This window comes from Bremerella cremea (assembly GCF_039541315.1).
GTDB lineage: Bacteria > Planctomycetota > Planctomycetia > Pirellulales > Pirellulaceae > Bremerella > Bremerella cremea.
Genome location: NZ_BAABFZ010000005.1, coordinates 57,672 through 288,357 on the forward strand (window position 1 = coordinate 57,672; position 230,686 = coordinate 288,357).

Annotated in this window: 157 protein-coding genes, 1 tRNA gene and 1 pseudogene (2 of these 159 only partly in view); 70 read left to right on the plus strand and 89 right to left on the minus strand. The window is 55.9% G+C overall.

Features of this window, described 5'->3' with window-relative positions:
• The 7 genes from ABD890_RS17415 to ABD890_RS17445 form a co-directional block, all read left to right on the plus strand.
• Positions 1 to 387 carry the 3' portion of a sigma-54-dependent transcriptional regulator gene (locus tag ABD890_RS17415; protein ID WP_345092572.1) on the plus strand. The gene continues 993 nt to the left of window position 1, outside the view, so 387 of the gene's 1,380 nt are visible here — the last part of the coding sequence; its start codon lies off the left edge, out of view; its stop codon occupies positions 385 to 387.
• A gap of 444 nt (positions 388 to 831) precedes the next feature.
• Entirely contained in the window at positions 832 to 1,746 is a 915-nt protein-coding gene (locus ABD890_RS17420) for an AAA family ATPase (RefSeq protein WP_345095037.1), read from the plus strand.
• A 104-nt stretch (positions 1,747 to 1,850) separates the two neighbouring features.
• On the plus strand, positions 1,851 to 2,726 hold the full coding sequence (locus ABD890_RS17425; RefSeq protein ID WP_345092577.1) for a DUF58 domain-containing protein: 876 nt from the start codon (positions 1,851 to 1,853) through the stop codon (positions 2,724 to 2,726).
• Positions 2,723 to 3,724, plus strand: a complete 1,002-nt coding sequence (locus tag ABD890_RS17430; protein WP_345092580.1) for a hypothetical protein — start codon at positions 2,723 to 2,725, stop codon at positions 3,722 to 3,724. Before ABD890_RS17425 ends, ABD890_RS17430 begins: the two co-directional genes overlap by 4 nt.
• Positions 3,724 to 4,803, plus strand: a complete 1,080-nt coding sequence (locus ABD890_RS17435) for a vWA domain-containing protein (protein WP_345092583.1) — start codon at positions 3,724 to 3,726, stop codon at positions 4,801 to 4,803. The genes ABD890_RS17430 and ABD890_RS17435 overlap by 1 nt, the downstream gene beginning before the upstream one ends.
• Positions 4,800 to 6,770, plus strand: coding sequence for a VWA domain-containing protein (locus tag ABD890_RS17440; RefSeq protein WP_345092586.1), 1,971 nt, complete (start codon positions 4,800 to 4,802; stop codon positions 6,768 to 6,770). Before ABD890_RS17435 ends, ABD890_RS17440 begins: the two co-directional genes overlap by 4 nt.
• Positions 6,771 to 6,836: 66 nt before the next feature.
• Positions 6,837 to 9,647, plus strand: a complete 2,811-nt coding sequence (locus ABD890_RS17445) for a BatD family protein (protein ID WP_345092589.1) — start codon at positions 6,837 to 6,839, stop codon at positions 9,645 to 9,647.
• Between the two features lie 124 nt (positions 9,648 to 9,771).
• Here ABD890_RS17445 and ABD890_RS17450 read toward each other — a convergent pair whose 3' ends face one another.
• From ABD890_RS17450 to ABD890_RS17475, 6 genes are all read right to left on the minus strand, one after another.
• Positions 9,772 to 11,298, minus strand: coding sequence for a ComEC/Rec2 family competence protein (locus tag ABD890_RS17450; protein ID WP_345092592.1), 1,527 nt, complete (start codon positions 11,296 to 11,298; stop codon positions 9,772 to 9,774).
• Positions 11,298 to 13,160 carry a gluzincin family metallopeptidase gene (locus ABD890_RS17455; protein WP_345092594.1) on the minus strand — a complete coding sequence of 621 codons (1,863 nt, stop codon included), beginning with the start codon at positions 13,158 to 13,160 and terminating at the stop codon, positions 11,298 to 11,300. Before ABD890_RS17455 ends, ABD890_RS17450 begins: the two co-directional genes overlap by 1 nt.
• 269 nt (positions 13,161 to 13,429) lie before the next feature.
• The gene (locus ABD890_RS17460; RefSeq protein ID WP_345092597.1) at positions 13,430 to 14,341 is read right to left on the minus strand and encodes a dihydrodipicolinate synthase family protein; all 912 of its coding nucleotides are present in this window, start codon (positions 14,339 to 14,341) and stop codon (positions 13,430 to 13,432) included.
• Between the two features lie 30 nt (positions 14,342 to 14,371).
• Complete coding sequence (gene araD, locus ABD890_RS17465) at positions 14,372 to 16,096, minus strand: L-arabinonate dehydratase (RefSeq protein WP_345092600.1); 1,725 nt, start codon at positions 16,094 to 16,096, stop codon at positions 14,372 to 14,374.
• A gap of 102 nt (positions 16,097 to 16,198) precedes the next feature.
• Positions 16,199 to 17,851 (minus strand): GntP family permease, encoded by a 1,653-nt coding sequence (locus tag ABD890_RS17470; protein WP_345092602.1) that lies wholly within the window; start codon positions 17,849 to 17,851, stop codon positions 16,199 to 16,201.
• 346 nt (positions 17,852 to 18,197) lie between these two features.
• The gene (locus ABD890_RS17475; RefSeq protein ID WP_345092605.1) at positions 18,198 to 18,809 is read right to left on the minus strand and encodes a TetR/AcrR family transcriptional regulator; all 612 of its coding nucleotides are present in this window, start codon (positions 18,807 to 18,809) and stop codon (positions 18,198 to 18,200) included.
• Positions 18,810 to 18,939: 130 nt separating this feature from the next.
• On the opposite strand from ABD890_RS17475, the gene ABD890_RS17480 reads away from it, so the two are divergent.
• A complete protein-coding gene (locus ABD890_RS17480) occupies positions 18,940 to 20,139 on the plus strand; it encodes an efflux RND transporter periplasmic adaptor subunit (RefSeq protein ID WP_345092608.1) in 1,200 nt (399 codons plus the stop codon).
• 68 nt (positions 20,140 to 20,207) lie between these two features.
• Entirely contained in the window at positions 20,208 to 23,357 is a 3,150-nt protein-coding gene (locus ABD890_RS17485) for an efflux RND transporter permease subunit (protein ID WP_345092610.1), read from the plus strand.
• Here ABD890_RS17485 and ABD890_RS17490 read toward each other — a convergent pair.
• Positions 23,354 to 24,940, minus strand: a complete 1,587-nt coding sequence (locus tag ABD890_RS17490) for a glycoside hydrolase family protein (RefSeq protein ID WP_345092614.1) — start codon at positions 24,938 to 24,940, stop codon at positions 23,354 to 23,356. The genes ABD890_RS17485 and ABD890_RS17490 overlap by 4 nt on opposite strands.
• 214 nt (positions 24,941 to 25,154) lie before the next feature.
• Between ABD890_RS17490 and ABD890_RS17495 the strand changes: the two genes are divergently transcribed.
• Positions 25,155 to 25,439, plus strand: a complete 285-nt coding sequence (locus tag ABD890_RS17495) for a hypothetical protein (protein WP_345092616.1) — start codon at positions 25,155 to 25,157, stop codon at positions 25,437 to 25,439.
• A 747-nt stretch (positions 25,440 to 26,186) separates the two neighbouring features.
• Here the strand turns inward: ABD890_RS17495 and ABD890_RS17500 are convergent.
• The 12 genes from ABD890_RS17500 to ABD890_RS17555 all read right to left on the minus strand — a co-directional run bounded on the left by ABD890_RS17500 (position 26,187) and on the right by ABD890_RS17555 (position 45,808).
• On the minus strand, positions 26,187 to 27,134 hold the full coding sequence (locus ABD890_RS17500) for an SIMPL domain-containing protein (RefSeq protein WP_345092619.1): 948 nt from the start codon (positions 27,132 to 27,134) through the stop codon (positions 26,187 to 26,189).
• Positions 27,135 to 27,233: 99 nt separating this feature from the next.
• Complete coding sequence (locus ABD890_RS17505; RefSeq protein WP_345092622.1) at positions 27,234 to 30,665, minus strand: HEAT repeat domain-containing protein; 3,432 nt, start codon at positions 30,663 to 30,665, stop codon at positions 27,234 to 27,236.
• Positions 30,666 to 30,709: 44 nt separating this feature from the next.
• A complete protein-coding gene (locus tag ABD890_RS17510) occupies positions 30,710 to 32,062 on the minus strand; it encodes a multiheme c-type cytochrome (protein ID WP_345092625.1) in 1,353 nt (450 codons plus the stop codon).
• A gap of 18 nt (positions 32,063 to 32,080) precedes the next feature.
• A complete protein-coding gene (locus ABD890_RS17515; RefSeq protein WP_345092629.1) occupies positions 32,081 to 32,803 on the minus strand; it encodes a DUF4159 domain-containing protein in 723 nt (240 codons plus the stop codon).
• A 2-nt stretch (positions 32,804 to 32,805) separates the two neighbouring features.
• Positions 32,806 to 35,601, minus strand: a complete 2,796-nt coding sequence (locus ABD890_RS17520) for a hypothetical protein (protein WP_345092633.1) — start codon at positions 35,599 to 35,601, stop codon at positions 32,806 to 32,808.
• A 21-nt stretch (positions 35,602 to 35,622) separates the two neighbouring features.
• The gene (locus ABD890_RS17525; protein WP_345092636.1) at positions 35,623 to 36,537 is read right to left on the minus strand and encodes a hypothetical protein; all 915 of its coding nucleotides are present in this window, start codon (positions 36,535 to 36,537) and stop codon (positions 35,623 to 35,625) included.
• Positions 36,518 to 37,900, minus strand: a complete 1,383-nt coding sequence (locus tag ABD890_RS17530) for a vWA domain-containing protein (protein ID WP_345092639.1) — start codon at positions 37,898 to 37,900, stop codon at positions 36,518 to 36,520. The genes ABD890_RS17525 and ABD890_RS17530 overlap by 20 nt, the downstream gene beginning before the upstream one ends.
• A 28-nt stretch (positions 37,901 to 37,928) precedes the next feature.
• Positions 37,929 to 40,046, minus strand: a complete 2,118-nt coding sequence (locus tag ABD890_RS17535; RefSeq protein ID WP_345092642.1) for a vWA domain-containing protein — start codon at positions 40,044 to 40,046, stop codon at positions 37,929 to 37,931.
• Between the two features lie 42 nt (positions 40,047 to 40,088).
• Positions 40,089 to 40,997, minus strand: coding sequence for a DUF58 domain-containing protein (locus tag ABD890_RS17540; protein WP_345092645.1), 909 nt, complete (start codon positions 40,995 to 40,997; stop codon positions 40,089 to 40,091).
• A complete protein-coding gene (locus ABD890_RS17545; RefSeq protein ID WP_345092648.1) occupies positions 40,997 to 42,001 on the minus strand; it encodes an AAA family ATPase in 1,005 nt (334 codons plus the stop codon). Before ABD890_RS17545 ends, ABD890_RS17540 begins: the two co-directional genes overlap by 1 nt.
• Before the next feature lie 398 nt (positions 42,002 to 42,399).
• Positions 42,400 to 43,128 carry a YebC/PmpR family DNA-binding transcriptional regulator gene (locus ABD890_RS17550; protein ID WP_345092651.1) on the minus strand — a complete coding sequence of 243 codons (729 nt, stop codon included), beginning with the start codon at positions 43,126 to 43,128 and terminating at the stop codon, positions 42,400 to 42,402.
• Between the two features lie 178 nt (positions 43,129 to 43,306).
• Positions 43,307 to 45,808: a molybdopterin-containing oxidoreductase family protein gene (locus tag ABD890_RS17555; RefSeq protein WP_345092654.1), complete on the minus strand. Its 2,502-nt coding sequence runs from the start codon at positions 45,806 to 45,808 to the stop codon at positions 43,307 to 43,309.
• Between the two features lie 335 nt (positions 45,809 to 46,143).
• On the opposite strand from ABD890_RS17555, the gene ABD890_RS17560 reads away from it, so the two are divergent.
• The gene (locus ABD890_RS17560; protein WP_345092657.1) at positions 46,144 to 47,583 is read left to right on the plus strand and encodes a TolC family protein; all 1,440 of its coding nucleotides are present in this window, start codon (positions 46,144 to 46,146) and stop codon (positions 47,581 to 47,583) included.
• Positions 47,584 to 47,679: 96 nt separating this feature from the next.
• Here ABD890_RS17560 and ABD890_RS17565 read toward each other — a convergent pair whose 3' ends face one another.
• Complete coding sequence (locus tag ABD890_RS17565; protein ID WP_345092660.1) at positions 47,680 to 47,874, minus strand: hypothetical protein; 195 nt, start codon at positions 47,872 to 47,874, stop codon at positions 47,680 to 47,682.
• Here ABD890_RS17565 and ABD890_RS17570 point away from each other — a divergent pair.
• The 4 genes from ABD890_RS17570 to ABD890_RS17585 all read left to right on the plus strand — a co-directional run bounded on the left by ABD890_RS17570 (position 47,873) and on the right by ABD890_RS17585 (position 54,171).
• The gene (locus tag ABD890_RS17570) at positions 47,873 to 48,136 is read left to right on the plus strand and encodes a hypothetical protein (RefSeq protein WP_345092663.1); all 264 of its coding nucleotides are present in this window, start codon (positions 47,873 to 47,875) and stop codon (positions 48,134 to 48,136) included. The genes ABD890_RS17565 and ABD890_RS17570 overlap by 2 nt on opposite strands.
• A 111-nt stretch (positions 48,137 to 48,247) precedes the next feature.
• Positions 48,248 to 48,535: a hypothetical protein gene (locus ABD890_RS17575; protein ID WP_345092665.1), complete on the plus strand. Its 288-nt coding sequence runs from the start codon at positions 48,248 to 48,250 to the stop codon at positions 48,533 to 48,535.
• 213 nt (positions 48,536 to 48,748) lie between these two features.
• Positions 48,749 to 50,707, plus strand: a complete 1,959-nt coding sequence (locus ABD890_RS17580; protein WP_345092668.1) for an efflux RND transporter periplasmic adaptor subunit — start codon at positions 48,749 to 48,751, stop codon at positions 50,705 to 50,707.
• 2 nt (positions 50,708 to 50,709) lie between these two features.
• Entirely contained in the window at positions 50,710 to 54,171 is a 3,462-nt protein-coding gene (locus ABD890_RS17585; RefSeq protein ID WP_345092672.1) for an efflux RND transporter permease subunit, read from the plus strand.
• Between the two features lie 118 nt (positions 54,172 to 54,289).
• Here the strand turns inward: ABD890_RS17585 and ABD890_RS17590 are convergent, their stop codons facing one another.
• From ABD890_RS17590 to ABD890_RS17615, 6 genes are all read right to left on the minus strand, one after another.
• On the minus strand, positions 54,290 to 54,796 hold the full coding sequence (locus ABD890_RS17590; RefSeq protein WP_345092675.1) for a hypothetical protein: 507 nt from the start codon (positions 54,794 to 54,796) through the stop codon (positions 54,290 to 54,292).
• 111 nt (positions 54,797 to 54,907) lie between these two features.
• The gene (locus ABD890_RS17595; RefSeq protein ID WP_345092678.1) at positions 54,908 to 58,102 is read right to left on the minus strand and encodes an efflux RND transporter permease subunit; all 3,195 of its coding nucleotides are present in this window, start codon (positions 58,100 to 58,102) and stop codon (positions 54,908 to 54,910) included.
• A gap of 82 nt (positions 58,103 to 58,184) precedes the next feature.
• A complete protein-coding gene (locus ABD890_RS17600) occupies positions 58,185 to 59,573 on the minus strand; it encodes an efflux RND transporter periplasmic adaptor subunit (protein ID WP_345092681.1) in 1,389 nt (462 codons plus the stop codon).
• 146 nt (positions 59,574 to 59,719) lie between these two features.
• Positions 59,720 to 60,163: a hypothetical protein gene (locus tag ABD890_RS17605; protein ID WP_345092683.1), complete on the minus strand. Its 444-nt coding sequence runs from the start codon at positions 60,161 to 60,163 to the stop codon at positions 59,720 to 59,722.
• Between the two features lie 164 nt (positions 60,164 to 60,327).
• Positions 60,328 to 61,803, minus strand: a complete 1,476-nt coding sequence (locus ABD890_RS17610) for a TolC family protein (protein WP_345092685.1) — start codon at positions 61,801 to 61,803, stop codon at positions 60,328 to 60,330.
• Between the two features lie 193 nt (positions 61,804 to 61,996).
• A complete protein-coding gene (locus ABD890_RS17615) occupies positions 61,997 to 62,455 on the minus strand; it encodes a hypothetical protein (protein ID WP_345092688.1) in 459 nt (152 codons plus the stop codon).
• Positions 62,456 to 63,378: 923 nt separating this feature from the next.
• On the opposite strand from ABD890_RS17615, the gene ABD890_RS17620 reads away from it, so the two are divergent.
• From ABD890_RS17620 to ABD890_RS17635, 4 genes are all read left to right on the plus strand, one after another.
• Complete coding sequence (locus ABD890_RS17620) at positions 63,379 to 63,957, plus strand: PepSY-associated TM helix domain-containing protein (RefSeq protein ID WP_373356444.1); 579 nt, start codon at positions 63,379 to 63,381, stop codon at positions 63,955 to 63,957.
• A gap of 34 nt (positions 63,958 to 63,991) precedes the next feature.
• Positions 63,992 to 64,519: a DUF2271 domain-containing protein gene (locus tag ABD890_RS17625; RefSeq protein ID WP_373356442.1), complete on the plus strand. Its 528-nt coding sequence runs from the start codon at positions 63,992 to 63,994 to the stop codon at positions 64,517 to 64,519.
• 66 nt (positions 64,520 to 64,585) lie between these two features.
• The gene (locus ABD890_RS17630) at positions 64,586 to 65,392 is read left to right on the plus strand and encodes a DUF4198 domain-containing protein (protein WP_345092693.1); all 807 of its coding nucleotides are present in this window, start codon (positions 64,586 to 64,588) and stop codon (positions 65,390 to 65,392) included.
• A gap of 504 nt (positions 65,393 to 65,896) precedes the next feature.
• Entirely contained in the window at positions 65,897 to 67,162 is a 1,266-nt protein-coding gene (locus tag ABD890_RS17635; RefSeq protein ID WP_345092696.1) for a dipeptidase, read from the plus strand.
• Between the two features lie 40 nt (positions 67,163 to 67,202).
• Here ABD890_RS17635 and ABD890_RS17640 read toward each other — a convergent pair whose 3' ends face one another.
• From ABD890_RS17640 to ABD890_RS17660, 5 genes are all read right to left on the minus strand, one after another.
• A complete protein-coding gene (locus ABD890_RS17640; RefSeq protein ID WP_345092699.1) occupies positions 67,203 to 68,552 on the minus strand; it encodes a DUF1552 domain-containing protein in 1,350 nt (449 codons plus the stop codon).
• A gap of 56 nt (positions 68,553 to 68,608) precedes the next feature.
• The gene (locus ABD890_RS17645) at positions 68,609 to 70,519 is read right to left on the minus strand and encodes a DUF1592 domain-containing protein (protein ID WP_345092702.1); all 1,911 of its coding nucleotides are present in this window, start codon (positions 70,517 to 70,519) and stop codon (positions 68,609 to 68,611) included.
• A gap of 376 nt (positions 70,520 to 70,895) precedes the next feature.
• Complete coding sequence (locus ABD890_RS17650) at positions 70,896 to 74,054, minus strand: DUF7824 domain-containing protein (RefSeq protein ID WP_345092706.1); 3,159 nt, start codon at positions 74,052 to 74,054, stop codon at positions 70,896 to 70,898.
• Positions 74,051 to 75,478, minus strand: coding sequence for an SWIM zinc finger family protein (locus ABD890_RS17655; RefSeq protein WP_345092709.1), 1,428 nt, complete (start codon positions 75,476 to 75,478; stop codon positions 74,051 to 74,053). Before ABD890_RS17655 ends, ABD890_RS17650 begins: the two co-directional genes overlap by 4 nt.
• Positions 75,479 to 75,790: 312 nt before the next feature.
• Positions 75,791 to 76,864, minus strand: coding sequence for a methyltransferase (locus tag ABD890_RS17660; RefSeq protein WP_345092712.1), 1,074 nt, complete (start codon positions 76,862 to 76,864; stop codon positions 75,791 to 75,793).
• A 348-nt stretch (positions 76,865 to 77,212) separates the two neighbouring features.
• Between ABD890_RS17660 and ABD890_RS17665 the strand changes: the two genes are divergently transcribed.
• The 10 genes from ABD890_RS17665 (at position 77,213) to ABD890_RS17710 (ending at position 91,322) form a co-directional block, all read left to right on the plus strand.
• A complete protein-coding gene (locus ABD890_RS17665; RefSeq protein ID WP_345092715.1) occupies positions 77,213 to 78,151 on the plus strand; it encodes a DUF1559 family PulG-like putative transporter in 939 nt (312 codons plus the stop codon).
• A 59-nt stretch (positions 78,152 to 78,210) separates the two neighbouring features.
• A complete protein-coding gene (locus tag ABD890_RS17670; RefSeq protein WP_345092718.1) occupies positions 78,211 to 78,645 on the plus strand; it encodes a hypothetical protein in 435 nt (144 codons plus the stop codon).
• A 43-nt stretch (positions 78,646 to 78,688) separates the two neighbouring features.
• Positions 78,689 to 80,782, plus strand: coding sequence for an exo-alpha-sialidase (locus ABD890_RS17675; RefSeq protein ID WP_345092720.1), 2,094 nt, complete (start codon positions 78,689 to 78,691; stop codon positions 80,780 to 80,782).
• A 77-nt stretch (positions 80,783 to 80,859) separates the two neighbouring features.
• Entirely contained in the window at positions 80,860 to 81,774 is a 915-nt protein-coding gene (locus ABD890_RS17680; protein ID WP_345092723.1) for a dihydrodipicolinate synthase family protein, read from the plus strand.
• Between the two features lie 46 nt (positions 81,775 to 81,820).
• Positions 81,821 to 84,409: a sodium:solute symporter family protein gene (locus ABD890_RS17685; RefSeq protein ID WP_345092726.1), complete on the plus strand. Its 2,589-nt coding sequence runs from the start codon at positions 81,821 to 81,823 to the stop codon at positions 84,407 to 84,409.
• On the plus strand, positions 84,409 to 85,593 hold the full coding sequence (locus ABD890_RS17690) for an AGE family epimerase/isomerase (RefSeq protein WP_345092729.1): 1,185 nt from the start codon (positions 84,409 to 84,411) through the stop codon (positions 85,591 to 85,593). The genes ABD890_RS17685 and ABD890_RS17690 overlap by 1 nt, the downstream gene beginning before the upstream one ends.
• 186 nt (positions 85,594 to 85,779) lie before the next feature.
• Positions 85,780 to 86,928, plus strand: a complete 1,149-nt coding sequence (locus ABD890_RS17695) for a substrate-binding domain-containing protein (RefSeq protein ID WP_345092732.1) — start codon at positions 85,780 to 85,782, stop codon at positions 86,926 to 86,928.
• Positions 86,929 to 87,215: 287 nt separating this feature from the next.
• The gene (locus ABD890_RS17700) at positions 87,216 to 88,244 is read left to right on the plus strand and encodes an isoaspartyl peptidase/L-asparaginase family protein (RefSeq protein ID WP_345092735.1); all 1,029 of its coding nucleotides are present in this window, start codon (positions 87,216 to 87,218) and stop codon (positions 88,242 to 88,244) included.
• Between the two features lie 66 nt (positions 88,245 to 88,310).
• Positions 88,311 to 89,378 (plus strand): isoaspartyl peptidase/L-asparaginase family protein, encoded by a 1,068-nt coding sequence (locus tag ABD890_RS17705; protein ID WP_345092738.1) that lies wholly within the window; start codon positions 88,311 to 88,313, stop codon positions 89,376 to 89,378.
• Positions 89,379 to 90,053: 675 nt separating this feature from the next.
• On the plus strand, positions 90,054 to 91,322 hold the full coding sequence (locus tag ABD890_RS17710; protein ID WP_345092741.1) for an MFS transporter: 1,269 nt from the start codon (positions 90,054 to 90,056) through the stop codon (positions 91,320 to 91,322).
• Positions 91,323 to 91,325: 3 nt separating this feature from the next.
• On the opposite strand, the gene ABD890_RS17715 is transcribed toward ABD890_RS17710, so the two are convergent.
• From ABD890_RS17715 to ABD890_RS17735, 5 genes are read right to left on the minus strand one after another with little or no spacing between them, the layout of a single operon-like run.
• Positions 91,326 to 92,504, minus strand: a complete 1,179-nt coding sequence (locus ABD890_RS17715) for a glycosyltransferase (RefSeq protein WP_345092744.1) — start codon at positions 92,502 to 92,504, stop codon at positions 91,326 to 91,328.
• Positions 92,505 to 92,548: 44 nt separating this feature from the next.
• Positions 92,549 to 93,199, minus strand: a complete 651-nt coding sequence (locus ABD890_RS17720) for an acyltransferase (protein WP_345092747.1) — start codon at positions 93,197 to 93,199, stop codon at positions 92,549 to 92,551.
• 25 nt (positions 93,200 to 93,224) lie between these two features.
• A complete protein-coding gene (locus ABD890_RS17725; RefSeq protein WP_345092750.1) occupies positions 93,225 to 94,385 on the minus strand; it encodes a DegT/DnrJ/EryC1/StrS family aminotransferase in 1,161 nt (386 codons plus the stop codon).
• Positions 94,386 to 94,402: 17 nt separating this feature from the next.
• Complete coding sequence (locus ABD890_RS17730) at positions 94,403 to 95,743, minus strand: ABC transporter ATP-binding protein (RefSeq protein WP_345092753.1); 1,341 nt, start codon at positions 95,741 to 95,743, stop codon at positions 94,403 to 94,405.
• 5 nt (positions 95,744 to 95,748) lie between these two features.
• Positions 95,749 to 96,636 (minus strand): ABC transporter permease, encoded by an 888-nt coding sequence (locus ABD890_RS17735; protein WP_345092756.1) that lies wholly within the window; start codon positions 96,634 to 96,636, stop codon positions 95,749 to 95,751.
• Between the two features lie 357 nt (positions 96,637 to 96,993).
• On the opposite strand from ABD890_RS17735, the gene ABD890_RS17740 reads away from it, so the two are divergent.
• Positions 96,994 to 98,355, plus strand: coding sequence for a glycosyltransferase family 4 protein (locus ABD890_RS17740; protein WP_345092759.1), 1,362 nt, complete (start codon positions 96,994 to 96,996; stop codon positions 98,353 to 98,355).
• Positions 98,356 to 98,374: 19 nt separating this feature from the next.
• Here ABD890_RS17740 and ABD890_RS17745 read toward each other — a convergent pair whose 3' ends face one another.
• From ABD890_RS17745 to ABD890_RS17795, 11 genes are all read right to left on the minus strand, one after another.
• Complete coding sequence (locus tag ABD890_RS17745) at positions 98,375 to 101,473, minus strand: efflux RND transporter permease subunit (RefSeq protein WP_345092763.1); 3,099 nt, start codon at positions 101,471 to 101,473, stop codon at positions 98,375 to 98,377.
• 60 nt (positions 101,474 to 101,533) lie between these two features.
• The gene (locus ABD890_RS17750) at positions 101,534 to 102,979 is read right to left on the minus strand and encodes an efflux RND transporter periplasmic adaptor subunit (RefSeq protein WP_345092766.1); all 1,446 of its coding nucleotides are present in this window, start codon (positions 102,977 to 102,979) and stop codon (positions 101,534 to 101,536) included.
• 191 nt (positions 102,980 to 103,170) lie between these two features.
• Entirely contained in the window at positions 103,171 to 103,635 is a 465-nt protein-coding gene (locus ABD890_RS17755) for a hypothetical protein (protein ID WP_345092768.1), read from the minus strand.
• Positions 103,636 to 103,785: 150 nt separating this feature from the next.
• On the minus strand, positions 103,786 to 104,532 hold the full coding sequence (locus ABD890_RS17760; RefSeq protein WP_345092770.1) for a class I SAM-dependent methyltransferase: 747 nt from the start codon (positions 104,530 to 104,532) through the stop codon (positions 103,786 to 103,788).
• A gap of 38 nt (positions 104,533 to 104,570) precedes the next feature.
• Positions 104,571 to 105,341, minus strand: a complete 771-nt coding sequence (locus ABD890_RS17765) for an ABC transporter ATP-binding protein (RefSeq protein WP_345092773.1) — start codon at positions 105,339 to 105,341, stop codon at positions 104,571 to 104,573.
• Positions 105,338 to 106,402, minus strand: a complete 1,065-nt coding sequence (locus tag ABD890_RS17770) for a FecCD family ABC transporter permease (RefSeq protein WP_345092776.1) — start codon at positions 106,400 to 106,402, stop codon at positions 105,338 to 105,340. The genes ABD890_RS17765 and ABD890_RS17770 overlap by 4 nt, the downstream gene beginning before the upstream one ends.
• On the minus strand, positions 106,395 to 107,555 hold the full coding sequence (locus tag ABD890_RS17775) for an ABC transporter substrate-binding protein (RefSeq protein WP_345092779.1): 1,161 nt from the start codon (positions 107,553 to 107,555) through the stop codon (positions 106,395 to 106,397). The genes ABD890_RS17770 and ABD890_RS17775 overlap by 8 nt, the downstream gene beginning before the upstream one ends.
• Positions 107,556 to 107,602: 47 nt before the next feature.
• Positions 107,603 to 108,760 carry a PepSY-associated TM helix domain-containing protein gene (locus ABD890_RS17780; RefSeq protein ID WP_345092782.1) on the minus strand — a complete coding sequence of 386 codons (1,158 nt, stop codon included), beginning with the start codon at positions 108,758 to 108,760 and terminating at the stop codon, positions 107,603 to 107,605.
• 28 nt (positions 108,761 to 108,788) lie between these two features.
• Positions 108,789 to 109,280, minus strand: a complete 492-nt coding sequence (locus ABD890_RS17785) for a carboxypeptidase regulatory-like domain-containing protein (RefSeq protein WP_345092786.1) — start codon at positions 109,278 to 109,280, stop codon at positions 108,789 to 108,791.
• 37 nt (positions 109,281 to 109,317) lie between these two features.
• Positions 109,318 to 110,262 (minus strand): DUF1559 family PulG-like putative transporter, encoded by a 945-nt coding sequence (locus ABD890_RS17790; RefSeq protein WP_345092789.1) that lies wholly within the window; start codon positions 110,260 to 110,262, stop codon positions 109,318 to 109,320.
• 598 nt (positions 110,263 to 110,860) lie between these two features.
• Positions 110,861 to 112,096 (minus strand): MFS transporter, encoded by a 1,236-nt coding sequence (locus ABD890_RS17795; protein WP_345092792.1) that lies wholly within the window; start codon positions 112,094 to 112,096, stop codon positions 110,861 to 110,863.
• A gap of 350 nt (positions 112,097 to 112,446) precedes the next feature.
• On the opposite strand from ABD890_RS17795, the gene ABD890_RS17800 reads away from it, so the two are divergent.
• Positions 112,447 to 112,587 (plus strand): hypothetical protein, encoded by a 141-nt coding sequence (locus ABD890_RS17800; protein WP_345092795.1) that lies wholly within the window; start codon positions 112,447 to 112,449, stop codon positions 112,585 to 112,587.
• 15 nt (positions 112,588 to 112,602) lie between these two features.
• Here the strand turns inward: ABD890_RS17800 and ABD890_RS17805 are convergent, their stop codons facing one another.
• Positions 112,603 to 113,958, minus strand: coding sequence for an aminotransferase-like domain-containing protein (locus ABD890_RS17805; RefSeq protein WP_345092797.1), 1,356 nt, complete (start codon positions 113,956 to 113,958; stop codon positions 112,603 to 112,605).
• A 193-nt stretch (positions 113,959 to 114,151) separates the two neighbouring features.
• On the opposite strand from ABD890_RS17805, the gene ABD890_RS17810 reads away from it, so the two are divergent.
• From ABD890_RS17810 to ABD890_RS17820, 3 genes are all read left to right on the plus strand, one after another.
• Complete coding sequence (locus tag ABD890_RS17810) at positions 114,152 to 115,927, plus strand: NADPH-dependent assimilatory sulfite reductase hemoprotein subunit (protein WP_345092800.1); 1,776 nt, start codon at positions 114,152 to 114,154, stop codon at positions 115,925 to 115,927.
• Positions 115,924 to 116,109, plus strand: coding sequence for a hypothetical protein (locus ABD890_RS17815; protein ID WP_345092803.1), 186 nt, complete (start codon positions 115,924 to 115,926; stop codon positions 116,107 to 116,109). Before ABD890_RS17810 ends, ABD890_RS17815 begins: the two co-directional genes overlap by 4 nt.
• 104 nt (positions 116,110 to 116,213) lie before the next feature.
• Complete coding sequence (locus ABD890_RS17820; protein ID WP_345092806.1) at positions 116,214 to 116,501, plus strand: DUF983 domain-containing protein; 288 nt, start codon at positions 116,214 to 116,216, stop codon at positions 116,499 to 116,501.
• Between the two features lie 31 nt (positions 116,502 to 116,532).
• On the opposite strand, the gene ABD890_RS17825 is transcribed toward ABD890_RS17820, so the two are convergent.
• The 10 genes from ABD890_RS17825 to ABD890_RS17870 all read right to left on the minus strand — a co-directional run bounded on the left by ABD890_RS17825 (position 116,533) and on the right by ABD890_RS17870 (position 128,973).
• Positions 116,533 to 118,023, minus strand: coding sequence for a pilus assembly protein TadG-related protein (locus ABD890_RS17825; RefSeq protein ID WP_345092809.1), 1,491 nt, complete (start codon positions 118,021 to 118,023; stop codon positions 116,533 to 116,535).
• A gap of 11 nt (positions 118,024 to 118,034) precedes the next feature.
• On the minus strand, positions 118,035 to 118,484 hold the full coding sequence (locus tag ABD890_RS17830; RefSeq protein WP_345092813.1) for a TadE/TadG family type IV pilus assembly protein: 450 nt from the start codon (positions 118,482 to 118,484) through the stop codon (positions 118,035 to 118,037).
• The gene (locus ABD890_RS17835; RefSeq protein ID WP_345092816.1) at positions 118,481 to 118,891 is read right to left on the minus strand and encodes a TadE/TadG family type IV pilus assembly protein; all 411 of its coding nucleotides are present in this window, start codon (positions 118,889 to 118,891) and stop codon (positions 118,481 to 118,483) included. The genes ABD890_RS17830 and ABD890_RS17835 overlap by 4 nt, the downstream gene beginning before the upstream one ends.
• Positions 118,888 to 119,859: a type II secretion system F family protein gene (locus tag ABD890_RS17840; RefSeq protein WP_345092819.1), complete on the minus strand. Its 972-nt coding sequence runs from the start codon at positions 119,857 to 119,859 to the stop codon at positions 118,888 to 118,890. Before ABD890_RS17840 ends, ABD890_RS17835 begins: the two co-directional genes overlap by 4 nt.
• A 20-nt stretch (positions 119,860 to 119,879) precedes the next feature.
• The gene (locus ABD890_RS17845) at positions 119,880 to 120,839 is read right to left on the minus strand and encodes a type II secretion system F family protein (protein ID WP_345092822.1); all 960 of its coding nucleotides are present in this window, start codon (positions 120,837 to 120,839) and stop codon (positions 119,880 to 119,882) included.
• A gap of 40 nt (positions 120,840 to 120,879) precedes the next feature.
• Entirely contained in the window at positions 120,880 to 122,151 is a 1,272-nt protein-coding gene (locus ABD890_RS17850; protein WP_345092825.1) for a TadA family conjugal transfer-associated ATPase, read from the minus strand.
• Entirely contained in the window at positions 122,129 to 123,208 is a 1,080-nt protein-coding gene (locus tag ABD890_RS17855) for a CpaE/TadZ family protein (RefSeq protein ID WP_345092828.1), read from the minus strand. Before ABD890_RS17855 ends, ABD890_RS17850 begins: the two co-directional genes overlap by 23 nt.
• Before the next feature lie 489 nt (positions 123,209 to 123,697).
• Positions 123,698 to 124,474 (minus strand): class I SAM-dependent methyltransferase, encoded by a 777-nt coding sequence (locus tag ABD890_RS17860; protein ID WP_345092831.1) that lies wholly within the window; start codon positions 124,472 to 124,474, stop codon positions 123,698 to 123,700.
• A gap of 125 nt (positions 124,475 to 124,599) precedes the next feature.
• Positions 124,600 to 125,550 carry a hypothetical protein gene (locus ABD890_RS17865; RefSeq protein ID WP_345092834.1) on the minus strand — a complete coding sequence of 317 codons (951 nt, stop codon included), beginning with the start codon at positions 125,548 to 125,550 and terminating at the stop codon, positions 124,600 to 124,602.
• Between the two features lie 258 nt (positions 125,551 to 125,808).
• Positions 125,809 to 128,973, minus strand: coding sequence for a DUF6797 domain-containing protein (locus tag ABD890_RS17870; RefSeq protein WP_345092836.1), 3,165 nt, complete (start codon positions 128,971 to 128,973; stop codon positions 125,809 to 125,811).
• Between the two features lie 253 nt (positions 128,974 to 129,226).
• Here ABD890_RS17870 and ABD890_RS17875 point away from each other — a divergent pair, with 253 nt between their 5' ends.
• The gene (locus ABD890_RS17875; protein ID WP_345092839.1) at positions 129,227 to 130,141 is read left to right on the plus strand and encodes an SGNH/GDSL hydrolase family protein; all 915 of its coding nucleotides are present in this window, start codon (positions 129,227 to 129,229) and stop codon (positions 130,139 to 130,141) included.
• Between the two features lie 15 nt (positions 130,142 to 130,156).
• Here ABD890_RS17875 and ABD890_RS17880 read toward each other — a convergent pair whose 3' ends face one another.
• The 4 genes from ABD890_RS17880 to ABD890_RS25535 form a co-directional block, all read right to left on the minus strand.
• Entirely contained in the window at positions 130,157 to 131,080 is a 924-nt protein-coding gene (locus ABD890_RS17880; protein ID WP_345092841.1) for an alpha/beta hydrolase, read from the minus strand.
• 92 nt (positions 131,081 to 131,172) lie between these two features.
• Complete coding sequence (locus ABD890_RS17885) at positions 131,173 to 132,561, minus strand: sulfatase-like hydrolase/transferase (protein WP_345092844.1); 1,389 nt, start codon at positions 132,559 to 132,561, stop codon at positions 131,173 to 131,175.
• A gap of 304 nt (positions 132,562 to 132,865) precedes the next feature.
• Entirely contained in the window at positions 132,866 to 133,015 is a 150-nt protein-coding gene (locus tag ABD890_RS17890; RefSeq protein ID WP_345092847.1) for a helix-turn-helix domain-containing protein, read from the minus strand.
• Positions 133,016 to 133,027: 12 nt separating this feature from the next.
• Positions 133,028 to 133,225, minus strand: coding sequence for an AraC family transcriptional regulator (locus ABD890_RS25535; protein ID WP_425548502.1), 198 nt, complete (start codon positions 133,223 to 133,225; stop codon positions 133,028 to 133,030).
• A gap of 384 nt (positions 133,226 to 133,609) precedes the next feature.
• On the opposite strand from ABD890_RS25535, the gene ABD890_RS17895 reads away from it, so the two are divergent.
• From ABD890_RS17895 to ABD890_RS17915, 5 genes are all read left to right on the plus strand, one after another.
• Positions 133,610 to 134,542 carry a hypothetical protein gene (locus ABD890_RS17895; RefSeq protein WP_345092849.1) on the plus strand — a complete coding sequence of 311 codons (933 nt, stop codon included), beginning with the start codon at positions 133,610 to 133,612 and terminating at the stop codon, positions 134,540 to 134,542.
• 153 nt (positions 134,543 to 134,695) lie between these two features.
• The gene (locus tag ABD890_RS17900) at positions 134,696 to 136,048 is read left to right on the plus strand and encodes an MFS transporter (protein ID WP_345092852.1); all 1,353 of its coding nucleotides are present in this window, start codon (positions 134,696 to 134,698) and stop codon (positions 136,046 to 136,048) included.
• A gap of 463 nt (positions 136,049 to 136,511) precedes the next feature.
• Positions 136,512 to 137,033, plus strand: a complete 522-nt coding sequence (locus ABD890_RS17905) for a hypothetical protein (RefSeq protein WP_345092855.1) — start codon at positions 136,512 to 136,514, stop codon at positions 137,031 to 137,033.
• A 65-nt stretch (positions 137,034 to 137,098) separates the two neighbouring features.
• Entirely contained in the window at positions 137,099 to 138,358 is a 1,260-nt protein-coding gene (locus tag ABD890_RS17910; RefSeq protein ID WP_345092858.1) for a GTP-binding protein, read from the plus strand.
• 78 nt (positions 138,359 to 138,436) lie between these two features.
• Positions 138,437 to 139,075, plus strand: a complete 639-nt coding sequence (locus ABD890_RS17915; RefSeq protein WP_345092861.1) for a hypothetical protein — start codon at positions 138,437 to 138,439, stop codon at positions 139,073 to 139,075.
• A gap of 90 nt (positions 139,076 to 139,165) precedes the next feature.
• Here ABD890_RS17915 and ABD890_RS17920 read toward each other — a convergent pair whose 3' ends face one another.
• From ABD890_RS17920 to ABD890_RS17935, 4 genes are read right to left on the minus strand one after another with little or no spacing between them, the layout of a single operon-like run.
• The gene (locus tag ABD890_RS17920; RefSeq protein ID WP_345092864.1) at positions 139,166 to 140,425 is read right to left on the minus strand and encodes a hypothetical protein; all 1,260 of its coding nucleotides are present in this window, start codon (positions 140,423 to 140,425) and stop codon (positions 139,166 to 139,168) included.
• Positions 140,422 to 141,474, minus strand: a complete 1,053-nt coding sequence (locus ABD890_RS17925; protein WP_345092867.1) for a ketopantoate reductase family protein — start codon at positions 141,472 to 141,474, stop codon at positions 140,422 to 140,424. The genes ABD890_RS17920 and ABD890_RS17925 overlap by 4 nt, the downstream gene beginning before the upstream one ends.
• 36 nt (positions 141,475 to 141,510) lie before the next feature.
• Positions 141,511 to 143,820 carry an efflux RND transporter permease subunit gene (locus ABD890_RS17930; protein WP_345092870.1) on the minus strand — a complete coding sequence of 770 codons (2,310 nt, stop codon included), beginning with the start codon at positions 143,818 to 143,820 and terminating at the stop codon, positions 141,511 to 141,513.
• Between the two features lie 52 nt (positions 143,821 to 143,872).
• Complete coding sequence (locus tag ABD890_RS17935; RefSeq protein WP_345092873.1) at positions 143,873 to 144,661, minus strand: SDR family NAD(P)-dependent oxidoreductase; 789 nt, start codon at positions 144,659 to 144,661, stop codon at positions 143,873 to 143,875.
• 271 nt (positions 144,662 to 144,932) lie between these two features.
• Between ABD890_RS17935 and ABD890_RS17940 the strand changes: the two genes are divergently transcribed.
• Both ABD890_RS17940 and ABD890_RS17945 read left to right on the plus strand, forming a co-directional pair.
• Positions 144,933 to 146,108, plus strand: coding sequence for a dipeptide epimerase (locus ABD890_RS17940; RefSeq protein WP_345092876.1), 1,176 nt, complete (start codon positions 144,933 to 144,935; stop codon positions 146,106 to 146,108).
• Between the two features lies 1 nt (position 146,109).
• Positions 146,110 to 146,961: an alpha/beta fold hydrolase gene (locus tag ABD890_RS17945; protein ID WP_345092879.1), complete on the plus strand. Its 852-nt coding sequence runs from the start codon at positions 146,110 to 146,112 to the stop codon at positions 146,959 to 146,961.
• Positions 146,962 to 147,011: 50 nt separating this feature from the next.
• On the opposite strand, the gene ABD890_RS17950 is transcribed toward ABD890_RS17945, so the two are convergent.
• A complete protein-coding gene (locus ABD890_RS17950; RefSeq protein ID WP_345092882.1) occupies positions 147,012 to 148,673 on the minus strand; it encodes a GH3 auxin-responsive promoter family protein in 1,662 nt (553 codons plus the stop codon).
• 51 nt (positions 148,674 to 148,724) lie between these two features.
• Positions 148,725 to 156,086 carry an SDR family NAD(P)-dependent oxidoreductase gene (locus tag ABD890_RS17955; RefSeq protein ID WP_345092885.1) on the minus strand — a complete coding sequence of 2,454 codons (7,362 nt, stop codon included), beginning with the start codon at positions 156,084 to 156,086 and terminating at the stop codon, positions 148,725 to 148,727.
• A 407-nt stretch (positions 156,087 to 156,493) separates the two neighbouring features.
• On the opposite strand from ABD890_RS17955, the gene ABD890_RS17960 reads away from it, so the two are divergent.
• Together ABD890_RS17960 and ABD890_RS17965 are read left to right on the plus strand one after the other, a co-directional pair.
• A complete protein-coding gene (locus ABD890_RS17960; protein ID WP_345092888.1) occupies positions 156,494 to 158,686 on the plus strand; it encodes an AMP-binding protein in 2,193 nt (730 codons plus the stop codon).
• Positions 158,687 to 159,628: 942 nt separating this feature from the next.
• A complete protein-coding gene (locus tag ABD890_RS17965) occupies positions 159,629 to 160,279 on the plus strand; it encodes a hypothetical protein (RefSeq protein WP_373356491.1) in 651 nt (216 codons plus the stop codon).
• Positions 160,280 to 160,642: 363 nt separating this feature from the next.
• Here ABD890_RS17965 and ABD890_RS17970 read toward each other — a convergent pair whose 3' ends face one another.
• The 5 genes from ABD890_RS17970 to ABD890_RS17990 form a co-directional block, all read right to left on the minus strand.
• On the minus strand, positions 160,643 to 163,486 hold the full coding sequence (locus tag ABD890_RS17970) for a hypothetical protein (protein WP_345092890.1): 2,844 nt from the start codon (positions 163,484 to 163,486) through the stop codon (positions 160,643 to 160,645).
• Positions 163,487 to 165,193: 1,707 nt separating this feature from the next.
• Entirely contained in the window at positions 165,194 to 165,436 is a 243-nt protein-coding gene (locus ABD890_RS17975) for a hypothetical protein (RefSeq protein ID WP_345092893.1), read from the minus strand.
• A gap of 1,169 nt (positions 165,437 to 166,605) precedes the next feature.
• On the minus strand, positions 166,606 to 167,034 hold the full coding sequence (locus tag ABD890_RS17980) for a tetratricopeptide repeat protein (RefSeq protein WP_345092896.1): 429 nt from the start codon (positions 167,032 to 167,034) through the stop codon (positions 166,606 to 166,608).
• Positions 167,035 to 167,146: 112 nt separating this feature from the next.
• Positions 167,147 to 168,637, minus strand: a complete 1,491-nt coding sequence (locus ABD890_RS17985; RefSeq protein WP_345092899.1) for a cation:proton antiporter — start codon at positions 168,635 to 168,637, stop codon at positions 167,147 to 167,149.
• A 132-nt stretch (positions 168,638 to 168,769) separates the two neighbouring features.
• Positions 168,770 to 169,912: a hypothetical protein gene (locus ABD890_RS17990; protein ID WP_345092902.1), complete on the minus strand. Its 1,143-nt coding sequence runs from the start codon at positions 169,910 to 169,912 to the stop codon at positions 168,770 to 168,772.
• A 978-nt stretch (positions 169,913 to 170,890) separates the two neighbouring features.
• Here ABD890_RS17990 and ABD890_RS17995 point away from each other — a divergent pair.
• The 3 genes from ABD890_RS17995 to ABD890_RS18005 all read left to right on the plus strand — a co-directional run bounded on the left by ABD890_RS17995 (position 170,891) and on the right by ABD890_RS18005 (position 175,834).
• On the plus strand, positions 170,891 to 172,870 hold the full coding sequence (locus tag ABD890_RS17995) for a DUF1592 domain-containing protein (protein ID WP_345092905.1): 1,980 nt from the start codon (positions 170,891 to 170,893) through the stop codon (positions 172,868 to 172,870).
• Positions 172,871 to 172,951: 81 nt separating this feature from the next.
• The gene (locus tag ABD890_RS18000) at positions 172,952 to 174,394 is read left to right on the plus strand and encodes a sulfatase family protein (protein ID WP_345092908.1); all 1,443 of its coding nucleotides are present in this window, start codon (positions 172,952 to 172,954) and stop codon (positions 174,392 to 174,394) included.
• 60 nt (positions 174,395 to 174,454) lie between these two features.
• Complete coding sequence (locus ABD890_RS18005) at positions 174,455 to 175,834, plus strand: DUF1552 domain-containing protein (RefSeq protein WP_345092910.1); 1,380 nt, start codon at positions 174,455 to 174,457, stop codon at positions 175,832 to 175,834.
• 96 nt (positions 175,835 to 175,930) lie between these two features.
• Here ABD890_RS18005 and ABD890_RS18010 read toward each other — a convergent pair.
• From ABD890_RS18010 to ABD890_RS18020, 3 genes and pseudogenes are all read right to left on the minus strand, one after another.
• A pseudogene (locus tag ABD890_RS18010) lies at positions 175,931 to 176,448 on the minus strand (DDE-type integrase/transposase/recombinase); the annotation flags it as partial.
• Positions 176,449 to 176,607: 159 nt separating this feature from the next.
• A complete protein-coding gene (locus ABD890_RS18015; RefSeq protein WP_345092913.1) occupies positions 176,608 to 177,015 on the minus strand; it encodes a hypothetical protein in 408 nt (135 codons plus the stop codon).
• A gap of 93 nt (positions 177,016 to 177,108) precedes the next feature.
• A complete protein-coding gene (locus ABD890_RS18020; protein WP_345092915.1) occupies positions 177,109 to 178,062 on the minus strand; it encodes a DUF1559 family PulG-like putative transporter in 954 nt (317 codons plus the stop codon).
• Between the two features lie 335 nt (positions 178,063 to 178,397).
• Here ABD890_RS18020 and ABD890_RS18025 point away from each other — a divergent pair, with 335 nt between their 5' ends.
• Positions 178,398 to 178,955 carry a sigma-70 family RNA polymerase sigma factor gene (locus ABD890_RS18025; protein ID WP_345092918.1) on the plus strand — a complete coding sequence of 186 codons (558 nt, stop codon included), beginning with the start codon at positions 178,398 to 178,400 and terminating at the stop codon, positions 178,953 to 178,955.
• Between the two features lie 3 nt (positions 178,956 to 178,958).
• Positions 178,959 to 180,659: a LamG-like jellyroll fold domain-containing protein gene (locus ABD890_RS18030; RefSeq protein ID WP_345092921.1), complete on the plus strand. Its 1,701-nt coding sequence runs from the start codon at positions 178,959 to 178,961 to the stop codon at positions 180,657 to 180,659.
• A 398-nt stretch (positions 180,660 to 181,057) separates the two neighbouring features.
• Here the strand turns inward: ABD890_RS18030 and ABD890_RS18035 are convergent.
• Positions 181,058 to 181,131, minus strand: a tRNA-Met gene (locus ABD890_RS18035).
• A gap of 296 nt (positions 181,132 to 181,427) precedes the next feature.
• Here ABD890_RS18035 and ABD890_RS18040 point away from each other — a divergent pair.
• Positions 181,428 to 183,584 (plus strand): prenyltransferase/squalene oxidase repeat-containing protein, encoded by a 2,157-nt coding sequence (locus ABD890_RS18040; protein ID WP_345092924.1) that lies wholly within the window; start codon positions 181,428 to 181,430, stop codon positions 183,582 to 183,584.
• 90 nt (positions 183,585 to 183,674) lie between these two features.
• Here ABD890_RS18040 and ABD890_RS18045 read toward each other — a convergent pair whose 3' ends face one another.
• From ABD890_RS18045 to ABD890_RS18055, 3 genes are all read right to left on the minus strand, one after another.
• Positions 183,675 to 183,863 carry a YqaE/Pmp3 family membrane protein gene (locus ABD890_RS18045; RefSeq protein ID WP_345092927.1) on the minus strand — a complete coding sequence of 63 codons (189 nt, stop codon included), beginning with the start codon at positions 183,861 to 183,863 and terminating at the stop codon, positions 183,675 to 183,677.
• A 65-nt stretch (positions 183,864 to 183,928) separates the two neighbouring features.
• Positions 183,929 to 184,399, minus strand: a complete 471-nt coding sequence (locus tag ABD890_RS18050; RefSeq protein WP_345092930.1) for a PA2169 family four-helix-bundle protein — start codon at positions 184,397 to 184,399, stop codon at positions 183,929 to 183,931.
• A gap of 308 nt (positions 184,400 to 184,707) precedes the next feature.
• On the minus strand, positions 184,708 to 185,034 hold the full coding sequence (locus ABD890_RS18055; RefSeq protein WP_345092933.1) for a hypothetical protein: 327 nt from the start codon (positions 185,032 to 185,034) through the stop codon (positions 184,708 to 184,710).
• Between the two features lie 375 nt (positions 185,035 to 185,409).
• On the opposite strand from ABD890_RS18055, the gene ABD890_RS18060 reads away from it, so the two are divergent.
• The 4 genes from ABD890_RS18060 (at position 185,410) to ABD890_RS18075 (ending at position 190,117) form a co-directional block, all read left to right on the plus strand.
• Positions 185,410 to 185,565 carry a DUF3309 family protein gene (locus ABD890_RS18060; RefSeq protein WP_345092936.1) on the plus strand — a complete coding sequence of 52 codons (156 nt, stop codon included), beginning with the start codon at positions 185,410 to 185,412 and terminating at the stop codon, positions 185,563 to 185,565.
• Positions 185,566 to 185,746: 181 nt separating this feature from the next.
• On the plus strand, positions 185,747 to 189,016 hold the full coding sequence (locus ABD890_RS18065; protein WP_345092939.1) for a response regulator: 3,270 nt from the start codon (positions 185,747 to 185,749) through the stop codon (positions 189,014 to 189,016).
• A 260-nt stretch (positions 189,017 to 189,276) separates the two neighbouring features.
• Complete coding sequence (locus ABD890_RS18070; protein WP_345092941.1) at positions 189,277 to 189,447, plus strand: DUF1328 domain-containing protein; 171 nt, start codon at positions 189,277 to 189,279, stop codon at positions 189,445 to 189,447.
• Between the two features lie 169 nt (positions 189,448 to 189,616).
• Complete coding sequence (locus tag ABD890_RS18075; protein WP_345092944.1) at positions 189,617 to 190,117, plus strand: hypothetical protein; 501 nt, start codon at positions 189,617 to 189,619, stop codon at positions 190,115 to 190,117.
• A 31-nt stretch (positions 190,118 to 190,148) separates the two neighbouring features.
• Here ABD890_RS18075 and ABD890_RS18080 read toward each other — a convergent pair whose 3' ends face one another.
• A complete protein-coding gene (locus ABD890_RS18080) occupies positions 190,149 to 191,615 on the minus strand; it encodes a sigma-54-dependent transcriptional regulator (RefSeq protein WP_345092947.1) in 1,467 nt (488 codons plus the stop codon).
• A 354-nt stretch (positions 191,616 to 191,969) separates the two neighbouring features.
• Between ABD890_RS18080 and ABD890_RS18085 the strand changes: the two genes are divergently transcribed.
• Complete coding sequence (locus ABD890_RS18085) at positions 191,970 to 192,539, plus strand: Dps family protein (protein WP_345092950.1); 570 nt, start codon at positions 191,970 to 191,972, stop codon at positions 192,537 to 192,539.
• A 266-nt stretch (positions 192,540 to 192,805) separates the two neighbouring features.
• Positions 192,806 to 195,355 carry a protein kinase domain-containing protein gene (locus tag ABD890_RS18090; protein WP_345092953.1) on the plus strand — a complete coding sequence of 850 codons (2,550 nt, stop codon included), beginning with the start codon at positions 192,806 to 192,808 and terminating at the stop codon, positions 195,353 to 195,355.
• 2 nt (positions 195,356 to 195,357) lie between these two features.
• Here the strand turns inward: ABD890_RS18090 and ABD890_RS18095 are convergent, their stop codons facing one another.
• A complete protein-coding gene (locus tag ABD890_RS18095; RefSeq protein ID WP_345092956.1) occupies positions 195,358 to 197,367 on the minus strand; it encodes a VWA domain-containing protein in 2,010 nt (669 codons plus the stop codon).
• A 190-nt stretch (positions 197,368 to 197,557) separates the two neighbouring features.
• Between ABD890_RS18095 and ABD890_RS18100 the strand changes: the two genes are divergently transcribed.
• Both ABD890_RS18100 and ABD890_RS18105 read left to right on the plus strand, forming a co-directional pair.
• Positions 197,558 to 201,187 (plus strand): caspase family protein, encoded by a 3,630-nt coding sequence (locus ABD890_RS18100; RefSeq protein ID WP_345092959.1) that lies wholly within the window; start codon positions 197,558 to 197,560, stop codon positions 201,185 to 201,187.
• Between the two features lie 159 nt (positions 201,188 to 201,346).
• A complete protein-coding gene (locus tag ABD890_RS18105) occupies positions 201,347 to 201,553 on the plus strand; it encodes a hypothetical protein (RefSeq protein ID WP_345092962.1) in 207 nt (68 codons plus the stop codon).
• A 6-nt stretch (positions 201,554 to 201,559) separates the two neighbouring features.
• Here ABD890_RS18105 and recQ read toward each other — a convergent pair whose 3' ends face one another.
• Both recQ and ABD890_RS18115 read right to left on the minus strand, forming a co-directional pair.
• The gene (gene recQ, locus ABD890_RS18110; RefSeq protein ID WP_345092965.1) at positions 201,560 to 203,746 is read right to left on the minus strand and encodes a DNA helicase RecQ; all 2,187 of its coding nucleotides are present in this window, start codon (positions 203,744 to 203,746) and stop codon (positions 201,560 to 201,562) included.
• Between the two features lie 167 nt (positions 203,747 to 203,913).
• Positions 203,914 to 205,074, minus strand: coding sequence for an AraC family transcriptional regulator (locus tag ABD890_RS18115; protein WP_345092968.1), 1,161 nt, complete (start codon positions 205,072 to 205,074; stop codon positions 203,914 to 203,916).
• Between the two features lie 217 nt (positions 205,075 to 205,291).
• Between ABD890_RS18115 and ABD890_RS18120 the strand changes: the two genes are divergently transcribed.
• The gene (locus ABD890_RS18120) at positions 205,292 to 206,440 is read left to right on the plus strand and encodes a Gfo/Idh/MocA family protein (RefSeq protein WP_345092971.1); all 1,149 of its coding nucleotides are present in this window, start codon (positions 205,292 to 205,294) and stop codon (positions 206,438 to 206,440) included.
• A 202-nt stretch (positions 206,441 to 206,642) separates the two neighbouring features.
• Here ABD890_RS18120 and ABD890_RS18125 read toward each other — a convergent pair whose 3' ends face one another.
• Positions 206,643 to 206,834, minus strand: coding sequence for a hypothetical protein (locus tag ABD890_RS18125; RefSeq protein WP_345092974.1), 192 nt, complete (start codon positions 206,832 to 206,834; stop codon positions 206,643 to 206,645).
• A gap of 218 nt (positions 206,835 to 207,052) precedes the next feature.
• On the opposite strand from ABD890_RS18125, the gene ABD890_RS18130 reads away from it, so the two are divergent.
• From ABD890_RS18130 to ABD890_RS18145, 4 genes are all read left to right on the plus strand, one after another.
• A complete protein-coding gene (locus ABD890_RS18130; RefSeq protein WP_345092977.1) occupies positions 207,053 to 207,574 on the plus strand; it encodes a shikimate kinase in 522 nt (173 codons plus the stop codon).
• A 369-nt stretch (positions 207,575 to 207,943) separates the two neighbouring features.
• Positions 207,944 to 209,263: a DUF5690 family protein gene (locus ABD890_RS18135; RefSeq protein WP_345092979.1), complete on the plus strand. Its 1,320-nt coding sequence runs from the start codon at positions 207,944 to 207,946 to the stop codon at positions 209,261 to 209,263.
• Positions 209,264 to 209,280: 17 nt separating this feature from the next.
• The gene (locus ABD890_RS18140; RefSeq protein WP_345092982.1) at positions 209,281 to 210,444 is read left to right on the plus strand and encodes a TIGR03364 family FAD-dependent oxidoreductase; all 1,164 of its coding nucleotides are present in this window, start codon (positions 209,281 to 209,283) and stop codon (positions 210,442 to 210,444) included.
• A 66-nt stretch (positions 210,445 to 210,510) separates the two neighbouring features.
• Positions 210,511 to 212,391 (plus strand): LamG-like jellyroll fold domain-containing protein, encoded by a 1,881-nt coding sequence (locus tag ABD890_RS18145; RefSeq protein ID WP_345092986.1) that lies wholly within the window; start codon positions 210,511 to 210,513, stop codon positions 212,389 to 212,391.
• Here the strand turns inward: ABD890_RS18145 and ABD890_RS18150 are convergent.
• The 3 genes from ABD890_RS18150 to ABD890_RS18160 all read right to left on the minus strand — a co-directional run bounded on the left by ABD890_RS18150 (position 212,382) and on the right by ABD890_RS18160 (position 217,596).
• Complete coding sequence (locus ABD890_RS18150; RefSeq protein WP_345092989.1) at positions 212,382 to 215,549, minus strand: efflux RND transporter permease subunit; 3,168 nt, start codon at positions 215,547 to 215,549, stop codon at positions 212,382 to 212,384. The two genes, ABD890_RS18145 and ABD890_RS18150, sit on opposite strands and share 10 nt — an antisense overlap.
• A gap of 21 nt (positions 215,550 to 215,570) precedes the next feature.
• On the minus strand, positions 215,571 to 216,773 hold the full coding sequence (locus ABD890_RS18155; protein ID WP_345092992.1) for an efflux RND transporter periplasmic adaptor subunit: 1,203 nt from the start codon (positions 216,771 to 216,773) through the stop codon (positions 215,571 to 215,573).
• Between the two features lie 88 nt (positions 216,774 to 216,861).
• On the minus strand, positions 216,862 to 217,596 hold the full coding sequence (locus tag ABD890_RS18160; protein ID WP_345092997.1) for a TetR/AcrR family transcriptional regulator: 735 nt from the start codon (positions 217,594 to 217,596) through the stop codon (positions 216,862 to 216,864).
• Between the two features lie 309 nt (positions 217,597 to 217,905).
• Between ABD890_RS18160 and ABD890_RS18165 the strand changes: the two genes are divergently transcribed.
• Positions 217,906 to 219,900 carry an SHD1 domain-containing protein gene (locus ABD890_RS18165; RefSeq protein WP_345093000.1) on the plus strand — a complete coding sequence of 665 codons (1,995 nt, stop codon included), beginning with the start codon at positions 217,906 to 217,908 and terminating at the stop codon, positions 219,898 to 219,900.
• A gap of 19 nt (positions 219,901 to 219,919) precedes the next feature.
• Here ABD890_RS18165 and ABD890_RS18170 read toward each other — a convergent pair whose 3' ends face one another.
• Positions 219,920 to 220,657 carry an AraC family transcriptional regulator gene (locus ABD890_RS18170; protein WP_345093003.1) on the minus strand — a complete coding sequence of 246 codons (738 nt, stop codon included), beginning with the start codon at positions 220,655 to 220,657 and terminating at the stop codon, positions 219,920 to 219,922.
• Between the two features lie 134 nt (positions 220,658 to 220,791).
• Between ABD890_RS18170 and ABD890_RS18175 the strand changes: the two genes are divergently transcribed.
• The 6 genes from ABD890_RS18175 to ABD890_RS18200 form a co-directional block, all read left to right on the plus strand.
• On the plus strand, positions 220,792 to 221,739 hold the full coding sequence (locus ABD890_RS18175; protein ID WP_345093006.1) for a dihydrodipicolinate synthase family protein: 948 nt from the start codon (positions 220,792 to 220,794) through the stop codon (positions 221,737 to 221,739).
• A gap of 40 nt (positions 221,740 to 221,779) precedes the next feature.
• Positions 221,780 to 223,042 carry an NAD(P)/FAD-dependent oxidoreductase gene (locus tag ABD890_RS18180; protein ID WP_345093009.1) on the plus strand — a complete coding sequence of 421 codons (1,263 nt, stop codon included), beginning with the start codon at positions 221,780 to 221,782 and terminating at the stop codon, positions 223,040 to 223,042.
• Positions 223,043 to 223,216: 174 nt separating this feature from the next.
• Positions 223,217 to 224,725, plus strand: coding sequence for a sulfatase family protein (locus ABD890_RS18185; protein WP_345095042.1), 1,509 nt, complete (start codon positions 223,217 to 223,219; stop codon positions 224,723 to 224,725).
• A 183-nt stretch (positions 224,726 to 224,908) separates the two neighbouring features.
• Positions 224,909 to 227,497 (plus strand): sodium:solute symporter family protein, encoded by a 2,589-nt coding sequence (locus ABD890_RS18190; protein WP_345093012.1) that lies wholly within the window; start codon positions 224,909 to 224,911, stop codon positions 227,495 to 227,497.
• Between the two features lie 90 nt (positions 227,498 to 227,587).
• Positions 227,588 to 228,307 carry an AraC family transcriptional regulator gene (locus tag ABD890_RS18195; protein ID WP_345093015.1) on the plus strand — a complete coding sequence of 240 codons (720 nt, stop codon included), beginning with the start codon at positions 227,588 to 227,590 and terminating at the stop codon, positions 228,305 to 228,307.
• 142 nt (positions 228,308 to 228,449) lie between these two features.
• Positions 228,450 to 230,686, plus strand: partial view of a proline dehydrogenase family protein gene (locus ABD890_RS18200; protein ID WP_345093017.1) — the 5' portion only. Its footprint extends 1,300 nt past the window's final position; only the first 2,237 of its 3,537 coding nucleotides appear in the window; it begins with the start codon at positions 228,450 to 228,452; its stop codon lies off the right edge, out of view.

A 230,686-nucleotide genomic window follows, 5' to 3' on the forward strand; every position in this document is an offset into this window, starting at 1 on the left:
TTTGTCGAGCAATCGGCAAAACGATCGCAGCGAAACGTCACGGGTATCTCGGACCCTGCGGCCGAACGCTTGCTGAACTACTCTTGGCCAGGCAACGTCCGCGAACTGCGAAACATCATGGAGCGGGCCGTCGCGTTGACGCCATTCGACAAGATCGCCGTCGATGACCTTCCCGAAAAGATTCGAGACTACCGCAGTTCGCAGGTCTTTATCGGAGGGGACGACCCGAGCGAACTTGTCCCCATGCAAGAGGTCGAGCGGCGTTACATCCTGCATGTGCTGCAGGCCGCCGACAATAACAAATCGGTTGCCGCCCAGATCCTGGGGCTCGATCGAAAGACCCTCTATCGAAAACTTAAACAATATGGCGTAAGCGACTCGGACTAGTCCTTCGCCCAGTGCACGATTTCAGATCGCATGCTTCAGGGAAGATCCGTCATTCGGGTCTTCCCTTTTCTTTTGCGATTGCAGCACTCGCTAACCCGGCACTCCGCTGCCTTCTTATCGCCAAATCTCCGTGGCACATTGACCCGCTGGGGCAAAATGCCCCGCGTGATTCTCTCGGTTTCGCATAAACCCCTGGAAAACAGGCACTTTTCGCCTCTGGCACGCCACTTGCCTTTAGGTGAGGCACGAGTGGTGACGAGCCACGTGACGTTATCCGTCGACGGCCAACACCGGTCGCCGACAAGCATTCATCAACGGCCAATCAACAGAACAAGGAACGATCTAGTGGCAACCGATACCAAGCACGCAGTTCACGATCGTATCAACGAACTGACTGAGGAAATTAAGATTCGTAGTGCTCCCTTTTGTCGTCTGCTCGACGAGATGGGACGCGTCATCGTCGGCCAGAAGCAGCTTCTGCATCGCATGCAGGTCGGCTTGCTCACCAATGGTCACTTGCTTATTGAAGGTGTCCCTGGTCTCGCGAAGACGACTGCGGTCGCTTGTCTGGCGAAGGGAATTCAGACCGGCTTCCAGCGAATCCAATTCACGCCTGACCTCCTTCCGGCGGACTTGATTGGGACGCAGATCTATCGCCCGCAAGATCAGAAGTTCGCCATTCAAAAAGGTCCGATTTTCTCGAACCTGATTCTGGCTGACGAAATCAACCGTGCTCCGGCCAAGGTTCAAAGTGCCTTGCTGGAAGCAATGCAGGAACGCCAGGTCACGATCGGCCATACGACCTATCAACTGGACGACCCATTCCTGGTGATGGCAACCCAAAACCCGATCGAACAGGAAGGGACTTACCCGCTGCCAGAAGCTCAGATGGACCGCTTCATGCTGAAGGTAATGGTGGGCCATCCGAGCCGTGAAGAGGAGATTCAGATTCTCGATCGCATGTCGCGAACGAAGACATCGATGGAAGTGAATCCGACTCTCACCCCGGAAGAGATCATACGGGCTCGTGACCTGATCGACGAAATCTACGTCGATGGCAAAGTTCGCGATTACATCGTCGACCTGGTCATGGCAACTCGCGAACCAGCCTCGTTCCACCTGCCGATTGCGGACTTGATCCAGTACGGGGTTTCGCCACGGGCAACGATCAACCTCACTTTGGCAGCCAAGGCAAATGCCTTCCTGCATGGACGTGGATACGTGGTGCCAGGCGACGTGAAAGAGATTGCACTCGATGTGCTGCGTCATCGTGTCATCATCACTTACGAAGCCGAGGCCGAGGAAAAGACGTCGGACGACATTGTCCGATCGATTCTCGACCACGTCCCGGTTCCTTAATCGAGCATCATTCCCCCCCGCGTTTGGCCGACCGGCCTCGGCTCGGCCAAACGCGTCTCCTTAAAAACCACCCAGGCACCCGGTTTAACAAGAGATTCCCAACCATGATCCCTCGCGAAGTCTTACAGAAGATTCGCCGCATTCAGATTCGGACGTCGCACCTGGCGGACAATCTTTTGGCGGGTCAGTATCACTCGGCCTTCAAAGGCCGCGGGGTCGAATTCGAAGAAGTTCGTCCCTATCGGATTGGCGACGACGTCCGCGCGATTGATTGGAATGTGACGGCCCGCTCCGGCGAACCGTTCGTAAAGCTGTTCCGCGAAGAACGTCAGTTGACCGTCACGCTTTTGGTCGACCTGAGTGCCTCGCAGGGGCTCGGAACGCATTGGCAAACCAAGCGAGAACTGATCGCCGAACTTGGAGCGACAATTGCTTATTCCGCGATGAAGAATAACGACAAGATCGCCTTGACCCTCTTTACCGACGGCATCGAGAAGGCGATTCCCCCTCGTAGCGGATCGCGGCATGTGCTGCGGGTCATTCGCGAACTCCTTTACTGTCAGCCCATGGGACATGGCACGGATATCACAACTGCCCTCGAGCATTTGAATCGCACAGCCAAGCGGCGCTCGGTCGCTTTCCTGGTAAGTGACTTTCAAGACCGTGGGTATGAAAAGGCCTTGAAGGTGGCCCGGCGGAAGCATGATGTGATCCCGATCGTCGTGACCGATCAACGCGAGTTCGAGCTGCCCGATGTCGGACTGCTTGAACTAGTCGACTCGGAAACGGGCGAAATCGCCATGATCGATACCTCCAGCAACAGGCAGCGACGCCTGTACGCGGAACGAGCCCGTGAGATCGCCACAACTCGCGATCAGCTTTTCAAACGGCTTCGCATGGACCCGATCTACGTGAGCACTGGCGACGACTTTGTTGACCCACTACGCAAGTTTTTCCACCAAAGGGAGTGCCGTCGATGAGAACTCATTTCAGGAACACGACCTCCATGGCCTTGGCGATGCTCGCCCTGGTGGGAGTCGCGGGGAATTTGTTCGCAGCACCCACCAGCGACGCAATCTCCCGTAGCGTAAAGCAAGGGCCGGTGGATGTAACCGTGACCCTGGCCAAATCGGACGCTCAGATTGCGGAACCGGTCGAGCTGACGATTTCGGTCAAAGCCCCGAGCAACGTTGCCATCACCCTTCCACAAGAACAGAAGGCACTTGGCACGCTAAATGTACTTAGGTCGATTGACGTCTCGGACGTCCCGACCGCCGACGGTCGCCAGTGGGAACGAACCTACCAGATCGAGAGCCTGGTGCCAGGTGAACACATGATTCCGCCCATTTCGATCGCCTATACCGACCGACGTGAACCGGCCGCCACCACTGAGACACTGGAAACGCCAGAGATCGCATTGAACGTTGTTAGCGTTCTGGAAGGCGAGCCTGATCCGCTTCAGTTTCGCGACGTGAAGGATGTAGTGAGCATGGCTCCGGAGCAGACCGATTCGCTGGCATGGGTCGGCTGGTCGGTCGGAAGTGCCGCCATGCTGGTTTGTGCTGCCGTTGCTTTGCTGGTCTGGCCAGGCCGAACGCGTCAGCTCACGCCGAAACAATGGGCCTTGAAACAGCTCCAGCAGCTTCGCGATAGCGAAGTGATGTCGGATGGCGATACCGAGCAGTTCTATGTTCGCCTGACCGACATCGTCCGCCAGTACATCGAACGCCAGTTCGCGATTGCCGCACCGATACTCACCTCTGACGAGTTTCTGGCCGAGGCAACGCAGCATCCGTCGCTTCAAGAAGAACAGCGAGCGTCGCTTCGCGTCTTCCTGTCGCTGGCCGACCTGGTCAAGTTCGCCCAGTTCCAGCCTTCGACCGAGGACGCCGGAATGGCGATCGACAAAGCAACTGATTTCATCCAAAAGTCCGCAAACCAAGCCGACGCAGCAACAACGAATAAGGAGACAAACTAATGTTCCAAGCAGCATCTGCCTGGTATTTGTTATTGCTTCTGCTGGTCCCCTTGCTGGTCTGGCGGATGATTGCTGGGCGTCGCCGCACTGCGGTCGCGTTCAGCTCCACGGGCTGGCTCCATGGTCTCACTCCGACCTGGAAGCAGCGTCTTGCCTGGGTTCCCTCTGCAATGCGTGTCGCGGCGATTACCCTCTTGATCGTCTCGTTGGCACGCTTGCAGGAGGGACGCAAGCAGACGGTTGCCGACAGCGAAGGGATCGCCATCGAGATGGTCGTGGACCGTTCCGGAAGCATGCAAGCCATGGACTTTGAAGTCGACGGTCAGCCGGTCGATCGACTGACCGCCGTGAAGGATGTCGCCCAGAAGTTTATCTCTGGCGGCGACGAACTCGATGGCCGCAGTAACGACCTGGTTGGCCTGGTGACCTTCGCCCGCTACGCCGATGGCATCGCACCACCAACGCTTGATCATCCTTACACGATCGGACAGCTCGATCGCACCAAGATCGCGACTGACCGCAACGAAGATGGCACCGCGATTGGCGATGCCATTGGCCTGGCAGTCGAAAAGCTGGCTGCATTGGGCGAAAGCGATCAACGCAAGATGAAGAGCAAAGTTGTCATCTTGCTGACCGACGGCGAGAACAACGCCGGTGATATCGATCCCGTCATGGCGGCCGAGTTGGCCTCGACCATGGACATCAAGGTTTACACCATTGGTGTCGGTACCAAGGGGCGAGCCCCGGTGCCGGTTGTCGATCCGTTCACCGGACAGCAAACCTTCCAGTGGGCCCAAGTCAACATCGACGAAGACACGCTGAAGAAAGTGGCGGAAGCAACCGGCGGCCAGTACTACCGAGCCACCGATACCGCTTCGCTGGAAAAGATCTACGCCGAGATCGACCAGCTTGAAAAGACTCGCGTCGAAGACAAGCACTTTGTCGACTATCGCGAACTGGCCATTGAACCGATCAACGCTGGCTGGGCCACCGTGCCTCCGCTGGTCCTGATCGCCTTTTGGCTGCTGGTTGGCCAAATCGTGTTGAACAATACCGTCTACCGCAAGATTACCGAGTGAGTGAACGAATGGATATTCAATTTGGCAACTTGTCGAGCCTCAACTGGCTGTGGATCGTGGCGATCGTGGTCGGTGTGATGATGATGGCGATGGTCGCTCGCCGCCGAGCTTTGGCTCGCTTCGCGACTTCCAACCTGATTCCCCTGTTCGCTCCCAAGGGAGGAACAGTTCGACATATCGTGAAATTCTTCTTGTTAACTGGTGCCCTGGTTGCCATGGTCCTTGCCTTAGTGGATATCCGCTGGGGCAAGACCTGGCGCGAGGTGCCGCAGCGAGGGATCGAAGTGATGTTCGTCTTGGACGTGTCACGTTCGATGCTCGCCGAAGACGCCACACCAAACCGGCTCGAGCGAGCCAAACAGCAGATCACCGACATGATGGACGCTATGCCTGGCGACCGAGTCGGCCTGGTGGCCTTCGCCGGCGACGCTCGACAGATGGTTCCTTTGACGAGCCATCACTACGACTTCAAGAAGACCCTGAGCGAAGTTGGCCCGATGGACGTGAAGCGAGGCGGTTCACGTCTGGGGGACGCCCTTCAGTTGGCGGCCGATGGTTTCCTGGATCAGAACGGTGACCACAAGGCGATCGTCGTTTTCACCGATGGTGAAGATCAGGAAAGCGATCCGGTGGGCGTGGCCAAGCAGCTTCACGCTGACCACGGCATCCGCGTCTTCACCGTGGGACTGGGTGACATGGACCATGGTGCTCGAATCCCGGACGCCAAGGCAAGTGGTTACGCCTATATGGAATATCAAGGCCAACAGGTCTGGTCGAAGATGGACGGAGCCACGCTGAAACAAGTCGCTCTCGCAACCGACGGAGCCTACATTCCAGCCGGAACCAAGCAGGTCGACATGGGCGACATCTATCACAGTTACGTGCAGCAGGTGGAAGCCCAGGATTTCGAGACCGCTCGCATCAACAGCTACGTCCCGCGCTACCAATGGTTTGTCGGCTTGTCGCTGCTGCTGTTGTTGACCGATACGTTGCTTTCGACTGTCTCGCCTAAACGAGTTCCTTCGAACGTCGCCGATAGCGAACCAACGATTACTTCTGAAAGTGGACCGATGAAACGCTTCCCAGGACATCGCTCGATTCCCACCGCCGCGGCATGCTTGGCACTGCTTTTGCTTTCACCATTGGCAATCCAGGCCTCGGAAGTCTCGTCCCTTGTCGAGCAAGGCAACCAGGCACTTCATTCCGGAGATGTCGAAACCGCAATGAGCAGCTATCAGGCCGCCGCTGAGCAGAAGCCAGACTCGCCACAACTGCTCTACAACCAGGCTGTCGCTCAATACCGAGCTGGTCAGATGACGCAGGCCCGCGAATTGTTCACCCAAACGATTGCTTCCGGCAACCCTGAACTGGCCGCCAAGGCAAGCTACAACCTCGGCAACTGCGACTACTCCGAAGCGGTTCAGCTCGCTCAAACCGACAAGGCTGCTGCGATCCAGCGATTAAACTCGGCCGTTTCCCACTACCGCAGTGCCCTGGCCGACAACACCGCGGACACCGATGCCCGAGCCAATGCTCAACTGGCGACGATGCTGATCGACCAACTTCAACAGCAACAGGACCAACAGCAACAGGACCAACAACAACAGGACCAACAACAACAGGACCAACAACAACAGGACCAACAACAACAGGACCAACAACAACAGGACCAACAGCAACAGGATCAGCAGCAACAGGATCAGCAGCAACAGGATCAGCAGCAACAGGATCAGCAGCAACAGGATCAGCAGCAACAGGATCAGCAGCAGCAGGATCAGCAGCAGAACTCCGGCGGCATGCCGCAGTACGGCCAGGCCGATCCGAACTCCATGGACGAGATGCGTCCGATGACCAAGGAAGAAGCCCAGAAGATGTTGCAGGCCGTTCGTGACCGCGAACTGATGCGACGCCTTCAGAATCAACAGCAGGCTGACCGGCGACGTGTGCCTGTCGATCGCGACTGGTAGAAGCCGTCACACCTCGATTTAAAAAGCTTTCGGACTGTTACGTCCCTTTCCCCAACGAGCCCAACGATGAGAACCACATTTCCCACGCTTACGAAATCGATTGCCGTCGCCGTGATGTTATTCTCGGCGGCAGCGGTGGCCCACGCAGGCCAGATCCAAGCCTCCTTGTCGGCGCGCGAAGCTTACGTCGGTGCACCGGTTATGCTGTATCTCGAAGTGGCGGACTCGTCATCCCACGACCAGCCGCAAATCGCTTCAGTTTCTGGCCTCGACATCAAGGCCAGTGGCACCCCCAGCCGCAGCAGTCAAACCACGATCATTAACGGTCGACGCACCGATCGTACCTCGACGACCTATACCTGGCAGGTAATCCCTCGCCAGGAAGGAACGTTCGAGATCCCACCGATTCGCGTTGAAGTGGACGGCCAGGTCGAACAGACCCGGCCGCTCCGCTTCGCTGCCACCAAGAGCGAAACCGGCGACCTGCTTTTCGCTGAGGTGACTGGCCAACAGAAGCAGATCTATGTGGGCCAACCGTTGCCGCTCACCTTGAACATGTGGGTGAAGCCATATCACGATCGCGAATACGACATCACGCTTTCGGAAGAGAACATGTGGCAACTCATCTCGCAGGGAACCAACTGGGGTGTCTTTGGCGAACGCCTGGAAGAACTCGCTGAAAAGAACCAGCGACCAGGCGGGGTCGAAGTGCTGCGTGAGGATTCCAATGGCGACTCACGCTCGTACTATCAATACAAGATTGAAGCCACCATCTACCCGAAGCGTCCTGGTCAGATCGACGTTGGTGACCTGCAGATTGTGGTCGACTACCCGACGAAGCTCGAAAAAGGACGCGATCCATTCGGCTCAATGTTTGAAGATGACTTCTTTGGTGGACGCTTCCCATTCGCCGACCGAGGATTCTCACCTTTCAACCGCAACACGTTGACGATCGCTGCCAGCCGTCCTGTGGTGGCGAGTGCGGAAGTCGCTCCGATTGATGTCACGGCAATCCCAATGGCAGGCCGTCCGGCTGATTATCGGGGAACCGTCGGTCACTATCAGATCGTCACGCATGCCGTGCCTACGTCGGTCAAGGCAGGCGATCCTATCACTTTGCACATCGGAATTCGTGGTGACGGTCCGATGGACCTGGTTCAGGCTCCACCCCTGGCATCGCTTCCGCAGTTGACGGCAGACTTCAAGGTGGCCAACGAGCCGCTCGCTGGGATCGTCGAAGGCGACACGAAGCTGTTCACCACCACGATTCGTCCTCGCCGGGCCGGAATCACCGAGATCCCTGCCATTCCACTTTCCTACTTCGATCCAACAACCGAGAAGTTCGTCACCGTCGAAAGCACTCCGATCGCGATTGAAGTGGCCGAGGCCGAGCGTCTGGCACTCGAATCGATTGTTGGTGCTCCGCACGATAACAGCACGCCAGGTACAGCCGCGGCAGCCGAACCGCGAAAGTTTGACCCTGCGATCTACTCTGGTAGCGACGCAATTGTTTCCACCTCGAAGGCCAGTCAGTGGCTGTGGATCGCAGCAGCCATGCTTCCTGCGTTGATCGTCGGAGGTGCCTGGTTCAGTCGTCGACGGATGAACTCGGACAACTCCGCAAGTTCCCCTTCGCATCACCAAACGCAGAAGGCCATTCACTTGGCCCACAATCCAGCCGAGATTGGCTCTGCTTTAGCGAGCTATATCGGTCAGCGATTCAACCATGGTAACCATCCCACCGCTCGGACTTTCACTCGTAGTGAAGTGACCGCACAACTTCGTGCGGCAGGCCAGACCGAGTTGGCTGCCCGCGTGGAAGCACTGTTGATCCAGTGCGAACAAGCGGCCTACGGTGCCTCCGGCAACCAGACCACGGACGGACTGAAATCCGAAGCAACTGCCATTATGTCGGAACTTTCGCGTGCCAAGTTGGGCGGCACCGATCGTTCCGCGGCAGTTCGCGTCGGGTACCGTCAAGCGATTGCAGTGGCCTGCATCGTGCTGGCAGCACTCGCGATAGGTATACCAACCGGTTTGCATCTGGCGAAGCAGACGCCTTTAACGGAGAACATGGCTACGAACGTTGAACCACAATCGCACGATTCAGCCATGCTGGCATCGTTGAGCGATTCGCAAAAAGCGACCTTATTGGAAGAAGCCAATGCGGCCTACCAGCGTGGAATGACCAGCGGAACAGAAGATGCCGCAACGGCGAACGAAGCCTTTTCGCAAGCGGCCGCCAAGTATCAGCAGTTGGTAGACAGTGGCATTCGCAATAGCGATTTGTATGTGAACCTGGCGAACGCTTACGTTCAAGCAGGCTCACCAGGGCGAGCGATCGCGAACTACGAACGAGCTCTGCAACTTAATCCATACCATGGACAGGCCTTCCAGAACCTGAAGCTGACCCAGTCAGGTTTGCACCCAGAAGCAACATCGGCCATGGCTGCCAGCAGCGGATGGCAGCAGACGTTGACTCACTGGACCAGCAATGTTTCGCCAATACTGGGTGTGGTGCTTGCTGCGGCTGCCTGGTCGACGCTTTGCATCGCCGTTGTCGGCGGCATGTTCGTCCCGAGTGCCATGTGGCGATGGGCAACGATTCCTGCGACCTGTGTTCTGCTGGTCGGGGTGACCTTGGCCAACGTTCACCGCTTCACCGAAACACACCGAGTCCAGGCCATCGTCGCAGCTCCGACGGTCGCCTTACGAGACGCTCCCGGGGATAACTTTCCTGAAAACCCAAGTCACACCGTGACTGAAGGGGAATCGCTGGAAGTGTTGAAAGCGAATGGCCCGTGGCTGCAAGTGCAAACGCCAACCGGTTCGATCGGTTGGATCTCGCAGCCGCAAGTCGAATTACTTGACACCTAAAGGGAGCGGCTCGACTGGTACGACCGAATCGCTCTTGCAGGATCCGGGCAGCGATCCTCAAAAGGCCGCCGACACCCCTCCACAGGTATCGGCGGCCTTCCTTTTTTTATCCTTCGTCTTGTTGTTATTTGGCGACCTCGAACATCCGGCTATAAGCTATCGTGTTCTTGCCATCCTTCTGTGGCCTCCACTTCTTATTGAGGGCAATCGGCAAGTCTGATGTGAGCGACGGCGGACCGGAAGTTGCCATGGTTTGGAATTGCTTGTCTCCGTTAAGCGTTTGCCAAAGCGTTTGATTGGGGATCTTGTTCTCAAAACGTGACCACTGCGTTGACATCACGCAATGCAATGGACGTTTCGCGGTTCGGTCTTTCGCTAGAAAGTTCCACATGGAAAGGATTGGGGTGGCATTGTTGCTACCGTGGTGACCAACTTTATAGAGGTCTACATCTTCCAAGATCGTTTCAAGTGGCAGTCCAAACGAACTAGTCGGACCGGTTCCCTTTTGATTGATCCAATGCCACGCCCCAACCTCGGCATCGCCGGGGAACAGCATGGTGAAGTTGCCGAACTTCAAGAGTAGCACGACGCTCGTGTTGTTGATGTGGCTATCAAGTTCACGGACAAACCCGAGCAGTTGCGAGCCACGCAAACGATCTAGCTTTTCTACCAGCCATCGAACGTTGTCCTTGTTGCCATGAGAACGTCGCTCCATCGCGGCCTGTGGGAAGATTGGCGGAACACCATAGGGACCATACTTTTGGTCAAAGGCAATCATCTTTCCGTTGTCATCCGCATTCTCGTCCGCAAAACCGGCAAGTCGCGCCCAGAGTTCGTCCTGGCGTCCTTCCTTCTTAAGTGCATCCCAGTGATCTGGCCCTGCAGGGCCGAGGATCTGCATTTGTAGACCAGGGATCAATCCCGTCGCTTTGGACTTGAAGCCCGACGAGACGTACTCAACCTTAGACCCGGCAGCTTTCCAGCGAGAGATCCGTTCCAAAGCATCGCGGTTGGTGATTTGTTCCGTGTTAACCGCATCGCTCGAGAATCCGTGAAACGAAGCGACTTCGTCCGCTAGATCTCGCGTCGCGGCTTCTGCTAAGTCGATCTCTCCGCTTACTGCGAGAAGATTTTTCGATCCATAGAACCAGACTTCGTCGTCGGTCGAGCGATCGAAGCCAATGGATCGACGTCGAACGACTTCCTGCATGATGCTTTCGGTAATCTCTTGAGCTTCCACCATCGATTGCCGCATGAAGGCGGAACCGGAGTTCGGATCGCTGCTACCTCCAGGCAGATCGGCTTCCGGCTCTTCGGTCCATGGCTGGATGATGCGTTTCGGGGGAAGCATATTATCTTCAAGAAACTGGCCTGTTTTGCCTCCGAAACCGGACAGATGATCCAGATGCCGATGGGTTGCGATCAAAACATCCAGCTGAGACTTCCCATCTTCGCGTCGGCAATCCTCGACAATCTGCTCCGCTATTTTCATCATCGGCGGACTATCGGGATTACGACCGATCGATCCAAAATCGAACAACATACGGAATACGTTATTCTTGGCTGCCGACGTATGGAAGCTGACCAGAATCGAATCGCCAAGACCAACGTTGTAGACTTTGACTTCAATTGCTTTTGGTTTGGTAGCCACTACCACGATTCCTCCCAACCTGGACGCTCGTTACCGCAATAGGTACGCAGTTCGTGCAAACTCGCAAAAGAGGCGTTGATCCGCTGGCCATTTGCTCTGACAAGTCCTTGCTCCCAGACGTAACGCAGGAGGTCGGTTTGCCGCTCCCGATTATCGATATACTGAGGGATGTGATACTTTAGCTGCCCTCGGATATCGAAAATCAGGGTCCCCCCACCATAGAGATCGGCCTGAGCATTGGCGCTCAACTGCCGCGGTCGGCCGAAACCACAGCGAGTTAGGGCCGTTCCGGTCATCTTCGCACTTTGCACGTACTCGACAATTGTCTCGGAAAGAAGCATCCCCTCGGGTCCGATCCGTACTGACGGTTGAACCTTGGTTACCATCGTGTAGTAGTCATCCGAGATACCCAGCGCCTTGCGATTCTCCCAGAGGAAGCGAAACATTTCGTCGCGGTCGAACATCATGGCATGGTGGTCGGTACGATCTAGTCGAATCCAACTCTTCAGATTGGAACCGCCCCAAATCCCATCAGGCGAATCGGCGGCCGGAACAATTCCGTAAGATTCAAACGAGTCTTGGATGATCGCACGATAGCCATACTTACTATCATTCCCGACAAGTTCATAGTCGGCCGTCAAAAGGGCGGAAAGATACTCACCAAACGTCAAATGAACCGGAGGCAAATAGTCGAGCGCCCGAATGCAGATACTCATCATGTTGCGACACGCTTCTGCAACGCATTCAGCCAGCTGCCTTTGGCTGATCAGTTTTTCCTCGGGCTCTTTGCTGTTCTGAACTCCAACGACATAACAGCGGCGTTCGGCGATTCGAATTATCGACCGGAGTACAGCAGCGACTAATAATTCACCACGACGATGAGGCTCTTGAAACTCTCGTTGGCCCAGCAAGTCACGGCTCGGCTTGATGTTCAGGCTATCCCGCAAACCGGAGCCATGGACGCCTGCTCCTTTGCTTCCCATATCTTCGGCCAAGGTAAATATGGCCATCCCCGGACCCAGGCTCTGTCCGATATTACTCAGATTGTCATCCGTGTGATCGTAATTCGCGGAGACCGAAATGGCTTGATCGCTCTTGGTCAAGCCCTTACTCTGAGCTCGCTCTCCACCACTCATGATTCTTTGAATCAGATCCGGCGAGGAACCGACGGACAAGATGGCGATGATGTCCGAGAATCCTTCGTGAAACGCGGCCTGATCTGGAAGGGACGGCAGGACAAATCCTTCTCGCACTCCATCCAATAATGCGTGCGTTGTTTCATGGGCCACCACGTCGTGCGAAAGACAGGTAAAGCAGTTTTCGAGGCTTCCGTTCTGTGGGTCCGAAGTTTTTCGCGCGTAGTAGCCGAACAGGATTGCCTCGAGTTCGCGCGCGTAGAAAGCATTCTTTTGCCGAAAGGCGTGGGGGACGATCTTTAGTTGGTGCGTATCGAACTGCCAACTAACGTGACGACCAAGGGCGAACTCAAAGTTCCCGAGAATCTTCATCGCAATCGCATAGACGTTCTGCTGATGAAACTTAGGATTCTGAACCAATTCGTCCGCATCGCGATCGGCAAAGTGATCAATGTAGTACCCATCGCCGGCTGGATTTTCAGGCTCGTATAAGGTGCCAGTCGATGCGTCGTAGTCGATTACCCGGATTCGATAACCCGACGGTCCAGGCGCAAGCTGTTCCGCAGGAATATTCACCGTTGTGAGTAGTGGTTTCGCGCTTTGGTCGAGTACAGCAGTATCCTGAGCGATGATCGTTAATGGTCTGGTTTTAGCACTTCTCGGTACAGAGCCGGACATAGTGGTAACCTTGGACTTAGAGAATTCTGCGACGATGCAGCCTTTCACCAGCCGAAAGCGGGCATCGACGAGCCTTCCACCAGGCCCCCACTTGCTGGCGGTTACCAGATTAACCTACGGCAACCAGCGAAATCTACCACTTTCTGGGTATTCAGTAGAATATTCATCTTCTATCACTCGGACATGGCTATATTTATTGCCTTGCTCTATATGGCATTTGATAACAGCCAACGTCAAGAAGATGCCTACTAGCGCATGAAAAAGCCTGGCTGGTCTTGTTTCCCCAGCCAGGCTCGTGGCGATTGACTCACATCCCATTAAGCCGACTGACGGATCGTTTCCAATGCGGCATTGATCTGGGCGTTGATATCTTCGGTTGGTTCGGACAGAAGAGGGATGATCGGGCCAGTTTGGGCGATGCCTGCGAGTTGCGTGGCCCGGTGCAGAATACTGATCGGTCCGAGATTATCACGAAGCTGTTCCAGCGGAAGGAACTTCTCGCGGATGGTCTCCGCTTCATCCCACTGGCCTGCCTGGATGGCTTTGAGCAGGGCTGTCGACATCTGTGGGAAAACACAACCACAACCGGTAGTAAAACCTCCCAGCGCGAAGTCTTGCATGTGGACGATGGCAGGTTGGTCGCCCAGTCCGCTGAGGATCAACTTGGGATCGATCTTGTCGGTAAGTGCGCGGAGGTAATCATCCCGGGTGTAGTCTTCGCGAACGACAGCATATTTGATAGCCGAGATGTAACCACCATCGACCAGGGCCGTGGCGTCTTCCACGCTGACCACGTTGCCATACTTCAAGTACAGCACAACCGGTTTGCCAAGTCGCTGGGAAACATTTCGTACCCCGGCCGAGAAGCCCGCCGAGGAAATGACATCGCGTTGTGGCAACACCATGGCGGTCGGGAAATTGAAGTCTGCCAGGATGTCGGCTTGATCGAGCATCGTGCCGTAGGCAGGACCAATCGCGGGAATTACCAGCGTCGAATCGGCTGGCACTTCACTGATCAGTTCCAAAGCTTCACGATACTCTTTCATCGTCAGGTGATAGAAGATCGCGTTGCCACCGTATAGCAGCGTCGAGATGCCACCTTGTTCGATGTGCTTGATCAGCTTCGCGTTCTCTTCGCGATTGATCGTTCCGTCCGCCGAGCGTGCAAGCGAGGGTACGGCCCAAACAGAGTTGGCGATTGTTTGTGTGGTAACAGGTTGGGTATCCATGGCCAAACTTGGTCCTTGATGGGATCTATATCAGTAAATGTCAGGGTCCGGCGTTTCAGCGCCGTGATGTAGGAAGTCGAAGTCGCAGCCTGCGTCGGCCTGGGTTACGTGCTTCAGGAACATTGCACCGTAGCCCCGTTGATAGCGTGGCGCAGGCGGGGTCCATTCCGCCTGGCGTTTTGCCAGTTCCTTTTCGTCGACAAGAAGATTAAGGCTTCGTTGATCGATGCTCAGTTCGATCAGATCGCCATTGCGAACCAATGCCAGTGGGCCGCCGACGGACGCCTCGGGAGCAACATGCAGGACACACGTGCCGTAACTCGTCCCGCTCATACGGGCATCGGAAATACGAACCAGATCGCGAATGCCCTGTTTCAGCAGGTGATCGGGAATGGGGAGCATCCCCCATTCCGGAAAGCCAGGGCCACCTTGGGGACCGGCGTTGCGGAGAATCAATACCGAATCGGCGGTGATGCCCGCTTCAGGATCGTTCAGCTTCGCTTTGAGCTGGGCATAGTTGTCGAAGACTACAGCCGGTCCGGTATGATTGAGTAGTCGCGGCGACGCCGCGGTTGGCTTGATAATGCAACCGGACGGCGCGAGATTGCCGCGAAGCACGAAGGTGCCGCCCGTTGGCGAGATAGGGTTCTCTCGCGTACGAATAATGTCAACGTCGATCACTTCCGCCGCGGCAATATTTTCCCCAATGCTCTTTCGGTTGACGGTTGCACACGCCCCGTCGATGCGATCGCCCAGTTGTTTCAGCAGCGCTGGCAATCCGCCTGCATCGAAGAAGTCTTCCATCAGATATTTGCCAGCGGGGCGAACATTGGCGAGAACCGGCGTGGTCCGCGAAAGTTCATCGAAGCGTTCCAGCGTCAAAGGGAAGCCGGCGCGGCGGGCCATCGCGATGATATGAACGATCGCGTTGGTCGAACCACCGATCGCCATCGACGTCACAATGGCATTATCGAACGAGGCTGGTGACAAGATTGCGGAGGGACGTAGTTTCTCTTGTGCCAGTTCCACGGCACGTCTTCCCGTCGCCACAGCAAGCCGGGCATGTTCGGCGATGACAGCGGGAACGGAGGATGCTCCGGGCAAGGTCATTCCCATCGATTCGGCAATCGAAGCCATCGTCGACGCGGTCCCCATCGTCATGCAGGTACCGGCCGAACGGGCAATGCAGTTTTCGATTTCGCCCCAAGCTTCATCGCACAGGTTGCCAGCGCGTCGCTCGTCCCAGTACTTCCAGGCATCGCTGCCGCTACCGAGCGTTTGATCTTTCCAGCGTGCTTTCAACATCGGACCGGCGGGAAGAAAGATCGCCGGCAAGTCGGCCGAGATCGCTCCCATCAGCAGCGCGGGGACGGTCTTATCACATCCCCCCATCAACACGGCCGCGTCGATCGGATGGCAGCGAAGTACTTCTTCGGTCTCCATCGCCAGCAAGTTGCGATAGAGCATCGTCGTTGGCTTCATCATCATTTCGCCAAGCGACATCACGGGAATCTCGACGGGAAAGCCTCCCATTTGCCAGATCCCGCGCTTAACTTGTTGAACTCGTTCCGGAAAGTGCGAGTGGCACGTGTTCAGGTCGCTCCAGGTATTCAAGATGGCAACGACCGGACGATCACGAAAATCTTGATCGTCATAGCCCATGCCCTTCAAGCGCGAACGATGCCCGAAGCCACGCAGGCTATCGGGAGAAAACCAGCGGCTACTTCGTAGTTCAGATTCATCAGACGGATTCATAGCCATCGGGCAATCAACATTCGGAAGTTAACAGTTCAGTCAGTCGGAACACACCGCGATGTACTTGGTGCAGGGGTTCCATTAAACCAATCAGGCGACGCCTTAAACCAGTGGCAAAACCATAGCAAATACCAAGGTTGCCAGGAACGACACCACACCCATGATCGTCAGCAGCACAGTGAAGGTCTTCAAGGTTTCTTTCTCGGTGAAGCCACTCATGCGGCTAATCACCCAGAAACCGCTATCGTTCATCCATGGCAGCGGCTTCGATCCACAGCCAATCGCCAGTGCCAGATAAACCGGATGAAATGGCAACCCCATCTGATTGGCTACGGGAACGACAATCCCGATGGCGGTAATCATTGCCACAGTACTCGAACCTTGAATCACGCGAATCGCTACCGTAATCAAGAAGGCGGTCACCAGCAGTCCAACGCCTCCCACCGAGGCAGGCAGCGCGTGGGCGATCGTCTCTCCGACATTCGTTTGCCGAATCATTTCACCAAAGGCTCCACCAGCACAAGTGATCAGGACGACCACCCCACCTTCACTCAACGCCTTTTGCACCGAACCTGCCAGGCCGGCCCAAGTCATCGCGGGACGGGTAATCAAGATCAACAGCGCTAGTATGGCACCAAGCGACAAGGCAATGTTCTTATCGCCCAGAAAAGAAACCGTGCTATCCCAAATTTCGCCTAGCGGTCCGTCTGGGCCGCCTCCCATAGTCTGGTGAAAGGTCTTCAAACCCAAAAGTAAAACAGGAACGATCACTGGCAAAATCGAGAACCAGAAACCGGGCATGTTTTGGTTGATTGCGTCCGGCGAGGAAATCGAGTCGGTCGAAGTCGAAGCTTCCACCCGAAGCGGAATTTGCCAGGTACGATTCGCCCACAACATATAAAAGTAACCGGCAATCACGCCCCAGATCCCGACACCAATGCCACCGATCACCATTGCACCGATGCTGACGTTCAGTTCTGCCGCGACGAATAATGGTCCTGGAGTTGGTGGAACCAGCGAGTGGGCAAGCGAACCACCGACGATAATCGACAGGACGTATTTCAAATAGTCTTTGCCAGTACGACGGGCCATTGCCTGCGCCAAGGGAAGCATCAGGAAGAAGACCGTATCGAAGAACACAGGAATCGCGAGAACGAAGCTGCTGATCACAAAAGCAAGTGTCGTCCAGCGTTCGCCGAGTGCGTTGCGAATTCCGGTCACAATTCGCTCCGCCGCACCACTGACCAGCAGACATTGGCCAATGATCGAGGCCATGGCGATCAAGATACCGATCTTCTCGAACGTCTTCCCGAGGGCTGCGGCAACGCGATTGATGGGGCTGCTGCCTGCTAACTGCTTCGCTTGCGTGTACTTGCTTTCAGGAACCAGTTGGCCGCCGGTCCACGAGTCGACAGAATCGGCCTGCGACAGCATGGCGATCGCAGTTCCATCCTCTTCTATGAAGGCATCAACCCAGACTAGTGTCGGCGGCACGCTCGCGGAAGCGTTTGGCACAACATAGAAAGCCCCCGGCTTTTTGGCGAGATCTTCCCCGACATCGCCCAACAAGAGTCTCTGCCCAGAGGCCTGGGTAATGGTCGCGGTAACGTGATTGAGAGCACTATCCGAAATCGAATGCGACGCAGTCACGGCCGCAACAACAAGTGCCCCGAAGAACAATGCCAGAAACGCATGCATCCGCAGGAATAGCACCCCACAGATCACGATCAGCATTCCCAAGACGATTGCGAACATATTGCGGAATGCCTACTTCAATCCAACCAGGTGGGAGAGCATGGAGAGTGACTTGGAGGACGCGGTGTTCATGGAGATTCGCGTCTTAAGGAAGGAGTGCCGGCCGAAGTCGTCGAGCGGCAAAGACGCGAAACGAATGCACTTGCGTGAGCGTTACCACCACAGAATCGTCTAGCATTCGTTTTTTGCTTATTTGCCGCTTTTTTGTACTTCTTAGGATGTTCAGAAGGTACCAGAAGTACAGGACGCGGGCAAATGGGGGACGAATTGGAGCACAACTCCCCTGAGAAGTTTTGCCGATTGAATCGGTTCCACAGACTGTCGCCCAATGGTCAGGCGTTACCGATCAATCGTTGCTGTAATGCCCCAAAAACATCGCCACCGCCGATTGGATGACGGTCTGCGTTTCTTCTTCGGAAGGGGTTGGATCTGAGGAAAGAACCTGCGGCCAGAACAGAAAGTTGCTAATCAGTCCGACGAACTGGGTAGCGGCCATGGAAGGTTCACATGGTTTGAGCCGCTGGCTGTTTACGGCAGCCTCGATCCAAGAAATGATGGCCTGTTCCAGCAGATTCTTCTCCCCCATCAGGCGTTGCGCAAGCTCCGGATTTTGGAGAAACCGGGGCAAGATCACTCGGGCCAGGTTCCTAAAATCGTCGGACGAAACGAGTTCGCCATACCGTCTTCCGATTTCTAGCAATTGTGCCTCGAGAGGACGTTCCAGCTCGAAGTCAAAGTGCTGCATACCCTCACATCGCTCGACCAGTCGATTGACGATCGCCTCGAACAGTACCTCTTTGCTCGGAAAGTGGTTGTAGACCGTACGCTTAGAAACGTTCGCCACTTCCGCGACGCGATCCATGCTGGTGTTGTCGAACCCCAAGGTCCGAAATTCCTGGATGGCGGCATCCAAAATCAGGTCGCGCTTCCCTCGTTTGCGTTCCGGCTGCGAATCCAAGGTGTGAAAATCTCCGGTTTACACCGATTAGTGTACTTTGTATGCTAATCGTATTACACTACACAGTGTAGTTTACGCTATTCGACTCTTCTCAGCGACCGACAACGCGAAATTTCTGGGGTAGCAAGGCATGAATACGTCTTCTTCTGGCAACAGTTCTCTGCAATTGATGGGACATCTCGTCCGGCGAGGCATTCCCTTGGTGCTTTTGGCAGCCGTATTGGTGACCGCTTACTACTACTTCGAGCACCAAGACCACGACGAACATCATAGCACAGCACCAGCGATGCCGACCGATCCGATTCCAGTATCGGTCTTTAGGCCGCAAGCCGAGACCATTCCTCTCGGTTCTCGATTCCTTGGCCAGACCGAGGCCTCTCAGGTAGTTGAAGTCCGAGCGCGCGTTGCTGGGCACATCGTGGAACGCAACTTCCAAGAAGGCGAACTCGTTCAGCAGGGAACAAAACTGTTTCAAATCGATCCGCGGCCCTTCCAAGTCGAGCTAGCGCAAGCACAGGCCAGCCTGGCACGTGCCGAGGCCGTCCTGAATCAGGCAGGCGTCTCGATGCGACGTCAAGAACAGCTCGAACAACGCCAGGCGACTTCGCAGCAAGCACTCGATACGGCTCAGTCCGACTACCAGGTCGCCCAGGCCGATGTCGAACTGCAGAAGGCTCGGATCGCGGCGGCGGAGCTAGAACTGCAATACAGCACGATCGAAGCTCCTGTGACTGGACGAATTGGCCAGGTCCTTACCGACGTTGGAAATTACATCAGTGCCGGGGGAACAGAACCATTGGTAACGATTCACAAGGTCGACCCGATCTATGTTCGTTTCCCAATTACCGAACACGAAATCCTTCGATTTCGTCGCCAGATTAGCGATGGAAACATTATCAGTCCCGCTGCCGAAGACTTGGAACTCGAAATTGCACTCTCCGACGGTGCGATCTATCCATATCGCGGTCGAATCAATTTCCAGGATGTGCAGATCGACCAGAATACCGGCACCATGGTCGTTCGTGGGACGGTCCCCAATGGCAACGGCGATCTGATGCCTGGGCAGTTTATCCATACCACGATCCACGGACCACAGCGAGTCAACGTGATCCGCATTCCTCAGACCGCTGTCCGTCAGACCCCCACCGGGGCGAGCGTTTACGTCGTCAACGACCAACAACAGGTCGAAACCCGGCCAGTCGAGTTGGGCGAATGGTCGGATGGTGGTAAGTGGATCATCGAGAGCGGTCTGACAGAAAGCGATCAGGTGATTATCGACCGTCTGATGATGATTCGTCCAGGTATGCCGGTCACGCCAAACCAAGGCTGATGCCAACCCTGGTTGACGCTCCCCTTCTCTTCCCGACTGCATTGCCGACTAACTCAGGGTATGGTGGTATGTTCTCTCGCTTCTTCATTGATCGCCCAGTCTTCTCGATTGTGTTGTCGCTACTAATCGTCATTGCAGGCGGGGTGGCTATCTTCGTCTTGCCGGTCGAGCGTTATCCCGAGATCACACCGCCCCAAGTTGTCATTACGGCGGTCTATCCTGGCGCCGACGCGCAGACGCTTGCCGAGTCGGTTGCGGCTCCGATCGAGCAACAACTCAGCGGGATCAAGCATCTGATCTACTTCAGCTCTCAGAACAGTAACGACGGAACCTGCAAGATTACCGTCACGTTCGAGATTGGCACCGACCAGGACATGGCAGCGGTGGAAGTTCAAAACCGTCTGGCGATCGCCCAGCCTAAGCTTCCCCAGGAAGTGGTCCGCAATGGCGTGACCGTGGTGAAGGCTTCCAGCAGTATCCTTGGCCTGGTTGCGCTCGAGTCGAGTGACGACAACATCAGCGACTTGTATCTGAGCAACTACGCGACGATCAATTTGCTCGATCGTATCAAGCGTGTTCCGGGAGTGGGTGACGCGACCGTTTTCGGGAATCGCGACTACTCGATGCGTATCTGGGTGAATCCAGACCGACTCGCGCTAAAGGGGATGACGGTTTCGGACGTCACAAACGCCTTACGCGATCAAAACGCAGTATTTCCTGCAGGTATGGTTGGTCAGCGGCCGACCGGCGACGAGGTCGAACTGACATTGCCGGTGCTCACCCGAGGACGTTTGAGCGAAGTCAGCGACTACGAGAACGTAATCCTGCGTGCCACTCCGGACGGCGCGATTGTGCGGTTGAAAGATGTGGCCCGGATCGAACTGGGTGCCCAAAACTATAACATGGTCAGCCGACTCAACGGCAAGCCCACGACGTTGATCATGATCAATCTACAAAGTGGTGCGAACGCATTGGCTACGATGGAGAGCGTCGAGGCCTCGATGGAGGAAGCGGCTCACGATTTCCCAGCCGGCATCACGTGGAGCGTCGCGTTTGAAACAACTTCGTTCGTGAGTGACTCTGTCGAGAAGGTGATTCATACACTGTTCGAGGCGGTGGTGCTCGTGATCATCGTGGTTTATCTATTCCTGCAGTCTTGGCGAGCCACGCTGATTCCGCTTTTGGCAGTTCCCGTCGCCGTGATCGGTACCTTCGCCGGGATGATTCTGCTTGGTTTCTCCATCAATACGCTGACTCTGTTCGGACTCGTCTTGGCGATCGGTATCGTGGTGGACGACGCCATCGTCGTGGTCGAAAACGTCGAGCGAATTATGCACGAGGACCACATAGGCGCAAGGCTGGCCACGATCAAGGCAATGGAACAAGTGACGGGGCCGGTGATTGCGATCGTGCTTGTGCTCTCAGCGGTATTCGTTCCGGTTACATTCCTGGGCGGGTTTACGGGGCAAATGTATCGCCAGTTTGCCGTGACCATCGCCTTATCCGTGGCAATTTCGGGTCTGGTCGCTTTGACCCTCAGCCCTGCTCTCGCTGCCTTGTTGCTTAAGGCAGACCACGGCAAGAAGAACATTCTCTTCCGGGCCTTCGACAAGGTATTCGACTGGATTACTTTCGGCTATGTCGGCGGTGTAAAGATCTCGATTCGCTTCGGGCTGGTTACATTGCTCTCGTTTGCCGCTCTTTGCTATGCAACCTATCGCCTGGCGGGAGTTGTTCCGGCAGGCTTTCTTCCGGACGAAGACCAAGGTTACGTGATTGGAGTGGTTATGCTGCCGGATGGAGCTTCGCTTGACAAAACGCAAAGTGTTATCGAACGCGGAGAGAAGTTCTTTGGCGAACACCCGGCCGTGGAAGGTGTGGTGAGCCTGATTGGCTATGACGTCCTGGGTGGTGGAGCGGCAAGTACGAATGCAGGGGTTCTTTTCGTTCGTTTGAAATCGTTCCATGATCGCGAAGAACCTCATCTCTCGGCCGAGGCATTGATTGCTGACTCGGCAAAGCTGACAGGATCGATCACGGATGGCTTGATTCTGACAATCAACCCGCCGCCGATTCAAGGGTTGGGACAACGAGCCGGTTTCACAATCGAAGTGCAACAGCGCGGTGGTGGAACCGTTAACGAGCTGGCTGAGGCAACGCAGAAGTTCCTTACCGCCGCCAACCAAAACCCTGAGCTGACCGGCCTTAATGCTACCTTACGGGTTACCTTGCCTCAGGTTTACGTCGACCTGAACCGAGAAAAGACGCGTATGATGGGCGTCCATCTAGCCGACGTGTTCGAGCCCATGCAGGCGTACTTTGGTTCGTTGTATGTAAATGACTTCAATCGTTTCGGTCGCATCTGGCGTGTTCAAGTTCAAGCGGAACCAGAGGTGCGTCGATCGCCGACTGATATCGAGAGAATCTATGTTCGAAACGACCTGGGCCAGATGGTTCCGCTGTCGGCGATTGTCGACACGAGCTTCCGAGCGGGTCCTAACCTGGTGAGCCGCTACAACGGATTCCCGGCTGTGGAAATCACTGGCGCTCCAGCCTTGGGTGTGAGTAGCGGTCAGGCCATGAATACCATTCGTCAACTTGCCGCCGATGAATTACCTCCTGGGTATGGCATTGAATGGAGTGGGGCTTCCTACCAGGAGATCAAAGCAGGCAACCAGGCCCCCATGGTGTTGGCATTCGGATTGCTGGTGGTGTTCCTAGTACTGGCAGCTCAGTACGAACGTTGGTCACTTCCACTGGGCGTGCTTTTAGCCGTGCCCTTGGCGGTACTCGGAGCTTTGATTGCCGTCTTCCTGCGTGGGTACACGCAGGACATCTACTTTCAGATCGGTCTGCTGACGCTGGTTGGATTGTCAGCAAAGAATGCGATTTTGATCGTGGAGTTCTGCGTTGCCCTTCGCAAGGACGGCATGGGAATTGTCGATGCCGCGGTCGAAGCAGCCAAGCTTCGCTTCCGACCAATCGTCATGACCTCCCTCGCGTTTATTCTCGGCGTCGTTCCGCTGGCAATCGCAACCGGTGCAGGTGCCGCCGGGCGAAGATCTCTTGGCACGGGGGTGGTTGGCGGAATGTTGTCAGCAACTTTCCTGGCAATCTTCTTCATCCCATTGTTTTACGTCGTCATTCAGAAGTCGGCCGAGTTCTTCTCCAGGAACAAGGCCGACGACAATGCAGCGGAACCGGTAACGGAGCACTAGCCGGTCACCAGGTGATTGGCAGATTGCTCTGGCCCACGCATCTTTCGCAGGTCGACGTCGTACAAACGCATGCTGGCGGATTCGAGGTAGACTCCGAACTCGCCCGAAGAGAAGGTCGAATCGGCCAGCGAGAGGATCACGCGACCGTCAACGGAAAGCTCCAGGTAATGGCCAAACGCGATCAAGCTAATCTCGGCTTGACCAGGGGTGGTGCTATGCCAGTTCCCACCTTGCAGTGCCCGGAACTGCATCATGTGCTCGCCACTGCCTGGCTCTCCGGTGTGCCAGGCACGAAGCTGAGCGACTCCTTTCAACAAGTCAAGCGACAAGTAGTAGCCGTCCTGGGTTTCGGGATCGACGCGGCAAATAATGCCACACTTGCCGAGACCATACAGATCGATCTTGGCACTGAATTTCGCCGATTCAATCGCCCCATCGAAGACGTACGCCTGGAAGCCCGCTTCACAACAGAGATCGAGGTTATTGCCATCGATCGAACAGGTTTGTTGACCAATGCCCCGCTGGAGCGGATGAACGCAGCGTGTATCGATCCGTTCGCCCAGCCATTGATCCAAACCCTCAAACGACTTGGCTCGCAGCATTCCTTCTTCTGAAAGCACCAGTCGCTTGGGAGGAGGCATCAGATTTCGGGAAGTTCGATCAAGCCCACCCAGCGTGAAGAAGTTCCAAAGCAGCCATCCCTTGTCATCGCGACAAACGCGAGCGGCATAGTTGCCTTGCGCCAGAAGCACATTATCGTAGTAGCTGCGCCACGGCTTGCCGATCTGGCTCGTGTGCCAATAACGAATCTTGGCATCTTCGCGAAGGCTGCCAATCAGGTAATATTCGTTGCGAATCTTAATGAGATTCGGCACTTCGATATCGTCGTACAGCCCTGGATGATGAAGTGGCGGCCGGGCCTCGAACTGCCCAGGACCGACTTCCTCCATCACGCCGACACATCCTCGGCGCACGATTGGGCCTTCTTTAGTTCGCGCGGCCATGATCAGCCAGCCACGCTCCCCTTCGTGATAGTAATAGGGATCACGGAAGCTAACCCAATGCCGACCTTCATCGAGTTTCGATTCGTAGTACTCGCCATCCGGTTCCAACGGAAAATGACTTTCCGAATCGAACGGAGCATGTCGACAACTGGTAGGTTGCTCTCGTGCCAACTCCCGAGCCTGAAGCACCTCGGGTGGGTCGTACGGGCCGCGTTCATCGGACCAATTCGCAGGCGTTTTCTCCCAATGATAAAGATCGTCGCTGACCGCCAGTCCGATCCTTTGAATATTTCCTTGTTCTCGACGCGAGAGACCAGTATAGAACATCCGCCATCGGCCAGGCACGAACGGATCGGGTGAGACCGCCATGGTCCACAACATCAAGTCGTCCCAAGATCCCGGATCGCCGATGAATAGCGCATTGTTGACTCGTCGCCAGTTGATGCCATCGGTGCTGACGGCATGGGCGATGAAGTCATGGTTGGGCAGCACGAGATGGAACAGGTGATATAGTCCTTCGTGATACACAACATCAACGTCGCCAATCGCTTTGCGGCTGCCTTCGGATTCAGTAAACACGGTGCTTTTGTCTTCTCTGCAGATGGTTCGTGGCGAGGGAGCCGGTTCCCCCTGATTCAGCTAAAAACCGCTGGCGCGAGTTGCCGCAGTATTCTGCTGCATGATAAACGAGAAGCGGTTGCGACCCAACCTCGGTTCAGAACGCCACTCACGTCGAGTTGCGGCTCCTCTACGCTTTAACCGCAAATAGGAGCCGATCTAACGGACTCCACCGATGATCGTCGCCACAAACATACCCGCGAAGCCACAACATCCCCTCGATTTTCCGCAGATAAAATCCTTTTGGCGTGCCATCACTAGAATCGAGCGGCCTGGAAAATACCGTGATTGCCCCTGCGGGAGCACAGTTCTGGGTTGGCGTCTGGCCGATTGCACCTTCTGCCTGATCGAGAAATTGCAGACGCCAAAACGGTCCGGTTTCGAGAGGACAGAAATCGAGTCCGACTTTCCGCATTTGCTCGCCAATCTCGCCGAGAGTTCCTCCATTGCCAAGACCTAATTCGGCAACCGATAGCTCAACGGTGGACAAAGAATAGATTGATCGGCTTGGAACGAACCGAGGATGCCGAAAGAGTTGCTCTCCGATCGGATTCAATTGGATATCCAGACTTCGCAACCTCTCCCGCAGCTCCGATTTCGACAGTCCACCCAATTCGAACCGTCGCAGGATGCCGGGGTTTTCAGGGTAGCATTGGAAAGGTTCGGTAGGCATAGTGACGGCGTAATGAAGTAGGCAGAAGGCAAAGGTTTATCATCGAGTATCACTGCACAATTGACAGAGCTCGATGATTCCGTGCCCCTGACTTTGGGTCAGGCATAGGAACATGATCATCGATCAGTTTCTCAGCCCGCTCGTAGCTGATCAAGAAGTGCATCCATTCGGACCAGGGAATCGGCAAGGTTGCTCTGGGCCCATTCAACGGCCATCCGGCCAGGCTTTGCTTAATCGCCCTCGCCACACCACAGTCAATGCTCTTCGGAACCGGACGTGCATTTTCGAGCGACACCAACATAGTCGACGGTTTCAAGTCGCGACGGACAGCGCCCTTTTGGGGGGCGAATGTCTGGCGAGGCAGCAGGAGATCGGTGTCACCGATGAGGTGTAAGCACCAACCCAGAAAGCAGCGGGAAGACTCGATATTACTTGGAACAATCGGCCGCAATTAGAAGTCATCCAGCAAAAAGAAAAGCCCTGCTCCCGTTGGTCCGGACCAGGGCTGAAATGGGATGTCTAGCGCGAGAAAAGCTATTTCCCAGCGGCGACCATTTCGAAGGCTGCCCCAACTGAAAAGTGAAACTCGAGCTCGCCAAACAATGGGCTCTCCGCCGTCACACCATCATTCGTCGAGGGCATGCCCATCCCACGGCCATAGGCGCCTGGGTAGCCGTAGTATTCATTCATCTCGGCTGATGCACCACGGACGTTCGACTCAAGATTGCTAAGGCGGGCCACCTTCATTCCGGCAGCGTTTGCCAATTCTTCGGCATTTGCTCGAGCCTTCTTGAAGGCGTCCTTCAGCCCCTGCTGACGATCTTCGTCCGCAAGTTGGCAGCGAAAGCTGAACTTCGGCGTGCCTGGCTCGACCTCTTCACTGGAACGCGAGCGGTACGAACTGTACCCCATCGCCTCGGCCTCCGCCATCATTTCCTGCTCGGCCAGATTCGGCTCTTCATCTTTAGTGCTGGCGATATCCGCGTCCTCGATCTTTTGCTTCAGATCACTGATTATCAGCAACAGTTCCGTCGGTGATCCTTCGGGGAGCAACCAACGGACTGTCAGCGTTGAACTCACGTTGACCGACTTCGGCAGCTTGAGTCCTTCCGGCATTTCCGATCCGCTGCGACGAATGTTTTCCTGGAACATCGCCTGCAACTCTTCCATCTTTTGGCTGGAACGATTGGATGTCGATGGCATGGTAAATTGCACCGACTCCATGTCGGCATCCAACGTCTTGAGCAAGCCTTCGGCAGTCTTCTTGCGGCTTTCGAGCTTGGCAACCGCTTCCTTCACCGACTTATCGCGTGCGAGAAACTCGATGGTCACGACCAGTTCCTGCGGCAACCGCTTGATCACGGATGTGCCATTGGATCGCAGCAACCGAGCCTCTTCACCGAATGTCGATTGCGGGCCACTAACCAATAATAAACAGGCCACCGTAGCGACTGCAGTTACCTTAAGAAATGCGGTTCTCATACTCGTCCTCTTGAAAAGTCGCCACCGCTATGCGGCCAGGCATATTGATCTTGGCTGGATGTTGTTCGTTGACCACGTTGGTGTGGCTTCGCTTCGTACTTAATGAAGTATGTTGTCGCCAAACTTGTCTCGCAGTTCTTTGCGTAACTGAAGCACTTCGTCGCCGCTCATGATGCGGATGGTCCAGTAGAACGGTCCGGCGTAGTATCCTTCGTGCTGCGAGGCGATTTCCCGCAGAGTTTCGATCTGATCGCCTGCGTTCAACTTCGCAATCGCCCGATAGACAAGCCGTTGGTAAGTCGAATCTTCGTGTGCCTCGTTTCTCCAGAATTCCAGCAACTCTGCCAGTCCCGCGTCATCGCCATGCATTGCCAGAGCATAGCCAGCCAGGGCGCGTACTTTTGCTTCCGAGTGTGTCAGCAGACCGCGAGCGGTTTCGGGATCAATTCCGTCGATCACCTTCGGAATGATCGGCCCAGGGCCTGAGCTTGACGATGAATAGAATTGCGAGGAATACGAACGATTGAAGTGGAGTTCATTCCGGACGGTTGAGAACTCATCATATTCATCCTCCAGAACTAGCGCGACCACCGCAATCGCCTGATGCTTGGGATTATCGCTCTGCAGTCCATCCTTCGCTAACGCAACGCGTTTGTCGCGTTCCGCATAAAGGAAGGCAATCTGATAGGCGTCGTCGCGGAGTTCTTGCGTCTGGTACTCGTCGGCGTAAATCTCTTTCGCCAGGCTGGTAGCCATCGTCGGATCGGCATTACTAATCTGAAAAAGGGCAATCAAGGTTTCCCACTCGTTCCCCGTTTGCAGATGCAACTTGGCGTTCTCGATCACCTGATCCCTGATCGCTGGATTGTCATCGCTGTCTTTGTCGAACCGCCAGTACCACTCGCCGGTCAGCGCCGCCCCAATCGCACGCGAGATATTCCCAGCGAGTCTTGAATTAAAGTCTTTGTGGGCGACAATCTCCCAAAGTCGTTCCGCACCGCGAGGTTCCAACGGTTCGGTGAATGCCTGAAAGAGTTGACGTGACTGATCATGCTGTAACGCCATGGGCAAGAGCCAGTTGAATTTCTCGAGGCGTTGTTCCCACGGTAACCATGGCAATATGGCCGCTGCATTTCCCGCGAGCGACGGCCGCGATTGCACTGCCTCTTCGATGACGGGCAAAGTCTCGTCTTTATGACCCATCACTAACAGATTGCTGGCTGCCAGCAGACGCGTCGCTGGGTCTTCGCTCGTCATCATTTCCTTCAACTGTGGAACCAGCGTCTGCTGCGCGTTGGGCCAAGGCAGCGTCACATTGATTTCGGCCACCATCTCATCCCATGGCTTTGGCTTTTCCGCAGGCTTCTTTTCTTCCTCCGGCTTCTCCGCAGAAAAGATCTTGCGAATGGCACCAAATGGGTCTCCGAACGGATCGTTCCCTGGCGAACTGTCAAGCTCCAACCCATCGGATAGACGTGGACCAGAACCTTCAACCAACCATCGCTTCTTGCTTTCGAGTTGATCGTGGAATGTTCCAAATAAAACCGTGGCTGCCGCCACGCGTACCCGTTCTTCGGGATCGTTGAGCATGTCCTCGACCCACTCGGAAGGCGGATGCTCGCTGGCACGCGAGATCCCTTCGATGCCACTTATTCGAAGCGTGGCACTGTCGTGCTTCAAAAGCATGAAGAGCCGATCCTGGACTGCGGTCATTTCCGCCGTGGAATACGACATGCTTTTGATCACCTCCGGGGCAACTTCGGGATGTTGCTCTAAGGCGGAAAAGAATGGCTCGACGGCCGGTTCTTTGAGTCGTTTTGCTAAGGCGGAGGCGACCCGGCTGAATACAAAGCCATCCTCATCATCGAGCCGCGACAATAGCTGCTCTTCGACCTGGCCGACCAGCATCTCGTTCTGACTAAATTCACTGTCGTTCATAAACTCTCGAATCGCATCGGCAGCCTCAGCGCGAACTTGCCATTGATCATGCGAAAGAAGCGGCAGCACCGCCTGACTACTCGCTTCCGTCGGAATTTCGCGGAAGTACCGCAGCGCATGGACGAGCAAGTCAGGATCGGTCTCAGACTTCACGTACTCAGCAACTTGCGGCAACAGCTTCGGCGATGCTTGTTCGGCAAGCTGCTTAAGCACTGCTGCCCGCACGTTCGGCTCGGGATCGGAAAGCAGCTTGACCAGTGTCTGAGTCGCGGCTTCACCACCGACGGTTTGCAAACCCTTAAGGGCCAGTTCTCGAATCAGCGAATCGCGATCGCTGAACAGTTCCAGAAACAGTGCCTGGTCACCGGCGGAAGGCAGGCTGATCAGTTGTTCGGCTGCCTGGCGACGGGTCGGCACGTCACTTGATGCCAGGCGTGCGAGTCCGCCAGGAAATCGCAGCACCAGCGAATCGTTCGCGACGAGGCGATATCGTAGGGCGCGGAGCTTCATCCGCGCATCGTCCGTCTCGGCATCTTCCAGTCGCCGATAGACCTCCGGCAACAACGCATCCGCATGACGCGATAGCCGGGCAGCGATTGCTTCGCCTTCCAGCAGGTCGACCTTCAGCAAACGATCGATTTGCGTCTTGGCTTCGGCAAGCTGTTCATCTGAGAGCCCGCTGTCCCTGCCATTTGGATCGATCTTTAATTCGGAACTCCACTCCCGTAGCGATTGAATCAGGGTCTCGTCAATCGATTCAGGTTGCCATGGATCGATACCACTGACTGGGGCATCCCATTGCTGCAACACCTCGAGCGTGGCCAATCGCATCGAGAGATCACCGTCGGCGAAAGCATCGACAAGGGGTCCGCTGGCAAGTTGAGGCACCAACGCCAATCGGCTGATCGCTGCCTCACGACGGAGGGCATCTCGCTGATCAAGCTGTTGAATCAACTTTAAAACGGTCGTGGTGTCTGGTTCGTTGCGATCGAGCAAAATACGATCGGCTTCTTCTGCTGCCGTTTGACGATGTTCCTCGAGCCACTCCGCGAGCTCCGCCACTTCCAGGTATCCGTCATGCTTGGCGATGGACGTGCCAGACTTCGACAGAATCCTTAGGGCAGGAATCACCGTGACGCCAAGTTGCTGAGCAGTGGCTGGCAACTGGTCGACGTCGAATTCAACCAGCGTCCATTTCTTCAGGGCAGTCGGCAGTGGCTCCTTTTGTAGCTCCTGTTTCAGCAGCGTACACCAGGGGCAATTTTCTCCCCCCGCGATGATCAGAAGCGGATGATCTTCCTGCTGTGCCAACTGTAGAACGCCAGCGAGCCCGCCCGTTTCCTCACGCATCTGGTGCGGGACAACTTTGATCTCAGGTGGAGTCTTCTGTTCAGCGGGCTTCTGGCCGGAATCTTCTACTGGCAATTCATGGGCTGGTGTTTTGCTGGATGGGTCGTCAGAGAGCGCATCTTCCACCATCTGTTCCACTGATCCGCCCAGCGAATCGATCAATTGTTGATCGAGCGAAGGAGGAGACTCTTGCGCCCGCAAGTTCGGCGACGCCACGCCGACGCCCCCCATTAGGCATGCCATAGCGATCCAGAGGTAAGACCGCCCGAGTTTTGAGCCGATTCTCATCATCCGGAACTCCCTTTTCCATGTTCGATTTGCTCCCAGTAGGTCTGGTAGTCGAACTCTGGACTGTTCTCGTGGTCGTGGCAGCGCACGCAGGTCACCTTCGCATTCCCGAAATAGGCCGTTCGAATCGAAGGATCATTGCGATGCGCGTCGGAAGGTCCATGACAGCTTTCGCACGATACATCAACGCGATCGGAAGATTGTTTGCGTGACACGAATCCACCCTCAACGCCATATCCGGTGACGTGACATTGCTGGCAATACGGGTCGACATCCGACTTTTGATCGACCAACGTCTTCCAGGCATGCGCATGGGCAGACTGAGACCACAACTGATAGTCTTCTTCATGACAACTTTGACAGGTCGTATGACCCGCGATCGTCCCGCTCGGGCTGCTTTGAAATAACGTCTGGTCCGAGAACGAGGTTTCGCTGGCGGAAAAGTCTCGCTGGGCGAGCCGCTGATAGAACGCTTCGAGATTCGCGATTTGTTCTGGATCTTCGGGAAGATCCGCAGCCATCTCAACCGCCTTGCCAACGACCGATGCGTCTCCGTTCGCTGGGAAATCTAGCTGGACCAGAAACTTGCCTTTGTTGGTGGCGGCCCCGATCCAGGTTGCCCCCACTTTTCGAGGGACGATCGCCTGGCCGGTAGGTCCACCAATCACAGCATCGAGCTCTGGCAATTGTTTCGCCAGCGTAACCAGTTCTTCTTCCGCTGCATAAGCCAGTAGAATCGCGAAATCGTAGTCATCGCCTCGTTTGACCTTTGCCAGAACTCCAAGCACGGCGTCGCGTGCTGGTTCGTGACCGCTTTTAGCCGAACCATCGGCATTCGACAGCACCCCGATGACAAGAATGCGTTTCCCGGCGGCTTTCAGTATTTGATAGCGATCGGACGAAAGCAGGTCGGCTGTCACGTTTGCCGAGTGCAGTCCTGGGAAGGCGTTGCCTTCGTTTGGCGTCGAATTTGCCAGGAAAGCAACTTCGGAAGCACCAACATTGTGGAACTTCACCCCCATGGCCTGTTCCCCGGCCAAAATTGCCTCGAACTTGGCGAAGTCGTACGGAGAGGTTCCACTGCCAGCACCTCCGCAGTCGAGATAAACAACCTCGCGATCTTCGCTCAATTGCCGTAGGTAGCCACCCCGCCGCAGGAGACCTCCTGACTGGTTGCTAGTACATCCGCACGGGACAATCCAGCCAGCGGTATCGCCACTGACCACAATCGAAAGAGGCTTGGTCGATTCTGGCTTCGCAGGCGAGCAACCCACCATCAACAAAGCGCACGCCGCGGCCGAGCCAAGTGGCAGGCGTTGCGGAAGCTTCATTTGGTTGAGGAGGTTTCGCATGGATCGCATTTCAAGACACTAATAGGTCAAAGCGTAAGCCAGGATATTGACGTTGATTTCCTCGGCGTTGGTGATTTCGTTTCCACCGCAGCAGCAGCAGCCTTGGGTATGCTTGGTGTCGTTCAGGCCATCGTTAGAGAAGATGACGCCGATACGCCCACCAATGCTGACCCCTTCTATCGGACGTGGGTCGGCATGCCAGCCTTTCAGTGTTTCGATATCATTGACGGTGTGAAAGATCGGATGCTCCATGTCGAGTGCGGTCAGCGGGTGATCAGGGAAGATAGCTTCCATCTCGGCGCGAAACGCTTTGTTCCATTCTTCCGAAGAACAACCAGCGGATGCCAACAGAAAGCCACCTCGCTCGACGTATCGTCGCAGGCTTTGGCGTTCCGATTCCGGCAACTCAAACGTGCCTTCGCCGGTCATAATTACCATTGGAAAGTCATACAGGTCTTCACTGGCCAGCTTCACGGCGTGGAATCGACGACTGGTGCTAATCGACGTTTCTTGCTCGGCGCGGACCAGAAAGTGATCGGAGAAGCACTTGCTGCTTTTGACGCCTGCGTAAACAAGGTTGGCAACCTGAACGATGCTCTCCCCTTCTCCTCCGCTTTGAGCGGAATCTGGAACCGGAGCAATCGTTCCGGCAGCATCGTTCTCGACGGCCATCGCATTGGGAACCATGGCAATGGCTGCCGAAATGGCAACGATCCCTAGCCAGGATAATTCAGACTTCATCGTTAAGGATCCTCATTCATGAAATCGGAAGACTCGGCTTCTTCCGTAATACGACGAAAATATTGTGCTACCCGTTCGCGATAGCGAAGTGGGACATTACTTAGCCCTGCCCCGGAAGTTCCCCCAGGCGTCATGAGATCGAGCATGGATGGCTGGTCCGGGTTGACTCCTTCGGCTCCGACCGCCAGGGCCTGACTGTCGCGCTCTTCGTCTGAGCCACCACCAGTTTCGGCGAACATACCTTCCATGCTGCCAAACAATCCCATCTTGTCACTACGTCCCGAACTGTATCCGCGGCCGTTTCCACCTAGCCCCATTTCCCCCAGTAGCTGGGATGCCGTCTTTCCCAGTCCTGGACCAAGGCCGGGGATTGCGACGAGCAACTGCTGCGTCATCTGATTCATAGCATCGTTCTCTTCGGCAAACTGCGACAACTTATCGGCGGCCTCACGGGCATGTTCGTGACCATCGGTGCCTGAGAATCGGGACAAGCCATCTTCCGCCGCCGACATCTCTTCCCCGGCGCCACTCGAACGCAGGGCCTCCACCAGTTTTTTACCTGCCTGCCGAATCTTTTCTGCGTCGTCGCCAGGGGGAAGCAGCAGCATGCCTTCTTCCAGTTTGTCGGCGACTTCCTGTAACTCGTTGCGGATGGCCTTCTGCTCTTCCTGCAAGTCGCGCATTCGCGCCTTCAGATCAGGATCGTCCTCACCATCTTTACCCCGTAATGCCTTCAACCGATCCGCCAGATCGTTCTGGGCTTTCACGAGTTGCTTCAGCCGATTTTGAGCGATCAGTAGCGGCATGATTTGTTCGAGTTGCTCGAGTGGCATCATCGCCGATTCGCCGTATAAGTCACTTTGTTGCTGGAGCCCCTCCATCATTTCGCCAAGTTGTTGACTCAACTGGCTGTAATCTCCCATGCCTTCCAGACGCATCAATTGCCGTTCCAGTTTCTCGGCCGCTTCTTCCAATTGCTTGGCCAATTGTTCGAGATGCTTCGAGAGCTGTTGGTCTGAATCGTATGGCAATTGCCGAGAGGCAGCCTTGGCGAGTGACTGGGCATTCTTTCGCATCTCGTCGGCAAGATTCTGAACGGCTTCCTTGTCCTTTTTCTTGACGAGCCCCTTCTTCTGCTCGTTTTCCTTTTGTAACTGCTTTGCTTTCTGCTGCAGTGCCGACAACATCCGTTGGGCCTGTCGATATTTCGACATCAGGACATTCAGTCCTTCACGAGCCCGCAGCATCTTTTCGTACTCTTCCTGCGAAATGATGTGGACAATCGCGACCGGTGTTTCCGCTCCCTGGGCCAGCCCAGGATGATTGTCTTCTACGCGAGCGAACAACTTGATCTGGTCGCCCGGCTGAAGTCCGTAGGAGGCCAATGGTAAGTAAATGGACTGCTGGACTCGGCGCGGTGCGGGTTCAGGCAACTCAACTTCTAAAGGCAATGGCCGGGACCCATTCAAACTGCGATAGATGGCAACTCTTGCCAACCCGTAGTCGTCTTCCCCATCGACTTCGACCGGAAGGTTAGCATTGGGGGTCGCCATCGAAACACGATTCGGTTTCATGAGCCGGACGAATGGCGTCTGATCGTTTACGATGGTAATCATTCCTGTGGCAGACTCTTGCGATTCCTGGGCATCGATGTCGATTACATGCAGCTCAAACTTGCCGGAGGACTGAAGCGTAAGTTCTCCAACAACCTTCTCGGGGCCTTCTTTGCTGGGGATCAGGTCGACTTGTCGGACCGTGGCTCCCTCGGTCACCATGATCGATCCGCCAGAGAGGGGACGCCGACTGCTCGCGGCAAAACGCACCTTCGTCCCTGGCAATCCCGCGAGGCCGGACTGCGGCAAAAGTCCCTGGTAACCACCAATTCCATTCGCATAGTCTGGCGGGATCACTTCTACGGTGACCTTTTCAATCGTCGGCACCGTCACAATGTGGATCTGATGCCTGGCACTACGAGCCTGAAACGCGCGTACGTAGTATTCTGTGGGTGCGTCCAACTGCATCAGCACGGCTCGCCAGCGATTGTCGCGATCGAAGAACATCGGAACGACTTCTTCCTTTTCATCGCGGACCAAAACCAACTGAACGTCTTCCAGCGGTTGATCGGTCGGTTCAACAAAGATATCGAGCGAGTCGCCATAACGAACGGAAACATCCCCAGGCACAACCGTTAGCTCCAGCCAACTGGCCGGGACCGTATCGCTCCACGGAAATGCGAATCGTTTCCACTGGGTCTGCATTGTTTCCGGGAAAGCGGCAGCCATCAGAAGCACGACCAGAGCCAGTCCGCCAAAACCACACCACGGCCGGAGCAGTGGTCGACTTGAAACAGCAACTGCGGGATCGACCCGTTCCGAATCCAGGCCTGCTCGAGCGATCGCAAGTTGTGCCAGGCCGGTCGAGTTGTCTGATGTCGCAGCAATACCGTTTGCCAGCAGATCCCACCCTGTAACGATGGTTCCACGAGCGTCAGCCGTATCGTCAATCAACCGGGCCACGTTCGGTTTGGCAAAGCCGTTCAGTCGGCGGAACGCCAGCACGAAGACGACGCCAAGACTTGCTCCAAACACCACGTAGGGTACCGCGGCCCGCGTTGCTGCAGGTAGTTCGAAGGCGAGATCGAGCCAGAACGCGATAAAACTACCGCCGAGTAGCGTTAGTAGTCCCCAACCGATCGCTACCAGCAGCCATACCTGTTGGTAGCGAAACAAAACCTGATCGAGCTTCGCGTTCAGCGACGCTGCACTACGGTCAGGTGATGGTTGGATTGGCGAGTTCATACACTTTTTCCGTTGATCTCGTTACACAAGGCTGGCCCAGCGGCGGACTACCCAGGTGGTGCCCCACAAACCGAGCGTACCAAGCAATACCCACCACCGGTCCCACGCGGACGTGCGAATCATTCGGTCTGGTCGGCTTTGTTGTCGATGTTCTTCGAACAGATGGTCGAGTTCCAACGCCATTTCGGTTGGATCGGTCTTCTCTAGAACGGACGCCCCGCTTTGCTCCGCCAGGTCTTGAAGCATCTTCGGCCGAGCCACAACATCGAGTCGCTCCCTTAGATTCGCGGTGACGTCAAACGAAGTTTCCGCAATGGCGTCTTTGTCTTCCGTGCGGAACACCTGGGCGCTGTAATTCCCTGGAGGTAACTTGCCGAAGTTAACACGGTAGACACCGTTGGCATCCTGGCTAACCGGGGCAAACGAACGCCCCGCATCGATACCGCCGCCAGTCAGGTGAACAACGGGAGGCTTGTCCCACTGCTCTTCGCGTAGTAATAGCGTCGCCGCCGCAGTTTGGTTGGAACTTACCGTAACGCTATCGGTTCGCAAGGCGACCTCTTCGTGCGGCAACAGTCCCACATGAGAAACCAGCCATCGCACCAGACTTCGCCAGAGCATGGCGTAGATCTCGTCGTGCGATTGATGTTCTGGGGGCAGAAACGCCCAACGCCACATGCCAGAACCTTCCAGCACAACGACCCTGCCACGTCCGGTTGGGCGAAATGTGATCAACGGAACTGCCTGGTCGCTACTGGCCCCCTCCGCCAAGATGGTTGTCAGTGGCTTGACCTGATCAGGCCTTGCCGAAAGAGCCAACGAGGGCAACAGTTCCAATTGACCGCTCACATCGGGTAACCACTGAGCAGCCTGGCCGGCGTCGGTCAAGCTCATTCGCGTATGCGTTTCGCCTGAGTTATCCCAATCGATCGGCATCAAACGCTCCCAGCTCTTGGGTCAATTGCGAAGCAGGCGACCCCCGGAAGCAGACGAGCGAACCTTCACTACTCGACACCCATGACTTGAGCTGTCGCAAAGTCTTGTCATTCAGATACGCTTCGGTATTGCGCCCGAGAATGATGATCTGAAACTGCGAGAGAAACTCGCCGTCAGCTAGGACGTCGGGTGCTTCGCGATGAATCTTCCACTCGTTCTGAGGAACCGAGGTCGCTTTGTCGACCGATTCGCTCTCTGAGGTAGATCCCTCTTCGGCGCGTTTCGCTGGCTCAAGTTGACGCTGCAGAAATCTGCCAGGCGCCATTTGAACGACACTCGTCAGCGCCACGGAAGGATCATTCGCAAGCGTTCGAATCAGAAATTTCGTATCCCAATATGGCTTCCCTTCTAGAAGCAAAACCGCAACTGGCTGGTCGATGACCCGCAGCAGGACGGTCGCAGAGTTGTTCAGCTCGGTTACCTCGCCGTCGATCGAAGCAGCCGAAAGCTGATACCGAAAGAGCCCACTTGCATCGGGCTCGACGTAGAAGGTTTCTTCAGCCGGTGTGTGTGGCAGCAAATTAACGACCCGCTCTTCGATCGTTTCGCTATCTGCCTTTAACGTGACTGATACTTTTTGTGTCTCGGGGAAACTGTGTGCTAAACGGAGCGTGATAGGGACCCGTTGGTTCGAGAACGCCAGCTGCTGTGATTGCGGCAACGAAACCTGCAAATCGCGCACGCCTTGCTGGGTACCCAATGGTCGAACGAAAAGAGGCGTGCTGAGTGCGTTCGCCCGCTGGGCCGTCTTCTGTAACGCGATCGTGTTTGTCGAAGAGGTATCGATTCCGTCGCTCAGCACCAGCACCGCTTGCCCTGGCGGTCGATCTTCACCTAATACCTTTTCGATACTAGCTGCGAAGTTCGTTTCTCCACCGTCGGCTTCCAGTTGATCAATTGTGGATGGCTCGAAACTGTGGCTCGTTTCCGAGAATGCCCGAAAACGGAGCTCATACTTCTCGCCAAGCTGTTCCTGGATGGCCTTCGCGGCATGCCTGGCCACGTCAATTCGTGAATAGCCGAGCCCATTCCCATCGACCGTTCCCATGCTGGCGGACTGATCGACCAGTACCGTTAGCAACGGCTTACCAGGAGGAGGTGGTGTCCGTTGAATCCAGATGGGGTTCAGTAATAACAGCAATGGCAAGACGAGGCACACCGTCATTAGCCCGAGCACTTTCGTGCGGCGTGTTCCGGTGAGTCTGTCCTGACTTCGAATCGCGTAGACCACCAGCAGCGCAGCGGCAGCTATGGCCAGCGGCAGCCACAGGGCGAGCGGGATGTGAGGATCAAAGCGAATCACAAATTACCTACGAGAAGTTGAACAACGATTACGTTCGATAAGCCATCAAGGCGGCCAGTTCCCCAAACATGCATAACACCACTCCGACGACAAACCATTGCCAAAGATTCTGGTCTGGGTTTGCTATTCCTCCGGTCGCTTGAAATCGAACGGTGTAGCCTGCCGCAAGCCGATCTTTGACGACCTCAGCGGAAAGGGTTTCCAGGTCGGACTCCTCTGGCGGTAAGGCGACTGCCGCGGCAAACAGCGTGTTTCTATCTTCCTCGATTCGATAAACACCGGGCCGATCGGGGGAGGACCACTGCCAAACGACGGCACCACCTTCGTCTACCAGCTTGCCGGCGGTGTCGGTCCAATGTGCTGAATTCTCGCCGGAATCACTCGTGGCGATCGCCAAAGAATCTGCCGCCGCCGATGTTTCAATGCGCGCCACAATCGGCTCGCCGCAGAGGAATGTTCCCGAGTTGTCATCTGACTCCAAAAGCTCTTGAACCAACTCGTCCATCAATGGGACCAGAGCCCCGGTCTTCCACATGTTCGAAGCCGCCAAATCGGCGTTCAGGACGGCAAGTGTTCCACCAGAACTTGAACGGGCAACCACGATCGCCGGAGTTCCGTCGTTGAGGGTGGCGCGAATGCGATCATCACTTGTTGCCGCAGTCGCAGTTCCCGCTTCGATACTAAGCCCTCCACTGAATCGCAAAGGTTCGGCCAACGCAGTTAAACTATCGCCAAAACTTGCCAGCGGAGGCTTGGGATTCTCAAGTGAAACCAGGTGTAAGTCAGAACGTGATGTTCCGACCCGTGGGGGAGCAAAACGAATTGGCAATTCCACGGCGGCCATTTCTGCGAGTTGATCAAGATTCGCGGCATCTATTGATTCGCTGGTAACATATAGCACCGACTTACCACGCCGAATTTGCTGCGCTAGCATGCCGAGATGCTCAGGTGATAATCGCCCTGCCGCATTGACCGCGATCAAGTCGGCACCGGCGAACGATTGATTGTCGAGAAGTTCCGGTCGCACCATGCGAAACCGATCGGAAGCGGAATCTGTCGTCAGCTCAGGCACGAGCGCACATGCCAGAATCCGACTCGACTCGATCCCAGGTCGATTACCTTGCGAACTGACCATCACATACTGCGGCCGGCCCCGGAGTTGGGCAACGATCGGTCGCCAGTTATCCGCTGCGACGGCATCACTTGTTTCTAAGAGGCGAACTTGCCCCGATTGCCATCCCTGGCCGGATGTCGGAATCTCTTGGGTCAACAAGGTTACCTGTCGCGGTGCACAGCTGGCTTCCAGCCGGTGAACCGACTCGCCGATGTTCGCTTCTACCGTGACGTTCCGGCTGTTCCCGCTAAAGTTGCCTACCCGAACCTCCAACTGCATTCGATCCTGCTGGGCACCAACCGGTTGGCACGTTGCACTCACGATTGCCATATTATCGGGCGCCGTTTCCGGAGCAGTCGATTCGAGCTGGATCTCGGTGTTTGCCGGAAGTACGTCAAACTTTGCTGCCCCCCAACCGCTACGCTGAAAATCGGAGATGACGATCAATTCGCGGCGGCGGGTGTCGTTTTCGCCAGTCGAGGCCAATTGTCGTGCGGCGAGTTCAAGGGCTGCGTCGACATCCATTCGTTCGGGAAGGACCTCCGCGCGAGCAACTTCTTCCCGCAGCGACTCAAAATTAGTCGACACGTTGTCGAATACAGCGGCAGGACGGGCACCTGCCACAATCAAATTGGTTTTCAGCCCAGGTCGATACTGCAGATAACGACTCGCAAAGCTGCGTGCCCGTTGAATCCCAGGTGTCGTTCCATCGGATGCAGCCATGCTTTGACTGACATCGAGCACCACGATTCGGATCGCGTCTCCTTCATCCTGAGTAAGGTTTGTTGGACTGGTCCACTGGGGACCTGCGAACGCGGCGGCAAGTAGCAAGATGGCCAGGCAGCGTAATGCCAGGATGATCCAGTCACGCAGACGATCGACGGCACTTCGCTGCTGAATCGCCTCTCGCACGAAACGAAGCGTCGACAGAGGCATCTTCACGGGCCGAGGACGTGTCAGCCAATGAATCAACACCGGTGCCGTCGCGGCAGCGATGCCAAGGCCGAAAATCCAGGGTGCCGAAAACGTCATGTGAAAGTACCGAGCTGTCGAATCAATTGAAAACGGGAAGCGTCAGCCAGAGCGTTCTACCAGGAAGCTACCAAGGGCTTGCAGGTAAGGAACTGAAGTCGATAGTCGCCGGTAATCACACCCAGCGGCGAGTGCCATTTGCCGGACCATTGCCGTATGAGCCGAAAACTTTTCTGCGTACTGAGTGCGAATCTCGTCGGGCGAGCAGTTCAGCACGCCGTCGTTCTCCATACCAATAAATCGAAAGGCGGTTCCACGCGGCAACGATTCTTCCTCAGGATGAACCAAGTGCAACGCCAGCACTTCCAGGCCCCTATGCCGAAACAACCGGAGCGCTGCAAAGGTTTCGTCCAAGTCTTCCATCAGAAAGTCAGTAAAGTACAGCAGCACGCCACGACGGGTCGTTTGTTCAAACAAAAACCGCAATCCACCAGCCGCATTGGCGGTCGGGGTGGTTTTGATCTCTTCAATCTGTTGCATCACCCGGGTCACGTGGAGTGAAGTACTCCCCGGCGGCATGTGGTCAGCCAGTTTCTCGGTTAAAAGTGCTAACCCAACCTGATCCTGGCCCAGGCTGATGACGTATGCCAACGCGGTTGCCAGGTACTGGGCATATTCCAGCTTCGATCCACCACGTGTCCGACTGCCTGCGAACGCCATGCTCTCGCTGCCATCGATTGCCAGCGTGCAGACCAGGTTCGTTTCTTCCTGATGAAGTCGGACGAAGCTCTTTCCCGTCCGCGCGAGCAGTTTCCAATCGAGCCGCCGTAAATCTTCACCACCAGAGTACTCACGGAAATCAACGAACTCGCCAGCGCCGCCCTGCTGGCGGCTTTGATGCCGCCCGCTGTACGAGCCTTCAACTCGATGTGCGGTTGTGAACCGCATATGAGCGAGGCCGGCAAGCGCCTGCTGCTCGAAGAATCTCGATCCCCGTGCGACACTGGCCATTACGCGTCTTTCAGCATCGAGCGAATAACTTGTTCGGCCGTCACGCTGTCTCCAATCGCCCGGTGATTCAGGATCACGCGATGACGCAGGATCGGAAGCGCGACACTCTTCACGTCTTCTTCGGTCGGCGCGGTCCGCCCATCGAGTAGGGCTGTTGCTTTTGCGGCGAGAACCAGGTTTTGCGAGCCGCGCGGGCCAGCACCCCAGGCAACGTAATCCCGGACCATCGTGTGAGCTCGTTCATCTTCGGGACGGCTGCTACCGCATAAGCGGACTGCATACGACGCCACCGTGCGTGGTACCGGAACCGATAGCACCAAGTCACACAATTCGAGGAACTCTTCCTGACTCAGCGCGGCAGTTGGAAGCTCGACGCGGCCTGAAGTAGTTCGCAGAACGATCGCTTCTTCCTGCTCCGGCGAAGGATAACCGAAGCGAATCTCCATCATGAAGCGGTCCAACTGCGCTTCGGGCAGTGGATAGGTTCCTTCCTGTTCAATGGGGTTTTGCGTGGCGACTACCAGAAACGGCGCAGGCAGCGGATACGTTTGGCCGCCAACCGACACGTGATGCTCGGCCATCGCTTCGAGCAGCGCCGACTGGGTCTTCGGGGCGGCGCGGTTAATTTCGTCGGCCAGTACCAGGTTCGCGAAGATCGGACCACGACGAAACACCATCGATGGTCCTCCGTTTTCCTCGCCACGTCCCAGTAGTTCGTATCCCGTTACGTCCGCCGGCATCAAGTCGGGCGTGAACTGAATTCGGGAGAAGTTCCAACCAAAGGCCGAAGCCAGGGTCTTCACCATCAACGTCTTGGCCAGTCCCGGCACACCCACGAGAAGCGCATGGGAGCCAGTGAGGGCACAAACCAAAAGCTGGTCGATCGAGGCGTCCTGGCCTACGACCACCTGATGCAAACTTTCGCGAATCGATTGAACGCGCTGCGAGAACTCGCTGAGCTTCTCTTGTGCCATCGCAACGGCAGACGCCGTGGCTTCACTCATAGAATTGCCTCACTCAAACGGGCGAAGAGGAGTAGTTTGCCCGTGCTGGTAGCGGAATATTGGAAAGGATTTCGTCCGATGTCTTGCAAAGTCCTGGACTTCATCGCACGCGTCTGGCGACCCAGGACGAGCGAAAAGACAAGGAAAGCGATAGAGACCCTGACTGGTGGAATGGTATCACGCGAGAGAGGGTCTCGCAATTATTTCGTAGCCTAACGAGACATATTTCCTGAAGGCTCAGATTTCCGCCAAATTCGCTTGAAATTCGTGACATGAAAACAGAAACGCACGAATTGTTCCTTGAACGCCGTTCATCACTTCACTAACGAAAAAAGCCGCTGGCTCCCAACGAGGAAGCCGGCGGCTTGAAGGTTTGTCTCAGGTTTGCTCGTGGCGGTTTAGTCTTCGCTTGGGAGCTTGGCGTTGTGATAGACGGTCTGGACGTCTTCGCAGTCGTGCAGCATGTCCATGAACTTCTCGAACTGGGCAGCGTCATCGCCCGAGAGTTCCGTCGTCGATTGTGGCACGAAAGCGATTTCCTGCACTTCCAGTTCGATATCTGGGTTCATCTCTAGCAGGGCCTGCTTCGCTTTGAAGAAGTCGCTGGAAGCCGCGAAAACGGTCAGGTGGCCATCTTCAGATTCCACATCGTCGACGTTGACGTCTGCTTCCAACATCGCTTCCAGGACCTGATCCGAGTCGGTTCCCTTGAACGAGAAGATCGCCAGGTGGTCGAAGAAGTGCGAAACCGAACCGGAGGTTCCCAATTTCGCTCCCCCTTTGTTGAAGCAATTGCGAACGTCGGTGATGGTACGGTTCGCATTGTCGGTCAGACAGTCAACAATCACCGAAGTGCCGCCTGGTCCGAAGCCTTCGTAACGCGATTCCGAGTAATCTTCGCCACCCGTTCCCTTGGCTTTTTCAATGGCTTTATCGATCACGTGGGCCGGAACTTGTTCCCGCTTCGCTTTTTCGATCATGCTTTTGAGCGAGGGGTTCGATTCCGGGTCTGGCACGCCATTCTTCGCGGCAACGTACAGCATCTTGCCATACTTCGAGTACAGCTTGGACTTCTGCGAGGCGGTCTTGGCAATCGCGTGCTTCCGGTTTTCGAAACTTCGTCCCATGGGAGTCGTCTATCAGGGCTAAGAGGATTGATGGAGAAAGAGTCGTTCATTAAAGATAGACGAGTTCTAGATTTAGGGCAATTACGACTGCCCCCGAATCGTTCAGAATCGCATTCCAGTCGGGCTAGTTTCCTCAGATTTCTCTCCCATTTCTCGCAACTTACCAATCTGGCGACAGTTACGACGACGCTTTCCCTTTCCGAATCCGGCAGGCAAAGCACTTGTAGGCCTGCTGGCCGCTTAGGTTGTCGTATTGGCGATCATCCAGCAGATGATTCGCGACCTGATATCGTGGTACGCCGAACTGGTCACCGACCGCCTGGAAAGGGCCAAATGTGTTAGGCACGAAGATCGTGTCGGGCCGGATTCCTTCCCACAGCAGTGCCCTTCCCTCAACCGAACCGCGAGGACTCTCGACGATCACGGTATCTCCCTCGGTGATTCCCTGAATCTGGGCGACTTCTGGATGAATCTGAATCAGGCGTACCCCATTCCGTTGCTTGCCGGTCGGCGTCCATTGGGTCATCCCGGCAAAGTGGACCACACTCGGCCGACCGATGATTCCCATCAATGGAAACTCGCTATTTGGCTCAGTCGTTGACACACGTTCTGCGACTTCCGCCATCGCGTGCGGATGAATCGGATTGGCAATCAAACGTAGCTTCTTTTCGATGGTGGGAAGACCGCCTGTCACGTCGGGATGCGTATAGAAATATGGCAACGCCGCATGTCCGCTCGGGGCAAGCCGTTTTTCGATCGCCTCGGTATAAATCTCGATCTTGCCGGATGGCGTCAAAAAACGCCTGCCTGGATGACCAAGCGAACTGGCTGCCTCGTACCACGAGGGATGATCGAGATAAAGCGTGCTGACGCCAGCATGATCCTCGCTCGGGCAAGGCCACTGCAGCGGAGTTGATCGATTACGAAGACGTTCGACGGTCATTCCCTGCATACCTGGGGTGTGACGAACGAATGTTGTCCAAAGGTTTCCGTAGTCCTTCCAATCCACCGGAAAAGCATCGGTCCAATACGTTGCTGGCTGCTGCGAATCATTTCGTGCCAAGGCGTGCGCCAGATCGATCCAGATCTCCCAATCAGGTTTGCAACCGCCTCGCCGCGGAGCGGCCGCTTCCTGCCATCGGATCGCCCGATCGTCGCGCCGCATGTAAACCCCGGCGACCTCGAGCCCGCTGGGAACTGGCAAAATGATGTCGGCATACCAGGCACTCTCTTCCATGAAGAGTCCTGTGTAGACGAAGAACTCAAGCTCTTGAAAAGCTTCGGCCACCTTGGTCGAGTTCGCGCTGGACAGTAATGGATTACCCATCGCAATCAATGCCTTCATGCGGTAGGGCCGCGCGTTCAAGATCGACTCTGCAAACCAATCTGGCCCAACCGGCATCGCCATCTCGGTGATCTTTGGGGTGGCGCTCTCCAGTTTTGGCAAGTTCAAACCGCCAGGCCAGGTGTTGTGCATGAAGTTGCAGCCGCCGCCCGGCACGCCAATGTTGCCGGTGATGGCTGCCAGGAACGTGATCACGCGATAGGTATCGAACGCACTCATCTGGTGCGAGATGCCTGCGTTACAGAAGATGGCCGCTGGCTTAGACGTCGCGTAGATCTCCGCTAGTCGCTCGATCGCTTCCTCTGGAACATCGCAAACCTCCGCCGCCCACGCCGCGTTATAGCCTTGCTGCTTCACGTGCTGGGCAAGCTCGTCGAAACCAACGACCCACTGCTCGACGTGCCGCCGATCGTATAGCTGCTTTTCCAGGATCGTTCCGATCATTCCCCAGGCCAGAGCCATGTCGGTGTGCGGTTTCGGCTTCAGGTGCACGTCGGCAAAACTGGTGGTCGGCGTCGATCGTGGATCGATCACCACCAATGTTGCCTCGCTCTTCTCGCGCTCTCGCAGCAAATGAGCGAAGGTGACCGGGTGCGTTTCGGCTTGATTCGTTCCGAAGAAGAGGAACATCTTCGCACTGCCCAAGTCTTCCTGGCCCGTTGTGGGATCGATTCCATATCCATTGGTAAAGTTGCCCAGCCCTAGTGTCATCGCAAGTGCATTGCCGCCAGCATCGTTGCATACTGGGCCCACGTCGGTATCGTTCGGGCTACCAAGCATGGTAAACATGCGATGAATCAACGAGCCGATACCGCGCGGCAGACGTCCCGAAGTTCGACTGACGATCGTATGGGCTTCGCCAGCATCCCGCAGATTCAAAAGCCTATTCGCGATCGTATCGAGAGCTTCGTCCCACGACACTGGCTCGAACTTAGACTCGGGATCTCCTTTCTCGCCGGAGATTCGACGAAGCGGCTTCGTTATGCGGCGCTCATTGTAAAGCAGCTCCGCCATCATCGGGCCCTTCACACAAAGCTGGCCGGACTGGACCGGGTCGGAATCGATTCCCCGAATGTCGATGACCTGACCGGCCCGCAAATGAACGTCCATTCCGCACAGCGAATTGCAGAACTGGCAAGCGGATCGTACGACTTCATCTGACTGAAGTGCCGCCGATTGTTGTGTGAAGTCGAAGGAAGTCTCTGGCAATGCTCGTGAGGCGGAAGAGGACTCCCCTTGGCCACAGCCCAGCGCGCCAAGCGCCGCTAGCGAACTTCCGGTGAACGTGCGTCGAAGCCATTCTCGTCGGGTCGGATTGTCGCGGGGCTGCGTCATGGCGAAGTATGTCCGAATTTCGTTACATTCTAATACTCTAACGTTTGTTTGACTGTATTAAGGAAGCACGCGTCATGCAAGTGGACATAAGGATGCCCTAGCGGTGTCCTCAGTCCGAGTGATAGCACCTCCGTGTCTGGTCATCGACTGATCGTTTTTCGCAATTGGTATATCTTCTCGCTACAGGTCCGGTAAATCATCTCAGCCGCGATAATCGCGCGGGCATGCCCCGAGTATTCGGTCGATCTAAGTAGTGGACCGTGCCAACCTGGAACTCTCGTAGCGAACCAAGGCGATTTCGCCTCTGGGGCGTGCATGCATGGTGAGACCGACGAATGCTGGCACTTGGCTCTAAACCTGTTCTATCGACGACACTTCTCCTTCTGGTCGCCGGCTGCACCACGCCTGACCGCAGTCGAGAAGTTGTCCCGGCCTATCTCGAGCCGGAAGTCGTTGAACTGCCAACGACCGATGCTCCCGCAGCGTCCCCTTCTCCGCTTGTTCAGACTGCATCGGAACCGATGCACACCGATGTCGCTTTAGTCGCACATCAGTTGCCAGCCGATAGTCTCGAAGAGCTGGAACAACTAGCTGCCGTCCAGAATCCACGACTCACGCGCCTTTATCACGAATATCAGGCGTCGCTGGCCAAGTCTCGGTATGTCGACAAGCTGCCTGATCCTCGGTTTGGGGCCAACGTATTTGGTAACCCAATCCAGACTGCCTCCGGCTCACAGCGAGCCAACATGACCTTCAGTCAGGCAGTGCCTTGGCTTTCTCGACTGCGTGCGGACGAGCAACGGGCGATCTTCGAGGCGTACGCGATCCATGCCGAAATGGAAGCCGAGCGGCTGCGAGTTCAGGCAGCCGTCCGCACCAACTGGTACCGGCTGTATCTTCTCGACAAGCAGATCGAGATCGCCCAGGCCAATCAGCGTCTGCTCAATTCGTTGATCGACGTAGCCAACGCGCGTATCTCTACCGGGGCAGCCTCGCAAGGAGACGTGCTGCTAGGCACACTCGAGCTGTCGCAGTTGGAGGAACGTCTGCTGGGGTATCGACGCCAACGCAAAGGGGTCGAATCAGAGTTGAACCGGTTAGTCGCACGAGATTCGGATGCTTCGATCCAGTCTGCAACGCTCTTGCCACCGGGGATGCCAGAGCTCGACCCTCAGCAACTAACGGCTCTCGCCGTCGAGTATCAGCCAGAACTCGAAGCGGCTCGCATGCGAACTCATGCCACGCGCTGGGGCGTTGAAGTATCGCGTCTGATGCGTCGTCCCGAGTTCGTTTTCTCAGCCAGCTATTACCCCACCGATAACAATCGCCCACCGAGCACCGTGGTCGATGTCGGTCAAGATCCGTGGGCCCTCGGAGCGCAGGTCAGCATTCCGATCTGGCACAACAAATACGATGCGATCGAAGACGAAGCGAAGTGGAAGCATCAGGCCGCCCACAACACGGTCGAAGAGCTCACCGATCGCTACGAGTCGATTGTCCTTGACCTGGTGGCCGAAGTCCGTCGGGCCCATGAAACGGCCATGCTCTACAATTCGACGATCCTCCCACAGGCACGACAGACGCTCGCAGCCGATCAAGACTCCTACACGAATGGATCCGTCGAGTTCGACCGCGTCATTCGCGATTACCGTAACCTGCTAACTCTCGAGGTGGGATATCACCAGGCAATTGGCGACATGGCAACCGCCATCGCGAAATTGCGGCAGGCCGCGGGTGCTGACTTTCCGCTTACCCCCGCTGTCCCCCTGCCGTAACGGCGTGTTCTTCAGCTAAGTTCAAGTCCGACGTTGACGCTCGGCGACGGGAAACCTAGACTTTCGTGTATCGCTTACCCGAAGTCCCAAGGACATTTATGTGATCTCTTTGCTTCGTAAATCGATTGTCTTTACGGCAACGTTCATGTTCTTGTGGCAATCGGTATGCCTGGCCGCGGTCACTAACTGTGCTTGTTCCAGCGATGCTTCGACCAGCGCCGTCTGCTGCTGCTCGGGCATGACGATAGATGCCGCGGGTGCCTGTCCGCATTGCCAAATGAATGCCGACATGCCGGATACCGATTGCCACCCTGGCAACTCGGTGGAAGGCGATTCGGTCTGTCATTGCCACCTGACAGTTCCCGCCTCGGGAACACCTGTGACGGCTCTGGAAACAAGTATTTCGAACGGCATGATGGGAACGCTCTTATTTATCGCACCCGCTTCGTTTGAAGTCGTTTGCCATCGCCAAACGATTCAGCCGGAGCTTGCCGATGTGCCCATTCCGGATGACAGCTTCCGGCAAGTCTTTCTCTGCGTGTGGCTGACCTAAAGGCTGCGTAAATCGATTCTTCGTTGCGAGGTTCCTACGAACTTTCGTTGCGACTTTCTACTGCGATTTAAGCATTAAGTCTTTCTCCTTTGGTTCCAAAAAGTTTTCACCATGCGCAATTGGTTTTATGCAACGGTATTGGCTGCGCTCGCCGCAGGCTGCACGATTTCTTCCACCGACGCGGCTCCCGAAGCAACCGCTCAAGCCACTCTCAACGATCACTGTCCGATCATGGGTGGCGACGTGACGAGTAAAGGTGGCACCGCCGAGTGGAATGGCAAGACAGTCGGGTTCTGCTGTCCAGGCTGTGCCCCTAAATGGGAAGCACTCTCCGACGAGCAGAAGGCCGAGAAACTTGCGGCTGCCGACTCTGCGGAAGGTGACCACGATCACTCGTAGTCTTGCCACTTGAAGCATGTGAGCGGCTGGCCGGAACCCAATTCTGGCGCGGTCCAAACGCTAGTTAAGCGTATCGGTCCAGCCGCTCCTTTTGCCATCTCCTGTTGCGAAGGAAACGTTGCGATGTCGACGTCCTCACCAAATACTGATTCAACTTCGGGTCCCAACCCTCTTCCAAAATCGGGCCGTTGGTGGTTGTCGCGATTGGCCCCAGTGGGTCTATTTTTCGGTGCCGGCGTATTACTGATTATCCTGCTGGGATTGGCTCAGCGCGTCGGATGGATCAGTAGTGGCAGCGGCGGCCCGGTCGACACCGAGAGCGAATCGCAGCAGATCTTCACCTGCCCGATGCATCCCCAGATTCGCCAGCCAGGACCGGGACGTTGTCCGATCTGTGGCATGCCCCTGGTTCCCGCGTCTGCCGGGGGAGCCGACCTGGATCAGTTCGCGGTCACGATCGAGCCCGCCCAACGGCGGCTCGCACAAATCGCAACCGCTCCTGTTACGTCAGAAGCAGTGACGACCGCGGTTGAAACCATCGGTTCGATCGAAATCGATGAAAGCCGACAGGCAACCATCGCCGCGTATATCAACGGTCGCGTCGAACGGCTCTTCGCGGACTACACCGGTGTCTCCGTGGCGAAGGGAGATCACCTGGCCGTCGTCTACAGCCCGCAGCTCTATGCCGCCCAAGCCGAATACCTAGAAGCCCAGAACACGCTGCAGTCCAACAGCGGAACGACGCTGGCTGCCGTTCGCCGGGCTCAGGAAGGCCTGATGAATAATTCCAGGCAGAAGCTGGTCGAACTTGGCATGACCGAACAACAGTTGGCCGAACTGGAAAGCTCTGGCAAACCTCAGTCCCGTTTGACCATTTACGCCCCGATCGGTGGCACGGTGATCGAGAAGCTGGCAGAAGAAGGGATGTATATCTCGGCCGGGGAACCGATTTACCGTATCGCCAATCTTTCCACCGTCTGGCTGATGCTGGAACTCTATCCCGAAGATGCCTCGCATATCCGATTCGGCCAGGTCGTCAAAGCGGAACTTACTTCACTTCCGGGTGAAACCTTGACCGGCCGTGTTGCGTTCATCGATCCGAAGGTGAATACCAGGAACCGGACCGTGGGGGTTCGAGTTGAGTTCAAGAATGACGATGGTCGTTTACGACCAGGTGATTACGCGGAAGCCAAGATCGAGATTCCCATCGGACCTCAGGGCCAGATCTATGACGATCAGCTCGCAGGAAAGTGGATCAGCCCCATGCATCCGCAGGTGATCCGCGACCAGCCTGGGGCCTGCCCGATTTGTGGGATGGACCTCGTTCCTACCTCGCAGTATGGCTACGCCGATCAACCGGTTGGGACGACGCCTTCGACCGTGATTCCGAGGTCGGCACTTCTGATGGCGGGTAAGACAAGTGTCGCATATGTCGAGACCGAGCCAGGTAGGTTTGAGATTCGCAACCTGACACTGGGGCCTATTCTGAAAGATAAAGCAGTCGTGCTCGAAGGAGTGAAGCCTGGGGAGATGGTTGCCACTTCCGGCAACTTCCTGATCGACTCTCAAATGCAACTCGCTGGCAAACCGAGCCTGATCGATCCCCACCGGCTTATGAAGAAGTCCATCCGCAATACGCCAATGGAAGTCGAAACCGACCAACTGGCAAAGGTGGCAGGGCCCGTCGGGCAAGATCTCGAAGCCATGTACCAGGCCTACTTCGCCATTCAATCGCAACTCGCATCTGACAAGAAGCCAGCGGAAAACGTGAGTCAACAGCTCTATCAGTTGTCGCATAAGCTATCAATCTCTCCAGACCTGGGTGATCCTGCCCATGCGGCACTTCAAGTAATCGCCGAAAACTCACAGCATCTGCACCATGTCTCGCTCGACGAGGCTCGCAAGAAGTTCAAACCGATTAGCCATGCCGTACTGAACCTGGCCTCTCACGTGCGTGGCGACGGCGCAACGCAATCGTTTCACCAGTTCTTCTGCCCGATGGTGCAGGATGGCGAAGGAGACTGGCTGCAAGCAACTGATCAGTTGCTCAATCCGTATTACGGTAGCGAGATGCTCCGTTGTGGCGAGCATGTGCGGACGTTGACAACGGAGGCCCCAGCACCGATGCATCAACACTCCGAACCAATGCTAATGCCAGAGGGAGGCCAATAGCCATGCGATCGCTCATTGCCTTCTGCCTGCGAGAGCCGCTGATCATGTTGGTTCTGACCATCGTTGCCGTTGGCTACGGATGGTATGCCACCAAGAACGTACCGATCGATGCGATTCCAAACATCGGCGAGAACCAGGTTATTATCTTCACGGCCTGGCCTGGCCGTTCGCCGAAAGATATCGAAGATCAAATCACATACCCATTGTCGGTCGCCATGTTGGCGGTGCCGGACGCGGAATCAGTTCGCGGCAAAAGCCTCTTCGGGTACAGCTTCGTCCAGGTTACCTTTCACGACAGCACCGATTTCTATTGGGCCCGGTCGCGCGTGCTCGAACAATTGGGCATCGCGGCGGCGGTGCTGCCAGATGGAGTCGTCCCGACACTTGGCCCCGATGCCACCGGGCTCGGCCAGGTGCTCTATTACACCCTCGAACCTCCTCCAGGGATGAATCTGGCCGATCTTCGGTCGGTCCAGGACTTTATCGTCAAGTACGAGCTTCAAGCCGTGCCAGGCGTGAGCGAAGTCGCCAGCGTCGGAGGTTATGTTCGCCAGTACCAGATCGAGATCGATCCCGATCGCTTGCGTTTTCATAATGTCCCCTTGGACCAACTGGTCGACGCCGTAAAGAAGTCGAACATCGACGTCGGCGCTAAAACGGTCGAATCAGGCGGAATGGAATTCATCATCCGCGGCAAAGGGTTCATCGGGGCCAACCAAGACACCGACCAGGCGATCGCCGACATCGAAAAGACCGTGGTGCGTACACGTGACGGAATTCCACTGCGGATTCGAGACCTGGGCCACGTTCAGCTGGGCCCGGAGTTTCGTCGTGGTGCGATCGATTTGAATGGCACCGAAGCCGTTGGTGGCGTCGTCGTGATGCGATTCGGCGAGAACCCACGGGCAGTGATTGATCGCGTTAAAGACAAGATCGCCCAGATCGAGCCGAGCCTCCATGGGGTGAAGGTAAACATTGTTTACGATCGTACTGGTCTGATCGACGAAACCATTGCTACTTTGACCACCGCGCTCACGCAAGAGATCATGATCACCGCCGTCGTGATTTTGCTCTTTTTATTGCATGTGCGGGCCAGCGTCGTGGTGGCCATCACCCTGCCGATCGCCGTACTTCTGGCATTCGTGGCGATGCACGTGTTTCGGATTGATGCCAACATTATGTCGCTGGCCGGGATTGCGATCGCGATTGGAACAATGGTCGATATGGGGATCATCGTTTCCGAAACCATCTACGATCAGCTTGCCGACTGGGAGCGCGACGGACGCCCCGGAGGCAACCCTCGGCGACTTGAAGTCATTCAGTCGGCTGCCAGTGAAGTTGCCCCGGCCGTGGTGACCGCGGTGATGACCACGGTCGTGAGTTTTCTGCCGGTGTTCATGCTCACCGGTCGCGACTACAAGTTATTCGCTCCGTTGGCCTGGACAAAGACATTCTCGCTACTGGCCGCTTTGATCGTGGCGGTCACGCTCGTTCCGCTTTTGAGCCGCTTTCTGCTGAGCACGACGCAGGTGAAACGATCGACAACATTATGGGTTTCACTGGTCTTCGGCTTGGTTGGCCTGGTGCTCGGAGGTTTGATCGGCAACTCCACTTACCCGGGTTCTTCGGTCGGCCTCATCGGTGCTTCGCTACTGGGAGCGGTAACATTTGCCTTGCTGGCCTGGTGGATGCTCGGCGAGCGACTTCGCCCCGTCGACGAGAACCCAGTCAGCCGAATGATCCTTTGGGTCTACGAACCACTTCTGCGCTTGTTTCTCGCCCGCAAGGGAGCCTTCCTGACACTCCCCACGGTTGTGGTGCTGATTGGCCTGGGTGCTTGGATCGGACTTCCCACCGTGTTGTCGCCGGCTGAGAAGGTGGCCAGTTATCTGGGTGCCGACATGAACGAAGTCCCTGGCTACGTCGATCTCAAGCATACCTTCACGGGATTGAAGGAATCGGATTGGATTGCCTTGGACGAGGGAAGCTGGTTCTACATGCCAACGCTTTACCCGGCCGCAAGCTTCTCGCAGGCGATGGAAGTTCTACAGACCCAGGACGCGATGATCAAAGAGATCCCGGAGGTGAAGGACGTGCTGGGAAAGATTGGCCGCGTCGAGTCGGCGCTCGATCCAGCTCCTGCGGCGATGATCGAAACGTACGTGATGCTAAAGCCCAAAGATCAATGGCGCGAAGGGATCACGACGCAAGATATCTGGGAGCAGATCAACGCCGTCGCGACGCTGCCCGGCGTGACGCCTGCCTCGCCTCTTCAGCCGATCGAAGGCCGTGTGGTGATGTTGCAAAGCGGAATCAAAGCGTCGATGGCGATTCGTATCTATGGCGACAGCCTGTCTGGCCTGGCCGAGGCATCGATGCAAGTGGCCGAGCATCTGAAGACCTTGCCTCAGGTGCAAGCCGCCACGGTCAATCCTGATATCGTCCTGGGTAAGCCTTACGTCGAGTTCGATGTGAATCGCGACGAAGCGGCACGCTATGGGATGTCGACCGCGATGGTGAATCAGGTAATTGAAACCGCTTTGGGTGGCGCCAATGTTACCAAGACCGTCGAAGGGCGAGAGCGCTATCCGGTTAGGGTTCGTTACGAGCGGCAGCTTCGTGAGCAGCTTTACGAACTGGACAAACTGCCGGTGGTGACCCACTCCGGTGATATGATTCCGCTCTCGAGTCTTGCCACGATGAACACGACCTGGGGGCCGGGGGTAATCAACAGCGAAGATGCCCGGCTTGTCGCGCACGTTTCATTTCAACCTTCCGGCAGCCTGGGGGCTTTGGAACCTGCCGAGTCGGTTCGCGAAAGCCTGCTTGCCGCGCAGCGAGATGGTACGCTACCGCTGCCACAAGGCTATTCGTTAGATCCCGTCGGCTCGTTTCAAAATCAGATTGAAGCGAACAAGCGTCTGCTCTGGGTGATCCCACTGGTGATCTTCATCAACTTGTTCATCATCTATTTGCAATTCCGACATTTGCCGATCACGTTGGCGGTGTTTTCTGGTATCCCGGTCGCGTTCGCCGGAGGGATGATCTGCCTGGCAATCAACGAAGTGCAATTAAATACTGCCGTCTGGGTTGGCTTTATTGCGCTTTTCGGGATTGCCGTCGATGATGGCGTGGTGATGGCGACCTACCTCGACCAGGTCTTTTCCCGCAAACGATTGAAGACGATTCAAGATATTCGCGATGCCACCGTCGAAGCTGGCATGAAGCGAATTCGTCCTTGCTTAATGACCACCTTCACCACAATTATTGCCCTCGTGCCGGTGATTCTTTCGACCGGACGTGGCAGCGACGTGGCCAAGGCCATGGCCTGGCCGGTGGTGGGTGGTATGACGGTCGAACTGCTGACGCTGTTTGTCGTTCCGGTGGTCTTCGCTGCGTTCAAAGAGTTCAAGATGAACCTTGGCCTGTACGATCGACATTGGGTGGGAACCGAGGAAGCGTAGCTTCCGACGCTGCACGGTTCGAAATAAATAAGCCGGCGATCGGATAGCACCAATCGCCGGCGAGCACTTCTCGTAATAGATCACCGAACCGCGCCGTTGGTTCGGTGTTTACCCGAGACTAGTGATCATGGTCGTGGTCGTCGTGATCATGTTCGACACTGCCACGGAACTGCTTTCCTTCGATGCTGACAACGATGGTGGCCTCGGCACCTTCGTGGTCGAGTGCTTCTGCCAGCGCTGGATCGCTGGAGGTAAACTCCGAGGCCTTCCCTTCCGCGGCGCCAACCGCTGGCAGTTTGAACTGCGAGCCGTTGCCATCATGTTTGATGTTGATGGTCAGGTCTGCTGCTTCAATTGCCACGGGCTGCTTGGCGGCCGAGTCGAGCAAGTAAACCGTTACCGAACCTGCTTTGTCGTCATGGACTAGCTCGGCGTGATACTCTTCCTCACCCAATTCGATCAAGGCTCCGTGGTGAGGCCCTTCCGATGGATGATCGTGATCATGTTCTTCCGAGTGCCCCGCTTCGCCGGAGCCGTTTGGTTTTGCTCCGCCATCGCAGCCAGTGAGCCCGACCGTAAGTACGGCCGACAACAGCACGTGAGAAAGTAGAGTTAGCTTGCGCATTGGTTTCTAATCCTTTTGGTTAAACAGCAACATAATGAGCCGATTTGATTTGTCGTTGCCAGCTGACTCCCGACCAGCAGCGACCATGTTTTCCGATGAACATCTTCGCCATTAGGCCTGGGGGAGAAGATGTTCTTCTGATTCTTCCACCAGTTCGACATGCGACGACTCCGCTTCGACCAGCCGTCTGGCCGCTCCGGTGCCAACCTTCCAAAATAACGCAGGACGAACCAGAAACTCGAGGACAGTGCTCGTGATCAGTCCACCAATAATGACGGTCGCCACCGGGTAAAGGATTTCTTTGCCCGGTTCCCCAGCGGCCATCGCCAGTGGAACCAGACCGATTCCCGACGTCAGGGCGGTCATCAACACCGGTGCCAAGCGATCTTTACCAGCACGAATGATCATTTGCTTCGACCAGCTCTCTCCCTCGTACTTCACCAGGTGCAAGTAATGGTTGATCAGCAGAATCCCATTTCGCGACGCGATACCGCACAGCGAGATGAATCCGACCATGCTGGCCACGGTCAAAGTCTGCTGCGTGATATACAACGCCGCCACAGAGCCAATGAATGCCATCGGCAGAGCGATCATCACTTGCAATGAAAGGTTGGCAGAACCAAACATCTTGTAGAGGACGAAGAACATCCCGGCCATCGAAATCATGAACAGGACCGCGATCATTCGGGAGGCAGACTGCTGGCTTTCAAACTGACCGCTATACTCGGTGAAGTACCCAGTCGGCAGTTCCGCTTCGATCGGTTTCAGTCGCTCGCGAATGTCCTCGACCACGTCGACCAGCCCGCGTCCGCTCACATTGCACTGAACAATGATTCGACGTCGAACCTGTTCGCGATTGATCGTATTCGGACCACTCGATTCATACACATTTGCCACATCTTCCAGCTTTGCGGTTCCGCCATCGGGCAACTCAATCACCAGGCGGCGGAGCGCGTCGCGATCTTCACGGAAGTCTTCGTCAAGTCGAACCAGCAAGTCGAAGGTACGTTGCCCATCCAGTACTTCCGAAACCACTTCCCCTTGCATGGCCGTCTCAACGAATTCGTTGATGTCTTGCCGACGCAGGCCATACTGCTCCAGCCGATAGCGATCAGCCTCGATGCGGAGCTGCGGAATGTTGACTTGCTGTTCGACTTGCAAGTCACGCACTCCTTCCACCCCCGACATCGCAGCTTCCATCTTCTTTGCCTCGCGGCGGAGCACGTCGAGATCGTCTCCGTAAAGCTTGATGGCGACCTGGGCCTTCACCCCGGATAGCATGTGCGAAATCAAGTGTGCCAGCGGTTGTTCAACGGCAGTAACGATACCGGGAATATCGGCCAGGGCCTCGCTGATTTCATCGATCACCTCTTCGCGCGATCGCTCGGTGTTGGGATCGATCGTGGCGACAAACTCGGTCATGTTGACCCCTTCGGCATGCTCGTCGAGCTCGGCCCGGCCGGTCTTACGCACGAAGGCTTCAATGTCATCGAGCTCTTGAATCCGGGTTTCCACACGCGCCGCCACCTCGTTGGTCTTCGCCAGCGAAGTCCCAGGCGGCAGAATCACGTTGACCTGCACGGCACCTTCGTTGAAAGGTGGCAGAAAGTCACTTTCCAACTGCAGCATTCCCCAACCAGCAATCATCACTCCCACGCTTGCCAATGCCAGAATGGGCCAAGCCAGATTCAAACTGAACGCCATCACTTTGTCGGCGACGGCTTTCAAGACTCGCAGGATAAGACCATCTTTGTCGTCATGTCCCAGGTTAGCGTTCCCGAGCAGCCAATAGCTGAGCACCGGCGTTACCGTTAGCGAAACCAGCAGCGATGAGACCAGTGAGACGATATACGCAATCCCCAGTGGAGCAAACAGCCGACCTTCCATACCGGAAAGGGCGAACAGCGGGACGAACACAATCACCACGATCATCGTTCCATAGACAATCGAGTTGCGGATCTCGCAGCTGGCTTGAAACACGACCAATAGCGGATTCTTCGGATTCTCGGCATGGCCATTCTCGCGGAGACGTCGGAAGATGTTTTCGACGTCGACGATGGCATCGTCCACCAACTCACCAATGGCAACCGCCAAGCCGCCCAACGTCATCGTGTTGATCGACAGCCCAAAGATGGCGAACACCAAGGCAGTCATCACAATCGATAGAGGAATCGCAGTCAGCGTGATAAAGGTGGTTCGGAGGTTCAGCAAAAACAGGAACAGAATAATCACCACCAGAATGCCACCATCTCGCAAGGCTTCAATCACGTTGGCGATCGCCAGATCGATAAAGGTCTTCTGCTGGTAAAGCTCTGGCAGCATTTCGATATCGCTGGGAAGCGACGATTTCATTTCATCGATCGCCGCAATCACTTTGTTGGTGACATCACGAGTATCTGCATTGGGCTGCTTCAAAATAGTCAGGGCAACCGCTGGCCCCCCGAAGAACTTTCCTTCCTCATCCCGGGCATAAGCTGAACTGTCGCCTCGTTTAACCTGGGCACCTTCGACCACTTTCGCGACTTGAGAAAGCCGAATCGATTGACCATCACGATGCGCCACAACGATGCCGCCAATTTCGTCGATCGAGGTGACACGGCCAAGCGACCGGACGAGCAGCTCGTTAGGACCTTGTTCGTCGAGATAACCACCGGCGCTATTCTGGTTGGACTCCGCGACGGCCTGCTTCACTTGGTGAAGCGTGACGCCGTATCGCTGCAAGTTGTTAGGATCGACCAGGACCTGAAACTGCTTTCGTTCCCCTCCCATGACAATCACTTGGGAGACGCCAGGAATGGTTAGCAGTCGTTGGCGAACCACCCAGTCGGCAATGGTCCGCAGTTCCATGGGAGGCGTTTGGCCATCCTTGCTGACCATGCCCATCACCATGATCTGTCCCATGATCGACGAAATAGGCATCAGTTGTGGCTTCGCACCTTGCGGCAGACGATCGGTCGCCAAAGCCAGGCGTTCGGCCACGATCTGGCGATCGTTGTAAATATCGGTGCCCCAGTCAAACTCGACGTAGATCACCGACAGCCCGACGCCAGATTGCGTACGAACATCTTGTACCCCGGTGGCACCATTCAAAACGGTTTCCAGTGGAAACGTAATCAATGTTTCCACTTCTTCCGGTGCCATCCCAGGGGCTTCGGTCATGATGACCACCCGCGGGCGATTGAGGTTAGGAAACACATCGATCGGCAATTGAGTGGTCTGCCAACCGCCGTATATCAACAGAAATATGGCCACTGCAATCACCAGCATGCGGTTCTGCAGTGAAAAGCGAATGATGGCATTAAGCACGATGAAGACTCCGAAGCAAATTAAGCGTGAATGACCGAAGCAGCGTTCCTCGATGCCAGGCAAAAGTGACCTGGCCGTTACGCTAGTGGTTGTGTCCAGCGTGCGGATCGATTCCGCCACCAGACTGGTTCTTCAACGTTAAATGCATCTCGTAAGCACCTCGTGCGGCAATCACATCGCCCGGGAACAGAGAGCCATCGTTCGCAATCACGACATTCGATTGATCACGATATTTCACATGCACCGGCACACGATCAAAGTGATCACCGTTCTGCTGGTAGACATACTTTTCGGCACCTTCTTCCACGATCGCATCAACCGGAACGACGATTTCGTCTTCCCACTTTTCGACGGGAACGTGCAGATCCATTCGCTGGCCTGGCTTGAATCGCCACTCGATGAACTGCTGGCCGTTGGGCAACATCCGCTCGGAAACGATTTCATTGGGCAAGGCGATGAAGAAGCGAAAAGCTCGCGACTGGGGATCGATATGATCGGCAAGGTAAAGCACTTGCAGGTCGTCGACCCGGTCCGCTTCTTTACCAGAAACCAACAGCGAGGCGCTGATATTCCAGTGCTGATTGGCGGCCTCGCGTAGTCGCATGGCGTCGCCTTCGAAGGCGCGTCCTTCGATGTACAATTCGCAGTGATCGGCAATCACACCCAGCAGTTCGCCAGCTTGAACTTGCTGTCCTACTCGCGTTGGCAGGCTTTGCACGTGGAAGCTATGGGTTTCCTTGCAGCTTTCGGCATCTTGAACATGTTCTGGGGCTCGAATGACCAAACGTTCAAGTAGCGTCTTGGTTTGCATGATCTGGACAACCTGTTCTTCGTCCAACCCATGCAACAGCAATGACTGACGCTCCGCGCGGAGCGAAGCCTCGAGCTTTTGCTTTTCATATTCCTGCTCTAGGATTCGCTTTCCAGCGATAACCCCTTCGGCCAAACCTTGCAGGCGAGCAAGTTCGCGATTAACGACATCCAGTGCTTCGGACGTACGGATCAAGTTGCTCTGCGCAGTCACCAGATCTTCATGGGTCAGACGTAGTTCAAACAACGGACTACCGGAATCGACCGAGCTTCCTTCAACCGCGAAGATCTTCGTGATGACGCCGGTCAGCGGCGCCGAGATGTTCATCTGGGTGCGGCCAGGGCGTTCGACCACCATCGCTGGCACGGTGATCCGCCGCATGTAAGTCCCCAGTTCAATGGTGACTGGTTTGAAATCGATATTCTTCAGGCCATTGGCACTCAGCTCGACCGAAGTCGCTTCAGAGTGGCCAGCATGTCCATGGTCGTGACCAGCATGCTCGTCGTGCTCCTCTTCCGTCTTGGCTTCGGCTTGCATGCCGAGTATCTGCTGGGCTTTTGGCAACCACATCGATGCGGTCGCAGTCGCGACGATCAGCAGCGCTACGACAATCGCTAGGCCAATGATCGCGGGAATAATGTTACGGCTAATGGTTGTCATCGTTCTCTTGCCTCTCTCGTTGGAAACCTGAGAGCTGTTAATGGCGCAGGGATCTTCGGTAAAGTGAGTGCAGAATGCCTTGGGCAAATTCATTCCGCGCGAAAGACCGAAACGTCACGCTTTAGAAAGCGCGTGAGCTACGCGATTTAGAGAAGCAAGCTTTCGAACTGCAGGTAGACAGCAGTCCCATCTGGCGGAAGCCAACAGATTTCGAGCACTCCCTCCTCCGCGACTTGGCCGAGTGGCGAGTCAAACGCCGGCAGACAGTTGGCGTCGAAGTAGAGCTGCGAGCCGATCTGCTTGACCATGCTCAGGTGGCCATCGCTATCGGAAGTCGAGGCCGACATGACACAATCCGATTGGCCACATTCGCCGGTGTCGGAGTGCTCATCGTGGTCTGCGTGTTCGTGATCATCGACGGCGTGGCCATGATGGTGCGAACAACCATGATAATGATCGTGAAGCTGCTGAGAGGCCGCCGAACAGCCTTCCAGTCCCAGCAATGGAGCATGCGAGTGATGCGCGCAACATCCGGCCAGGGCATGCCAAAGCATGGCCACGAGCGTTAGGATGGTTGCGGGAAACGTCACGGGAAACTCCATTCAGGTCAACTGTTTTCGGAATCTTATCCCACCAGGGGCAAACGAGACAACCTCGGTTCCCCCCAAAAGTCGATATTCCGAGCCCCAATCGGTCGACTTGGGGCGTTCCAAGGATCGTATCGGTTCAAGCCGATGCAGCTCTTGCCGATTTTTTACTGTTGGCTAAAAGTCTGCCCACGAAGCGCATCGCCCAACGAACCAGAACCAGCCATATCTAGCGCCCCGGTTAACAGCAATCCGTCCACTTTGGCCTGGGCCTGCGATAGATTTCCGAGCGAATCGAGATAGTTGAGGTTTGTATCGAAGTAGGTTCTTCGGGCGATCAAAGTCTGCACAAACGAAAACTCACCTGCCCCATACGCTTTCTCCGCCAGGCTCAATGTTTGCTTCGCCTTCGGCAAGATCTGGTGCTCGTACCGGTCGACGGCGAACCGGGCCGAATCGAATTCCTGGGACACTTGTGCCAATCGAGACTGCAGGGACATCTCGATCCGCTTCACATCGTGCGTCGCGCGACTGTATTCATGATACGCTGCCGAGACGTTGCCAGAGTTGTCGTTGAACACCGGGATTGGTGCACCCAGTTGCAATTGCAACATGCCCGATCCGGTCGCGTTGTCGACGCCCGCCTGGAGGTTGCCGGTAACGTTTGGAATCGCTTGAACCTCTTGTCGCGACAGATTCGAGCGGGCCATCCGTACCCGACTGAACGCAGCCTGAAGCTCGGGACTTTTGTCCGACAGAGCGACATAGACCGTGTCCCAATCGAGTTCAGTCGATCCACCTTCCAGTGTACCGCTGAGCGGTGTGACCTCCAGATTCGGAACACCTGCGGCGGCTGCCATTTCTTTCCAGGCTGCCTTCCAGCGATACTCGGCCTGCTGCCGCATTACTTCGACTTCGTTCATTTGAATTTCTGCCTGCAGCACTTCGGCCTGCGAGGCCTCTTGAGCATCGAAGCGGCGCTCGGCGAGGGTCACCCCTTTAGTGACGACGCCGTGAAACTCGTCGATCATTTCCATCTGTCGTTGAGCGACCAGGGCCTGAACGAACTTCAACCGCACGTCGGTCATCACGCGGTAACGCTGGGTTTCGACCTCCCAGCGTTGGGCCTCGACCGAATGCCCTAACACGTCCCGATTCATCTGCAGCTTACCGCCGGTGACGAACTCTCGTTGAACATAGACCAGGTGTTGGTCTGTTCCCTGGTCCGCCAGCTGATTGGCAGCGTATCCGACCTCTGGATTGGCGGAACGACCGACCTGGAATTGATACTCTTGCTCGGCATTCGCGGTCGCCGAAAGCGCCATTATCGCAGGGTTGTTCGCCAAAGCCAGATCTTGGATGGCCTGCAAAGTCAGACCTCGTTGTGGCACCGATGGCACTGCCGGGATCTCACTTGCAGACGTCAATTGAACCTGCTGAAGCGATTCAGGCTGATCGAAACTGACGTGTTCGATCTCGGAAGCGACTGGTGGCAACTCTGTCGCTTTGGCGATATCGGTGGCGATGGCTTGGTCGTCGTGGAACACTTCTGGCTTGGGAGCCGTTGAACGGCAGCCACTCACGGCGGCGAGACCTACGGCGCACCAGACGAGAGAACGAAACGTCTCCTGCGAGTATTTCATGGGAACATCCTTGCTGGGTTGGGTCATTGGGTATAGGCAGGGAGGACTCAACGACGCAGGCACGCGAACGGAGTCCGAAATCGTTGGCAAATAAATGGTGCGAACGATTCACTCGAATACGAGAAAACGGCTGTGGGTCGCGAAGAGGTGGTAGTCAGGCTCTATCCATGCCTGCCGTACCAATGTTGTGCGACTAGATCAGCAAAACGGCAATCGTCAGATGTCGGCGCAGACCGCCACTCTGCGGTCGATGGCTTCGTGGGTCCCAAGACTTCCAAGCCGCATGATGCGATGGCAGAACCGCCACGAAATCAGCACCTGGAGGAAGCGTTTCCGAAAGAACGCGAGCCCGAGCAACAACGCCATCCCAGGAGGAATCGCTGGGAATGAACGAGCTTTTGACCTTCAAGCATTCAACGCAAGGCTCGTGCGGGCCATGTCCGTGATCGCAGTGCCCGCCATGGCACAATTCACAGTGCTGATTGTCCAGGCATCCGCATTGGCGATGAAGATGCGAACAAAACGAAGCATTTTCAGAGGCATGCTGGGCATGAAAGCATTCGCAGGCACACGCACAACGAACGCAGCAGCCAACCACACAGTGAATCATCACTGCGGTCACTGCCAGCATTGCTATAAATCGCCGATCCATGCTTCTGCCTGAGAATACGCTAGAACTTGCCTCAGCCTTCTTATCGTCTTCTCTCCTATATCCGATCAGCGAAAGTATGCTTGCCCTCACAGTTTGAAACCGAGACGCAACCTAGAACGAGCTGCGTCCTTCCTGGAGTAGCTCTAACGGGCAAGTCCTGGCAATTTGATACGCGGGCCAAAGTGCGCTCGAAACCGAAAGCAACAACAGCCCGCCAATCCCAAGGCCGTTTGCCCCCACGGAACGACCAGGTCGGGATGCATGCCGCCGAAGAAGGCTAAGAACTGAAAAGAGCTCGCCTCCGTCGACATCCTGTTCTTCTTGAATTCGTTGACATGCGTCGCAAAGATCTTTCGCAACGCTGCCGGACTTGTCTGCCGCGGATTTCCACTGTCACGCTTCTCGATCCAAAGCCAATCAGTTTGTGTGAAGCGAGCTCTGGCAATGGGATCGGGATTGAAGCGTTCAGGGAGAAAGCAATGCGAAGCAACTGATGTGAGACGGCGACTTGGACCTGGGTAAGGCCACGATGCTGTGGCAATCTGACCGATCCATTCGGTTCTTTAGTCACCCAGTTGCTGAACCTATCCAGAAAGAAAATGGCTTGGCCGTTGCTATGAGAGTCACCTCAGTTAGCTATTGAAGAACCCTGTGAAAACTTGCTTTACAAGAAACTATTTAGCGAGGTAAGCAAATCAACTCGTTTGTATGTGACCTCGTAACCCTAGAGCTGGATACCGGTTGCTGTTCCTGCTTGCCAACCGCCCAGGAAGCAGCTAGACTCGCCAGTCGCGTTATTGAGACACCGTCTCACTGAAAAGCACATTATCCGCTCTCGCGACGACGGCATGCATACGGAATCTCCTGAGACCCCCACGAAACCCAGCCGAGACAAGAAGCGTCGCGCCTTTTGGATGCGAACAATGATTCAGTGGCACTGGATCAGTTCGGCCATTTGTCTGGTCGGGATGCTGCTGTTCACGATCACTGGAATCACGCTGAATCATCCCAGCGACATCACCGTCGAACCCGAGGTAACCACGCTTTCGGTCACGCTTCCCGACGAGATGATCGCCTCGCTCGCGGATCTTCCCATCGAAGGAAACGCGCCGCTGCCAGCCTCGCTTGGCCAGTGGCTCAGTCAGCAGTTTCCCAAACGGATCGGAACGCGCGACGCAGAATGGTCTGAGGATGAGATCTACGTCTCGATGCAAGGTCCTGGCTCGGATGCCTGGCTGGCAATCGATCGAGAAACCGGCGACGTGGAATTCGAGCAAACCAATCGCGGCTGGATCTCGTACTTCAACGACCTTCACAAGGGCCGCAACACAGGCCTCGCCTGGAAGTGGTTCATCGATATCTTCGCTGTCGCCACCTTGGTCTTTTGCCTTACCGGCCTGGTGCTTTTGTACCTTCATGCCCGCCATCGCAAGATGACCTGGCCACTAGTCGCCGCGGGACTAATCGTTCCGTTGATGCTGGCGATGCTACTCATTCATTAACGCTCCCCCACTCGCTTACGAGGTTCTTTAATCCATGAAACGACTCTTCATTCCACTCGTGATGCTGGCCAGCTCGTTCGTAGCGGCTTCCGCCGGCGAGGCGGCCGACATGGCCGTGACGGTCGAGATTCCTCGGCTGAACGTGTCGGAATACCATCGCCCCTACGTGGCGGTCTGGATCCAGGATGGCGATCGCAAAGTAGTTGCGAATCTAGCGGTCTGGTACCAGATGAAGTCGAAGAATGACGAAGTCGGTACCAAGTGGTTGCCTGACCTTCGTCAGTGGTGGCGACGAACTGGCCGCAGCCTTGAACTGCCAGTGGATGGCGTCAGCGGAGCGACCCGTCCTGCGGGCAAGCACACGCTCGAATTCACCGGCAAAGATAAGCAACTTGCCAGCCTGAAGTCTGGCAAATACACGCTGGTGGTCGAGGCCGCTCGTGAAGTGGGCGGTCGCGAAATGGTCGATATCGAATTCGACTGGCCTGCCAGCAAGCCAGTCAGCTACAACGCATCTGGCGAAGAAGAATTAGGCGAAATCAACCTTTCGCTGGAGCCGTAGTTCACGTCCCGTTGATAGATACCCAATCACTCAAAACTCAACCTTCCCCCACTGAGGAGATACTTCATGCATCGTTCGCTTGTTCCAGCGATTGCCGTGCTGCTTTGCTTGCCGCTATCGGCGTTCGCTCATAAGGTTTGGCTGCTGCCATCGCAAACCGTGTTGTCAGGTGCCGAGCCCCTGGTGACGGTCGATGCCGCCGTTTCCAACGACCTGTTCTACTTTAATCACTTCCCTCTCTCGCTGACCAACCTGACTGTGACTGCCCCAGACGGCACGAAGGTCGAGGCCGAAAACCAGGCCACGCTCCGCTATCGCAGTGTGTTCGATGTGCCGCTGAAGCAAGAGGGCACCTACCGCATCGCCGTGATCAACCAGGGCCTGTTTGGTAACTGGGAAGAAAATGGCGAACGTCGTCGTTGGCGCGGTACGCCAGAAACTTTCGCGAAGGAAGTGCCAGCAGATGCCACAAACCTGCAGGTTTCCGAAAGCGTTGGTCGTGTCGAAACGTTTGTCACCAACGGTGCTCCGACTGAAAAGGTGTTTGAAACCACCGGCAAGGGTATCGAACTCGTTCCTGTCACGCACCCTAACGACTTGTACGTCGGCGAAGAAGCCAAGTTTCGCCTACTGGTCGATGGCAAGCCAAAGGCAGGCCTGACCGTGGAAATTGTTCGTGGCGGAACCCGTTACCGCGACAAGCAGGAAGAAATGCACCTGACGACCAACGCCCAGGGCGAAATCACTGTCGAGTGGAAAGAACCAGGCATGTACTGGCTCGAAACGACCGACCAGGACAACAACACGACAATTCCACAGGCCAAGAATCGCCGTCTGAGCTACGTGGCCACGCTAGAAGTCTTGCCGCAGTAGTCGCGAAGACATGATGACGCCTGACGGCCTGGAGTGACCAAGTTGCTTCAGGCCGTTATTTTTGCGCTGTGTCCTTTCGTATAGCGTTCCCAGAAGAAGTCCATCAGCAAGATCACAAGAATCGAGATTCCGGCGACCGGCAGCACAGTAGCCGCGGTCGCAATCAGCACCCAGCCCCAAGCTGGCATCGAGCCAGCCGCAGGTCGTCGCGGAAATACGGCTCGTCCTTCTGATGCAGCTTTTCGTAGCTCAGGCGATCCAAGCCCGCGGTGACGAACAATCGTGTTTGATGATGCAGTTCCGTCAGCTTTGATCGGAACACCTAAAGAGCCCCCGTGATCGTTACCAGCAGCAAGATCGGTGCACGAATAACCCAGCATAGAAGTGCCTCAATGCGCGTTTTGATATTTGTTTTGCGCTGACAGACATTGTTTGACCAAGTGGGACAACTACATTCGGCTATGTCCTGAGTCCTGGAACCTCGTTAGACGAGAAGGAATGGCCGTGAACCTATTTTTGATCCCGCGTAGCTCAACGATTTTCCTCCGCGTGGTGGTTTCTGCCGCTTCGCTGCTGGCGATTCCGAACGGACTGAATGCCGAAGATGCGGAGCAAAGCGTTCGGCCGCGACTGACCGCAAGAGCGAAAGACCTGCACGCTTCCAGTATCGTGATCGACGGGCACAACGATCTTCCCTGGAAGATTCGAGCCGACGGCGACGGCAACTTTCAGAAGCTCGATATCAGCAAGCCTCAGCCGAAGCTGCACACCGACATTCCTCGCCTTCGCCAAGGGGGAGTCGGCGCCCAGTTCTGGTCGGTCTGGGTCCCGGTCGATCTTGGCTATCAAGGGACCGCGCTTCTGACGACCATCGAGCAGATCGAGCTGGTCAAAAAGATGGCGGAAACCTACCCGGACGATTTCGAGATCGCTCTGACGGTCGAAGACATTCGCAGGATTCATGCGGACGGAAAGATTGCGTCGCTGATCGGCGTGGAAGGTGGGCACTGCATCGAGAATTCGATCAGTAGCCTCAATCATCTGCATCAATTGGGCGCGCGGTACATGACCCTGACGCATGCCGACAGCCTCGACTGGGCCGACTCGGCGACCGATGACGAGAAAGCGGGCGGGCTGAGTCCGTTCGGCAAGGAAGTCGTTCAGCGAATGAACACGTTGGGCATGATGGTCGATATCTCCCATGTGTCGGTGCCGACGATGCACGACGTGTTGAACATCAGTCAGGCCCCGGTCATCTTTTCTCATTCGTCGGCCCGGGCAGTCGCCGACTCGCCCCGGAATGTCCCCGACGAGGTACTCAAGCGATTGCCAGAGAAAGATGGCATCGTAATGGTGAACTACTACTCCGCCTTCATCGTTCCCGAAGCGGCACGTATCTATCACGAAGGGGTCGCCATCAAGCGGAAGCTACAGATGGAAGGCAAGACGGCCGACGAGATTCAAGCGGCGGTCGCCAGGCACCGCAAACAGAATCCGATGCCTGCCGGCACCTTTAACGACGTGATCGAGCATATCGATCACCTGGTGAAGACGGCCGGTTGGCAGCATGTAGGGCTTGGGTCCGACTACGATGGCGTCGGCCTCGTTCCGGCTGGCCTGGAAGATGTCAGCACGTATCCCTACATCACCCAGGCCCTGCTCGACCGAGGCTACACCGACGAACAGATCCGTGGCATCCTCGGCGAAAACTTGCTGCGGGTGATGGCCAAGATTGAAACGACGGGACAGCAGCTTCGCCAGAACTATTAGGCGGCCCTGAATTTCGATGTTACCAGCGGAACCGAGCGAGCTAAGCGATTGTTCCCAGGTCTTTCAGCGGGCCACTACTGTCACCGAAGGCCTCGATGTCGACGCCCATCCGCTGTAGCATGGCGTGGTAAAGGTTGCACAGCGGGACCATCCCTTCCGCCGGCAGATGCCGACCAGTGTCGAGCGTCTTTCCGCCTCGACCGCCAAGCAAGATTGGAAGATTGTCAGGATCATGTCGGTTGCCATCCGACATGCTCGAACCAAACAGGATCATGCAGTTGTCCAGCAGCGTACCGTCCCCTTCTTGAATCGAGGCCAGCTTGCCGAGCATGCGAGCATATTGCTCGACGTGCCAGCGATTGATCCGTTGATACTGTTCGATTTTCTCAGCCTTATTTTCATGGTGGGACAACTCGTGATGCCCACCCTTCACGCCGTCGACGAACGAAAAGTTTCGACCAGAGACGTCGTTGGCGAACATCATCGTAGCAACCCGGGTCGAATCGGTCTGGAATGCCAAGACGATCAGATCGAGCATGATCGAAATATGATCGGCGAAGTTGCCAGGCACGCCAGGGGAACCAGACGCGATGACATGGTCAGCCACATCTGGCTGCCAATCGCCGTTCTCGCCCTTCACCGCGAACTCGATTCGCTTTTCAACGGCACGTACCGAGTCCAAGTATTCGTCCATCTTGAACTGATCGTCGCGGCCCAATTTGGGACGCAGCTTCTTGGCATCGTCCAGCACGAAGTCGAGCAGGTTCTTGTACGATTCTGCCTTTTCCGATTCCGGAGATAGCTTCTTGCCAAATAATCGTTCGTAAACAAGTCGCGGGTTGATTTCTTTGGCCACCGGTCTCGTTGGCGACTGCCACGAGATATGCGAACCGTAGAGCCGCGTGTACCCGACATTGCTGTCGATGCCGCTGATGACCGGTTCGGTACCGAGTTCCAGCGACGGAAGCGGCGTCGCACTTCCCACGTGCTGAGCCATCAACTGATCGACCGAAATGCCGCCGCTGCTGATGTCTTTGCCGGTGGTCTTGGTAACCGGCATACCGGTCAGGAAGTTGGCCGTCTTGGCGTAGTGACCATCGCCGCCGTGACTGTTCTTTTTGTCCAAACCAGTCAGCACCAGCACTTCGCTGCGGAGGTCGGTTAGCGGCGTCAGGCTCGCTGGCATTTCGTAGTCGGCGCCGGCCTGCTTCGGTACCCAATCCTTTTCCCAAACACCGTTGGGGAAGTAGAGGAACGCCGAGCGAACCGGTGGCTTGCCCGTGTCGGCGGCCTCGGCCACGCGTGGTGCCAAGGAAGCCATCCACGGCAAGCTGAGGGCAACTCCGCAACCGCCGAGGAAATTACGACGCGAGATGGTTCGAGACTTCATGGTGTGCCTGTGGATCTACGGGTGGGGTTGAGAAGGCGGAACGAAGCGAGCCAGTCTTACGGCTTCGACTTGAAGTAGCGATGTTGAAACGGATACGACAAGGCGATCTCTTCGATCAACACGGCCGACTTCAGATCGTTTTCGCGAAGTCGCTTCAGGCATTGATCAACAATACAATTATCGAACTTGTTCAGTTGGCGGCCCAGGGCGAATCCGAGTAGCTTCTTGACAAAGTGCTTCTGGAACTCGCCGCTACGCTTCAAAAGAATCACCTTCAGTTCCGCTGGACCGCTGAACTTATCTCCCGAAGGTAGCGCTCCTGCGGAGTCGATCGGCTGGCCGTTGTCGAGATCGCGCCAGCGGCCAATCCCGTCAAAGTTCTCGAGCCCGAATCCGAGTGGATCCATACGGTTATGGCAACTGGCACACTCCGCCTTCTTGCGATGAATTTCGAGCCGCTCGCGAAGGGTCGTTGCTTTGCCGCTTTCATGTTCCTCTTCCAGTGCCGGAACATTCGGTGGCGGTGGAGGCACACGCGAGCCAAGCACTTCTTCCAGGATCCAACGTCCCCGCAAAACGGGGCTCGTGCGGCGAGGATACGACGTGGTGGTCAGGACACTTGCCATCGTCAGCACACCGCCGCGTTGGCGATCGTCGAGGTTGACTTGTTGCCATGTCGCTTCCTCGGGCAAATCGATTCCGTAATGCCGAGCCAGCGTTGTATCGGCATAGATGTAGTCGGCATCAATCAGGTCGGTCAGCGGTGCGTCGTTCTGGAAGACGCCAGCGACCGTGCGAATCGCTTCTTCACGCATACCGTGCATCAACTGATCGTTGTACTCGGGAAAGACCTCGCCATCGGGGCGCGGGCCATTGCCGAATTCCTTTAAGCCGAGCCACTGCAAACCGAAGTTTTCGCCCAGAGCTCGCGAACGAGGATCGGCCAGCATTCGGCGGACTTCACCTCGAAGGACCTCCTCTTCGTATAGCGACTGATTGTCCGCCATTTGCATGAGCCGTTCATCAGGAATCGACGACCAGATGAGCAGTGCCAACCGGGTTGCCAGTTGATGCGGCGTGATTCGCTGAACTCCCCCTTCATGCTCCGATTCAACGACAAACAGAAAGTGAGGCGAGATCAGAACCGCCTTCATCGGCTGACGAAGTGCGGCAAGGTAGTGCGGATGGCGGGCATAGGAACCGTCGTACAACGACATCAGTCGCTCGACTTCCGCATCATCGACCGGGCGACGCCAGGCACGACGGGCAAACTTGCTCAGCGTTTGCTTCGCGGCCTCACGGGCCTCCAGCTTCGATTCCGGATCGAGTTCTTTCGGGAGAACAGGGAGCAGGCCACTGCTCTTGGCCCCGGCGAGTTCATCCGGCAGGGCTGTTTCGATGACACGGTTAGCCGACATCAAATAGGCTTCCAGGTGAATCGGCGAAGTAAACAGAGAGTCGCCGACCGTGTCGAAACCTTCTCCGCCGGCACCATCCGATGGCGGAAGTTCGCTGTCGGACAGCTCGATGCCGACCAGGTCGCGGACCGAGTTGCGATATTCGGTGCGGGTCAATCGCCGGCTCATCACGTGACCGCGATACCAGCTTTGCGTTTCGTCCGAGGCCAACTGATTGCAGAGATCTTGCTTCGGTCGCGAATCCAACCAATGATTGAAGGCTCCCTTCTGCTGATCGTTGAGGCCTGGGCTACCCTCCGGCGGCATTTCATTCTGGCGAATGCGTCGCGCGACGCGGTCCCACATGTCGCCGGCCGATGCAGCTGACTCGCTGCTGGTAAATTTGGCGAGGTCTAGGCTTCCTTCCGATTCGGCGCCGTCGTGGCATTCGATGCACCGCGACTTGATCACCGGAAGAATATCTTTGGTGTAACGGTCTCCCCACGCCTTCAACTCAGGCGTCAGTTCTTCCGCCGACAATGCATGTGCGAATCCGATCGCCAGCAGCACGGCCAGCGCAAGGAAACATGATCGACGAAGGGGAGCAAGGCGGCCAACCAGGCGAAGTCGATGCCTAGTCAGACCCGATAAATCTCGGTGCCAGATTCGCATATAGCAACAGGAAGGTGGAAGGAACGCGCTGGAGGGAGGATTGTGTGGAAGGATCCACGATGGTGGACTTCAGGTCGAACCCACGCGCTACGACTTCGACCGTGCTCTCATCTTACCATAGGAAGGGAAATCGTAGTGGGGTTTATTGCCAGTTCCAAGATCAGATTTCACCAACCGTGCCTCCCCACACAGCAACACCGCTAACCCTTGACTCATAAAAGACTTACATCGCCCCACAGGCCAACCAATGGGTTATTGAGACAACGACCTCGACTCAATTAGTCGCACTGGCTGGGAGTAATATCGGGCGTGAATTTCTTCGAGCTCGGTCAATCCGTTGTTCGGCCAGCTGCTGTAAGGCGGCGCTACGTTGGCTCGTAATCACTCCTGTTCGGCACAGAATCGATTTCGCGGCGCCTTTCGCCTTGCCACTTTTGATCGACTCGAGCAATGGTTTCAATCCTTCGTCAGCCGGCAGTCCCAGCCGCTCGTAAGCCTGATCGATGATCTCTAGCAATTTCGCTCCGTCGCGCGGTAATGTTTCCTGCAATTCCAGGAAACGAGCACAGGTTCGCGCTGCGATCCAGGCCGCTAGCGGCCCCGCCTGGCTGACTTCGCTGAAGACCTCGGCCACGCGATTCAGCTTCATCCAGCCCCCTGCCATGACATCGCCCCAAGCTTCGACAAGCAATTCAACGTCGCAGCGATCGGTCTGAGATAATTCAATCCAGGCCTCGATCGCCATCCCTTTCGCATTGCCATCTTTGCTGACTGTCGCAATCCACATCGCCCTCGCCGCCATAATCGTCATCGGACAATCGAGCTCCAGCAATGGCAACAAGTATTGGGCGTACCTCTCTTCAACGCTGGCCCCGCTGTCGACCCGCCGCGACAAGCTGACCGACGCCAACGACCAGTACCAGTCGAGCTTCATCGGCCACTGCGTTGCCAGGTAAGGGTAGAGATACGGAGGTGCGAATGCACAGCGAACGCCATGAAGTTGAGCTGTCAGAAAACCCAGGTCGTGATCCAGTTTCTCCTCGGCCTGGCCGAGCGCAATCAGTTTCAGCACATTGTCGGGCGATGTGAGCGATGCGCCGTTGAGCTCTTCCTTCATCTGCTCGACCTCGGCCTTGAGAGGATCGCGGTCGGCAGGTGCCATCGGTTCGCTATCGACAATCGGAAAATGTCGCGGGCCCTTCGTTTCTGGAAGTGACCGCCAATAATAGTTCGAGGGCTTCAAGACGTCGGGCTTACGCCATAGCTCTTCCGGTATCTGGGCCATCTCCTCTTCGGGTAGATGCTTTGCGAGATCGATCCATGGATCCCGCGACCGAATCGCCGTAATCCAGACTTGGATCGGCCACTGGTCATCCAACTGCAGATGGTCGGTCGACTCGATGGGCTCCAAGGCGACACGCACCAATTTATGCATCGCGGGCGACAAGGTCAGTGTCCCCTCTGCGACTAGATTCCAGGCTTCCTCCCTCCGATCTGGAGTAAGCCGCAACAAGCTGCGGACCAGGTCGCATTCTAAAAGATCGACCTTTGATACTCCCAATTCGTGCAATCGCTTGACCCAAACTCGCGGATCAATCCAACCACCTCGGTGCGTCGGAGCGGAAACAATCGGATAGGCAGTTTTCTTTTTCAGTCGATCGGCCAACTGCCACATGAAATCGCCCGGTGGGAAGCGTGACGGCTTCAATAAGTCTTCGAAGAAGCCGGTCGATCCAAGCCACGCGCCAATGCAGCGAGCCATTGGCTCGCTGAGCACGGCGCCGACAATCCCGCGCATTGGCCGCCCCATAATTTCCTGGCACACTCGAGTCTTGAGTGACTTGGTCAGGGTGGCAAAATGCTTAGGACGTTCCAGGTAAAGCCGCGTGATGCCGTCAAGGATTCGTTCCGGCGTGTCGGGGCATTCACATGCTTCCACCGCTGCGGATGTTACCTGAACGAGTTCTTCCACTGTTTCGATGGGCTGCAATGGTTCGTAGACATCCAGGACGCAAAGGTCACATGCCTTCCAATTTCCGGCAGTTGGAAGCTCTCCAGAAACCAGCGCTTTCAACGCTGTGGCAACTTGGAACCTCTCGGAAACTGCGGGAGGAAGCTCCGCGGCACTTGCCTCAAGATCTTCGCTGCTGCTGGCATCGAACGTCGAAAGATCCTCATCCATCGGCGATTCACTTGACCCAGGGACGACGGTCTCCAGCCGCGAACGTAGCGTCGGAGCGACGGTTTCCAGGTGGAGCTGAATGGATTCGATTGCATCGACATCAGATGCCTCGATGTGCACAGCGAGCTGTTCGATGGCATCCTCTTGCACCTCCTTCGCCGGATGTGCCAGGGCGAATGCCAGTCCCCGCACCGCATCGCCACGAATTGCCGAGTCTTTTGCCAGCCGCCCGAGCAGTGAGATCGCTTTCCGGGCATGACTTTTTGGCTTGTGATTGAAGAGATGAGGCAGCGCGACCACAACCTCTGTTCCGTTTAACTTGCCCGCTTTTTCGACGATCAGCAACTGATCGAGTCCAAAGCCTGCGATCGGTCCTTGGGCATCGGCCAGCAAGGCAATCCAATCAGGTTGCATGGCGACGACAATCTTTTTCGTTGCAGCCCCTGGTTTGCCGAGGGCCGCCTTCGCCAAGACGATACAGCCGTTGCGTTCGGTTTGATTGTGCGGCTCCGATAGCTCGGCAAGTGCGACTTCGACAAACCGCTGAACATCGAGTAAGCCTGCCTGAGCCATCCATTGAATCGGTGGTACCCACTCTTTCGGCAGAATCATCTGCATCGTGTTTTTGACGACTTCGTATACCGGCTCGATCGCTTCGGGATACGCCACCAAGAACTGCTGAGTCGCCTCGGGCTCATCTTTGTAAGCCGTGGGAATCCAAAATTTCGGCAGTCGCTCTTCCAGTTGAAACGACTCGTTAATTTTCAAGAGTCCGCGCTGATAGAGCAGTACCCAGAACACACCGGGCCAGTTGTAAGCATCACGGTTTGCCAGTTTCGGAAAGTGGGTTTCCAGCCACTGGTTTATCCAGGGAGGATCCCGATTGGCCATGATCTGCGCGCATTCGGCCTCGCGGCTCGGCACACATGGACACAGGCTATTGTCGCCTTCGTCGACAACCCCATACCAGGCCAGCCAGCCGACATAGAACAAGTCGCTGTGATAGCGCGGCGACAAATCGTTGATGTCGGCCAGGTTGTACTTCTTGCGTTTCTCAACGACCTCTTCGCTATCCTTCTTCAAATCAGGATGGACGCCCCGGGTCACATGGCGGTCGATCCCCAGAGCCAGCCAGAAAGCCTTCAGCGGACGAACGGTGGCAGCCCGCTCCTCTTCGGTGGCGGTCGACAACACCTCAACTACTTTCGCTGAATCGTTCGCAAGAATCGCTGCTTCGAGTGCCTCAATCATTTTTGGTGCTTTCCCTGCGCCACGATGCGTGCCGCCAAAACATGCTTACAAGGACCACGCTCACCCTGGTGCCGACTGAACCAGGGACAAGTACACGAGTCGGCCTCGGAACCGAGACGAACAAAATAAGCGACTTCGCCACTGCGAACTTCCATCGCCTGCGAGTCGCTACGATCGCTCGCCGGCAGCTGAATCTGGCGAACGGCGTTTTCTTCGACCAGCTTTCTGGCGCCGCGCAAGCGAGGTTGATCGGTCTCGACCTTCCGCAGATTCAGGGGCAAGCGTCGTTGGAAATAGTAACCTGTTGCCACGTCGAACCCTGCCAGCCCGCTGGTAGCCAGACCTGCCAGTGCGGCCCTGGCGTCCGCAACGCTCCATCCAAGTGCGACCGCAATTTCGGCAGGATCGATTGTTTCCCTAGGTGGCCGTCGTACTGAATTGGACTGTTCCCCTACAAGCCAATCTTCCAGATCGTCGACTCGCTCTTCCCACGAACCTGTGGCGAGTGTCGACAACACTTGTCCCTCGCCAGAGAATCCCCGGTAAAGCTCTGGCGAAACCACCAACCAATAGCGGAGCGATTCCGATTCGGCCATCCAGCCATGGACGCCTGACTCGGGATCACTGTAGAGTTGAACGTCGCGTACCAGCGGCAAGATCGAACGGAGCGAATCGAGTCGGTTCAGTCCACCGACCGGGATCGCCCCTGGCGACATTCTGGGGGAGAGCCGGGGCCGCCCTGCTTGTACGACGAGGTAGTTCGATTGTCCTCGACTTCGACCGGCGCTACTCCTCGCGGTTCCGCTACCCGCCTGTTGCAATAGCGGCATCAACAACCCCGGCGAGAAACGGTGAACGAGTTTCAGCTTGGACTGGTAGACCTGGACTTCGCACAAACCTTTGACCCAACGTTTGGGCAGGGCTACCTTCTTCTCGAAGACCTGGGCGCCGGTATGTTCGAGTGCGATCCCTTCTTTGGAGATGTCGAGTGATACGTTTGTATCGCGGCCAATTCGATCGAGATGCTGAATCATCTCGCCATTGAAGTCGACGTTGGTTGTTCCCCACCGCATCTCTTCGGTCTCCAGCGCTTCACGGTCGATGTCGAGCCGTACGTAAACGCCACAGCAGCCACTGAACCCTTCAAACCGAACGACGCTCGGACTGGTGGTCGCAATCGGATCGAGTTGCGGTGGCCGCGCATCGAAGTAATGCGTTCGCACGACACGGCTCAGTGCTCGCAGCATCCTGGCTGTTTGGCGAGGGTAAACAAGCTGGCTGCGGAGAAAGGGTCCCGCTTGTTGGCTTTCCGCCCGATTCCGTGAGGTTCCGTGCTGGTCGCAAGCTGCCAGTTGAATGCCTCGTTCGCAAACGGCCGAGGCGAATGAATACTGGTAGCCAAGCTGTTCTAGCTTCGTGCTCATAGCGGCAAGCAATTCGTCCGCACGTTGAATTGGAGGTTTATTTACGAGGAGTTCATAGGCGTCGGCAAAGCGGTGTCCCCGTTGTATCAACTCCAATCGTAGCAGACCACAAAATTCACTATTGCCCTGGGAACTTAACTTTCGGCAGATGCTGTGCTGAAAGGGCTTCGGGTCTTGTTACTGAATTTCAGAACAGCCACACAACTCCTGATTCCAACTCATCTCATTTGGAGGACATCTCGGTGACTTTGAAGCGAACTGACACGGCGTTATTGCACGTCTTGTCGATCTGAGAAGCAGCTAAGTCGCCGACTATTTGGCGTGGCGTGTTCCTGGCAGCACGCCGCAGTGAACCAGCGTCGGCGCGATCGGTCCTGGTGTCAGCCCGGCTGCTTCCAGCATTCCGCGATACTCGGCCGCGCTATAGGCTCGTCCTTCCGTGAAGGAGAACAGCGACGCCGAATACAACGCGATTGGCAGCGGTCCGTCGAGCGCGTCGTTCAAGAAGACATCGTGAATCAGCAGTCGGCCGCCTTCAGGCAATGCTGCAGCACACTTGTCGACCAGTTGCTGGCATTCCGCTTCGTCCCAGTCGTGCAAAATGTTCGAGAGCAGAATTGTATCGGCTTCGACAGGAAACGGGTCGGCAAACATATCGCCACGAACGAACTCACAGCGATCGGCCACGCCATACTCTTTCGCCATCTCTTCGGCGATATTCAGCACCATCGGTCGATCGAAGATGATCGCTCGCAGATGCGGATTCTTCTGAAGCATCACGTACGAATAGATCCCTGTCCCGCCACCGACATCTAACAGAACCGTGGCATCGTCCATCGCGACCGCTTCGGCCAGCGCTGGTGCGACATTCTTGGCACGGCCAGAGAGTGCCAAGGTGAAGTGCCTCGCGAGATCCTCCGCTTCCATCGCTGACTTGATGCCATCGCGATAGATGTACGCCGCGCCGCTGGCGTCTTCGCCATCACTACCCAGTGGACGATTCGACTTCAGCAGTTCGACCATCGTCAAGACGCCAGGCGTCTGGGCTGCCAGCCCCAAATAATTTCCGCAATCGAACGTCTTGCCTGGTACCAGGTGCTCGCTGGCCATATCGGTAAGGGCCAGCTTTCCGTCGGATTCGGCAATCAGCCCCATCGCTCGCAGGGCCGTGATCAGCACGACGGCCGGACGCTTCTCGAGCTGCAGCTCTTTCCGCAGCGCATCGAAAGTCATCGGCGTCTTCTCTAAACGGCCAAACAGGTCGAAGTGAGCCACCGCCGCAGTCAGCAGTTCCGAACCATGCATCCCCCGAAAATACTCGAAGATTGGCGTCGGATCGGTGGTGGGCTGCTGGATGCCAGTGCTGTTCTGGGTTGTTTTTTGCATGAGCTGTCGCCTGAGATCTGTTTTTTTGAGGTGGTGCTATCGAAAGCCCGCCTGACCGTCGATTGCCACCCGACCGACCTGAAAATCATCGCCCGGGTAATTTGCGCACATAAGCATGCCATTTTTCGGCAACCTATCCCAGCGGGTCCTGTTAGTTTCGTGTAAGTCGTTGATCCCATTCAATCCCCACGTCCCGGACCGACGTCGCTACGCCATCGGTAGCACCTGCATTTCATAATGCGGATTCGGTCCACAGATTTCGTCCAACACGACACACACCATCGACGCATTTGATTCCGAATTATCCATTTTCATTCTCCGGAAACCATTGCAGAAGGTTGAAACCACATGAAAAGGAACGGCTTCACGCTCGTTGAATTGTTGGTGGTCATTGCCATCATCGGCGTTCTGATCGCATTGTTATTGCCAGCGGTGCAGCAAGCTCGCGAAGCGGCTCGACGCATTCAGTGCACCAACAATTTGAAGCAGTTGAGTCTCTCGCTGCACAACTATCACGATACGGTCGGAACGTTTCCGCCAGGTTGGATCTACTTTCAGGAAGGGCGCGGAGCGAACACCCTGGGTCGTGCCTCGTGGGGATGGGGAAGTTTCCTGTTGCCTTACATCGAACAAAATGCCCTCTACGACCAACTTCAGGTCGGGACCGTCGGCCTCGGTGTCGCGAACTTCGATCTAACACAAACGCTGCTGCCAGCGTACGTCTGCCCTTCTGACAATCCGGATCCGATCGTCGTCAACGGTGGCTTCCGCTTCGGGGCCTCCAACTACAGTGGCGTTCTCGGACGATACGACACGGCTCAATCAGGAGCTGCCTGGTCGCCAGCGCTTTCGAGTTCCTCGAACCCTTTCTACGGCCGAACCGACTCCCAGATGGCGACCTATCAGTTTGAAGGGGTCCTTGGCCCAGGCCGTGGCATTCGCTTTGCCGACATTACCGACGGAACGAGCAACACGCTGGCAATCGGCGAGAAGAGTCAGCTTCATGGTAACCAGATGGGCGTCTGGGCAGGAACACGACTCGACAAGTGTGCCAACTGCTCGACCGGAGCGGTCTTTGCAATCACCGGCGTGGTCGATTTCGCGATCAACGAAGATGGCGGCAACAATGGTTTCCAGGAAGAACGTGTCTTCACGAGTCGCCACCCGGGCGGAGCGATCTTCGCGTTGTCGGATGGCTCGACGACGTTTCTGCCCGAGACGATCGACATGACCACCTACCTGCGACTCGGCCAGCGCAACGATGGCCAGGTCGTCGGAAACTATTAGGCCATAAACCGTAGCGACGTCATCCTTTGTCTACTCATTCTTCGATTCAGGTGAATTCTATGTCTTCACGTTCGTTGTTCGCGTCCGCCGTTGCCTTGGCCTTGCTTGCGGCAACTGGTTGCAGTCCCACTGCAAAAACGCAGAAGCTGATCCCAGTCTCAGGCTCCGTCAAGGTAAACGGCTCGCCCGTCTCAGGCTTGAAGGTGTACTTTGAACCGACCGAAGGACGTCGTTCTTCCGGCCTGACCGATGCCAGCGGAAACTATCAGATGATGTTCTCCGACTCCGCCCTCGGAGCAACGGAAGGCCCAAATCAGGTACGCATCGTATGGAGTGGCGAAGATCCAAATGAAGACGAGTTCGCCGCTCCCGCCTCGGTCGACCTGACCTCTGGCACGGCACTGGTGATTCCGTCGCGTTACAACGCACGGACGCAACTCAATGCCGACGTGAGCGAGCAGAATAATCATTTCGACTTCGATTTAAAGATGTAGCAGCGTCTCACCTTACTCGTTTGCCTACATGAAAGTTGTCCGCATGAAATCTCCCATTAACACGTCCTGGGTCATTGGCATCGTGCTGCTTGTTGGAGCGACACTCGGCTTCAGCCAGGATCGTCCGTCGACAACTCCCCTTCCTGGGACCAGCTTCGAGTCAATGGCGGCTGGTTCGCTGCGACGTGCCAGCGACCCTTCTGGAATGTGGACGGCCGACGCAGGCCATGCGGAAATCACTCGGGCACACCATCGTTCGGGCCAGCAGTCCTTGCATTTGATCGGAGGGTCGATGCGCGAGATCCTCTGGACGCCAGGGCCTATTTCTGGCGGTGTTGACCGCTTGGATCTCTGGTTCGAGCGATGGACTTCCCGGCCGCCGTTCGACTTTGTAATTGAAGAGAAGGTTGGCGACACGTGGAAGACGCTCTATCACGATAAGGGCAAAGCCGAGGTCGGTACCTTCCGGCATCACCTTTCGTTGCCGCTCCAAGGCAATCTCCCTCAGCAAATTCGCTTTCGCAGTACCTCTCCGCCGGGAAGTGGTGTGCTGATCGATGACGTCTCGCTCGTTCGCAACGCCCCGATGGTAGTGAAGAACGTTTCGGTCGACTATCCCATCGTGCCGGTCCTTACCGGAAGTCGATACAACGCTGTTGCGGAAGTCACCATTGAGACGGAAGGCAATCTCGAACCTTTAAGCCTCCAGCAAATCGAACTCCAACTCGGCGGAACCATTGCGGCGGATCAAATCGAGTCCATGGAGATATTCTCTCTGACAGGCAGCGCCCCGCCAACTTGGAATCGCCCTGAAAGCGTAGCAACAGGATTACAAGCATTCGCCGATCCGCTGCAGGCATCTGGAGAGCTTCGATTTACTGGAACGTTGCCACTTCAGCCGGGAGCAAACAGCGTTTATGCCTCGCTTAAGCTGAAGCAGTACGCCGATCCTTCGCACACCGTGATGCTCGAATGTAAAGCCATCCAGGTTGCCGGCAAGTCGTATGAAGCATCTCCCGAAAGATCGCCAACTCCCTTGCGGATTGGCTGTGCGATCCGCCAATCACAAGATGACGACGTCCACACGTTTCGGATCCCAGGACTGGTAACCACGAATAACGGAACGCTAATCGCCGTATACGATATTCGCCGCAGCAATGGCGGCGACCTGCCTGGCAATATCGACGTCGGCATGTCGCGGAGTACCGACGGAGGCAAGTCCTGGGAGCCGATGCAAGTCATCCTCGATATGGGTGAGAATCCGAAGTGGCGGTACGACGGCGTCGGAGATCCAGCCGTACTGGTCGATCGCAATACCGGCACCATCTGGGTCGCGGGGCTCTGGAGCCATGGAAATCGGGCCTGGCATGGCTCCGGCCCAGGGCTTACTCCGGACGAAACTGGCCAGATCGTTCTCTCGCGGTCCGATGACGACGGAAAGACCTGGTCGACGCCGATCAACATCACCTCGCAAGTCAAACGAAAAGAGTGGTGCTTGTTGCTGCAAGGTCCCGGCAAGGGAATCACGATGCAAGACGGTACGCTTGTCTTCGCAGCGCAGTTTCAAGACGCCACACGTCTGCCCCATTCGGCAATCATCTATTCGCAGGATCACGGCAAGACTTGGCAAAGCAGCACGGCGGCCTGGCCCGATACCACCGAGGCGCAGGTTATTGAAATCGCCCCTGGCGTGCTGATGCTCAACTGCCGCTATAACCGGGCCGGGGTGCGTGTCGTGATGACCACCACCGACATGGGCAAGACCTGGCAGGAACATTCCAGTTCGCAAAAGCTGCTGATTGAACCCGGTGCGTGCATGGCAAGCTTGATCAATGTCGCCTCCGAGACGACCGGTTCGCCGGGACCGTTAATGCTGTTCTCGAACCCGAACAGTCGAACAACACGCGAGCATATCACCATCAAAGGCTCGACCGACTCAGGAGCGAGTTGGCCGCAGGAGTTTCGCGTGCTTCTCGATGAAGGACGCGGGGCAGGTTACTCCTGCATGACGATGATCGATGACCACACCGTTGGCATTCTGTACGAAGGAAGCCGCTCGCTACTTACGTTCCAGCGAATTCCACTGCCAGAGATTGTTCCTCCGAAGAGGCCTGCCAACGTCATCCATGGCGATTGACAACCTGTCTGCGCTCCCGCGAAACAATCCCTATTTCTCGAACGTTTGAAGCCCACACCTTAGGAAGTTGCTCTCTCATGACCGATCGAATCCACGGCCTGGTTGCCGCGACTTATACGCCGTTTGATGCCAGCGGACGACTTGAAGTGACGCCCATTGACGCGATGGTCGAGTACCTGATTGCCAGTGGCATTCGCGGACTTTATGTCTGTGGAAGCACAGGGGAAGGAATGAGCCTGTCGACCGACGAACGCTGCCGTGTCGCGGAAGCTTATGTCCAAGCGGCGGCTGGACGCGTTCCAGTCTTTGTTCAAGTCGGACATAACAGCCTGACCGATGCCAAGATACTCGCGGCCCATGCCGAGTCGATTGGAGCCGATGCGGTATCCGCAACGTGCCCATCGTACTTCAAGATCGCCAGCACCGAGGGGCTGATCGAATGCATGCACGAGATTGCCTCTGCCGCACCAGGCTTGCCGTTCTATTACTATCACATCCCGGTCCTGACCGGTTCGACGGTCGACATCGTCGACTTTCTAAGACGAGCTGGGCAGGCCATCCCGAACCTGGCAGGCCTGAAGTATACCGATACCAAGCTGCACGAGTTCCAGCAGTGCTTGGAACTCGAAAATGGACGGTACGACGTGGTCTGGGGCTGCGACGAGATGATGCTTGGGGCGCTCGCTACTGGGTCCCGAGGTGCGATTGGCAGTACGTACAACATTGCCGCCCCTTTATACGGCCGAATGATCACCGCCTTTGAAGCTGGTGACATGCAGACAGCGCGGCAACTTCAAAGCCAGTCGATCGAAATGATTCGGGTCCTCGGACAGTTCCCTTTCCATTCCGCGATGAAAGAAGTCTTGCGGATGCTGGGCTTCGAGTTCGGGACCTGCCGCTTGCCTCAGCAGTCACTCACTAGCAACGAAGTCGCCAAGTTACGGGAAGATCTGGTCCAGCTTGATGTGCTGGCAGAATTGATTGCCCCGTAACGTTCACTTTCCTGCCACCCTTACTGAAGCCGATACCTGCTGACTCATGTTCCGCCCTTTCATCCTTACGATTGTCGCGCTCATCGGAATTGGTTCTGGCCAACGTCCGACTGCTGCCCAGTCGCTGCTTGAGTGGCAGGAACTTCCGGCACTTCCGAATGAACTCGGCGTTGCAGGTGCGTTCGCCGGAATTAGTCGTGATGCCCTAATTGTCGCCGGTGGTGCTAACTTTCCGCGACCTGTCTGGGAGACAGACAAGCAGTGGACCAAGACAATTCACGTACTGACCCGAACCGACAATCACTACGCCTGGCATGACGGTGGAGAACTGCCTAGGCCCATTGCCTATGGAGCAAGTGTCACAACACCGCATGGCGTTCTATGCATGGGTGGCTGCGACGCCGAACGCACCTACGCCGATGTCTTCTTGCTGCGGTGGATGGACGGCGGTATCGAATGTGTCGAGTGTGCTCCGCTACCTCATCCGGTTGCGTATGCCCAAGCCGTGGTCGTCGGCTCGAAGGTCTATCTAGCATGTGGTCAAACAGGCTTGGACCTTGCCAGCGCCACGAACGAGATGTGGGTCCTCGAAATGATGCCAAACGTTCCACCAACGGAGTGGAAGTGGAGCGAACTCGCTCCTTTGCCTGGCCTGGCTCGTGCCTTCAATCTGGTCGCGGCGCAGCACGACGGGTTTTATGACGGGATCTATGTGATCGGTGGCCGATCTGAAGTCGGAAACGAAACGAAGTTTCTTGCAGATACTTGGGAATATCGCCCAACAACCGGCGACTGGGTCGAACGTCGGCATGCCCCTCGGGCAATGATGGCAGGCGAAGCAATCGGGATGGGTCAGAGCCACCTCTTGATTCTGGGAGCGGCTGATGACAGCCACTGGGAGAAGGCCGAGGAACTGAAAGACTGGCACCCTGGTTTCCCGAAAGAGGCTTGGGCCTATCACACGATTACCGATACCTGGACGCCCGCAGGAGAGACGCCTGAGAACCTGGTGACGACCTCGGCCGTTCGCTGGGATAACGCAGTCGTCATTCCCACTGGGGAAGTTCGACCAAGAGTCCGTTCGTCTAAGGTTTGGCAGGTAACCCTGGTCGCGACTTCGTCTGGCTTTGGGTGGATTAATTACGGCGTACTATTTTCCTATTTGTTGTCCATGGTCGGCATCGGTGTTTACTTTACTCGCAGGAATAAGAATACCGACGACTACTTTCGCGGTGGCAAACAAATACCGTGGTGGGCCGCTGGCTGCAGCATCTTCGCCACGATGCTCAGTTCGCTGACCTTTACCGGACTTCCCTCGAAAGCCTTCGCTCAGGATTGGGTCTATGCGATTGGCAACTTAACGATACCGTTCGTTGCTATTCTCGCAGTCTACGTCGCCCTTCCCTTCTACCGACGCATTGATGCGACAAGCGCGTACGAATACCTGCAGATGCGATTCGGTCGCTCGGTGCGGCTATTCGCGAGCATGAGCTTCGTACTCTTCCACCTGTTTCGGATGGCGGTTGTCATGTCGCTAACCGCGTTGGCTCTTGCGGTTGCTACACCACTGAGCCCGAGCCAGTCGGTGTTGCTGATGGGTGTGCTCAGTATTGCCTATTGCACGCTGGGCGGAATCGAGGCGGTGATTTGGACCGATACCATTCAAACGTTTGTCCTTCTCGGTGGTGCCGTCCTGGCGGTGGGATTGCTGCTGTTGGGGGTTGACGGAGGTATGAGTGGCTTCTGGGAAGTCACACAGCAATCGCAGAAATTCAATTATGCGAACTGGCATCACGACATCACCAGTGCCCAGGTCGCGTTGTGGGTGATTATCGCTGGTGCCGCAGGACAGAACGTTGCTTCGTACACGGCCGATCAGGCTGTCGTTCAGCGTTACGTTACGACCCCCACCGAGCAGCTTGCTGCCCGTTCGATCTGGTTGAGCGCACTACTGACGATCCCTGCGACGATCCTCTTCTTCCTGATAGGCACGGCGCTGTTCGCCTTTTATTCCAGCCATCCCGAGAAGCTCGATCCGACGATCACCACCGATCAGATTTTTCCGCTCTTTATCGCGCGTGAGATTCCGGTCGGGCTGGCCGGCTTGATTGTTGCTGGCGTGTTCGCCGCAGCCCAATCGACCGTGTCGACCAGTATGAATTCTTCGGCGACGACCATCATTGTTGACTTCCTGCGGCCGCTGGATCTTTGCACGACGGAAGTTGGCTATCTGCGGGCTGCTCGGGCCTGCACTTTGATCATTGGAACGGTCGGCACCATGCTTGGCCTGATGTTTGTCCATCCGGGTATTCGCTCGCTGTTCGACGCCTTCATCATGATTCTCGGTCTCTTCATGGGTATCCTGGGCGGGCTGTTTCTATTGGGTGCGCTCACGCGAAGGGCGAATCAGTGGGGTGCCATGGTCGGGGCCATCGCCGGGACACTGTCGATGCTGGTGATCTGGAGATACACACCGATGCATGGGTACTTCTATCCGGCTGCCAGTGTTTCTATCTGTTTCGTGATGGGCTACCTAGCTAGTTTCCTGAGGGGTGGTCAGCCGCGAGACCTGGCAGGCCTGACGATTTATGATTCAACCCCTACGCCGGCTCGTAATGAAAAGGTAACAGTCTAGTGGATGAAGCTCTGCGACAATCGCTTTTGACCACCTATCGCGACGGTCTTTTGAAAGACGTCCTTCCTTTTTGGACGCGGCATAGTATCGACCGCGAACATGGGGGCTTCATCACTTCACTAGATCGCGACGGCTCGATCGTCGATACCGACAAGGGAGTCTGGCAGCAAGGACGCTTCACTTGGCTCTTAGGCGAACTCTTCAATCGAGTCGAGCAGCGCCCCGAATGGTTAGAGCTGGCACAACATGGTCTGGCGTTCCTCGAACAGCATTGCTGCGATCCGGCCGACGGGCGCATGTGGTTCCACCTGACTCGCGAGGGTAAACCACTGCGGAAGCGCCGCTATGCGTTTTCGGAATCGTTTGCCGCAATTGCCTGCGGTGAACTTGCCAAGGCGACCGGCAATCAGGAGTATGCCGACCGAGCCAAGTTGCTCTTCGACCGTTTCGTGAATCATGTGGTCGAACCGAAGCTCACCGAAGTGCGCCCCACGCGCGGCATCGGTGTTCCCATGATTACCATCAACACAGGGCAGGAACTTCGCGAATCGATTGACCTGCCAGGGGCCAACGCTTGGATCGATCGAAGCATCGAGGCGATCGAAGCGTTTCATGTTCACGACGATTGTCACTGCGTGATGGAAACCGTTGGCCTCGACGGTCAGCGACTCGATCATTTCGACGGGCGCACCCTAAACCCAGGACATGCGATCGAAGGGGCCTGGTTCATCATGTGGGAAGGTCACCAGCGCGGCGACGCGCAACTCGTCTCTTTGGGGACGAAGATGCTCGATTACATGTGGCCGCGAGGCTGGGACGAGCAGTACGGAGGCATTCTCTATTTCGTCGATATCGATGGGAAGCCAGTCCAAGAGTACTGGCACGACATGAAGTTCTGGTGGCCACAGAACGAAACCATCATCGCCACTCTGCTTGCTTATCGGCTCACCGGAGACTTGCGTTATGCCCAGTGGCATCAAATGGTGCACGATTGGGCTTATACGCATTTTCCCGATCCCGAGTCGGGCGAATGGTTCGGCTATCTTCATCGCGATGGTCGGGTTAGCTCGACGCTCAAAGGTGGCCTTTGGAAGGGGCCATTTCATCTGCCAAGGATGCAACTGATGTGCTGGCAAATTATGGCGGATAGTCAGTTTCCGATTCATGAGTACATCTTGCCGTAGTTCATTCCCCCGCTTTGGAAGGATCTCGTTCCCTTGCCATGGGGAACTGGATTGGCTAATTTGAACCGACCTGGTGGAATCGTGTCTACAACAGACTCAACGCGTCGTCCAACCTCTGCCGACCGGCGACGCCGTTCGCCAGACAATGCGACATGGCAACTTCGTCAACCTCTTCCTCGTGCCACGATGCCCCATAAAGTCGCGCTCGTCGTCATTCCCTATTCGGACAATCAAGTCCGCATGATTCGGGGTGTGATGCAATACGCGGCCGAGACCGGGCAGATTCAGATCATCAAGCACGCCGCGATTCCCTATGTTCCCTGGGACACGCTGGCTCAGGCCGAGGCTGACGGCGTGATCGCTTATGCCGAAACCGCCGATCAGATCGCATTTCTGCAGTCGCTGAAGGTTCCATTTGTGAATCTTACCTTGCACGAAGAAGCCTCCCCCAGCCAGGCCATCGTGCATTCCGATAACCTTGCGATCGGCGATCGCCTCGCTGATCACCTGCTGAGTCTGGGGCTGAAACATTTCGCGTTCGTCGGCCACTTTGCCTGGCATCATAATCGACTTCGGAGGGAAGGCTTCTTACGGAGACTGCAAGAGAATGGGCACCATGCGACCTCCATCGAGATTGCCTTTGAATCGATCGTCAATGGCGACGTCATCGATCGGCGAATTGATCAAGCGGCGCTTCAATCGCGGCTCGGTGGGTTACCACAACCTTGTGGCGTGGCGACTTGCCATGACGAGTTCGCCCATGAAGTAGTCGAGGCGTGCAAAAGCCTGGGCATCAACGTCCCTTTCAGCATGTCGGTCGTCGGGGTGAACGACTACCGACTCATCTGCGAGACGACGATGCCTCCCCTTTCCAGTATCTCGCAAAACTCGGAGCGAATCGGATTTCTGGCGGCCCAGCTTCTCGACCAAATGATCCAAGGCGAGCCGATTCCGCCAGAGCCAATCGTCGTCCCACCGGGCAACATGTTTGTGCGGCGCTCTTCCGAGTTTCTCGCTCTCGACGATTGCGACGTGGCGGCAGCGATCGAATTTATTCGGGCACGCTGCAATCATCCGATTACCGTGACCGACGTGGTCGACAATGGCGAGATGAGCCGCAAGACGCTTGAAAAGCGATTTAAATCTTTGATCGGGCATTCGATCGCGCAGGAAATCCGGCTATCGCGGATGCGTCATGCCCAGCATTTGCTGACCTCGACAACACTCAGCATTGTCGATGTGGCTGTGCGGAGTGGGTTCGATAGCACCAGCGGGTTCATCCGCGCCTTTCGAGAACATACCGGCATTACCCCGGCCGAATATCGCACCGGTTAAAGGTACTCTCTCCACCAAGTTGCCGATACTTGCGAAGCAAGGCGAAAAACTGCCATACCGCAAAAGTTTTCCCTAGGCAGCCAGTCGACACTTATCCTGATCCGAGGCTGCCGCCGGCGTATGGAAAGTCGACACATTACGGTCATGCGCAATCGGAAAATCGAAATGCGCTACTGTGCATTGGAACGACAATCTGGTGTGATAGTCTGTCTTGTGTCAAACATCGGTGAACGATCACCAAGCACCGCTAACCTGCCACCCAATGGAAGCAGAACGGTACCGTCTGTTTGCCAACCCAGTCTCTCGAAAAGGTTGATTCCCTGATTACTTCACCTAGTTCTTCGCGTTGGGCGATCGCTTTGCATGGCGGCGCCGGTTGCCTGCCAGATAATGTGACCCCCGAACGTGTTCTCGCGTACCGGCAGTCGCTCGAGCGTATCCTACGTCTTGCGGTAGATCTGCTGACCGGAGGTGGAACGGCACTCGACGTCGCCGAGCGGACCGTGATGGCGTTGGAAGACGACACCCTCTTCAACGCCGGTAAGGGTTCGGTCCCCAATCAGTTGGGGTACCACCAGTTGGATGCCTCGATCATGGATGGCCGACAATTGGCCTGCGGGGCTGTCGGCGCAGTCAGCACGCTCCGCAATCCGATCCGTGCCGCGCGACTGGTAATGGAACAGACCCGGCACATTTTGCTGGTCGGAAAAGACGCCGACGATTTCGGGCGACTGCACCAGCTCGATCAGGTCTCGCAAGACTACTACTTCGACCCGGTCCGGTGGGAGCAGTTCGAAGCATCGCAGCAGCAACTTGGCTACCCGGTACTGAAGACACCTCCTTATGGAATGCCTGAACCGGCGGAGCAGCCGATTGCGACCGGCGACACGGACATCTCGCGAGGTACCGTCGGCTGCGTAGTGCTCGATTCGTCAGGCAACCTTGCCTCGGCAACCAGTACCGGAGGCATGTCGTCGAAGACCTGCGGTCGCGTGGGCGATACCGGCATCATCGGCGGCGGAACCTACGCCGACAACCGTGGCTGCGCCATCAGTTGCACGGGGCACGGCGAACAATTCATGCGGCATTCAATCGCGTTCCAGGTCAACTGGCGTGTGAGCCGTCAAAACGAATCACTGCAAGATGTCGTCGTCGACTGCATTGACAATGTCTTGCAACCAGGCGGAGGAGGCATCATCGCGGTTGACCATCGGGGTAATCTTTCCCTCGAGATGAACACCAAATCGATGCACCGAGCGTGGGCCGATTCCACCGGACAGCGCGGGGTCGCCGTTTATCGAGACGAAACGCGTTAAGCCTGTCGCCATCCTTAGACTCTGCGAACTTCCGATAACCACTTCCAATGCGAGGGACTCTTCACCATGGCCAATACTCTCTTGAAGTGTTTGAAAAGGCTGGCGTTCGCCGTGGTTATGTTCGGATCGCTTTCGGCGCTTCATGCCGAGGACGCTCGCTGGGCCATCGCCTTGCACGGGGGCGCCGGTTCGGTTGCCAAAGATATTTCCCCGGAACGTCTGGCAGCCTATCAAGCGGGGCTACAACAGGCCCTGAAGACTGGCGAGGAGATCTTGAAAAAGGGGGGCACTTCCCTCGAAGCGGTCGAAGCCACCGTCATAGTATTGGAAGACGCCTCATGCTTTAACGCAGGACGCGGGGCAGTCTTCAACGCCGCAGGATTTCATCAGCTTGACGCGTCGATTATGGATGGCAGCACCCTCGCGTGCGGAGGTGTTTCTGCCATAGAACGGACTCGTCACCCCATCCAGGCTGCCAGACTGGTCATGCAGAAGACGCCCCACGTGCTTCTCACCTCGAAAGCGGCCGATTCGTTTGCCGAATCGCACGGAATCGAAATAGTGACGCCTGACTTCTTTTTCGATGCCACACGCTGGAGTCAACTCCTCAAGAAGCTGGAGCGAGAGGGTGTTCCACCTTTGAAGGAACCTGCCTATGGCATGCCGCCAATTGCCAAGAATGCACAGGCAACCAACGACTTCGATATCTCTCGCGGTACGGTCGGGTGCGTGGCATTGGACCAGCATGGCAACCTGGCAGCTGCGACCAGCACCGGCGGAATGACGGGCAAAATGGTAGGTCGCGTCGGCGACTCGCCTATCATCGGTGCTGGAACATACGCCGACAACCAAGGCTGCGCCGTCAGTGGTACCGGCAGCGGCGAAGAGTACATTCGGAACGCCATCGCCTTTCAGGTAAACTGGCGCGTCAAGCAAGACCAGCAGTCGGTTGTCGAAGCGGTAGATGCCTGTTTGACCGAAGTCTTGAAGCCAGGCGATGGCGGGATCATTGCCGTCGACCACGAAGGTAACATGACGCTCCAGTTCAGCACCGGGGCGATGAGCCGTGCCTGGTCCGATTGGAAAGGCAATCGCGGGACCGCTATCTGGGAAGGACCGTTTGAAGACAATTAACCGCGATTAATCCGGTTCGTGCGGTCCCTGTTACCTTCGCCAAACGTCTCGTGCCCTTCACTGCTAAGCGAAGCCTAGAAGCTCGTTTTTGGCATCCTTGGCAAGAACTTCATGTTGGCTACGTCCAAGCCAAAGAGTAGCGCCTTGTCAGGTCAATTCGACCGCTGGGAAATCTGAACGGGGCCCTTGAGATCGCGTTCAACAACATTGATTCCGCCACAAACAACGGTTCTTGGGAAAGTTCTCTCCCGTTCGTTTTTCCCGTCGAGTAAGTCATCGTGGAATGCCATCGAATTGAGAATAATTTCTCATTTTGACTTTCGTCGCAGGTAGCGATCAACAGTATCAACTGGGCCCTCTTCTGCCCCCATAAGCCCTTCTACTGGCAAAGCAGAGTGGTCACTAATTTACCACTCGCCATGCGTTTTGCCGCGAGAGAGGCATCTCACCTTGCCTTAAATCAATCGATTCGTACGATTTTGGATAAGCCAGTTGTTTCGTTGAGTTCCGTGGATTGAACACGATGTCAAAACGACGGCTTCAACCCGCCATGTGAATTGTGACCGTCGAAAACCCCAAGTCGACGTAGACCATCGATCGTAGGATCGATACGAGTAACACGCAGCCGGCTTGTTTGTCGGTTCGTGACCTTCCATTGAGATTGTCAGCATCACCATGAATTCGGTGTCTTTGGCCGGCGACATCGCCGCCACGCGTGAAGCAGTAGATTCGATCACGGATGTAAAGCAGCCAGGTGCCTGTCCTCCATCGCTGTTGGCCTTAACGATGGGGTGCTTCTGCATCGGAACAACCGAGTTCCTGCCAGCCGCACTGTTGCCGACCATTGCCGCGGACTTGAAGGTCACGCTTTCCTCCGCGGGACTCTTGATCTCAGGCTATGCCCTGGGCGTGACGCTGTTGACACCGTTTCTGGCGTCGTTCTCGTCTGGGATCTCTCGGAAGCCACTGCTCATTGGACTGATGGTGATCTTTGCGATCACCAACCTCGCGGCTGCCTTCGCACCGAATTACGAAACCCTGCTGGCAATTCGCTTTCTTTCCGCGATTCCGCATGGCGTTTTCATTGCCTTGGCATCGACGGCCGTCTCGAGCCTCGTCGCCAAAGGACGAGAAGCCGGCGCGATTGGAATCTTGTTCTCAGGGCTTTCGATTGCCATGGCGACCGTGGTGCCTGCCGGAGCGATCCTCGGCCAGCTGGTTGGCTGGCGAATGGCCTTCGCCGCGACATCGGGACTGGGTCTGTTGACGATCATCAGCATTGGTATGTTTGTGCCGAAGCTTCCATTGTCAGAAAACCGGCTCAGTCTTGGGCGTCAATTCGCTGCCCTGATGCATCCGCAATTGCTACTCGCACTCGCGATGACCGCCGTCGGCTACACTGGCACGTTCGCAACGCTGAGTTACATGACTGCCTTCCTGGAGGAAGTCTCTGGGTTCAGTCCGACGATGGTCACCATGTTGTTCGCCCTGCTGGGCGTCTGCGTCACGTTTGGAAACCTGGTAGGCGGCAGAGTCGCTGATCGTGGTTTGCACCCTGCCCTGGTGGGTGGCTATGCGTTGGTGGCCGTTAGCCTGTTAGCCCTGTGGCTGGCAGCACCGTACCAGATCGCCGTGGTGCCTGCATTCTTGCTGTTTGCTTTCACGATGTTCGCCCCCGGCGCCGGCTTGCAGCTCCTCGCGGTTGAACAGGCCCGTCGATACCTGCCCGGTGCCGAAGACGTCGCCGCAGGCCTAAATCAATCTGCCTTCAACCTGGGCATTGCGATCGGTGCCCTGGTGGGTGGTCAAGTGGTCGCCTCCCCCTTGGGTCTGGCCGCGACGCCCGCCATCAGCATCTTACCGGTCGTCATGGCAATCGGGCTGAGCGCGTGGTCTTGGAAGCGTGATACGAATTCACGTGAACTGGCCGCCGAATCAGCCTAGTCTCTACCGACCGGCCTTGATTGACGATTCAACATTGTCCGACGTCCTTCCGGCGACGACCAGATCATAGATCGCTTCCAAACGATCGATATTGTCCGCGCTGTGCTGTTGTCGCACCACTTGGATTGCGTCGCTCGCCAGTGCTGGCCACCGCATATGGTCTTCCCGAATCTTGACCAATTGGGAAGCCAATCCTGCGACATCGTTTTCTTCTGCTAGATAATCTTGATAGGCGGAGCAGACAAAGGGAATGTCGGCGTGCGTTGTCCCGACAATGGGCAGACCCATTGCCATGGCTTCCACCAATATCGTAGGTGCTCCCCCTTCGGTATCGCCATCCGAGGCAATCCGACTCGGAGCGACTAATACATCCGCGTTCGAAAGCTGTGAAATCATTTCACTTCGGGAACAAAAGCCGCGAAATTCGACCTCCGCGGCAATTCCCAGTTGGGCAGCAAGTTCTTCCATCTGCTTTCGGTCGTCACCGTCGCCGATGACCGCCAGAGAAAATGCTCCGAGTTTCTCTTTTGCTCGTTGGAGTGCCTGCAAGAGAACAGGCAGCCCTTTCTTTTCCACGAACCTTCCGACAAACGCGAATCGAATCATCTCTTCAGGCGGGCAGCTTCGCTCACGAAACTCGTAACCGTCGCGACAAATAAGTGGAACGATGTGAACCCGATCACAGGGAGCCCCTAGCCTGACCAGGCGCTGCTTCATGGCGGGGCCTTCAACCACGAACGCATCTCCCTCGAAGAAGAGTTCGTCGTATCGCTTCCGCCAATTACCCTCGCTTGGTATTGCCGATGCATCGCGACCGTAGAAGCTCGTCACCAGGGGAATGGAATGCTTCCGACAAAGAGGCAGAGCTTCCCAGCCGCGTGGTCCAAAATGAGCATGCACGACGTTCGGCTTCACTTTCCGAACGAATGTTCGCTCGTCGAGACGTGTCCCATGCTTGCTGCGCCGGAATGGCTGGGTGATGAACTGACGGAACGACCCTCTTTCCTTTGGTCTCAGTTCGACCCGGTCACACGGAAACAGATCGCGATTCACGCGTTCCGCCGCATAGACCCAGCTCTCGTAACGTTGGGCAGCCGACACAAAGTCGTAGACAAACGTTTCGGTCAGAGCGAAGGCGGCATTGACGAAGTGTGCTACGCGCGGTGGAGATTGCTGATTCATACTGGTTTATTAAAGTCCGTTCTCAATCGCAGAACGAATCACTTTTATTCAGGCAAGTTCGCGGAAACGACCTCGGTCATGTTCGTTTCCTGCCACTGGTCATACCACGTCCGAAACTTCTCGCTTTTCAAAGCCCGTTTATCGAGAGTTTCGGTACTGCCGACGACCTGGGCCGGACTACCTTCCACGATCGCGAAAGGAGGCACCGACTCTCGAACAAGAGCTCCGGCACCAATCAACGCTCCGTCACCGATCGTCACCCCCGGCAATATTTTGGCTCCTGCCCCGATAAAGACATACTTGCCAATTTTGATCTTCTTGACGACGTAGAATTCTTTCTCGTCTTCTGCGACATCCGTGTAATGGCGACCGTAGATCCGAATCGCTTTGTGCGAACTGTGGGTGAAAATGCCAACCCATGCTCCGATCTGGCATCCCTCGCCAATTTCGATTCCCCCGGTACCATCCAAGATGGAATGATGCCACACAAAGACATTGTCCGCGATGTGAACACGTTCCGGATGATAAACGTAGACGGTGTTGCTTAAGCGCGTCTGGGCACGAAACCCATCTGGAGACTGATAGCCCCAAATCATCGTCGGTAGCTGGCTTCGACGAATTTCATCGGCGGCGATCTGGCGAATGACCCGCACGAGGGATCGCTTGAGACTGCCCGGAATTAACCAACGTAGCATTGAAGGAATGCTCACCATGCGCCCCCTAGTTCAACTGCGTGACGCTGAGAGTCGACGTCATCGCTGAAATGATTCGGTCGACCTGGTCGGCGGTTAGCTTTGCCGACAGCGGCAAAGAGATCGTCCGTTGGCTAATCCAGTTTGCGTTCGGAAATTGATCAGCTTCGTATCCGAAACGCTCGCGATAGTACTGATGCAAATGCACCGCACGATAGTGAACGCCCACGCCAATTCCCAGTTCATGGAGTTCCCGCATGACCTGATCGCGGCTCTTTCCTAATTGATCGATATCGAGGAGCAGCGTGTACAGATGCCGGGCATGTCGGGTTTCGCTTGCCGCTGGCGATGGCAACCAACAAGGCAATTCGGCAAACGCTTCATCGTATTGCTGCCAGATCTCTTCCCGCCGACGCAACCATTGTTCAAGCTTTGGAAGCTGACACAGTCCAAGGGCTGCTTGCAGGTCGGTCATATTGTATTTGAAGCCAGGATAGACAACTTCGTAATGCTGATACCCATCGTCGCTAAAGCGGCGCCAGGCATCGCGCGACAATCCATGCAGCGCATGCATCTTCAGCGTGGTCGCGAGTTGTTCGTCGTTGGTGGCAATCATCCCACCTTCGGCGGTCGTCATGTTCTTGGTGACGTAGAAGCTAAAGCAGGTCAGCGGGCTAATTGAGCCAATCTTCTGTTTCTGATACCTGCCTTCGATGCAGTGCGCAGCATCTTCGATCACCTTCAGCCCGAATCGGTCCGCAATGGCTCCGATCGCCTCCATTTCACACGGACGTCCGCCAAAATGAACCGGCAAGATTGCCTTCGTGTTTTGCGTAATCGCTGCTTCGATCTGGCTGGGATCGATGTTCATCGTTTCCCGGTCGACGTCCACGAACACAGGCATCGCTCCGGCGTGAAGGATCACATTCGCGGTCGAGGCAAACGTCAGAGGTGTCGTAATGACTTCATCCCCTGGACCTACTCCGGAAGCAAGTAAGGAAAGATGCAATGCTGCCGTGCAACTATTGACCGCCACCGCATGGCGTGCTCCGACGTACTCGGCAAATTGATCCTCAAACCGGGCGGTTCGAGGCCCTGTCCCAATCCAGCAACTGCGGAGCGTGTCGGTGACCTCCGCGATCTCTTCGTCCCCCAGAATTGGTTGTCCAAAAACGATGTATTCTGACATAGTTGCCGCTAAGTAACCTATTGAATTCGTTGTTCTTTGCTGACGCCCGCTGCCGTGCTTTCAACGGACCATTGCACCGGCGTCCAGTGAACACCTCCCCAACGACGGTCCGGGTAGTGAACAGTACCGTCTTCGACCGCCTGCCACCGCACTTCCAGAAGTGGGTAATCCATAATCACGTCATAGGTGCGACCGACGGCAATATCGGAGATGCCGATCTGCGAAACATACTTGCCAGGGGCGAGTGGCAAACCTAAGACATCGCAACGAACCACCTGTCGCCCCTTTCTCAGTCGCAAAGAGAATTCCGCATCTTGGGTCCAGACGACCGTTACCTGCGATCCATCGACGCGGGCAATGCTGAACCCCATCCTGGCTTCCGTTTCGATACTACTTTCAATTTCGCACTCGAATCGAAAGTCTTCTCCAAACTCGATGACCGGAGAGAATCCCGCCTCGGCGTCGTCGGCGCGGCAAATTCCGATGCGTTCTGCCCGAACATGAGTCCCGCACAAATGATCTCGTCGAAACGCATTAAGATCTGGAAACCCGTCGACAAGGTCGTCACTCGAAGGCTGAGCCATTTCGAGATAGTGTCGGATTGCTTGATCCGATTCACCCTGGAAACGGAGTCGACCTCGATCGAGCACCAGGCAACTATCGGTGAGTTGTCGAATCGCCGACAGTTGGTGGCTGACAAAGAGAACCGTTCGGCCCTGTGTCGACACCTCTTTCATCTTGTCCAGACACTTCTTCTGAAACTGGGCGTCCCCGACTGCCAGGACTTCATCGACGATCAGGATTTCTGGTTGAAGGTGGGCGGCAATGGCGAAACCGAGTCGGACATACATTCCGCTGGAGTATCGTTTCACCGGGGTTTGCAGAAAGTCTTCGATCTGTGCGAAGTCGACGATTTCGTCGAAGTGCCGTTTGATCTCTTGCCGCGACATCCCCAAGAGGGTACCGCTCAGATAGATGTTCTCGGCACCGGTCAATTCAGGGTGAAATCCGGTTCCTACTTCCAACAGGCTTCCAACACGCCCCCGCAAACCAAAGCGACCTGCAGTTGGCTCCGTAATCCGAGACAGAATCTTGAGCAGCGTGCTTTTGCCTGCCCCGTTGCGACCAATTACCCCGACGACTTCGCCTTCGTTGATCGAGAAGTCGAGATCCTTCAACGCCCAAAATGGATTGCTGGTTGATTGGCTACTCGCAGAACTGTCACCTCTTGCGATGAAGCGATTCCATAACGCCTTCGGCAAGCGAGCCAGCAGCTCACTAAATCGCGAATACGGTTCGCTCGTGCCACGTTGATAGCACTTACTCAAGCCGTCGACAGAGATGGCAACGTTGGACATCGAGCTTAGATCCTATCCACGACCTGGCGTTCGATCTGGCGGAAGTAAATCATTCCTCCAACCAACAAAAGTCCTAACGTTACGAAGGAGATCACCATGGAACTGAGCGTCGGTGCCGCGTGGCCCAGAATGCACCAGCGGACTCCTTCCAAGACCCCGACCATTGGGTTCAAGGCGTAGATGCTGCGATATTGCCCGGGAATCAGCTGATCCGTTTCGTAGATCACAGGGCTGATAAAGAACCCGACCTGCAAAATAAAGGGGACCACATATCCAATGTCGCGATACAGCGCGTTCAAGGCAGACAGCCACAGCCCTGCCCCGATCGAAATGAGCAGCGACAAGAGAACAAACAGCGGCAGCAAGATGATCTGGACCGGCGGCACGACACCGTACCACACCATCAAACCAAGCAGTAATACGCAGGCAATACAAAAGTCAATTAGCCCTCCGACCGTTGCCGAGATCGGCAATACCGCTCGAGGAAAATAGACTTTGCTGATCAAGTTTTGATGAGCCACCAGGCTTTGCGTGGCCGCTCCAAGAGTCGAAGCGAGTAACTGCCATGGCAAGTAACCACACAAGAAGGTGACGACGTACGGTACGTTCCCTTCCGAAGGCTGCCGTCCGAGGAGTTGAAAAAAGATATTGAAGACCAGCATCAGCAGCGCCGGTTGAAGCACGGCCCAAGCGACGCCGACCGCTGTCTGTCTATATCGCACTTTGACATCGCGGACGACCAGCATCCACACTAGGTGGCGATATACCCAGAGCTCGTAAAAGCCGCGGAGCGAGATGCCTCCCTCAGATTCGAAGTACTGCATCGGGACGTCGCTGGAAGGCACGTCAACGGCCAAATCGCGTTCGGAGATCTGGCTTGCGGACGTACTCATTCAGCTTGAATTCCGGCGTTGGTCTGCCGGTCCTGAGAATCGGTGGTCACATATTTGGGGAGTCGACGACAGTTCCGATATTCGTTCCTACCAAGGAACGGATTCGACTGCCTGTCGGCATCCCCCAATGTCTCGTAAGACACTGAAAGCTGGTTGAAGACCACGTTAAGGTTGTGTAAATACGCCCCTTGCCCCTAGACCCCGACGGGGCCCAGGGTACAACCTGGAGTCTGCAATTGCGGCGGCGAATCCCCAGAAAAGCAGGCGTTCGTCTTGCTTTAGTCCCGAGCCGCCCAGTTTTTGGTCCCGCTTCCATGAAGAATTCGCTTCACAAACTAGAGGTCAATGTGTGAGGGAATGAATGCTAAGCCTCTTCACATTCTTGTTTTCGCACATAGTGCCACACTGTCGCATGGCGGAGGTCGTTCGCTTCATGAACTGTTGATCGAGCTCAGCACTCGCAACGATATCCGTCTCACCGTGGTCACGCCGGGATATGGTTCCTTTGAACTGGCCGCGAGAAAGTTAGGAGCCGTCGTCCTCTGCTTGTCCGACCTGGTCCCTGAAGTTTGTTTCGAGAGTCTACTCTGGTGTGCCGACGAACATCACGGTTTCGGATGGACGGTTCATCCAACAAGGCTCATGGACTGCGTCGCAGCGATTTCTCGATCGCTCGAAGAGAGGCCCGACGTCGTTTATACGAACACGACGGTCTGCCCCCTGGGTGCGTTCGTTGCGGCGCGATTGGAGACGCCCCACGTATGGCATCTCCGTGAGTTCGTTGATCGCGATTTCGGCTGGACTTTCTATCTGGGTAAGCCGGGTACATACGGCTTAATCGATACGCTTTCTGACGAAATAATTGTGAACTCCGAAGTCCTTCGTCAGGCTGTCTTGCCCTACCTTCAAGAGAACACAATCTCCACAGTTCCAAACGGCCCATTGGCAGACGCATGGCTAAAGATCGAACCGCCATGCACTCCAGAAAAGGACGCCCCGTTACGACTCTGTCTGGTTGGCACTATCGCTGAGCATAAGGGACAGATCGACGCGGTCGAAGCGGTTGCTTTGCTCAACCGTCGCAACATTCCTGTAGAGCTCCACCTGTTTGGCGATGCTCAGCCCGATTATCAAGCGAAGCTTCGTGAAGCGGTGAAAAACCACGGCATTGGGAATCAGGTTCATTTTCGCGGAACAACAGCCGATCCGCGTCAGGCTCTCTTAGAGGGGCACATTGCCCTGGTCACTTCCCGTTTAGAAGCCTTCGGCCGGGTCACTGTCGAAGCGATGGCTACGGCGCGGCCCGTTATCGCAACCAATACTGGGGCCAATCCGTCGATCATCGATGATGGCGTCACCGGTATTCTTTACGATGTCGGCAACGCCGAGCACCTTGCCTCAGCGATTGAACGTATTTACCACGACCCTGCTGCTGCTTGCCAAATGGCAACCCGTGCCCGGGACCAATCGCTAACGCACTACACGCGGATCGAATATGGCCGACGTATCGAACAAATATTACGAAGAGCAGCCGCCACGCCCGAGCGCAAGAGGTCGATCCAAGCCCTTCTTCCGCATCTGGATACGATTGCCCATGGCGTTTGCGCCAGCATTTCTCATGGGCAGATCCCGGCCCTTGCCAAGAGGACCGAGACCTTAGAGAAGTCTTGGGGCATCTATCTAACGCGAACGATCGGGCGAATGCTAGGTCTTGCATAGGCCCGACCGACGCAGACATCTACTCGTGGGCTGCCACGTCGCCCGCTGGTTCAAACCAACGATAGATCGCCGGTAGCACCAAAAGCGTTAGCACCGTACAAGTAATCAGTCCCCCGATCACCACGGTTGCCAGCGGCCGTTGGACTTCAGCACCGGCACTGCCAGAGATGGCCATCGGGACGAAGCCCAAGGCACCGCACGTTGCCGTCATCAACACTGGGCGAAGGCGGTCCATCGAACCAGTTGTAACCGCATCTTTCTGCTCGAGACCTTCATGCCGCAAGTGTCGAATGTGTTCGATCAGAACCACACCATTCATCACCGCGATACCAAACAAGGCAATGAAACCGACCCCTGCCGAAATCGAGAACGGCATGTCACGTAACCACAGTGCGAAGATCCCACCCGTCGCTGCGATCGGAACGTTCAAGTAAATCAGCATCGTCAGCTTTGCGGAACTGAACGTGATGTACAACAACGAGAAGATCAGGAACAACGCGACCGGCACCGCGATCATCAGCCGTTTCGAGGCCTCTTCCAGGTTCTGGAACTGACCACCCCACGCCAGCGAGTAGCCCGCCGGAAGCTTCACTTCGTTGGCAATCGTCTCCTTGGCATCGGCCACGAAACTTGCCAGGTCCCGGCCGCGAACGTTGCACTGTACCAGCAGGCGTCGCCGAATCGCGTGGCGACTGATTTCCGAGGGGCCATCTTCGACGATGATATCGGCAAGCTGCGTGATCGGAATCTTTCGACCTTGTGGGTCTTCGATTTTGATCTGCTCTAGCTTTTCGGCGTTGTATCGCCACTCCGGTGCCAGGCGAACCTGCAAGGGGAAGCGACGTTGCCCCTCAAACACTTCTCCGACCGTATGCCCACCGACAACCTGGATCGCCTGTAGAATATCAGCCGCGTTGATTCCATATCGCGCAATAGCATCGCGGCGAATGTTGACTCGCAAGTACGGAAGACCAGCGATCTGCTGGGCCTGTACGTCGGCGGCACCTTCGACCCCGTTAAGGGCACGAACGATACGATCCCCCTGCTCTTTTAAGACATTCAGATCATCGCCATAAATACTGAGGCCGACGTCCGAACGCACCCCTGCGACCAGTTCCTGCACACGCAGTTCGATAGGCTGAGTGAACCCATACGAGTTGCTCGGCACCGACTCCTCCAGCGCGACTTGCATCGCTTCGACAAGCTCGTTTTTTTCAATATCCTCTGGCCATTCCTCTTTCGGTTTAAGTCGAACAAACACGTCGGTTTGATGGACGCCCATCGGATCGTTGGCAATTTCAGGCCGTCCGGTCTTCGATACGACGCTTTCAACTTGGGGGAACTTGAGCAAGGTTCGCTCCATTGCCTTGGTCATTTCGATCGAGGTTTCTAGCGAAACGCTAGGCAGGCGGGTTGCCTGAATCGCGATATCCCCTTCATCGAGCTTCGGCACGAATTCGACCCCGAAACCAGTCGCTACGACGACACTCACTGCGAACATTGCGATCGACAGGCCAAACATCGGCAACGGGCGTCGCATCGAGAACGCCAGCATCGGCTCGTAACACTTCTTCAACCAGGTCACCAAAAAGGTATCGTTCGAGCTGACGCGGCGAGCGAGAAAGAGCGATGCCATGACCGGCATGACGGTCACGCTCAAGATCAATGCACCTGTCAGTGCGGACATGAAGGTGAACGCCATCGGGCGGAACATCTTTCCTTCCACGCCCTGCAGGCTGAGGATCGGGAGGAACACGATAATTACGATCAAACCCGCAAACAGAATCGGCGTACCGACTTCTTTGGCCGATTGCTTGAAGACTTCTTTCGGGACCACGCCGCCACGCTCGCGTTGATAGCGACTCGCATGGCGGACCGCGTTTTCGATCATCACCACCGCCCCGTCAACGATAATCCCGAAGTCGATCGCCCCCAGGCTCATCAGGTTGGCCGAGACCCCGGCGACTTTCATCGCGATCAAGGCACACATGGCGGAAAGCGGGATCGCCGCCGACACGATCAGCCCTGCCCGGATATCGCCCAGAAGGAGGAACAACATCACGATCACCAGAATCACACCAACGCTGATGTTTTCGGCGATCGTATGGATCGTCTTTTCCACTAACTCGGTTCGATCGTAGAACGTATCGATCACCACGCCTTCCGGCAGCGTCTCTTGAATCTCGGCGATCTTGTGCTTGACATCCTCAACGACCTGACGCGAGTTGCCTCCCATCAGCATCATCACCATCCCGGTGACCGCTTCGCGATCGCCGTCACGCGTGACCGCACCCTGCCGCAGCATCGGAGCGAAGTTGACGCGGGCCACGTCCGAAATTCGAACCGGTGTACCATCGCGGCGACTATCAAGGACGATGTCTTCGATGTCTTGAAGATTACGAATCAAGCCTTCGCCACGAACCAGCCGTTGCTCGGCACTGTGGGTGATGTAACCACCGCCTGCGTTGGCGTTGTTTTCCTCGAGTGCCTCAAAGACGCGATTCAGCGGAACGTTGAAGTTCTGCAGTTGATCGGGATTGACTTGGACTTCGTAGGTCTTCAGCTCGCCACCGAAGGTGTTCACTTCGATCACGCCAGGCACACTTCGCAGTTGAAAGGCAATTTGCCAATCGAGGATCGTGCGAAGATCCATCAGGCTGTATTCGTGACCTTCCTCGGCCATCACCTCGAACTGGTAGATCTCGCTCATCCCCGTCGCAATGGGCCCCATCTGCGGATCGCCCATTCCGGGTGGGATGTTCTCGCGTGCTTGTTGAAGTCGCTCGTTCACCAAGTTTCGGGCCCAATAGATATCGGTCCCTTCTTCAAAGGCGACCGTCACTGCCGACAAACCGAAGCGGCTGATCGAACGAATTTCTTCAACGCGGGGCAGACCGCTCAGTGCGTTTTCGACCGGGAACGTGATGAACTGTTCCACTTCGACCGGACCCAAAGACGGAGACGTGGTCAAGACTTGAACCTGAACGTTGGTCAGGTCGGGGACGGCATCCAAGGGCAATCGCATCGCCGATACCACACCGGCACCAAGCAGCACGACCGCCAATAACATGACAATGAAACGATTATTCAGTGACCATTCAATAATATGTTGAACCATAGTAGCCTCGGTGAAGGAGGTTGAAATCGAACAGATAATTCAATCGATACCGGTTGTCGCTCACTCTTCGAGCAAGCTTGCCAGCATCTTCGATTTCAACGCGAAGCCACCGTGAACCACGATTTCTTCGCCGTTCTTGAGTCCCTTCACAATTTCGACGACCTTGTCCGTTCGTCGCCCCACCACCACGTCGCGAGCCTCGAAGGTGTCGCCGCCTGCGTATACGAACACGAACGAGCGGCCTTCGAAGTCTTGCAGGGCGTCGGCCGGAACCTGAACGACCTGATCGAGGCTACCGGTTGGGAATAGCACGTGCACAAACATGCCAGGCTTAAGGGCGGCATCTTTGTTGTCGGCGATGGCACGCAGTGTGATGGTCCGGCTGTCAGGGTCTACCAGATCGCCGGTGTAGAACACCTTCGCATCGAACGTTCGCCCAGGCCACGCATCCGACTGAAGCTGAATGGTTTTGCCACGTACCTGATCCAAGAGCGGCAACTGCCCTTCGTAGATATCGGCCGTGACCCAGACACTGGTCAGGTCAGCCACACTGAAGATCTGGCTATCGGTTCCGACCCGTTCGGCTAGGACAACGTCCTTAGAGATGATCGTTCCGTCGAACGGTGCCATGATCGGCATGTGCGAAACCGCTTCTCCTTGGACCATCGGATTGATCTTGTCCAGTTCCGCATCGTGGAAACCAAGGACCTTCAAAGCGGCTTCATCGACCGCCACGCGGGTTTCCATTTCTTTGACCGCATGCGAAGACCGCATTCCCTCTTGAACGGACTCTTGTTGGATCTGTTCGACTAACGACTGCAGTGTCGCGCGAGCCGTGTTCCACTGCGACTGGGCTTCTATCAATTGCTTGCCAGATACGGCGCCACTGTCGGTCAGCGGCGAAAGCCGCTTCACGGTCTGCTGATGGGTATGCTTGCCGATATACGCGGTCAGCAGTTGGTTGCGGTACTCGCCAATCGGCTTGCCGGTGAACTTCTCTTCAATCTCCGCAACATCCGCTTCGTCCCGAATCATGCGAATCAACTCTTGGACATTCGTCACGATCTGCTGCGTCCACTTGTCTTGGGCAGCAACCTGATCGCGTTTGAGGCGATCTTGATAAAGCTGAAGCTTGGCCTGGCCGACCTCGCGGCTTTGCACAATCGCCAGGACGTCCCCTTTCTTGACGCGGTCGCCTAAGTGAACTCGGACCTCGTCGACGACACCCTCCGCCAGTGGGAAGATGTGCGCGAGCCGATCTTCGTTGATCGCGATCTTGCCGGTGACTTCAATTCGCTTGCTGAACTGCTGCGATTTAACCGGTTCGACGACGATCGAGCCTGATTCCCAGCGGTTCTTCGGGAACTCGATCAGGTTCGCGTCTTCCGAGGCCTCTTCAATCGGAGCACCAGGCGCCATCGCAACCTCGTGTGAAGCGGTTCCGTGCTCTTCTTTCTGGTGCGAAGCTTCGGTCGCGCCGGTCAGAACCCACCAGGTTCCTGCCATTGCGATCGATGCTGCCAAGACGACCGATACTATCAAAGAACGGGACTTGTTAGTCGTTGCCGATGCCATAATTGAATTGTCTCCCAAGAGATCGCTACAGGGATTTCGAATCAGGAAAGCGCAGCGGTGGCCTGGTCAGATCGATCAGGACTTTCGCGTGTGCCGATGCAAAAGCGAGCTAGAGGAGAGATCTAGCAGCGAACTACGCCGAAGCGCAGAGGAAGCGGAAGAGAGACCGCGTAAGTCGAGTGAAACGCGCCGATCGAGCGCGATAATGGTTCCGGAGAACCTGGCAAAGCCGAAGCGACGCTGAAGTCAGGCGAGGTCAGCCAGTCGATCGTAGGTGAATCGCCAACGATCGTGGCCGCTTCGGTTCCCCCGCCGCCAAGCGAGAGCCATTTCGCTGCCGATCTTCCTTCTCTTTCGCTTCCTGGTTCACCGAAGTGAATGTGCCAGCCGAAGTCGACGTCTTCGCATAGCGCTGCGTCGCGATGGCTTGAAGAGAGATGGTTGAACAACCACAGCGAATCCACGCTGACCGCATTCAAGAGCGAGCCATGGCAGTGGAAATAAGGGAGCGGACCAGTCCATACCGCCAGCAACAGGACGACTCGGAGATACACCGAAAGTCGGGCGTATTTTTTAGAGTGCAGCATTGGTTGCGTGGAAGGAAGGTAAGCGACGGATCGGAAGGAAGATTAATTTCAGACTAGTCTTCCTGTCAGAAATTGTCAACGAAGCACCGCGTAAACACCCTCAGACTGGGTATGACCGTGTAAGAGGACACTCCGTGAATTCCTTCAATTCTATTCGGGTCGACGGCCCGTCAGAATGTAAGGAGTTCCCTGCAAAACACCATATTCAGGGTCCAATTTGTCGTGGACTTCCCGGGCCGAGATCACCTCGTCCATCTGTAGATTCTTAATCTCAATAAGCCCTGCCGCCTCCATCACCACGCGAAGCATCTGGTCGGTATGCTCGCGAAACGGAAGTTGGCTCATCGCTTCTCGATAGGTTTCGTCGGGCTTCCAGCCTTGGGCAGGTCGGAAAGCTCGTTTTTGTTTGTTCGAATCGGCCGGAGGGATCTCACCAATCAAGACCATCAGCCCGCCTGGGCGCAACAGTCGAACCCAACGGGCAACCGCATAACCTGGATGAGGCAACGTGAAAAGAACTGCGCGGCTGGATAGTAGATCGAACGTTCCTTCCTTAAGTGGAGGTTGTTCAGCGTCCCCTTCCACGAAATTGATCTTCAGGCCCTTTTTCGCGGCCACTTCTCGTGCGGCGGCCAGCATGGTTGCGGAGAAGTCGACCCCGGTGGTCTCAATTCCCATGGCCGCCCAAAACTGAGCGATCGTACCCGGCCCGGTTCCCATGTCGACTGCCGAGGCAACGTTGCGCTCGCCGATCGCTTGCTTTAATACTGATCGCCAGGCTTGAAATGAGGGCTCGAAACCGAATTCCCCTTCGATGAATCGTTCGACGCGATGCTCGACCACGCTTGAGTTCATCCAACCTTCGCGAAAGATCTGCTTGAGTTCGTCTGCTTGCATGGAAGCTTCTTCTTTACCGTAAGTCGCCTGGGGAATTGTCACTGCGCGGGAAGCGTGCCGGTGACATGAATATAAGTTTCGCCATCCTCCACGACGACATGGGATGCGACCGAATAGACCTCGGCGATCATCTCCCGCGTTAAGACTGCCGCAGGAACACCTTGGCTGTGCACTTGCCCTTCCGACATCACCACGATCCGGTCTGCGAACCGGGCAGCCAGATTCAAATCATGGATCGCAACAACGGAAGCCGCTTCTTTTTGTCGCGTCCATTCTCTCACGAATGACAAGACCTCGAACTGGCGGCGAAGATCGAGATTCGACGTCGGCTCGTCGAGAAGCAATACTTCCGGTTCTCGAACGAGCGCTTGAGCAATCGCTACGAGTTGGGCCTGACCGCCGCTCAACTGGTCGAGCCGCCGCTGGCCAATCTCTTCCAAGTGCATCTCGGCCAGCATGGTCTCCACGCGTTCGATGTCGTCGTCCGACACTTGCCAGCCCAGTGTATTTAAGCGTCCCAACAAAATCGTCTCGAACACGGTCAGAATTGCTTGGGGCGCGAAGTCTTGCGGCAGATAGCCGATGCGCTGCGCCGTTTGCATCGTCGGCCACTGTGCGATATCTTCACCGTCGAGAGATACCTGGCCGTCCCCTTTCAGAATGCCCCCCAGACATTTCATCAGCGTAGACTTGCCAGCCGCGTTCGGTCCGACGATCGCCGTGATGCCAGGTTCAATCGTGAGATCGACCTCATGAAGCACACGCATCTGGCCATATTGGAAGGTCAGCTTCTTCGCGTCAAGGATCACCAATAGGTTCTCCTCGCACGCAGGGCTATCGCCGCCAGGAAAGGTGCCCCGAGTGCGGCGGTAACGATACCGATCGGAAAGGTGGTTCCCGGTACCAGGACCTTGCTGACCACTGCTGCCAGGCTTACCACGATTGCTCCAATCAATGCTGAGACTGGCGCGAAGTATCGTTGATCTTCCCCCACTAGGGTTCGCGCAGCGTGGGGAGCCACTAGTCCGACAAACCCGATCGCGCCGGTGAAGCAAACGGCCGTCGCAGTAACAACGGAAACCAGGACTAGCGTCCGTAAACGGATACGGCCGACATCGATCCCAAGGCTACGGGCGTGTTGGTCACCGAGTCGCAGCGAAGTAAGTTGCCAGGCATCGCGCAACAGCAGAACCATGGCGATAACGAAGACTGCCGCAACGATGGCGGTGTTCTGCCATGTTGCCCCTTCCAAGGTGCCAAAGATCCAAAAGACGATGGCATGCAAAGCATCGTCCGCGGCGATGAACTGCAGGAAGGCCACGCCGGCACTGAACAGGAAATGCAAGGCAACTCCACCCACGATGATGGATTCTGTCGCTCCACCTCGCATCTGCCCCAACGAGTAGATCAGCATAGCGCTCAAAAGCGCGAACGCGAACGCACTAATAGGAACCATCCAGGCAACCGGCAACCAGGCAATCGCACTGCCAAACACGAGCACCAGTGCCGCACCGAAACTAGCAGACGCGGAAACACCCAATGTAAAGGGACTGGCCAACGGATTGTTAAGAATCGTCTGCATCTGGGCCCCTGCGATGCCGAGCGAGGCCCCGACAACGATCGCCATCAAGGCAGAAGGTAAGCGGAACGACCAAACAATTGTGCGATGGACCGGATCCGCGTTCGCTGGACTAAGCACGGCGGTTAGGAGATCGCCCCAGCTCAGATTCGCAGGGCCCGTTACCAGATCGATTCCAACCGCCGCCAACAGCACAACGATCGCGATCGCCACGATCCCCAGTCGATGGCGAGAAAGAGATCGATACGCGACGGCATTCCGCGATTGTGAACGATCCGCGGAGTTATTCATCGCTGTACTGTACAATCCAGGTTCCGCTGAATTCAATCGGCAAGAACTTCTCGTGAAACTCTCGCAGCGAGTCCTGCGGATTTAAGTGAGCGAACTTCTCGGGGGCGATCCACTTGGCCAATTGCTGGGCTGCGGCGAAGCTGGTGATGTGGCTGCCGAAGCGGGTATGGAGCGCGTAGACCTTTCCATGCTTCACCGCATTCAGCTCCGACCAACCATCGCGACTCGTAAACGCTTGCAGGGCGGTTTGGGCTGCCTCCTCTTCTGCTAGATATCCCAACCGCACACTATCGGGAAACGAAGTCCAATGCGCGCCGGTCACCACCACGATGTCTGGATTGCTTGTCAGAAGATACTCAGGCCGAATCACTCCCAGGCCATACATCCCGCTGACCGCGCCGTCGGCGACATTCTTGCACGGCAATTGATCGAGGACGCTGGCCCAGTTGGAAACGCTTCCTTGCTGCGTCCTTCCAAACGTGTTGCCATACTGACTCGCTCCATACGTTCCCGCTTCCATATAGATCGATGGCTTGTCCTGGGGAAACTCTTGCCCGAGCACCTCGTTCAATTGTGTATCGACCCACTCAGCCGCCTCGTCTGCTCTTTGCTGCCGATCGAGGACCTTCCCCAACAGGCGAATGCTTCGCTGTGGATCGCGGAAGGGATTGTCGAATTCCAGGTAGAGAATCGGCACGCCTGCCGCTTCCAGTCGTTCGAGCCCTTTCGACTTCCGTTGCCTCATATAGGTGTTCATGATCACCAGGTCCGGCTTCAATGCCAGGACCGCTTCAGCACTGACGGCGTCTTTCAGCACATCGCCCAATTCGGTGACGTTGGCGAGTTCCGGGAAGCGTTCGACGAACTTGTCGTAGGCGTCACGGTCGCCTGTCTTCAGCGAACTATCCCAGCCAACCAAACGCGAACCCGTTTCATCTCCGAGAACCGTAGCCAACTCGTAGAGGCAGAGACTTCGCATCAAAACAATACGTTTGACAGGCTGCGGGATGGTGACTTCACGTCCCGCCAGATCGGTCACCACCAACGAATTCGTCACGGGATGGTCGGACTCGGCCTTCTGCTGCGGCGAGCAACCGCCGATTCCGAACGCGGAAATGAGAAGCAGAATCAGGACGAGTTTCCGAAACGCCATCGATTGTCAGCTAAACGTGATCTTGAAGAAGTTGCCTGGTAAGAGAATTATTCCGCCGGAGGGGACGCCTTGGCGGCTTTCACCCGGTTCTGTTGTTGCTTTCGCCGAGCTCTTCCTTTTCGCCACCACAACCAGAATCCGGTACCGTAAAGCATAGCAGGCAGAAAGCCAACCACGAAGACGCACCAGCGCCCCACCAGGCCAAACGCCTCGCCATTGTGCAGCGGGAACTGCCACGCGAAGAACGTATCGACCGCATCCTGCTCGCGAATATCGCGGACCGAAAGCACCTCACCGGAGTATTGCTCGACCCATGCGCGGCTGCTCCCCATCCACTGCCGGATGTCGCCTGGCTGCCGGGCACGAATCATAAACACGCTATCTGGTTTCGTCGGAAAGTGAATCCGGTTCAGCTTACTCTCAGGCAGCGCTGCCAAACCAAGCTCAACCGCGCGATCGACCGTGATGGGGATCGCGTTGTCACTGGGTTGCGATTTAAGTTTGACGGCAGGCTTCGGCTCTTTGGTCGAAAACAACTTTCCGACTGGCGTAAACCAACCAGGGAACACCATGTAGACCCCAGTGAATGCAATCACCATCAAGAACGGCACACTCGCGATCCCAGGCGTCTTGTGCAGATCGAACATTAGTCGCGAGCCAGAGCGGATCGCAAATGCTGACCGCCAGCTATGCTTCCACAGCGGCCACCATAGGTAAAGTCCCGAGACAATCGAGACCAGCAGCACGATGCCCGTCAGCCCGACGACAATCTCGCCGTTGTGGCCGGCCAGAAGTTGGATGTGAAGCAGATAAAGCCACGTCACGAGGTAGGTTCCACGTACCCTTTGCCCGGTCACCTCGGCGGTGTAGGGATCGACGTAGACGTGATGAAAGGGCGATCCCGGAACGGCATCGGATTGAAACCAGACCGTCCATACACGATCTTTTTCGCGCGGAGCGTCCGCGAATTTCAGGACTCGCCCGTCTTGTTGGCCGACGGATCGCGCGACATCGAAGACCTCAGCCAGGGGGCGTGGCTCACCCGAGGGTTCCACGCGAAGTAGATCAGGCTCCAGCCATGCGTCGATCGCATGATGAAACACCAGAAAGCTGCCTGTCAGACCTAACAATACGAACAGCAGCCCGACTGTAAGCCCCAACCAGCGATGTACGGTGAACCAATAGGCACGCCAGCGTTTGCGCATACGCGATTCAAGTCGCCCCTGGTCCGCTTCACGGGGAAGCGGACGGAAGCTTCGAGCCTTCTAAGATCTTGGCATTATCCAAAACGATCGGGTCAACACTATTCTGACCGTCGACCACCGTGAACTCCAGAACCGGCTTTTTAGGATCACCGAACTTTCCTAACAAGCGATCGGGCGGCGGTGGAGGCATGCCACCGCCTGGCGGTCGCCAGTCCGGGTCTGGCCACGTAATCGTTACGACATATTCACCCGGAGGCGCCCCATCGGGACCTTCATACGAAGTCAGTTGATACGTGCCGCTGGCATCAACCTTGCCAACCGGTGAAATCGGATACTTCACGCCCGGCTGTTCCGTTTGTGGCCAGAAGCGAACCAGCGCCCCTTGGGCAGGCACACCATTGATGTGCACTGTGCCGGTAACCGGATGCGTCGCGATGGCATCGTACGGCTTGCTTTGCGTGCAGCCAATCGTTGTCAGCATGCCTATCAACAGACATAGCCGGAGCAGGTTGTTGACCATCTCACTTGCCCTTTCTGCCTTTGAAATTGATTGGCGATTACAAGCTGTTTAGAACTAGGCCATCGTCTCGACCGACAAAACCTCGGAAGGCTCCTTTGTCGACCGTTTCTGGCACAAAACGAACCGAGCCATCGCCGACCGACGCGTTCATTCCGCCTGGATGGTACGAGTAAGCTCCACCCCAGTCGTTGGTGCAATTGACCACACATGGTCCGTAGTACTGCTTGCCGTCGAAGGTCCAGCTTCGGACACGGTCGTGCTGGGTCGATGCCCACCAACCTTGGAAGTTCGTATCCACCACCGAGGCATACGAGTAGTCAGACGGATCCTTCTTCTGTTTCCCGCGGATCACGACGTTCGGGAAGTTGGCACGTTCGAAGAAGAACATCGTGTTCGACAGGCCGTCGGTCGAGGCATTGAACCGGACCGGACGGGTATAACTACCGTCGAAGAAAGCTCCCACCACTTCTCGTGGCGTCATGGTGTCGTCGCGGAAACTACGGGCAATGAAGTAGTCTCCCGGGGCAGCCGACATGCTGGTGTTGAACGACGAAGCGTCGTCTTCCTGTTCGATGATGCCCTGAATCAGTCCGCTGCGAGGCGTCGTTGGGCAGACGAAAGCACCCAACTGAACGGTGACAATATCTTGATTGGCCTGGTCCGAAACTCCGTTGGTTGCCGTCGGATCGAATTGATCCCAGGCAGCACCTTGTTCCAGCATCGGCAGCAGTGCCAGGCCCCAGCTATTGACCCAATTATTCCCGGACTCGAAGGTGATCCCAAGGTCGGGGTACGGAAGCGAATTATGGGTATCGTGATAGTTGTGAACGGCAAGTCCCAACTGCTTTAAGTTATTGGTGCACTGGGCACGACGGGCCGCTTCACGGGCTTGTTGGACGGCAGGCAGCAGCAACGAGATCAGCACGCCAATGATGGCAATCACGACGAGCAGTTCGACGAGGGTAAATCCGCGGCGACTCATAATTTATGTTCTTTCTGGAAGGCGATACATGTCCACAGCTTCGCCGATTGGTTTCGCAAATTCTGGAAACCACATGCGAAATAGGATTGGCTCTCTTATCGCGTCGCAGAATGGCTGGGGGTCAGGCTGACCTACTTCCGCAACAAGACGGCCGCGAACCAAGGTTCAAGGCACAACCGAGACGGGCGTATTGGCTAATCATTGGGTAAATCGAAGAAACCCAACTGACGGCTATTTCGTCTCTCGAGCAGTGATACTAATTCTCATTAGTCAGGTCGTAATGCTATCAAAGTTCATCTTTCCCGCAAGTCGTTACACCGATCGAAATACCCAATCTGGCCAATCACAAGTCAGGCTGAAGCTGGATCGATCGACCTTTATCACAGCATCCAATCGCAGCCTAAACCAAGGCGACGTCCCGTCATTACCACTAGCCGTCCCCTTAGTGCGTTCGATTTCCATTTAGAAGACACTACCCCCTCTGCTCAGGTAGTCGGTCCACGTACGCTCGCCCACGTTGGGTGTCGCTTGCTTCGACAGCGGCTGTCAATTGAAATGACAGATCGCATCGAGAATTTTCTGACGGAACCTTGCCAATCTATTCTGCCGAGGCCGACCTAGGCGGCAGTGCACTTGCGGCGAGTGCGACGAAAGCGATCGCGATTCCAAGCAACGCAATCGGAGCGAAGCGATAGTCAGGCGGCATCAGGTCGACGGTGATCCCTAGAACTGGGGCGATGATCGCAATACCGATCGACTTCGCTTGCGACTCGACGCTCAGCACGGTTGCCATGGCTTCGTCGCTGGCCTCGTCCGCGACCCGACTGATCAGAATAGGACGCCACAGATTTTGCATGACCGCCAACACAACAAAGCTGAAGATGGCCAGCCCGGTCCAACTGGTGATAGTTCCCACCAGCAAAATCCCGAACGTAGCCGCATAAGCCAACCAGAGCGACATCGCCGCTTTTTCTTCGTTTTCAAACCGCATCGAAAACGGACCAGCGTATCGCGAGGCAAAGCTTCCCAGCAGATAGAGCACTGCGTAGATCACGGCGATCAACACGGCCGTGCGCTGGGTCGCTTCCCACGTTACCAGTAGCGGCAATGCCAACGCTGCCGACTGGATCAGCGGCTGAAGATAGTCCTTGCTCGCCCCGTAGATCCCCTCGAAGCCCATTGATTCGGTAATCGGGCGCCGAAGCCTGGGCGAAGTGAAGCATTGAAGCGTCGCCCTCCACAACATTCTCATCGCGTTCTCTCGCTGCGGCTTTTTGTCGCCAGAGAAGTCAAGCGATTTCGGATAGCTGAGGAAGTTCAAGATGTTCAGCGCGGCAGGAATCGCGCTAATCCAGAAGATCACTGTGTACTCTTCCAACCAGATGACCAGCCCCGCCGCCAAGACCACCGACAAAGCGGATCCCATCTGCGACCAGCTACGTGTGATCCCATAGATATGAGTCTTTTCCCGTTCGCGTCCCTGACTTTTCAGCCACGCAAAAATGATCGCTTTGTGCGTCCCGGTTCGAAACGCCTCGCCGATCGCAAACGCGAACATCGCAACAAACAAGATCGGGACCGACGACGCAAGACCAAACATAATAAATGCGATGACATAAGCGACATGCGACAAGATCATCGCCCCGCGGCGGCCGACCGAGTCCGCAATGGCGCCGGTGGGGATCTCGAGGACTGCGATGCTGATCTCCCGGAAGCCGATCAGCAGCCCGATCATGGCGTAAGTGAGATCTTTTTCAAGAAACGCCAAAATCCAGAACGGCGCGAAGTACCGCTGATTTTTCAGGAAGCCGTACAAACAAAAACGGAAGATCAACGGTTTAAACTCAAAGGGTCAAGCGGCGAAGCAATTTCAAACGATCGATCTTGGCGATCGTACCGAAGTTGCCCAAGGCTGCAAAGCATCCCTAATTTACGAACGGAGTATCGCAACCGTCTCACCATTGGCCTGCGACTGAGCCGATTCGCTTTCGCAGTTTCTCGCCGCCGGGATGATCAGTCCCAGCCACAATGTCGCCGAACAGGAATTACGTCAGCGGTTCCGAACCGACTGTCGTGGCCAAACGACCTCTCGCCATTTCGCCGATGCTGATGAGCGGCATGTTCGTCAAAGTGATTATTCATGCGAGTCCGAACATACCACTGCTTCGCTTGCCGTAAACCGCGGTGCGTCCCAACGGCGTCATCTGGGTGGTTCGCGATCAGAAGCTGAAAGAACTGCCCGTTAGTGTGGCCTATACCGACGAGAACGAAGCGATTGCCTATCTCGATCAAGCAGGCCCCTTCACTGCCCGTGGCTCGCATTAATCGCGGTTCGCCTTGTTACGATTCGTAGTAAGGGCGAATCGATTCCATTGCCTGCTGGAGCGTGGCAAACGAGACTGGACCTCCCACGCAAAATCGAAAGGCAGATGGAGCCACTTCTTCCGTACAAAACTCGTTGGCTGGGACGGCGCCAATACTATATCCCCGCAGCATGTCGACTAACGTCTTCACTGGCACACGACGCGGAGTTTCGATCCAGGCATGAAAGCAGAAGTCATTCGTTTTGCGAAAACGACCTGGGATGGTTTGCTTGAGAAGTTGAATCCGTTGCCGCGTTTCATTACGAACTCCCACGACAATCTTGTCGGCCAGGCCACTCTCAATCCAATGCGTTACGATCGCTGTCGTAATCGGTGACGCCATTACCGAAACGGCGCGGAGCCGCTCGGTTACTTCTTGGCGATCGGTTTGCGGCGGTACTAACAGGTAAGCGATTCGCAGCCCTGGTCCAAGGCACTTGGCCAAGCCACCGACATAATAGGTGCAGTCAGGGGCCAGCATGACGATTGCCGGAGGGGGCTGGATAGGAAGGAATCCATAGGCATCGTCTTCAACAATCGGAATGCCAAATTGCCGAGCGACCTCGACAATTTCGAGCCGCCGATTGAGCGGCATGGTATCCGTCGTGGGATTGTGCAATGTCGGATTGAGATAGAGAACACGTACATCCTTGGTCTCGATCGCTTCCGCTAAAGCATCCGGCAAAATCCCATCTCGGTCGGAGGGAATTCCGTGGACCGGGCAGCGGAGCAAACGCGCGATTCCAAAAAGACCAGGGTACGTGACTTGTTCGCTGGCAATCGCCCCTCCTTCGGCCAATTCGGCTGAAAGCACCGCCGTCAACGCGGCATGAGCACCCGTTGTGATGTGGAGCGTTTGGCTTTCGACCGCGATCCCGCGCCGCGAAAGCCAGTGAATCGCCGCCCCTTTATCTCGAACGTCGCCCCCTTCTGGCTGATAACGCAAGACCTGAGGAAATGCGTGCATGGCTTCCGCGGCCGAGCGTTTCATACTCTCGACCAGGTCAGGCTCGACATCGGGGGGCTGATTCATGGTTCGATCGGCCACGTCGGCCCGAACCGGGATCGATTCGCTCGAGATCGCTGCTCCGCGAACGAAGGTGCCTGCTCCGACTCGCGATTCGATATGTCCGCGACTAGCAGCCGTCGAATAGCCCCGGGCAATCGTCGTGACATCCAGATCAAGCCTTTTGGCTAGTTGCCGCTGCGTCGGCAGATGATCGCCAGGCAGCAGTTTGCCCGCCGCGATGTCGTCGGCAATTGACTTGGCAATCGCCTCGAACAGCGGAAGATCAGGGGCATCGATTCGAGGAACCCAGTCCGTTCGCCGCATCTGTCGAATTCCGTGGGCGCAGTGGCAACGCTTCGCGGAAGAATTGACTGCATGATTGAATGGATCATTGACCGGCTGAACAGGCCAAAACCGGGCATTGCTTTCATTCTCAGCCGACGCCGTTGAACGTTCAACCATGGGACCGATAAGCTTCCCATAGCATCCCACGTTTTCACGAATTTCGAGCCCGTTTATGTCATCCTCTAGTCGTACCAAGCCGAATCGCGTCGAGCAGATCAAAGCCGAAAGCCATTTTTTGGCCGGAACGATCCACGATGATCTCTCGTCCGATGCCCCCACCTTCGGGAAAGACAATCTCCAGCTCCTGAAGTTCCACGGGACGTATCAGCAAGATGACCGCGATGCCCGGGTGTCGTTGCGGCGGCAGGGCAAAGACAAGGCCTTCTCGATGATGGTCCGCTGCCGCATCCCTGGCGGACGGCTCACATCACAGCAGTTTCTGGCCCATCTCGACCTTTGCGACCTGCTCGGCAATTCGACGATGAAGATCACGACGCGGCAAACCATCCAGTTGCATGGGATCGTGAAGCAAGATCTTCGCCAGACCATCGCCACGATCAACTCGCTCGGGTTGTCGACGTTTGCAGCGTGTGGTGATGTCAATCGCAACGTGATGTGTTGCCCGGCGAAGAAGTGCTCGCCAGTTCATCAGGCGATTGAGCAGCTCACAAACAACCTTGCCGAAGAACTAGCACCACGCACGACGACCTATCGCGAACTTTGGGTGCTGGACGACACAACCGGCGAGCGACACCTGGTCGAAGAACATTCGGCGACTCGTGAAATGAGCGATACGACCGAGCCGCTATACGGCCCAACCTATTTGCCACGCAAGTTCAAGTGCGCAGTGATCAGCCCGGACGATAACTGCGTGGATGTGTATACCCAGGATCTCGGCTTCATTGCGATCGTTCAAGACGCCCATGTCGTAGGCTATAACATCGTGGTCGGAGGTGGCATGGGGACAACGCCCAGCAACGCAGCAACCTTCCCAGCCTTAGCCCAGCCGATGGCGTTTTGTCTGCCGGAGCAAGCGATCGATGTGGCCAAGGCCGTTTTGATTGTCCAGCGCGACCACGGCAACAGAAGCGATCGGAAGGTGGCTCGAATGAAGTACCTGATCGCGAATTGGGGTCTTCCCAAGTTTCGTACGGCCGTGGAAGACGTGCTCGGCTATTCGCTGGAATCCCCACGCGAGGTGGTAATTCGTCAGACCGATGATCATATGGGTTGGCAGTCGCAAGGGGATGGCTTGTGGTCGTATGGACTCAACATCGAAAATGGCCGAGTCAGCGACGGCAAGACGGTTCATCTCAAGAATGCCTTACGACAACTGGCGGAGTTTCACCAGGAAGAGATTCGTCTGTCGGCCAACCAAAGTCTTATCTTCTGCAATATTCCATCGGACAAACGCGAACAGTTCGATTCGATCTTGCAAGAGAGCCAGGTCCGATCGACCGAAAAGACCAGCCTTGTCCGGCGGCACTCGTTGGCCTGCGTAGCGCTGCCGACCTGCGGTTTGGCGGTGACCGAGGCCGAAAGGCGACTTCCTCTCGTAATGGACCAGCTGGAAGCAGTCCTGCAGTCGCTAGAGCTCGATCGCAGCCAATTCACGATACGCATGACAGGCTGTCCGAATGGATGTGCTCGGCCCTATACCGCCGATGTGGCACTCGTCGGTAAAGCGGTCGATCGTTACACGCTCTTTGTCGGCGGAACGCTTCGTGGCGATCGACTGGCGTTCCTGCTGAAAGACATAGTTGCAAGTGAAGATATCGTTGCGGAATTAACCAGTCTATTCGTCGCGTTCCGCAACCATCGCCTTAACGACGAAACCCTCGGAGACTTCTGCCACCGCCTGGGAAGCGAAACATTGCTATCGCTCTGCCATCAGAGTCGTGAGTCGGAAGATTTCACCACAGCCCTTTCCGCGAAAGGATCGTTATGAACCCCATCGTTGGCCTTTGGAAAGATACCTGGTACGTTTGGCTGTTGATCGGAGGCGTTCTGGCGGCTGGCGTCTATTGGGTGACCGCCATGTTTCTGGTGGGTTTCCCCGCGCTGCTGGCCTACTTTCTTTATTTCGCATTCATCCGCTATGATCAGCACGGAAACAAAAAGTCGGCGTGATACCGAGCCAATGGTTCCCTTCGAGAGACAATCGATTGTCGCGATTCCTGTTAATCTTCTGGCGTTCGTTATGTCTGCGTTGCCCTTGCTGTGGCCGGGGAAGCATGCGGCGAAGTTGGTTTACGATGCCACAGCATTGCCCTGAGTGCGGAATCGAAGTAGAACGCGAATCAGGCTTCTTTCTTGGCTCGATCTATTTCAACTGCGGGATCGCCACGGTTGTCACGGCAATCGCAATGCCGCTGCTGTACTTCACGCAAGTGATCAGCCATCAATTGACACTTGTTATCGGAGCATTCTTTGCCATCGGCTTTCCCCTGCTGTTCTTTCCGTGGGCGCGTAGCTTTTGGTTGGGTCTCGATGAATACCTAGATCCGCGCGTGAAGAACTAGTCAGGCAAAACCAGTTCTTCACCGCGCGGAACTACTCAGCAAGGTAAACATCGTAGGCAGGCGGCAGCTTCACCGATGGGCGGATATCAATATCTAGAAGTGCCACTAGCCGCATCGTTCCGACTACGAATCGAGCATCAAACACCCCCTTTCCCGCTAAGATGACGTGGCCCCACTTCGAGTAAATATTTCCCTCGAGGTTTCCGTTTCCCAAGAGATTCTCTTGGACGAACACCATCGGTCGCCGATCGAAGCGGCGCTGGTAGAACGCGAATCCGTCGAACGGACTGCTGGGGTCATCCAGCGGCGTGATCTTGCTCCCCAGCAGCCCTATATTGACAACCGTCGACGGAAGCAAGCCAGCGACATTCACCAGCAACCCGCCGTTGTCAGGGCGTGTCTCTTCATCGGAAGCATCGGGCGAGCCGCTAATGGGTGAGTAGCCTTGATTGTTGGTGATATAGAACATTACTCCTTCGGCTTCGACTTCCCCAGCCAGCATCGTCAAGGATATCTGCGTAACAGGGTCCCGGTTGCGGATGATATAGACGCCCGGTTCGAACTCAACTCTGCCTGAGATGATCGTGATCCAATCGTAGACGCCTGGCTTCAGAACCGTGGGCGGACCGATCAATGGCAGCCCCACGATCGTGCGGCCTCCGTAGAAGTCGGCTTTCACATTTTGGCTGTCAGCCGATAAGGTTGGCACTGGCAATTCTCGAAACGGGTCGGGCACCGGTCGGCGGCGTGCTTGCAGTACCACTTCGCTCTCGGGCGAATTGAATCGCTGATAGTTCTTCACCCGATCGACACCTCCAACCGTGCGAATATCGGGAGCCAACAGTTTCGACAGTGGCAGCACCGGCATGCAGGCAATTCCATACGGCGGCAGGCCATTCTCTCCGACCAACTCTCCATGTTCATCGACACCTCCCCAGTCGGTATTCACGATCACGGCCCCATCGACCGTTACGCGGCCGATGCCAAGCACTTCGAGTCCGCCCACCAGGGCCGGCAACGAAGGGACGATCGGTAGAACCGGGATCACCACGAAGGGAGGTGGATCGTCGTCCAGCACGATTATCGCGGAATCGTCGGTTACAGCCTTCAACCCAGCGACCGCTCGGGCACTAATCGCCGTTTGTTCGTTTCCCAATCGCGTGGAGCCAAATGAATTCCGAACGCCGTCTCGCAAAATGACTTCGACATGCCGCGTCGAACCAGCGAACATTCCCGCAGTTGGCGGGCAATTGACTTCGACTGAAGTCGAGGGCGAGTTGACATTGGCGGTTGCATAGTCGTAGGCGACTTGTTCGATTTGAGAAGGTGACTCGCCGAAGAACATTTCGTCCGCCCCGGAAAGCGCGGCGGTATCCGCAATTTGCTGGGCATCGCGAAACTGCGAAGTCAGATTACTGCCATCAAGGACGAGCATTAAAAAAGTGATCAGCGTTGGTAGCATCACGGCAACCAGCACCAGGATCTTACCGCTCGGTATTGCATTTCGCGTTGTATGAATCATGGCATTTCTCACTATTCAATCCGCTCTACAACCCGGCTTGCCAAAGGAATCGACGGGACTCCCCACAATCCGCCCAGCAGCAATGGCTGGTTGTATTGCAACGTCACGGTCAGCTCCGAATTGGTTGTCGCCATTCCCTCTTCCCAGGCCATCCTTACATTAACGAGGCGTGTATCGATCAGGTAATTCGCCGGACCAATCACGGAGAGGAGGTCAGGTTCGTCCCCCAGCACTGACTCGATCGTCACCGGCCCCCACTGGTCCAACTGCGAGTCTTCCCCGCGAATCGCCCCTGCCCGAGCCAGTCGATAGGCGGCTTCGTCGAGCATGTTTTGCCGAACGACGGCTAAACCAAAGTCAAAGATCCCGAACAGCGTGACGAACAGGATCATCATCACCAACGCCCCTTCGACGAGTGTCGCTCCGCGGCGATGGTCACGAATTGGATTCGAGGTATTCATCGATATTGACGGACCTTGAGTGTGCGATGGAAATGGAATTCACTCGAAGTGAGTCGAATCGGCGGCACAATTGTCAGATTCAGCTGCAACTGAATTTCGATTCGTTCATCGGTCGTCGTCGTTTCGATATCCATCTGCAACTGATCAGGATTAAACGTACCGACCTGCGATAGTTCTTCGATCGCTTCATTTTGAACGCTGGCGATCCATTGGTCCCGTTCGTCTTCTTTGAAACGCGTTGTGCTTGCATAACGGGTTGCCCGCCAGGCGGCCTGGTTGGCAACTGCCTTTAGGTGATAGGCCTGAGACAATTGCACGCAGTAGACGGCACACGCAATTAGCAATGGCAGACAGATCGCCAGTTCCGTCGCAGCGACACCACGTTTCGATCGACGATATCTGTTCATTTCTGGCCTCGTTTCTCGACCTGAGTTGGCATCTCTTGAAACGACTTCTGGATTTGAAGGGCGGCCGGGCCTGCCAACACGACAAAGATCACTGGGAAGATGAACAGCAGCGTTGGAATCAAGATCTTCACCGAGGCTTGTTGAGCCAGTTCTTCGGCTCGCTGTTCGCGTTGAAATCGGAGCATGTCCGAGAGTTCTCGCAGCGCCGAACCCATTTCTGAGCCAAACCTCTGCGATTGATCGATAAACGACGAAAGTGCCCGGGCCTCGTCAATCCCCGTTCGTCCGCTCATTCGATGAAAGCCCTGACCGAGCGTCTGCCCCAGTTGAACATCGCGTAGCACAAAGTCCAGCTCAACGGCTAACAGTGGGTGCGTCTGACGCATTTCGGCATGGACTTGAGCCACAGCCTCTGAGAGCCCCATCCCACCTTCAACGCAGGTCACCGCCAGATCGACAAAGTCAGGAAGTGCCTGACGGAAGACCCGTTGTCGTCGACGAATAATGCTCGCCAGATACATATCGGGGACCAACATCCCTACGAAACCGAGCAAAGCACCGATCATCAGCGTCCAGTGCGACGGCCAGGGAAGAACCCAAGTCGCCAGGACCGCGATCACAATCGGGACCACCATCATGATCACTTTGAACATCATGAAGTAGCCGAGGGCGGCAGGTTCATAGTATCCCGCTTGGACCAATCGCTGCGTGAGCCGAGTGCGACGCGTTTCATCGTCCGGAAGCAGCCTACGCATCAGATCTCCGGTCGAAACATTGGCCGTAATCTGGCCGAAGAGTCTGGCACCCAGCGAAGGAGAACGATCCCGATCGTCGATCAGACCGTCCATTCGCGAAATCGCTTTGTCGGGAATCGTTGTCATCAACGTCGATGCGACGATCACCAGGCAGAACACGCCCAGGAACACCGCTCCGATCACCAACCAGGTCATCCACTCGAATTCAAACATCGCCTTGCCCCTTCTGCCGTTTAATACGAGAAATTGACGATCCGATAGATGCAGAAGGCACCAATCACTTGCGACACCAGGCATCCCGCCAGGATGTCGCGGCGTTCCAACAACACGCTCACATACTGCGGCGCGATCAATGACATGATCATGACTACCACCAGGGGCATCGCGATCAAAACGATTGCCTGCATGCGCCCTTCGCCCGTCAGCGATTTGACGCGTCGCTTCATCTTGACCCGTTTTCGAACCAGCTCCGACAGTTTCTGGAGCAGTTCGGCAAGGTTCCCCCCTGCCCTGCGATGGACAATCAAGGCAATGGTGAAGATGCGAAGCTCCATCACATTGACGCGGCGGGCCATATCCCGCAAAGCGACTTCAGGCGGTACGCCCAGATGTTGCTGATCGTAGAAGTGATTGAACTCCTCCGACAACGGTCTGGGGAAATCGTTAGCAATCATCTGCACAACCGCCGGCACCGATTGCCCGGCACGAAGGCCGCGGCTCATGGCTGAGAAGGCATCTGGCAATTGGGCGGAGATCTGTTCGCTGCGAGCATTCCGTCGCGAGTAAACAATTAGGGGTGGCGTTATCAACATCGCCAGCACGCCAAGCGTCAGAGGAATTCCCCAACCAAACGCATACCACATCAAAGCCATCACCACTGTTGTCCCTAATAGCGTCAGCAACAGGAACTGCCACACATTCAAGCCGGTTGCCGCCTGATCGAGCCAGGTCTGAGCTCGATCGAAGCTACGTCGGGCCAGTGACTTCTTGCCGGCACCCAGCGGGTTTGACATCTCTTTGATAATGTGCGAATTGGTTCTCGCCGGGCGATTGCGTTCCTTGAGCGCATCCTCGATACGGTCGGAGACGCGTGACTTCACTCGCCAGAATGCGTCGAACAGCAGCCATGCCACGGCAACAATCCCCAGCGAAACGCCGAGAAACGTATTGATCAAGATGAACGACTGCGACATGACACGATTACCTCGGGGGCATGGTTGCGAGCAGGGCTACTTAGCAACGCGAGTTCATTTTGCTGACTAACTCGAAAGGAATATCGGACGATTCAAAGAATGGCGAGCCGCCATCATCTGGGAACTTGCAGACGAACAGAGGCTGCAAGTGAATTTGATCGCCATCCTTGACCACTTGGCCGATCTGCGTGACTTTTCGTTTGCCACTGGCCAAGCGTTTGACATGAATAATCACATCGATCGACGCGGCCACCTGTTGGCGGATATACCACATTGGCAGGTTCTCTTGGGCAAGTCCCAACAACATCTCGAGGCGACCGATCGCATCCTCGGCACTGTTGGCATGGATCGTCGTCAGGCTGCCATCGTGACCGGTGTTCATCGCTTGAAGCATGTCGAATACTTCGTCACCGCGACATTCGCCGACGATGATTCGGTCAGGTCGCATTCGTAGAGCATTACGAACCAGATCGCGGGCCGTGACGCGGCCTTTCCCCTCCGAATTCTCAGAACGGGTCTCCATCCGGGCGACGTGAGGTTGTCGAAGTCGGAGTTCCGCCGAGTCTTCAATCGTGACAATGCGTTCTTTGGGCGAGACAAAGCTCGAGAGCATGTTCAGCAGCGTCGTCTTTCCGCTACCGGTCCCACCGGCGATCACCATGTTCAAGCGCGTTCGGACAGCAGCCTGGAGGAAGACCATCATTTCTTCGGACATCCCCCCTCCTTCCACGAACTGCTGCGGTGTAAGGGCATGCGAAGTGAACCGGCGAATGGACACCAGCGCGCCATCGAGGGCGATCGGGTAGATCACTGCATTGAATCGACTGCCATCTGGCAATCGGGCATCGACCGAAGGCGAGGACTCGTCGATTCTTCGCCCCACGCGATTGGCGATGCGCTGGATGATCCGGACCAGTTCTTCGTTATCGGAGAAGGTGACCGACGTCTCTTCCATCTGGCCGTTGCGTTCGACGTAGACCTGGCGTGGACCGTTGATCAGAATGTCAGAGATTGTCGTATCGCGGAGCAGTTCCTCCAGGGGTCCGAAGCCGACCATCTCGTCGACCAACTCTTGCGTCAGCCGGTCTTTCTCGCGATAACGGATCAAATCGGGATGCGAAAGAAAGAGGTTCTCGATTGCCGTACGTAGTTCCTTCCGAACTACGCCCTCATCCAACCTCATCATCGCTCGGACGTCGACCATCTCGATCAACAGATGATGCAAGCGGTCTTTGACTGACTTTTCCTCTTGTCGCTTTTCTTTCGGGTCGGAAGCCCGCCGGGCGAACTCAGGTGACTTCTGCTGGAACATGATCTATCTCCGACTTATTGAGGGGCATCGCCGAGAGTTTGTCGCATAGCATGGCGATCGCTTTGCTGAACTTGGACCGCGGGAACTCCAGCACGGCAGGCTCTCCCATGTTGACCCCGTTCAGAACACTGGCAGGTTCATCGGGAATGACCGCCGCCAGGGGACGTTTGAGGACCGTTTCAACCTTGTCCGGCGGCAAACTAGCATTGGGAACGAGTCGATTCGCGACCACGGCAATGTTGGTGATGCGTTTATCTTCAAAATGTTCGAGCAGCCGCTTCGTCCGTAGCAGCGAGGTGAAATCGAGGCGAGTCACAATCACGACAATATCCGAGCACATCAGGGCTGCTTGCTGCTCTTTGTGAAACGAATCTTCGACATCGAGCACGACCACTTCATGTAGTTCTGCCAGCCCCGAGACCAGGCAACGAACGGATTCCGCCGGTAGTACCGAATGCGTCCCGAGGAACTCTGGTCCGGCGAGTAATTTGAGGCCCGACTTGTGGCTCTCGATCAATGGCAGCAGCGTCGCCGAGCTGATTTCATCGAGTTCGCGCGGGCAATCAGCGATCGAGTGGCTCGGCCGAATTCCCAAATGGTCCGAAACGTCGCCTCCGGTGAGGTTTAAATCGGCAACGACGGTGTTCTTATGCTTCGATTTGGTGAAGTGTGCAGCACAGTTGGTCGCAATGGCCGTTTGTCCTGCACCTCCGACAGCGGACACAAAGCTAATGATTTGGGAGCTGCGAGGCGGACGTTGTTGCGATTCGACGAGTCGCGTGATCGAGTCTTCAAGATCTCGGAGGAAATCGCCAGACATCTCAACGAAGTCGGTCGCACCGCTGCGAATGAACTGAATCACGTCGCTGGCGGAACGCGCGACGCCAAAGATGATGATGGGCTTGCTGATCAGAATCTGGATACCACAGATCGCCGAGCGTGTCTCTTGCAGGTCATCACCCGATTCGAGCAGGACGAGGTCGCATTGTGAAGGACTCTGTTCGAAGTAAGAACGAATCGCCGCAAGGTCCTTATCGACGCGGTCGATGATGGACATTCCCCGTCTGGTTAAGACCGGCACGAGCGTATCTTCCACGCTTTCCGGTCCGAAAATCACCGCTCTCATAGCGTTGTGCCCCAACCTCAACGAATCGTGCGTTGCCTGATCACACGGCCTCATCGGTTATCCGCGAACCGCTTATAAAGCCTGTGGCGATCACCACTCCTTAGCAAGGAAACCGCAACACACCATGGGGGTAGAATCGTGAAAACTGGGATAGACGTACCGCCTTTACCGATTATCCCGTAGCTCTAAGTTCCCTTAGATAACCAATAGCGGAAATCTTAATTTGCCAGTTGGCTGTTTTATGACCGCAGCTCAGAACCTGCCTGCACATTTCGCGCACGCGTATCAGCAACGCTCCTGCTAGCTATGCAATGCCGTCACTGGCGAATCGCTCACAAACCTCGCGTGACCTTGGTGTTGTGGATCATTCCCATCGGCAAAGAATGCCCGACGAGAGCCTGCCAGGAGTGGTAACGATCTTTACGCACTCAGTTGCCCGAGAAAGAGCTCGGTATCGTATTCGAACCGCACAACTCCATCGTTTTGGTGTTGGTCGAAGAGCTGCTCCAGCTTCTCGAGCATTGGCCGATGGTTGGCATGCTCTTCGGTTGGAGCATAGGAAGAGGACAGTAGCCTGCCGCGCAGCGATTCCAGATCAAACTGCTGTTCGTTTTGTAAGACGAATTTTTTGAATTCGGTTCCGCCATAGAGTACTTCAATGGCGGACTCCTGGCTTGTCAGCGCGCGGACCTTCAAGTAGTCGATTCCGTAATCGATCAGCAGTTGCTGGTAATCTTGGAGAAACGGACTGGCGTAATGCCGCGGAAGATTCCACAACAAGCTTACCCATCCGTTCGGTTTCACGATCTGTAAGAACTCTGCCCGGGCCGCAAGGGGGTCAAACCAATGAAAGGCTTGGGCGACGACGATCAGGTCGACGCTTTGGTTCCCGAGCGATGTGTTATCAGCAGTCCCAGTGACACTTTGAAAACGCGGGAACCCTTCCAGCAATTGTTCTGCCGCAGATCGCATCTCGAGATTGGGTTCGATCCCAATCACCACGTTCCCGTTCTTCAAAAATAGACCGGCCGAGATTCCGGTGCCTGAACCGACATCCGCGACGATCCAATCGGTTCCAAAGCCAATCTCTTGTTGGAGAACGGAGAGAACTTCTTGTGGATACCCAGGCCGAAAGCGAACGTAGTTGTCGACACGACTAGAGAACCGCTCAGTTGAACGTAGATCGTGGGGAGCCATGGCGTTTCCGTTGAAAGGAAGTTCTTAGCGACGAACCGCACCCTATCATCGCAGATGCAATTCTCCAGGGCGATATCCCCACAGCCAAAATGCCGCCACAGCGATGGGGTAGTCAATGACAGGTATTATGCCATCAGATATAACAGCGCGTCTTCCGCTTTTTGCCGCATCGCGTCACTTTCGATATGCCGCCGCAAGGTGAAGAAACCATAGAGCGTCTTGATGCGATGGGTAAGCCGCGCTTCGTCTCGCTTTAACATCCCCTCCCAATAGGCGGGCTCGCGCGGGTCGTGGTCCGATTTGATAACCACGCCCAGCTCTTGCTTGACATCCGGAAGCGAACGCAACAGTCGCAAGTGATGATGATGGGCTGGAAGCGCCTTCGTCGCCAACGCCTTGTAACCGAAGCGATCTAATTCCGTAATCGCCGCGGCGTGATTAATTAGATGCCACAGCCCACCGAAGCCCTGGCGTTTGATCCCGGCTGTTTCGATCAGCTCCGTGATGGTCGCATTCACCATGTCAGGGACCCCGCGATACGCGGGCACCTCAGAAGGGACTGGCAGCTTGACTTGATTTCCGATCTGCCACCCTTTCTCGCTTCCGTAATAGCCTCGGCCAGCGTGCGCATTGCCAAAACCTTCGATCAATTTCCGTGTGCCAGTGATTGCCGACGGGGTCGCGAATTCGGGATGATCGTGAAAGGCCCGGATTGCGATCGAAGCGAAGATGATGTTGTGCCCTGACTGCCGTGTCTGCCCGACGTTGCTCTCCAATGCTTTGGCGATCGAAGAGATTTGCTCGGGCTGCGGTTTTTCAGCAGGCAGCTTGCGGAAAAGCTCCGCCGGCGTCACCCCTTTCTGCTTGGCATTGAACCAGATCGCTTCTTCACCCGCGATCACGCGATCAAGCTCTTGGCTGACGCCTTGGTAGACTTCGTCCGGAAGTTCGTTTTGATCTTCGCCGAAGAAATAGCCGGCAATGACCGCGGCCCCGAGATGCCCAGCCATCGTCCCGGCCTGGTGGGCGTTGGCCATGCCATTGATTCCCTGAGGAAGATAGTCGAAGGAAATCATTTGCCGTCTCTTACGAAAGTTGAAGGATCGAAAGCTTGGCCTTTATTCTAACATGCCGCGCTGACTGTCCGGTAATCGATCTCTCTCAGAATGCCACAAGCTCCTTACCAGCATTCAGATGGTAAGCGGCTCGCGTCGAATCGGGTTTGTACGATTTTCGACGCACCGAAGCAAGTTTGCTTCCGAATAGTATCTCTACAGGCTCCCAGTGTTGGCCTTCATTCGCCGGTCAGCGACTGGGCCTTTCTCTTTCCAACGCTATTCGACGATCAACTCGCCGTTCATCACCATCCAGTGACCTGGGAACGTGCACAGATAGGGGTAATGTCCTGGTTCGGTTGGTGCCTGAAAGTAGATCGAGAACTCTTTTGTCGGCGGAACGATGTCGGTGTAGGCCAACACATCGGTCGACTCTGGAACGTATTGTTTCAATACGGCCGAAGGATTCGCGACAAACTTGTTCGCCAGGTCCCCCACCGTTTCCAACGTTCCCGGCTTCAACAACACCCAGTTGTGCGGCACCACGTCAGGATTGGTAAAGGTCAGCTTGATCGGTTCGCCAGCTTTGGCTTTTAAAGTCTTGGTCGAGAACGTCAAGTTCGGCCCAGCGGCGATCGCCAGTTCTTGCGGCGTGCCCTTCTCTGGTTTCTGGAGCCAAGGATTCGTCGGCTTGTTCCCCAACAGCGCCAGGTCAGACTCCATCGGATGAGCAGCAATCACTTTTCCGGTGGGTCGATATCCAGCGATGTCCGTGTACGGAGCATCTAATGCGTGTACCGTGATGAACAGCTCTTGCAGCGACCCCCTGTCGACTTCGAGCACCAGATGCAATTGATTCACTGATTGCAGCTCTGGCATTTCAACAAACAGCTTCTTGTTATCGATCCAATGAACCGCTGTGATTCGCAGTGATTCGTGACCAACCACACCAGGGTGACTCGGTGCTAGTTCCGGCGATCCATAGCCAGGACCATAGCGATAGTTCCAGACCTGAGCGAACTGCCGTGCCAGGTGGCCAATGTGTTCGCCGTTGATCTTCTGCGAGAATTCGAGCATCACGCCATTTTCATGCACATGAAAGCCAACCGGCGTTTGCATCGGCTTGCCGGTGTATCGCACGCGATGAAAACAGCCGTCATCCGGCGTGTAGCTCCCCCACCCCGCCATCCCGCTGACGTAAAGCTGTCCGTCCGCAGGATTCACCTTGGCACGATGCGCCCCTGAGCGAAAGTCGCCCGGCAGCGGGACCACAGCCCCTTGGGCTTGGCCGTTCACTTCGTCACGCAGCACCTGGAAATAGGCCCCTTGCCCGAACGACGTGTGAATGATCTGACCGTTGAGAGGGCCGAACCGCTTGTCGTTCACAGTTGTCTGCCCGCCGGAACTGTTATCAAGACCGCGCGGCAGATAAGCCAACGGCAACGCAGGGGGCTGTCCTTTCCGAGGGCCAGGGTAACCAAAGTATGCTGGCACCGGCAACTCGGGATCGATCAGACAAATCATCGACGCAGGCGTCCAGTCTCCTTCACTACAAGGAACGGTCAACTTGCCATCGTCGCACAAACCGATGCCATCAGGATTCCGGAACCCGGTCGCCAGCACGTTGACTTTCTTTCCATCCGCGGAAATGCGAATCACACCCTGCTTGCCCGAAGCAGTGTAGAAGTTACCCTCTTCATCGCGTGCGAGCCCACACGTGTAATCGTGTCCGCCTGGTGAGGTAGCGAACACATTCGAGAAGCACTCGTAGAAATCTGCCTCCTGATCGCCATTTAAATCGACCAGACGAGTAATTTGATCGCGACCAAGCACGTAGATATCGTCGTCCGAAACCACAACCCCCAGTGGTTGATGCAAACCGGCAGCAAACTGTTTCCATCGGACTTCCTTCAGCGTGCTGTCCAAGCCTGAAACAAGCCACACGTCGCCGGTCATCGTCGAAAGCACCGCGGTCCCATCGGCCAGGAAATCGTGGCCACTGACAAACATTAAGGCGCCGTAAGGGTTATCGAACGGCAACTTGATCGTATCGACGACATACGCTGCGTCTCCCTGTCCGAGGTTGCCTTCCGTCACCAGTCGTTCTGGCCACTGCGTTGGCGGATTCTGGCTCGCCTTGGCGAGTGGATGCTTGCTGGCGATCTCGAGATCGCGTTGAAACTCTCCCTTCGCGTTCACCCAGGGCGAATCGAGGTACTCGGTATCGCCAATCCGATACGCAAACACAACACGCGGTCCAATCCGGTAGTAGCCATGGTATTCAAACGGCTGGCCGGGTGACTCTTGCTTGGGAAGTGCCTGAAGCTCGCCATCGGGTCGCAGACCGTCCATGAAACCATGTCGCACGGCCGAGAACTTGACGAAACCACCTTTCCAGATCGCTTCGTACTTCAGCGTTTCAGGATTGAAACAGGTCGATAGCTCTCCCTGATCGCCAAGCTGCAGACAGATTCCTTTGTTAACGGTTCCACCGGGCAAGTGCGTCACCCCCGCGAGCACTGGCGTCTTGTCTTGCTCGCTCCAGCGACCATCACGCCAGGTCGCTTCCTTCTGATTTCCCCAATGCCCCTGATTACCACCATCGAGGCCAGGGAACGCTGGCAGCAAATGCGGAACGTTCGCCTGAACGCGGAAGTGTTCCGCTTCTTTCCGATAAAAGTCATAGATGCGATCACGATTCACTGGCTCTTGCCACAAACTCCATGCGACCGGATCTAGCGGAGTTCGCTCGTAAACAAACTCGGTGGGTTTGTCGAAGTTCTGGTAGCGAGTCAGCCACTGATCCTTTTTTCCCAGCCCTGTGAGAAAGTAGATCAAGTCGCGGCGTTGGCTGTCACTCATGCTGTTGGCCAGACCCACCGGCATTAGCGTCCCGGTCGCGCGTTCGTCTTCGATGTCGTCTTCCGACAGAATGTGGGTCTGCTGCGTCGCGGGATCGTACAGCGCGACCTCGCCCGGCTTCGCTTCTCGCTTGTAACCTTTGAGCACCTGACCGTCGCTCATTTGAACGAGCCAAGTCTTGTAGTCCGCATGCACGGTTTGACCTGGCCAGTAGACCGCTTCGACAATCTGCTCCGGAGAGAGTCGCTTGCCAACATCGCTCAGGCTCGGACCGATCTTGCCGCCAGCGCCGCCGATTTCGTGACACGATAAGCAGGCGAACTTCGCGGAGCGGAACGTATGAATTCCTTGATCGACGCTACCATGAAATTCCGCCGATGCGAGCACCGAGGCAACCAACTTCTCGTCGTAGGTTTCCGGAATCGGCATTCCGACGACCAATGGTCCGATCGGTTCACAAAACTCCTCGGACGAGGCCGTTGCCGTAGCGGACTCGTCTGCCAATGATCGTGGGATGCCAATGGCGACCAGAGCAACAACTAGCATCAGGCGAAGGAGCGATCGACGACGAGCAGCAGGCATAAGCTTCAGCATTGGCAACAAGATGGGGCAATGAAGGCGGGTGAAGGAGCGAAACGGCTGGAGACCGTAATTTACACGATCACGAATGATGCGTTGACCATAAATCAGTGAATTTCTGAGGGGACGACGTCGATTCGACCACGATTCTTGATGTTACGTTTGAGCCCGAGGGAGAATCGATCTAGATTATTCCTACCCCCAGTTTAGTCGAGCTAGTCGACGATTCGCCCCTCCCACCCTGCACAGGCCCACCATGAAAACGTTGTTGATGCTTGTTAGCTTCTCGGCACTCCTTCTCCTTTCGACAGCAAACGCCGGAGAATCGACGCCACGCGGCAATGCCCTCGCTGGAAAGCGGGTCGTATTTCTGGGGGACAGCATCACGCAGGCTGGCGGCTATATAACGTTCGTGGACTACTACCTCGAAAAGCTTTATCCGGAACAAGACTTCGACATCTATGGACTCGGTCTTGCCAGCGAAACGCTTTCTGGTCTTAGCGAAGAAGGGCATGCTGGCGGAGCGTTTCCACGGCCATGTCTGTTCGAGCGACTGGGTCGTCTCTTGGAGCGAGCCAAGCCAGAGATCGTGTTTGCCTGTTATGGCATCAATGACGGCATCTATCAGCCATTGGAAGCCGAGCGATTAGCCGCCTTTCAATCAGGTGTGAAGCAATTGATCGCGCAGTGCAAAGCGGACGGTGTACAACAGATCTATTTGGTCACGCCGCCAATCTATGACGCGACAACGAAGCCGGAAGAGTTCAACTACGACAGTGTGATGACGAAATACGCCGAATGGGAGACCTCACTCAACGAACCAAGCGTCGAGGTGATCGACTTGCACACAGCCATGCGAAAAGCTCGCGATGCCCAGGACGAAGTCTTCTCGAAAGACCACGTTCACCCCGGCGAAGCAGGTCACCTAATGATGGCGAAAACGATTCTGGCCGCGCTCGATGTTGATGTGGCGAACGATTCGCTCGCCACCATCAAAGGCGATCCGCTTTACCAGGAAGTCGATCGCCTGCGCAAGCATCGTTCCTCGCGTTGGATGAAACACATTGGCTATACGCGTGAGAAGGTTGTCACGCCTGAGCCCCTCGGCGATACCGAAGAGGTTGCCAGCATGATGAAAGATTCAATCAATCAACGACGACGCGCGAAGTAGCCAACGCGGCAGCAACTATTCCGCTGACAACGCTCCGTTCCGGCGGAAGTTGTCAGCATGGAAGCGGACGAGTTCGAGGCCACGCTTGTCGTAGATCTTTTGAGCGCTGTGCGGGGCACCCTCCACGACAACTTTCTCGAAAGGAATCTTAAGCGACTCCAGAAACTTCATGTAGTCGAGATTGTTCTCGTAGTTGAAGCCTGCGGTTCCGACATGCAGCATGATCCTCAGGGGTGGCTCTTTCGACTCGGCATACTTGCGTGCCAAGTCCCAGGTATTGTCGCCAGGGGCAAAGGCGAGCCCTGGGTTTTCGCGGCCGTTATCTTCCGAGATTCGCTTCTCGGTCGCATAGCCGGAACCACCAGGGGCTGCGGAACAGAACAGGTCGGGGTGCTTGAACATGATTCGAGTCGTTCCCCGGCCCCCTTGCGAAAAGCCTTCCAGGCCGCGACCTTTCCGTTCGGCAACGGTGCGGTACGTCTTGTCGATGAACGGAACTAGTTCCTCAACGAAGACATTTTCTCCCATGGCATTCTTGCGTTCCGCCATGTTGTAGTGGCTGACCGGCCCGCCGTTCACGAAGACGTAGATCATCTCTGGTGCGGCACCGTTTGCCATATATTCATGAAAGGTTTTCGCCAGGCCAACGCTTTTGTTCTCGTTGCCAGGGCGGCCACCATGCAGGTAATAGACGACCGGATAGCGACGATCGGTGTCCGCGGCATACGAAGGTGGCAAGTAGATGCAATAGCCGACGTCCTGCTGCATCGATGGGCTTTTGAAGACACCATGTTGAACGCCGGTCGGCAGCGTCTTGGGATGGTTCACCCACTGAAACGGTGGAGGGGTCTTCTTCTTGGTGGCCTGAGCATTTAGTTCATTACTTGACAAAATGCCAAGCAACATCGCCACACACAACCAACCCATTCGACGCGTCATGAATACCTTCCTGCTTGCCTGATCAATCGCTTCTGGTCGGTTCACGGTAACCTGGATGGCGTGGCGAATGCAAGCAGTCGGGGCGAACGGATCTATTTTGCTGGATAACCACCAACCAGTTCGTCAGGATTGGCCGGATCAAGCTTCCACAGCGGAGGCGGAACGAAGCCAGCACTACCAACCCCGTACGGAGGCACCGCGTCCGCTGGCTGTAGTGCCCGGTGCTCGATCAGTTGCCGAGCAAGTTGATTCACCTTCTTCGGCTTCTCTTTCACCAGGTTGCTTGTTTCGTTTAGGTCCTGATCGAGATGAAAGAGTCGAACCTGGTGCGAACCATCCTTCAATTGCTTTATGTCGGTTAGCTGAGGTCCGTTGACGATCAGCTTCCATCCATTTTGGATAATGGCAAGCTGCTCGGAATCTGGACCAGATTGACCATGGTAAGAGAACCAGGCTCGCTCGCTCCCGTCGGCACTTGTTGATGTCCAATCCGGCACCAGGTTGATGCCGTCGAGCGGCTTATCGGTCAGACTCTGACTCTTACCGCCAGCGATGGCGACCAGCGTGGGCAATAAATCGATGTAGCCGCAGACCACGTCGCACGATTGTCCCGCTTTGATCTTCGCTGGCCAACGAACACAAGCAGGCACACGCGTCCCCCCTTCAAACACCGTTAGCTTAGAACCTTTCAACGGCTGATTGATTCCGCGCAAGTTGCCGACGCCACCGTTGTCGCTGAAGAACCAGACCATCGTGTTGTCGGCTTCACCGGTCAATTCGATCGCCTTCAGAATTCGACCGACGCCTTCGTCCATGCGGCCGATCATCGCCTTGTAGATTTCCCGCTGCTTTTCGTTACGGCCCTGAGCGTCAGGCAGGTTGCCATACTGGGCGATCGCGTCGTCCGGAGCCTGATAAGGGGAATGGGGTGCGTTGAAGGGGACGTAGCAGAAGTAAGGAGCGTCGGCCTTTGCGGACTCGACAATCCACTCGGCAGCCGTTTCGGCGATCAGGTCGGTCGCATAACCTTGTTGATCGGAAGTTTCGTAACCAACATGCCAGTCACGAACGCCATCGCGTGAAAGCTCGAAGTAGTCGATCGCTCCGTTGTAGTGCCCATGAAAGTGCGTGAAGCCCTGAGCGAGCGGATGCCACTTCGCCCGGCGATGGCCCAGATGCCACTTGCCGAAGATACCACGGTTCTCGTAGCCAAGTGTCGCCAGCATTTCCGGCAAGGTGACTTCCGAAGTCGGCAAGCCGAAGTCGCGATATGGCGGAATCACCGCTCGGGCACAACCGAACCGAATCGGATACCTTCCGGTCATCAGCCCGGCCCGCGTCGGCGAACACATTGGCGCGACGTAAAACCGATTCAACGTCATTCCATCGGCGGCAATCGAATCGATGTTCGGCGTTTGGAACTCGGCGTTATGATAGCCTACCGAGTTCCACCCCATGTCGTCCGCCAGAAGGACGACCATATTTGGTAGCCGCTCAACAGCGCTCGGGCCGTGGTCTTCTGCCGCTAAGCCAGTGCTAAAGAGCGAACCAACAACTAGACCCAAGGCAGTAAAAGAACGAGCAAGCATGAGAGGGGATCTCGCGAAAGGAGGTCAACAGTCGTCCCTTGATTGTAGATACCCTAGCCCGCAACTGCATGCATCGGCGGATCTATTCCGCGGCGAAATCGGTCGATTTGCTGCCTCACGCCAGGAATGCCGACGGAGCATGATCAACGGTCGAATTTCGGTTGAGAGTGCTTTCTCGTCAGGTTCGATTCGCGAACTAAGTCGATGACAGCAACGCATCAATATCCTGATCCTGACGAGGTGGCGTTCCGAACATGCGGCGATACTCGCGGCTGAACTGGGACGGGCCATCGTAGCCGACCCGAAATGCCGCTTCCGCAGCGTCCAGCTTTTCGGCCAGCATCAAGTTGCGAGCCTCTTAGAATCGGAGTCGTTCCTGGTACTGCAACGGCGTCATCGCGATAACGTTTTTGAAATGCAAATGAAATGACGATGTGCTCAGCCCGACTTTTTCGGCTAAGGTTTCAATCTTCTCCGGATCGGCGAAATGATCTTTGATCCAGCGAATCGCTTGAGCAACCCGATACGCAGGCGCCCCGCTGCTTTGTGTCGAGATTGAAACCTATTCGCCATTGATACGTGAAGAAATTACGCCTGACAAAAAGGCAGGGGCGGCTGGCATCGACACAACGACCATCTAGTCCCTGCGATACCCAAACGCAACTCTGTGAAGGCCCCCCATCATCCCCACGACCTGGTCGGAAGAAGAACTACAGAAGATCGCCACAACCGATGACCTGCACATCGCGCCGTTTCGTGCGGATAGAACAACGCGAAAGCAACAGTTTCGGAAATTCACCGCATTTATTGGTAACCCACACGACGGTGCTGGTCGGAAATGTTTCACCACTGCCGTCGAAAAACAACTGGCATTCTATCGCGACAAGCCTCATAATCGACGGCCTCCTTTCCTCTATGAACTCCGCGTTAGTGCCAACGTATGTTTTACGACTTCTGGAATACTTCCTTACGGACGGCTCCGCAGAACTTCGCTTGCCTGACATTTCTGCTGGCGAGCATCACCACCGTCCAGGCTGACGAGTTGTATCCTATTCAGCCCGTTCCAGCCGATTGGAATCAATCGCAGTTCTATGCCAAGTATGTCGATGCCAATGGCTACGCGGTGTTGGCCTCGGCGACGGTAAACGACTACGCCCTGAAGGAAGCAGCCTACCTGATCGATCAACTTCTCGCGAATCGCCCTGATTTAAAGCGAACCATGACCGCCAGTGGTTCTCGAATGCTGATTCTGGCTTACAACGAGTTCACCACCGACCTGCCCGAGTTCTCGCACTTCAAGCCGAAAGAATACTGGGATGCACGCGCCCGCGGGACTGGCGGCACGATGGCCGACGATCCATTCTGCAGTTGCGGCGAAGAGAACCTGCTTGGTTATAAGGGCGATCCTTACTCGACCGAGAACATTTTGATCCACGAATTCGCGCACAACATCCATCAGCGCGGGCTCGTTCGGATCGATCCCACCTTCGACGATCGCTTGAAGGAAACGTACGACAAGGCGATGGAAGCGGGACTCTGGAAGGACAAGTATGCATCAGTCGATCACCGCGAATACTTTGCTGAGGGTGTGCAGTCTTGGTTCGATAACAACCGGGAGCCAGATAGTTCGCACAATCACGTCAACACGCGGAAAGAACTGAAAGAGTACGACCCTGGCCTGGCGGCGATCTGCCAGGAAGTCTTCGGCGAGATGAAGCTCACCTACACCAAGCCGACGACGCGGCTTGAAGGACACATGCAAGGTTACGATCCGAGCCAGGCACCCACGTTTCGCTGGCCGGAACGGCTGATCCAGGCCAACAACAAGATCCGCGGCAGCGATCAAAAGAAAGACGCAAGCCAGACTGAATAGCGATTGCCCCACGATCGCTTCCGCATTGCGGACATTGGAAATATCTGCCATGTCCCTGCAAATAATCCACTGTCACACCCCTCTGCGCAAATACTAACATTGGTGGATTCGTCCGCGAATCGCCTGGCCTTTGGAAGCGTGTAGAGGAATCTCTTGAAGCCGTATCTCAGCGACAATCCTGCTCTTCGCCTGTCGACACTTTGCATTCTTTACGCCGCCCAGGGAATCCCCGATGGGTTCGTTCGAATTGCCCTGAAAACATATCTGATCAGCGAGCAGGTCTCGACCGAGGCAATTGGCACGGTCGTCGCCATGGTCAGTTGGCCGTGGGCCTTGAAGTGGATCTGGGGCCCGTTCATCGATCGCTTCGGCTATTTGCCGATGGGACGACGTCGCCCTTGGATCCTGGCAGCCCAGTTTCTAATGACGCTGACGCTGGGGGCAATGGCCTTCATTCCTGAACTGACCACCAGTGTTGGCATCATTGCGGCGATGGTGTTACTGGTTAACGTGTTTGCTTCACTGCAAGACGTCTCGGTCGATGCACTCGCCGTTGATATGTTGCCGGCGAAAGAACGTGGCGTCGCGAATGGCTTCATGTTCGCCTCGAGCTACGGCGGAACGTTCATCGGGGGTGCCATCTTGGGACATATCATTTTGTCCTATGGTTTCCCTAGTGCGGTTTCCGTACAGATCACCATCTTGTTGTTGATCGCGGCGGTACCACTTTGCCTGAGAGAGCGTCCTGGCGACTTGCTCTGGCCAAGCAAGAAAGCACGCGACCATCACTCGCGATCGGAAGAGATGGAACACCCAGCTTCTCTTCGGGCGCTATTCCAAATGCTATTTCGGGCCTTCTCGCTCCGCTCGACGATCCTCGGCGCGTCGCTCGCAGTGCTTTCGTTGATTGCGATCAACTCGCACCTGATTATCTGGCCCGTTTATCTGCAGCGTGAACTTGGATGGACCAGCAGTGACTGGCTGTTCCTGGAAGGGCAACTCGCAGTCTGGTTTGGCCTGGGAGGCTCAGTACTCGGCGGGATCCTTGCTTCGACTTTCGGCACCAAGCGAACCGTTATCTTTAGTCTCGTCGCCCTCTCGACTTGCTGGCTTGCCTATCCGATGACGGAAGCATACTGGTCGAATTCAACCGTGGTGACCATTCTCTTTCTCGTCGAATCGACTCTCGCCGCGTTCCTGCAAGTTTCCATGTTTGCCTTGTTCATGGGAATCTGCTGGCGGCCTATCGCGGCAACGCAGTTCACCGCGTTTATGGCCTTATTAAACGTCTCGAACGGTTTGGGGGCTCGTTTTTCCGGCACGATGGAGTGGGCCTTCAACATCAGCGAGCTTCACATCTTCCTCGCGATTCTGCAGATTGTTCTCGTCGCGATCGTCTTGGCAATCAATCCGAAAGAAGTGAGCGAGAAGCTAGAAGATCCCCATGCTCCTAAAGATTCGTCAGAAACGCCTGACGAAGTAATGCTTTCCAAAACTGCATCGTAACCGGTGCAACTACGGCGCGGTCAGTCGTCAGTCTACGCGTGGCGGAACGTCGTCAACTGGAAATATGTAAACCTGTTGCCGGCTAACGTGTAGTTGGAACTCATGGTCGGTGGTCTTCCTTCAAGCAGTCGGCAAGTGTCTCCTCTGCTGCCGATTCCAGGCTAGACGGCTCCGTAAATTGCATCTTTTCGGCTGTTTATGGGGCAGTCTCTGCCCTCTGGCTCTTTCTCTCGGCCACCCGGCAACAGGCGTTTGGCTTCCAGATGAGCTCTCTGGCGAATGTACCGTTCAGGGACGCTCCGTGAAGTCATTTCTTGAATCTTAGTATTTTGCACCACGACGCCACTTGCAACTCTTTTGCATATTACTAGAATCTACAAAACCACCCACATGCCACTCGCTTGCATGTACGATAAACAAGCGTTACCGGAAGCCGTTCTCTTCCGGCTAAGGAGGCAACGACATGATCCAACTTCGCTTCATCTTTCTGCTTGTCTGCCTGGCAGCTTGCGGCCGTACCGCCATCGCCGAAACGCAACTCGGTCCAGAAACGGATGTCACAATTGGCATCCTTCAGCCAAAACTAGCGCAACCTGTTCTGTTACTCCTCGGCCACACAATCACTTCCGAGACGTTACTCAGTAACGACGAAGCCGCCCTCTGGGAGACGACCGGCGAGTTGCCTTCCTACCGAGTGTTAAACCAGCGGGCGCTACGCCTACGCACCGGATCGCTCTTTCTACATCAGCCCACCGATAACGTGCCAGAACTTTCCCTTTGGCGCGAGCGGCTTTCCTGCCATGGAGTTCGCCTGGTCGCCATCGACCGGAAAACATCAACCTCGCAATTGCTGTCGTTGGCAGAGGAACTAAGCCGCCTGTTTCCCGCGAAACGTGCGCTGATCCAAGAGAGTCTCGAGCGTGAACTTCAGCGTCATCACGTTGGCCCATGTCAGCTCGATCTCGCGAATCTTCAACCGGAATAGGCTTCTCACCCTTCTCCCCATCGTCCGTTCCAACAATCTCGAATCATCGTCAGGCAAGGATATCCATGATCGCGCAAAACAAATCATCGCAGCTTCCCGTGACGGTTCTGTCTGGCTTTCTAGGAGCTGGCAAGACGACTTTACTTAATCATATTCTCGCCAACCGCGAAGGCCTACGAGTCGCCGTGATTGTGAACGACATGAGCGAAGTCAACATTGACGCCGCAATCGTCCGCGACGGCAGTGCCGCGCTCAGCCGAACCGAGGAACAACTGGTGGAAATGACCAATGGCTGTATTTGCTGCACGCTGCGGGAAGACTTGCTGGTCGAAGTCAGCCGCCTGGCACGAGAAGGCCGTTTTGACTATTTGTTGATTGAGAGCACCGGAATTAGCGAGCCTCTGCCGGTGGCCGAAACGTTCACGTTCGTCGACGACGAGGGCCAAAGTCTGTCGGACTTCGCTTCGCTTGACACGATGGTAACTGTGATCGATGCCAAGAACTTCCTGCTCGACTTCGGTTCGTGGGACGACCTGGTCGATCGCAAGATTGGGCTGAGCGAAGAGGATACACGTAATGTGGTCGATTTGCTGGTCGACCAGGTCGAATTCGCGAACGTGATACTCATCAACAAGGCCGACCTCGTCGACGCCGATCAATTGAGCCTGCTCAAGTCCATCGTTGCTCGGCTCAATCCAACCGCCCAGGTCGTGACGACCGAGTACGGCAAGATCCCTTTATCCCGGATCCTGGGGACAGGCCTCTTCCAGTTGCAAGAGGCCGAGCAGCATGCCGATTGGCTCGCCGTGCCACGTGGCGAAGAATCTCACGAAACCGAAGAGTACAACATCGGCAATTTTGTCTTCCACTCGCGGCGGCCGTTCCATCCTGGTCGGCTTTGGGACATGCTCAATCGCGAAGATGGCATCCTGTCCGGGATCCTTCGCAGTAAAGGCTTTGCCTGGATCGCGACTCGGAACGACTATGCCTATCAATGGTCTCAGGCAGGTGTCTCTATCCAGTTGAACCCAGCTGGAATCTGGTGGGATGCCGCCAGTGATGAGTATTGGCCTGAAGAACCTGAAGTACGCTCGCAGCTGATGAGCCAATTCGACGGCAAGTATGGCGATCGCCGCCAGGAACTGGTCTTCATTGGGATCAATCTCGATCGCGCTCAAGTCGAATCGCGGCTGAACGAATGCCTGCTAACCGATCTGGAATTCGCCACCGGCCCGGAATTGTGGGAACGCCTCCCAGATCCGCTGCCAGCGATCCGGGTCGAGGAAGAGGCATCAGAGGAAATCGCGTCGAATGACATCCAATGATCTGAGAGCGCAGCCCTTCGACGAATTCAACTTAACGACAATCACCGTACCCTTGGACATCGATGCGAGGTGAACTCCATGATCCAGCGCGTAAAGCATACTTCGCTGCAACGGTCCGCGAGGATTGATTCTGCGGACGCGGCGGAATCGATTCGGCGTCGAGCGAGTGATCTGTTTCAGCAGCAGTGTTGGTGCTGGGGGCGGGACGTGCTGCGTCCTGAGGGAAACTGGCTACGGGAAATCGGCTTTAGCCAGATCAAGCCGCCGCCAGAACGAACCGATTGCTCCAGCAGCGTCTACCAGTTGTCGTTGGCGGGCGGCCGATGTGTCGTGCTGCGCGGTTTCGGCGCGTTTTACGGGGAACATTCGCTAGGCGGGATTTTCATTTCGCGAAACACGTTCGCACCTCGTTACCTTCGCCAGGCAATGTTAGATTCTCCTCCCTGGTCCGACACCGACTTGCCCCCATCGCCGGTCAGCACCATCGATAATCGTCAGCGATCGGTCCGGCTGACGCTGGGAATGATCGAATGGATCGCCCAGTACGAAACCGACGTCGCATCTCGCTTAGGTCTCGCCTACCGCGAAGCTACGCTGATTGCCTGGAACAACCGCAAACATGCTATCATCCCAGCATGCCAGTTTGCTTCGGCCTGGCATGCCCTTGCGGAGAGGTTTGCAGACCATCACCAGCTTTCCGCCTGGAAGCCTCGATGATGCGATGGAACGCTGGTTCAACAAAGAACAGCTCTCGAATGCATCGTCCCTGCATCTCAGTCAGACGCCGCCAATGGAAGTGATTGTCTTTTAGGAGGCCGAGCCTTCTAAAATCTGACTGGCGAAGTCAGCCGGCAACGCGTCGATTTTGCGGCACGCGGCAGAAGGCAGTGAATAGTTCATCACGGTCGACTTGATCATCTCCGCTCCGCTGACGGGACGGAGTAGTAATCTCAGCCCGACAAACCTTGCTGGCCATACACTGTATCGATCTTCATCTGGCCGCGTCGTCTCGTTCTGGGCGCGTTCGTACCGTCCTCGCCGGGACCGCATATCACTTCGTTCCTGACGAATGCTTCGTCGTGTTGCCCCTTCCGCTCCCATCCACATCAATCGCACGAAACCGGTGTGGCTGCGGACTCCCTCTTTTCCGACCGGTAAAGAATCGACGACTTGCCCGGCACTTATCTCGCAGAAGAGCTTCACCAGGGGGACTCCGCTGAGAACGGCATTCACCGATTCTCCGATCCGCGGATTACATTCGATATAGGAAGGTGTTTGTGTTGCATCGTCGTAAAGGTATTCGACGAATATTGCACCATGGAGACCAAGTGAACTCCCTAAGCGTTTCAAATCGTCGATAACGCCTGGATGGTGAACGCTTTCTCGCAGCATCGCTCCCCCTCCGGAACAATCGATCAGCACCTTGGCCGAATGAGCACCCATCAACTGACCATCCTGATAAACGGCCTGGCCGACGCACATCTGTCCGGTGGCAGGTTGTTGGACAAGGAGTGGTTCGTTCTCCAGAAGCTTTGCATCGCGAAACTCGGCGAGAGCATTCGTCAGATCCTCAGCGTTTCGGACGAGCCGAACCCCAAGTCCTGCGGTACCCAAGTTCACTTTCAAATAGAACGGAAATGAAAGGTCTTCCTTAAGCAGCGAGTCGGAGTGCCGAACTTCAAAGGCTGGGATTGGCAAGCCCAACGCGCCCATCGTCTCGGCGAAATCGATTTTTCCAATCAGCTTCCGCATCGCATCAAAGGATGGAACTGCCAGATGGACATGCGGGGCAATGGAATCACGAAATTTCGATAGCAGATAAACCTCTTCATGTGTCGGCAGTAAAAGGTCGTACTGGTGGCTGCGAACCAGCCCGAGCAGTTCTCGCAGGTATTCGACCGGCTCGGTTCCTATCTTCGGACACCTTCGCCATCGGGCGACTTTGCTTGAAAATCGACATTGGCAAAATGCCGATGGGGCCAGCACATCAATCGCATGCTCCGTTGGCACGCCATAGAGTGTCTGTCGCGCGGACGCACTTGTCCCATCGGTCATGAGGATCTTCATGATAACGAGGCTCGCAGCTGACGAAACTGTTCCACGACTTCGTCCATGCTGAAGAACTTCAGTGGATCGCGTTGTTCGAGCTGATGCACCATTTCCACAACCTTTTCGTTGAGAGGCGCCTCGGTTCCGTGCTCTTTCGCCAATCGAACGATCTCGCCGTTGACATAGTCGATCTCGGTCGGTTTGCGGCGTATCAAGTCTTGTTCGACCGAATAGACAATTCGCTTGCGCTTGGTGATCCGAATAACGGTCGCGGCGATCCAGCCCAATAGCGGTACATCGAGCAGGTTCAACAAGTTGCGAAACCGCTTGATATCGGAAGGCCCCGGCACCCGCACAAGATTCACACCTGCCGCCTTAAGTACGGCAAAGCATTCATCCAGCAACGGTTTGGCGACTTCGTTTCGCCACGATCGGTCGAGAATACACTCGGTGAGAAAGCTGCTCTGCGACAACACCGATGCATAGCCGGGGCAATTGATGGAAACTTTATTGAGCTGAACGCCCACAATGTTTTCATGACTCTTGAACGCCAGCCCGCTCTTCCGAAGGATCTGCAGCGCCTTTTCGATTCGATCTTGCGGAGGATCGCCGAGGGTGGAACCAATCATCGTCACCCCATCCAGTTGCAGGCTGACCGTTCCGGGTTCAACCAGTGCAACATTGATCGCCGTCATACCTACCAGGAACTGCTCTGCTGGCAGGAACTTTCGTAGCACGGCCTGGTTGGTCCCATTCTGCAAGGAGACGATCGTTGCATCACCCAGGTAAGGTCCGACTCGCTCCAAGGTTTCGACCGTGTCTTGCGATTTGACCGTTAAGATATGCAGATCACAATCGCGCAACTGTTCCAGGTCGGTGCAGACGGTCACCGGAGTCTCGCGCGTGCCCCATGGTCCCTGCAGAACAATGGTGCCTCGCTGCTCCATCATCCGCCCATGCTCACCACGAGCCAGCATCACCACTTTCACTTCCGGATCGTGAGTTTGAATGAGTCCTCCGACGAGCGAACCGATCGCCCCGGCACCCAGTATTCCAACTTTCGTCATGTTGTTTCTCTTCGGAAGCAAGTCTGCCAAATGCCATTATTCCGTGGTAACGTCGCGAGTGTCCGTTGCAATCTTGGATTGGCGTTCTGACCGAAACCAACGCCCCGGTGGCCCTGCCAACAAACCAGGCAAGACAACCAAGTCGCCGACCGCGGCAATCACTAACAGAACCAACAGCATCCACGAGAAGCTGCGGGCAGGAATGAAGTCGCTGGCGTTATAAACCAAAAGCCCTGCGGCGCAAACGAACGTTGTCTGAGCGAGTGCTCGGCCGCAATGGCCATACGTTATGCGAATCGCCTCGAACCGGTCTGCTCCCTTTCCGAGTGCGTGCTGAAACGACCCCAGAAAATGAAACGTTCCATCGACCGCGATTCCCAGGGCAACACTGGCCGTCATCATCGAGCCGATATCAACCGCCCAGTTCAACCAGCCCATGGTGCCAAAGACCAACACTGTGGGAAAGATGTTCGGTACCATCGCCAGCGTCCCAGCTACGACGCTCCGCAGCACAACCACCATCACAATCCCCACGAGAGCAATTGCGGTGACAAAGCTGTAGAACAAGTCCTTCAATAAGGCTCGCTGCACGTCGTAAACCACCGAGGTCACCCCGGTGTAGGTCGCCGAGATCGGAAACGATTCATCCGATTCAGCGGACACGGCAGGCGCAATCTGTTCTTCTAACTCGACTAGAAATGTACCGTAATCAATATCAGGATCTTGTTCGACGCGTCCACTGATCCGCCATAACTGTGCCCCTTCGACTTGTCGAACGTAGCCTGCCTCGACGAGCATCGGAAGTTGTTTTTCGACCTGACGGCGATACACCGTGCGTCGAAGAACGCTTCGCACATCACCCCCATCCGGTATCGGCGGAAGAAACGTATAGGGGGAAATGACGCCCTGAACATGATCGACGGCGAGAACCTCGTTCTGGAGCTTCTCGATCACGCGAACTTTGTCCAACATCCGAGGATCGCCCGCAAGATCTGGAAACCGCACAATGATCTCAACCGGCACCGATGGAGCCACGTTGGTCTCGAACCACCGCTGGTCCTGCACGGCTTTCGTCGTTTCAGAGATCATTGAAAATACGTTCAGGGTCGAACTGACGCGCGTCAGCCCAATGGAGGTGAACGCCAGCAGGACAAACGCCGTGACAACAATCCAGCGGTGAAAACGGCGAATGAGTTGGGCGGACTGGTTCCAAATCCAGTTGTCATCGGAGCCTGCCAATGGGGACCACCAAGGAAACCCCGCTTTGTCGGCTGCTTGTTTCCGGCCGGGCCAGTGTTCCATAGCTCCCGGAAGAACCAAGAGCAGCAGCGCACAGGTCACCAACAAGCCAATGGCGCCAACGATGCCGAAGTGCCGAACTGGCGCGACTTCACTGACCATCAACGAGGCCAGGCCAATCGCCGTCGTCACCGCAGCCAGGACGGTCGGAAACCATCCTTTGCGAATCGCATCGACCGCAGGCGTTACGAAGTTTCCGTCGCTCAGCTCGCTGTAGTAATAGTTCACCAGGTGGATTCCGGCAGAGATCGCCAAGACGAATACCAGTGGTGGAAGCACAATCAGAATGGCATTCATCTGCAGGCCAAGCCAAAACACCAAAGCCAGCACCAGCCCTTGGCCAACGGCAGCAACGATCACGATCGGGATCGTGAACCAGATCGATCGCAGACAAACACAGCACAACAGAAAGGCGAGCACCGACGAGGGAATGGCCAATGTTTGGACCGATTCAATACTCATCTGGTCGATGGAAAGTCCGTCGGTCGCTGGCCCTGCCAGGAGGTACTGGTCCCGTGGAAGTCCCACGATCTTTTCTGCCGAGGCCAGCGCAATCTCGTGGGCAATTCGCCGATCCAGAGCACCTTCTGGTGTCAACTCGATCGCGAGCGTGCTCGTCTTCTCATCGGGACCAACCAACACCGACTTCAGCCGCTCGATCGCCTCGGTCCGCGACAGGGACTGTGGTTCCGACGTCAACTGCTGCAGCATCCGATAACCGTTCGGTACGCCCACGAATAGTTCGGGAAGCCCATCCTCGGTCCGCTGCTGTTGCCGTCGCATGATTTCTTCAGCGACAAGATCCAAGCGAGGGTCATCGACGGTGGCGTCTGGCCAGCTCAGCAGAATCATCTCGTGGACGTCGAATTGGCTGGTAAATTCATGGAAGGTTCGGAGCGAGTCGAACTTCTCAGGAATCCAGCGAATCGGCGCATTGAACATCGTTCGCAAGGCCTGGTCCGCCCCCAGAACCAGAAACGGCGCGGCCAGGGCCATCAGCACCAAGGTACCGAGCGAAATCAACGTCAGTGGAGAAGGTCGCCTCATCAAAGTTGCCAGGCAGTCCTATACAGTGGGAATCGAAGTCTGCGTCTTCGTGCTATTTCTTTCGGACTGATTTTCCGGCAATGATCCGAACAAAGCGGAAGGTCATGAGCCTGGCAAAGAACTGATTCTTCAATCCTGGTACACAAACGACCCTTTTCGACGGAAGCTTTCTCAACGAAAAGTCGACCACCTGCTCTGGCGTGAGCCAGAGATTCGCGGAGATCGTATCGCGGTCGAAGCCTTCAAACTGGGGGCGATTGTGGAAGTCGGTGCGTGTGAAGCCTGGGCAGAGTGCTTGTACCTGCACGCCGGTTCGTTCGAGTTCGACCTGGAGCGATTCCGAGAAGGACGTCAGCGAGGCTTTTGTCGCGGCATAGGTCACCTGGCCTGGCCCGATCATAAATGATGACATCGAGGCAACATTGATAATGTACCCACGTCCACGTGCCTTCATCCCGGGAACAACGGCATGGGTTAGCAGCACGGTCGCCACGACGTGAACATTAATCATGTCCGCATGTTGCTGGCGGTCGACGTCAACGAAGTCCCCCATGGTGCCGAAGCCGGCATTGTTAACCAGGTATTCGATATTCGGGATTTCACTAAGTTGCTGGGCTAGTCGCTCGACTTCAGAACGTTCCGAAAGATTGCAGACGACAATCTCGGCAGCTGCCCCGAGGGCAACCACCTCCTGGCGTGTTTCTTCCAGACGCGCCGCATCACGCGCGATCAGAATGACCTTGCCACAGCGTTTGGCAAGCCTGCGGGCAAATTCACGACCAATGCCGGTTGAAGCTCCCGTAACGACGGCGACCTCAACCGCGTCGGCTGATGGGGTCATGGGTAAAACTCTCTCGTACCTGGAGGTGCTTCAATGGTGTGTTCGATATTCGTAACTCATGACGAGTCCGTATTTTAATATGCCCCACGGCAATTAGCGAATCTCCGTGACAGCATATTTCGCTTGAACTATGCTAATTCAATATCTTTCCGAAGTGTTCCAAATTTGTTGCTTATTAATTTGCCATTGGCAATTTTCCATGGCACTGGCCCGGCTTCTGCCAAGTTGCCGAATTTTGTTTCTCTTCCTGACGATGCCAGGGTGGTTGTCCATGCGAGTCGTTCGTTTCCGTGCCTACCTGCTCCACCTTCCCCTGCGGAAGGAGATCAAGCACGCCTCGACATCGCGACACGAGAGTACCAATGTGCTGATTGGATGCGAATTGGAAGACGGCACCGTGGGCTGGGGCGAGGGTGTTCCGCGGTCGTATGTCACCGGCGAGACGCCAGAGGGTGCCATTGCCCAGTGGCAGGCCACCGACCTGGCACAGTTTGGCTGCGACTGCCAGAACTGGTCCGACGTCATCAAGTTATGCCGCGCGTTTTCGCTGGCCCAGATGCAAGACGATCCACGTGACTGCTATGGCAACGCCCTACGCTGTGCGGTTGAACTTAGTCTCCTCGATGCATTCGGAAAACGGTTTGGGGAACCGGTCAATCGAATTGTTCCGCTGGTAGCCGAGGCTGAACCTGTTCGGACGCACTTGGAAGAGGTTCGTTACTCGGGAGCTGTCACCGCAGAGAAACCATTCAAGGAAGTGATCAGCGCATTGAAGATGCGGATCTATGGCTTCCAGCACTGCAAAGTAAAAGTCGGAATCTCTGCCAACGAGGGGGACCGACTAAAACGAATTCGCCAGGTGCTGGGCAAGCGAATTGTGATTCGCGTCGATGCGAACGAGGCCTGGCCCGTTGACCAGGTCGTTAGCCGAATCGAGCCCTTACTGCCCGCAAACATTGCCTGTGTCGAGCAGCCTTCATTGCATGAAGAGGTGGAGGGCCTGGCGGAGGTCAGAAAGCAGATCGATGTGCCGATCATGCTGGACGAATCCCTCACCAGCATGTTCGACGCGAATGCGGCTATCCAAGCCCACACCTGCGACTTGTTCAATATTCGCCTCTCGAAGTGTGGCGGTTTCTTACGATCGCTCGATCTGGCAGCGTGTGCGCAACGCCATGGCCTTGGGTATCAGCTCGGCTGTCATCCAGGCGAGTCAGGTATTCTATCGGCGGCCGGACGCCACTGGGCTACGTCGGTCGCAGACATTCGCTTCCTCGAGGGTTCTTACGATCGGCACCTCTTGAAGGACCAACTGACCAGTCCCGATATCACCTTCCAGTACGGAGGTCGCGCCCGGCGGATCGATCGGCCTGGTCTTGGCGTATCGGTTGACCCTCGCGCCATTGAGAGACTCGCCGAACCGCAGGGCACCTACGAGGTTTCGTGAGATGTCGAAATTGGAACCGCAGATAAAAACGTACGAAGCACCCGATGGTTATCCGCTATCGTACCGCAGCTGGAATACCGCTCGACCGCAGGCGCACGTTATCTTGCTACATGGGATCATCAGCCATAGCGGCTGGTACCTGAAAACAGGCTCTCACCTGGCCAATTCCCAGTTTGCGGTTCATGCTCTCGATCGCCGAGGCTGCGGTTTAAACGACCGACGCCGCGGAGACGTGGACCGACTGGCAACACTTCAAAACGATGTCGTCACGTTCCTTCGCCGTTTACCGGCAGGTCAACCGAAACTACTGCTCGGCATTAGTTGGGGCGGAAACCTCGCGACCTCGATCGCCCGTCACTTTCCGGAAGAGCTGGATGGCTTGGGACTCATCTGCCCAGGCCTCTATTCTCGTAAGGCCCCAAGTACACTTCAAAACCTGGCCGTTCGCCTGGCTGTCGGCGTCGGGCTGGGAGGAATTCAGGTATCGATTCCGCTGCAAGACCCCAAGCTCTTCACCAGTCAACCGCAGTGGCAACGTTTCATCCAGGACGATCCCGCCACCCTGCGCAAGGTGTCGCTCCGAATGGCGAAGGCGTCCGCCGAATTGTACGCCGACGCGACTGGCGATCCGCAAGAGATCACTACCCCTACGCTGCTAATGCTGGCAAAAGAGGACCAGATCTCGAAGAACGATGCCATCCGTCAGTTTGTCGAACGCTTTGCGACTGAAGATCGCCACATCATCGAGTACCCAGAGGCGACCCATACACTCGAATTCGAGTCGGACCCCAGCGGCTACCTCAACGATCTGCTGGCATGGTGCCAGTCTCGTTCAATTGCGGTTTCTTCTTGAAGCTCGCATTTACGTTGACGACCGCTTGAAGAGATCTCAAGCGTTGTCTCTCAATGGACTCGCGATGGGTTTTGCATCCGGTCGATAAAATCGAGCTTGTTGGTCAGGCAAGGATGCTTGAACTGTTCTAAGCTGGCTCCTTCCCGCGACAGGACCTCGTTGTGGAATGCTGTCCACGAACCAGGAGGAAGCGACCGAATCACGGTCCCATGCATTCGACCGGTCTCGATGCGGTTGTCGTATTCACAATTCATCTCAGCCAGATGCCGGTCGATCGCCTCGGCGAATTGTTGTTTGACCGTCGCGTCGAGATCTCCCTCCACCAACAGTTCGTAGTGGGGAGGATCTCCAAAGACAGGTGCCAGGGTGAAGAACTCGAACTTCAATTCGAACTCCCGCATCGCGGCGCGAACGGCGTTGACTACCTGGTTCTCGCTCAGCTTCTCGCCGGTCATGCTGGAATAGTGCGCCCCCTTGTTCATGAAGTCGAGAATCGGGGCCTGGCCCTCGAATCCAACACACTTCACTACGTCGTGAATATCGTGCCGCCAAAGAGCACTCGAGGTCGACATTACCAGGAAATAGTTGCGGTCTTGCTCGAGTTCATGGGCCTCGAGAATCGTTGGATTGGGCGAGCCATGTTCCTCTTCCGGTATGAACTCGAAGTAATGCGTGGACACATCGAGCACGCCGGCCGAACAGTTTGCTTCGAGAGGGGTCGTCATGCGCCCCTCGCTCGCGGATAGCCCATGATCGCGGAACGTCACATCGCCGAAATACTCTTGAACCTGCGGTACATAGGGGGCCATCGCGGCACCGGTCCAGATCGCCAAAACCGACATCTGCGGCCAATAGTCGCGCGGCCACAAATGACCTTCGCGATCCGCCATTTGTTCGAGTTCTCGTGCACGACGCGGATCGGCCTTCCCGATTCGCGAGTTTAGCTTCCGTCGAATCTCATCCTTCATCTGCACATGACTGCTAAGGCTGCCGTTGTGGATATCGCGGATAAGCGATTCCTTGTGCTGATCCGCCATCCGTGCCAGACCAATCAACGTCAAAGGATTCGCCGTGATCGCAATGCCAACATCGTTGCGAGCCATCGCCAGCCGAAGCGCCGTGTACTGCTTCGACTCCGCGTCAGAAATCTTATTGATGGCGGTCGGCAGCATAAAGACAAGATTCGCAATCCAGGGGCGAGTATCCGCGGCAAGCCCACTGATGTTGCCGCAGTAGTATCCGCCAGGCGTTCGAGTCTGCTGCCAGTCACTCGAAAATTGCAACGTCTTCAATCGCAGCAATTCGGGGTGATTCTTGTAAACGTTCAGGCCCCAGACATTCCAGCTCCGGCGGTACTCACGGAAAAAGTGATTAGTGACCGGAATGTATTTGGAAGCACTCGTCGTGCCCGACGTCATCGCGAACATCAACACCTTGGTCGATGGGCCGTACAGCGCACGCACATCTCCATTTTTGACGCGCTCTACATAGGGGCGGTAATACTCGTAATTCGCCAACGGAAGCTGCCGCCGAAACTCCTCGACAGTTCGGATCTTGTCCAAACCATGCTCTCTGCCAAAATCGCTATCGGCCTCGCGGCGCAGCTTTTCAAACAGGAGTTCACGCTGTAGCGAGGCGGCTCGCTGGGCGTTGCGGCGAAATCGACGTACTATGTGTTGCTTCCAGGCAACATAAAGCCGGCGTTCAATCATGGGATCGTACTCGAAGACTGTGGTGAATCTTGTAGAAGTCCGCCTTGTGGCTTACGGCGCGACCTTGCGTAGGTAATCTGACAATATGGAAGCGATGCTGGCCGCTTGTTCATCCGCGAGCATACTGAAGTGATCTCCTTCAACTCGATGAATCACCAGGTCGTTCCCCAGAACAGGTCCCCACCCGAGGTCGTCGTCCAAACGTCTCCCCGAGGCCATCGACAACACGGCCGTATGCTGGGGACGATACATCTGCACAGGCAGCCCCAACGGAGCAGGTCGATAGTTCAGTGCCAGTTCCAGGTGATGGCGACACATGTCGACACGACGGCGCAGGTCTTCCAGCGTTGCTCCAGCGGGCAACACGCCATGCTGTCTGGCTTCCTGCAGAACTTTCTCCATGGCAGCTTCAAAACCGATCGCTGTCAGTTCGGTGTATTCCAAGCGAATCTTGGCGCCGGAGAACCAGTTCGAGAAATTGACCAGGTCATACAGGAAGCGGACATGGTCGTCCAAATCGACGTGATCTAAGATCTCGGCGGTTGGCGTGTCGAGGAACATTAGCTCGACCTCGGCCCCTTCGCTGCGGAGCCGTTGGGCCATTTCGTAGGCGAAAATCCCACCAGTCGACCAGCCGGCCAACAGGTACGGACCGTCCGGCTGTTGTTTTCGCAACGCCGCACAGTACGATTCGCACATCGCTTCCACGCTGGTGGGCCACTGGCCACGTTCATCCAGCGAATCGGGACGGATCGCGAGCACTCGCCGGACACCTTCCAGCTGCTTGGCAATTGGAAGATAGCAACGAATGTCCCCTCCGACCGGATGCACAAACACCAATGGCGGAGCCTCTCCATTCGTTTGTAGTGGCACCAACGTTGAACTGCTGTGGTTGTTGGAGGATGTTTCTGACTTCTCCTCGCTCGAAGCAGACGCGTGTCCACACAGAGACGGCAGCATCACGTCGGTTAACGAAGAGATGCTCGGGCCTTCCATCAAATGCGACATGGGGATCTCTACCCCCAGCCGTCCCTCCAGATTGGTTTTCAATTCCATCGCCATGAGAGAGTCGACACCGATCGCACTGAGCTGCTGATCTGGTTCAAGGTCGTCGACTTCACAGTCAATAATTCGTGCCAGCTCGTTCGCCAGATAAAATCTCAGAACCCGCTGCTGATCGTCACCTGCCTCGCGAAGCTGCGCCAGGAACGATTCGTCGATCTGAGAGGAAGCCGCGTTAGCACTTCCATCGGTCTCCCAGTGGGACGCGAAGTTAGCAAAGAACGGTGGAGCCCCCTTTGGCATCTGCCTGGCAAGTGCAGGCCAGTCGACATCGATGACCGAGACCTGGGTGGTTTCGCCTTCCACCAGCAACCGCTGCAGAATGCTCAAGCATGCAGTCGGCTCGATGAGGCGCATTCCCCGCCCACTAATCTGATCGCTTTTTCCCTGGGCGGTCGCCATGCCGCTCTCAGCCCACGGACCCCAGTTGATCGATAACGCCGGCCGTCCGAGCAAACGTCGATAATTGGCGAGACCATCCAGGAATGCATTCGCCGCCGAGTAGTTCGCTTGACCAGGAGAACCAAGCACGGACGAGATGGAAGAGAAGAGCACAAAGAACTCGAGCGGCCAGTTTGCGGATAGCTCGTGCAGATGCCAAGCCCCTTGAACTTTCGGGCCCAGAGGCTTCGAGAACTGCTCCAGTGGCATATCGTAAAGAATGCCGTCGGCCAAAACTCCTGCCGCGTGGATGATGCCGACGACCGGCGGGAATTCGTTCGGCAGGCTGGCCAAAGCCTGTTCCAGCGATTCACGGTTGGAAACATCCGCTTGCAGGCACTCGACCTTCGCTCGTTCAAGCAGCGGAGCCAACGCCTGCTGCTGCTCTGCCGTAGGCGAACGCCGACTCATAAGCAGCAAGTGCCCGGCTCCCTGATCGATCAGCCATCCTGCCAGGCGTAAGCCCAGCGCTCCCAGGCCACCTGTGATCAGGTACGTCGCATCCTTCCGGCTTGGCTGCGTTGGCGTCGATTCTGCTCCCGACGACCGCTGGCCTGGCGCCATCGTCACGACAATCTTGCCAATATTCTTTCGCTGTGCCATGTACCGAAATGCCGTGGCGACTTCATCCGCGGCAAATTGCGTGAGCGGCAATGGCCGATAGATGCCGCGATCGAACAGGTCCATCACTTCCGCGAACAACTTTTCAATCTCATGCGGGCGTTGTCGCAACATCCGGTCGAGGTCGATCGCAAAATATGAGAGGTTATCTTGAAAAGGAAGTAGACCGATCATGCGATTCTGATAGATGTCGGTCTTACCAATTTCAAGGAAACGTCCATACGCGGACAAGATCGCGATGCTCTTGGTAATGGCATCCCCTGGCAGCGAGTTCAAAACTACGTCTACGCCGTAGCCGTCGGTAACCTCACGAATCTGATCCGCAAATTCCAATGTCCGCGACTGGAAGATATGTTGCACTCCCATATCGCGCAGGAACTGTTGCTTTTCATCGCTGCCTGCGGTCGCGAATACTTCGGCACCCACATGCTGGGCAATTTGAATCGCCGCCTGGCCGACACCACCCGCCGCGGCATGAATCAAGACTCGCTCTCCCTTGGAAAGACGGGCCTGCCAGCAAAGGGCATAATGCGCGGTCATGAACGTGATCGGAACCGTACTTGCTTCGGCATGCGATAAGCTGTGCGGCTTCTTCACCAACGCATAGTCTGCCGTGATGGCATGGCTCGCCAGGCTATACGGAGCGACTCCCATCACTTCGTCCCCGACCTGGAAACGAGTCACGTCTGAGCCAACCGCTGTGACTACGCCAGAGCATTCAATCCCCAGCGGGATCTCTCCTTCTGGTAAACCAGGATAGAGCCCCATCGCCTTGAGGATATCGCTGAAGTTCAACCCAGTTGCATGAACTTCCAGCTGTACCTGATTCGCTTCCAAGTCGGGTGGCTGGAAATAGCCCAGCTCCAGACGGTCGAAACTTCCAGGCTCTTCGATATTCAGCTTGAATGGTTCACGCGGGATCACCAGCCTCTTGCTGCGACCACTAGCGGTTTGCTCACCCGACTTCGCAGGCGCCAATCGAGCAACAAGTCGACGTCCCCCTCGACGGACCACCTGACTTTCGCCATCGCTTGCCAGAAGTTCGGCGGTGAGATCAGCGGCCGAATCGGCAGCACCCCGACTACGATCGAGATCGATCAATCGGATGGAAGCCCCTGGGAACTCCAGCGAAGCGGTACGCCCCAGTCCCCACAGCATGGCATGTGCTGGCGAGCAGGTTTCGTCTCCTGTAATCACTTGGGCGCCTTGCGTCGCCACCGCAATCAACGGTCGTGGAGCCACCGCCGCTTGCATCGTTTGCTGGAGAATCGTGAGGGTCGATCCCCACAGCTGGGCGTGCGAGTCCTCAATTCCCGTGTCGGTAGACTCAGGAAGGTGTGGCACATACACGATACCGTGGCACGTAAGCCCAGCGTCCGCGAACGCAGCGCTGAATAGGCTACGAAAATGTTCAGCATTGCTGAAATCTAGGTGCCAAAGGTCATCGTCCACCCGGCTGAACTCGTCGCCGGGCAGCGCTCGAATGATCTGAGTGCCAGTCTCGCGAATTGCATTGAACGCTGCAGTCGTCAGGTCCGATGGATCGCCTAGCACCAGCCAAGCCTTCCCAGGGATCGCAGTTAATTCCGGCGACTCCGGTAACTTGGCTTCGGTCCATTGCACTCGATAGAGGAGTTGCGTCGCGTCTTCCTTTCCCTTTCGCCGCATGCCGAGACTTTGGGCGACAACGCCGCGCAGTTCAGCGAGCGTCTTGCCATTCGCATCGAGCAAGAACAGGTCCGCCGTGATAGCATCCAGCTCATTCGCATTGGATGTTCGCTGGGCATAGATCTCCACCGCTTCCAGTGGATTGCCGAGTAATTCAAACCTTCCTATGCCCGTGGGAAGGTAGGTCCGGTTGCTTGCCGATCCATCCTCCGAAGTTGGAACGACCCCCGCCATTGCCTGCAGGCAACCATCGAGAATTGCGGGATGTATCTTATGCGACTTGCTCTCACTCGTGACTTGCTCGGAAATCTGTAACTGCGCTAACGCCTCGCCATTGCCGACGCTTAACTTGGACAAGACCTGGAAACGATCGCCATAATCGAGACCAATTTGACGCATCCGTTGGTAAAACTCACCAGATTCAATCTGGTTCAGAAACTGTTCTGCGCGATCCAGTTCTGGCGAAAGCACACCCTTCGGCTCGTTCCCCTGTGGGAGTCGTCTCAACTTGCCAATCGCATGCATCGTCCAGGGTTTGTCCCCTTCCAGAGGTCGGCTGTAAGTTTTGAAGACCAAATGCTCCGAGCCGGTCCCCTGCTCTAACACGCATTGCAGCCGATGGGATGACTCGGCCGATAGGGTCATTGCTTGCTGGATAGAGACCTCCTCGACCGAAACAGGGCCGTCACCGAACAGCTTCAGCGCTGCGTTCAAGGCCTGTTCCAGGTACCCTGCCGCTGGCATCACCGGCGAGCCTTGCACGCGGTGTTCCGCCAGGTAAGCAGGCGAATGTGCGTCGACCTCCGATTCGAAGACCGTTGTATTGAGTGGTGTCGGAATCTCGATTCCGAGAAGTGGATGCTGCCCGGCTGCTGCCTGGGAAGCCCGTGGGCCGGAATCTCTTCGGCCCGACTCTTGATGCCAATGACGTTTTCGTTCGAATGGATAGGTCGGCAAGGAGATCCGTTCCGGTGCCGGTCCGCCAGCAATGTTCTCCCAGCGGATTTTGCCGCCGAGATGGTAGAGCTCGGCAAGGCTTTGCATAAGGACCTTCCAGTCACTATGCCCGCTCCGCAACGACGGTAGCCAAGTCAGGCCGGCATCGTCGATGAACCGCTTTCCCATGGCAATCAACGTGGGGGAGGGTCCGGACTCAAGGACCACGTCTGGCTGCAATGCCACCAGCGAACGCAAGCCCTGTTCAAATAGAACCGGCGCTGCAACATGTTCACGCCAATACTTTGGACCGGGGGCCTCGGCGAGCAGCGTTCCCGTGAGGTTCGAGATGATTGGTAGACGAGGCGTGCGCATCGGAATCGTTGCTGCAAACTCCTCGAAGTCGTCGAGAATCTCGTTCATCAATGGCGAATGAAACGCATGCGAGACTTGCAACTGCTGCGCTTTAACGCCTTGCAGCTCGCATTGTTTCATTACGTCCGCGACAACATCTTTCCGGCCTGAGATCACCGTGTTGGCAGGCCCGTTACAGGCCGCGATCGAAACAAGGCTCTCGTTCCCTTGAAGCATGCCGGCAAGCCGATCGGGCCCACAAAAGATCGCGGCCATGGCACCATTGGCCGCGGTTGACTGCATGAGGCGACCTCGTTGGGATACCAGACGAAGGCCATCTTGCCATGAGAAAATGCCCGCAATCGCAGCGGCAACGAACTCGCCGATGCTATGTCCCATGACCGCCGCCGGCTCGATTCCCCACGAAATCCAAAGCATCGCCAGGCTGTATTCCAGGGCGTACAGCGCTGGCTGCGTGAACTCGGTATTCGAGATGCGGCTCGCCTCGGCTTCGGCGAAGATAATTTCGAGCAACTCGAAACCAAATTCCTCACGAAGTAGCACGGCGCATTGATCGAGTGTTTCGCGGAAGAGGGGTTGGGTTTCGTAAAGTTCTTTCCCCATCGTGGCATATTGACCACCCTGCCCCGTGAATACGAACGCAACTTTCGGTGGTTTCGTGGGCCGTCGCTGAATTTTGCCATGCCCGTTTGCGAATGTCTCTTGCAGCTTCTTCCGCAAGTCCGCAGCGTCTGCGAAAGGGACCGCCACAGCATGGCCAAAGTCATTTCTGCCGACATTCGCGCTGAAGCAAAACGAGTCGAGATTGATAGGCTTGGTTTGCTCCAACATCTCGTCCAGACGTTTGGCAATCGCTTGAACCACGGCAGGGCTTTTTCCAGACAGCGTGACAAGCTTTGTCGACGGAGACGTCACTGGCTGGGGCCGCACCACCGCAGAAGCTTCTTCCAGAATGACATGGCTGTTGGTTCCACCAAAACCAAAGCTACTGATCCCAGCTCGACGAGGTCCGTCCGATTCTGGCCAGTCGCTGATTTGGGTGGGAATCTGTAATCGAGTTCCCTCGAACTGAATCAATGGGTTGAGTTGCTCGAAATTTGCTTGAGGCACCAGTTGTCGATGGTTCAGCATCAACACGGTCTTGATCAGCCCAGCGATTCCGGCGGCTGTTTCCATGTGCCCGGTATTCGCCTTCAGCGACGACATATGGCAGACAGGGTCATTGGAAGAATTGCGGCGGAAGACCTGTTTCAAGGCCTCGAATTCGATCGGATCCCCGAGCGGCGTTCCGGTTCCATGGGCTTCGATGTAAGAAATATCCGAAGGAAGCAGCGCGGCGTTGGCAAGTGCTTCACGGATCACCGCCTCCTGGGAATGGCTGTTGGGGGCCGAGATCCCAGAGGTTCGTCCATCCTGGTTGACTGCGGTACCACGGACCACTGCCAAAATCTGATCTCCCTGGGCAATGGCATCGGTAACACGCTTGAGAACAACGAGGCCTGCCCCCTCCCCTCGGACGTAGCCATTGGCACGCCGATCGAATGGCCGGCACATTCCATCTGGCGATAACATCCGAGCGTTGGAGAATGCAACCGTCGTTTCTGGCGTGAGAATCATGTTCACGCCAGCAGCCAACGCCATGTCACATTCCCGCGATCGCAGGCTGTTCGCAGCCAAATGCAACGCGACCAGGGAAGATGAACAAGCAGTATCAACACTTAAACTGGGACCGTGCCAATCAAAGACGTAAGAGAGCCGATTCGAAGCGATACTGAGCGCATTCCCTGTGCCCGAATGCGCATCGATATGACGGTAATAGTCGTGGTATGAAATTGGGATCTTGGCATAGTCCGCAGCACCGATTCCGACGAACACCCCTGTCGAAGATCCGCGGAGCCGCTGCGGAGCGATACTTGCGGACTCTAAGGCTTCCCAGGCGATCTCTAAGAGAAGTCGCTGCTGCGGGTCGATCTTCGCCGCCTCGCGCGGACTGATCCCAAAGAACGCGGCGTCGAACTGATCGACATCCTTTAAAAAGCCACCGAAACGCGTGGTCATCTTTCCGGGCGTGCCAGTCGGGTCGTAGAACTCGTCCACGTTCCATCGATCTTCTGGAATCTCCCCGACCGCGTTGCGTCCTTCCGAGATCAAACGCCAGAACGCCGCCAGATCGGGAGCACCAGGAAAGCGACATCCCATGCCGACAATTGCAATCGGTTCTGAGTAGGGAACGGACTGTTCAATTTCGCGTCGCAACAACTGCAAGCGCGAAGGTGGAAGCTGAGAAAGGCGGAATGCCAGATCATTCACGGGAAAGGCATGCTCTCAAATGAATAGGAGACATATGGACAGCATGGGGAATGCTCTCCAGTTGGCCGTCAAATATGCTATTTTTGGGGGGTAACATCAGTGATAACCCATCCAAATGAGATCTCAATAGTAAAAGCAGGTAATTTACACAAGGTTGTCATGTTTCCCTCACTTACCTGGACAGCCGATTGTGGTCGCCTCCCTTCTTGTTGACTGCCATCGAGCCAATAACTAATATCAGACGAACGGGGGGCCCGCTAGCAATCAAATCCCCTCTCTCAAAACACCGCATCCATGACTCACAACTTCTGCCAGCGTGGACCTTTGAGACGAATTGATCGATGCATAAACCCCAAACGGAGGCAGCCTCCAGGTCTCCTGCTAATTGCCAGACCATTAGCGAGATTGTGGATTTTTGGGCGGAACTCCATCCCGACCGACCGGCGATAACATTCCTCGACGAGAGCGACAACGAGAAGGTCACCACCTTCAGTGAACTGAACTCGAAAGCACGCGCGGTTGCTGCGGCACTCCTAAAGCGGTGTCGCCCAGGCGATCGTGCGTTGGTGATCTTTCCGTCGGGCCCTGAGTTTGTCAGCGCCTATCTAGGCTGCCTTTATGCGGGAGTGCTGGCGGTTCCGGTCACTGAACCGAAGCCACGACGTCCCAACAATCGTCTGGCAGCGGTCGCGAACGATTGTGCGGCAAGTATTCTCTTGTGCGCTCAGGAGGTCATGGACCGGGTCGATCTGTCGCAGTTCTGTCCCAACATCGAGGTTCTCAGCTTCGCCGTTGCTTCCGCAGAATCGTCCGATTCAGTTGAACTGCCATGGATCGACGGCGATGCGATCGCTTTTCTGCAATACACCTCCGGTTCGACAAGCGAACCGAAAGGAGTGATGGTCAGCCATAGCAATTTGCTGCATAACCTGGAAACCATTCGCCAGGGATTTCGGCAACAATTCCATGTCGATGGCGACGAAATCGCCTCGGGCGTATTCTGGCTGCCGTCGCATCACGACATGGGCTTGATCGGTGGAATACTCACGCCGCTGTACATCGGCGGCCACACGATCTTGATGTCTCCCAATTCGTTCCTGAAGCGGCCGATACGTTGGCTGGAAGCGATTTCTCGATTTCGAGCAACGATCTCTGGCTCACCCAACTTTGCCTACGACTTCTGTGTCGATCAGATCCCGTCAAGCGACATGGCTTCGCTTGATCTCTCGTGCTGGGAAATTGCCTTCTGTGGTGCAGAACCAATCCGGGCGAAAACGATCGATCGGTTTTGCGACAAATTTGGAGAAGTTGGGTTCCAGCGAAGTTCGTTTTATCCCTGTTATGGTTTGGCCGAATCGACTCTATTGGTCAGCGGCAATCCCAAACGCTGCGAACCTGTTTTGAAACAGGTCGACCGCGTGAGGTTGTCGCAGCATCAAGTGATCCCTTCCGACTCTTCCGAGGAAAATTATTCGGCGGTACTGGTCGGTTGTGGCGAGCCCCTCCTGAAAGGGCAAGTCGCCATTGTTGACCCGCAGACGGGCCACCGCTGTGGCAAGAATGAAATCGGCGAAATCTGGGTCGCCAGTCCGAGTGTCGCACGTGGTTACTGGCAACAACCAGACACATCCGAGATAACATTTCGGGCCACGTTGAAAGACGCTCCAGACGCCGGGTATTTTTTGCGAACCGGCGATATGGGCTTTCTTTCGGAAGAAGGCCAGCTCTTCATCAGTGGGCGCCTCAAAGAATTGTTGATCATTCGTGGTCGCAACCATTATCCCCAAGACATCGAAACCACCGCCAGCCAGTCGCACGAGTCGCTGCCTAACGGATCGAGTGTTGCCTTTTCGATAACGATTGATGATGAAGAGGAACTGGTAATACTCCACGAGCTTGACCGATCCAACAAGAACGGCGACTTCAACGAACTTCTGCGCGGAATTCGGTCGGCCGTGATTGATACGCATGGCGTCGAACCGACCGAAATCTTGCTGGTTCGTCCGTTCAGCATTCCCCGCACCACCAGCGGAAAACTGCAACGTCTGTTGAGTAAACAGCTTCACTTGGACAAGCAATTGAAGGTAATGGCAAGTTGGCAGAAGCCACGTAGAGCCAAGGTGGTGGCAAAAGAAGTCGCAGCGACCACGCCGGTCGCCACCGAGCCCAGAACTTCCAACGCACCACCTGAAAACGTCGAGCATATTGCGGAAGAGATCGAACAGTGGCTACTGAACTGGTTCGTCGAAAATGGTGGTGTCTCTCGAGAAGATGCGACGTCTGATCGTCCATTGGCCGAGCTTGGTCTCGATTCGCTACAGACGGTCGAATTGGCGATCGAAGTCGAAGAACGACTTAAGCTGTCGTTCAATCCGATCGTCGTCTGGAACTATCCCACGACACAAGAACTCGCACGATTCCTCGCGCAGCAAGTGGCCGACGAGTTCACTTCTCCGCAACCAACAACCCGCCGACAGTCAGGCGGAGCCAGGTTCGAGTCCCTCTTGTCCGAAGTCGAATCCATGAGCGAAAAAGACGTGCTTCGCCGATTGAGCGTGATCACGACAGGGAATGTTCCCCAACCAGGTTCCGATCGCTGATGACTTTGAGAAAGGGAGCCTTCAAGGAAATTCCTTGGTATTCAACCACGAACAACGGAATCCTGTCTTGAGTCTGCCATTGGCCTATGGCCAGTGAGAAGCAGGTGCGAGGTTGAGAAGCCGTGGTCTTAATGCACATGATCTCCTTCCCTTTCGCTTCTGTGGCACCTCTCGCTGCCCTGTTCCGCGAACTTCGCTATCCCAGGCTTCTTCGCGCAGAGGGTTGCCTGGCGCTGAAAAGATTCTAGGCCAACCAGTATCTCTCTGAACGTTTCGCCGGTCATCATGTCGCATCGGACCGGTCGGCAGGCCAATTATCTCATCCCAGGAAGGGCCGATCCACAGACGGACATTCGACGCGCTGCCGCAAACCAAGTCGCCGCCAGGAATTGCCTGGCCGGTAGTAATCTTCGTTCGTCGACTTCGAGGTGTTCGAACCTCATCAGTGGCAACAATCGGATGGCATGCACTTCTAACGGTGGCCCCATACCTGGGCGAGACTCCCTTCCACGTGGCCTCCACCATATCAGTGAAATCTTACCATTCAGCCGGGCAATGGAAGCTGTGTGGTCTTCCGATCGCGATTCACCACCGGACGACGATTCGGGGCCATCTGAACCTGATGCGGAACCGAGCTAACTTGAACGCCGGCCCCGCTCGCTACGAAATCAAATTTCGACGATCGGTGATTAGCTGGGCTTGGCGTAATTTGTGGTATCGAGTTAATCGCATCGACCCCGCCTGCGAAGAACCTTGTGGGAACAAATTGCAGTTGCGGCTCCCAGAAGTCACAATGCAGTGAGACCACACCCCCTGCGATTTGGATCGATCGATCTATCTCGCAATTGTCGTTTTGATCGAGGAGATTGGAGTCCTGTGAAAAATACCACGTATCTCGCCCCACTATTTCTGAAATCTGCCCTGGTGGCTTCGATTTTCTTTCTGGCGACAGACGTTGCCCAAAGCGCCGATGGTCCCCAGGACAAGGTTGTGTTCGCGGACGATTTTGATAGGAAGGATGCGAAGCCAGTCCAGTCGATCGACGACCTCGAGCACTGGGAATTTCTCGACCCCAAGACTTGGACCTGGAAGGCTACCGAAGACGCTGGCGGTGTCATCGAGATCACCGAGCGCGGCAGCGCGTACAAGCCCCCGACCCGCAGCCCAGGTCACGTGGCCTTGGTCAAGGACGTGGCGGTCGGCAACTGCGAGATCCGCTTTCGTGTTCGCAGCACGAAAGATACCGGCAATCATCGCGACTGCTGCATCTTCTTCGGCTATCAAGACGCATCGCACTTCTATTACTGCCACCTGGGCGCAAAGCCTGATCCCCACAGTGGCCAAATCATGATCGTGAACGAGGCTCCGCGACTCGCACTCACGAAGAACGAAAAGCTAACTCCGTGGGACGATCAATGGCATACCGTCATGGTTCGTCGCAATATCGACAGCGGCCTGATCGAGGTTTTCTTCGATGACATGACAACGCCCCACATGAGTGTCACTGACAAAACATTCGGCACTGGTCGCGTTGGCATTGGATCGTTTGACGATCTAAACGCATTCGACGGGTTTACGGTTTCAACATTCTGATGGAAGTTGGTGCGAAGACCTATTGATGGCAAATGGTATTCCGTGCGTCTTCGCCACAGTGGAGTAGCTCAAGAACACCTCGATGTCCTCTTGATCGACTGCCCAAATCAAGCGCAAATCGAAACAGGCTCTCCGATGACGACCGGGCACTCGAAGATTTGCCAATCCTCAATCGCGCCGGTTCTCTTAATTGACCTCCTTGGTGCACAGCGTTAATACCGAAACAGACGCTGTGCATTTCTTGCCAAAGCCAGATATCGTTATCGAGAACACCGACACGCTAGAGCCAAGTTTTGTCTATTTACCCTCGAACGGTCAGCGGTTGGCAAGAATCCATTCGATCAGTCGCTTGCGAAACTTTTGCTATGGGCTTGTTTTCACGGGAACAACTTCCTCGTCAAGAATCGTGACCTTTGAAAGTGGCTGACTTTCATGAAACGGGTCGTAGACAACCAACCCATAGTGTGCGGACGAACCGACTCGGAGGTGCCAGTAATCTTGACTCAATGGTTTTGATTGCAGGCGTTCCAACTTGTGCGTTGCCAGGTGCTGACGCATCCAAACGTAGCCAGGGCGATAGAGCCAGCCATCATGGAACGTTATCTCTTTAGAATTGGGCAAATTCGCCATCCCCGAGAGCAGCCACAAGGGCGTGCCGTCGTGCAGGAAACGTTTCCCCGTAAATCCCAAATCGGTCTGTGTTGAAAGTCCCTCTCGTCCAGCGACGATATCTGGCGCTGCAACCTTCAAAGTTTGCAGGTCGATGTAAAGCGGCGTCAATCCATGCCGCTCGACGACAACCAGTTCTTTTCCGTCCTTTCGTTGAACGCGTGACAAGCCATCGGCACGGAATGCCGTGGTTATATCCGCCGAGGCTTCTTCGCGGGAACGCCCCTCGGCAACCGTCTTGGCTTCTAGAAGGATATCGACCGAAGGCGTTCCATCTTCAGCGACTTCAAGAATGCCACACCACGCTCTTTCTGTGTTCCCGAAACTTCCCACCATCAGCGCCCGTCGCGGTGAGAGCCCGACGATCTTATGTCCCTTGGAATAATCAGGGAGCAATCCATTGAACGATGCCAGCCGTGTTCCATCGGAGCGGAGAACAAGAATGCCTTCCCCGTGGGCATGCAGCCAGATGCATGCTCCGTCCCACGCAACCTCCCAGTACAAGGGATGATCAGCGGTGGCGTCGGTCAACTTCCGTTCCCTCAGGATGCCTGGCTCGTCCATGACAAAAAACCGGTCGTCAGACCAATAAACATCTTTGGCGCCACAGCGAAGCATGCCTGTCAAAAGCGGAGGTGTCTCCCCTTCTTTGCCGGATACCACCAAAGAGATCGGGGCGAACTCCATTCTTCCTGTCGGACCGAAGTTCCCACGAGGTGGTGGCGCCGACAGCGCACGCGGCGCTTGGTGTGGGGGACGCACCAGTTGCAGGTTAATCACGCGCTGGATCGGCTCACTAGCTCGGTCGAGGCGAGCAACTTCTGCCAGCATCGACTCAAGCTCGCCACGGGAACGCTCACGCCGATTCTTCTCAACCGCGTAGGCGAAGTGGCCGTAAAGGCGTGCCAACTCGCGATCCGATCGCCTTAAGTCGGCAATCAACCGGCCCCAGGGCTCGTATTCCGGGGTACCTGGCTGGGGGACCAGCGTGCTGGAGAATAGCCCCAGCATGTTCTCGGTGGTCGGATCCGTCGCTGGCAGAAGTCGCAAGAGTGTCTCTCGCAGGCTGGCCAGTGATGCCGCGTCGTAGTGGTTGAACGCCACGTCCTTTGCGACATGATTGGTCAACTCATAACGACCGCCATAGAAAGGATCGCTTAAGTGCGTCGGCAACAGACGTTCGTCGGGCAAATGGTCGATCAAGGGATAAACATCGCGCAGAAACTCTCGTTGCGCTGCGCAGGCAGGCTGCAACAGTTCAACCTTCCGCGGATCGTTATGCGCTGCTGCCCGCACGGCGGACGTATCAAAGTATGCATGCTTACCGAGCATGCCGATCGCATCGACGCGACCAACTAGCCGATTCCGAATCAGGTAGGCCAAGTGCTGAAAACCAACACGCATATCGTTCGCAGCGTGCCGAAATTCGTTTTCTCGTTCACTGAGCGATAGCTTTCGAAAGTTCTGCGACAACTGCCAGATCCGATCCGGATCTGGCTGATTCCGATGCTGATATTCGCTGATGGCGAGCGCCCTCAGCAGCGCGTCTTTCGGATCTAAAACTAAAGCCGCTTCGCGCAGGGCTACTGAATGCTGCCAGTCTCCCAGTTCGGCGAATCGCTGCGCGTGACGACTTAAAATCTCTTTCTGCATCGCTGCCGATAAGCTGCCCGGTCGGTTCGCCACGTCACGCAGCACATGTTCACTAAATTCTGTTAGCAGCCAGGCGTCCAATTCCTCCAGGGGAATCGTCTTCTCAAGCGATCTCCCCGGCTGTTCGCCATGTGTCAGCTCGATATTCAACTTGATCGAATGTTCCATCGTGTTCGACGATGTCACCTGAAAATGAGCCTGCACGATGGTGGCGATTGGCCGCGTGATTCCCTCGCTGAAGGTCAATTCGTGCTCACGTAACAACGCATGCGCTTCGTCGAGTTCCAGCAACGCGACCCCAGGCCGCGCCATCAGCGAACTGGTCACCAGATCTTGGCAGCGGGTCTGTAAATATTGGAATCGAATGCCGAAGTCTTCCGACAGGAAGGGAGGAATGGCAATGATGTGCTCAACGCCATCCGGAAACTGCTGCCGCACTTCGTCCACCGAACCAACGCACTGAGCGGCCAGACTTTCGATATCTGCCTGGCCGTTGTAGATGAAGCGTGCCTGCCAAAGTCGAACCCCGAGGTCCGCATCGCATACAACCGCACGCACGATCTGGCGTGCGTCTTCGCTTTCCATTGAAAGAAGTAGCATGGCATTCGCTCTAAGCGTCTTGCCTAGCTCTAGCCGTTTCAAGACATTTTCAGGACTCAGCAGCGCCGAGAGTTCCAGCTCGCGCGTTGCCAGCGACAAATCTTCGCGTTCAACCAGCTGAATCGCTTCGCGACGGGAAAGCTGGGCCGTTACCAGTTCGACAAGCCCTGTCTCGGCAATCTCGCTTGTCGCAATGATTGCCCAGCGCTGGCGTCCCGCATCTTTCCCCCAGGCCATTTCCCCAGGCAGCATCAGCAAGACCAACAGACCCACGATCGTTCGCATCACAGTCATCTTCCGAGAAGTACGTTCTAAACGTGCCCGCCGTACGACTCTTACAGTATGGCAAGTTATCTCCCCACACTAAACCTTTTTGACAAAGGTAAATTTGCAATGAATTCCTCGCGAATCCGCTCCGGGCTAAAGAACGCGAGACCCAGGGGCCTGATTGATGGAAATATGGAGAATGAAAGCGACATCCTCTAAGACTGTTGGCGATTCGATCCGCCTGAAAATCGATGAATCCCACCGAATTGCAACCAAACAGAGCCGCTGCGCCCCAGTTGCGGCCCGCCCAAGATCAAGACTGGCAGCAGCAACGCAAATCGCTTGAGCGAGATAGCTCTTATAGAATCGTGACCAACTTCAAGTGGCCCCTGCGGATAGCTGCTTTTCCTGTGAGTATTGAGCTGGTCAAAGAGAGGGTTCTGTGTCTGGTATTATCGTTTTGTCGAAAACTGCTGCTTATGGTCGAGTTGCCTTCTCTCGTAGCGTGGATTGCGCGTTGTAATCTCTTTGAAACTCAGGAAAGGTTGGATAGTCGTTCCGTAGCAAGAACGTTTGTCGCCATCCCGAAGGCTGCTTGCTGATATCACACTCTTGGGAGATTCGTGCCAATAACTCCTTGTACCGCGCTACAAAAACAGGAGGAATCTCTTGGACGGTATGTTCCTTTGGAGTTCCGAGTAGTTCTTCGTGAAACTGATAGGGACGAGCTAACGAGTTCTCGTAAGCGTAATTAAGCGTTCCCAGCGGCAGGGTGTCAGTATAGTGTTCTACAGCGTTATCTGGCTCGAAGTACACAAACAGGCTGATTCCGACTTGTTCATGCCCATTCCTATGAGTGATCATTTTCGAAATACGGACTTGTGGATATCCGCTAGGTAGACGGACATAGTATGATGACACCGCACATACTATAGACAACGCGGCCATGACAGCCAGCAGCGTTAGAATTCTGAATCGGCGAAGAAAATGCAATCTCCCCATGGCGACCAAACAATCCTCAAGTAACAAACAGCTTATGTCGACGAAATCAGCCCTACCGTCACGGCTGGGTTGCACTGGCAACACCCAGGACCCGTCCCTTAAACATACCGCAACAGTCGCCGCATGACAGCAATCTGGACGAAGGCTAGTTAGTAGGACGAGGTTAGTTTGTCGTACCGAACGAAGACACGGCGAGATTATTTGAGCCAACCGATGGCCAGCTCCGCGATGTTTCTTCGGCGCTAGGCTTTGGGATTGAAGTCCTCCCCTGGGGCTTCGTTGCTCTTGCTTGGAATCACAGCCTGGCTTCGCTTTCGTGCAATGTGCTCGCGGATTTCAGCGGAGCCAGAGCCGCTGCGACCCAGTTGCGGCCCGCCTAAGATCAAGACTGCCAGCAGCAACGCAAATCGCTTGAGCGAGATAGCTCTTATAGAATCGTTACCAACTTCAAGTGCCCCCTGCGGAAAGCTGCTTTTCCTGTGAGTATTGAGCTGGTCAATGAGAGAGTTCTGTGTCTGGTATTATCGTTTTGTCGAAAAATGCTTCTTATGGTCGAGTTGCCGTCTCTCGTAGCGTAAATTGCGCTTTGTGATCTCTTTGCCCTGTTGAACACTCACCAGAGCATCAGAGGTTCTAAGCCCACGGCTGCATAGTTGTCTCGCGCCACACAGAAACACATCCGCTTCTCTAAAGGAGCAGTAAACGGTGCGATTAAGTCCAACTTTACGTACAGTATTTCCTAAAAAGATCATCGAATGTAATCTTCTCCGACGCAGCGAGGCTATAGTCCTGTTCGGAAATCTCTAGGCTAACCAACCTGCCCAACAACTCACCTGAAAGGTATTCAAAAACATACTTACCCCCCTCCTTGCGAACACTCCAGTGGCTGAAAATATATTCACCTTCGGCTGGAGTCTTTTTTTCTTGGGGATATTCACCCGGAACTTCCTCGTAGTATTTACTCATTACTCACATCCCAACTTAGGTTCTACATACTTTGGTTTACGCGACAATTCCATGACTGCCTCAGTAACATCACCAAACGTGAATCCGGCTGGGTGGCACTGGCAACACCCAACTAACACCAGCTTCGCGTCCCACGTGTGCCACTGGCCTCTGGCCAGTGCGAAGTGGGCAGGCACGATCAATCAGGAGAAGGTTGCCGCAATACAGCGCTGACGTGATCGCACGCAGAAGTTTAGTGGGTGTCTGCTTCGCCTTGGCCTGCGAGCCCAAGTCGGCGGAGCATCGGCCCCATGGTCAGGCCGCCGACGAGGATGGAGAAGGCGACGACAGCAGCAGGCCGTTGGCATCGGTGAGCACGTGAAGTTACACCGAGAATGCCCCGCGAGGCCTTCCTAATGCGTTCATTTCGGCGTCTTCCACGTTTTTCGGTAACATGCCTGACGCACAGCGGTAAGCTCGAATCACCAATGCGTCACCGCAACATAGCGAGCGAACGAAATTGCCGCAAGCATCCGCCTGATGTAGCAATGCCGCGTAAACTTGATCCCACAAATCGTTGTTGATCCAGCGTCGGAGACGATTGTAAGCGGCCTGCCAACTGCCATACTCCTCCGGCAAGCACCGCCGGGGCCTGACTGGCCGCCCCGAAAAGCGAGCCGGAAAGAAATCCCGCATCGCGTTCCACTCGTTTCCCGTGAGATCATGACTCGACATTTGGCTTCCTTCCTTGAATCACCTTGGTCGGTAACTAGGGGAGTTGCGATATGTGCCTGGGCAAGAACATATCAATTACGGGACAGTGCCCAGGGCTCGGCTGGCTGGCTGGTAGCCATTCATGAAAACCACCAGGTAAGGATTTAAGGTTCCTGCCCCCTTAATCAACCTGGGCTCCACAAGGCCCCCATCCTAGCTAACTGGGATCGGCATGATCGATTCACGGTCCTCACGGCGATGGCATGGACGCCAATAACGGATTGCGTGCAGAATTATTTTTAATTATGGCCGCACAAGGTCACGGCGATTGATTTCATCTGGTTTCTGAACGGCTTGCATCAAGAGCTGAAATGCAAGCTGATCGTCGTGTGGGACCGCTTGGGCACTCACCGCAAAACGGCTCGCGTGTTGAAAATGTTGTGGCTGAAGTGGGCTAAGTTCGAGTGGCTGAGCGATTAGCACTTCATCAGGGAAGTTCTGATTCGTTCACAAATCTCCTCATTGGGGAGAGCGAGAGGTAGTGCCGTCTCATAAGCAGCTTTTGCGCCTTGCACATTGCCGGACCTGTATAGGGCATCTCCGAGATCGACAAAATATTCCGGTCGTTCTTCCCACAACTCGGTAGCTTTAGTGAGGCTTGAGATCGCTGCCACGTTTCTTCCAAGCACTAAGTTGAGTGCTCCAACAGCATGAATCGACTCATGGTCCTCTGGTTCCAATAGTACAATCGACTCAAACTTCGACAGTGCTTCCTCAAACCTACCAGCTGACTCCAATGCTCGCCCCAATTCGTAGAGCTTGTCAGTATTGTTCGGATCTTTCTCAGTCGCATGAGTAAGTTCGACGATGCGGTGCTCAAACATCCCATTTTCTTCCATCTGCATGTCTCCTGAGTTAGTAGCCTCGCAGCCCTTCAACGTACGACTGTGTGCGTAGGCACGATCAATCAGGAGAAGGTTGACGCATTACGGCGCTGACTTGTTCGCACCCAGAAGTTTAGTGGGTGTCTGCTTCGCCTTGGCCTGCGAGCCCTAGGCGGCGGAGCATCGGCCCCATGGTCAGGCCGCCGACGAGGATGGAGAAGGCGACGACGACGTAGGTCATTGTCAGGACGAGTTCGCCGATGTTGTCGTACTGCGATTGCTGGGCATGGATCTCTTCCTTGAGCGATAGCGCGAGTGCCACACTGATCCCACCGCGCAGGCCGCCCCAAGTCAGGACCTTGATCGCGTGCGGCGTGAACTCTCGGCCGGTCACCTTCTTCAGGCCGTTCAACACGATGCCGACAGAAAGAAACCTCGCCAGCAGCGCGGCGGGGATCGCCAGGGCTCCGGCCAGCAGATACGGCACCTGAAACGAGAGCACCAAGACCTCTAGCCCGATCAGCACGAACAGCACGGCGTTGAGTAGCTCGTCGACCAGTTCCCAGAAAGTGTCCAGGTGCTCGCGGGTCTTGTCGGACATCGCCAGCGTTCGGCCATGGTTCCCCAGGATCAGGCCTGCGACCACCATCGCTAATGGCCCCGATAAATGCAGCGTCATCGCCAAGGCATACCCGCCGGTCACGACCGCGAGCGATAGCAAAATCTCGGTCGCGTAATGATCGATGGTTCGTAGCAGGAAGAACGCCAGCATCCCCAACACGAGGCCGAGTGCAAGTCCGCCTCCTGCTTCGAGAGCGAAGAGCTTGGCGACATCCATTACGGTCGTCTCCGACTTCTCGTGGAGGTCTTCCGCATCGTGCGAAGGTTCACTTCCGTTCTCTTCCGCTTTCGATGATGCATCAGGCGTGTCGTTTGGCGAATCGCTAACGACGGCAGGTTGATCACCTGCATCATCTTCTGTCGGGGCAGCAACGTGACTCGGCTCATGTTGGTTGTCGGAGACTTCATGCGAATCGCCATGCTGCCCCAGCCCTGCAATCCCGAGAAGCGCGATGAACACCACCACGCCCACGCCATCGTTAAACAGCGATTCGCCTGCGATCTTCGTCTCTAGCGGCTTGGGGGCGCCGAGACTCTTAACGATCCCCAAGACCGCGATCGGGTCGGTTGGCGCGACAATCGCACCGAAGATCAGGCAATAGATAAAGCGGACTTCGATGCCAAGCCAGCCGGTGATGAAATACGTGAGCCCGCCGACGATGAACGTGGTCGCAAGGACGCCGACGGTCGCCAGCAAAGCGATCGCCGCAGACTGTTTTCGAAGGTCGTTGAGGTCGACATGCAACGCCCCGGCAAACAGCAGATAGCCAAGCATCCCTTCCATCAGCGTCTGATCAAAATCGATCGAGCCGACAAGTGTCTCGGCCGCAGTGAGTGCGCCCGCCTCGGGTGCGACCCAATCAATCAACAGCAGAACCACTGCGTGTAGCATGGCTAACAGCATCAAGCCTACCGTCGTCGGTAGCTTGAGCAGTCTGTGATTGATGTACGCAAAGGCCGCTGCGAGGGCCACCAGGATGCCGGCGATATTAAAGAAGCTCATGGCCACCTTTATACCGTACATCGCGAGCGGAAAAAGAGGAGAACACAGTCAGATCGCCTATCGATGCTTCGAACAAGGGCGAATGAATCATCGCGATCCAAAACGAGCTTGCTAAAGAGCTGGCCGGTCATTTTAAGCGTTAGGCATTCTCTTCATGTCTCGGCCGGTAAAGCGAACCCCCAGGCCAAAGTAGATGAGGTAGATGAGACCGATCACGGCAATGGCCCCATAGAACAACATTGCCTGGTGTTCGATCTGCGACATTTGCTGCTGGCTTTGAGGGAGCGACGCGACCTCTCCGACCCAGAAATAGACCAGCGTCGCGGCGAGGACGGCACTCAAGATATTTGTCCACAGCGACACCATGAAGACCCCGCGGAGCCTGCCCAGCCAATCAAACGCGCCACGAGCTGCCTGAACGCCGCAAACCATGGTTGCCAGACCCAGCACGAACCAAACGAATCGATCCACTGCGACCAGATACAGCCATTGGTCCAGGATCGACTCGAATCCCTGCACCATGAGAGGCGGACTGTAATTAATACTCCGCTGGGAGAGAACCTGGATCGATGTGATCAGCAGCCCCAAGATCACGCCATTGAAAACCATTCCAGCCAGCCCGACCACTATCGCCAGGGCCGACCAACTGAAAGTACCAAGCGCGATGCCTTCCTGCAGCTTCGAATGACGCGTGGCAACCGGGCCGAAGGTGAAACGCTCGGCGTTTGCCCACTTCAGGCCTTCACTTTCACGAGCCAGCAGCCAGCCTCCAATCATAAAATAGAGGAAGTAAAAGAGATCGATCGCCAGATGCAATGCGGCAGTGAGCACTGAGGTTCGTATTAGAAGCTCGCGTTTCTGGGCGAGCCTTGTCGGATCTCCATGAGTCAGCAATTTGACACCCAACCGCCATGTTTCGAAATCGATCGCAAGGTCTAATACGAAGCTGGCGAAAACCAATACTACCCCGAACTGGAGCGTGCGTTTCAGCCCCTTCAGCGTCATCGGAGCCCGCTTCCAGAGAATGGAAATCCCACCCATCAATAAAGCAACCGCAAGCAGAATCGAAAGAACGTGGTAGACGAACAGCAAGAAAAGGACTTCGTTCTGAGCTTGACTCAGTCCACCGATAAATGCCTCGGCTGGATCCGACGTCCAGGGCAACTGTTCCCCCGAGGAGAAGACTCTCAGAATCACGGTGCAGTGGTAGAATTTGAAGAGATGCCAGGGAATCCCGATCGCTCCTAACAGTATGGCGACCATCGCAATAACCATGTTCCGCCGTGGCAGAACGACAACGCGCTGCGGCTTCTCGGTCGAGGCATTGGCCTGAATGGTTTCTGGCTCTACAGGGCTTGAAGTCATGTCGAAGGGTTTCTCCTGAATCGAAACACTGCAAGACGCACGAGGCGGATCAACCCCGCATGCGAATGGACGTGCTCTTCGCCAAACCGTGCATCGGGCCGCCAGTTAGAAAGCAAAGCAGCTAACGCGGTGAAGGAGTTTTCTACAACCGCTGGACATACTACCTTCGGGGAGACAGCCAATCCAGATAGGGGGCACGCCCCATATGGCATAATGTCCAAAAGTTCGGACAATTGCTCCGCATGCGCCAGCGGGACGAAGATCATGCAATGCCGCTTCAACAACGATTCTAGTAGTCCCAGTTTGCCACGCCGTCCGCCTGCTGATTCCTGGCAGACTTTCGCATCGAACTCTTCGAATTAGCAAAGCTCACACAGAAGACTTGTTTTTGCCGCGAGCAGCGTCTCGCGCAGGCGGCCTACGCCTTTTGAGCGTTTGAACGGTTCCGATGGGCAGATGAACGCTTCATGAGTTCATCGTGACGAGTTGGAAGAGGGAAGAGATTCTTTTGCTGTTCGGACTGGGCGATCAGCACTTCGCACTGCTAAAGGAAGCAGTGGCACACGCAATTGGGAACGGTTCAGCAGTCCCACTCCGCCGATGAAAAGCATGGCCAAGCAAGACCTTGAACATAGCACGCGCCGATTTTTTGGTCCCAAGCGGATTCATTGCCTTGCCATACTTTCCGCAAAGCTGATCAACGCAAAATTAATTTAATCTTGTTTTTAGGTGGCACAGAGGGGAAGATAAAGCCCTGGATTCGTGCCACCACGAAAATTAATCCCACCATCAACCGGCCGAACTGCCCCCGCCTGAACTAACGCAGTTCTCTCACCAGCGCTGGTACCCAAATTGGGACGTGATCCCAACTGTTCAAGGAGATTCTGCGTGAAACGACGAGCGAGAGGTATCGTGGACGCAGTGTGCTCGCATGCACCAGCAACTCATTCACCACCATTTCTGCTCCAATCGCTCGCGTGGCTAGCTGCTTCCTTCATGGGGCTGATGATTGGATTCTCTACCACATCTCCCTGTCAGGCCGAGCCAGTCGATTTTCCAGCACTCCAAGCCGATGCCAGGAAAACCTTCAAAGAGAAGGTTGGTCCCTTCGTCAAAAAATACTGCATCGATTGCCATGGCACACGCCCCGAAGCAGGCATTAATCTGCAATCAGCTCTAAGTTCACCGGGAGCCTCGGCGTCATTCTTGCATTGGAAGAAGGCTGTTGCCAACGTCAAAGTAAATGACATGCCACCCGAGGACGCTGGGGAAATGCCGACAGAGCAACAGCGTCGCGAATTTGTTGAATGGATTAGCAAGCTCAAGTATTTGGCAGAGCGCGACCCCGGCCCGTTTGTGCTTCGTCGCTTGAGCAAGGTCGAGTACGCCAATACCCTTCACGACCTTTACGGTGTCGATCCATCGATCGCTGATAGCTTACCGGAAGAGGTTGTTGGCGAGGGATATCTCAACTCGATTTCCCCATTGCAATCGGAGTTGTTTCTCGAGATTGCCAATAAAGTGGTTGACCAGGTTGTCGCAGGCAAGGGAGAACCACCGACGGAGATTCAGAAACGCCTTTTTAGCGAGCCCCCGGCTGAAGGTGCTGATATTCCCACGGCAGTTCGGAAGGTCGCGCGGTCACTTGCGCGAGATGCCTACCGTCGACCTCCAACGGAAAGGGAGCTTGACGTTCTGGTGAGTGTCTTCCACCTCGGCCGCGAAAATCAGTTGAACTACCTCGAATCGCTCAGCTTGATGTGGAAGGCGATTCTCGTCTCGCCGCAATTTCTTTTCATAACCCCAGCAGCGGAAGTCAATGCGAAAACGACGATCGTTCGTTTGGATGACTACCAGTTAGCTGCGCGTCTCTCTTACTTATTGTGGGCCGCTCCACCCGACGCGGAACTGTCAGCCCTCGCGGAAAAGGGTGAACTACATCAGCCGGAAGTACTGAAATCTCAAGTTGAGCGGTTACTGGGTGATGAGCGATCACGAGCATTGTTCGATGGGTTCGGTGCCCAATGGCTGGGAGTGGATAAGCTAGATAGCCAAACGTTCGATCCCGATTTGTTCCCGCAGATGACGACTGTACTTCGTCAATCGATGGCGGATGAAGCACGGCTGTTTTTTCAAAGCATCATCCACGAGAACCAGGGTGTATTTAGATTCGTCGACAGTGACTACACATTCATGAACGAGCCGCTCGCAGAGATATATGGCCTTGATTCGTCGATCAAAGGTTTAGAAATGCGGCGTATCAAGCTCGAAGATCCAAATCGAGGCGGTATCTTGGGCATGCCAGCTACTCTCGCGACCACCTCCTTTCCGAATCGAACAAGCCCAGTTCGGCGAGGTGTGTGGGTTCTCGAGCAAGTCTTGGGGGAACGCGTACCGCCACCTCCGCCTGACGTCCCCGAACTCGTGGAACAAGAGGGCAAGAGTTTCGAGGGTCTAACCTTGCGGCAGCGAACCGAGTTGCATCAGTCGGAAGCGACCTGCGCGAACTGCCACAAGGTGCTCGACCCAATTGGCTTTGGGCTCGAGAATTTCGATGCGATCGGACGTTGGCGAGATAAGAACAACGCAGGTGTTGCGATTGACTCCGCAGGCCAAATCCCAAGCGGCGAGAGCTTCTCTTCTCCTGCGGAACTGAAGGGCCTGCTAGCTGAGCGAAAAAGGGATCTCGCTCGAAACGTTACCGAAAGATTCATGGCCTACGCTCTGGGACGCAAGCTAGAAGGGTACGACGAAGTCGTGATCGACCAGTTGATGGAGAAACTCGCCGAGGATGATTACCGAATGCGAACCATGATCATCGAGGTGACGGCGAGCTACCTCTTCACCCATCGCCGAGTCGTAGACTAACGATTCGGCATTCCGTTGACCAATCATTCCAAATTGCCGACCAACTCCCCATTACTTCCTGTATCAATAAGGCCAGGCCCCATGGCTCGATGGTTTTTTCGATTGGCGATCGTAGCCTTCGTCGTGATCCCTCACTTCTGCTATGCGTCAGAGCCAATCAACCTACTGCTGATCACCGCCGATGATCTAGGGCTTCAGCTTTCTTGCTACGGCGATCCGATCGCCAAAACTCCCAACATCGATAAGCTCGCCCAGCAATCAGTGCAGTATCAAACCGCCTACGTCAGCCAGGCTTCTTGCAGTCCTTCGCGTTCTACGATGTTCACTGGCCTCTACCCTCATGGAAACGGCCACTATGGACTCGCCAACGCAAATGTCGGGTTTCAAGTTCATCCGGAATTGTTTGATCGCTTACTTCCCAACAGGTTGAAGCAGGCAGGGTATCGCACCGGCATCATTGGGAAGCTCCATGTCAATCCGGACAAACAGTTCCAATTTGATATGCGCAGCATGGATGGATTTGGTGGCCGCATGATTAAACGGCAAGTGGAGGATGCTCGCGAGTTCATTGAGCAGTCGGACGATAAGCCGTGGTTTTTGATGTTCAACCTGTTTGATCCTCACGTTGCTGTTAAACGAAAACCAGACGGAGGACGGGGACAGCCATACTTTCCTAATCAAGTCGACGAATTGCCCAAGACCGTTCTTACAGCTGAAGATGTCCCAGCCTGGCCCTGGCAGCAAGTTGATACCACGGAACAACGGGCAAAGATCGCCGGCTACTACAATTGCGTTCATCGCATCGATGCGGCCATCGGCATGCTGATGCAAGTTCTTCATGACACAGAGCAATGGGACAAGACGCTGATCATCTTCTTGGGTGATCATGGACCTCCTTTCGCACGCGGGAAGACAACTTGCTACGAAGCAGGCCTTCGAGTGCCATTCCTGGTCCGCTGGCCGGGCATTTCTCAACCGCATATCTCGCAGCGTCTTGTAGGAACCGTCGACATCTATCCCACCATTTTAGATGCCGCAGGTATCGAATTGCCCGAGAAGCTACATGGTCGATCGTTGCGCCCGGTACTTGTGGAAGAAAGCTCGACCGACTGGAGAAGCGAATTGGTCGCTGAATTTCATTACCATGGGGCATCTCCGTTCTTCCCGCGCAGAGCCATTACGGATGGACGATTTAAGTTGATTCACAACGTAAGGGCCGGAAAGCTGTCCGCTTCCGCCTCTGTCGATGGGGATCGAGCTCCCACGCTTGCAGCGAAACTCGCGGCGGATCATCCAGCTCGTTTGGCCATGGAGCGATTGCACAATCCGCCAGAATGGGAACTCTATGACCTCAACGAAGATCCCATCGAGTTTAATAATCTCTCCGACGAACCGACTTACGCCGAACAAAAACATCGACTGCAAAAGGCGTTGGCTCAATGGCAAAGGCAAACGGAGGATCCGTTCACCCAAGCCGAATTCCGTAAGAAGATCGAAGATAAATACTCGAACTCTTCTCGTTAATTTGCGATTCTTCTTCCGACTTCTAGTGGGTTGGATGTGACTTATCCCGAAGGCCTTACCATGAGTAATAACCGATTCATCGACCGACGCACTTGCTTGAAGGGTGTGGGGACGGCTCTCGCCTTACCGCTCTTGGAGAAGATGGGATGGGCGGAAGCTAGTGAAACGAAGGCGTTCAAGCCACCTGTCCGACTAGGGTTCATGTATATGCCCCATGGCGTCATCATGGACCAATTCTGGCCGGCTGATGCCGAGAGTTTTCTTAAATCACCGCCACCTGCGTTAGAGTCGCTTCGCCCAGTGTTGGATCAATGCTTGATGATGAAAGGGATCGCTGGGGTCGCCAACGGTCCGTTCAAAGGAGCTCCGCACGCACTTGAACTTTCGACCTGGCTGACGGCAGCATTGCCAGACCCGGATCACCGAGATGAGATCAACATCTCAATTTCCGCCGATCAAGTTGCCGCCAATGCCTTGGGAGCTTTCACCACGCTGCCGTCGTTGGAACTCGCCACGATGCCCCAAACCTGGAAAGAGAATCAGGCCGGCCTGAACGAGGCGTATTATTCGCACTGTAGTTTTCGTTCTCCGACACAAGCCGTGCCAGCCGAGATCAACCCGCGTACAGTACTCAATCGCCTGTTTAAATCGAAGGGGAACAACGGTCAAGTATCCGCCGGAGCGAGTCCTCTCGACCGGAGCATGCTCGACTTGGTCCTAGGTGGTGCGCGTGAGTTTCGCCGCACTTTGCCATCCAGCGACCAACGAAAACTGGACGAGTACCTTGATAGCGTTCGTTCCGTCGAACGAAGAATCGCGGCGATCGAGCAACGTCAAAAAGAGGCAGCACTCGAGAAAGCTGGTGTCCGATCTAGCCGACGGAACGATACCGACTCACCACCTATCGAGATCAAGATTCCCGAAGGAGATAAACGCAGCGAATACATGCAGGTCATGTGTGACCTGAATGTTCTCGCGTTTCAAACCGACACAACGCGTGTCAGCACTTATATCGGTTCGACGCCCAACGGAGTTTCTTACCCAGAACTCGGCTTCTCCGATAAACACCACTCTACAACCCACCATAACAATCAGCCAGAAAAGGTCGCCAAAGTAGCCGCCATCACGGCTTTTAATATCGAGCAGTTCGCCTACATGGTAAAAAAGATGCACAGCCTTAAAGAGGGTGATGGTACGTTGCTGGACAACTGCATCATGATGTGGGGTTCTGGCCTGGAAGACGGTGATCGACATACACGTGCCAACTTACCTTTCATCGTGGCGGGCAAAGGCGGCGGTGCGATTAACACCGGACGCTTCCTCCCCGATACGAAAGGGAACCAAGGTGACCTTCTGACAACCCTACTCGCCGCCGCCGGAGTAACCCTCGACCGCCCATTAGGCATCGCGACCCAGCAGATCCCTGGCGTTCTGACCTAGATTGTGCATAACGCAGACCAAGCGAATCTTGCCCCAATGAACAACTGACCTGCCCCCACGAATGCAACCAGTCGTTAAGTGATTGCCTTCGAGGATTTTCCAGGGACTGCCTGATTCGATGTACCAGGTGTTTACCTCGACTCGCCCCAGCCAGTCACGGACCTTCACTGCCGTAAACTCCGATCCGTTATCACTGCGTATCAAGTCCGGCACGCCGCGTCGAACGAACAGGTCGCTAAGCCGCTCTAAAACACCCTCGCTGGTTAGTTGTCGGGCGACGTCGATTGCCAAGCACTCGCGAGTATACTCGTCGATTAGTATTAGCATCCGGAAGGCTCGCCGTCGCTTGTCCGGGCTCAGAGTTTTCCCGAAGCGGCCTCCTTCAGGATCGCCTTGGCGAGTTCGGTATCAGCCAGCAGGCGCTTCAGGCGAGCATTCTCATTCTCGAGCTCTTTCGAACGCATGGCCTGATCGATGCGAACACCACCGTACTCCTTCCGCCAGCGATAGTACATCTGCTCCGTTACACCGATGGCCTTGCAGGGCTAGGCAATCATCTTGCCCTGAGAAAGCAGCACCTCCGCTTCGCAATGAGCTGAGCCCTCGAGCACCATTTCTTGCTTGCACAGGACGAACCGACCTTTGGCTTCAGAACAATGTCCCGCCCTCCTTACGCACTATCTTCGGAAACATCCATAGTACAAGCATTGCTGCTGTGGATATCTTTTACTCACCAGCGATGAGATCCAGCTGCCTGGATTGCCCGAGTTGAGCTATCTTCCTTTGCGACTGGGAATGTCCAGGTCGATGACATTGGTCCCCGCATCCACCTTCTTGACCAGCGTTGTGCTTTCGCGATTCATGTACTGAGTCTCTAGCTTCACTTTCGGCATCGGAACGTTGTCGATTAAGTCCGTTGGCGTGACGTAGACGCGATACTCGCCCACGGGAATCTGGTTGCTTCCTCGGCCGTAAGTCAGGCTGTAACTCCCGTCTTCGACGGCGCCACCAATTGCTTCAGCACTGCCGTCCGTGGGATCGAAATAGACAAAGAAGCCGCCGCTTGGTTCACCATCAACGGTCAAGGTGCCGCTAACGGTGCCAGCATTGCCGCTCCCGCATCCAGTCAAACCTAGCAGCAACAACGTGGGCAGAATCCAAGAGGGTATCACGATTTTCATGGCAAACGTTTCCGACTGATCGAATAAGAGATTCAAATCACTAAGTTGGTCGCGCTGAAGCAACGTGCTCGCAGCGTCTCGAACTACCGAGGATTAATAATCGCCGACGACCGCGCCGTCCGCTCGACGGCAGAGGGGATCGAAGACCGTCGCAATGTTGACTGTCTCTGCCATGAACTTGACCGCCCCATCCCCCATAACCACTTGAACACCACCTGGGTGCAAGCTGGAAACACCCTTTCCTTGATTCTGAGACGAACTCAATGCGTAGAAGTCGCGATTAATTCCAAAGCTACTCCGGGCCAGGCACCGAGCTGCGGCGTAATCGGAGTTATAGTTCTGACGGCCGTTGCCTAACCATGCTGCCGCTTTGAAGGTTCCGTTGCCTACTGCGGTCTTCCCGCCATCTCGTTCGCTAACCACAACGACGTTCGAGCTGCCATCCACCATATCTTTGAACGAGAGAAAGCTGTCTCCCCAGAACATCCCCAGGCCGTCATAGCCTTTAGCGGGTGTCGCCGAGAAGTCGACGTGAGGGGATGTTCCATCACCAGAAATTGCCACATAGTTCGAGGTGGCCACCTCGAAATGTGGCGTATTGCCAAACTTACACAGATTATTGAGATCCGCAGTGACATCGGAGGGACACCGATACCCATCGATCCGAGTTTGCAGCAATTGCCGATCGGTCGCGGACGCTCCACTTACGTACACTTCAGCCAAGGGACGGGGTTGATGCGGGCCGAGGGCTTCGTAAAGGTTGCTCTGCTCAATAAACGGCAGCAGAGCAACAGCCCAGCCGTACGTTGGGCTCGTTATGTCATTATCACGATCGATGCGATAGCCTGCGGGAAACGCCCGATAGGTATCATGATAAGTGTGCAGGGCCAAACCAATCTGCTTCAGATTGTTGGAACACTGAATGCGTCTAGCCGCTTCTCGGGCCTGCTGCACGGCGGGTAACAACAAAGCAATCAGGACGCCGATGATGGCAATCACCACCAATAACTCAACCAGCGTAAACCCGGAGACTTTCGTACGAGTCATATCAAACCTTCAGTAAATAAGGAGTACGGACACCCTGATGACGGCGAATAGCGGAATGTCGTGCTGAGGATAGGGCGTCGATGGGATGTCGGCAGGGGATGTTTTGGATCGCAGGAAAATAACAAATCCACTGCCCGGCTGATTACTGCCGGAGAGCCATCGGATTCTCGCGAAAAATACTAGAAACTGCCAATTTTCTGAAAATTGGCTCAATTACGTTGAAAATTACCGACCCACGGTAGTGAACTACTGAGAAGAATCCATTTCCGATGTGGAAAACGGGACGACAGGGCGGTTGGCACCTCATTCGTCTCTTTCGCATGAAGGAGTTACGAATGTCGGAGAAGCGTCCCAAACAGGCAGCAAACAAGATGGGCATAGAAGAGTCGGGGGACGCCTCCCGTTTTATTCAGCTATTCATGGCGCATGAACGCCAACTCCGTTTTTTTGTTCATCAACTCTTGCCCGACCGAAACGACGTCGACGAAGTGATGCAAAATGCGAGTGTTGTTTTGTGGTCAAAGTTTGAAGAACTCGAAAATGACAGCGAGTTCATAAAATGGGCGTATGTGGTCGCCCGATACGAGGTCCTCGCCTATCGCCGGCAAAAAGCGCGGGATCGGCTCATTCTAGATCCCGACCTGCTGACGACGATTGCGCAGGAAATTTCCGAGGACCCTATCATCGTCCAGGACTATCAGTGCGCCTTACGAGAATGCCTCGAAAAATTACCGGAAAAGGACCGACGCCTCGTGGTGCAAACCTACAGCCACGGCCTCAAGGTATCACAGCTCGCCGAAGAGCTGTGTCGTTCTGTGCAGAGCATTTATCGAAAGTTGTCCGGATTGCGGGAACAACTGTCACGATGCGTCAAACTTAGTCTTGCGAGCTGATCGATGAGTGATGCGAAACCTGCACGTCCCAATCAGGAACTACAGCACCTGCTCGGAGAGTACGCCAACGGCGAAATCTCTCGGGAAGGATTAAATCGACTTGAAGAACTCCTAAAGCAGCGTCCCGACGCGCGGAAGGAATATATCGAGTTCTTTCAGGTTCACGCCGGTTTGTACGACTTGGTGGAAGAGTTTTCGCAGCGTGACTCGGTCAGTGAAACCACGCTGGCAAACTCCAGAGGCAATCGACAATCGGAACGGCGTCTATTTTGGTTACCGGTCGCGATCTCGTTTCTTGCCGCATGCATATTAATTGCGTGTTTCGTTTTTCTTCCACCCTGGGCGAGTGACGTCGCGGATGCGCCCTCGGCGGACGTCCGTTCGAACAAGACGTCCGTAAGTCAGGTTGCCAGCTCATTCACGCTTCCCGACGCAACAACCACGCAACCAATCGCCGTGATTTCGCGGATGGTGGATGTGGTGATGGCTCCAGGCGAAACCGCATTGCATATTGGTCAAAGCTTAGCGCCACAACAGGTCACCTTGCAGTCAGGTCTGGTGCAGTTTGACTTTCTCAACGGTGTGACCGTGGTCGTCGAAGGAACGGTCGAGTTAGAGTTGATCTCGCAGACGCGTTGTAAATTACTCCGTGGCCAGGCCCGCGTTTACGCGTCTTCCCAAGAGGATGGATTCACCCTCGAGACAGAAGACGCGACCTTCATTGATCGAGGAACGGAATTTGGCGTCCGCGTAACGCCAGGGAAGGAGGCGGAAGTTCATGTCATCGATGGACAAGTCGACATTCTGCCACACGCAGTCGCGGAAGCGACTCATTCGGTCACCACTGGCAATGCCATGACCGTTTCCTGGAACCATCCGCCGCAAGATATTGGTTTTCGACCAGATGACTTCCCGACCATCAACGGGGTTGCCGAGCGGCTCTCTGTTCAGACGGCCGAACGTTTCCAACAGTGGCGAAATGATCGACAAGAGATACTGGAAGATAAAGACCTCGTAGTGTTCTACGACTTTCAGTCCAATCCAGATAATGCTCAGCAAGTTGTCAATCGCGTCAGCAACGGGCTTGATGGAACAATCGTGGGCTGCAAGGTCGCAGAAGGTCGATGGCCTGGAAAAGAGTCGCTCGAATTCAAAGGCTTTCACGATCGCGTGCGGATAAACATCCCTGGCGAGTTCGACGCGATTACCCTAAGTGCCTGGATACGCATCGATGGTTTCGATCGCACATTCAGCTCGATCATGCTGACGGACTACTTCCAAGACGGGCACATCCATTGGCAGTTCCGATCGGATGGCCGCATCGAAATGGGTATTCGCCCCAAGCATGAAGAGCGTATTCTCTACCTCTCAGAACCTGAATTAGGCTTCGACGACCTGGGGCGATGGTTCCAACTGGTGACAGTTTTCGATCCCGACTTGGGTAAGGTCTTTCATTATCTCGACGGCAAATTGATCATGAGCGCCCCCATCGAGATCGGCCGCGAAGCTGACTACCGGGCACCTACCGAAACGCTCGACAAACTGAGAATCGGTTATGCTGAGCTTGGTAATTGGCGTCGCAAAGATCCTGGTGAACCTTACTCAATTCGAAGTTTGAATGGACGGATGGACGAGTTCGCCCTTTACTCTCGAGCGCTGAGCGAAGCCGAAGTTGCGCGTCTGTATGAGATTGGCAAACCCTGATTTGATAAACAACCGGATTCCCACGAATAGTCCGATCTTCTAATCACCGCCCCAGGTCGAACCGTCCAGAGCATGCAAGTGATACCTATCAAACGGGGCGACCATGTCCATTCGACTCCAGGTTTGCGTCTGCCCCGCCCTACCGATCCCAACACTCTATTAACCCGGCGGTAGTGTCTCTGCCAAATCGGTGGGACAAAGGCGAAATTGAGCGTCTGAAGGCTCCGGCTAAGAAAGCCTGGGTTATGTCTCTCTTAGACAGAGACAACCACACTTAGAAACCTCGTCCACGCAACTCGTTGCGTATCCATGGGATAAATCGCCGCACTTTTAGAACTCTCTCAACGCGCGCATGAAAAAACCCTGGCTCAGCTTTATTTGCTAAACCAGGGTTTAAGTGGCGGGGGCCGGATTTGAACCGACGACCTCGAGGTTATGAGCCTCGCGAGCTACCTAGCTGCTCCACCCCGCGTCAATGAGTACAAACGAGTCAGTTACTCGTTCGTTGAGTTGTTGAATTTTAGGTAAAGGGCATTCTTTGTCCAGGGGGCCTACCGGTCTTTTTCGTCGAGAATCGATTTACTGCGGCACTTCTCTGGTTTTCACTCTGGAATTTCTGGCACAATCGCTAATTCCGGTCCCCTCAGTCATGTGTTGCTGGTCGTTAAGGGATATCATTGCTTTGGCGCCGCCGAATTCGGCACCTAGATTCTCCTAAGCGCTACGATTGCAAGGGATTGCGGATTTTTTTAGGGAGTTCACGAGTACGTGACCGGAGATGATCAAGCTTCGCCAGGGGATTCGCAGGAAGATGCGAACTCGCGCGAAGGCAAAGGGCCGGCCAACGATGGCCCCAAGAAGGCACCGATTTCATTCGGAGGGGCTCCTTCGAGCGCGGATGCATGGAATGTGGTGCCGACCTCCCCTGCCCCGACTTCGAATCCGCAGGCCCAGCCGCTGAAGATGCCGCCAGCGAAGAAGGCGGACAAGGCACCTCTTTCTCCGACATCGCCATCTCCGGCTGATTCGAAACCAGAACCACCTTCGCCAAAGCCTCTCGCGCCCGAGCCTGCCAGCACGAAGCAGGCACCTCCACCGGTCGAAGAAACGAAGCAGCCAGCTCCGCCGAAACCGGCTGCCCAGAAACCAGCCGCTCAAAAGCCGATCGCCGAGAAGCCAAAACCCAAGAAGGCTGCCGCGAAAAAACAATCGCCGTCCGAGCCAGTCGCGAAAGCTCCTCCCTCGAATGAGCCAACTGCGGAGAAGAAGTCGGCGACCAAGAAGCCAAAGGTTGAGAAGCCACAGCCAAGTGAGCCGCAAACGCCAGCCGTCGCTGAAGAGAAGGTTGATCCGCCGAAGGACGACCATCCACCCCGGCGGCCAACGCGTGCGCCGGACTCCGGCGATGGTACTCCGAAGAAGAAGCGACGCCATCTCGATATTCCGCTGGTTGAAAAGCAGGCCCCACCTCCTTCCCTGGTCGATGCCGAGAAGGAAGAGGAAGCCCTCGTTGAAAAAGTTCGCGGGATCGCGATTCATCAAACGCCTGCTTGGCTGGTCAGCTTGATCATTCACTTCGCGGCGGTCATCTTGCTCGCCTTGTTCACGGTCGTCTCGTATCAGAACGAGCCAATGACGGTTGAAGCAACGTATTCCGAGCAATTGGGCGAACAGCTCGAGTTCGAGATCATGGTGCTCGATACGCAGGAATTCGAGATCGATGCGAACTCCGGTGCTCTCGAGAGTCTGACCAATTCGCAGGAGCTTCCGATACCTCGCTCGTTGACACAGATCGATTTGATTGGAACCGAAGCAGCCCGGCTCGAAGAGCAGGAAACTCCAGGCGTCGATCTTCAAGCACGTGGTGAAGGGGCGACCCGCCGGGCGATGCTCAAGGCCTATGGTGGCAACGCAACCACCGAACAGGCCGTCGCTGCGGCACTCGAGTGGCTCAAGCGAAACCAGATGAAAGATGGTTCGTGGAGCCTCAAAGGAGATTACTCGGACGGATCGGGCATCGAGAATACCATCTCGGCAACCGCGATGGCGCTGCTTGCCTTTCAGGGAGCTGGCCACACCGATCGCAGTGGGACGCATGCCAAGACGGTGGCAAAAGGTTGGAACTACCTTTTGCGTCAACTGGATGCCGACGGAAGCTTCATCGAACGAGCTGCAATCCCGAATCAACATCGCCCTTACACCCAAGCCCAGGCCACCATCGCACTGTGCGAACTTTATGCGATGACCGGGGATGAAGAGCTTCGCCCGAAAGCACAAGCGGCGATCAACTTCGCAATTGAATGGCAGGCACCGGAAGGTGGCTGGCGGTATCAACCGCAAGTCGAATCAGACCTCTCGGTGACCGGCTGGTTCCTGATGGCACTGCAAAGCGCACGGATGGGCAACCTGGAAGTTCCCGACAAGGTTTTCGCGAACGTCGATGGCTTCCTGGAAACCGTCGCGACGAAACCGGAGTCCGAGCAATCGTTCGCTGTAGGAAGCCGCTATCAGTATCGAGATTCCCGCGCTGAAAAAGCGACGCCAACCATGACCGCAGAGGGCCTGCTTTGCCGGCAATACCTCGGTTGGAAGCAGAACGATCCGCGCCTTGTCGCTGGGATGGGCTACCTGCTCGATAATCCCATCAACTGGAACGAGCCAAACGTCTATTACTGGTACTACGCCACCCAGGTCGCCCATCACATGGAAGGTGATTCGTGGCGGAACTGGAACAAAGACATGCGTCAGATCATCCCTGAGAACCAGGTTCAAGGGGGACGCGAGAAAGGAAGCTGGAGTCCAGCCCGAGACGACAATGGCGTGAAAGCAGGCCGGTTGTTCATGACCTGTTTGTGCACGTACATGTTGGAAGTCTATTACCGCCACTTGCCTCTCTACAGCAAGCATCAATTGATCGGCGGTTAACCATCGAGATGATGGTCAAGAAAAAAGAGAACGCCCGAGCCTTCCTGCCGATGCAGACAAGCCCGAGCGTTACTCTCTCGTTGGAAATTCTTACTTCCGCAGGATAATCCAGACCGCGTGGATGATACCGGGGATGTAGCCGAACAACGTCAACAGAATATTCAGCCAGAAGTGCAGACCAATACCGACCTCAAAGAACACACCAACCGGTGGCAGGATGATGGACAAGAGGATTCGCAGGACGTCAGCAGTTCCTTCGTTTTTAGCGACCGTGGTCATTGCTATTGCTCCTAAAATGCAAGTGGTATTTCAAACCGAGATCAAAGGGATCGGGAGTAACCCGATTATGTGGCACGTCGATGGGCATCACGGATCGCCCGTACGCGATCGTGTGCCACTCGAACGCCGCCATATTGTCGATGAAGAATATCGCTGACTGCGGAGCCGGGCTCGCGGGTCAGGATCTCCTCATATTTCTTTTGAATCTTGTCTTCCGCACTCTCTGCTTCGTCGAGCATGGCGGTCGTCCCGGCACCGAGTGTTGATCGAAGACTGATCAAGATTCGGTGACAAGCCGCAGCGAACGTACCAGTTTCGTTTGGTTTCGCCTGATTGCTGTTAAGCACTGCTTCCAACTCGGCAACGTTACGGTTGCGTTCACTGGCGAGCTCGCGAAACATAATGGCAACTGACGCATTTGTCGTGCCATCGGCGAGTTCCTGAAACGTATCGCGACTATCGACGTTGATGTGGATCAGTTCTTGAAGGCTCGTGAGCGTAGCGTCCGAGAGCTTCGTTTTCGTTTCGAGAGTCATTGGTTTCCTCCACCACTGGGCTTGAGTTATTTCCCGCTATTCGACGGTCCCTCAAGCTTCTTGGGCTTCTTGGGATGTTGCTTGCTAAATAACGCAAGCGGCATGCCACAGCGTAAAGTTCTCAATATTGAGGCGTTTTGGACGAAGGGATTGGCTTCTAAGCGATCGTCCAGCGCTTTCGAAACTCACCTCCGTGGCTAGTGGTCCTTTGCTATCAAGAAACAACAATGGCCTGCCTCGAGTGCTCGAGGCAGGCCATTGCTTGAAACCTGGTCCCAACGATCCTGGGTGGATCATGCTAGGAGTAATTATTCTGGCGAACCCGTCTCAGGTTCGGCGGTTCGATCAGGATCAGGGACTGGCGTAATCGTGTCCGAATTGTCGTCCGGCGTTACTTCTTTAACCCCATCTTCGATCGATTCGGCTGACTTGTTGATGAACTCTTCCGTCGCTTTCACAGCCTTGTCGGTGTCTTCCTTGAGCTCTGTCTTATTGATCTCAATGGTGCTCTTGTCAGGGGAGTCACTCATTTCGACCCAGCCCATGCTCAGGCCAATTCCTGCGAACAGAAGAACCAGAACAGCGATCGTGGCGAGTAGACCTGCAACGGCCCCACCTTTTCGTGAATTTTTCATTGTTACATTCCTTCTTTAGCGGTTGATAGTGCGTCGGTCGAAACCAGATTGGCTTGGGGCGACGCGTTGTCTCGTAAGGTGGTAATGCAGGTGGTATGCCAAACGCGATGTTTCGCCGACTTGCCCTCGCCTATTCGAGTTACGTCGTCGTTTGTCCGAGATTGGGTCGTAGGCGGGTCAACTTGACCGCATTTCGCTCATCCCCTCTAGACTGGCATGGGTTCAAAGCTCTCATTTCGCCCCGTTATGGGTGGTGACGTTACGGGATACCGAGCTCCATTTAAATTCCGGCACGCAAGTTGCTTCTCAGACGTAGTGCTAATTCAGCAACCAACAACCTGAGCCAATCCCGCTTAAAGCGGAGGAGATGAAAAAATGGGTATCTTAGAATTACTGCTACTGATCGTGTTGATCATGGTTTTACTGGGTGCCCTTCCGGCATGGCCTCATAGCCGTTCGTGGGGCTACGCTCCTAGTGGCAGCATCGCGACAATCCTCGTGATCGTGCTGCTATTGATTCTGCTGTTCTGATCACCACAAAATCGCAACACCACGCAGCCTGTTTTCTTGGGTGCGTGGTTTCATTTCAGTGCGAAAATGGTAAGGTCATTCGGCTAAGGATGATGTGATTTCGTGGTCTCCCAGGAACCGATCGCGAGTCGCAGGCTAATCACCATCATGTGATGCAATAAGAGATAGGCAAAACTCGCTGATGTCGTCTAATTCGCCCACCGGAAAACTTTGGGACGCAAGGTTACGGTCTATTCTTGACGCATCGCCTGACGCCATCATCGCCATTGACGATTCGGGCGATATCGTTGACTGGAATAAGCAGGCAAATACCACGTTCCAGTGGCCACAACAGGTATCTCGGTTGCGTCTTTCCGACCTCTTCAAGACAGAGGACCTGCAGGAAATCATCTCGAGCATCATGACGCTGACCGATGCTGAAGCGAGCGGTCAACGCATCGAACTCGTCGCTCGTCGCGCCGACGGCAATCTTCTGCCGGTTGAACTTTCGATCGGCCGCGTCGCGATCTCGGGTAAGACCTACTTCAACGCCTTCGTGCGTGATATTACGGAATGGCGGCAAGAGGAAGAACTGCACAGCCGCAAGCTGCTGGAAGCTGAGTTAGTCACTCAAGCCACCACCCACGCAGCGACAGCCCAGACGTTTACCGAATCGCTGCAGAAGCTTCTGAACATCGTCTGCACGCAGATCAATTGGCCGTTCGGTCATGTCTGGATGCCATACGATTCGGGGTTGATGCTCGCCTCTTCGCACATTTGGTATCAAGACTCGGAGCTTGATATCTCTGAGTTCATTGAAAAGACGCAAAGCACGCAGTTCCGCTATGGCGAGGGCTTGCCTGGCATCATCTGGAAACGGCGTGAGCCCGTTTGGATGGATGAGTCCGAAATCGGCAACATGATTCGGATGAGTTCGTACCAGGGCACCCCCATTCGATCCGCTTTCGGATTCCCGGTGATCGCCGACGGCGATGTGGTGACGATCCTCGAATTCTTTCACAACGAACGCGTCGAACAAGATCAGGCGTTACTGGGAATCGTCCGCCGAGTCGGCGAAGAAATCGGCAAGATCGCTCAGTCGCGAAGGTTTGAACAACAGCGAGCCCGCCTGGCAGCCATCGTCGATTCGTCGTACGACGCCATCATTGGAAAGACGCTCGACGGGCGAATTTCCAGTTGGAACTACGGTGCCGAGCTCGTTTACGGGTACAAGCAAGAGGAAGCCCTGGGACGGACAACAACGTTCCTGCTGCCGGAACAACAGGAAACGGAAGAGCCAGAACTGCTGGAGGCGATGCGAAGCGGCGAACGCCTGGAAGAGTTCGAGACCGTCCGAGTCCGCAAAGATGGCCAGACGATTCCAGTCAGCGTGACCCTTTCCCCCGTCGTCGATTCATCCGGTCAAATTGTCGGGTCTTCGACGATCGAGCGCGACATCACCGAACGTCGTCGGGCCGAAGAGGAACTACAACGGGCACGCGATTCCGCCATCCGTGCCAGTCGAACGCGAGCAGAATTCCTCGCCAACGTCAGCCACGAACTTCGCACGCCAATGAACGCCATCATTGGCATGACGTCGATGGCGTTGGACGAGCAACTTTCGCCTCAGCTTCGCGACTATTTGACCACCGCCAAAGACTCGGCCCATTCGCTGCTAACGCTGCTGAACGACATCCTCGACTTCTCGAAGCTGGAATCGGGCAAGTTCTCGATCGTTAAAGAGCATTTTATCCTGGCGGACGTGATCGAAGAATCGATCAAGACCCTTTCCAATCAGGCTTTCGCGAAAGGCTTGGAATTGGTTTGCCGCATTCCGCGGAATCTTCCCCGCGAGGTGATTGGAGACGGCATTCGGCTTCGCCAGGTGCTGACGAACCTAATCAGCAATGCCATCAAATTCACCGACCAGGGAGAAGTCGTCGTTGCCATTGAAGTGGTGCGAATCTGGCCAGATGAAGCCCGGTTCCGCTTCTCGGTTACCGATACCGGGATTGGGATTCCGGCAGAAGAACAACAGCGGATCTTGGAACCCTTCACCCAGGTCGATTCATCCTCGACCCGCGTGCACGGCGGTACAGGTCTTGGCCTGGCAATCAGCTCCGAACTTCTCCGCATGATGGGTGGCCGGCTTTCGCTGATGAGCGAAGTGGGACAAGGAAGTAACTTCTCGTTCCGCCTCTCCTTTGAATTGCCTACGGTTCAAGGAACCGACACGATCGACTCGCTGCCATTCGACAAACTGGATGGCCTGCCAGTTCTGGTGGTCGACGATAATGCGACCAATCGAAAGATCATCGCCGAAACCCTGACGATGTGGGGGATGAAGCCGCTGACCGCCAACGATGCGCCTCAGGCCATCGGCATTTTGCAGCAGAACCTAGAGAACAACATGTCATTCCCATTGGTCATCGTCGACGCACTGATGCCTGGAATGGATGGTTACGAACTGTCGAAAGAGATTGGCAAGCTTCGTCCCGATTCGGAATCGCCTGTCATTCTGATGGTGTCCTCGGCCGATCGTCGCGAATTCCGCGATAATGAAAGCAACGTCAATATCTCTGCGTTCGTCCAGAAGCCGGTCACGCAGACCGATTTAATTCGCTCGATTTTGCGTGCCCTGCGACTCTCGCCTCCCTCCCAGTCGTTGCCGGTCAGCAGCAGCATTGGGGTGCCATTGGCTTCGCTATCGGTCCTGCTGGCCGAAGATACTCCCGCCAACCAGAAGGTGGTCACCACCATGCTGAAGAAACGAGGGCACTCGGTCACTGTCGCTCAGAATGGACGCGAAGCGGTCGAACTGTTCAAAAAGCAGCGATTCGACGTTGTGCTGATGGACGTCCAGATGCCGATTCTCGATGGTTTTCAGGCTACGAGCGTCATACGAGCCCTGGAACGGGGATCGAACACGACTACGCCAATCATCGCCATGACCGCCCATGCTATGCGAGGCGACCGCGAAAAGTGCCTGGAAGCAGGGATGGACGCGTACGTCGCCAAGCCGCTGGATGTGAAGCAGTTGCTGGGCCTGGTCGAGAGCGTGGCGGAAGATCACCAGCCAGCCACTTCAGAGAGCCCCGATAACGGCGCTTCCGCGAAAGCGATGGGAGAACCATCCACGCCGGTGGTCGATTACGCCGGGGCGATGACAAGGCTCGGCAACGATGCCGAGTTGTTCGGTGAGTTCATTACTTACTACGACGAAGACTCGAAACAACTCATCGAAGAGATCGCCAACGCGATCCAAACCCGGGCGACTGGAGACCTTCATCGTGCCGCCCATAATCTCAAGGGTTTGGCCTCCAATCTTGGCGCACAACGCGTTGTGAACGCCGCCTATCGCCTGGAACGCCTCGGTAAGAATGGCGAGCTGTCGCAAGCCCCTGTGGCTCTGGAAGACTTGCGCACCGAAATGGCGCGTCTGAATAAGGCCCTGGAAAACTATCGCGTTTAGGTCAACCTGACGCGGTTGGTTCTTCACAGACCACATCTTTGCTGTTTTGGACTGACAGCGACCACTTTGCTATCAGCAACAATGGCTAAACCGCGAATTCACGCCGTTTTCCCGTGGTTTTCTAGATTCATTTCAACCTTACTCACGAATTGGCACACCATCTGCGATTAGTTCTTTCCAGAATCGCCTGGCTAGTCCAACCCAAGGATGGCCAGTCACTTACGCAAACGACTTCTAAGTTTCAAATAAGGAATGAAGCCATGTTGAGTTGGGCTATTATGTTTCTGGTTATCGCACTGATCGCTGCTGCTCTTGGTTTTGGTGGTGTCGCTGGTGCGGCGACCGGTATCGCCAAGATCTTGTTCTTCGTGTTCCTGGTCCTGTTCCTGATCAGCTTGCTGTCGGGTGCGATCCGTCGACCAGTTTCCTAAGCGACTGAACGACGTCGGCAGGAGGGTCGCTCCACGACCCTCCTTGCAGAGCACGTCGAGGCCCGCAAGGGTGCACGAAATCCAGCCAAGGAATTTCGATTTAAACTATCACGCATCAGCCCACCCAGGTTGGTGCGTTTCGTGATTGTTGAGGCAGCAAACAATTCTCATGGACGCTCCATCCCATCCCAAGCCGGAAGTCCAAAATCTCGTCGCAGAAATCGTGGAAGGACTTCGCGAATACCAATCCGTTCTCGTGGATTCAGCAGGTAAGGTAACGGACTCCGACGTCGCCAAAAAGCTCTACGCGTTGGCAGGCGAACATGCTGAGATGGAAGGTCAACTTCGCTACTTCGGCGGACAGAACATCCCTACGAACGCTCGTTCGAATTCACCGTTCCTGAATCAAATCCGATCGCTCGTTCAGCGACTTCGACGATTCGGGGACTTCTCGAAATCGCAGCTTCTTCTCTGCGAGATTATACAAACAGAAGATCGGATGATCCGCCGCTTCAATGCGTTGATCGATCAAATCTCGGATTTAAAATGGCGAAGAAGGCTTACGGTTCAACTGAATCAACTGTTGAACATGCGCGATGGGCTCGGAAGAATGAGCCACATCAAGCGTGCGGATCGCCCGGCGACAGGCAATCATATGTCGCCAAGCTAGAGAGACCTTTCCAGACGAACGAACTCGGACGTTATTCGTCCGAGTTGATCACGTGGTCGATCGAGATATTCAACGATCGAATCTTATTTCTCAGGCTGCCGCGGGTAATCCCCAGCTTTTCAGCAGCCTTGGACTGATTGCCTTCAGTCGCCGTCAAAACTCGCGTCAACAACTGGCGTTCCATCCACTCTAACGCCTCGGCGTACATGTCGGAGGAGTTCGTCGATTCCAATTGCTGCAAAAAGCTTTGGAAATCGGCTCCCGTTCCGCCATTGCTAACGATCGGGGCGATTCCAGTCGGTGCGGCCACCGGGCTGACAGGCGTATCTCCCTCATGCAGCTCGCCGGGGAAGAATTCCGGAACCAAGACAGGGCCAACCGCCATCAGCATGGCTTTTCGCAAAACGCCTTGCAGCTCGCGAATATTGCCCGGCCAGGCATAGTCCAGCAGCATCCGAACGGCATCGTCCGAAATACCGGAGATCTGCTTGTTGAGCGACTTGTTGAACCGCGATAGGAAATGCTCCAGAAGCAAGCGAACGTCTTCACCACGTTCACGCAGCGGCGGCAAATTGATTTGGAACGTGTTCAAGCGGTGATAAAGGTCCAGGCGGAACTCGCCGTCCTCGATCATCTGTTCCAGGTCGCGATTGGTTGCCGAGATGATGCGGACATTGGTCTCGATCGTTTCGGTACCACCAACCCGCTCGAACTTCTGTTCTTGCAGCAGTCGCAATACCTTGCTTTGAGTGGAAGGAGACATGTCCCCGATTTCGTCGAGGAAAATAGTTCCGCCGTTGCACTGCTCGAACTTGCCGATGTGGCGACGATCGGCGCCGGTGAAGGCCCCCTTTTCGTGGCCGAACAGTTCGCTTTCCAGAAGGGTATCGGAAAGGGCCGCACAGTTGATCGCCATGAAACATTCGTTGCGGCGCGAACTGTGATGATAAATGGCCCGGGCGATCAGTTCTTTACCCGTTCCACTTTCGCCGAGAATCAGCACGGCGACATCTTGCGGTGCGACACGCCCAATTTTCTTGTAGACGTCCAGCATGCCCTGGCTACGACCGACCAGCAGGTCCCCCTTTTCCGTACTGGGGGCAGCTTCCTGCATATGAACCGGCGACTGCATCAGGCGGCGGGTATCGAAGGCCCGGTCGACCAGGTCCTGGATTTCCTGCTTGTTGAGTGGCTTCAGCAGGTAGTCGTACGCCCCCCGCGACATCGCCTGGATGGCTGTATCGCTATCGTTCATCGCGGTGATGAAAATAATGGGCAGCTTCGGGTCGAGATGGCGAATTTGCGTCGCCAATTCCAATCCGTTCGCTTCGTGCAGCATGATGTCCAGAAGAAGGGCATCGGGCGATTCTCGTCGAATCAAATCGATCCCTTCTTCCGCGACGCTACACGTAAGAACCGAGACATCGGTCTCTTCAAACGTCTTCTCCACCAAACGGTGGACGGTTCGATCGTCATCGATCACTAACAATTTGGGCATAGAGGGCTCCTGGCCTGGGCTTTGCCTAATTGTAGATAAATGCCGAAGTGTCTGAAATGGGCAGAACTCGAAGGAGCATCAAAAACTCGTTCGGCAAACCACTTTAGGAACAACTTCCAACAAACAACTCAATCAAACAAGGGTCGCTTCCCTGCCACTGCGATCGATTTTGGATCAGCCCCCTCGTCTTGCCCTCGAGGATTAGCCGTCAGCGTCGATCCGCTACTTATAAATCTATAGATGCCATTGTCCCTTATGTTACCGCTTTCTGGCAGCTTTCAATATCGCCTGTAGGGCCACCAAATTTCAATCGCTAATCGTGAAGTCCGAAGATCCGGTATCGTTTTGCGCAGCTTGGCACGCGATTTTCTTCTGTTCCGGTTAACGCCCCCTGGTACTGGAAATACCAAGGCACCGTTCCCTGAATCAACAACCAGGAGCCTGATCATGACCATGGAATTTAAACGCCACGTACTCCCCGAAGACAAAGCCAAGCCAACCGCCGAACATCTTCAGAAAAACTTAATCGCGCTGATCGACCTTTCGCTGGTCTTGAAGCAAGCGCACTGGAATGTCGTCGGCAAGAACTTTCGCGCCGTCCATCTGCAACTCGACGAAATTCTGCTGACTTCACGAGAAGCGACGGATTCTGTCGCCGAACGCATTGTGATGATTGGCTTCTCGCCAGATGGCCGCTCGAGTACGGTGGCTAAAGAAACCCCTCTTTCTGAATACGCTACCGGATTCGTCGGCGTCGACGGGACTGTTAAGGCAGTTGCCGATGCGCTGCAGACGACGATCTCCGAGCTTCGCGACTCCATTGAAGTCCTCGACGACTTGGATCTGGTGAGCCAGGATCTGCTGATCACGACTTCCAGTGAACTGGAAAAGCATCTCTGGATGGTTCAGGCCCAAGAGCTCTAAGCCATCAAGGCTAGTCCAAAGCCTCGAGCACGCCGGCGTAAATTGTCTCCCTCGCTTCCGCCGGCGTGCTTATTTTCTTGGTCCATTGCCGACGAACAACTTCTATCGCGAACCTCTCAAACTCGCCATGTTCCGGCAATTCTCGCTAAATCCCCTTGCCTAGCCGCCCCGGTTCGGTCGAAACTTCAACCTATGCTAGTAGTGCCTTTTACCGATCAGGCTCGCTTCTTCAGGGGCTGACTCGTCTAACCCAACCAGGAATCTGAATGTTCAATCAGGGAGATAAGCCGATTCCCGGATATCGGTTGGAGCGATTTCTCGGCCGTGGTCAATTCGGCGAAGTCTGGGCGACAGAGGGCCCCGGCGGATCGCTCGTCGCCTTGAAGTTTATCGCCCTGCAGCAGAAGACTGGCATCCGCGAGTTAAAATCGATCCAGGCCGTAAAACGCATCAAACATGCAAACTTGTGCAGCGTGAACGCAATTTGGTTGCTCGGGCACGATGGTACTGTGCTGGATGACTACGAAATTGATCTGCTAATCCGCAATCAATCACGAGAAGCTCCCAATCAGACACTGATGATCCAGCAGACCCAGGTTCTGCACAATCCGCAGTACCTGGTCGTCAGCATGACCTTGGCCGATGGAAGTCTGGAAGAACGACGGGAAAGCTACGGAACCGGAGGTATCCCGCGCGAAGAATTGATGGATTACATGCTTCAAGCCGCGCGCGGCATCGACTATTTGAACTCGCCGGTCCATCAAGTTGCGGGCGAAGTGGTCGGCATCCAACACCGCGATATCAAGCCTGCTAACCTGCTTTACGCTGGCGACTCGGTCCTGGTGGGCGACTTTGGCGTCGCCTCGGCATTTGGTGAATACGACACCGAAGCCACCAGTGTCGTCGGGAGCCTTTGCTATATGGCTCCGGAGTCGATCAAGAAGACTCCTTCGCATAACTCCGACCAATATGCGCTGGCAATTACCTATTACCAACTAAGAACGGCTTCTCTGCCCTTCGAGCCGACCGTTTCGTTTGCCGAACTGGTCGAAATTCATGTCCGCGGTAAGCTGCAATTTTCCCTGGTGACCGACGTCGAAAGAGCTGCCCTCGCCCGGGCAACCTCAACCGACCCAAAGCAACGTTTCCGGAGCTGTGTCGAGTTCGTCCGGGCCCTCGACGGAAATGCTCAACAAACAGCGGCCGTCAACCCAGCCGCCGCCGGACTGCCGCTGGGTGCGATCATCGGCAGTACGATCACAACCGTCGTGCTGATCGCCCTGCTCGTCTGGACGATGTTCGGCCGGGGAAATGCGGAAGGAACAACGACACCGCCGACCGGCACGTCCCTGGAGTCGCATACGCTTGTCTTTTCGCCTGAACATACTCAGTACGAAATCACCGTCGTGCCCGAGGCACCTCGGGACGACCTCATTTCGAAAGGGAACGCCGCGGCCACTCTCGAATTGTTGCCAACCGATAAGCTGCATATCGTTGCCACCAGCAAAGATCCGCTCTATCAGTCGTACGATCAAGAGATCAGCTTCGACGATCTGGTGCGTAACGATTGGAAACTACAGCTTCCGCCTGTTTCGGCCGACGAGATGCTGACCAAGATTACGAAACTGGCCAAGGCCGATCAGTGGAACGACGCCGCTCAGTTGTTCGCGAAAGCGGTCGCCATCCACCCTGACCTTCAGTCTGACCTCTCTCCTGAATCGATCGAACTGAAGGGAACGCCGGCTGCCATTGGCCAATCGCACGCTCACCAGCGTCTGGCGACCGCGATCAGTGGTGATGCTTCGAGTTCGCTGGGAATCCTACCGCTCGATCAGCCCGTCGAAGCGGCCCAGGAAGTTGCGATCACTGCGATTCCGTACCAGATCCACCTTCCGTCGAAAGCCCCATGCGCCGTGCTGATGCAAGACAGTGTCGCCTCGGTTGTTTCGCTCGGTCCCTTCGACGAGCCGTACGAAATCAACCTCGGAACCGACCAGCCGACCGACATCGCCTATCGCCAGATCACCTCGTCGGCGCTGTCTCCTCAGGCCGAAGCGATCGTCGTTGGGCACGATGCCAACAAGGTTTCGCTTCTGACGATTGGCAGCGGGAATCGTCCCGTGCAGAAGTCGGCTGAAGCGTCGTTCCCGTCGCGCGTCGATGCGGTCGCGTTCGATCCTGCTGGCAAGTACTGTTTTGCCATCAGCCAAGAAGGAGAGGGCCGGCGTTGGCCGTTGACAGACTTTAGCGACGCATCGGCCAACGCGTTCCATGTCGATGGACTCGACGAAGAAGTCTTAGCAATCCATCCGGTTTCGGAATATCGCTTCTTTGCGTTTACCGAAACACGTCTGCTCTCGATTACACTGCAAGACGACGGAAAGACTGCGGTCGAGCCGATCGCCGATATGCGTGCCCCTTTGATGGTGAGCCGCCTCACGAACGACCACAAGCATCTGGTATTCTCGACGCAAAGCGAGGCCCAGCCACTTTCGATCGTGCCGGCCAACAAGCAAGAAGCGGCAAGCGGCAAGCCGCCCACAATTCGGGGGATGATCGAAGACTTCGATATCTCCGCCGATAGCCGCTGGCTGATCTACGTCGATTCCGACGGAGCGATCTTTGGAATCGACCTGCATGCGCAATCACACGAGCCGAAAATGCTCCTCGCTTCGCAAGGCGAGCGTATCAAATACGTTCGCCTCTCGTCGAGCGGAATGGATGTGGTAACGCTCTCGGAAGATGGCACTACCACCTGGTGGAACCTGGCCCAGTTAATTCTGGCGGCCGGAATGATCGACGGAGAGCCGACGTAGAACTAGTTGGATGTCAGGAGCAGTTCCCCTTCTTTGGGGAAGTAAGGCGTTCCGGTTTTCCCGTCGTGCGCGTCCCATCGCATGTATTTGCGAATGACCTGAGCCTCTTCCGATTCGGGCCAGAACGCAAGGATGTGAATCAAATGCTCGCGGGCCTGCGCCGGATCTGGCTGAAAAGCGGTCGCGGCACTGGCTCCCCAGTCACCACACTGCAGCCCCGCCAGCATCCAGTGCGATCGGAGCGACATCTTCAGCTTCGACGCTTCACTGAACTCGGCGATCTCTTGATAACGCTGCACTGCAGCCGGAAAGTCCTTTCGCACCAGCAGCGCGTAGTCCGCCTCGACTTCTGCCTGTAACAAGCGATCGTTCAAGCTTCGCCGCGCATCGTAGGCCTTGCTCAAATAGGCGATCGCTTTCTGCATTTGGGTCCGCGCCGCGTTGACGTCCCCTTCTTCTTCCTGAGTCTTGGCCAGGTTGTAGTTGGCGCTGGCCAGCAGGGCAAAGGTGAAGCCATTCGCTTTCGGATCGTTTGCCATCGGCGTCAGCAGGTCGGTTGCCATATTGAGGTTCTTCACCCGCAACTGCGGATCGACCGAGATGTCGACCGACTTCTCGATCATATCCATTGCGGAGACCAATTCCGCTTGCTGCTTGGGTGGCAGTTGGCCGAGAATGCCAGGCCAGAAATCCCGCAGGTCGGTCCCCTGCTCACTTCCAGCAGCCTTCGCCAACTGAGCAATCGCGGCGTCTTGTGGTTGCGTTTGCGAGATCGCTTTCAGGTACGAAGCGATCAAGATGTCGTCTTTACCACTCGCCGAAAACGACGCAACCGGCTTCGGCGAATTTGGCACATAGACTTCCGACTGAACGTCTTCCAACTCGCGATTCGCCCGCAGGTCACCAACAATCAAAATGTCGGCTCGCAGGCGAAGGCAGAGTGCTTGCGGCCAGTGGGCGGGATCGACCGGCCCCGCCTTGAGCCGCAGAAACTCTTGCTCGATCTGCCGGCTGGAAATCGCTTTGATGTTCGGCAAGCGTCCCAGCGAATAGCGAAGCTGCGTGGCGAACCGCACGCCTGGGTCTTCGTGATAGAAGGTCATCGCGTTCCACGGCACGTGCGGCATCACCGCGACGCGAAGCGATTTCTCAGGGCCAAACTTCTCGCTGGCGATCTGCCTGGCGGCATGGATATCTTCTTCAGTGATCGCCCCCACGAAGGTGAAGTCGGCCCGCGGACGTCGCGCGGCATCGGCCACTTTCTGTTTAATCTGCGAGAATGACAGATCCAGCATCAAGCCGCCAGTCCGCGAAGTCATCTGGCCCATGAAGTTTCGGGTTTTGTCGACGACTGCCGTAAACGCGTCGAGTTCTTCCGAGCGGCTTTCGCAAAGCAGCCCATGCACGTTGATCCCTCGCTGATTGGCCAGATTCACCAACGCGTCCGTTTCGTACCAGCGGCGAGACTGCGTGGTCGCTTCTTCAAATGAAGAATCGTACGGGGGCGCATCGGTGATCAACATTAGCCAACGGGTCGCCTTCGGATCGTCCGACCATTTCAAGTCTTGAATCGTCTTGAACAATGCCAGATCGACCGCCTCTGGAAAATAAGGACGCCCAGACTGAGGCTGCAGTGAGGCGATCATCTTCCCAACGCTATTGTCGTCGGCCGAGAACCCTTGAGAGATCCCCACCAACGGTTTATTGCTTTGACCACTATCGGCGAACGAGATCACAGCGACTTCGACTTTGGCACCGCTGGCTCGCTTCAAGTCGGCGATGACTTGTGGGATCTTCTCGCGAATTCCTGGCAGCTGGTGCGCCATGCTCTCGGTGGTATCGACCAGAAAGGCAACCTGAATCGCAGGCGTCTCTGGCCGGATCGCGTCGAGAAAGCTTCCCTGGAAGATACCCATGCTCTTCGCTTCGGGAGCCGTGCGAACGTTGAAAATCGAATCGAGGGCGGCGGCGGCAGTCGGCTGATTCTCTTGAGCCTGAAGGGTGGAAACCACCCAGCCATTCACAATTAGTACGCAACCCAACAGTCCAGCGATCGATAATCGAGAGCGTCGAAACGATTCAATGAGACGCACGTTACGTACCTCGTGTTGCTTAACGTGGCAAAATTGGCTGGCCTTGGTTTCGCCGGTCATTGTAAACTGCCTCACGTGGGCCTGGGAACGGTTAATCCGAAAGTGCATCATGTTACGACTCCTCCAAGCAAATCTGATCGCCTTGCTGGTGGTTATCGCTACGAACCCCCTGGCGGTTGCCCAAGAAATCTTGCCGGCGGAAAGTATTTTGCCCGGCCAAGCCGATCGGCCGAAGTTTTCGCCCGAGATGCTTCCCGCCGAGTCGGTCGTGCCCGGCCTGCCGGTGAAATCGAACTCGCCACAGCCGATGCCGGAGGAAGGCCCCTCACCTAGCGATGCGAATGCGCTGCCGGGTGAAGACCAGCTTCCCAACGTGAAAACGGTGCAACAGGTAATCTTGCCAGAAGATCCTCCGTGGCTGCGGCTGAACTTGGATGGCCCCACCGCGCCGGTCCAGTCGGTAGCCTTCTCGCAGGATGGGCAACATTTGCTGGCAGGCGGTAACGATAAAATGCTTCATAGCTGGCTCGCCGCGCCGGCCATGGCAGGTCAGGCCCCACGCTGGATTTATGAAAATCCGATTCGCTGGCAAGTTCAACGGGCAACGCGCGGCGACATTCATGCGCTCGCCGCACTTGATGGCAAGCTCGCCTTCGCGGGAATCGGCGCCTCGGCATTAACGGGCGAAATCGTTCTGGCCGATCAAGGACGCATGGCGTTCGAGCGGACCTTGTTCGATGTTCAAAAAGGCCCTCGCTCGCAGATTCTCGACCTGGCGGCTACATCGACCGGGCTCTTTTCGCTCGACTCGGAAGGAAACGTGCAGTACTGGTCCGCCGATCCAACGACCGGCAAATGGTCGTTCCGCCCTGGGACCTCGCCGAAACCGGCCGTGCCGTTCGACGCCGCTCAGCTTCGTTCGTGGCGACTTCGCGGCAGTCGCGTCGCTTCTACCGACGATCGCACGCTGTACTTCCCGGTGTTGGTACGCGATGACCGCGGCATCCCCTTTTGGCGAATCGCTCAGTGGAAAACGGATGGCCCGAACGCCGCTCTTTTACCGCAACTAACGCACGCGTTCCCTGGCGGAATCGGAGCAATGGCATGCAGCCGAGACGGCCAACGGATCGTCGCGGCCGATATCAGCGACGCCGGCATGCTTCTGCTGGCTGACCTTGGCCAACCCCAAAGTACGCTGGCCATTCCCGCGGCTGCCAATGTACGTGACGTGACTATGTCGGCGGATGGCACGAAGGTAGCAGCGGTCGTCGCGCGTTCATCCCAAGGACCATTCGAGCTGCGGATCTGGTCGTGGCCGGCCGGCCAAAAGCCTGCCCCGGTGGCGACGCTTCCTTTATCGACGATTGCCACAGGCTGTGCCATGCGAAGAGATGGCCGCTTGCTGGCAGTCACGCAGGAATCGAGTCTCGTTGTCTATGACTTGAACGACTTGACGAAACCCGTTCGATTGACGACTCCGATCGTCACCCCTTCCCAAGTCGCGTTCACCCTCGCTGCCGACTATCAATTACTGATCGATCAATCCGCCACGGGAAATAGACCTGGCAGTTCGACCATTCTGTTCGATACCGCCAGGCGTCGTTATTCCACCGTTGATCAGCGGCCGGCGGTGGTCCCTTCAAATCCCTGGCACGGGAAATGGTCACTTGCCCAAAGATCGGTCGACCGAGGTACGCGTCTCGTCTACGACCTCACCCAAGATGGCAAGCCGTACGCCACCATTCCCGAAACCATCTTGAACGGCTCGCGCGTCGTTTCAGTCTGCTGGCTGGCGATGGGGGAAGACCGCGAGGCTCCGACCCATATTGCCGTCGGTACGGTCGGTCGCAACCATGCCTATCTGCTCGATATTCGCAATCCCGATAGGATCGCGGTCGTGCGTGAGTATCGCGGACATGCGTCGGCGATTCGTTCGATTGGCGTTTCTGCCGATCAGAAGTACCTGGCAACTGGCAGCGACGATGGCCTGGTGAATATTTGGAAGCTAACCGAAGCTCAGCCATCGACGTCGTTGCAGAACCAGTGGGGTGCCAATTTCCAGCAGATAGGCGAGCAGTTGGTCGTGGCCGACATCATCCCGGATAGTCCGCTTTATTATCGCGGGGTCCGCAACGGCGATGTCATTCAATCGGTCGCCATCCGTGAGGACGCCAATCCCGACGCACCGCTAGACGATCAGGCCGCCAGTGAGAAGGTGATCGCTGACGTGGCCTTGCTCGAGAAAATCATGCGCGAGACCCACGGCGATACGATGCTTCGCTTCCAGATCGTTCGCAACGGTGCCCATCAGAAACCGTTCTACCTTCACCCGGCCTGGCAGCCGCTTGCTTCGCTGGTAGCTACCAACGATCGCGAGTGGGCCTACTGGACGCCTTACGGTTATTACGATGCCTCGTTCAATGGGCACAAGATGTTCGGCTGGCAGATCAACCGTGGCATCGATCAGGCGCCTGATTTCTTCCTGGCCGCGGAACTGAAGCAACAACTCGAAAAGCCGCGTGTGATGGAGAAGCTGTTGAAAGCCGGCAGCCTGAGCGAAGCGATGCGCGTGGCAAAGATGAACGTTCCTTTCAATCTGCACAATCGACTAGAGGCTCTCGCGTCGCTGAGGCCTCAGATCACAATCAACTCCCCCACGGCAGAAAGTGACCTGGCGGGCGGCGAAGTGATCGTCGAAGCCACGATCGAGGTGCCCGCCGGTTCGCAACTGCTGACGCCGAAAGTCTTCGCCAACGGAGTTCCGGCAGTGGAAACGTTGGATCATGAAGTCGGGCCCGGTCCAGCGCAGGCGAAACAACATAAACTGCGCTGGCGTGTCGCGTTACCTCCTGACCCGCGCGTGCGTTTGGAAGTCATTGCCGCAACGGCCGATGGAATCACCGCGAATCAGTCGCTGATGGTGGCTCAGTCGACACCTGAACGAGTCATTCCGCCTCGCATCTTCGTGATCGCGGCTGGCGTGAGCCAATATGCGGACCAGCAGATTCCACAGCTCGACTTTGCGGCTCAGAACGCCAAAGCGTTTACGTCCGCTATCGAGAAGCACGCGCAGCATTCGAATGTCGAAGCGATCGTGTTGACCGATTCCAACGTCACGCAGCCGCTCTGGAACGTTGCCGCCGATACCATCTGGCAGCAACTGGCCGAGTCGGCTCGGCCGCAAGACGTGGTGCTGTTTTTTCTGTCGGGGCATGGCATCCGCGATGTCGAGTCGCAGCGATACTTCTTCCTGACGAGCGATAGCCAGTTCAACGATGTCGCTGGAAGGCGGTACGAACGTTGCCTTTCATCAGGAGACTTCCAACGGTATTTCGCCGGAATCCCATGCCGCAAGGTCGCGATCCTCGACACCTGCCACAGTGGTGCGATCCAGCCTTTGCGGCAAGACGATTTGAAGGTGATGCTGCGAGCCCTGGAAGAAGACGTTGTCTTCACGATCACGGCGAGCGAAGGGAATGAAGAAGCCTTCGAATCGAGCGATCGGCAATTGGGGCGATTCACGGCCCGGCTTGTCGAAGCGATCTCTGGCGGCGCCGACCAGGCGCAATATGCGGGCAATGGCGACGGCCAGATCAGCCTTCGTGAAGTGGCCGCGTACGTTCAGGCCACCGTCACTCAGGACGCAGCCGCCGCCGGGCAATCGCAGCACCCGACCATCTTTCCCCGCGACCTGTTTCCACTGATCGACGTCCCACTTTCCCACAGCGAGACAAAGTAGCTTGCTCACCTCAAGGACTCGTGGCCGGTTCGTTCTCTTCACGACACCTTGTTTATCGTGGTTTCGCCCGAACCTGGTACCGCCAGGGGGCGTCTACTCGGAAACGTATCGACACACTGTTTCGACAATCCTGTTTCACACTCGGTTAAGGAGTACGCCATGTCGTGTGACTGGAAGCAATTTTTGCAGCGAGAACTTGCCCTACTCAGCGATCCCCTCGAATCGGCTTCGATTGGACCAGGTCTGAGTCCGGCCTTGTCTACCAGCAGCTTCCGCAAGCAACGACATAATCCGGTGCAATCGCCACCACCCTGGCTTTGTCGCCGCATGAAACGTCCCGCCCAGCGCGGCGGACCGCGGGTCTAGTCGGCGTCAATCGCGGTTTTGCAGACACGCGATCACAATCCGAATTTCCTCGTAAGAAACGTCCCCACCCAGATGCTCGTGGATGGGGCGTAGCGCACGCGGACCGCACTCGTGCACGGCGTCTTCAATACGTCGTGCCGTGGCGCCAGTTACCCACGCGGTCGGATCTTCCAGCTTCTGTTCGCGGACGAACTGCTCCAAGTAGCCCTGCACCGTCGAATTCGCTCGGCCAATGATCGAAGCGACTTCGTCGACTGTCTTGCCTTTGGCGAACAGGGTAAAAGCATCCTTCAAAGCCGGGGCCTGATTCTTAGGAGGTTCGCGTCGAGGGGCCGCGATCACTTCCGTCTCCATCGCGTCGACTTCCAGGCCTTCTTGCTGACAATAGCTTTGGATGTGCTGCGTGAAGTCGGCTCCATAGTCGACGCACTTCTTTTCGCCCACCCCTTTGATCAAGCGGAAGCTTTCCAGGTTGGAGGGGCGATGGCGAGCCATCTCGCGGAGGGCACTGTCGCCGAAGACGATATAGGCCGGAATACCTGCTTCCTCGGCTTTCTCGCGTCGCAAAGATCGCAGCGACTCGAACAAGCCGCGATCGACCCCTTCCCAGTCGTCGCCGCGACGCTGCTTGCGTGGTCGATCGTCTCGTTCGCCGTCTGGCTTAGTCAGCTTCGGGATGACTTCGCCACGAAGAAGTTCGCGTCCGCTGGCGGTCAACTTCAAGACATTGAACTCGCCGGTTTTGCTGAGGAATCGCTGTCCTACCAGTTGTTCGATCCAGGTACGCACCGCGCGGATGCTTTGATCTTGAAGCAGCCCATAGGTACTGAGATCGTCGTGCCCGAGTTCCAAAATCCGTTTATCTTTCGAGCCGCACAGCACTTTCGCGTTATGATCCGCGCCGAAGCGTTCGCCGGTACGGATGATGCACGATAAGATCTTCTGCCCGAGTATCAAACTGTCTTCGACCAGATCGACCGTGCCGAGGCAAACGTCGCATGCCTCGCATTCTTCCTCTTCCAATTCTTGCCCGAAATAGCTGACCAGCATCCGGTGGCGGCATTCAGTACCGATGCAGAAATGATCCAGTGCTTCCAGCGAACTGAAGGCGGCCTGCTGCGCGGTATCAGGCAAGTCGCCGAGCATTCGTTTCCAGGTCACCAGGTCGCCGCTGGAATAAAGCAGCACACATTCCGCCTCCAAGCCATCTCGGCCAGCTCGACCACTCTCCTGCTGATAGCTTTCCAGGCTCTTGGGCATGCCGGCATGCACCACGTAGCGGACGTTTGACTTATCGATCCCCATCCCAAACGCCACCGTCGCCACAATGACGTCAACGCGTTCCTGGATGAAATCGTCTTGATGGGACTGTCGTTGTTCGTCGCTTAGCCCAGCATGATATGGCAACGCCTTAATGCCGCTTTCGTTGAGTTGCTCCGCAATCGATTCAACATCCGCGCGGCGAATACAATAGACCACGCCCGACTCGTTGGGATGGCGAGCGACCACTTCGCGGATCTGCTCGAAGCGGTCTTTACGACGTTCGACCCGATAGACCAGGTTTGGTCGATCGAACGAGCCGACCAGAAACTCAGGTCGGACCAGGCCAAGCTGGGAAGCGATATCGTCACGAACGCGCTCGGTTGCTGTGGCGGTATAGGCGTGGATGCCAACGCCTGGAAAGCGATCTTTCAGCATCCGCATCATGCGATACTCAGGGCGGAAGTCGTGCCCCCATTCGCTGATACAGTGCGATTCGTCAATCGCGAAGAAAGAGACATCAACGCTCGCCAGAAAGTCGAGCGTTCGATCGGAAAGCAACCGTTCCGGAGCGAGGTAAAGCAGTTTGGTCTCGCCACTGCGAATATCGGCGGCGATCGCCCTTCGCCCTGCTGGACTGACGGTGCTGTTGATGCATGCCGCCTTGATACCGCACGCATTGAGGGCATCGACCTGATCTTTCATCAACGAGATCAACGGCGAGGCGATCACGGCCAGGCCTGGTTTGCAGAGGGCGGGTACCTGGTAGCAAAGCGATTTACCGCCACCGGTCGGCATAACGACCACCGAATCGCGATCGTCGAGCACCGACTGCATCGCCTCTTGCTGCAAAGGACGGAAGTGGCCATAGCCCCAATACTGCTGCATCGTCGCCAGCAAATTCTCGCTGGTTACCGGCGAAGAAGAATCCATGGGGGCAGCCTAGTCCTATCGTTACGTCGACCTCGAACCTCGCCCTGGCATATCCGCTGCAATGCCGCTGGCAAGGCCGTTCAGTGTAGAGATGTCCACGCAAAGTGACAACCGCTTACCCTTTTTGGCGGTTGCCTTGAGAACCTTGGCGTCAGGCTTTAAAACGCTTAGTTTGGCTGAACTTTGCGGCGATAGGCGGTTGGCGAAAGCCCCGTTTTTTTGCGGAACGTGGCGCTCATGTACTCGACGTGCTCGAACCCGGCCCGATCGGCGATGTCACCAATGCTGAGGTCGGTATCGTGCAGAAGCTGACGCACCTTGTCGAGGCGTTGATGGACGATCGCTTCGTGCGGGGTCTGCCCGGTGATCTGCTTGAAGCGGTATTCGAGAATTCGACGGGTACTGTCGACCGCCTTCAGAACGTCACCCACATTGATTCCATCGCAGGCATGCTCGCGAATGAACTGCATCGCCATACCCACCAGCGGATCTTCGGTCGCCAACACATCGGTCGATCGCCGCGTGGCGACACCCAGCGGTGGAATCAACTTCTTATGATGCTGCGGTGATTGCCCCTTCATCATTTGATCGAGCAACTTGGCCGCCTCAAAACCGGTGCGGCGACTGTCAGGAATCACGCTCGACAAAGGTGGCGAGCAAAGGTCGCACAGCAGTCGATCGTTGTCGACGCCAATCACCGCGACTTGACGCGGAACGTCGATTTCGAGTTCTCGGCACGCTTCCAGCAGCAGTTGCCCACGGATATCGAAACAAGCCATGATGCCAATGGGCTGCGGCAATCGTTCGATCCAGCGGTCGAGCTTCTGGACATTCTTCGGCGTCGAGTTCTTTCCATCTTCGCCGGTCGGCATATCGAGCACATGGCAACCATGACCATGCTCGGCCAACGCTTCTACGAAATACTTTTCGCGAAGCTTGCTCCACGCAAACGAAGAGTCACCGCAGAAGGCGAAGTTCGAGAAGCCACGCTGTAAAAGATGTTCGACCGCCATCTGGGCGATCGCCTGGTCGTCCGTTTCGACCCAAGGCAACTCTGGCAACAACCGCGCCGCGCTGACGTCAACAATCGGAATATCGAGCGGTTTCAAAGCAGCGGCGATCTCGGGGTTCTCGACCCGGGCAATGATGCCGTCACCTTTCCACTGCTTTAACCACTTGGGTGGCTTGGCTCCGCGTCCTTGCTCCGGAAGAAAGATCGACCAACGCTGGTACTCTTCCATATAACGCACGACTCCGTCCAAGAGCCCACGTGCGTACTCGTTGGAGGTCTCGATCAATAACGCGACCTCTTTGCGAGGTTGGATCATGGTCGTCCTCTGGGTTGTAAATCAAAGTGCGGACAATTATGAAAAGGGGACGGAGACTCATTATGATAGCCAATTTACGGCGGAGAATCCCCCTCCTGTGTGAAATACCTCTTATAGAGTGCAAGTTTTCTCATGGCTATTCACGAGAAGATTTGTACTCTAAGAATCATAAGCTTCTGTCTATCACCTCGTCTTCCTACCCCCACCAGGTACCAAAATGAGCGAAAGAACCATTAACGTTGCGATGATCGGTTTGGGATTCGGAGCAGAGTTCATTCCGATTTACCAGGCTCACCCCAACGCAAACGTCATCGCCATTTGCCGCCGCGACGAAGCTTCCTTGCAGAAGACCGGCGACATGTTCGGAATCGAAAAGCGATACACCGATTACGACGACGTGCTGGCCGACCCAGACGTCGACTTTGTGCATATCAATTCGCCGATTCCGGATCATGCCTGGATGTCGCTGCGTGCTCTCGACGCCGGCAAGCACGTGATGTGTACCGTTCCGATGGCCACCACGATTGACGAATGCCGTCAGATTGTCGAGAAGGTCGCCGAAACCGGCTTGAAATACATGATGGCCGAAACGGTCGTCTACAGCCGCGAATACCTCTATATCAAGCAGTTGTACGAATCGGGCGAACTGGGCAAGGTTCAGTACATGCAGGCCTCGCATCCGCAAGACATGCAAGGGTGGCCAGAATATTGGGAACGCATGATCCCAATGCATTACGCCACCCACGTCGTCAGCCCCGTTCTCGGTCTGGTGGATGGACTGGCCGAGTACGTGAGCTGCTTCGGATCTGGTTCGATTAACAACGAACTGGCCAAGAAGTCGGGCAATCCATACGCCGTCGAATCTTGCCATATCAAGATCAAAGACAGCGACACGGCTGCCCACATCTGGCGATTCCTGTTTGACACCGCTCGTCAGTATCGCGAAAGCTTCGATGTCTATGGCACGAAGAAGAGCTTCGAGTGGTCGCTGGTGGAAGGAGAACCGCACGTTCTGCACACCGCGAAACTGCCAGAGCACGAAATCGCCTCGCACGTCGAGATCCCCGATTTCGCTCACCTGCTGCCAGAACCAATCCAGAAGTTCACCCAGTCAATTGAAGACGCCGGGCATCTCTCGTTCATCCAGGGTGGCGGCCATGGTGGCTCGCACCCTCACCTGGTGCACGAAATGATCAGCTCGCTGCTGGAAGACCGCGACCCACTACCCAACGCCGTGACTTCAGCCAACTGGACCTGCGTTGGCATTTGTGCCCACGAGTCGACCATGAAGGGTGGCGAACTGGTTCGTTTGCCAGAGTTCACCCTGCAGAAACCGCAAGCTCGCAAGACGGTCGGTGCTTCGTAAGCGAAGCATTCAACCTCGAACGATTCGTTCCAACGGAATGGGAAGACCTGCCTCGGTTATCCCGTTCCGTTTTTTTATGCGCCGATACCAGGCTTCGAAATGCAAGACGCTCGGGATGCCAGAACCTGGCGCGCCGAGCGTCCAAACTTGGGATGGGGTACCGAACCGAGTTCGGTCCTTGGGTGCCGGAAGGCCATTCGGCCTACAGGGCTTTGCCGATCACGATTGCTTGCCGCTTGTAGCATTCGCTACGACGCATGAACTTGGCCTTGGCGGGTTGGCTTGTGGTCAAGTCGGCCAGGTGGCGATACTTCGCACAGAGGGCCTGTTTCACAGCAACTTTGTTTTCGATCTCGGTCTTTTTCGTCATATAGAACGATGCCTCAAGGGACATATGGATGGATTCACGCGAATCCGAACCGGCTGATTCTACCTCCAGGGTGCCCTGATTACCTATCCCTGTTTGCCTGTCAGGAACCAAATTCGGGAAGTCCCAGAAAACTGCTTCTTTTCCGCGCGATTTTGGACATTCGTCCCTTGGCAATCGCCCCTGGTTTAAGCGATATAGAAAGGAGTGATTCCACGCAAACCTTTCCCCCTTTCAGAGATCCTATGACGGCTGCAGCAGGCTCGAATGTCACACTGATCGGTATGCCAGGCTCCGGCAAAAGCACCATCGGAGTCGTGCTGGCCAAACGCATGAACCTGCAGTTCGTCGATACCGACCTGATTATTCAAACGACGCAACAGCGGACCCTTCAGCAGATCATGGATGCCGACGGGTTCGATAAGTTCTGCCAGATCGAAGAATCGGCCGTGCTGACGTTGGACGTCGATCACCATGTGATCGCGACCGGGGGCAGTGTTTGCTATGGTTCGGAAGGGATGGCCCACCTTAAGTCACTCGGCAAAGTGGTCTTCCTGAAGACCAGCCTGCAAACGCTGGAGAAGCGTCTGTCGAACATGGCGACCCGTGGCATCGCCCTGAAACCAGGCCAGACGCTCGAGGGACTCTTCCACGAACGCAACGCACTCTATACCCAATACGCCGACCTCACCATCGATTGCGATGGGCTGAACGTCGAACGAATCAGCGAGCAAATCGAGGCAGGCCTCGCCCCCCCTTCCCCTTAGGCGGTTTACGCTTGCTCTTCACTTTTCATGCTTGACAGCGCGCCTGGATCGTACTGATCGCGAAGTGTATCTACGCTGCACCAACCGCGTAACCCTTTCTGTCACAGTACCTTAGGACATCACCCATTTCTATCCGGGTACTGATCCGGCAGGCCAATCGCTGTTAAGGCGTGATGAAGTGCGCCGGGGGAACTCTCAATTAAGTCAGCGCAAAATGTCATCGGCGTGGCCTGGTCGTTTTCGGATAATAGAGTCCGAACATGCCTATTATTCGCCCGTTTCCATCGGGCAGATATCGCTGCTTGATCGTGATGGATAACGAACCTCACCGAACCATTGCTGGCCCTGATTCGCCGCTGAAATTCAACCGTGAATTCCGCCCCTGACACCGACTCGAATCCTTCTCGCTGGCGCGTCATTTTGACGGCGGCCGCGGCTGGTTTTCTGACCTACTTCGCGATGTACGCCTTTCGCAAGCCGTTCACCGCGGCTCAATATTCAGGCGAAAGCTTGTGGGGAAGCGGCGTCGAGTTGAAGACGTCGTTCGTCATCGCCCAGATTGTCGGGTATGCGATCTCGAAGTATCTGGGGATCGACCTTTGCACCCGAATCCCTGATCGTTTTCGCGCGGTCGCCTTGATCGGCCTGATCGGGATCGCGGAACTTGCCCTGGTTTTATTCGCCGTCGTACCGGTTCCCTGGAAGGTACTCGCGATTTTTCTCAACGGCTTACCGCTGGGCATGGTCTGGGGGCTCGTGGTTCGTTACCTGGAAGGTCGCCGCGCGAGCGATCTGCTGTTGGCTTGCCTTTGCTGCTCGTTCATTGTTTCCAGCGGCGTGGTGAAAGATGTCGGTCGCAGCTGGATCGATTCGGGCGTTGATCCTTACTGGATGCCGGCCGTCACCGGCCTTTGCTTCGTGCCAATGTTCTTGATCGCCCTGGCGATGCTGGCCTGGTTGCCTGCCCCAGATGCGTCCGATATCAAGGCCCGGTCGAAGCGCGGTGAAATGAGCACGACTGACCGCTGGCAATTTGTTCGCAGCCAATGGAACACGCTGTGGCCGCTGCTATTGTTCTATACCGGCCTGACCGCCTACCGCGATTTCCGCGACAACTATTCGGTCGAGATCCTCAATAACCTTGGCTATGCCGAAGCGCCGGCAATCTTCTCGCGGATGGAACTTCCAGTCGCGTTGGTCGTGACCTTGGGCCTGGGAATGTTGATTCTGGTGCAAAACCACCGTCACGGATTGCTGGCGATTTATGGTTCGATGCTGGCAGGCATGCTGCTGGTCGGTATCTCGACGGCGCTGGTTTTTTCCGGGGCGGTCTCTGGCCTGACCTGGATGATCCTGGTTGGTGTCGGCAGCTATCTGGCCTACGTTCCATTCAATGCGGTGCTCTTCGAGCGGCTGGTTGCCCTGCGGGGAACTGGCAGTGCCGTCTTTGGCATCTATCTGGCCGATGCTCTGGGCTATACCGGAAGCATCGGCGTGCAACTTTATAAAGATCTGGGAGCCGACTCGATCGATCGATTGACCTTCTTCCAGAACTATTCGCTGATCCTGGCCGTCGCAGGCTTCTGCTGCCTTTTGATCAGCGGTTCAGCAATCTTGATCGGCAACTGGCAAGACTCCGCCGTGACGATTGCTCCACCCCAGCCCGCGGCCGACGCGGCTTCTTCCTAGCAGTGAAACGAAAGAATATGCATTACGATTTAATCGTCATCGGAGCCGGCATCGCTGGACTTGGCCATGCGTGGGCCGCCGCCAAACAGGGACATTCGGTGGCGGTCTTCGAAACGAATGCTCGGGCCGAAGGGGCCAGCATTCGCAACTTCGGCATGGTGTGGCCAGTCGGTCAGCCTGCTGGTCCTCAACGAGCCTTGGCCCTGCGAAGTCGAACGTTGTGGCGTGAACTCGGCGCAGCCGCTGGCTTTCCGGTCCATTCCTGCGGATCGATCCACCTGGCGCACCACGACGACGAACTTGCCGTTTTGCAAGAGTTCGCTCCGTCGCCAGCTGCCGATGGTCTTGATATCGAATTGGTGACGCCAGAACAAATCGCCAGGCTGACCCCTGCCGCAAACCCGAATAGTTTGAAAGGTGGTCTCTACAGCCATACCGAACTTCGCGTGACGCCGCCGATCGCTGTCAGTTCAATCGCCGCGCATCTGGCCGATGCCCACAACGTTCAGTTCCATTTCGATACGCCGATCACCAAAGTCGAATCGGGCCTGGTGCTTTCCTCGCAAGGCGAAAGCTGGACGGCCGATCGGATCGTGATTGCGTCCGGCGCGTACTTCCAGCATCTCTTCCCTGAGATTCACCGCGAAGAACGTTTGCTGCTGTGCAAATTGCAGATGCTGCTTACCGAGCCCCAGCCCGCCGATTGGCAGCTTGGTCCTCACATTGCCAGCGGCCTCACACTGCGGCACTACCCATCGTTCCGTGATTGCCCTTCGCTGTCGGCAGTGAAGGAACGCTTCGCGAACGACTCGCCGCAACTCGATCGCTTTGGCATCCATGTCATGGCATCCCAGGCCGACGGCGGTGGCTTGATCCTGGGTGACTCGCACGAGTATGGCGACGACATCGAGCCCACCGACAAAGCCGAAATCGACGCACTGATGCTCGCCGAACTGCAAAAGATCATGCAGGTTCCCAATTGGAACATCGCCCGGCGCTGGCATGGTCTCTACGCGAAGCACCCCAGCAAGATGTGCTTTGTCCGCGAAGTTTGTCCTGAAGTGCTGGTCGTGAATGGCTTCGGCGGCAACGGCATGACGCTTTCGCTGGCCTTCTCGGAATCGATCATCCATCACTGGAAGAACTCGGCCCAGTGGGAAGTTCTCCACGGCACAAACTAGCGTTCCCGCCCACACCTTCCTTTCCCACCCGCCAGAATGTACCTGAACAACTGAAGAGGCAACTCGATGAAACACTTTATCCTCCCGATCGTGGGACTGATCACGCTGCTTGCGACAACCGCTTCGGCACACGAAGGCCCTGATCCGCTGGCGCGCTGGAGGTTCGATTCCGACGCGATCTCGCAGCAAGGCGATCAGACGAAGATCCTTCCACGTCGCGGTCCAACCGGCATGCTTTCAGGCAAGTTCGAGATGCTCGGCGAGAAGTATGACGAGACCCTTTTCCTAAACGGTAATCAGTCAGCCATCGTTATTGCTGAAAACCACAACGATGCCAACAAGTACCTGCCTACCGAAGCATTGACGGTCTCCGCGGTCGTGTCGATCTCTCAGCCGGAACAATGGGGCGGACTGATCGGAGTGATCGAAGACAACGGTTCGCAGGAATCAGGTTGGCTCGTTGGCTACGACGAGAAGACCTTTACCTTTGCCCTGCGCGGGAAAGAAGGCACCGGCCGTCTGACCTATCTGAAAGGAAAGACAGCCTACGAAGCAGGCAAGCTATATCACGTGGTGGCGGTCTACGACGGCGAGACAATGCAGTTGTACGTCAACGGCCAGCTCGAGGCCGAAAGCAAAGAACAATCGGGGCCGATTCAGTATCCTGCGAAGACACCGTTCATGATCGGTGCCTATCGCGACAGTGACGAGTTCCAATCGCTCAAAGGTCGACTTCGCGAAATCGTGCTGTACGATCTCGCCGCGAAGAAGGAGTGGGTCGATCACGACTTCGAACACAATGCCAGCCTCGCCGCTCTTCCCGCGATGGAGTCGAACGATCCGCTCGAATTCGTGATCGAACCTTACCTGCAGTTCGGCACGCAGAGCAGCATGACCGTCATGTGGCGAACCAACCGCAAGGCTCTCGGCACGCTCTACTATGGCGAGACCGCCGAATGTCCTAACCGCATCGACATTCCAGAAGGAAAAGAGATTCATGAGATCACGATCGAAGGTCTTGAGCCGGAGACGCAGTACTTCTATCGCACCGAGTCACGCCTGAAGCCCGACGCCGACCCACTGACCAGCAAGCCGGCCACCTTCCAGACAGCCGTGAACCGCGATACGCCGTTCGCCTTTGCGGTGATCAGTGACACGCAAGGCAACCCAGCCGTGAGTGGCAAGCTGGCTCAATTTGCGTGGGGACAGCGTCCCAGTTTTCTGCTTCACCCAGGCGATCTCGTGGAAGTTGGACCGCGCGATTCGCATTGGACGCAGCATTTCTTTCCGAGCATGAACCCGCTGATCCGCCACGTTCCGTTCTTTCCGGTGCTGGGCAATCACGAGCAGAACGCTCAGCACTTCTACGACTACGTTTCACTGCCGACGCCGGAATACTTCTACCAATTTCGTTTTGGCAACGCCCACTTCTTCATGATCGATTCCAATCGCAACCTCGATCCCGATTCCGAGCAGTACCAGTGGCTCGAGAAACATCTTTCCGCATCGGATGCGACCTGGAAGTTTGTTTGCCATCACCACCCGCCCTATTCGTCCGACGAAAACGACTACGGCAATTTGTGGAAGACAAACAAGGGAACGCGTGGCGATCAGAATGCCCGTCAGTTGGTGCCGCTGTACGAGAAGTACCACGTCGACATCGTTTGGAATGGGCACATTCATTCGTACGAACGCACCTGGCCAATCCGCGAGAATCGAGCCGTAAAAGAGAACGCCCCGATTTACATGATCACCGGTGGCGGTGGCGGACCACTGGAAACGCCGGGGCCGATCCGTCCGTTCTTCATGAACACGGTTCGCCACGGGCACCATTACTCGATGGTTCGTATCAACGATATGAAGCTCGAGTTTCAAGCCTACGATCTCGACAACCGTCTGTTCGATCAGATGACGATCTCGAAGCAGCCGGCTGCCGCTCACGAATAGAGCGGCAAGCCTTCTTCCTGCAATTGGTCGCCTGACTCTGGCTCTGGCGACCTTTCACGGGAACGCTTGCTTTGGCAGCGAATCCGCAACACGGCAGGGTTAACCATCACCATGTGCATTGTTGGCACAAAGGTCAACGCGAGCATGGTGGCACCGATCACACCGCCAGCGATCGAAATTGCCAGTGGTGGCCAGAAGCCGCCCCCGGCCAAAACCAGTGGCAAGAAGCCAACCACGGTGGTTGCCGTCGTGGCGATCACGTGCCGGGTACCTCGCATCACCACATCACGCACCGCAATCGGATCGCCCACACGGGCCTTCTCATCTTCGCGAAGGGCAGCCAACACAACGATCGAGTCGTTGATCGCCACACCGATCAAGCCCATCGTTCCGACGATCGCCATAAATCCGAATGGGAAGCCAAACAGCCACAATGCGATCAGCCCCAAACCAACGGAAAAGAATCCGACCGCGCCAATCAAGACTGCCGCGCGGAACGAACTGAACGAAAGCACCAGCGTCGCCACCATCAGGACCATCAGCACACCGACGCTCGACATCAAGTTGCCGACCGCCTGATCGCGACCGTCCGCTTCACCACCGAGCTTCATTTTGTAACCCACTGGGAACTCGAATCCAGCCGATTTCATACGTTCGTCCAGCTTGCTGATCACCACCGAAGGCAACACGCCTGCTTTGACGTAAGCCTTCACTTCGTTCATTCGCAAGTTGTTCAGTCGCGTGACCGCAGAGATCTCGGGTTTCAACTCCAACGAGCCGATCGCCGAAAACGGAATCGTTGCCAGGCGGCGATCGCTTCCTGCTTGCGACGTCACCAGGTCGAGCGAAGCGATATCGGAAAGCTCAGCCCGCTGCGACTCGGGCAGACGCACTCGCACCGGCAGCTCTTCGGTCTCTTCGAGCACGGTGCCACCCAAGGCCCCTTCGGTCGAGGCGGCAAGCTGTTGGGCGATCTGCATGTGATTCAGCCCGGTCAGCCGGACCTTCTCTTCGTCGAGCACCAAGGCGAACTTTGGCAAGTCGTCCCCCAAGTCGCTCCGCGTGTGGGTGACTTCCGGAATCTGGGCCAGCTCGGCGCGGACTTGTTCACCAAGCGAACGCAGCACGTTCAGATCGGGACCGAAGATCCGGAGCTCAACAGGGGCATCGAAAGGAGGCCCCTGTTCGAGCTGCCGGGCCAGAATGCGAGCCTCAGGGACTTCGCGATCAAACTCCATTTGAAGCTGATTGATCACGTCCGCCGTCCCTTCGGCCGACTTCAGTTCGACGATTGCCTGACCATAAGGTGCGTTGTTTTCGCGACGTCGCACAATGTTGTAATAGAACGAAGGGACACTCTCGCCCAGGATCCAGTCGATTCCGGTCACTTCCGGATGGCGTTTGGCAATCTCGCTCACCTTCCGTGCGGTCGCTTCGGTATGGAAGATCGAGGCTTGCGGCGGCAATTCCAATTCAATCTGAAACTGATTGCGATCAGCCGGTGGAAAGAACTGCTCAGGCAGATGCCTTGCCTGCACGAAGCCGATGATCGGCAACACGATCGAAATCGCGATGCTGAGGATCGGTCGTGCCAGCAGGAAGTCGACCATGTTTTGCCAGGCAAGGGCCAGTTTCGGGCTTTGATAGCCGCCACGCCACCAACGTTCGCCGGCGTGATGATCGGGATCGGCAAACAACGCCGCCAAGGCAGGCGTCACCGTCATGGCCAGCAGGAACGAACTAGTGATCGCCAGCATCACGCTAATGGCGATCGAACCGACGAACTCGCCGGCCGGGCCCGGCATCAAAGCGATTGGTGCGAAAGCAAGCCCTGTGGTCAGCGTGCTGCCGAAGAGCGGAATTGCCAGATGGCGAGTTGCCGCCGCGACCGCGTGCCCTGCCGAGTCCCCCTCTTCCATGCGAACTTTCACTTCGTCGACCATGACGATCGCGTTGTCGATCAGCAGCCCCAGAGCGATGATCAACCCAGTGATCGACATCTGATGCATCGGAATTTCCAGCATCCGCATGCCGGCCAACACCATAAAGGCCGAGAGCGGCAAGGCGGCCCCAACCACGATCGAGCTCCGCCAGCCCATCAAGAAGAAGATCACCGCGACAACCGCCGCACCGCCAATCGCTAGATTCCATAGCAGATTGTTGAGCCGAGCTTCGACATAAGGGCTTTGCTCGAACAAACGCTCCAGTTCGACGCCGCGTGGAAGCTGCGATTCAAATTCAGAGATCGACTTCTGAGCCGAAGCATTCCACAGATCAAGTCGATAATCACTGCGGACCAACGTCCCAATGGTGACGGCCATGCGATCGTCGATAATCGCCATGCTGCGCGGAGGCTGAACGATCCCTTTATGGACTTCGGCAATATCTCCGAGGCGGACGAACTTGCCCCCCGTCCCGTATCGAATCGGCGTGGCCGAGATGCGGTCGATCGAGTCAAGTTCGCTGTCGACTTCCATTAGGAAGTCGGACTCTCGGGAACGAATCAGCCCGGCGGATAGCTTCGCGTCGCTGGCCGATAGCTGCTGGGCCACGTCGGCGGCGGTCAAGCCAATACTGGCAAGCTGGGCAGGTTGGACTTCCACGGCGATCTCTTCCTGCGGATCGCCAAACATCTCGACATCTTCGGTGCCTGGCACACTGCGCAGACGATCTTCCAACTGCTCGGCCAGACGAAGCAAGATAGCGTAGCTTGGCTTTTCATCCTGGGTCCATTTCAGTGCCAGGATCGAAGCGTAGGCCTTGGTCGTGATCAGTTCGATGTCAGGCTCGCCGACACCGTCGGGGAATTCGGCCTGGGCGTCGTCGATCTTATCGCGGATGCGTGACCAGATTTCCCCCACCTCGTAGACATCGTCGCGCAGTTCGACCACCATTACCGAAGCACCGGCTCGGCTGGTCGAGCGAATCTCTTTGATCTCTTCGACCTCTTGCAGCTCTTCTTCCATGCGGTCAGTGACCAGCACTTCGACGCGATCGCCACGGGCACCAGGGAACAGCGTGGTGACGATGGCAAAGCGTGGCGTCAGCGTCGGGTCTTCCAGCCGCGGCAGCACGAAATAAGAGGACAACCCCGCCACAATGATGACGGCGATACTTAGCATCAAGAGTCGCTTGTCGCGATAGAATGCGTCGAACATCGCAGGTGCCTTCAAGCCGAATTATTCGGGCAGTGGTTGGGTCTGAACCTGAACGCCGGGAACCAAACGATTGATTCCCGAGGCAACGACCTGATCGCCATCGACGATCGTTCCGCGGACGAAGCTCCGCTGACTGTCGCTATAGATCACTTCGACTTCGCGGCGACCAATGGTGCTATCGGCTTTGACCACGTACAGCGACCAGAGTCCGCGCGATCCTTGCAGCAGGGCCGCGTTGGGAACCCAGAAGCCAGTAGCCTGGCGAGTCGTACCGACTTCCAGACGAGCAACCTGGGCAGGCACCCATTTTCGTGATGCTTCCGGGCTAAGCGTGAACACCACGGTTTGCGTCCGCGTGGCCGAATCGAGTTCCGGGATGATGCCGCTGACCGAGGCGATTTGCGTTTGCCCATCAACCACGATCGGATACTGCTGACCGACTTCCAGCGACGCGGCCGTTTCGGGAGGCAAGCCGAACCATGCCTCGAGCGGTTCATGCTCGACCAGGCGAAAGACCGACTGGCCCGGGCTGACCACGGTGCCTTCGTCGATCGAACGACGGGCGATCTTGCCAGAGAAAGGCGCGAGCAGCCGCGTGTCTTCTTTCTCGTGCATCAAGTCGGCCAGGTCTGCTTCCAATCCAGCAACGACCGCCTTCTGCGCTTCGATTTGCTCCGGCCGTGTTCCTTCACGTAGTTCTTCCAGCCGGCTTTCGGCAGCCTGAAATCTTCCCTGGGCCGCTTGCGTTCCGTAGATGGCGTCTTCCAGAGTCTCTTGTGAAATGGCACTCCGTTTGATCAGTTGCTCGCGACGACCTCGGTTGGCCTCTTGCAGTTTCAGTTCTGCAGAGAGTTGCCGTACTTCGGCTTCGGCCGCTTCGATTGCTTCACGACGAGGGCCGGCGATCAGTTCCCGCAGAATGGCCGCTTGCTGGTCCCGCTGCGCCTCGGTCTTGCGAATCCGCGCCGCTAGATGACGATCGTCGAGCGTGGCCAGCGTTTGCCCCTCCTCGACGGTATCCCCTTCATCGGCGGTCAGGCGGATGACTTTGCCAGCCAGCTCGAACGACAGTTCGCTGGTTCGTGCCGCAACTAAGACACCGGTGTAGGTACGCCGAGCGGCATAGGTTGGCTGCGACTTGGCCGCGAACACTTCTACCGGAGTCGGTTCCGCTGTGGGTGGAGGTAACGGAACCGACTCGGCAGAAGTGAACTTCCAAGTCATCAGCGCCGCGAGGACGGCGACACCAACGACTCCGAAGAAACGCAGGGTCCAAAGTTGACGCTTCGTCCACTTTCGTGCAAAAAAAGACTCACGACTGGACGAGGAGCTGCTGATATTCATCGGCAAAGGTCTCCGTAAGGGCCTTATGAAAGACTGCTTCGTAGTCGTGGTCGGTGGACAACGCTTCCCATCCGAAACCATCGAGCATGTGATTCAGGCAATTTCGAATTGCCAGTGGCGGATTGACGATACCAATCTCGCTCAGCGAATTGCTGGTCGACATCAGCGTGAACGATCCGAAATTGATTGCCCACATTCCGAAGACCATATCTTCCGGTGTCATTTCACCAGGAAGAGTTACGTCTCCTTGAGCGATCGCATCGCGAACGATCCCTGCCACGATTCCCATGCAGGCCTGTTCGCAGGTATGCATGATATTCTGGCGTTTCTCCGAGGTCTTTTCCCAAATCGACGAGAGCCGAACGACTTGTTCGACGTGGAAATGACTCGGATACAGACGCACGAACAACTCGCACGCCACCGCGAGGGCCGTCAGTCGCTCGCGCGACTTTCCCTTGAACAGTGACGCTCTTTGGAACAACGCCGTTCGCTTCTTCTGCGTCTCGACCGCCAGTGCGAGGATGATGTCCTCTTTGTTGGGGAAGTGACGGTAAACAGTCCCTTTGCCGTATTCGACGGCTTCGGCAATGCGATCCATGCTCAAACCCAAATACCCATCGCGCTGCAACATCTCTCGTGCAACCGACAGAATTTGGGCTTCTCGCTCCAAGATCTCACGCTGTTTACGGCTAAGTGGATTCATTTCGGAACATTCTGGACGCTTCGTCCACTTTTTGCAAGCGGAAAACTGGTAAAGATTTTCTCTTCCACGAGTTCACTTCACCCCTTGTGAGTGGGTCGCAAAGGTTTGAATCGACAGCCGCGGATTGATTTCATACATTTATCGCAACATTTCCCTTGTCTCACCATCCCTAGAGGCTCCGGCACCCCCTAAACATGGTTGCACGATACTCCTTCACGGTGTCTACTTGGGGGAATTCGGGCAATCAGGCACAAACTCCATCGCTTTTTGTCAGGCCAAGCTTTCCTCATCCATCAGGTAATCGATTCCATGAGTCATCCCCAAGCGCTAGGCGGGCAACGCTTCTGGCTTGCCTCTCTCTTTCTTCTGACCTTCCCCCTGACGACGCTGGCCGGCGAGCCGGCCGGAGGCCTCGTCAAGTTCGCTGAAAGTCGAACCTGGAGCGATGACTCTGGCAAGTTTCAGATTGGTGGCAGTCTGAAGCTGGCGACGGAAAACGAAGTTCAGATCTTGAAGTCGGACGGCCTGGTCGTCACGGTGCCGCTGAACAAGCTGAGCGCGAACGATCAGAAGTTCATCGCCGACTTTTTGAAGGCAGAAGCCGCCCAGAACGATCCGTCGAACCCCTTCGCCGGCGGTGCCCCGTCCAATCCGTTCTCGGGCGGAAAGCCAGCTGCCGCCATGCCTGCCAACGCATCGCAGCCCCCGGCGGCGAATGGCAACTTGCCGAAGGTCAGTGCGGCGACCGCCGGTGCACGTCCATTGAACATCACCGCCGGCCGAGCATTCTGGTCCGTGAAGCCTCCGGTCGCACTGCCAAAAGTCGAGTTCCAAGACTCGGTCTTGCCGATTCCATTTCTGAAGCCACGTCGCGGCAAGATGGTGGCAGCGGCAGCCGGTCGTTCGCCGACGGTCTTTTTGAATGTCTATCAGGAAGGACGCCGCGCCGACGAGAACTATGGGCGGTTCGCTTTGGTTGACCCTAAGTCAGGCCAGACATCGCAAGCAACCGAATTTCCTCAGGCCTGGAAGATGCTGTGCGTTGCGCCAAATGGCAAGATGATCGCGGCCGTGGAAATTAAAGGCTTTGACAAAGGGAACGAACTGGGCATCTTCAAAGTGGAAGGGACCACCGTGATTCCGGTCGTTCAGTTCACCGCCGGTGGTGGCGACTGGGCCGAAATCCAACAGGCCAACTTCCTGCCGAACGATCGTATTGTGGTCATCGATCAGAAGAAGAAGCTCACCGTTTGGGATATCTCGAATCCAAACGCCGTGCGAGCCCTCGTTCAGGGCGAACTGCAATCGACGAACGTCAAGTTCACCCCGGCCGGCGAACTGATGATCGTGCCGGTGAAAAACAACATCGCCGTTGTCGATACCAACAGCTTCGAGGTCGCTGGCGTGATCAATGTGGGCGAAGATATCTCGCACCTTGGTGTCTCGGCCGATGGCAAACGCCTGGCGGCTAAGCAATGGAATAACCTCGTTATTTGCAGCATGGAAGATGGTTCGGTCATCAAAACGATTCCCGCCGACAGCGGCTCGCATTTCGCTGTCGAATGGGTGGGGGATTACGTGAAGGTGGGCGAAGTCCTATATGACGTGAACCTCGGGATTCCTTACTGGAAGTACGACAACTGGGCGATGGCCAAGGTGCTATACGACGACGTTCTGTTCTCTTGCTTCGACGAACGCGACGGCACCGTGATGGCGATCAACACGCTGCCACACAAGACCGCGATTCAGTCGGGCGAAGGGATCGATCCGAAGTCGGTTTTCGCAATGACTCCTGGCAGTAAAGTTCGGGTTGTCACCAAGACCGATTCGATCTCGGCGGAAGAGCAGCAGAAACTGCAAGAGGCGATCGCGGCCTGTATCGCCAAAGCAGGCTGGACACGCGACGACTCGGCTTCGATCGTGATGGAATTCTCGATCCAGCAAGGCGAAGAGAAGGAAGAAGAGTACGTCACTCAGAAGAACCGCTTCGGTCCTGCCTTTATGCCCCCTTCCTTCATCGGTGGTCGCCCTTCTGGCCCGTCCGAGAAGGTGAAGTTCCGCCCTTGGAATCACTCGGTGGAAGTCAAAGAGAATCAATCGGTGCTGTACCGCAACAACTACCTGGTCGGTGCGCCGAGCCGTTTCCAATCGGAAGAAGGGGAGTCGACCCAGCAAGCGGTGCTGAAGCTCATCAAGCCGCGACCAAGCTGGTTTGAAGGGGTCAACATTCCTTCGCACCTGATGAAGGCAGGCAACGAGTCAGGGCTGGGCAAGTCGTCGATCACCGCGACCGGCTTGAAATAAGTTCGACCGCGTCCACTCACTACGTCGCGCGACGTGCACTTCGATAGTCGCGCGGCGACATGCCAGTCGCTCGGCGAAACTGCCGGGTAAACGCGCTTTGGTCAGCGTAGCCTGCTTCCATGGCAATGCTCGAAATCGACTCGTCCGTCATCCGCAAGCGCCGCTGCGCCAGGTCGATCCGAAGCTTCAACAGCCACTGCCCGGTCGTCAGCCCGAAGACGCGTCGCATACGACGATCCAACTGGTAAGGCGACATCTCGGCGATCTCGGCCAACTGGGCCACGCTCGGCGGATTCTCCAGGTTGGCTTCCGCGTAATTGATTGCATTGATCACATGCTGGTATTCATCGGTCGCCAGGTCCGGCAATCGCAAGTCTTGCGACACCCCCACCAGGCCTACGACTTCGCCTGCCTTGTTGCGAAGTGGTAATTTGCTGGTCAGGCACCAACCCACGTCGCGTGAAGCGTAGAAGTGCAGTTCGAGCTGGCCAATCAGCGGCTGGCCGGTTTCCAGAACTTTGCGGTCCTGGTCCTCAAAACTTTGCGCAAGTGGAGGGCGTAGGACTTCGCCAGGCGTCTTTCCCAGCAGATCTGATTTCGCTTTAAGACCACATCGCTGGACCAACGTATTGTTGACCACCAGATACTGTCCCATCGTGTTTTTGATGAAAAATACGATGTCTGGCAGGTGGTCAAACAACACCTCGCCCGTGAAGGGCTGGTCGAGCTGCGTCAGGATATCTTCGATTTGTGCCATGAAATTCTCTTTCGGAACTATGCGCAAATTCAAGTCGCGATTGACGCCTTTGTCAAGACATTCCAGGTCAAATTTGGCTATGATCAAGGAACCTTGAACAAACTCACTTTGTCCTCCCTCAGCAGAGAAGTGGCGTGACCGACAAATCTGACGTGTTTCGTGGCTGTATTCCGGCCCTGATGACCCCCTGCCATGCCGATGGTACGCCTAATTTCGAGGCCCTGGTTGCCAAAGGGAAAGAACTAATCGAAGTCGGCATGACCGCGGTCGTCTATTGCGGTTCGATGGGGGATTGGCCCTTGCTGACCGACGAACAACGCCAAGAGGGGGTCCGTCTCTTGTGTGAAGCCGGGGTGCCGGTCGTCGTCGGAACCGGCGCCCAAAACCCAAAGCTGGCCGCCGCCCATGCCGCTCATGCTCAAAGCGTGGGTGCTGCCGGCCTGATGGTAATCCCCCGCGTCTTGTCGCGAGGCACCTCGAAGATCGCTCAGAAGAATCACTTCTCGGCGATCCTTTCCGCCGGTAGCGAATTGCCGTCGGTCATCTACAACAGCCCCTACTATGGCTTTGAAACCAAGGCCGACTTGTTCTTCGAACTGCGGAACGAGTTCTCGAACCTGGTTGGCTTCAAAGAATTCGGCGGGGCGACCTCGCTGACCTATGCCGCGGAACATATCACCGGCACCAATCCAGACCTGGTCCTGATGGTTGGCGTCGATACGCAGGTTTATCACGGCTTCCTGCGTTGTAACGCCAAGGGTGCGATCACCGGCGTGGGCAATGCGTTGCCGAAAGAAATTCTGCGTCTGATCGACTTGTGCGAGAAAGGTGCCGCCGGCTGTGCCGAGTCGCGTCGATTGGCTTGGGAACTGAACGAAGCGTTGACCGTGCTGTCGACCTTCGACGAAGGACCTGACCTGGTGCTGCACTACAAGTACTTGATGGTGCTGGAAGGCAACCCTGAGTACGAGCATCACTTCAACGAGAGCGACAAGCTGAGCAGCAGCCAGCGTGAATACCTGAAGGCCCAGTGGGAACTGTTCCGCAAGTGGTGGGATTCGTGGCCAGGCTCGAAGGCTTAAGTTCGATTCTCTATCACTTTGCAACCTGGGAACACGCTCGATGATTTCGGCATCGCGTCCTGAACATGTGCTGATTGTTGGCTCTGGCATCGTAGGTATTGCGTGTGCGCATTACCTCAGCAAACAGGGCCTGAAGGTGACGGTGATCGATCGTTCGACCATCGCCGGCGCGTGTTCCCATGGCAATTGCGGCTACATCTGCCCAAGCCATGTGCTGCCGCTGACCGAGCCCGAGGCCCTTGGCACGGCGTTCAAGTCGCTGTTCCAGCCGAATGCTCCGTTCCGAGTCAAACCTCGCTTCAGCCCTGCGATGTGGAACTGGATGTGGCAATTCGCCCGACGCTGCAATCATCGTCAGATGATCACCGCTGGCGTGGCACTCAAAGCGATCCTCGATTCCGCCATGAGTGAATATCGCGCACTGCTGAAGAGCGAGCCGATTCATTGCGAATGGAAAGAGACTGGCCTGCTGTATGTCTTGCAGTCGGAAAAGGGGATGCGCGGCTTCGCGGAAACCGACCGAATGCTGACCGATCACTTTGGGGTTTCGGCCAAGCGAATCGATGGCAGCGAGCTTGCCCAGTTCGAGCCCGCCCTGAAAGACAATCTCGCCGGAGCGTTCCATTACGAAGGAGACGCCTCGGTTCGACCTGACTTGCTCAATTCGCAATGGGCGGAACTCTTGAAACAGCGCGGCGTGACGTTCCTCGAAAACTGCGAGCTACAGAATATCGAGAAGACCGGCGGGCGAATCGCTCGCCTTCACACGTCGCACGGTGTGCTTGAGGCGGATCGCTTCGTGATCGCGACCGGTGCCTGGAGCACTCGGCTCGGCAAAGCTTTGGAATGCCGCATTCCGATCGAGCCTGGCAAAGGCTATTCGGTCACGATGTCGCGTCCTGATCCTTGCCCTCGTTATCCGATGCTTCTGCCGGAACACAAGGTGGGCGTTTCGCCGTTCGACGGGGGCTATCGACTTGGATCGATGATGGAGTTTTGTGGCTACGACGAATCGATTCCGCAAAATCGTATCGCGCAGCTTCGCACGTCAGCCGAGCCCTACCTGCGATCTCCTTCCACCAACGAGACACAGCAAACCTGGTATGGTTGGCGTCCGATGACGTGGGACAGCCTGCCTATCATCGGCCGGGCCCCGCGTCTTGAGAACGCATTTCTGGCAACTGGGCACAATATGCTTGGCTTGAGCATGGCCACGGCGACCGGCAAACTGGTCGCGGAACTGGTCACGCATGCTTCGCCGCATATCGATCCTCTTCCCTACTCGCCGGCCCGTTTCATTTAGTCAGGGCGAACGATCCACGCGAGGACTTTTTACCCGAATCACCACTGCAATGGGTGGTACTTTGGGTTAAGATGAACGTGCTTTCCTCACATCCCCCTGCCCTGAACGCTCTATTCGACGAGGTGCTCCTTGAATCGAACGCCCCAATCGCTTGCGCGACATCTGTTCTTGTTGATGTTGGTCTTTTTGCCCACGGCTGCCTGCCTGGGCGCGGAAGATGCCAAGCGTCCCGATCGCAACGTTATCTTCTTCATCACGGACGACGAGAGCCCTACGCTCGGCTGCTATGGCGATCCGATTGCCAAGACACCGAACATCGACAAGCTGGCCGCCGACGGAACCGTGTTCCTCAACGCATTTGCCACCACGGCCAGTTGCAGCGCCAGTCGCTCGGTGGTGATGACCGGTCTGCACAATCATATGAATGGGCAGTATGGTCACACGCATCACTTTCATAAGTTCTCGTCGTATCACGACGTGGTGAGCCTGGCCCTTCCCCGTTTGATGGCCGACGCCGGCTATCGCACGGCACGATGTGGCAAGTATCACGTCGCCCCAGAAGCGGTCTTTCACTTCGAGAAAACCATTCCAGCCAACGAACGCTCGACGGTCGAGATGGCGGAAAACTGCCGCGAGTTCATCACGGAAAATAGCGAGCATCCCTTCTTCCTTTACTTCGCCACCAGCGATCCACATCGTGGCGGAGGCGTCGACAAGACTTCGTCGCTGGAACTGAAGCCGAACCTGTTTGGCAACAAGCCGAACAAGAAGGCTTACCCAGGCGTCGATGAAGTGTTCTACGATCCAGCCGAAGTGCCGATCCCCGAATTCCTTCCTGACACGCCAGACACGCGCGAAGAACTGGCGCAATATTACCAATCGGTCTCGCGTATCGACCAGGGCCTCGGACGATTGGTCGAGATCCTGAAAGAGAATGGTCTGTACGACAAGACGATGATTGTTTTCACCGCAGATCATGGCATGGCGTTCTCGGGCGGAAAGACGACCGTTTACGAAGGAGGCCTGCGGGTTCCTTTCGTCGTGCGTGATCCGTACGAGAAGAATCGGGGCGTCAAAACCGAAGCGATGATCAGCCATGTCGACATCACTCCATCGCTGCTCGACTTCGCCGGGGCGCTCGATCGGGAAGCCCACCGTCCCAAGAACCCAATCAACGCGAATGCGTTCTGGAAAAAGCGTGGAGAAGCGCTCCAAGAGAATCGTAGCGGCGGCAACAAATTCAACGAGTACCACGGTCGCTCGTGGATTCCGCTACTGGGCGATCCAGAAGCAACGACGCACGATTCGATTTTCGCGTCGCATACCTTCCACGAAATCCAGATGTATTACCCCATGCGAGTCTATCGCGACAAGCGGTTCAAGTTGATCTGGAACATCGCGCACAAGCTCGACTATCCCTTCGCTTCGGACCTGTGGGCTGCTTCCAGTTGGCAAGCTCAATACCAAAAAGGGGAAGACGCACCATACGGTACGCGAACCGTTGGCGAGTACATTCATCGCCCGGAATTCGAGCTTTTCAACATGGAAACCGACCCGCACGAATCGCTGAACCTGGCCAACGATCCAGCCTATGCCGAAGTGCTCGAGCAGTACAAAGCGAAGCTGAAAGCCAAGCAGAAAGAGCTGGATGATCCTTGGATCATGAAGTGGGACTACCAGTAATTTATCTTTCTGCCGACGACCCTTAAGGCCCTTTCGCCCGAGCGAGAGGGCCTTTTTCGTGCGCTCGTGCAGACAGAAATATATTCGGCCGATTGAGTTTTTCTCGGTTGTTTGCCAGTATGGTCAGGCCCCCTTCGCTTCCCCTCTTGGATCACCCCACTCGTCAAGCCAAGAAAGCCTTCGATGCCCCACCGACGCCCACTCTGGCTAGAGCTTGCTGCTGGCCTGTTTCTATTGTTATGCCCTCTCGTCTGCCAGGCAGAGACGCAACTTCAGTGGGAAGAACTCCCAGCCCTGCCAAACGATTTGGGGGTGGCCGGTCCAATGGCAGGCGTTCACAACGACTGCTTGATTGTTGGCGGCGGAGCGAATTTCCCGCGACCAGTTTGGGAATCGGCCAAGCAGTGGGTCGACGACGTCTACGTTCTTTCGCAAACGAATGACGGCTATCAGTGGCAAACCGCTGGCAAGCTTCCTCGTCCGATCGCTTATGGCGCCGCGGTCCATACTTCGCAAGGCGTGCTATGCATCGGTGGCGCGGATGCGGAGTCCGTTTATGCAGACTGCTACTTCCTGAGTTGGTCGAACGACAAGCTTTCAACTCTTGAGGTTGCTCCCCTCCCACAGCCGATGGCCTACGGTCAGGCTGCACGACTTGGCGACAAGGTTTACGTAGCATGCGGGCAGTCAGGGACCGGCCTCGCCAGTGCAACGAACAAGCTATGGTCGCTCGACCTCACTCAGTCTGGCGAACCGAAGAACTGGAAGTGGAACGAGCTTCCCGTGCTGCCTGGTCCGACCCGGGCCTTCAACCTGGTGGCCGCACAACACGACGGCTTCGACGCGTCGCTTTACGTGATTGGTGGCCGGCGTGAAGAAGCCGGCCAGGTCGAGTTCCTTCAAGATGTCTGGCAATATAATCCTCGCACCAACGTCTGGAAGCAGCGCTCGGATGCTCCCCGCGTAATGATGGCGGGCGAAGCGGCCGCCGTTGGGCAGAGCCATATCTTCGTGCTCGGCAGTGCCGACGAGAGCAACTGGGACCGCGTTGACGAACTGAAGGACGACCACCCAGGCTTTCCGCGAGAAGCGTTTGCTTACCATGCGATCACCGATACCTGGAACTCCCTCGGAGAAACGCCGGAGAACCTGGTTACGACCATTGCCGTTCCCTGGGGCGATTCGATTATCTTGCCTAGTGGCGAAGTCCGTCCCCGTGTTCGGTCGCCCCATATCTGGAAGATCACGCCAAACACCACAGGCAAAAGCTTCGGCATGGTCAACTACGTTGTGCTGTTTGGTTACTTGCTGGCGATGGTCGGGGTTGGGGTGTACTTCACGCAGAAAAACAAAAACACCGACGACTACTTTCGTGGCGGGAAGCAAATCCCGTGGTGGGCGGCTGGGTGCAGCATCTTCGCCACGATGCTCAGCTCGTTGACTTTCACCGGATTGCCCTCCAAAGCATTCGCGCAAGATTGGGTCTACGCGCTGGGCAACTTCACGATTCCAATCGTCGCGATTCTGGCGGTTTATGTCGCCCTCCCCTTCTATCGCCGAATTGATGCGACCAGTGCTTACGAATACCTCCACAAGCGTTTCGGTTATGGCACGCGGATTCTGGCCAGTGCCAGCTTCGTATCGTTTCATTTATTTCGCATGGCGATTGTGATGTCGCTTACTGCGTTGGCGCTGGCCGTGGCGACGCCTCTTTCGCCGGTGCAGTCGGTCTTGCTGATGGGGGTCCTCAGCGTTGCCTACTGCACGATGGGAGGCATTGAAGCAGTCATCTGGACCGATACCATCCAAACCTTTGTGCTGCTGGGCGGAGCGATCCTGGCGATCGCGTTGCTGATTGCCGGCGTCGACGGCGGGATGGCAGGCTTCTGGGAAATCTCGCAGTCGGCCGACAAGTTCAACCTGGCGAACTGGAATCTCGAAGTCGGCACGGCCCAGGTCGCCTTCTGGGTGATTGTCTTGGGAGCGGTTGCCCAGAACATCTCTTCGTACACTGCCGATCAAGCGGTCGTGCAACGTTACGTGACGACCCCGACCGAAAAGCTCGCGGCCCGATCGATCTGGATCAGTGCCGTTTTGACCATACCGGCGACGCTGCTGTTCTTTGGAATCGGGACGTCGCTCTATGCGTTCTATCACAGCAATCCTGAACGACTGGACGCACTGATCACAACCGATCAGATCTTTCCGCTGTTCATTGCTCGAGAAATTCCGATTGGTCTGGCCGGTTTGATCGTGGCCGGTGTTTTCGCCGCGGCCCAGTCAACGATCTCGACCAGTATGAACTCGTCGGCAACGACCATCATTGTCGACTTCCTGCGTCCCAATAATTTCTGCCAATCGGAACGCGCCTATCTGAACGCTGCCCGGGCATGCACTTTTCTAGTCGGGACCATCGGCACGATGCTCGGGTTGATGTTTGTCGATCCGACGATTCGATCGTTGTTCGACTCGTTCATTTTGATCGTCGGGATCTTCATGGGAATCCTGGGCGGTCTCTTCTTGTTAGGTGCATTCACCCGCCGCACGAATCAGGCCGGAGCTTTGGCCGGGGCGATCGTCGGTGCGGCGGCCATGGTCTGCTTGTGGAAATTCTCTAGCTTCACCAGTTTTGTGTTTCCCGTAGCGGGATTGTCGGTTTGCTTCGTGGTCGGCTACGTCGCTAGCTACCTCTTCGGTCCTGCCCCGAAAGACCTGGCAGGGCTCACCGTTTACGACTTCCCCCCTTCCGAGAGCGAAACTTCCAGCACGTAGTTCTCTAGAGCGGTGCTGGTAGAGAATTGATCCACCCGATAACAATAGACCATTCGAAATATTGCCCTCTCGAATTGAAGCTGGATGCCGATGAATCGCGAGTTCCAAGATGGCCTGGTCGATCAACTTTTTGATTGCCTGGGTGACGTCGTCTATTGCGTGAAGGATACCGCAGGACGTTATACTTTCGTGAATCATGCGTTCGCCGAACGCCTGGGTGTTACTGATCCCAGCGAGTTGATCGGGAAAACCGCGTCGGACTATTTCCCGGCCGAACTTGCCAAGGTCTACGACGACCAGGACCGCGAAGTCCTCCGCACGGGTCAGCCGCTACGTGACCAACTCGAATTGATCTCGAATGTCGACGGATCGCTCGGCTGGTATCTCTCAAATAAGTTCCCCATTTTGAAAGACGATGGCGAGACCACCGGTGTGGTTGGGGTTTCGCAGGACTTAAAGCACCCCAACGACAGCGATCTAGAACTGGCCGACCTGCGGGTAACCGTCGATTACATCCGAACCCACATTTCGGAACCGCTGAAAACGGAAGAGCTCGCAGAACAAGTCGGACTTTCCACGACGCAGCTCGATCGACGAATGCGACGCGTATTTCGGCTTTCGACGAAGAAGTTCGTGATGAAGGTCCGCCTCGACCTGGCGACGCAACTTCTCGCGTCCACTGAACAGTCCTTGTCAGAGATCGCTTTGGCGTGTGGTTTTAGCGATCAAAGTGCCTTCACACGGCACTTTGGCGCAACGGCAAATCAAACGCCATTGGCGTACCGAAAGTCCCACCAGAAGCTGGGTTAGGGAAATTGGAGCCTTTTTCGCGTTTCGATTTTTGGCGGAAACGAGCGTCTATGACATTCAAAATGTTCAATACTGCGCAGAGCCCTTCTCTCTAGAATTCAGGAAATGGATTTCTTCCCAGGCTCACTCGCAGGTGTTACTCGTGTCGACAGTAATGCATCCCGAACAAACGTTGAATGGTTTTGATCTCGATCAGCTTGCTCGCGAGGCTGTTCAGCTCGCCGCCGAGATCCTTCAGGCATCCAAGGCTCGCGAAACCGCGGAGGACCGCGCCAACCTCGCCAAGGTTGCTGGTCTGATCGAAGATCACGAAGGCAAAGAACTGACCGTCGCTATGGCGGACCAGGTGCTGCGGATCAAGAACCCGCGTCGCTCGGCTCACCAGCTCAAGGCACTTGTGCAGCAGCATGGCCTGCCGAAGTACTTCAGCCCGATGGATCGCTTCCTGTTGCAGCTCGGCGTCTGGGCAGCTCAGGTCGCACCCGGCATCGTGATGCCACTGATTCGCAAACGAATCCAGACCGATTCGTCGCACGTGATCATTTCGGCTGAACCCAACTCGTTCGCCAACTATCTGCAACAGCGCAAGAAAGATGGCATCCGTATCAACTTGAACCAGTTGGGCGAAGCGGTTCTGGGTGCGCAGGAAGCAGAACGCCGGTTGGAATCGTACCTCAAGCGTTTGGAAGATCCTTCGATTCGCTACGTCTCGGTGAAGCTCTCTTCGGTCGCCGCCCATATCAGCCTGATCGGTTACGAAGCCACGCTGAAAGAAATTAAGGATCGGCTCCGGATTCTATACCGCGCCGCGCTGGCCGACGCCAAGAATCCGCGGTTTATCAATCTGGATATGGAAGAGTATCGCGACCTCTATCTGACGGTCGACGTCTTCCGCGCCGTGCTCGACGAACCAGAGTTCGCCCAACTGCCAGCGGGCATCGTGCTTCAGGCCTACCTGCCAGACTCGTTTGAAGTCTTACAGTCGCTGACCCAGTGGGCCAAAGATCGTGTCGCCAACGGTGGCGCCGAGATCAAGATTCGCCTGGTCAAAGGGGCGAACCTGGCGATGGAACAAGTTGAAGCTTCGCTGAATGGCTGGCCACAAGCTCCTTACCACACCAAGACCGAAACCGACGCCAACTACAAGCGGATGGTTGAGTTTGCCTTCCGTCCTGAAAATATGGCTGCGGTGCGAATCGGTCTGGCGAGTCACAACTTGTTCGATGTCGCCTTTGCCCTGCGAATGGCCCAGCAGCGCGGCGTGACCGCGCGTGTCGAGTTCGAGATGCTGGAAGGCATGGCCAACGCCCAGGCTCGCGAGATGCGCGATCGCACCGGCGATCTGTTGGTTTACGCACCGGTTTGTTACGACGCCGACTTTGATTCGGCAGTGGCGTACCTGGTCCGTCGTTTCGACGAGAACACACAGCCTGGCAGCTTCCTTGGTTCGTTGTTCGGGCTGGAAGTCGGCTCGGAGGCCTGGAAAACGCAAAGCAAGTTGTTCCTCGATGCCTGCCGGTTGGCACAGTCCGATCAATTGGCCGCCAAGCCAAATCGAATTCAAAATCGCGCGGTGGAAGTTCATCAACCAACCACGGCCAGCGATCCATTCGATAATGCTCCGAACACCGACTTCTCGATTCCAGCCAATCGCAAGTGGATCGCCGAGTTGGTTAGCGACTGGAAGAACAGAACCTTTGGTATTGTTCCGCTGCAAGTCGACGGCGTGGAAGCAACGACCGAGATCGTTTCGGACGGGCACGATCCTTCACGTCCGGGACTGAAGCTATATCAATACGCCAACGGAACCCCGGAGCATGTCGAGTCGGCCTTAAGCTCCGCCGTGCAGAGTCAGACCGCATGGGAACAACTGGGCACTGTCAAGCGTGCCGAGATCCTGCGTAACTTCGCCGCTGTGGCCTCCCAACAGCGTGGCGACATGATTGGCGTGATGATGGCCGACGCCGGGAAAGCGGTCACCGAGAGCGATGCGGAAATCAGCGAAGCGATCGACTTCGCCGAGTACTACAGCCGTTCGCTCGACACGGCAGGTTGGGACGATGGAACTACTTCGACGCCCGTCGGCGTGGTGGTCGTGACGCCGCCTTGGAACTTCCCTTATGCCATTCCCGCGGGTGGCTGCCTGGCCGCGTTGATGGCCGGGAACAGTGTCATTCTTAAGCCTGCTCCCGAAACCGTTTTTACGGCGTGGCACCTTGCTTGCCAACTATGGGAAGCGGGCGTTCCTCGCGACGTTCTTCAGTTTCTGCCGGTCGAAGATGGTCCTGTCGGCCAGTCGCTACTCAGCGATCCTCGTGTCGCGGTGGTTGTGCTCACCGGAGCTTATGCGACGGCGCAGCTATTTCAGTCTTGGCGTCC

What these genes read in the sequence shown, in the direction of transcription:
- ABD890_RS17815 (WP_345092803.1), top strand. Translation starts at nt 115,924, where the DNA reads ATGAACCCCATCGTTGGCCTTTGGAAAGATACCTGGTACGTTTGGCTG.
- ABD890_RS18125 (WP_345092974.1), bottom strand. Translation starts at nt 206,834, where the DNA reads ATGTCCCTTGAGGCATCGTTCTATATGACGAAAAAGACCGAGATCGAA.
- ABD890_RS17470 (WP_345092602.1), bottom strand. Translation starts at nt 17,851, where the DNA reads ATGTTCGCAATCGTCTTGGGAATGCTGATCGTGATCTGTGGGGTGCTA.
- ABD890_RS17895 (WP_345092849.1), top strand. Translation starts at nt 133,610, where the DNA reads ATGTTTTACGACTTCTGGAATACTTCCTTACGGACGGCTCCGCAGAAC.
- ABD890_RS17850 (WP_345092825.1), bottom strand. Translation starts at nt 122,151, where the DNA reads ATGTTCCAGCAGAAGTCACCTGAGTTCGCCCGGCGGGCTTCCGACCCG.
- ABD890_RS17715 (WP_345092744.1), bottom strand. Translation starts at nt 92,504, where the DNA reads ATGAATCAGCAATCTCCACCGCGCGTAGCACACTTCGTCAATGCCGCC.
- ABD890_RS18055 (WP_345092933.1), bottom strand. Translation starts at nt 185,034, where the DNA reads ATGAAAAATTCACGAAAAGGTGGGGCCGTTGCAGGTCTACTCGCCACG.
- ABD890_RS17535 (WP_345092642.1), bottom strand. Translation starts at nt 40,046, where the DNA reads ATGACGTTTTCGGCACCCTGGATTTTCGGCCTTGGCATCGCTGCCGCG.
- ABD890_RS17660 (WP_345092712.1), bottom strand. Translation starts at nt 76,864, where the DNA reads ATGCAAAAAACAACCCAGAACAGCACTGGCATCCAGCAGCCCACCACC.
- ABD890_RS17630 (WP_345092693.1), top strand. Translation starts at nt 64,586, where the DNA reads ATGCATCGTTCGCTTGTTCCAGCGATTGCCGTGCTGCTTTGCTTGCCG.
- ABD890_RS17710 (WP_345092741.1), top strand. Translation starts at nt 90,054, where the DNA reads ATGAATTCGGTGTCTTTGGCCGGCGACATCGCCGCCACGCGTGAAGCA.
- ABD890_RS17930 (WP_345092870.1), bottom strand. Translation starts at nt 143,820, where the DNA reads ATGAGGCGACCTTCTCCACTGACGTTGATTTCGCTCGGTACCTTGGTG.
- ABD890_RS17770 (WP_345092776.1), bottom strand. Translation starts at nt 106,402, where the DNA reads ATGAATAACTCCGCGGATCGTTCACAATCGCGGAATGCCGTCGCGTAT.
- ABD890_RS17975 (WP_345092893.1), bottom strand. Translation starts at nt 165,436, where the DNA reads ATGAGTAAATACTACGAGGAAGTTCCGGGTGAATATCCCCAAGAAAAA.
- ABD890_RS17640 (WP_345092699.1), bottom strand. Translation starts at nt 68,552, where the DNA reads ATGAAGTCTCGAACCATCTCGCGTCGTAATTTCCTCGGCGGTTGCGGA.
- ABD890_RS17925 (WP_345092867.1), bottom strand. Translation starts at nt 141,474, where the DNA reads ATGACGAAAGTTGGAATACTGGGTGCCGGGGCGATCGGTTCGCTCGTC.
- ABD890_RS17920 (WP_345092864.1), bottom strand. Translation starts at nt 140,425, where the DNA reads ATGAAGATCCTCATGACCGATGGGACAAGTGCGTCCGCGCGACAGACA.
- ABD890_RS17750 (WP_345092766.1), bottom strand. Translation starts at nt 102,979, where the DNA reads ATGGCAGGAACCTGGTGGGTTCTGACCGGCGCGACCGAAGCTTCGCAC.
- araD (WP_345092600.1), bottom strand. Translation starts at nt 16,096, where the DNA reads ATGAATCCGTCTGATGAATCTGAACTACGAAGTAGCCGCTGGTTTTCT.
- ABD890_RS17990 (WP_345092902.1), bottom strand. Translation starts at nt 169,912, where the DNA reads ATGGTTATTGCGATGGTCGCCATACTGTTAGGAGCGATCGGGATTCCC.
- ABD890_RS17655 (WP_345092709.1), bottom strand. Translation starts at nt 75,478, where the DNA reads ATGAGCACGAAGCTAGAACAGCTTGGCTACCAGTATTCATTCGCCTCG.
- ABD890_RS18005 (WP_345092910.1), top strand. Translation starts at nt 174,455, where the DNA reads ATGAGTAATAACCGATTCATCGACCGACGCACTTGCTTGAAGGGTGTG.
- ABD890_RS17730 (WP_345092753.1), bottom strand. Translation starts at nt 95,743, where the DNA reads ATGTCCAACGTTGCCATCTCTGTCGACGGCTTGAGTAAGTGCTATCAA.
- ABD890_RS17915 (WP_345092861.1), top strand. Translation starts at nt 138,437, where the DNA reads ATGATCCAGCGCGTAAAGCATACTTCGCTGCAACGGTCCGCGAGGATT.
- ABD890_RS17460 (WP_345092597.1), bottom strand. Translation starts at nt 14,341, where the DNA reads ATGGATACCCAACCTGTTACCACACAAACAATCGCCAACTCTGTTTGG.
- ABD890_RS17570 (WP_345092663.1), top strand. Translation starts at nt 47,873, where the DNA reads ATGCCGGATACCGATTGCCACCCTGGCAACTCGGTGGAAGGCGATTCG.
- ABD890_RS18030 (WP_345092921.1), top strand. Translation starts at nt 178,959, where the DNA reads ATGAGTGATGCGAAACCTGCACGTCCCAATCAGGAACTACAGCACCTG.
- ABD890_RS17685 (WP_345092726.1), top strand. Translation starts at nt 81,821, where the DNA reads ATGTTCCGCCCTTTCATCCTTACGATTGTCGCGCTCATCGGAATTGGT.
- ABD890_RS17860 (WP_345092831.1), bottom strand. Translation starts at nt 124,474, where the DNA reads ATGGCTCCCCACGATCTACGTTCAACTGAGCGGTTCTCTAGTCGTGTC.
- ABD890_RS18115 (WP_345092968.1), bottom strand. Translation starts at nt 205,074, where the DNA reads ATGATCCAACCTCGCAAAGAGGTCGCGTTATTGATCGAGACCTCCAAC.
- ABD890_RS17935 (WP_345092873.1), bottom strand. Translation starts at nt 144,661, where the DNA reads ATGACCCCATCAGCCGACGCGGTTGAGGTCGCCGTCGTTACGGGAGCT.
- ABD890_RS18140 (WP_345092982.1), top strand. Translation starts at nt 209,281, where the DNA reads ATGCATTACGATTTAATCGTCATCGGAGCCGGCATCGCTGGACTTGGC.
- ABD890_RS17875 (WP_345092839.1), top strand. Translation starts at nt 129,227, where the DNA reads ATGAAAACGTTGTTGATGCTTGTTAGCTTCTCGGCACTCCTTCTCCTT.
- ABD890_RS17740 (WP_345092759.1), top strand. Translation starts at nt 96,994, where the DNA reads ATGAATGCTAAGCCTCTTCACATTCTTGTTTTCGCACATAGTGCCACA.
- ABD890_RS17840 (WP_345092819.1), bottom strand. Translation starts at nt 119,859, where the DNA reads ATGTTTGAATTCGAGTGGATGACCTGGTTGGTGATCGGAGCGGTGTTC.
- ABD890_RS17445 (WP_345092589.1), top strand. Translation starts at nt 6,837, where the DNA reads ATGAGAACCACATTTCCCACGCTTACGAAATCGATTGCCGTCGCCGTG.
- ABD890_RS18180 (WP_345093009.1), top strand. Translation starts at nt 221,780, where the DNA reads ATGATTTCGGCATCGCGTCCTGAACATGTGCTGATTGTTGGCTCTGGC.
- ABD890_RS17625 (WP_373356442.1), top strand. Translation starts at nt 63,992, where the DNA reads ATGAAACGACTCTTCATTCCACTCGTGATGCTGGCCAGCTCGTTCGTA.
- ABD890_RS17825 (WP_345092809.1), bottom strand. Translation starts at nt 118,023, where the DNA reads ATGATTCATACAACGCGAAATGCAATACCGAGCGGTAAGATCCTGGTG.
- ABD890_RS17905 (WP_345092855.1), top strand. Translation starts at nt 136,512, where the DNA reads ATGATCCAACTTCGCTTCATCTTTCTGCTTGTCTGCCTGGCAGCTTGC.
- ABD890_RS18185 (WP_345095042.1), top strand. Translation starts at nt 223,217, where the DNA reads ATGTTGGTCTTTTTGCCCACGGCTGCCTGCCTGGGCGCGGAAGATGCC.
- ABD890_RS17670 (WP_345092718.1), top strand. Translation starts at nt 78,211, where the DNA reads ATGTCTTCACGTTCGTTGTTCGCGTCCGCCGTTGCCTTGGCCTTGCTT.
- ABD890_RS18090 (WP_345092953.1), top strand. Translation starts at nt 192,806, where the DNA reads ATGTTCAATCAGGGAGATAAGCCGATTCCCGGATATCGGTTGGAGCGA.
- ABD890_RS17725 (WP_345092750.1), bottom strand. Translation starts at nt 94,385, where the DNA reads ATGTCAGAATACATCGTTTTTGGACAACCAATTCTGGGGGACGAAGAG.
- ABD890_RS17790 (WP_345092789.1), bottom strand. Translation starts at nt 110,262, where the DNA reads ATGAGTCGCCGCGGATTTACCCTCGTCGAACTGCTCGTCGTGATTGCC.
- ABD890_RS17565 (WP_345092660.1), bottom strand. Translation starts at nt 47,874, where the DNA reads ATGTCGGCATTCATTTGGCAATGCGGACAGGCACCCGCGGCATCTATC.
- ABD890_RS18100 (WP_345092959.1), top strand. Translation starts at nt 197,558, where the DNA reads ATGTTACGACTCCTCCAAGCAAATCTGATCGCCTTGCTGGTGGTTATC.
- ABD890_RS18150 (WP_345092989.1), bottom strand. Translation starts at nt 215,549, where the DNA reads ATGTTCGACGCATTCTATCGCGACAAGCGACTCTTGATGCTAAGTATC.
- ABD890_RS18045 (WP_345092927.1), bottom strand. Translation starts at nt 183,863, where the DNA reads ATGACCACGGTCGCTAAAAACGAAGGAACTGCTGACGTCCTGCGAATC.
- ABD890_RS17545 (WP_345092648.1), bottom strand. Translation starts at nt 42,001, where the DNA reads ATGAGTGAAGCCACGGCGTCTGCCGTTGCGATGGCACAAGAGAAGCTC.
- ABD890_RS18105 (WP_345092962.1), top strand. Translation starts at nt 201,347, where the DNA reads ATGTCGTGTGACTGGAAGCAATTTTTGCAGCGAGAACTTGCCCTACTC.
- ABD890_RS17865 (WP_345092834.1), bottom strand. Translation starts at nt 125,550, where the DNA reads ATGATTTCCTTCGACTATCTTCCTCAGGGAATCAATGGCATGGCCAAC.
- ABD890_RS17515 (WP_345092629.1), bottom strand. Translation starts at nt 32,803, where the DNA reads ATGAAGTCTGAATTATCCTGGCTAGGGATCGTTGCCATTTCGGCAGCC.
- ABD890_RS18155 (WP_345092992.1), bottom strand. Translation starts at nt 216,773, where the DNA reads ATGACTTGGAAGTTCACTTCTGCCGAGTCGGTTCCGTTACCTCCACCC.
- ABD890_RS18070 (WP_345092941.1), top strand. Translation starts at nt 189,277, where the DNA reads ATGTTGAGTTGGGCTATTATGTTTCTGGTTATCGCACTGATCGCTGCT.
- ABD890_RS18015 (WP_345092913.1), bottom strand. Translation starts at nt 177,015, where the DNA reads ATGAAAATCGTGATACCCTCTTGGATTCTGCCCACGTTGTTGCTGCTA.
- ABD890_RS17615 (WP_345092688.1), bottom strand. Translation starts at nt 62,455, where the DNA reads ATGGATCGGCGATTTATAGCAATGCTGGCAGTGACCGCAGTGATGATT.
- ABD890_RS17775 (WP_345092779.1), bottom strand. Translation starts at nt 107,555, where the DNA reads ATGGCGTTTCGGAAACTCGTCCTGATTCTGCTTCTCATTTCCGCGTTC.
- ABD890_RS17855 (WP_345092828.1), bottom strand. Translation starts at nt 123,208, where the DNA reads ATGTCCATCATCGACCGCGTCGATAAGGACCTTGCGGCGATTCGTTCT.
- ABD890_RS17435 (WP_345092583.1), top strand. Translation starts at nt 3,724, where the DNA reads ATGTTCCAAGCAGCATCTGCCTGGTATTTGTTATTGCTTCTGCTGGTC.
- ABD890_RS18020 (WP_345092915.1), bottom strand. Translation starts at nt 178,062, where the DNA reads ATGACTCGTACGAAAGTCTCCGGGTTTACGCTGGTTGAGTTATTGGTG.
- ABD890_RS17970 (WP_345092890.1), bottom strand. Translation starts at nt 163,486, where the DNA reads ATGCGAACGATCGTGGGTCTGTTGGTCTTGCTGATGCTGCCTGGGGAA.
- ABD890_RS17755 (WP_345092768.1), bottom strand. Translation starts at nt 103,635, where the DNA reads ATGCTGCACTCTAAAAAATACGCCCGACTTTCGGTGTATCTCCGAGTC.
- ABD890_RS17830 (WP_345092813.1), bottom strand. Translation starts at nt 118,484, where the DNA reads ATGAATACCTCGAATCCAATTCGTGACCATCGCCGCGGAGCGACACTC.
- ABD890_RS17480 (WP_345092608.1), top strand. Translation starts at nt 18,940, where the DNA reads ATGAATACGTCTTCTTCTGGCAACAGTTCTCTGCAATTGATGGGACAT.
- ABD890_RS17500 (WP_345092619.1), bottom strand. Translation starts at nt 27,134, where the DNA reads ATGAGAACCGCATTTCTTAAGGTAACTGCAGTCGCTACGGTGGCCTGT.
- ABD890_RS17785 (WP_345092786.1), bottom strand. Translation starts at nt 109,280, where the DNA reads ATGGTCAACAACCTGCTCCGGCTATGTCTGTTGATAGGCATGCTGACA.
- ABD890_RS17735 (WP_345092756.1), bottom strand. Translation starts at nt 96,636, where the DNA reads ATGAGTACGTCCGCAAGCCAGATCTCCGAACGCGATTTGGCCGTTGAC.
- ABD890_RS18080 (WP_345092947.1), bottom strand. Translation starts at nt 191,615, where the DNA reads ATGCCCAAATTGTTAGTGATCGATGACGATCGAACCGTCCACCGTTTG.
- ABD890_RS18145 (WP_345092986.1), top strand. Translation starts at nt 210,511, where the DNA reads ATGAAACACTTTATCCTCCCGATCGTGGGACTGATCACGCTGCTTGCG.
- ABD890_RS17810 (WP_345092800.1), top strand. Translation starts at nt 114,152, where the DNA reads ATGTCATCCTCTAGTCGTACCAAGCCGAATCGCGTCGAGCAGATCAAA.
- ABD890_RS18025 (WP_345092918.1), top strand. Translation starts at nt 178,398, where the DNA reads ATGTCGGAGAAGCGTCCCAAACAGGCAGCAAACAAGATGGGCATAGAA.
- ABD890_RS17720 (WP_345092747.1), bottom strand. Translation starts at nt 93,199, where the DNA reads ATGCTACGTTGGTTAATTCCGGGCAGTCTCAAGCGATCCCTCGTGCGG.
- ABD890_RS17620 (WP_373356444.1), top strand. Translation starts at nt 63,379, where the DNA reads ATGATTCAGTGGCACTGGATCAGTTCGGCCATTTGTCTGGTCGGGATG.
- ABD890_RS17760 (WP_345092770.1), bottom strand. Translation starts at nt 104,532, where the DNA reads ATGCAAGCAGACGAACTCAAGCAGATCTTTCGCGAAGGTTGGATGAAC.
- ABD890_RS17805 (WP_345092797.1), bottom strand. Translation starts at nt 113,958, where the DNA reads ATGCGGCGAACGGACTGGGTTCCTCGAATCGATGCCCCTGATCTTCCG.
- ABD890_RS17695 (WP_345092732.1), top strand. Translation starts at nt 85,780, where the DNA reads ATGCCCCATAAAGTCGCGCTCGTCGTCATTCCCTATTCGGACAATCAA.
- ABD890_RS17880 (WP_345092841.1), bottom strand. Translation starts at nt 131,080, where the DNA reads ATGACGCGTCGAATGGGTTGGTTGTGTGTGGCGATGTTGCTTGGCATT.
- ABD890_RS18160 (WP_345092997.1), bottom strand. Translation starts at nt 217,596, where the DNA reads ATGAATCCACTTAGCCGTAAACAGCGTGAGATCTTGGAGCGAGAAGCC.
- ABD890_RS18075 (WP_345092944.1), top strand. Translation starts at nt 189,617, where the DNA reads ATGGACGCTCCATCCCATCCCAAGCCGGAAGTCCAAAATCTCGTCGCA.
- ABD890_RS17820 (WP_345092806.1), top strand. Translation starts at nt 116,214, where the DNA reads ATGCGGCGAAGTTGGTTTACGATGCCACAGCATTGCCCTGAGTGCGGA.
- ABD890_RS17485 (WP_345092610.1), top strand. Translation starts at nt 20,208, where the DNA reads ATGTTCTCTCGCTTCTTCATTGATCGCCCAGTCTTCTCGATTGTGTTG.
- ABD890_RS17560 (WP_345092657.1), top strand. Translation starts at nt 46,144, where the DNA reads ATGCTGGCACTTGGCTCTAAACCTGTTCTATCGACGACACTTCTCCTT.
- ABD890_RS17835 (WP_345092816.1), bottom strand. Translation starts at nt 118,891, where the DNA reads ATGAACAGATATCGTCGATCGAAACGTGGTGTCGCTGCGACGGAACTG.
- ABD890_RS18120 (WP_345092971.1), top strand. Translation starts at nt 205,292, where the DNA reads ATGAGCGAAAGAACCATTAACGTTGCGATGATCGGTTTGGGATTCGGA.
- ABD890_RS17705 (WP_345092738.1), top strand. Translation starts at nt 88,311, where the DNA reads ATGGCCAATACTCTCTTGAAGTGTTTGAAAAGGCTGGCGTTCGCCGTG.
- ABD890_RS18000 (WP_345092908.1), top strand. Translation starts at nt 172,952, where the DNA reads ATGGCTCGATGGTTTTTTCGATTGGCGATCGTAGCCTTCGTCGTGATC.
- ABD890_RS17780 (WP_345092782.1), bottom strand. Translation starts at nt 108,760, where the DNA reads ATGCGCAAACGCTGGCGTGCCTATTGGTTCACCGTACATCGCTGGTTG.
- ABD890_RS17870 (WP_345092836.1), bottom strand. Translation starts at nt 128,973, where the DNA reads ATGCCTGCTGCTCGTCGTCGATCGCTCCTTCGCCTGATGCTAGTTGTT.
- ABD890_RS18195 (WP_345093015.1), top strand. Translation starts at nt 227,588, where the DNA reads ATGAATCGCGAGTTCCAAGATGGCCTGGTCGATCAACTTTTTGATTGC.
- ABD890_RS17510 (WP_345092625.1), bottom strand. Translation starts at nt 32,062, where the DNA reads ATGCGAAACCTCCTCAACCAAATGAAGCTTCCGCAACGCCTGCCACTT.
- ABD890_RS17885 (WP_345092844.1), bottom strand. Translation starts at nt 132,561, where the DNA reads ATGGTCGTCCTTCTGGCGGACGACATGGGGTGGAACTCGGTAGGCTAT.
- ABD890_RS17985 (WP_345092899.1), bottom strand. Translation starts at nt 168,637, where the DNA reads ATGAGCTTCTTTAATATCGCCGGCATCCTGGTGGCCCTCGCAGCGGCC.
- ABD890_RS18130 (WP_345092977.1), top strand. Translation starts at nt 207,053, where the DNA reads ATGACGGCTGCAGCAGGCTCGAATGTCACACTGATCGGTATGCCAGGC.
- ABD890_RS17555 (WP_345092654.1), bottom strand. Translation starts at nt 45,808, where the DNA reads ATGACGCAGCCCCGCGACAATCCGACCCGACGAGAATGGCTTCGACGC.
- ABD890_RS18165 (WP_345093000.1), top strand. Translation starts at nt 217,906, where the DNA reads ATGAGTCATCCCCAAGCGCTAGGCGGGCAACGCTTCTGGCTTGCCTCT.
- ABD890_RS17610 (WP_345092685.1), bottom strand. Translation starts at nt 61,803, where the DNA reads ATGAAATACTCGCAGGAGACGTTTCGTTCTCTCGTCTGGTGCGCCGTA.
- ABD890_RS17540 (WP_345092645.1), bottom strand. Translation starts at nt 40,997, where the DNA reads ATGGCCAGTGTCGCACGGGGATCGAGATTCTTCGAGCAGCAGGCGCTT.
- ABD890_RS17550 (WP_345092651.1), bottom strand. Translation starts at nt 43,128, where the DNA reads ATGGGACGAAGTTTCGAAAACCGGAAGCACGCGATTGCCAAGACCGCC.
- ABD890_RS17680 (WP_345092723.1), top strand. Translation starts at nt 80,860, where the DNA reads ATGACCGATCGAATCCACGGCCTGGTTGCCGCGACTTATACGCCGTTT.
- ABD890_RS17845 (WP_345092822.1), bottom strand. Translation starts at nt 120,839, where the DNA reads ATGTCGCAGTCGTTCATCTTGATCAATACGTTTCTCGGCGTTTCGCTG.
- ABD890_RS17420 (WP_345095037.1), top strand. Translation starts at nt 832, where the DNA reads ATGGGACGCGTCATCGTCGGCCAGAAGCAGCTTCTGCATCGCATGCAG.
- ABD890_RS18060 (WP_345092936.1), top strand. Translation starts at nt 185,410, where the DNA reads ATGGGTATCTTAGAATTACTGCTACTGATCGTGTTGATCATGGTTTTA.
- ABD890_RS17495 (WP_345092616.1), top strand. Translation starts at nt 25,155, where the DNA reads ATGATCGTCGCCACAAACATACCCGCGAAGCCACAACATCCCCTCGAT.
- ABD890_RS17675 (WP_345092720.1), top strand. Translation starts at nt 78,689, where the DNA reads ATGAAATCTCCCATTAACACGTCCTGGGTCATTGGCATCGTGCTGCTT.
- ABD890_RS17910 (WP_345092858.1), top strand. Translation starts at nt 137,099, where the DNA reads ATGATCGCGCAAAACAAATCATCGCAGCTTCCCGTGACGGTTCTGTCT.
- ABD890_RS17505 (WP_345092622.1), bottom strand. Translation starts at nt 30,665, where the DNA reads ATGGCATGCCTAATGGGGGGCGTCGGCGTGGCGTCGCCGAACTTGCGG.
- ABD890_RS17950 (WP_345092882.1), bottom strand. Translation starts at nt 148,673, where the DNA reads ATGATTGAACGCCGGCTTTATGTTGCCTGGAAGCAACACATAGTACGT.
- ABD890_RS17430 (WP_345092580.1), top strand. Translation starts at nt 2,723, where the DNA reads ATGAGAACTCATTTCAGGAACACGACCTCCATGGCCTTGGCGATGCTC.
- ABD890_RS17575 (WP_345092665.1), top strand. Translation starts at nt 48,248, where the DNA reads ATGCGCAATTGGTTTTATGCAACGGTATTGGCTGCGCTCGCCGCAGGC.
- ABD890_RS17945 (WP_345092879.1), top strand. Translation starts at nt 146,110, where the DNA reads ATGTCGAAATTGGAACCGCAGATAAAAACGTACGAAGCACCCGATGGT.
- ABD890_RS17665 (WP_345092715.1), top strand. Translation starts at nt 77,213, where the DNA reads ATGAAAAGGAACGGCTTCACGCTCGTTGAATTGTTGGTGGTCATTGCC.
- ABD890_RS18065 (WP_345092939.1), top strand. Translation starts at nt 185,747, where the DNA reads ATGTCGTCTAATTCGCCCACCGGAAAACTTTGGGACGCAAGGTTACGG.
- ABD890_RS18190 (WP_345093012.1), top strand. Translation starts at nt 224,909, where the DNA reads ATGCCCCACCGACGCCCACTCTGGCTAGAGCTTGCTGCTGGCCTGTTT.
- ABD890_RS17940 (WP_345092876.1), top strand. Translation starts at nt 144,933, where the DNA reads ATGCGAGTCGTTCGTTTCCGTGCCTACCTGCTCCACCTTCCCCTGCGG.
- ABD890_RS17520 (WP_345092633.1), bottom strand. Translation starts at nt 35,601, where the DNA reads ATGAACTCGCCAATCCAACCATCACCTGACCGTAGTGCAGCGTCGCTG.
- ABD890_RS17525 (WP_345092636.1), bottom strand. Translation starts at nt 36,537, where the DNA reads ATGCCGATCGATTGGGATAACTCAGGCGAAACGCATACGCGAATGAGC.
- ABD890_RS17585 (WP_345092672.1), top strand. Translation starts at nt 50,710, where the DNA reads ATGCGATCGCTCATTGCCTTCTGCCTGCGAGAGCCGCTGATCATGTTG.
- ABD890_RS17600 (WP_345092681.1), bottom strand. Translation starts at nt 59,573, where the DNA reads ATGACAACCATTAGCCGTAACATTATTCCCGCGATCATTGGCCTAGCG.
- recQ (WP_345092965.1), bottom strand. Translation starts at nt 203,746, where the DNA reads ATGGATTCTTCTTCGCCGGTAACCAGCGAGAATTTGCTGGCGACGATG.
- ABD890_RS18050 (WP_345092930.1), bottom strand. Translation starts at nt 184,399, where the DNA reads ATGACTCTCGAAACGAAAACGAAGCTCTCGGACGCTACGCTCACGAGC.
- ABD890_RS17745 (WP_345092763.1), bottom strand. Translation starts at nt 101,473, where the DNA reads ATGGTTCAACATATTATTGAATGGTCACTGAATAATCGTTTCATTGTC.
- ABD890_RS18170 (WP_345093003.1), bottom strand. Translation starts at nt 220,657, where the DNA reads ATGGCACAAATCGAAGATATCCTGACGCAGCTCGACCAGCCCTTCACG.
- ABD890_RS17650 (WP_345092706.1), bottom strand. Translation starts at nt 74,054, where the DNA reads ATGATTGAGGCACTCGAAGCAGCGATTCTTGCGAACGATTCAGCGAAA.
- ABD890_RS17590 (WP_345092675.1), bottom strand. Translation starts at nt 54,796, where the DNA reads ATGCGCAAGCTAACTCTACTTTCTCACGTGCTGTTGTCGGCCGTACTT.
- ABD890_RS17425 (WP_345092577.1), top strand. Translation starts at nt 1,851, where the DNA reads ATGATCCCTCGCGAAGTCTTACAGAAGATTCGCCGCATTCAGATTCGG.
- ABD890_RS17980 (WP_345092896.1), bottom strand. Translation starts at nt 167,034, where the DNA reads ATGCAGATGGAAGAAAATGGGATGTTTGAGCACCGCATCGTCGAACTT.